The 230,686-nt window shown below is 38.2% G+C and carries 215 protein-coding genes, 1 pseudogene and 4 riboswitches (1 of these 220 cut by a window edge); of the genes and pseudogenes, 154 read left to right on the top strand and 62 right to left on the bottom strand.

Annotated features, from left to right (window positions below):
- The 15 genes from CIL03_RS06785 to CIL03_RS06715 form a co-directional block, all read left to right on the top strand.
- Positions 1–276, top strand: the 3' portion of a protein-coding gene (locus tag CIL03_RS06785) for a type I restriction-modification system subunit M (RefSeq protein ID WP_094884936.1). The gene continues 1,254 nt to the left of window position 1, outside the view; the window shows 276 of its 1,530 coding nt (coding positions 1,255–1,530); its start codon lies beyond the left edge, outside the window; it ends in the stop codon at positions 274–276.
- A gap of 9 nt (positions 277–285) precedes the next feature.
- Entirely contained in the window at positions 286–1,533 is a 1,248-nt protein-coding gene (locus CIL03_RS06780; RefSeq protein WP_165767910.1) for a restriction endonuclease subunit S, read from the top strand.
- A gap of 43 nt (positions 1,534–1,576) precedes the next feature.
- Positions 1,577–4,678 carry a type I restriction endonuclease subunit R gene (locus CIL03_RS06775; RefSeq protein WP_094884930.1) on the top strand — a complete coding sequence of 1,034 codons (3,102 nt, stop codon included), beginning with the start codon at positions 1,577–1,579 and terminating at the stop codon, positions 4,676–4,678.
- Positions 4,679–4,691: 13 nt separating this feature from the next.
- Positions 4,692–5,417 carry a M48 family metallopeptidase gene (locus CIL03_RS06770; protein WP_094884928.1) on the top strand — a complete coding sequence of 242 codons (726 nt, stop codon included), beginning with the start codon at positions 4,692–4,694 and terminating at the stop codon, positions 5,415–5,417.
- A 380-nt stretch (positions 5,418–5,797) separates the two neighbouring features.
- Entirely contained in the window at positions 5,798–6,757 is a 960-nt protein-coding gene (locus CIL03_RS06765; RefSeq protein WP_094884925.1) for a nucleotidyltransferase domain-containing protein, read from the top strand.
- A gap of 10 nt (positions 6,758–6,767) precedes the next feature.
- Positions 6,768–7,382: a Cap15 family cyclic dinucleotide receptor domain-containing protein gene (locus CIL03_RS06760; protein WP_094884923.1), complete on the top strand. Its 615-nt coding sequence runs from the start codon at positions 6,768–6,770 to the stop codon at positions 7,380–7,382.
- A 122-nt stretch (positions 7,383–7,504) separates the two neighbouring features.
- Complete coding sequence (locus CIL03_RS06755) at positions 7,505–7,690, top strand: YgjP-like metallopeptidase domain-containing protein (protein ID WP_108721237.1); 186 nt, start codon at positions 7,505–7,507, stop codon at positions 7,688–7,690.
- A gap of 289 nt (positions 7,691–7,979) precedes the next feature.
- Positions 7,980–9,026: a DUF4062 domain-containing protein gene (locus tag CIL03_RS06750; protein ID WP_094884921.1), complete on the top strand. Its 1,047-nt coding sequence runs from the start codon at positions 7,980–7,982 to the stop codon at positions 9,024–9,026.
- A 258-nt stretch (positions 9,027–9,284) separates the two neighbouring features.
- The gene (locus CIL03_RS06745; protein WP_094884919.1) at positions 9,285–9,842 is read left to right on the top strand and encodes a GNAT family N-acetyltransferase; all 558 of its coding nucleotides are present in this window, start codon (positions 9,285–9,287) and stop codon (positions 9,840–9,842) included.
- A 374-nt stretch (positions 9,843–10,216) separates the two neighbouring features.
- Entirely contained in the window at positions 10,217–11,020 is an 804-nt protein-coding gene (locus CIL03_RS06740; protein ID WP_240508016.1) for a transporter substrate-binding domain-containing protein, read from the top strand.
- 79 nt (positions 11,021–11,099) lie between these two features.
- Complete coding sequence (locus CIL03_RS06735) at positions 11,100–11,756, top strand: amino acid ABC transporter permease (RefSeq protein ID WP_094884917.1); 657 nt, start codon at positions 11,100–11,102, stop codon at positions 11,754–11,756.
- Between the two features lie 2 nt (positions 11,757–11,758).
- A complete protein-coding gene (locus CIL03_RS06730) occupies positions 11,759–12,481 on the top strand; it encodes an amino acid ABC transporter ATP-binding protein (RefSeq protein WP_094885219.1) in 723 nt (240 codons plus the stop codon).
- Between the two features lie 168 nt (positions 12,482–12,649).
- Positions 12,650–13,147, top strand: a complete 498-nt coding sequence (locus CIL03_RS06725) for an LURP-one-related/scramblase family protein (protein ID WP_094884915.1) — start codon at positions 12,650–12,652, stop codon at positions 13,145–13,147.
- A 239-nt stretch (positions 13,148–13,386) separates the two neighbouring features.
- Positions 13,387–14,538 carry an IS200/IS605 family element RNA-guided endonuclease TnpB gene (gene tnpB / locus CIL03_RS06720; protein ID WP_094884913.1) on the top strand — a complete coding sequence of 384 codons (1,152 nt, stop codon included), beginning with the start codon at positions 13,387–13,389 and terminating at the stop codon, positions 14,536–14,538.
- A gap of 248 nt (positions 14,539–14,786) precedes the next feature.
- Positions 14,787–16,292: a malate:quinone oxidoreductase gene (locus tag CIL03_RS06715; RefSeq protein WP_094884911.1), complete on the top strand. Its 1,506-nt coding sequence runs from the start codon at positions 14,787–14,789 to the stop codon at positions 16,290–16,292.
- Positions 16,293–16,441: 149 nt separating this feature from the next.
- Here CIL03_RS06715 and CIL03_RS06710 read toward each other — a convergent pair whose 3' ends face one another.
- Positions 16,442–17,782, bottom strand: coding sequence for an alkaline phosphatase (locus CIL03_RS06710; RefSeq protein WP_094884909.1), 1,341 nt, complete (start codon positions 17,780–17,782; stop codon positions 16,442–16,444).
- A gap of 381 nt (positions 17,783–18,163) precedes the next feature.
- Positions 18,164–19,381 (bottom strand): PLL family lectin, encoded by a 1,218-nt coding sequence (locus CIL03_RS06705; protein WP_094884907.1) that lies wholly within the window; start codon positions 19,379–19,381, stop codon positions 18,164–18,166.
- A 194-nt stretch (positions 19,382–19,575) separates the two neighbouring features.
- Between CIL03_RS06705 and CIL03_RS19795 the strand changes: the two genes are divergently transcribed.
- Both CIL03_RS19795 and CIL03_RS06700 read left to right on the top strand, forming a co-directional pair.
- Entirely contained in the window at positions 19,576–19,734 is a 159-nt protein-coding gene (locus tag CIL03_RS19795; RefSeq protein WP_165767909.1) for a hypothetical protein, read from the top strand.
- A gap of 212 nt (positions 19,735–19,946) precedes the next feature.
- On the top strand, positions 19,947–20,171 hold the full coding sequence (locus tag CIL03_RS06700; protein ID WP_094884905.1) for a hexameric tyrosine-coordinated heme protein: 225 nt from the start codon (positions 19,947–19,949) through the stop codon (positions 20,169–20,171).
- A 102-nt stretch (positions 20,172–20,273) separates the two neighbouring features.
- Here CIL03_RS06700 and CIL03_RS06695 read toward each other — a convergent pair whose 3' ends face one another.
- Entirely contained in the window at positions 20,274–21,158 is an 885-nt protein-coding gene (locus CIL03_RS06695) for a fructose bisphosphate aldolase (RefSeq protein ID WP_094884903.1), read from the bottom strand.
- Positions 21,159–21,329: 171 nt separating this feature from the next.
- Between CIL03_RS06695 and CIL03_RS06690 the strand changes: the two genes are divergently transcribed.
- Positions 21,330–22,010: a DUF3231 family protein gene (locus CIL03_RS06690; protein WP_338061876.1), complete on the top strand. Its 681-nt coding sequence runs from the start codon at positions 21,330–21,332 to the stop codon at positions 22,008–22,010.
- Positions 22,003–22,365 carry a DUF3231 family protein gene (locus CIL03_RS20335; RefSeq protein ID WP_338061878.1) on the top strand — a complete coding sequence of 121 codons (363 nt, stop codon included), beginning with the start codon at positions 22,003–22,005 and terminating at the stop codon, positions 22,363–22,365. Before CIL03_RS06690 ends, CIL03_RS20335 begins: the two co-directional genes overlap by 8 nt.
- A 75-nt stretch (positions 22,366–22,440) precedes the next feature.
- Here CIL03_RS20335 and CIL03_RS19570 read toward each other — a convergent pair whose 3' ends face one another.
- Complete coding sequence (locus CIL03_RS19570) at positions 22,441–22,563, bottom strand: anti-repressor SinI family protein (RefSeq protein ID WP_338061877.1); 123 nt, start codon at positions 22,561–22,563, stop codon at positions 22,441–22,443.
- A 200-nt stretch (positions 22,564–22,763) separates the two neighbouring features.
- Positions 22,764–23,447 carry a response regulator transcription factor gene (locus CIL03_RS06680; protein ID WP_094884898.1) on the bottom strand — a complete coding sequence of 228 codons (684 nt, stop codon included), beginning with the start codon at positions 23,445–23,447 and terminating at the stop codon, positions 22,764–22,766.
- 140 nt (positions 23,448–23,587) lie between these two features.
- Here CIL03_RS06680 and CIL03_RS06675 point away from each other — a divergent pair, with 140 nt between their 5' ends.
- Positions 23,588–25,639, top strand: coding sequence for a sensor histidine kinase (locus CIL03_RS06675; RefSeq protein WP_094884895.1), 2,052 nt, complete (start codon positions 23,588–23,590; stop codon positions 25,637–25,639).
- Between the two features lie 107 nt (positions 25,640–25,746).
- Here CIL03_RS06675 and CIL03_RS06670 read toward each other — a convergent pair whose 3' ends face one another.
- Both CIL03_RS06670 and CIL03_RS06665 read right to left on the bottom strand, forming a co-directional pair.
- Positions 25,747–26,760, bottom strand: coding sequence for an NADP-dependent oxidoreductase (locus tag CIL03_RS06670; protein ID WP_094884892.1), 1,014 nt, complete (start codon positions 26,758–26,760; stop codon positions 25,747–25,749).
- 254 nt (positions 26,761–27,014) lie between these two features.
- Positions 27,015–27,503, bottom strand: a pseudogene (locus CIL03_RS06665) (EAL domain-containing protein); the annotation flags it as partial.
- A 322-nt stretch (positions 27,504–27,825) separates the two neighbouring features.
- Here CIL03_RS06665 and hprK point away from each other — a divergent pair.
- From hprK to CIL03_RS06645, 4 genes are all read left to right on the top strand, one after another.
- Complete coding sequence (hprK, locus tag CIL03_RS06660; RefSeq protein WP_094884886.1) at positions 27,826–28,752, top strand: HPr(Ser) kinase/phosphatase; 927 nt, start codon at positions 27,826–27,828, stop codon at positions 28,750–28,752.
- Between the two features lie 258 nt (positions 28,753–29,010).
- Entirely contained in the window at positions 29,011–29,715 is a 705-nt protein-coding gene (locus tag CIL03_RS06655; protein WP_094884883.1) for an SND2/TMEM208 family protein, read from the top strand.
- 162 nt (positions 29,716–29,877) lie between these two features.
- Positions 29,878–30,924 carry a tellurite resistance/C4-dicarboxylate transporter family protein gene (locus CIL03_RS06650; RefSeq protein WP_240508015.1) on the top strand — a complete coding sequence of 349 codons (1,047 nt, stop codon included), beginning with the start codon at positions 29,878–29,880 and terminating at the stop codon, positions 30,922–30,924.
- A gap of 90 nt (positions 30,925–31,014) precedes the next feature.
- Positions 31,015–31,629: an NUDIX hydrolase gene (locus tag CIL03_RS06645; protein WP_094884880.1), complete on the top strand. Its 615-nt coding sequence runs from the start codon at positions 31,015–31,017 to the stop codon at positions 31,627–31,629.
- A gap of 319 nt (positions 31,630–31,948) precedes the next feature.
- Here the strand turns inward: CIL03_RS06645 and CIL03_RS06640 are convergent, their stop codons facing one another.
- From CIL03_RS06640 to CIL03_RS06620, 5 genes are all read right to left on the bottom strand, one after another.
- Positions 31,949–33,151, bottom strand: a complete 1,203-nt coding sequence (locus tag CIL03_RS06640) for a M20 family metallopeptidase (protein WP_094884877.1) — start codon at positions 33,149–33,151, stop codon at positions 31,949–31,951.
- Between the two features lie 16 nt (positions 33,152–33,167).
- The gene (locus CIL03_RS06635; RefSeq protein WP_094884874.1) at positions 33,168–34,028 is read right to left on the bottom strand and encodes a MetQ/NlpA family ABC transporter substrate-binding protein; all 861 of its coding nucleotides are present in this window, start codon (positions 34,026–34,028) and stop codon (positions 33,168–33,170) included.
- 56 nt (positions 34,029–34,084) lie between these two features.
- Entirely contained in the window at positions 34,085–34,747 is a 663-nt protein-coding gene (locus CIL03_RS06630; RefSeq protein ID WP_094884871.1) for a methionine ABC transporter permease, read from the bottom strand.
- Entirely contained in the window at positions 34,737–35,762 is a 1,026-nt protein-coding gene (locus CIL03_RS06625; RefSeq protein WP_094884868.1) for a methionine ABC transporter ATP-binding protein, read from the bottom strand. Before CIL03_RS06625 ends, CIL03_RS06630 begins: the two co-directional genes overlap by 11 nt.
- Positions 35,763–35,883: 121 nt before the next feature.
- Positions 35,884–35,993: riboswitch (SAM riboswitch) on the bottom strand.
- Positions 35,994–36,428: 435 nt separating this feature from the next.
- Entirely contained in the window at positions 36,429–37,619 is a 1,191-nt protein-coding gene (locus CIL03_RS06620) for a coenzyme F420-0:L-glutamate ligase (RefSeq protein WP_094884865.1), read from the bottom strand.
- 139 nt (positions 37,620–37,758) lie between these two features.
- Here CIL03_RS06620 and CIL03_RS06615 point away from each other — a divergent pair, with 139 nt between their 5' ends.
- Both CIL03_RS06615 and CIL03_RS06610 read left to right on the top strand, forming a co-directional pair.
- Entirely contained in the window at positions 37,759–40,926 is a 3,168-nt protein-coding gene (locus CIL03_RS06615; protein ID WP_094884862.1) for a DEAD/DEAH box helicase, read from the top strand.
- A gap of 351 nt (positions 40,927–41,277) precedes the next feature.
- A complete protein-coding gene (locus tag CIL03_RS06610; RefSeq protein ID WP_094884860.1) occupies positions 41,278–42,444 on the top strand; it encodes a TraB/GumN family protein in 1,167 nt (388 codons plus the stop codon).
- A gap of 175 nt (positions 42,445–42,619) precedes the next feature.
- Here CIL03_RS06610 and CIL03_RS06605 read toward each other — a convergent pair whose 3' ends face one another.
- Positions 42,620–42,886, bottom strand: coding sequence for a hypothetical protein (locus CIL03_RS06605; RefSeq protein WP_094884857.1), 267 nt, complete (start codon positions 42,884–42,886; stop codon positions 42,620–42,622).
- A gap of 152 nt (positions 42,887–43,038) precedes the next feature.
- Between CIL03_RS06605 and CIL03_RS06600 the strand changes: the two genes are divergently transcribed.
- Positions 43,039–44,934, top strand: a complete 1,896-nt coding sequence (locus CIL03_RS06600; RefSeq protein ID WP_094884855.1) for a PrkA family serine protein kinase — start codon at positions 43,039–43,041, stop codon at positions 44,932–44,934.
- A 193-nt stretch (positions 44,935–45,127) separates the two neighbouring features.
- On the top strand, positions 45,128–46,291 hold the full coding sequence (gene yhbH, locus CIL03_RS06595) for a sporulation protein YhbH (protein ID WP_094884853.1): 1,164 nt from the start codon (positions 45,128–45,130) through the stop codon (positions 46,289–46,291).
- A gap of 148 nt (positions 46,292–46,439) precedes the next feature.
- On the opposite strand, the gene ymzB is transcribed toward yhbH, so the two are convergent.
- Both ymzB and CIL03_RS06585 read right to left on the bottom strand, forming a co-directional pair.
- Positions 46,440–46,790 carry a protein YmzB gene (gene ymzB, locus CIL03_RS06590; RefSeq protein WP_094884851.1) on the bottom strand — a complete coding sequence of 117 codons (351 nt, stop codon included), beginning with the start codon at positions 46,788–46,790 and terminating at the stop codon, positions 46,440–46,442.
- 137 nt (positions 46,791–46,927) lie between these two features.
- On the bottom strand, positions 46,928–48,310 hold the full coding sequence (locus CIL03_RS06585; protein WP_094884849.1) for an alanine/glycine:cation symporter family protein: 1,383 nt from the start codon (positions 48,308–48,310) through the stop codon (positions 46,928–46,930).
- Positions 48,311–48,724: 414 nt separating this feature from the next.
- Here CIL03_RS06585 and CIL03_RS06580 point away from each other — a divergent pair, with 414 nt between their 5' ends.
- From CIL03_RS06580 to CIL03_RS06555, 6 genes are all read left to right on the top strand, one after another.
- Positions 48,725–50,134 (top strand): SpoVR family protein, encoded by a 1,410-nt coding sequence (locus CIL03_RS06580; protein WP_094884847.1) that lies wholly within the window; start codon positions 48,725–48,727, stop codon positions 50,132–50,134.
- A 548-nt stretch (positions 50,135–50,682) separates the two neighbouring features.
- Positions 50,683–52,122, top strand: coding sequence for an RNA-guided endonuclease InsQ/TnpB family protein (locus CIL03_RS06575; RefSeq protein ID WP_094884844.1), 1,440 nt, complete (start codon positions 50,683–50,685; stop codon positions 52,120–52,122).
- 252 nt (positions 52,123–52,374) lie between these two features.
- On the top strand, positions 52,375–52,974 hold the full coding sequence (locus tag CIL03_RS06570; protein WP_094884841.1) for a YpjP family protein: 600 nt from the start codon (positions 52,375–52,377) through the stop codon (positions 52,972–52,974).
- Positions 52,975–53,313: 339 nt separating this feature from the next.
- Positions 53,314–53,925, top strand: coding sequence for a TetR/AcrR family transcriptional regulator (locus CIL03_RS06565; protein ID WP_094884839.1), 612 nt, complete (start codon positions 53,314–53,316; stop codon positions 53,923–53,925).
- Between the two features lie 50 nt (positions 53,926–53,975).
- Positions 53,976–54,386, top strand: coding sequence for a transcriptional regulator Spx (gene spx / locus CIL03_RS06560; RefSeq protein WP_094884836.1), 411 nt, complete (start codon positions 53,976–53,978; stop codon positions 54,384–54,386).
- Between the two features lie 36 nt (positions 54,387–54,422).
- The gene (locus CIL03_RS06555; RefSeq protein ID WP_094884834.1) at positions 54,423–54,704 is read left to right on the top strand and encodes a hypothetical protein; all 282 of its coding nucleotides are present in this window, start codon (positions 54,423–54,425) and stop codon (positions 54,702–54,704) included.
- Between the two features lie 162 nt (positions 54,705–54,866).
- Here CIL03_RS06555 and CIL03_RS06550 read toward each other — a convergent pair whose 3' ends face one another.
- A complete protein-coding gene (locus tag CIL03_RS06550; protein ID WP_094884832.1) occupies positions 54,867–55,952 on the bottom strand; it encodes a YkvI family membrane protein in 1,086 nt (361 codons plus the stop codon).
- Positions 55,953–56,252: 300 nt separating this feature from the next.
- On the opposite strand from CIL03_RS06550, the gene CIL03_RS06545 reads away from it, so the two are divergent.
- The 5 genes from CIL03_RS06545 (at position 56,253) to CIL03_RS06525 (ending at position 62,348) form a co-directional block, all read left to right on the top strand.
- The gene (locus CIL03_RS06545; protein WP_094884830.1) at positions 56,253–57,500 is read left to right on the top strand and encodes a PucR family transcriptional regulator; all 1,248 of its coding nucleotides are present in this window, start codon (positions 56,253–56,255) and stop codon (positions 57,498–57,500) included.
- Positions 57,501–57,604: 104 nt separating this feature from the next.
- Positions 57,605–58,735, top strand: coding sequence for an alanine dehydrogenase (ald, locus tag CIL03_RS06540; RefSeq protein WP_094884828.1), 1,131 nt, complete (start codon positions 57,605–57,607; stop codon positions 58,733–58,735).
- A 170-nt stretch (positions 58,736–58,905) separates the two neighbouring features.
- Complete coding sequence (gene alr, locus CIL03_RS06535) at positions 58,906–60,087, top strand: alanine racemase (protein WP_094884826.1); 1,182 nt, start codon at positions 58,906–58,908, stop codon at positions 60,085–60,087.
- Positions 60,088–60,301: 214 nt separating this feature from the next.
- Positions 60,302–61,516 (top strand): hemolysin family protein, encoded by a 1,215-nt coding sequence (locus CIL03_RS06530; protein WP_094884824.1) that lies wholly within the window; start codon positions 60,302–60,304, stop codon positions 61,514–61,516.
- 79 nt (positions 61,517–61,595) lie between these two features.
- Positions 61,596–62,348, top strand: a complete 753-nt coding sequence (locus CIL03_RS06525; RefSeq protein WP_094884822.1) for a hypothetical protein — start codon at positions 61,596–61,598, stop codon at positions 62,346–62,348.
- A gap of 43 nt (positions 62,349–62,391) precedes the next feature.
- Here CIL03_RS06525 and CIL03_RS06520 read toward each other — a convergent pair whose 3' ends face one another.
- Positions 62,392–62,592, bottom strand: a complete 201-nt coding sequence (locus CIL03_RS06520; RefSeq protein WP_094884820.1) for an H-type small acid-soluble spore protein — start codon at positions 62,590–62,592, stop codon at positions 62,392–62,394.
- A 160-nt stretch (positions 62,593–62,752) separates the two neighbouring features.
- Between CIL03_RS06520 and CIL03_RS06515 the strand changes: the two genes are divergently transcribed.
- Positions 62,753–63,082, top strand: coding sequence for an MGMT family protein (locus CIL03_RS06515; RefSeq protein ID WP_094884818.1), 330 nt, complete (start codon positions 62,753–62,755; stop codon positions 63,080–63,082).
- A gap of 89 nt (positions 63,083–63,171) precedes the next feature.
- On the opposite strand, the gene CIL03_RS06510 is transcribed toward CIL03_RS06515, so the two are convergent.
- Positions 63,172–63,816: an SDR family oxidoreductase gene (locus CIL03_RS06510; protein WP_094884816.1), complete on the bottom strand. Its 645-nt coding sequence runs from the start codon at positions 63,814–63,816 to the stop codon at positions 63,172–63,174.
- Positions 63,817–64,004: 188 nt separating this feature from the next.
- Here CIL03_RS06510 and tatA point away from each other — a divergent pair, with 188 nt between their 5' ends.
- Positions 64,005–64,202, top strand: coding sequence for a twin-arginine translocase TatA/TatE family subunit (gene tatA, locus CIL03_RS06505; RefSeq protein ID WP_094884814.1), 198 nt, complete (start codon positions 64,005–64,007; stop codon positions 64,200–64,202).
- Between the two features lie 61 nt (positions 64,203–64,263).
- On the opposite strand, the gene pstB is transcribed toward tatA, so the two are convergent.
- From pstB to CIL03_RS06485, 4 genes are all read right to left on the bottom strand, one after another.
- Entirely contained in the window at positions 64,264–65,067 is an 804-nt protein-coding gene (gene pstB, locus CIL03_RS06500) for a phosphate ABC transporter ATP-binding protein PstB (protein WP_094884812.1), read from the bottom strand.
- Between the two features lie 24 nt (positions 65,068–65,091).
- Positions 65,092–65,976: a phosphate ABC transporter permease PstA gene (pstA, locus tag CIL03_RS06495; protein WP_094884810.1), complete on the bottom strand. Its 885-nt coding sequence runs from the start codon at positions 65,974–65,976 to the stop codon at positions 65,092–65,094.
- A 2-nt stretch (positions 65,977–65,978) separates the two neighbouring features.
- Complete coding sequence (gene pstC / locus CIL03_RS06490) at positions 65,979–66,935, bottom strand: phosphate ABC transporter permease subunit PstC (protein ID WP_094884808.1); 957 nt, start codon at positions 66,933–66,935, stop codon at positions 65,979–65,981.
- 96 nt (positions 66,936–67,031) lie between these two features.
- Positions 67,032–68,027, bottom strand: a complete 996-nt coding sequence (locus CIL03_RS06485) for a PstS family phosphate ABC transporter substrate-binding protein (RefSeq protein WP_094884806.1) — start codon at positions 68,025–68,027, stop codon at positions 67,032–67,034.
- Positions 68,028–68,353: 326 nt separating this feature from the next.
- Positions 68,354–68,506: riboswitch (yybP-ykoY riboswitch) on the top strand.
- A gap of 46 nt (positions 68,507–68,552) precedes the next feature.
- Here CIL03_RS06485 and CIL03_RS06480 point away from each other — a divergent pair.
- The 3 genes from CIL03_RS06480 to CIL03_RS06470 all read left to right on the top strand — a co-directional run bounded on the left by CIL03_RS06480 (position 68,553) and on the right by CIL03_RS06470 (position 73,164).
- Complete coding sequence (locus CIL03_RS06480; protein WP_094884804.1) at positions 68,553–71,198, top strand: cation-translocating P-type ATPase; 2,646 nt, start codon at positions 68,553–68,555, stop codon at positions 71,196–71,198.
- Positions 71,199–71,672: 474 nt separating this feature from the next.
- Positions 71,673–72,158, top strand: coding sequence for a hypothetical protein (locus tag CIL03_RS06475; RefSeq protein ID WP_094884802.1), 486 nt, complete (start codon positions 71,673–71,675; stop codon positions 72,156–72,158).
- Between the two features lie 73 nt (positions 72,159–72,231).
- Entirely contained in the window at positions 72,232–73,164 is a 933-nt protein-coding gene (locus tag CIL03_RS06470; RefSeq protein WP_094884800.1) for a hypothetical protein, read from the top strand.
- A gap of 268 nt (positions 73,165–73,432) precedes the next feature.
- Here CIL03_RS06470 and CIL03_RS06465 read toward each other — a convergent pair whose 3' ends face one another.
- A complete protein-coding gene (locus CIL03_RS06465; RefSeq protein WP_094884798.1) occupies positions 73,433–74,593 on the bottom strand; it encodes an AI-2E family transporter in 1,161 nt (386 codons plus the stop codon).
- A gap of 383 nt (positions 74,594–74,976) precedes the next feature.
- Here CIL03_RS06465 and CIL03_RS06460 point away from each other — a divergent pair, with 383 nt between their 5' ends.
- From CIL03_RS06460 to CIL03_RS06435, 6 genes are all read left to right on the top strand, one after another.
- Positions 74,977–76,236, top strand: a complete 1,260-nt coding sequence (locus CIL03_RS06460) for an argininosuccinate synthase (RefSeq protein WP_094884796.1) — start codon at positions 74,977–74,979, stop codon at positions 76,234–76,236.
- Entirely contained in the window at positions 76,233–77,657 is a 1,425-nt protein-coding gene (gene argH / locus CIL03_RS06455) for an argininosuccinate lyase (RefSeq protein WP_094884794.1), read from the top strand. The genes CIL03_RS06460 and argH overlap by 4 nt, the downstream gene beginning before the upstream one ends.
- An 18-nt stretch (positions 77,658–77,675) precedes the next feature.
- A complete protein-coding gene (gene argF, locus CIL03_RS06450; protein WP_094884792.1) occupies positions 77,676–78,638 on the top strand; it encodes an ornithine carbamoyltransferase in 963 nt (320 codons plus the stop codon).
- 310 nt (positions 78,639–78,948) lie between these two features.
- Positions 78,949–79,818, top strand: coding sequence for a Cof-type HAD-IIB family hydrolase (locus CIL03_RS06445; RefSeq protein ID WP_094884791.1), 870 nt, complete (start codon positions 78,949–78,951; stop codon positions 79,816–79,818).
- 709 nt (positions 79,819–80,527) lie between these two features.
- A complete protein-coding gene (locus CIL03_RS06440) occupies positions 80,528–81,127 on the top strand; it encodes a DeoR family transcriptional regulator (protein WP_206207674.1) in 600 nt (199 codons plus the stop codon).
- Between the two features lie 2 nt (positions 81,128–81,129).
- A complete protein-coding gene (locus tag CIL03_RS06435; protein ID WP_094884789.1) occupies positions 81,130–81,897 on the top strand; it encodes a FixH family protein in 768 nt (255 codons plus the stop codon).
- A gap of 96 nt (positions 81,898–81,993) precedes the next feature.
- On the opposite strand, the gene CIL03_RS06430 is transcribed toward CIL03_RS06435, so the two are convergent.
- The gene (locus CIL03_RS06430) at positions 81,994–82,416 is read right to left on the bottom strand and encodes a DUF1801 domain-containing protein (RefSeq protein WP_094884787.1); all 423 of its coding nucleotides are present in this window, start codon (positions 82,414–82,416) and stop codon (positions 81,994–81,996) included.
- A gap of 400 nt (positions 82,417–82,816) precedes the next feature.
- On the opposite strand from CIL03_RS06430, the gene CIL03_RS06425 reads away from it, so the two are divergent.
- From CIL03_RS06425 to CIL03_RS06415, 4 genes are all read left to right on the top strand, one after another.
- Positions 82,817–84,361: a hypothetical protein gene (locus tag CIL03_RS06425; RefSeq protein WP_240508014.1), complete on the top strand. Its 1,545-nt coding sequence runs from the start codon at positions 82,817–82,819 to the stop codon at positions 84,359–84,361.
- Positions 84,362–84,610: 249 nt separating this feature from the next.
- The gene (locus CIL03_RS19790) at positions 84,611–84,754 is read left to right on the top strand and encodes a helix-turn-helix domain-containing protein (protein ID WP_165767908.1); all 144 of its coding nucleotides are present in this window, start codon (positions 84,611–84,613) and stop codon (positions 84,752–84,754) included.
- A 3-nt stretch (positions 84,755–84,757) separates the two neighbouring features.
- Complete coding sequence (locus CIL03_RS06420; RefSeq protein ID WP_094884783.1) at positions 84,758–85,273, top strand: methylated-DNA--[protein]-cysteine S-methyltransferase; 516 nt, start codon at positions 84,758–84,760, stop codon at positions 85,271–85,273.
- A gap of 14 nt (positions 85,274–85,287) precedes the next feature.
- A complete protein-coding gene (locus tag CIL03_RS06415) occupies positions 85,288–85,929 on the top strand; it encodes an endonuclease III domain-containing protein (protein WP_094884781.1) in 642 nt (213 codons plus the stop codon).
- A 24-nt stretch (positions 85,930–85,953) separates the two neighbouring features.
- Here the strand turns inward: CIL03_RS06415 and CIL03_RS06410 are convergent, their stop codons facing one another.
- Entirely contained in the window at positions 85,954–86,886 is a 933-nt protein-coding gene (locus CIL03_RS06410) for a DNA-3-methyladenine glycosylase family protein (RefSeq protein WP_094884779.1), read from the bottom strand.
- A 477-nt stretch (positions 86,887–87,363) separates the two neighbouring features.
- Between CIL03_RS06410 and guaC the strand changes: the two genes are divergently transcribed.
- On the top strand, positions 87,364–88,347 hold the full coding sequence (guaC, locus tag CIL03_RS06405) for a GMP reductase (protein WP_094884777.1): 984 nt from the start codon (positions 87,364–87,366) through the stop codon (positions 88,345–88,347).
- A 48-nt stretch (positions 88,348–88,395) separates the two neighbouring features.
- Here the strand turns inward: guaC and CIL03_RS06400 are convergent, their stop codons facing one another.
- From CIL03_RS06400 to glcT, 3 genes are all read right to left on the bottom strand, one after another.
- A complete protein-coding gene (locus CIL03_RS06400) occupies positions 88,396–89,370 on the bottom strand; it encodes an NAD(P)H-quinone oxidoreductase (protein WP_094884775.1) in 975 nt (324 codons plus the stop codon).
- A 354-nt stretch (positions 89,371–89,724) separates the two neighbouring features.
- On the bottom strand, positions 89,725–91,779 hold the full coding sequence (ptsG, locus tag CIL03_RS06395) for a glucose-specific PTS transporter subunit IIBC (protein ID WP_094884773.1): 2,055 nt from the start codon (positions 91,777–91,779) through the stop codon (positions 89,725–89,727).
- 185 nt (positions 91,780–91,964) lie between these two features.
- The gene (gene glcT, locus CIL03_RS06390) at positions 91,965–92,807 is read right to left on the bottom strand and encodes a glucose PTS transporter transcription antiterminator GlcT (protein WP_094885216.1); all 843 of its coding nucleotides are present in this window, start codon (positions 92,805–92,807) and stop codon (positions 91,965–91,967) included.
- A 260-nt stretch (positions 92,808–93,067) separates the two neighbouring features.
- Here glcT and CIL03_RS06385 point away from each other — a divergent pair, with 260 nt between their 5' ends.
- Together CIL03_RS06385 and CIL03_RS06380 are read left to right on the top strand one after the other, a co-directional pair.
- Positions 93,068–93,652: an NADPH-dependent FMN reductase gene (locus tag CIL03_RS06385; RefSeq protein WP_094884772.1), complete on the top strand. Its 585-nt coding sequence runs from the start codon at positions 93,068–93,070 to the stop codon at positions 93,650–93,652.
- Between the two features lie 87 nt (positions 93,653–93,739).
- Positions 93,740–94,321: an NADPH-dependent FMN reductase gene (locus CIL03_RS06380; RefSeq protein WP_240508013.1), complete on the top strand. Its 582-nt coding sequence runs from the start codon at positions 93,740–93,742 to the stop codon at positions 94,319–94,321.
- Positions 94,322–94,458: 137 nt separating this feature from the next.
- Here CIL03_RS06380 and CIL03_RS06375 read toward each other — a convergent pair whose 3' ends face one another.
- The 3 genes from CIL03_RS06375 to CIL03_RS06370 all read right to left on the bottom strand — a co-directional run bounded on the left by CIL03_RS06375 (position 94,459) and on the right by CIL03_RS06370 (position 95,627).
- Complete coding sequence (locus CIL03_RS06375) at positions 94,459–94,575, bottom strand: DUF4023 family protein (RefSeq protein ID WP_094884768.1); 117 nt, start codon at positions 94,573–94,575, stop codon at positions 94,459–94,461.
- A 12-nt stretch (positions 94,576–94,587) separates the two neighbouring features.
- Positions 94,588–94,740 (bottom strand): hypothetical protein, encoded by a 153-nt coding sequence (locus tag CIL03_RS19785; RefSeq protein ID WP_165767907.1) that lies wholly within the window; start codon positions 94,738–94,740, stop codon positions 94,588–94,590.
- Positions 94,741–94,865: 125 nt separating this feature from the next.
- Positions 94,866–95,627 (bottom strand): class I SAM-dependent methyltransferase, encoded by a 762-nt coding sequence (locus CIL03_RS06370; RefSeq protein ID WP_240508012.1) that lies wholly within the window; start codon positions 95,625–95,627, stop codon positions 94,866–94,868.
- A gap of 234 nt (positions 95,628–95,861) precedes the next feature.
- Between CIL03_RS06370 and CIL03_RS06365 the strand changes: the two genes are divergently transcribed.
- Complete coding sequence (locus CIL03_RS06365) at positions 95,862–97,568, top strand: transglutaminase domain-containing protein (RefSeq protein ID WP_094884766.1); 1,707 nt, start codon at positions 95,862–95,864, stop codon at positions 97,566–97,568.
- 42 nt (positions 97,569–97,610) lie between these two features.
- Here the strand turns inward: CIL03_RS06365 and CIL03_RS06360 are convergent, their stop codons facing one another.
- Positions 97,611–98,264, bottom strand: a complete 654-nt coding sequence (locus tag CIL03_RS06360; protein WP_094884764.1) for a lysoplasmalogenase — start codon at positions 98,262–98,264, stop codon at positions 97,611–97,613.
- A 180-nt stretch (positions 98,265–98,444) separates the two neighbouring features.
- Here CIL03_RS06360 and CIL03_RS06355 point away from each other — a divergent pair, with 180 nt between their 5' ends.
- From CIL03_RS06355 to CIL03_RS06345, 3 genes are all read left to right on the top strand, one after another.
- Entirely contained in the window at positions 98,445–99,059 is a 615-nt protein-coding gene (locus CIL03_RS06355; protein WP_094884762.1) for a PH domain-containing protein, read from the top strand.
- A gap of 188 nt (positions 99,060–99,247) precedes the next feature.
- Positions 99,248–99,350: riboswitch (SAM riboswitch) on the top strand.
- A gap of 81 nt (positions 99,351–99,431) precedes the next feature.
- Positions 99,432–100,340, top strand: coding sequence for a homoserine O-acetyltransferase MetA (gene metA, locus CIL03_RS06350; RefSeq protein ID WP_094884760.1), 909 nt, complete (start codon positions 99,432–99,434; stop codon positions 100,338–100,340).
- Positions 100,341–100,445: 105 nt separating this feature from the next.
- Positions 100,446–101,015, top strand: coding sequence for a biotin transporter BioY (locus CIL03_RS06345; RefSeq protein ID WP_206207673.1), 570 nt, complete (start codon positions 100,446–100,448; stop codon positions 101,013–101,015).
- A gap of 2 nt (positions 101,016–101,017) precedes the next feature.
- On the opposite strand, the gene CIL03_RS19780 is transcribed toward CIL03_RS06345, so the two are convergent.
- The gene (locus tag CIL03_RS19780) at positions 101,018–101,158 is read right to left on the bottom strand and encodes a hypothetical protein (RefSeq protein WP_165767906.1); all 141 of its coding nucleotides are present in this window, start codon (positions 101,156–101,158) and stop codon (positions 101,018–101,020) included.
- 68 nt (positions 101,159–101,226) lie between these two features.
- Entirely contained in the window at positions 101,227–102,627 is a 1,401-nt protein-coding gene (locus CIL03_RS06340) for a M20/M25/M40 family metallo-hydrolase (protein ID WP_094884758.1), read from the bottom strand.
- A gap of 343 nt (positions 102,628–102,970) precedes the next feature.
- On the opposite strand from CIL03_RS06340, the gene CIL03_RS06335 reads away from it, so the two are divergent.
- Positions 102,971–103,183, top strand: coding sequence for a helix-turn-helix domain-containing protein (locus CIL03_RS06335; RefSeq protein ID WP_094884756.1), 213 nt, complete (start codon positions 102,971–102,973; stop codon positions 103,181–103,183).
- Between the two features lie 378 nt (positions 103,184–103,561).
- Here CIL03_RS06335 and CIL03_RS06330 read toward each other — a convergent pair whose 3' ends face one another.
- Both CIL03_RS06330 and CIL03_RS06325 read right to left on the bottom strand, forming a co-directional pair.
- Complete coding sequence (locus tag CIL03_RS06330) at positions 103,562–103,765, bottom strand: DUF1657 domain-containing protein (protein ID WP_094884754.1); 204 nt, start codon at positions 103,763–103,765, stop codon at positions 103,562–103,564.
- A gap of 185 nt (positions 103,766–103,950) precedes the next feature.
- Entirely contained in the window at positions 103,951–104,679 is a 729-nt protein-coding gene (locus CIL03_RS06325; protein WP_094884752.1) for an SRPBCC domain-containing protein, read from the bottom strand.
- A gap of 76 nt (positions 104,680–104,755) precedes the next feature.
- Between CIL03_RS06325 and CIL03_RS06320 the strand changes: the two genes are divergently transcribed.
- Complete coding sequence (locus CIL03_RS06320; protein WP_094884750.1) at positions 104,756–105,592, top strand: class I SAM-dependent methyltransferase; 837 nt, start codon at positions 104,756–104,758, stop codon at positions 105,590–105,592.
- A gap of 103 nt (positions 105,593–105,695) precedes the next feature.
- Positions 105,696–106,376, top strand: coding sequence for a phosphoribosylaminoimidazolesuccinocarboxamide synthase (locus CIL03_RS06315; RefSeq protein ID WP_094884748.1), 681 nt, complete (start codon positions 105,696–105,698; stop codon positions 106,374–106,376).
- Positions 106,377–106,396: 20 nt separating this feature from the next.
- Here the strand turns inward: CIL03_RS06315 and CIL03_RS06310 are convergent, their stop codons facing one another.
- Positions 106,397–107,875 carry a potassium/proton antiporter gene (locus CIL03_RS06310; RefSeq protein ID WP_165767905.1) on the bottom strand — a complete coding sequence of 493 codons (1,479 nt, stop codon included), beginning with the start codon at positions 107,873–107,875 and terminating at the stop codon, positions 106,397–106,399.
- A gap of 257 nt (positions 107,876–108,132) precedes the next feature.
- Between CIL03_RS06310 and CIL03_RS06305 the strand changes: the two genes are divergently transcribed.
- The 10 genes from CIL03_RS06305 to CIL03_RS06265 all read left to right on the top strand — a co-directional run bounded on the left by CIL03_RS06305 (position 108,133) and on the right by CIL03_RS06265 (position 116,991).
- The gene (locus CIL03_RS06305; protein WP_094884743.1) at positions 108,133–110,064 is read left to right on the top strand and encodes an ATP-dependent DNA helicase; all 1,932 of its coding nucleotides are present in this window, start codon (positions 108,133–108,135) and stop codon (positions 110,062–110,064) included.
- 106 nt (positions 110,065–110,170) lie between these two features.
- Positions 110,171–110,707 (top strand): D-glycero-alpha-D-manno-heptose-1,7-bisphosphate 7-phosphatase, encoded by a 537-nt coding sequence (locus CIL03_RS06300; protein WP_094885213.1) that lies wholly within the window; start codon positions 110,171–110,173, stop codon positions 110,705–110,707.
- 58 nt (positions 110,708–110,765) lie between these two features.
- The gene (locus CIL03_RS19775; protein WP_165767904.1) at positions 110,766–110,915 is read left to right on the top strand and encodes a hypothetical protein; all 150 of its coding nucleotides are present in this window, start codon (positions 110,766–110,768) and stop codon (positions 110,913–110,915) included.
- Between the two features lie 76 nt (positions 110,916–110,991).
- The gene (locus CIL03_RS06295; RefSeq protein WP_240508011.1) at positions 110,992–111,414 is read left to right on the top strand and encodes a GNAT family N-acetyltransferase; all 423 of its coding nucleotides are present in this window, start codon (positions 110,992–110,994) and stop codon (positions 111,412–111,414) included.
- Positions 111,415–111,589: 175 nt separating this feature from the next.
- The gene (locus CIL03_RS06290; RefSeq protein WP_094884740.1) at positions 111,590–111,961 is read left to right on the top strand and encodes a CidA/LrgA family protein; all 372 of its coding nucleotides are present in this window, start codon (positions 111,590–111,592) and stop codon (positions 111,959–111,961) included.
- Positions 111,954–112,643, top strand: coding sequence for an LrgB family protein (locus CIL03_RS06285; RefSeq protein ID WP_094884737.1), 690 nt, complete (start codon positions 111,954–111,956; stop codon positions 112,641–112,643). The genes CIL03_RS06290 and CIL03_RS06285 overlap by 8 nt, the downstream gene beginning before the upstream one ends.
- A gap of 120 nt (positions 112,644–112,763) precedes the next feature.
- Positions 112,764–113,816 (top strand): Delta(5) desaturase DesA, encoded by a 1,053-nt coding sequence (gene desA / locus CIL03_RS06280; RefSeq protein ID WP_094884734.1) that lies wholly within the window; start codon positions 112,764–112,766, stop codon positions 113,814–113,816.
- A gap of 86 nt (positions 113,817–113,902) precedes the next feature.
- Positions 113,903–115,039 (top strand): sensor histidine kinase, encoded by a 1,137-nt coding sequence (locus tag CIL03_RS06275; protein WP_094884731.1) that lies wholly within the window; start codon positions 113,903–113,905, stop codon positions 115,037–115,039.
- On the top strand, positions 115,036–115,635 hold the full coding sequence (locus CIL03_RS06270) for a response regulator transcription factor (RefSeq protein ID WP_094884728.1): 600 nt from the start codon (positions 115,036–115,038) through the stop codon (positions 115,633–115,635). The genes CIL03_RS06275 and CIL03_RS06270 overlap by 4 nt, the downstream gene beginning before the upstream one ends.
- 630 nt (positions 115,636–116,265) lie before the next feature.
- The gene (locus CIL03_RS06265) at positions 116,266–116,991 is read left to right on the top strand and encodes a hypothetical protein (RefSeq protein ID WP_094884726.1); all 726 of its coding nucleotides are present in this window, start codon (positions 116,266–116,268) and stop codon (positions 116,989–116,991) included.
- A 61-nt stretch (positions 116,992–117,052) separates the two neighbouring features.
- On the opposite strand, the gene CIL03_RS06260 is transcribed toward CIL03_RS06265, so the two are convergent.
- Positions 117,053–118,114, bottom strand: a complete 1,062-nt coding sequence (locus CIL03_RS06260; protein ID WP_094884724.1) for an NAD(P)/FAD-dependent oxidoreductase — start codon at positions 118,112–118,114, stop codon at positions 117,053–117,055.
- Positions 118,115–118,285: 171 nt separating this feature from the next.
- Here CIL03_RS06260 and CIL03_RS06255 point away from each other — a divergent pair, with 171 nt between their 5' ends.
- The 5 genes from CIL03_RS06255 to CIL03_RS06235 all read left to right on the top strand — a co-directional run bounded on the left by CIL03_RS06255 (position 118,286) and on the right by CIL03_RS06235 (position 122,685).
- The gene (locus CIL03_RS06255; protein WP_094884722.1) at positions 118,286–118,768 is read left to right on the top strand and encodes a PaaI family thioesterase; all 483 of its coding nucleotides are present in this window, start codon (positions 118,286–118,288) and stop codon (positions 118,766–118,768) included.
- A 307-nt stretch (positions 118,769–119,075) separates the two neighbouring features.
- Complete coding sequence (locus CIL03_RS06250; RefSeq protein ID WP_094884720.1) at positions 119,076–119,720, top strand: LytTR family DNA-binding domain-containing protein; 645 nt, start codon at positions 119,076–119,078, stop codon at positions 119,718–119,720.
- A gap of 129 nt (positions 119,721–119,849) precedes the next feature.
- The gene (locus tag CIL03_RS06245; RefSeq protein ID WP_094884717.1) at positions 119,850–121,364 is read left to right on the top strand and encodes an acetyl-CoA hydrolase/transferase family protein; all 1,515 of its coding nucleotides are present in this window, start codon (positions 119,850–119,852) and stop codon (positions 121,362–121,364) included.
- 190 nt (positions 121,365–121,554) lie between these two features.
- A complete protein-coding gene (locus CIL03_RS06240; protein WP_094884715.1) occupies positions 121,555–121,878 on the top strand; it encodes a hypothetical protein in 324 nt (107 codons plus the stop codon).
- Positions 121,879–121,899: 21 nt separating this feature from the next.
- A complete protein-coding gene (locus CIL03_RS06235; RefSeq protein WP_094884712.1) occupies positions 121,900–122,685 on the top strand; it encodes a carbon-nitrogen family hydrolase in 786 nt (261 codons plus the stop codon).
- 91 nt (positions 122,686–122,776) lie between these two features.
- Here the strand turns inward: CIL03_RS06235 and CIL03_RS06230 are convergent, their stop codons facing one another.
- A complete protein-coding gene (locus CIL03_RS06230) occupies positions 122,777–123,451 on the bottom strand; it encodes an adenine nucleotide alpha hydrolase family protein (RefSeq protein WP_094884709.1) in 675 nt (224 codons plus the stop codon).
- 714 nt (positions 123,452–124,165) lie between these two features.
- Here CIL03_RS06230 and CIL03_RS06225 point away from each other — a divergent pair.
- The 7 genes from CIL03_RS06225 to CIL03_RS06195 are packed head-to-tail and all read left to right on the top strand — an operon-like array spanning position 124,166 to position 129,944.
- Complete coding sequence (locus CIL03_RS06225) at positions 124,166–126,574, top strand: Na+/H+ antiporter subunit A (RefSeq protein WP_094884706.1); 2,409 nt, start codon at positions 124,166–124,168, stop codon at positions 126,572–126,574.
- Positions 126,564–126,986 carry a Na(+)/H(+) antiporter subunit B gene (locus CIL03_RS06220; RefSeq protein WP_094884703.1) on the top strand — a complete coding sequence of 141 codons (423 nt, stop codon included), beginning with the start codon at positions 126,564–126,566 and terminating at the stop codon, positions 126,984–126,986. Before CIL03_RS06225 ends, CIL03_RS06220 begins: the two co-directional genes overlap by 11 nt.
- Before the next feature lie 2 nt (positions 126,987–126,988).
- On the top strand, positions 126,989–127,327 hold the full coding sequence (locus tag CIL03_RS06215; protein ID WP_094884700.1) for a Na(+)/H(+) antiporter subunit C: 339 nt from the start codon (positions 126,989–126,991) through the stop codon (positions 127,325–127,327).
- Entirely contained in the window at positions 127,320–128,798 is a 1,479-nt protein-coding gene (locus CIL03_RS06210) for a Na+/H+ antiporter subunit D (protein ID WP_094884697.1), read from the top strand. Before CIL03_RS06215 ends, CIL03_RS06210 begins: the two co-directional genes overlap by 8 nt.
- A 27-nt stretch (positions 128,799–128,825) precedes the next feature.
- Positions 128,826–129,308, top strand: coding sequence for a Na+/H+ antiporter subunit E (locus tag CIL03_RS06205; protein WP_094884694.1), 483 nt, complete (start codon positions 128,826–128,828; stop codon positions 129,306–129,308).
- Positions 129,308–129,592, top strand: coding sequence for a Na(+)/H(+) antiporter subunit F1 (locus tag CIL03_RS06200; RefSeq protein ID WP_094884691.1), 285 nt, complete (start codon positions 129,308–129,310; stop codon positions 129,590–129,592). Before CIL03_RS06205 ends, CIL03_RS06200 begins: the two co-directional genes overlap by 1 nt.
- Positions 129,570–129,944 (top strand): Na+/H+ antiporter subunit G, encoded by a 375-nt coding sequence (locus tag CIL03_RS06195; protein ID WP_094884688.1) that lies wholly within the window; start codon positions 129,570–129,572, stop codon positions 129,942–129,944. Before CIL03_RS06200 ends, CIL03_RS06195 begins: the two co-directional genes overlap by 23 nt.
- Positions 129,945–130,022: 78 nt before the next feature.
- Here CIL03_RS06195 and htpX read toward each other — a convergent pair whose 3' ends face one another.
- Complete coding sequence (htpX, locus tag CIL03_RS06190) at positions 130,023–130,901, bottom strand: protease HtpX (protein WP_094884685.1); 879 nt, start codon at positions 130,899–130,901, stop codon at positions 130,023–130,025.
- A 141-nt stretch (positions 130,902–131,042) separates the two neighbouring features.
- Between htpX and CIL03_RS06185 the strand changes: the two genes are divergently transcribed.
- Positions 131,043–131,483, top strand: coding sequence for a small multi-drug export protein (locus CIL03_RS06185; protein ID WP_094884682.1), 441 nt, complete (start codon positions 131,043–131,045; stop codon positions 131,481–131,483).
- A 44-nt stretch (positions 131,484–131,527) separates the two neighbouring features.
- Here the strand turns inward: CIL03_RS06185 and CIL03_RS06180 are convergent, their stop codons facing one another.
- Genes CIL03_RS06180 through CIL03_RS06170 form a run of 3 tightly spaced genes read right to left on the bottom strand, consistent with a single transcriptional unit; the run spans position 131,528 to position 133,666 of the window.
- Positions 131,528–132,253 carry a P-II family nitrogen regulator gene (locus CIL03_RS06180; RefSeq protein ID WP_094884679.1) on the bottom strand — a complete coding sequence of 242 codons (726 nt, stop codon included), beginning with the start codon at positions 132,251–132,253 and terminating at the stop codon, positions 131,528–131,530.
- Positions 132,207–132,977, bottom strand: a complete 771-nt coding sequence (locus CIL03_RS06175) for a DUF1538 domain-containing protein (RefSeq protein ID WP_094884676.1) — start codon at positions 132,975–132,977, stop codon at positions 132,207–132,209. The genes CIL03_RS06180 and CIL03_RS06175 overlap by 47 nt, the downstream gene beginning before the upstream one ends.
- The gene (locus CIL03_RS06170; RefSeq protein ID WP_094884673.1) at positions 132,974–133,666 is read right to left on the bottom strand and encodes a DUF1538 domain-containing protein; all 693 of its coding nucleotides are present in this window, start codon (positions 133,664–133,666) and stop codon (positions 132,974–132,976) included. The genes CIL03_RS06175 and CIL03_RS06170 overlap by 4 nt, the downstream gene beginning before the upstream one ends.
- A 376-nt stretch (positions 133,667–134,042) precedes the next feature.
- On the opposite strand from CIL03_RS06170, the gene CIL03_RS06165 reads away from it, so the two are divergent.
- On the top strand, positions 134,043–135,296 hold the full coding sequence (locus CIL03_RS06165) for a CYP152 family fatty-acid peroxygenase CypC (RefSeq protein ID WP_094884670.1): 1,254 nt from the start codon (positions 134,043–134,045) through the stop codon (positions 135,294–135,296).
- A gap of 300 nt (positions 135,297–135,596) precedes the next feature.
- Here CIL03_RS06165 and CIL03_RS06160 read toward each other — a convergent pair whose 3' ends face one another.
- Complete coding sequence (locus tag CIL03_RS06160; protein WP_094884669.1) at positions 135,597–136,616, bottom strand: LLM class flavin-dependent oxidoreductase; 1,020 nt, start codon at positions 136,614–136,616, stop codon at positions 135,597–135,599.
- Positions 136,617–137,000: 384 nt separating this feature from the next.
- Here CIL03_RS06160 and CIL03_RS06155 point away from each other — a divergent pair, with 384 nt between their 5' ends.
- The 44 genes from CIL03_RS06155 (at position 137,001) to CIL03_RS05945 (ending at position 182,397) form a co-directional block, all read left to right on the top strand.
- The gene (locus CIL03_RS06155) at positions 137,001–137,573 is read left to right on the top strand and encodes a hypothetical protein (protein ID WP_094884666.1); all 573 of its coding nucleotides are present in this window, start codon (positions 137,001–137,003) and stop codon (positions 137,571–137,573) included.
- A 180-nt stretch (positions 137,574–137,753) separates the two neighbouring features.
- Positions 137,754–138,491, top strand: coding sequence for a YveK family protein (locus CIL03_RS06150; protein WP_094884663.1), 738 nt, complete (start codon positions 137,754–137,756; stop codon positions 138,489–138,491).
- On the top strand, positions 138,472–139,140 hold the full coding sequence (locus CIL03_RS06145) for a CpsD/CapB family tyrosine-protein kinase (RefSeq protein ID WP_240508010.1): 669 nt from the start codon (positions 138,472–138,474) through the stop codon (positions 139,138–139,140). Before CIL03_RS06150 ends, CIL03_RS06145 begins: the two co-directional genes overlap by 20 nt.
- Before the next feature lie 258 nt (positions 139,141–139,398).
- Positions 139,399–141,228 (top strand): polysaccharide biosynthesis protein, encoded by a 1,830-nt coding sequence (locus CIL03_RS06140; RefSeq protein ID WP_094884657.1) that lies wholly within the window; start codon positions 139,399–139,401, stop codon positions 141,226–141,228.
- A 179-nt stretch (positions 141,229–141,407) separates the two neighbouring features.
- Complete coding sequence (gene galU, locus CIL03_RS06135; protein ID WP_094884652.1) at positions 141,408–142,286, top strand: UTP--glucose-1-phosphate uridylyltransferase GalU; 879 nt, start codon at positions 141,408–141,410, stop codon at positions 142,284–142,286.
- Between the two features lie 23 nt (positions 142,287–142,309).
- Positions 142,310–143,464 (top strand): glycosyltransferase family 4 protein, encoded by a 1,155-nt coding sequence (locus CIL03_RS06130; RefSeq protein WP_094884649.1) that lies wholly within the window; start codon positions 142,310–142,312, stop codon positions 143,462–143,464.
- Positions 143,449–144,597, top strand: a complete 1,149-nt coding sequence (locus CIL03_RS06125) for a glycosyltransferase family 1 protein (RefSeq protein WP_094884647.1) — start codon at positions 143,449–143,451, stop codon at positions 144,595–144,597. The genes CIL03_RS06130 and CIL03_RS06125 overlap by 16 nt, the downstream gene beginning before the upstream one ends.
- A complete protein-coding gene (locus tag CIL03_RS06120; RefSeq protein WP_094884644.1) occupies positions 144,563–145,453 on the top strand; it encodes a glycosyltransferase family 2 protein in 891 nt (296 codons plus the stop codon). The genes CIL03_RS06125 and CIL03_RS06120 overlap by 35 nt, the downstream gene beginning before the upstream one ends.
- A 116-nt stretch (positions 145,454–145,569) precedes the next feature.
- Positions 145,570–146,646: an EpsG family protein gene (locus tag CIL03_RS06115; RefSeq protein WP_094884641.1), complete on the top strand. Its 1,077-nt coding sequence runs from the start codon at positions 145,570–145,572 to the stop codon at positions 146,644–146,646.
- A 26-nt stretch (positions 146,647–146,672) separates the two neighbouring features.
- Positions 146,673–147,749: a UDP-glucose 4-epimerase GalE gene (gene galE, locus CIL03_RS06110; protein ID WP_094884639.1), complete on the top strand. Its 1,077-nt coding sequence runs from the start codon at positions 146,673–146,675 to the stop codon at positions 147,747–147,749.
- Between the two features lie 15 nt (positions 147,750–147,764).
- Positions 147,765–148,364, top strand: coding sequence for a sugar transferase (locus tag CIL03_RS06105; RefSeq protein WP_094884637.1), 600 nt, complete (start codon positions 147,765–147,767; stop codon positions 148,362–148,364).
- 1 nt (position 148,365) lies between these two features.
- On the top strand, positions 148,366–149,004 hold the full coding sequence (locus CIL03_RS06100; protein ID WP_094884635.1) for an acetyltransferase: 639 nt from the start codon (positions 148,366–148,368) through the stop codon (positions 149,002–149,004).
- A 17-nt stretch (positions 149,005–149,021) separates the two neighbouring features.
- Positions 149,022–150,212, top strand: a complete 1,191-nt coding sequence (locus CIL03_RS06095; RefSeq protein WP_094884633.1) for a DegT/DnrJ/EryC1/StrS family aminotransferase — start codon at positions 149,022–149,024, stop codon at positions 150,210–150,212.
- Positions 150,213–150,215: 3 nt separating this feature from the next.
- Positions 150,216–150,554, top strand: coding sequence for a helix-turn-helix domain-containing protein (locus tag CIL03_RS06090; protein WP_094884631.1), 339 nt, complete (start codon positions 150,216–150,218; stop codon positions 150,552–150,554).
- Between the two features lie 20 nt (positions 150,555–150,574).
- Positions 150,575–151,729: a glycosyltransferase family 1 protein gene (locus tag CIL03_RS06085; protein ID WP_094885212.1), complete on the top strand. Its 1,155-nt coding sequence runs from the start codon at positions 150,575–150,577 to the stop codon at positions 151,727–151,729.
- Entirely contained in the window at positions 151,701–152,891 is a 1,191-nt protein-coding gene (locus tag CIL03_RS06080) for a glycosyltransferase (protein ID WP_094884629.1), read from the top strand. The genes CIL03_RS06085 and CIL03_RS06080 overlap by 29 nt, the downstream gene beginning before the upstream one ends.
- Positions 152,892–152,903: 12 nt before the next feature.
- Positions 152,904–153,944 (top strand): glycosyltransferase family 2 protein, encoded by a 1,041-nt coding sequence (locus CIL03_RS06075; protein WP_094884627.1) that lies wholly within the window; start codon positions 152,904–152,906, stop codon positions 153,942–153,944.
- A 15-nt stretch (positions 153,945–153,959) separates the two neighbouring features.
- Positions 153,960–155,135 carry a CDP-glycerol glycerophosphotransferase family protein gene (locus tag CIL03_RS06070; protein WP_094884625.1) on the top strand — a complete coding sequence of 392 codons (1,176 nt, stop codon included), beginning with the start codon at positions 153,960–153,962 and terminating at the stop codon, positions 155,133–155,135.
- On the top strand, positions 155,122–155,538 hold the full coding sequence (locus CIL03_RS06065; protein ID WP_094884622.1) for an FAD synthase family protein: 417 nt from the start codon (positions 155,122–155,124) through the stop codon (positions 155,536–155,538). The genes CIL03_RS06070 and CIL03_RS06065 overlap by 14 nt, the downstream gene beginning before the upstream one ends.
- 11 nt (positions 155,539–155,549) lie before the next feature.
- Complete coding sequence (locus CIL03_RS06060; protein ID WP_094884619.1) at positions 155,550–156,530, top strand: glycosyltransferase family 2 protein; 981 nt, start codon at positions 155,550–155,552, stop codon at positions 156,528–156,530.
- 28 nt (positions 156,531–156,558) lie between these two features.
- Positions 156,559–157,770 (top strand): glycosyltransferase, encoded by a 1,212-nt coding sequence (locus tag CIL03_RS06055; protein ID WP_094884616.1) that lies wholly within the window; start codon positions 156,559–156,561, stop codon positions 157,768–157,770.
- Between the two features lie 28 nt (positions 157,771–157,798).
- On the top strand, positions 157,799–158,965 hold the full coding sequence (locus tag CIL03_RS06050) for a glycosyltransferase (RefSeq protein ID WP_094885211.1): 1,167 nt from the start codon (positions 157,799–157,801) through the stop codon (positions 158,963–158,965).
- Positions 158,966–159,001: 36 nt separating this feature from the next.
- Positions 159,002–160,186, top strand: a complete 1,185-nt coding sequence (locus tag CIL03_RS06045; RefSeq protein ID WP_094884613.1) for a glycosyltransferase — start codon at positions 159,002–159,004, stop codon at positions 160,184–160,186.
- Positions 160,187–160,214: 28 nt separating this feature from the next.
- Positions 160,215–161,990, top strand: coding sequence for an ABC transporter ATP-binding protein (locus tag CIL03_RS06040; protein WP_094884611.1), 1,776 nt, complete (start codon positions 160,215–160,217; stop codon positions 161,988–161,990).
- A 36-nt stretch (positions 161,991–162,026) separates the two neighbouring features.
- A complete protein-coding gene (locus tag CIL03_RS06035) occupies positions 162,027–163,202 on the top strand; it encodes a phosphotransferase (protein ID WP_094884609.1) in 1,176 nt (391 codons plus the stop codon).
- A 53-nt stretch (positions 163,203–163,255) separates the two neighbouring features.
- Positions 163,256–164,422, top strand: coding sequence for an acyltransferase family protein (locus tag CIL03_RS06030; protein ID WP_094884607.1), 1,167 nt, complete (start codon positions 163,256–163,258; stop codon positions 164,420–164,422).
- Between the two features lie 46 nt (positions 164,423–164,468).
- The gene (locus tag CIL03_RS06025) at positions 164,469–165,467 is read left to right on the top strand and encodes a glycosyltransferase family 2 protein (RefSeq protein ID WP_165767903.1); all 999 of its coding nucleotides are present in this window, start codon (positions 164,469–164,471) and stop codon (positions 165,465–165,467) included.
- Positions 165,468–165,540: 73 nt separating this feature from the next.
- A complete protein-coding gene (rfbA, locus tag CIL03_RS06020) occupies positions 165,541–166,446 on the top strand; it encodes a glucose-1-phosphate thymidylyltransferase RfbA (RefSeq protein WP_094884603.1) in 906 nt (301 codons plus the stop codon).
- Between the two features lie 42 nt (positions 166,447–166,488).
- On the top strand, positions 166,489–167,073 hold the full coding sequence (gene rfbC, locus CIL03_RS06015) for a dTDP-4-dehydrorhamnose 3,5-epimerase (RefSeq protein ID WP_094884601.1): 585 nt from the start codon (positions 166,489–166,491) through the stop codon (positions 167,071–167,073).
- Complete coding sequence (gene lhgO / locus CIL03_RS06010; RefSeq protein ID WP_094884599.1) at positions 167,060–168,292, top strand: L-2-hydroxyglutarate oxidase; 1,233 nt, start codon at positions 167,060–167,062, stop codon at positions 168,290–168,292. Before rfbC ends, lhgO begins: the two co-directional genes overlap by 14 nt.
- A gap of 12 nt (positions 168,293–168,304) precedes the next feature.
- Positions 168,305–169,366, top strand: a complete 1,062-nt coding sequence (locus CIL03_RS06005) for an NAD-dependent epimerase/dehydratase family protein (RefSeq protein WP_094884597.1) — start codon at positions 168,305–168,307, stop codon at positions 169,364–169,366.
- A 57-nt stretch (positions 169,367–169,423) separates the two neighbouring features.
- Entirely contained in the window at positions 169,424–170,578 is a 1,155-nt protein-coding gene (locus CIL03_RS06000) for an NAD(P)-dependent oxidoreductase (protein ID WP_094884595.1), read from the top strand.
- A 132-nt stretch (positions 170,579–170,710) separates the two neighbouring features.
- The gene (locus CIL03_RS05995) at positions 170,711–171,412 is read left to right on the top strand and encodes a metallophosphoesterase family protein (protein WP_094884593.1); all 702 of its coding nucleotides are present in this window, start codon (positions 170,711–170,713) and stop codon (positions 171,410–171,412) included.
- A 240-nt stretch (positions 171,413–171,652) separates the two neighbouring features.
- Entirely contained in the window at positions 171,653–173,641 is a 1,989-nt protein-coding gene (locus CIL03_RS05990) for an asparagine synthase-related protein (RefSeq protein WP_094884591.1), read from the top strand.
- Positions 173,595–173,753, top strand: coding sequence for a paeninodin family lasso peptide (locus CIL03_RS19560; protein WP_108721235.1), 159 nt, complete (start codon positions 173,595–173,597; stop codon positions 173,751–173,753). Before CIL03_RS05990 ends, CIL03_RS19560 begins: the two co-directional genes overlap by 47 nt.
- A 265-nt stretch (positions 173,754–174,018) precedes the next feature.
- Positions 174,019–174,975, top strand: coding sequence for an aldolase (locus CIL03_RS05985; RefSeq protein WP_094884589.1), 957 nt, complete (start codon positions 174,019–174,021; stop codon positions 174,973–174,975).
- Positions 174,972–175,262 carry a lasso peptide biosynthesis PqqD family chaperone gene (locus tag CIL03_RS05980; RefSeq protein WP_094884587.1) on the top strand — a complete coding sequence of 97 codons (291 nt, stop codon included), beginning with the start codon at positions 174,972–174,974 and terminating at the stop codon, positions 175,260–175,262. The genes CIL03_RS05985 and CIL03_RS05980 overlap by 4 nt, the downstream gene beginning before the upstream one ends.
- Before the next feature lie 17 nt (positions 175,263–175,279).
- Positions 175,280–175,720: a lasso peptide biosynthesis B2 protein gene (locus CIL03_RS05975; RefSeq protein WP_094884585.1), complete on the top strand. Its 441-nt coding sequence runs from the start codon at positions 175,280–175,282 to the stop codon at positions 175,718–175,720.
- 15 nt (positions 175,721–175,735) lie between these two features.
- A complete protein-coding gene (locus CIL03_RS05970) occupies positions 175,736–176,911 on the top strand; it encodes a nucleotidyltransferase domain-containing protein (protein WP_094884583.1) in 1,176 nt (391 codons plus the stop codon).
- 12 nt (positions 176,912–176,923) lie between these two features.
- Complete coding sequence (locus CIL03_RS05965) at positions 176,924–178,717, top strand: ABC transporter ATP-binding protein (RefSeq protein ID WP_094884581.1); 1,794 nt, start codon at positions 176,924–176,926, stop codon at positions 178,715–178,717.
- Between the two features lie 26 nt (positions 178,718–178,743).
- The gene (locus CIL03_RS05960; protein ID WP_094884579.1) at positions 178,744–179,727 is read left to right on the top strand and encodes a metallophosphoesterase; all 984 of its coding nucleotides are present in this window, start codon (positions 178,744–178,746) and stop codon (positions 179,725–179,727) included.
- 196 nt (positions 179,728–179,923) lie between these two features.
- Positions 179,924–180,991: a dual-specificity RNA methyltransferase RlmN gene (rlmN, locus tag CIL03_RS05955; RefSeq protein WP_094884576.1), complete on the top strand. Its 1,068-nt coding sequence runs from the start codon at positions 179,924–179,926 to the stop codon at positions 180,989–180,991.
- A gap of 115 nt (positions 180,992–181,106) precedes the next feature.
- Entirely contained in the window at positions 181,107–181,640 is a 534-nt protein-coding gene (locus CIL03_RS05950) for an RNA polymerase sigma factor (RefSeq protein ID WP_094884573.1), read from the top strand.
- Positions 181,633–182,397 (top strand): hypothetical protein, encoded by a 765-nt coding sequence (locus CIL03_RS05945; RefSeq protein ID WP_094884571.1) that lies wholly within the window; start codon positions 181,633–181,635, stop codon positions 182,395–182,397. Before CIL03_RS05950 ends, CIL03_RS05945 begins: the two co-directional genes overlap by 8 nt.
- Before the next feature lie 71 nt (positions 182,398–182,468).
- Here CIL03_RS05945 and CIL03_RS05940 read toward each other — a convergent pair whose 3' ends face one another.
- Positions 182,469–183,728 (bottom strand): GGDEF domain-containing protein, encoded by a 1,260-nt coding sequence (locus CIL03_RS05940; protein WP_094884569.1) that lies wholly within the window; start codon positions 183,726–183,728, stop codon positions 182,469–182,471.
- Between the two features lie 327 nt (positions 183,729–184,055).
- On the opposite strand from CIL03_RS05940, the gene CIL03_RS05935 reads away from it, so the two are divergent.
- The 3 genes from CIL03_RS05935 to CIL03_RS05925 all read left to right on the top strand — a co-directional run bounded on the left by CIL03_RS05935 (position 184,056) and on the right by CIL03_RS05925 (position 188,099).
- The gene (locus CIL03_RS05935; RefSeq protein ID WP_094884567.1) at positions 184,056–186,092 is read left to right on the top strand and encodes a catalase; all 2,037 of its coding nucleotides are present in this window, start codon (positions 184,056–184,058) and stop codon (positions 186,090–186,092) included.
- 294 nt (positions 186,093–186,386) lie between these two features.
- Positions 186,387–187,562, top strand: a complete 1,176-nt coding sequence (locus CIL03_RS05930; RefSeq protein ID WP_094884565.1) for a ParM/StbA family protein — start codon at positions 186,387–186,389, stop codon at positions 187,560–187,562.
- 9 nt (positions 187,563–187,571) lie between these two features.
- A complete protein-coding gene (locus CIL03_RS05925; protein WP_094884563.1) occupies positions 187,572–188,099 on the top strand; it encodes a hypothetical protein in 528 nt (175 codons plus the stop codon).
- A gap of 88 nt (positions 188,100–188,187) precedes the next feature.
- Here the strand turns inward: CIL03_RS05925 and fdhD are convergent, their stop codons facing one another.
- Positions 188,188–188,988, bottom strand: coding sequence for a formate dehydrogenase accessory sulfurtransferase FdhD (fdhD, locus tag CIL03_RS05920; protein ID WP_094884561.1), 801 nt, complete (start codon positions 188,986–188,988; stop codon positions 188,188–188,190).
- Between the two features lie 12 nt (positions 188,989–189,000).
- A complete protein-coding gene (locus tag CIL03_RS05915) occupies positions 189,001–191,352 on the bottom strand; it encodes an FdhF/YdeP family oxidoreductase (RefSeq protein WP_094884559.1) in 2,352 nt (783 codons plus the stop codon).
- A 636-nt stretch (positions 191,353–191,988) separates the two neighbouring features.
- Between CIL03_RS05915 and CIL03_RS05910 the strand changes: the two genes are divergently transcribed.
- The 3 genes from CIL03_RS05910 (at position 191,989) to CIL03_RS05900 (ending at position 195,532) form a co-directional block, all read left to right on the top strand.
- Complete coding sequence (locus CIL03_RS05910; RefSeq protein ID WP_094884557.1) at positions 191,989–193,473, top strand: Mur ligase family protein; 1,485 nt, start codon at positions 191,989–191,991, stop codon at positions 193,471–193,473.
- A 133-nt stretch (positions 193,474–193,606) separates the two neighbouring features.
- Positions 193,607–194,821 (top strand): carboxylate--amine ligase, encoded by a 1,215-nt coding sequence (locus tag CIL03_RS05905; RefSeq protein WP_094884555.1) that lies wholly within the window; start codon positions 193,607–193,609, stop codon positions 194,819–194,821.
- 75 nt (positions 194,822–194,896) lie between these two features.
- Complete coding sequence (locus tag CIL03_RS05900) at positions 194,897–195,532, top strand: DUF421 domain-containing protein (RefSeq protein ID WP_094884554.1); 636 nt, start codon at positions 194,897–194,899, stop codon at positions 195,530–195,532.
- Positions 195,533–195,555: 23 nt separating this feature from the next.
- Here CIL03_RS05900 and CIL03_RS05895 read toward each other — a convergent pair whose 3' ends face one another.
- The 3 genes from CIL03_RS05895 to gdhA all read right to left on the bottom strand — a co-directional run bounded on the left by CIL03_RS05895 (position 195,556) and on the right by gdhA (position 198,797).
- Positions 195,556–196,545, bottom strand: coding sequence for a DUF3137 domain-containing protein (locus CIL03_RS05895; protein ID WP_094884553.1), 990 nt, complete (start codon positions 196,543–196,545; stop codon positions 195,556–195,558).
- Positions 196,546–197,133: a LemA family protein gene (locus CIL03_RS05890; RefSeq protein ID WP_094884551.1), complete on the bottom strand. Its 588-nt coding sequence runs from the start codon at positions 197,131–197,133 to the stop codon at positions 196,546–196,548.
- A gap of 272 nt (positions 197,134–197,405) precedes the next feature.
- The gene (gene gdhA, locus CIL03_RS05885) at positions 197,406–198,797 is read right to left on the bottom strand and encodes an NADP-specific glutamate dehydrogenase (protein WP_420855386.1); all 1,392 of its coding nucleotides are present in this window, start codon (positions 198,795–198,797) and stop codon (positions 197,406–197,408) included.
- Positions 198,798–198,974: 177 nt separating this feature from the next.
- Between gdhA and gltC the strand changes: the two genes are divergently transcribed.
- The 4 genes from gltC to CIL03_RS05865 all read left to right on the top strand — a co-directional run bounded on the left by gltC (position 198,975) and on the right by CIL03_RS05865 (position 203,961).
- On the top strand, positions 198,975–199,880 hold the full coding sequence (gene gltC / locus CIL03_RS05880) for a glutamate biosynthesis transcriptional regulator GltC (RefSeq protein ID WP_094884548.1): 906 nt from the start codon (positions 198,975–198,977) through the stop codon (positions 199,878–199,880).
- An 80-nt stretch (positions 199,881–199,960) separates the two neighbouring features.
- Positions 199,961–200,142, top strand: a riboswitch (cobalamin riboswitch).
- Positions 200,143–200,277: 135 nt separating this feature from the next.
- The gene (locus CIL03_RS05875; protein WP_094884546.1) at positions 200,278–202,506 is read left to right on the top strand and encodes a ribonucleoside-diphosphate reductase subunit alpha; all 2,229 of its coding nucleotides are present in this window, start codon (positions 200,278–200,280) and stop codon (positions 202,504–202,506) included.
- A complete protein-coding gene (locus tag CIL03_RS05870; protein WP_165767902.1) occupies positions 202,503–202,937 on the top strand; it encodes a flavodoxin in 435 nt (144 codons plus the stop codon). Before CIL03_RS05875 ends, CIL03_RS05870 begins: the two co-directional genes overlap by 4 nt.
- Positions 202,918–203,961: a ribonucleotide-diphosphate reductase subunit beta gene (locus CIL03_RS05865; RefSeq protein WP_094884544.1), complete on the top strand. Its 1,044-nt coding sequence runs from the start codon at positions 202,918–202,920 to the stop codon at positions 203,959–203,961. Before CIL03_RS05870 ends, CIL03_RS05865 begins: the two co-directional genes overlap by 20 nt.
- Positions 203,962–204,089: 128 nt before the next feature.
- On the opposite strand, the gene CIL03_RS05860 is transcribed toward CIL03_RS05865, so the two are convergent.
- Positions 204,090–205,355, bottom strand: coding sequence for a hypothetical protein (locus tag CIL03_RS05860; RefSeq protein ID WP_094884542.1), 1,266 nt, complete (start codon positions 205,353–205,355; stop codon positions 204,090–204,092).
- Positions 205,356–205,488: 133 nt separating this feature from the next.
- On the opposite strand from CIL03_RS05860, the gene CIL03_RS05855 reads away from it, so the two are divergent.
- Complete coding sequence (locus CIL03_RS05855) at positions 205,489–206,526, top strand: MerR family transcriptional regulator (protein ID WP_094884540.1); 1,038 nt, start codon at positions 205,489–205,491, stop codon at positions 206,524–206,526.
- 36 nt (positions 206,527–206,562) lie between these two features.
- Here the strand turns inward: CIL03_RS05855 and CIL03_RS05850 are convergent, their stop codons facing one another.
- Together CIL03_RS05850 and CIL03_RS05845 are read right to left on the bottom strand one after the other, a co-directional pair.
- A complete protein-coding gene (locus CIL03_RS05850) occupies positions 206,563–207,711 on the bottom strand; it encodes an N-acetylmuramoyl-L-alanine amidase family protein (protein ID WP_094884538.1) in 1,149 nt (382 codons plus the stop codon).
- Positions 207,712–207,915: 204 nt separating this feature from the next.
- Positions 207,916–208,452, bottom strand: coding sequence for a flavodoxin family protein (locus CIL03_RS05845; RefSeq protein ID WP_094884536.1), 537 nt, complete (start codon positions 208,450–208,452; stop codon positions 207,916–207,918).
- 130 nt (positions 208,453–208,582) lie between these two features.
- Here CIL03_RS05845 and CIL03_RS20230 point away from each other — a divergent pair, with 130 nt between their 5' ends.
- Entirely contained in the window at positions 208,583–208,714 is a 132-nt protein-coding gene (locus CIL03_RS20230) for a hypothetical protein (RefSeq protein WP_276282436.1), read from the top strand.
- Between the two features lie 33 nt (positions 208,715–208,747).
- Here CIL03_RS20230 and CIL03_RS05840 read toward each other — a convergent pair whose 3' ends face one another.
- From CIL03_RS05840 to CIL03_RS05820, 5 genes are read right to left on the bottom strand one after another with little or no spacing between them, the layout of a single operon-like run.
- Positions 208,748–209,989: an ABC transporter permease gene (locus tag CIL03_RS05840; protein ID WP_094884534.1), complete on the bottom strand. Its 1,242-nt coding sequence runs from the start codon at positions 209,987–209,989 to the stop codon at positions 208,748–208,750.
- Positions 209,982–210,914 (bottom strand): ABC transporter ATP-binding protein, encoded by a 933-nt coding sequence (locus CIL03_RS05835; protein ID WP_094885208.1) that lies wholly within the window; start codon positions 210,912–210,914, stop codon positions 209,982–209,984. Before CIL03_RS05835 ends, CIL03_RS05840 begins: the two co-directional genes overlap by 8 nt.
- A 6-nt stretch (positions 210,915–210,920) precedes the next feature.
- Positions 210,921–211,784 carry an ATP-binding cassette domain-containing protein gene (locus tag CIL03_RS05830; protein ID WP_094884532.1) on the bottom strand — a complete coding sequence of 288 codons (864 nt, stop codon included), beginning with the start codon at positions 211,782–211,784 and terminating at the stop codon, positions 210,921–210,923.
- Positions 211,785–211,787: 3 nt separating this feature from the next.
- A complete protein-coding gene (locus tag CIL03_RS05825; RefSeq protein ID WP_094884530.1) occupies positions 211,788–212,183 on the bottom strand; it encodes a GntR family transcriptional regulator in 396 nt (131 codons plus the stop codon).
- 22 nt (positions 212,184–212,205) lie between these two features.
- Complete coding sequence (locus CIL03_RS05820; RefSeq protein WP_094884528.1) at positions 212,206–212,934, bottom strand: hypothetical protein; 729 nt, start codon at positions 212,932–212,934, stop codon at positions 212,206–212,208.
- A gap of 318 nt (positions 212,935–213,252) precedes the next feature.
- On the opposite strand from CIL03_RS05820, the gene CIL03_RS05815 reads away from it, so the two are divergent.
- From CIL03_RS05815 to CIL03_RS05800, 4 genes are all read left to right on the top strand, one after another.
- The gene (locus tag CIL03_RS05815; protein ID WP_094884526.1) at positions 213,253–213,768 is read left to right on the top strand and encodes a DoxX family protein; all 516 of its coding nucleotides are present in this window, start codon (positions 213,253–213,255) and stop codon (positions 213,766–213,768) included.
- Positions 213,769–214,379: 611 nt separating this feature from the next.
- Entirely contained in the window at positions 214,380–215,012 is a 633-nt protein-coding gene (locus CIL03_RS05810; protein ID WP_094884524.1) for a superoxide dismutase family protein, read from the top strand.
- An 86-nt stretch (positions 215,013–215,098) separates the two neighbouring features.
- On the top strand, positions 215,099–215,815 hold the full coding sequence (locus CIL03_RS05805) for a sulfite exporter TauE/SafE family protein (RefSeq protein WP_094884522.1): 717 nt from the start codon (positions 215,099–215,101) through the stop codon (positions 215,813–215,815).
- A 69-nt stretch (positions 215,816–215,884) separates the two neighbouring features.
- Positions 215,885–217,072 carry an MFS transporter gene (locus tag CIL03_RS05800; RefSeq protein ID WP_094884520.1) on the top strand — a complete coding sequence of 396 codons (1,188 nt, stop codon included), beginning with the start codon at positions 215,885–215,887 and terminating at the stop codon, positions 217,070–217,072.
- A gap of 207 nt (positions 217,073–217,279) precedes the next feature.
- On the opposite strand, the gene CIL03_RS05795 is transcribed toward CIL03_RS05800, so the two are convergent.
- Both CIL03_RS05795 and CIL03_RS05790 read right to left on the bottom strand, forming a co-directional pair.
- A complete protein-coding gene (locus CIL03_RS05795) occupies positions 217,280–219,136 on the bottom strand; it encodes an ABC transporter permease (protein ID WP_094884518.1) in 1,857 nt (618 codons plus the stop codon).
- A 15-nt stretch (positions 219,137–219,151) separates the two neighbouring features.
- On the bottom strand, positions 219,152–219,904 hold the full coding sequence (locus CIL03_RS05790; RefSeq protein WP_094884516.1) for an ABC transporter ATP-binding protein: 753 nt from the start codon (positions 219,902–219,904) through the stop codon (positions 219,152–219,154).
- 268 nt (positions 219,905–220,172) lie between these two features.
- Between CIL03_RS05790 and CIL03_RS05785 the strand changes: the two genes are divergently transcribed.
- The 3 genes from CIL03_RS05785 to CIL03_RS05780 all read left to right on the top strand — a co-directional run bounded on the left by CIL03_RS05785 (position 220,173) and on the right by CIL03_RS05780 (position 224,043).
- The gene (locus CIL03_RS05785) at positions 220,173–223,343 is read left to right on the top strand and encodes a DEAD/DEAH box helicase (RefSeq protein ID WP_094884514.1); all 3,171 of its coding nucleotides are present in this window, start codon (positions 220,173–220,175) and stop codon (positions 223,341–223,343) included.
- A 116-nt stretch (positions 223,344–223,459) separates the two neighbouring features.
- Positions 223,460–223,609 carry a hypothetical protein gene (locus CIL03_RS19770; protein ID WP_165767901.1) on the top strand — a complete coding sequence of 50 codons (150 nt, stop codon included), beginning with the start codon at positions 223,460–223,462 and terminating at the stop codon, positions 223,607–223,609.
- Positions 223,610–223,680: 71 nt separating this feature from the next.
- A complete protein-coding gene (locus CIL03_RS05780; RefSeq protein WP_094884512.1) occupies positions 223,681–224,043 on the top strand; it encodes a hypothetical protein in 363 nt (120 codons plus the stop codon).
- A gap of 45 nt (positions 224,044–224,088) precedes the next feature.
- On the opposite strand, the gene CIL03_RS05775 is transcribed toward CIL03_RS05780, so the two are convergent.
- Both CIL03_RS05775 and CIL03_RS05770 read right to left on the bottom strand, forming a co-directional pair.
- Positions 224,089–225,381 carry a hypothetical protein gene (locus tag CIL03_RS05775; protein ID WP_094884510.1) on the bottom strand — a complete coding sequence of 431 codons (1,293 nt, stop codon included), beginning with the start codon at positions 225,379–225,381 and terminating at the stop codon, positions 224,089–224,091.
- 26 nt (positions 225,382–225,407) lie between these two features.
- Positions 225,408–226,196 carry a serine hydrolase gene (locus tag CIL03_RS05770; RefSeq protein ID WP_094884508.1) on the bottom strand — a complete coding sequence of 263 codons (789 nt, stop codon included), beginning with the start codon at positions 226,194–226,196 and terminating at the stop codon, positions 225,408–225,410.
- Positions 226,197–226,375: 179 nt separating this feature from the next.
- Between CIL03_RS05770 and CIL03_RS05765 the strand changes: the two genes are divergently transcribed.
- From CIL03_RS05765 to CIL03_RS05755, 3 genes are all read left to right on the top strand, one after another.
- Positions 226,376–227,431 carry an NAD(P)H-dependent flavin oxidoreductase gene (locus CIL03_RS05765; protein WP_094884506.1) on the top strand — a complete coding sequence of 352 codons (1,056 nt, stop codon included), beginning with the start codon at positions 226,376–226,378 and terminating at the stop codon, positions 227,429–227,431.
- Between the two features lie 379 nt (positions 227,432–227,810).
- Complete coding sequence (locus CIL03_RS05760; protein WP_094884504.1) at positions 227,811–229,457, top strand: peptide ABC transporter substrate-binding protein; 1,647 nt, start codon at positions 227,811–227,813, stop codon at positions 229,455–229,457.
- A 424-nt stretch (positions 229,458–229,881) separates the two neighbouring features.
- The coding region (locus tag CIL03_RS05755) for an ABC transporter permease (protein WP_094884502.1) at positions 229,882–230,686 on the top strand (805 nt) is incomplete at its 3' end.

The following is a 230,686-nucleotide window of genomic DNA, read 5'->3' as shown; positions in this document are numbered from 1 at the left end:
GGAAAAAATCAGAACAGGTTGAGAGATAAGGATATTGAAAAGATTGTTGAAACATATGAGAAGTGGGAAACGATTGATAAATACTCTTATGTTGCAACTTTAGATGAAATTAAAGAAAATGACTATAACTTAAATATCCCACGTTATGTTGATACGTTTGAGGAAGAGGAACCGGTTGATATGAATGTAGTAAAAGAAAATATTACAAATATCAAACAAGAGCTACAAGAAGTAGAAGAACAGATGGAAAAGTATATGAAAGAGCTTGGATTGTAGGTGATAAATTTGAAAGCTAAAGTAATCAAAAAGGAATATTATAAGACAGAAGTTGGGGAGATTCCAACTGACTGGAAAGTGAAAAGAATTAGTGAAATTGCTGAAGTAAATGCAAATACAATAAAAAGTAATACCCCCAAAGATTATGAGTTTTTTTATTATGACCTTTCTGCTATAGATAAAGGTAGGGTTTCTCATCCAAATGAGAAAATTAAGTTTAGAGATGCACCATCAAGGGCAAAAAGATTATTTGATAAAAGTAACATATTAATGAGCACCGTTAGGCCCAATTTACAAGGATTTGCATTTATAGATTTTGATACAGAGAATTGTGTTAGTTCTACAGGCTTTGCTGTAATAAAGGGGAAAGACAGATCAGATTCAATGTATCTTTACCAAAATTTATATTCTTACGGAATTACAAATCAAATTAACAGGCTTATAGTAGGATCAAATTACCCTGCAATTAACAGTAACGATGTTAAAAGTCTAAAAATCCCCTATCCACAAAATAAAAGTGAGAGAGAAAAAATTACCACTATCCTTTCAACTTGGGACAAAGCCATTGTGTTAAAAGAAAAACTAATCGAGCAGAAAAAAGAGCAGAAAAAGGGCATAATGCAAAAGTTATTAACTGGTGAATTGAGATTACCCGGGTATAAGGAGAAATGGAACGTAGTTGGATTAGCTAAAATTGCCAAATTAAGTATTGGACTTGTGACAACTATGACTACTAATTATGTTGATCATGGAGTTTCCTTGATTAGAAATTCAGATATTTTACCTAATAAGATAAAAAATTACCTAATTAAGTTAGACAAAGATTTTGCAAATAAACATAAGGGAAGAATGCTGAAAAAAAATGATATTGTTACTGTCCATACAGGAGAAGTTGGGGTTTCGGCAGTAATTGAAGAAGAACTAGACGGGGCATTAGGTTTTGCAACCTTAAATACAAGATTGCATTCCAAAGAGTTCGATCCTTATTTTATATCCTATTACTTTAATAGTCAAAAGTATAAAAACTTTGCTCTAAGAATGTCTACTGGCGATGGGAGAAACAATTTTAATTTAAAAGATTTTAGAAATAGTAAAGTCCCCAAAGTACCTATTAAGGAGCAAAAAGCAATAGTTGAAGTATTATCTTCAATTGACAAAGAAATTCAGTTATTAATGTCACAACTAGATGAATATAAAACACAAAAAAAAGGACTAATGCAATTACTTTTAACAGGGAAAGTTAGAGTAAAGGCATGATGCCATTACTTCTATAACGATTTCTGAAATGGAGGTGTAAAGAATGCCAAGAGTAAAAAGCTATGATGAAAGGTACATTAGCCAAGTTCCAGCAATTGAGGTTTTACAAAGAATAGGTTATCAATATCTTGCACCGGATGAAGCGGAAAGAATTCGAGGAAACTTACACAATGTTTTACTAAGAAATGTTCTTGAAGCAAAATTACGTTCAGTTAATTTATATGAATATAAAGGTCAAACCCATAAATTTAGCGACTCCAATATTCAACAAGCTATTCGGGATTTAGATGAGAATTTGACAAATGGCCTGGTAAAGGCAAATGAAGCAATCTATGAAACACTCTTAAATGGTAGATCCTATACTGAGTTTTTACCTGATGGCTCGAAAAAGTCATTTACGATTCAGTTCATTGATTGGGAGAACTTTGAAAACAATGAATTTCATTTAGTAGAAGAGTTTAGTGTTGAGCGTATGGATGGGCGTGGTACTGTCCGTCCTGATATTGTATTGTTTGTAAATGGCATACCCTTTGTTGTTATAGAGTGCAAAAAAGCATCTATTTCGATGGAACAAGGAATCAGTCAAATGATTCGAAATCAAGGGAAAGATTACGCACCACAGTTGTTTAAATATGTTCAAATTGTAATGTCTACTAACAAAAATGAAACAAAGTATGCAACGTGTAACACACCAAAAAAGTTTTGGTCTGTATGGAAAGAAGAAAAAGAAGACTGGTTGAAAACATGGTTAGATAGGACTGTTGAGGGACGAATCCCAACTTTACAGGATAAGAATATCATTTCTTTGTTTCATCCAGAGCGGTTGTTGGAGTTAACGAAATACTTTACGTTGTTTGATAAAGATGTTAAAAAAGTAGCTCGTTATCAACAATACTTTGCGATAAAAGAAATCATTAAAACAATTGAACAAAGAGATGAGAATGGTAATCGGCAGTCTGGTGTTATTTGGCATACACAAGGTTCTGGTAAGTCTCTTACGATGGTAATGTTAGCAAGATATATCTTATCTGAATTAGTTGAATATAACCCGAAAGTAGCCATTGTTACAGACCGAGTAGAATTGGATAAACAGATTCATAAGACATTTCGTCATTCTAGGTTAAAAGCTAGTAGAGCAACTTCTGGTAGTCATTTAGTCGATTTAATCAATGATAACAATGCGGATATTGTTACCTCTTTGGTTCATAAGTTCGATACAGCATCAAAACATAAAACAGTGGAATCTAAGGACATTTTTGTATTGGTGGATGAATCCCATAGAACTCAGTATGGTGAACTACACATCAAAATGAAAAAGGTATTTCCTAACGCTAGTTATTTAGGATTTACAGGAACGCCTTTAATGAAGAAAGAAAAAAATACAATGATAAAGTTTGGGAAGCTCATTCATACTTATACTATCGCTGATGGTGTGCGAGATAAAACTATAGTTCCATTATTGTATGAAGGGAAAATGGTGGATCAAACAGTTAATCAAAAGGCAATTGATAACAGATTAGAGATGATCACTAGAAATCTTAATGATGACCAGAAACAGGATGTAATGAAAAAATGGAGTCTATTTGAAAGAATTGCATCTTCCAATCAACGCATAAGTATGATTGCTTTTGATATAAATGAACATTTCTTGAAAAACTATAAAACACAAGATAGTTACTTCAAGGCTATGTTAGCAACTAACAGTAAGATTGAAGCAATCCGTTATTTTGAGGCTTTTGAAGAACTTGATGATTTGAATTGTGCTGTTGTTATTTCTCCACCAGATCAACGTGAGGGTCATGAAGCAGTAGATGTAGAATCGAAGGATAAGGTACAACGTTTCTGGAAGCGGATGATGGATCGTTATGGAACACCTGATGAATATGAAGATGCAATCAAAGATGACTTTATAAATGGTGATGAAATAGACTTGTTAATTGTGGTTGACAAGCTGCTTACTGGTTTCGATGCACCTAGAGCAACAGTGCTTTATGTTGATAAACCAATGAAAGAACATACACTTCTTCAGGCAATAGCAAGGGTAAATCGTCTATATGAGGGCAAAGACTATGGCCTTATTATTGATTATAGAGGTCTTTTAGACAAACTTGACCAAGCCATGCAGATGTATTCAGGAGCTGGTTTAGAGAACTTTGATCCAAAAGATTTAGATGGGGCAATCTATGATGTTATCAGTATTATTGGCTCATTAAGACAGTACCATTCTGACCTATTACAAATATTCGCTCCGATAAGGAATAAGCAAGATACGGAAGAATATGAGGTTTGGTTAGAAGATGAGGAACGAAGAGAAGGCTTTTATGATGCTTTAAGCAAATTCGGTAAACATCTAGGAATTGCTTTAGAATCGGAGAAGATATACAATGCTTTGCCACCAGAGGAACTTCAAAAGTATAAGAAGGACTTGAAGTTTTTCCAGGAACTAAGGAAGAGCGTGAAACTAAGGTATTCGGATACTATTGACCATAAAGAATATGAATCAAAAATGCAGAAACTAATGGATAACTATATTTCAGCAGAAGAAGTCATCCGTATCACAAATCCTGTTGATATTTTGAATGAAAAAGCATTTGAGGAAGAATTAGAGCGTTTAGATACCAAACGAGCAAAGGCTGATGCTATTCGTACACGTTTAACAAAAAGTGTCCATGCAAAATGGGATGAAAATCCTGCTTACTATAAAAAGTTTTCTGAACGTATAAAGGAAGCTATTCAAGAATACAAAGAGAAGCGTATTTCTGAAGCAGAGTACCTCAACAAAATGAAGGACATTATGAAGGACTACCGTAATGGAGAATCAAGTGAAAGCTATCCAGAGATTATTAAAGAGAATCGAAATGCCCAAGCCTTCTACGGTGTAACAAAGGATATTATGAGTAGTGAAGTGAAAGAACCAGAGGCAAGTTATGAAGTGCTTGGTGATTTAGCAATTCGAATGGATAATATTATACAAGATTATGCAAAGGTAGATTGGCACGATAATATCGAAATCCATAATCGTATTGTTCAGGAGTTAGATGATTTACTTTATGATTTTTCCACAGAAAAAAATGTGGAACTCGATTTTGACACCATTGATAAGATTATAGAACAGATTAAAACTGTTGCCCTAAGACGTTATTGAGGTTGTGAACAACATGGAAAAACATAGTATACAGCACGGAAACCAAACAATTGAATTTAGCGTTGAAAGAAAAAATGTAAAGAATGTAAACTTGAACATTAAACCAGATATGACTGTAGAAGTTACTGCACATAAACAAGTACCGTTAAGTTTTATTTACGACTTTGTAAAAGAGAAGAGCTCATTTATTTCAAAGCATGTGAAAAAGTTTGAGACAGTGCAACCCTTTAAACAAAGTGAGAGAGAGTATGTTAGCGGGGAGGCTTTCAGGTATTTAGGTAAACAATACCGCCTTCGTGTTCAAGTAGCGGATGAAAAGGAATTAGTTAAGTATTTCCGTGGTTTTATTTATCTTTACGCAAAAGACCCAGATAATTACAAGCGTAAAGCAAAGCTAATGGAAGACTGGTACCGTGAGAAAGCATTTAGAACGTTCCAGAACTCTTTGGATAAACATTATCCTTTATTGAAGAAGTATGGTGTTGAAAGGCCTTCCATTGATTTAAGGACAATGAAGGCACGATGGGGATCAGCATTGCTGGATTCAAATACAATTCTTTTGAACACCGAGCTAATAAAGGCTCCTAGGCACTGTATAGATTATGTTGTTGTACATGAGTTAATTCACTTTAAGTATAATGACCATAGCGAAGGTTTTTACAAGATGTTGTATTCGCTTATGCCGGATTGGGAGAAGAGAAAAGCGATATTGGATGAAGAAGTAGTAAGGGATTTATGATGTGAATTACTCGGGTAGTAAAAAAGATGAATATGAAAAGACAGTTCTTAGAAAAGATAAGAGCTGCTAAAATAAAAGCACTGGTTATTTCCAGTGCTTTTATTTTGCTTTTATAGATAATGTACTTGTAAACACTTCCAATTTGTTATATACTACATTTAACAAATGAGGTAAAGGTGTAATAATGTTTAAGAAATAAAATAGACGAATATATGCAGTTTTTGAATTAAGGTGGTATTTTACTCAAAACGAAAAGATAGTGAAGGAGCTTGAAGTGAACTACCTGTTGATAGGAACAACAGGATGAAACGGCAGAAGGCAGTTCTATACAGCAGAGGACTGCCCTTTCAATTCATTTGAAAAATGGGGAGGCTAAACACATGAAATTTACAGAGGAGAGATTAAAGTTATTTGCAGCACCATTAAGTGAAACGGAAGATCAAAAATGTAAAAATGCCATTGGTATGGTTAGGGACGCATTAAAGGGTATTGGATTTAGTGACGAAGGGAAAAACATTGAAAAAATGTATATGGACACATATTCCTATTCATTAGAAATGAGGAGTACAACAAATAATAGGAAGGTTAAATTATTTGTTAAAGGGTCCTATGCAAATAACACAAACGTTAGAACAGAAAGTGATGTTGATATAGCTGTTGTGTTAGAATCAACATTTAAAGTTAAGTATAGACCCGCAATTAGTGACAGTTCTTATGGATTTTCTAATTCATCAGATAATGTACAAACGTTCAAAGATGAAGTTGAAATTGCTTTAAGGGACAAGTTCGGTAGCGACGTGGAACGCAAAAATAAGTCAATTAAGATTCATGGGAATACCTATCGTGTAGATGCTGATGGTGTTCCATGTATGAGGCATAGAGATTACAGTAATGATTATTCATCAAACCCTGATAATTATTTAGGCGGAATCTCCATACGTTCTGATGATGGAGAAAGAATAGTCAATTACCCGGAACAACACATTAAAAATGGAAGAGAAAAAAACAATCAAACTAAAACCTACTACAAAAAAATGGTAAGGATTATTAAGAAAATGAGATACATTATGCAAGATGAAAATTATGAATCTGTAAATAAAGTAAGTTCTTTTGGTTTAGAATCGCTATTATGGAATTTACCAAATGAGGCATTTACGAAATATACAAGCTATCGATTTGTTTTTGGGGACGTAATGGAATACCTAAAGGAAAATATTGATAAGTTAGCTTCTTACAAAGAAGCAAACGGTATAAAATCACTGTGTAGCTCTTCTGTTGAAATTGAAAACTATAAAAGGTTCATAAATGATTTATATTACTTTTATGAGTATGACATATAGGAGGTAAGCTATGTCAGAGCCAGTTAAAAAGCATCTGAAAGTTGCTATCTATATTGCTATTGCTATATTTGGGATTTGTTCATTTATATCAATGCCAAACTCATTTAGGGATTTTTCGGGGTATACAGGCATATCAGTTTCTATAACAATAGTAATTTCAATATTGTATGAAAAATGGGTTTGGAAACTGAATCCATTCGAGAAAACTCCTAAACTATGTGAGCGGTACAATGGAATTTTAGAGTACAACTATAAAGGAAAAACTGGAAATAAGTCCATAGAAGTGTATGTTAAGCAAAGTCTTTTTGGTTTGAAAATTCAATTGGTATCTGATGAAATAGTAAGTTCAACGATTACAGGTAAGATTGTTGAAGAAAATGGTAATTATGTTTTGTATTATACGTATATCACAAATCCCAAAAGTAAATTCAGTGACAAAAATCCAATTCAATATGGAACTTGTAGGTTCATAATAGATGATCCTAAGAAATTAAATGGTATTTATTGGACAAGCAGGAAAACAAAAGGTGATATTTATCTTGATTTTACCACTGAGAGTGTGAGGAAGAAGAATAAAGAAGTGGTTAGTACTTACTCGCAGAAAGAGACAAAAGAGGTCTTGTGATAAGAATCTAAGCAGGTAAGTATTTTCTTACCTGCTTTACAGTCAAACTATTTTACGTAAAAATTTCAAAACTCGGTGAAAAGGGGTCTGACCCCAGTTCCATTCGATGGGGTTTGGCATTGATGGATTCAAATACTATACTATTGAATACAGAGATGATAAAAGCACCAAAACACTGTATAGAATACGTCATTGTTCATCAATTAATCCATTTGTATAATGAACATAGTGAAAACTTTTATAAGATGTTATATTCTCTAATGCCTGATTGGGAGAAGAGAAAGGCAATTTTGATGAAGAAATTGTAAAGGATTTATGAAATTCCAGTGCTTTTACTTATTTTATAGATAAAGAGCCTGTAATCATTCTTATAATGTTATATATTGTATTTAACGAATTTTGAATGAAGGTTAGTAATGTTTGTGAAAGTAAAACAAAAAATGGCAGTTTTGATTAAAGTTACTGAATAAAGCGTGTAGTGGACTACTTGGTAATAGCATAATAGGATGTGACAGCATAAGGCGGTTCCTATTTTATAGTAAGGAACTGTCTTTCCAATTGCAATTTTCTATGAAATATTTTTTAAGGGGGAAGATTATGAATAAAAAGTTACAAGTTTTTGTTTCTTCAACTTATCAAGATTTACAAGAGGAACGGCAAAAAGCAGTTGAAGGTATCTTGAGAGCGGGTCATATCCCTGCTGGAATGGAATTATTTATCCCAGCTAACAAATCTCAATGGTCTATAATTGAAAAATGGATAGAGGAATCGGACGTACTTATGTTGATTCTTGGTGGTAGATATGGAACTATTGAGCCTGAGAGTGGTAAAAGTTATACCCATTTAGAATATGAATTTGCGTTAGCGAATAATGTTCCTGTGTTTGCGGTAGTATTAAATGATCAATACTTAGCTACTAAAAAGAGCAGCAACATTAACTTAAAAGTAAATGAATACGAAACTGAAAAACCGAATATTGATAAATATCAGGCCTTTAAAGAATTAGTAACTTCAAACTTGGTGAGTTTCGTTCAAGATATTAATCAAATTCCAAATGAAATCACCTTAGCTTTACAAGAATTCATTAAGAATGATGAGTCGGAGTATCATTTTAAAGGTTGGATAAGAGGAGATGAGGCCATCTATGATAAAATGGTTCAAAAGGATGAGAACAACAAATTATTCGAGTTTGACGAAAAACTATTAGCTAAAGTTAATGATACTTTAGAGAATGAACATTTTATTGATACAATTGAGTATATATCCACCTATTGTTCGTATGAACTTGAAAGCACAAAAATGATACATGAATTTATTTACGAGTATTCAAAACCCTCAAATAGGTTTTTTAACAAAGATCTTGATGAGCTATTTAAAAGTTTATTAAGTAAACTAGACAAGTATCTTGGACATTTAGCAACACACTTTTTTCCAAAAAAAAATCGACAATACTTATATCCTGAATTGAATATAGATTTCCAATGGGTTGATGACAAAGGTCGGGAAACTTATGATAGACAATATAGAATGTTATCGGAAATTTCAGGTGAAACGATAGATGAAATTAGGAGCTTTATATTTGATTCAAGAGTTTCTCTATATTCCCCGAAAGAAAATGGTAATGAAAAATCTGAAATAAAGTAAACAAAAATAGGCATTGGACTTTTTCTATTTCAATACCCATTTTTGTCATTTTATAAACCCTTATAATTCAACACTTTGACTCCATTTTCGACCCTGACCACCGATGTCGAACCGTTACGAATGTAATAATAAATAATAAAAACAGCATGGACAGGTAAAATCCAGTGCTGTTTTTTTGCCTCTTAAATCACCACGGTGAACCGTATCATAAGTATAATGAATCTAAAAACATAGCAATACGATAAGGAGATAGTTTTCATGAAGAGAATTCCGCTTAAAATGATCAGAAGAGATTTGGAGAATATTCCTGAATATTCCCTTCCAGCCGGATTTCAAATCAGGACGTTTAGAAAAGGGGACGAATATAATTGGGCTGAAATTGAGACAAATGTAAACGAATTTAAAAATGAAGAAGCTGCATTAGAACGCTTTAATAAAGAATTTGGTCCGTATATAGATGAAATGTCCAAGCGGTGTTTATTCATTGAGAATGAACATGGAAAAGCAATTGCAACAACAACAGCATGGTATGGTGACTTAAATGGTGATGGCGAAATATCGGGGAGAATCCATTGGGTAGGTGTTGTTCCGGAATATCAAGGAAAGAAACTTTCTAAACCATTACTAAGTGCAGCCATGCACATTTTAGCCCGTTATCATTCGAAAGCATATCTTACATCGCAAACGACGAGTTATCAAGCTATTAACATGTATCTAAACTACGGGTTTGAACCTTTTCTCACAGCTCCAAGCTGCAATGAAGCCTGGAGTTTAATGGAAGAAACCCTGGATCGTCAAATTTTTATTGAAAAATAAACCATATGAGGTAATTTTATTTAAAAGACCTTGCTTCTATTTCCTGAATAGAAGCAAGGTCTTTTGCATCTTGGTAACGAAAATGAATTGGTTTATATGCAAGTTTCCTCAACAACCATAATTTCTCATCTTCCTCACTAATGATTCAAATATACTGCAACTTTATAAATACCAATCTTAGAGCATATGACAGTATATTTAACTCTCTATGAGTATTTCTACAATATCCACTAAATTAGTATGATTAATCTAAAAAAACATAAAAATATCATCATAAACCGGCTTCTTTCTAATTTTGAATTGTTTAAATATATCGATATAATGGATAATGTCGTTTTTAAAACAAATACATTCTTTCGGGGGGCTAATTTTTAATGAAACAACAAAAGAAAAACACCTTTGTTAATAAGATTGTAATGATTGCTTTAGCTGGAATCATTGCATTGGCATTAGCAGGATGTGGATCAGAAGAAGTAGATAGTGAATCTTCTGGTGAAACAAAAGAGGAAATTACGGTTGCAGTGGTGCAGGATTATCCGCCATTTGAATATAAAGTAGATGAAGAATTGACTGGTTTCGACGTGGAATTAGTTGAAGCGGTTGCTGAGAAAGCAGACTTGAGTGTTAACTGGAAAATCATGAAATTTGATGGTATTATCCCAGCACTTCAAGCTAATCAAGTGGATGCAGCTGTATCAGCTATTGGAATAAGAGAGGATCGTTTAGAAGTTGTAAACTTCTCAGATCCATATTTTGAATCTGGTTTATCCTTAATCGCATTAAAAGATAGTGAAATTGAAGGGGAAGCAGACCTGGAAGGAAAAACAATTGTTGCAAAACAAGGAACATCCAGTTTAAAACTAGCCAATGAACTTGCTGAAAAATACAATGGTGAGGTCACTAAACTGCAAGATGATGCTACCATGTATATGGAATTAGAAAATGGCAATGCCGATGTTGTCATCAATGATTATCCTAGTGTTGCCTATAAAATCAACCAGGATGGCGAAGATTCCCAACTTCGAATTGTTGGTGATATGTATCCAAGCGAAGACTATGGAATTGCCATTTCTAAAGGCAGTGAAGGATTAGTGGAAAAACTCAATACCGGACTTGGGGAGCTAAAAGATAGCGGTGAGTTTGACGAGATTTACAGCAAATATTTTTCAGAAGAATAATTGACATAAAAATTCTGATCAAATAAAGAGGTGTGGCATAATTTGTCACACCTTTTCTAAAGAAAGAGGGATAACAAGCATGATGGAAACTATAAATATTATTCTTGATGGATTGCCCACTCTATTAAAAGGAATGGGATTGACAATAGAAATAACTGTCATATCGCTTATTCTTGCGATGTTTATCGGACTAATACTCGGTGTATTCAGTATAACGAAGAGTAAAATCTTGCGGATCATTTCAACTGCTTTTGTTGATATCATTCGTGGAACACCGTTACTCGTTCAAATATTATTTATTTATTTCGGTTTGCCAAGTGTAATTGATATTAGCCTAACAGCGTTTTCCGCAGGTGTGATTGCAATTACGGTTAATGCTGCAGCCTATTTAGTAGAAATTTTCCGTGCTGGAATAAACTCTATCGATAAAGGACAAATGGAAGCCGGAAGAACAATCGGTTTTTCTTATGGCCAAACCATGCGTCTAATTATATTACCTCAAGCAATACGTCGCATGATTCCCGCATTTGTCAACCAATTTATTGTAAGTATTAAAGACACTTCACTCCTTTCCGCGATAGGATTAGCTGAGCTTACATTATCTGGCCAATCTATCTATGCAGCAAATTTCCGTGCATTTGAAATATTATTTGCTGTTGGTGTTCTATATTTTATTATTATTTATTCATTGAGCCTATTCTCGCGCTGGCTTGAAAGGAGATTAGATGTAGCATGAAAATGATCGAAGTAAATAATCTAAAGAAATCATTTGGTAAATTAGAGGTTCTTAAAGATATAAATATGGATGTTAATTCACAAGAAGTTGTTTGTGTCATTGGTCCTTCAGGTTCAGGAAAAAGTACACTTTTGCGTTGTATAAATCTACTAGAGGAACCTACTGGTGGAGAAATTTTTATTGAAGGAGATAATCTCACTGCTCCCAATACTAATATTAATGAATTGCGTCAAAAACTGGGAATGGTATTTCAGCAATTTAATCTGTTTCCTCACAAGACGGTAATGGAAAACATTACTATGGGACCCAAACGATTAAAAGGCAAATCACAATCAGAAGTAAAAGAATTAGGAACACAGCTGCTTGATAAAGTTGGCTTAGCAGACAAGGCAGATGTATATCCGGACAAGCTATCCGGCGGGCAAAAACAACGAGTAGCTATGGCTCGTGCTTTAGCCATGGAACCACACATAATGTTGTTTGACGAACCTACCTCAGCACTGGATCCGGAAATGGTCGGAGAAGTGCTTCAGGTCATGAAGGATTTAGCTGAAGAAGGAATGACAATGACAATCGTGACACATGAAATGGGTTTCGCCAAGGAAGTTGCCGATCGTGTTATCTTTATGGATGAAGGGTTTATCGTAGAACAAGGTACACCAGATGAATTATTTAACAATCCACAAAACGAAAGAACTAAAGCATTTTTATCAAAAGTGCTGTAACGGTTAAAATATCCTTGCAAAAAGCTTAGAGAGCCATCTCTAAGCTTTTTTAAATATAGACTTCTGGAATCATCCGTTGGAAGTAAATTTTAGTAGCTTAAAAATTGAGCAAATTTGATACAGCAATAAAATAATTTTCATAATATACTATATCAAAGGGGGCATAGTATGAAACAGCTTTATATTAAGCAGAAAGTATTCAGTTTAAGTGGAAAGTTTACGGTAAAGGACCAGCAGGAGAAGGATGTTTATTACGTGGAGGGCAGTTTTATGAAAGTCCCAAAAACTTTCTCCATTATGAATACAACAAGAGATGAGGTTGCGCTCATCACAAAAAAGGTGTTCAGTTTTTTACCAAAGTTTTTTGTTGAGGTAAATGGTCGGGAAGTGTTAACAATTAAGAAAGAGTTTTCTTTCTTTAAAGCACGCTATACGATTGATGCAGCAGGCATTGAAGTACATGGTAATTGGTGGGATATGAACTTTGAAGTATTACAGCATGGTGAAGTCGCCGGAAAAGTGAGCAAGAAGTGGTTCACTTGGGGCGATAGCTATGAAGTCCAAATAATGAATGAAGAGATGGAAGCCATCATTATTGCACTTGTTGTCGCAATTGATTGTGTGAAGGCTGACCAGGCAGCTGCTTCTTCAGCAGCGTCGACTTAATGCAGGGAAGTATAATATAAAATACTAGAAAAAGCGTAGAGACAATTTATTTTCTCTGTGCTTTTTGATTTTAGGGAACTTCCTTTTTATCGGATTTCCGACAGAAGACTCCCACTTCAAGGAACCTGAAGGGGAGTAGCCCAGTGAGTAAGTGGGAGATGAATGTCGGTTGGCCATAGCCAAACGCTTCTCTTCATGGTATAATGAGAACAAACATTCCTGTGGAGCGAGATGAGGTTATGTTAATAAATAAAGCTTATAAATTTCGCATCTACCCCAATAAGGAACAAGCAACACTTATTAATAAAACAATCGGTTGTTCCCGGTTCGTTTTCAATCACTTTTTAGTAAAATGGAATGAAGCATACAAGGAAACAGGCAAAGGATTAACGTACAGCACGTGCTCCAAGCAATTACCATCATTAAAACAGGAATACAAATGGCTAAAAGAAGTAGATAGTATTGCTGTGCAATCGAGTGTGAAAAATCTTTCCGAATCTTTCATCCGTTTTTTCAAGAAACAAAACAACGCTCCCCGCTTTAAGTCAAAGAGAAATCCTACACAGTCTTACACAACAAAATTTACAAATGGAAATATCGCTATTATAGATAATAAAATCAAACTACCAAAACTAGGATTCGTAAAGTTTTCCAAAAGCCGTGAGGTAGATGGGCGTATAATGAACGCTACCATTAGACGGAACCCGAGTGGTAAATACTTCATCTCAATTCTTGCAGAAACAGAAGTAGAAGCCCTGCCTAAAACAAATCAATCCACCGGTATCGATGTAGGGATAACAGACTTCGCTACCCTTTCAGATGGGACGACTTTTGCAAACCCCAGATTTTTACGTACACTAGAAAATAAGCTAGAAAGAGAGCAGCGCAAACTGTCCAGACGATACGAGCAAGCAAGGAAAGACATGAAACCGCTACACGAAGCAAAGAACTATCAAAAACAACGTGTGAAAGTAGTGCTTATTCATGAAAAGATAAAGAACATAAGAACAGATTACTTGCATAAGGTCAGTACCGAGATTGTCAAAAACCACGACATTATCGGTATCGAAGACTTACAAGTAAATAATCTGCTAAAAAACAAACGATTATCAAAAGCGATTAGCGAAGTGAGTTGGTCAGCATTCCGTACCATGCTAGAATACAAAGCGAAATGGTACGGAAAGAAAGTTCAGCCAGTTGCCAAAAACTTTCCTTCCAGTCAACTTTGTTCGGCTTGTGGCTATAAATATAAAGAAGTAAAGAATCTGGCATTGCGTAGGTGGCAATGTCCAACCTGCCATACACATCATGATCGAGATAGGAATGCAAGTATAAATATTGAAGTCGAAGCAATAAGACTTCTAACTGTCGGTGCGACAGGGATAGCCTAATCAATAATCATCCATTAGGTTGGTGTTCTTAGGAATCTCCCACTTCAAATTTTAGCAGAAATTAAGTGGTGAGTAGTTCAAATAACTATTCTGTGAATATATTCATCTATAATTAATAGTGATATGTTATAATAGGAATAGACTATAATTAATTCAGAAAAGATGTGGGCCTTGCCGCGTCCAGTGACGCTTAAACAGGAGTGCCTGCATCTTTTTAAGCAAATCTTAAGATATAAGGAAGGTTTAATATGAGCAGCTTACCAAGAAAAACAGACGTTATATTAATTGGTGCTGGAGTAATGAGCGCGACGCTGGGGTCACTATTGAAAGAATTAGTACCGGAGTGGGAAATTACAGTGTTTGAGAAACTCTCTAAACCAGGTGAGGAGAGTTCCAATGGGTGGAATAATGCGGGAACAGGGCATTCTGCACTGTGCGAGCTTAACTACACCCCGGAGAAACCAGATGGATCCATTGATACGAACAAAGCCTTAAAAATTAATGAACAGTTTCAGGTTTCCAGGCAGTTTTGGTCTTATCTTGTACAAAACAATCTGATTCAGAATCCACAGGACTTTATCAAACCATTACCACATATGAGTTTAGTGCAAGGGGAACAAAATGTGGAATTTTTGAAAAAACGTTTTGCAGCGCTTTCAAGCAATCCTCTGTTCCAAGGGATGGAAATTTCTGATGAACCGGAAAAACTGAAGGAATGGATTCCGCTTATTATGAAAGAGCGTACATCAAATCAGCCAATTGCGGCAACTAAAATCGATTCTGGAACCGATGTCAATTTCGGTGCGTTAACGCATATGCTGTTTGATCACTTGAAAAATAAAAATGTCGAGATTAATTACAGACACAGTGTTGAGGATATCCAACGTACTGACGATGGCTCGTGGGAAGTGAAAGTGCACGATATCGATGGTGAAAAACTCGAATACCATACTGCAAAATTCGTTTTTATCGGCGGTGGGGGCGGTAGTCTTCCTTTACTGCAAAAAACTGGTATTCCTGAGTCAAAACATGTTGGAGGCTTCCCGGTAAGCGGACTATTTATGGTTTGTGACAATCCGGAAATTGTCGAGCAGCATAATGCTAAAGTATACGGAAAGGCTAAGGTTGGTGCGCCACCGATGTCTGTCCCGCATCTGGATACACGATATATTGATGGCAAAAAAACATTGCTGTTTGGCCCGTTTGCTGGCTTCTCTCCAAAGTTCCTAAAAACCGGTTCCTATTCCGATCTGATCCGTACGGTAAAGCCGAATAATGTTTTGACGATGTTATCGGCAGGTGCGAAAGAGATGAAATTGACTAAATACCTGGTCCAGCAAGTGATGCTGTCGAACGAAAAGCGAATGGAGGATTTGCGTGAATTTATTCCAACCGCCAAGAGTGAGGATTGGGATATTGTCGTAGCAGGCCAGCGTGTTCAGGTAATTAAAGATACAGATGCTGGCGGTAAAGGAACCCTTCAATTTGGTACTGAAGTTGTTACTGCTGGTGATGGCTCGATTGCTGCATTGCTTGGTGCTTCTCCAGGTGCCTCAACTGCGGTTTCCATCATGTTTGATATAATGGCAAGATGTTTCCCGGAACGAATGAAAGAATGGGAACCGAAAATAAAAGAAATGGTTCCTTCTTATGGTGTTTCACTAAGAGATAATCCGGAGCTTGTTGAGGAAATCCGTATTTCAACGGCTCGGGCACTTGGATTGGAAGATGAAAAAGAATTAACAATGGCGTAATATATAGAGGAAGCATAAATTGCCGTTTTGGTTGCTTATGCTTCCTTTTTACTGATAGAGTGAAGCAGTTATAATTAAAATAAGGCTGTTCCAAAAGCAATTACTCTTGGAACAGCCTCTTTCTATATTGTTTAAATTATAGATTTATCCTATTTCAGTTTCATTGCTTCTGCAATCATTTTTGGGAGATCCGTATTGTCATGGAAACCTGCAAACTTATGGGATTGCGGACCATAGACATAAAGCGGGATATCTGCCCCCGTATGATTTGTACTTGTCCAGCCAACAAGCGCACGTTCACTTATTACTGTATTGATAGCAAATGATGCATCGTCAGCTTCTTGAATGGATTGGATCTCCTGTTCTGCTAAACGGAGTCCAGTATGCGCTTCGACAACCTCTGAAATGTTTGAACGATCACCATTTAACTGTGCGGCCATTTGATCTCCTGTTGCTGTAACATTCTTTAATATATTTGCATTCAATTCCATTGAGCCACTTGTACCAGTCGTCATACCACCTGTATCATGGTCACCGGCAACAACAACGAGTGTTTTCCCATCTTCTCTTGCAAATTCAAAGGCCTTCTCTACCGCTTCTTCAAAAGCTGCTGTATCTGACATAGCCCAAGCAGCATCGTTATCATGTCCTGCCCAGTCAATTTGGCTTCCCTCCACTACTAAGAAAAACCCATCTTTGTCTTCTTCCAATACATCAATTGCAGTCTCAGTCATTTCAGAAAGACTTGGTTCTTCTGTATCCTCACGCAGCAGTTCAGGTGCAAGCGCCTCTTCCGCAAATAGGCCAAGCAATCTATCCCCATCTTCAACATCTAAGTCTGAGATATTCATTAATTCATCACGGGTTTCTACAAATTCAAAATCCTGTTCTTTCGCTTGTTCAAGTAAATTAAGTTGATGTTCTCCTTGAGCTTCTGGAAGAAATTTATTTTTTCCGCCACCAAGCATGACATCTACGTCACTTGCTACAAGTTGTCTCGCAATTTCTGTTTCATCATTTCGGTCTTCCACATGTGCAGCAAAAGAGGCGGGAGTAGCATGTGTAATGGTTGATGTTGCTACCAGTCCGGATGATCTTCCATCTTCTTCGGCCGCTTCAAGAATCGTTTTTAATTCATTTCCTTTTGGATCAAGCCCAACAACACCATTATTTGTTTTGCTGCCAGTTGCCATTGCAGTACCGGCAGCTGCAGAATCGGTTATGTCAGAGTTTGCAGAATAGGTTGTGAACATACCTTCTAAATGATCATCCCAAATTGCCTCTTCCCCTTTATACACGCGGTAATTCGCAGCATAATTAGCGCTAAATCCATCGGGAATCATATAAATGACATTTTCTGCTTTCCCATTATTTCCATTCTCTTTTCCTTTACCAGCATAATCCGGCTTGGCAGCATCCGTTGTGCTTAAACTTAACCCAGAAAATACGAGAGCCCCACTTAAAGCAACCACACCTAGTTTTTTAAACATCGAAACGCTCCTCTCAAATTTTTACTGCACTTATAGTTTAATAGATAGATATGGAGATGAAGTTAAACAGCAGTAAATATTTGATAAAGAAACTTCGGGCATTCGTACCATTACTTTTATCATGGAAAATAGTATAAATCCTTGTTACAAATGACAAAAACAGACTATCAGCAGAAAAGGGATTACTCTCCTCGGTTCAACGATAACCTTCAGCATATATGGTTGAAGACAAATAAAGGTTATAGCTGGATTCAGTCAGGAAGAAACTTAAACTATCAATGATTTTATTAGGGAAAAGTATTGAGTTTTTTAGGAAGCAAACAAGGAAGATTAAGCACAAATAACAGGTGATGCAACCCAGTGCATCACCTGTTATTTTAATTACTGTCCCCGCCAAATATGAATCAGGTCCCGATTTTGTCCTCTAGCAAACACATCAGTCCGGTTTGGTCCCCAGGAAACTGCTGCTGGTGCTGAGTTCAAATTGCCGCCGATATTCTCCCAATTGCTCCAGCGCGAGCCATTCCATTCTCTGCGATACAGCCTATTGCCTGTTCCTCTAGCGAAAACCTCCAATCGATTTGGTCTTCTGGAAGATACAGCTGGTGCACTTGTTAATGTTCCGCCAAGACTCTCCCAATTGCTCCAGGAGTTCCCATTCCACCATTTATGAATCAAATCGTTATTTTGCCCTCTGGCAAAGACATCGATCCGGTTGGCATTCCAGGAGACGGATGCTGGTTCTGAGGTTAAATTGCCGCCAAGGTCTTCCCAATCCTCCCAGCGTTGCCCGTTCCATGTTTTCTTATAAAGCCGGTTCCCATTTCCGCGAACAAATACATCAAGCTGGTTATTTCTGCGAGAAGAAACAGCCGGCCCACTTGTCAGCACACCCCCAAGGTTCTCCCAGTCACTCCAGCTGCTTCCATTCCACCATTTATGATAGAGCGAGTTATCTGTGCCCCTGACGAAAACATCAATCCGGTTCGGCCCCCATGAAACCGCAGCAGGAGCGGATGTCAGCTGACCGCCAAGGCTTTCCCAATTGCTCCAACTGTTGCCATTCCACCAGATATGATACAGCGCATTGTCTGTACCGCGGGCAAAGACATCCAGGCGGTTATTCTGCCAGGAGGAAACGGCCGGTGCTGATGTTAACGTCCCACCCAAGCTTTCCCAGCCGGACCAACCTTGGCCGGGTTGTTCAGGCTGCTCGTCTTTCATCATTTCCAATGTAATTTCTATCACCCTGGTTAGCACACGATCCATGATATTTTGCGATACATTCATTTGTGTGAACAGTAAGGAAAACCATGGTACTTGCCGTTGGAACTGCCGGTACACTTGAGCTGCCGATTGATTTGTATTTGCCTGGTTCAGCGTGTAATTGACTACAAATAAAAACACATAATCGATAATCTGTCTGTTCATCCCTGCCTGCTGCAGTTCAGAATATAAATTGCTGTGTTCCGAGCGTATCCGCTGCATGACTGCTTGAGCACTTACCTGCTGGCGAGTGTCTAAGTAAGGATTGCCGTATTGGTACATTGGTATTGGGGCTGGTGCCGGTATTACATAAAAATATGGATATCTATACATGTTGATTCCTCCGCTTTTTGATCAGTGTATGCGGAGGAGAGGAAAGTGGGAATGGTGTGAAAGATGGAAAGGTCGTTATTTATTGTAAAGTATAATTGAGTCAGAGATGAATGATTATTAGTGGTAAAATATAAAGTAAAGAATGGATAAAGGTAAATTAAAAAAATACATCACTTTTTCACTGGAGAGAACGTATGAACAGTACTTCTAAAAAAAACAAGAAACCTATTTTACTATTGATCACTTTATTTATTTTCATTGCTGGTCTGGCTGATATCAAATATAAAGGATTTGTTTTTCGATTGTTACCAGGCTCAGTACAAGCATATTTAGCCGATAAATTTGAACAATAAACCGGCTGAGTCTCTGTTTCCAGGAAGATTTTCGAAAAAAATATACCCTACTAGATATGGAGGAAATAGGACATAAAAATAACGAATGATCAAAATGTTACAATTGTCACATTTTTGACAGATTATTAGGTAAGTTTAGAAAAGTCAATTGCCAACCCAATTACATTGGAGTACTCTAAAGATAGAACTAATAATAGAGGAGGATGATATTCATGAGTGATTGGCTTACTAGTTTACGTACAGAAACTCCGCAAGAGGGATTTGAATTAGCTATTTTATTGGCACGAAAAGGTGTGGGATATACGCAGCCTTCTGCAGAAATAAGAAAGAAATTGCGGCCGGAGTATGAGGAAGATGCAGATAGCCTTACAGCTGCATCACAGGTTATTGCCATCCACTATCAAACAGTGGCGGCGGCTAATAATTATTGGAAATAATAGAATTAAGCATGTTCCAGACAAAGGGCAGGAAACCCTTGAAGTACAAAAAGAGAGCAGTCATCTATGGCTACTCACTTTTTCAGTTTATAGGAATCCAGATTAAACAGAAGCCTCATATATAGATCCAACCGCTTCCGCAAGTGCTGCATCAAATTCCTCATCCGATTGCTTGGCATTTAGATCCTGGCTCAATGCTCTTGAAAAACTGGCAATCAGACCATCATTTAATTTTAGCTTTTCATTTGCCACGTTAGTAGAGTACCCACCGGAAAGTGCCACGACACGAATTACTTTTGGATGATCGATTAGCTCCTTGTACGTATTTGTCACTGTAGGAATTGTTAATTTTAACATCACATCCTCATTTTCACCCAGGTTATTGAGGTGACGTAAAGTTTCTCCTTTTAACAGTTCTTCACATTTTTCTTTTTCTGTACTGTTGATATCAACTTCTGGTTCAATAATTGGAACAAGTCCTGCAGCAATAATCTGCTTGCCGATTTCAAATTGCTGGTCAACAACGGCTTTGATGCCTTCAGGATTGGCTTCCTTAATAACGGAGCGCATTTTTGTGCCAAAAATATGGCGCTCATTCGCACGTTTCAATGTTTCTTCCAGGTCGTTGATTGGTTTCATCAGCTGCACGCCATTGGACTCCTCAGCTAGGCCCTTGTCCACTTTTAGAAAAGGTACAATGCCTTTCTTCTCAGCCAGGTAATCACCTGTGTACATACCCTCAATTTCACGATCCATCGTTTGTTCAAAAAGAATCGCACCCAAAATCTTATCTGAATTAAAAGCAGGTGATGTAATAATTCTTGTCCGCATCTCATGTACTAAATCGAACATTTCGTCCTCGTTGGAATACACATCTTCTGAGATGCCGTATGCAGCCAGTGCTTTTGGTGTACTGCCGCCACTCTGATCAAGTGCCGCGACAAACCCTTTTCCATTTTTGATTTTTTCCAATTGTTTTTGTTGCATCTTATCCACTCCTTTACTTTATTTGAAAGAAATTTCTTTAAGCAACCTTATACGTTCATTGTAGCACTTATGAGATTAGATCACATAATCTCACGTGTTATTAGTCATTTAATGAATAAATTAAATGTTGAAGCTAAAACTATAAGGAAAATTCAAGGAAAGGAATTTTTTATGGAGCCGATTAAACCTGCTAATATAGAAACAAGTAATAATAAATTAACCTCTGCAGAAATGGGTAAGCTTTGGGCAACTTATACTGGGAATACGATGGCTGCGTGTGTTCTTAGTTATTATCTCCAGCATATCGAAGACAAGGATATCAAAAAGGTTTTAGAAAATGCACTGAATCTAAGTAAAACGATTGTTGAGAATATTAAAGAAATATTTATCCAGGATAATTTCCCTGTTCCAATTGGATTTACTGAGGAAGATGTAAACCTCGGTGCTCCAAGGTTATTTTCGGATGAGTTTTATCTTCACTATCTGAAATATACGAGTAAAGCAGGAATGAGTATTTATTCCATTGCAATCCCTATCATGACAAGACTAGATGTAAGAGATTTCTTTATCAATACGCTTCAGTCTACCGTAAAGCTTGTATCGGATGTTAATGAAGTCTTGGATGCAAAAGGATTTTTAGTAAAGCCACCATCCATTCCAACCCCAAAAAAGGTTGATTTTGTTAAACAGCAAAATTATCTAAATGGGTTTTTCGGAAATGTTAGACCTCTCCATGCTCTTGAAGTTGCACACCTTCATGATAATATTGAAAATAATGTAACTAGTAAGGCGTTATTAATTGGATTTAGTCAGGTAGCCAAAACAGAGAAGGTTAAAAAATTTCCTGCTTAGAGGAAAGGAAATTACAAGTAAACATATCCAATCCTGCTCACAGCAGCTGCACAAAGATAATTTGCCATCACCTTTATTACTGGACGACTTGGTAAGCACGTCTACTTTTTCTCCTTTTTCGGATAGATTAATGCTTTGGCATAAAATAGATATGTTTTCAATGAAGATCAGGTCAGACTCAAATGGCATATCACTTAATGGAAGAAGAGATATTGGAGGAATGTATACGAAGTTCCTGATGGATATTGGGCTGTATGTAGAAGATGGTGCGAATATAATGATTGACCAGGGGTGGATGGAACAACCACCAGAAGCGGTTGACCGTGATAACTTGGCAACGGAATCAAAGGATTAGGTGTGGGACGGAGGAACAGGTTTACTGTCCAAGGTGAAAGCTGGTGAGGCAAGGAACCCGTCCCTCTATTCCCAATCACTCTGCTTTTTTAAACTCCTCTTTATTTATTTCTCTCTGTAAAAACTCTCTAATTTCTTCGATAGTTAGCCCTAGGCGTTTTGCCTCTGTGATAAGACTTATCCACTCTTCATCCAGCAAATTGTTAATGTTGCATTCCCCTTTCTTCAAGGCCAACAAAATAAACCGGGCGTCTAGTAAAATACTACTATAGATAACATAACGTAAGAAAGTTAAAATAAGGTTAAAAATTAAAAGAAATTTCCAAAATATCGAAATTATTTTTTATAAAATGAAAAAGATCAGTCATATAATACACTGATCTTTGAAATTTCGTTATTCTATTTGGCTAGCTGAAACTTATAGCCGAACCCTCTGACCGTTATAATATAGCGCGGCTTTTTCGGGTCATCCTCTATTTTTTTCCGTAATGTGCTTAAATGAACATGAACAGTTTTTAAATTTGCCGAGGAATCAAAGCCCCAGATCAGATCAAATAATTGCTCCACACTAAATACCTGGTTGGGCTGTTGAACTAAATGAAAAAGAAGCATTTTCTCTTTTGTGAAAAGATTAATTGGCTCTCCGTTTTTAGAAACTGATTTATCGGAAAAATTGATTGATAGATTACCAGCTATTATAGTATCGGAGTAATTCCTGCTTATTCTTCTTAGATTGGCTTTTATTCTGGCAATAACTTCTGGAGGATCAAAGGGCTTTGTTATGTAGTCATCACAGCCGATTTCGAAGCCTTTCATAATCGTATCCTTTGTTCTTTCGCCAGTAATAATAATCAGGATACCATCGGACAGCTTGCGGTATTCCTTAGCAAAATTAAACCCGCTTTGATCAGGAAGGTTGAGATCAAGCAAAACAATGTCCGGAAGCTCCTTTTCAATGATGTGCAGTCCATCTGCCGCATTTAAGGAATAATGGACAATATAACCCTCTTTTTCAAGGTAGAGACGCAGAATTTCAACGATGGAGAAGTCATCTTCAACGATTAAAATATGAACAGGCCGCATACCTTCATCCCCTTCAAGGTTACAATCTTCCTTTAATGATACCATAAAGTACCTTAAATTTATCAGAATAGGCAAAAAGTAATGGAATAAGTATCAGAATTATGGCAAAATGATAGCAAGAAGGGAAAGGGTCGGAAGTTATGGTGAAGTGGAAACATGTCGTATTCTTAATGCTTTTTTTCATGATGATTGTGACTGTACAGGTAACCACTGTTTATTCAGAGGATGTAATTTCCATTGACAGCGGTACAGCTATAATCCCGGAATTTTCAGAAGACACGATCATTAAACTAAACGGAGAATGGGAATTTTACTGGCATGAGCGCTATGGATCAGTGGACTTTCACGGGGGAAGTGGCATGGTGGAGCCTTACATTGCTGAGGTCCCTGCAGACTGGAGAAGCTACAAAATTTCAGGAGAAGAACTGCCCTCACAAGGTTTTGCGACCTACCGTTTACAAATTTATCTCCCGGAAACGGAGCTTGGAACATACAAGGCAATCTACTTCTCAGGTGCTGCTTCAGCCTATTCGCTGTCGGTAAATGGGGAGAAGAAATTTCAAAACGGGATTGTTGGTGCGAGCAGGGCGGAGGAGGAGCCAGCAAATAAATCAGAGATGATTCCATTTTTAGCTGAGTCCAACCCTGTTGAGTTAATTGTTCAGGTATCCAATTTTAGCCAGCGGCGCGCAGGAATTTCCGAGCCTGTTCTGATTGGAGAACCTGAGGAAATTATTCAATACAGGGAAAAATCAATTATATACCGGTCTGTTATTGTTATAAGTCTGATGATTATAGGCTTGTATCATGTTGTTTTATACCTGTTTCGGAAAAAGGCTTATTCGTTTCTGTATTTTGCGATTGTCTGCATGGTTGTTGCGATTCGTGCAACAATTATTGAAGAAACTCTTGCTGGTTATTTGCTGCCATTCTTAAATTGGGAAGTTGCAACGAGCCTTGAATATTTGGGGGCATCACTTGGTGCATTGTTTATGACCTTATTTACCTACACCCAGTTCCCGCGGGATATGCACCGGGGGATAAGGAATGGAATCAGTCTTGTTTTAGCATGCTATAGCCTGTTTGTCATCCTGACTCCAGCGATGATTTTCACCCAAACCATGATTTTACTTCAAGTATTGGTTGTCGCAGCGGTATTATATACACTCATTATTTATATAAAAGTAGCGCTAAAAAAGCGTGAGGGGTCCTATTTAAATGCAGTAGCAACCTTCATTCTGATTCTATTGGTCATAAATGATGTGCTCTTTTATAATGATTTGATTCGTACAACGGAATTAACCTCTGTCGGGCTGTTCTTCTTCTTATTTACCCAGGCGATTATCCTGTCGAAAAGCTATTCCACCTCCTTTGCCAGGGCAGAGCGATTGTCTGATGATTTAAGAAGGCTTAATGCCTCACTTGAAAAGCAGGTGAAAAATAGAACACTAGAGCTCGAGATGGCGAATGATGAGTTATTTGTTACGAATCAAAAGTTATATGAATCCCAGCAATCCAGAAATAAATGGATTCGCAATATTTCCCATGAGATTGCTGCACCGCTGACAGCAATCCAGTCCTATACAAGGGGCATGGTGGATGGTGTTATTGTGCCCAATCAGAGATATACCCAGCTAATCTATGATCAAAGTAAATATCTTTCCCGCATGCTGCATGATCTTCATGATATCTCGGAAATGGAGAATAACCAGATTAAATTTTCTATGGAAAAGGTAGATTTTCGAAAATTCACACATGCCATTTATGAAAAATACAAGTGGGATCTCCAAAAGCAGGGAATCGAATTTTCCTATAACGATTTGCTCAGCGCAGAAGTGGATGAATTGTTCGTCCGAATCGATCCAATTAGAATAGAGCAGGTAATTGTCAATCTGCTGACAAATGCCCAGCGGTTTGTTGGAGAAGATGGGAAAATTACGCTGGAGACAGTGATGGGAAAAGATGCTGTCATTGTAAAGGTTATTGATAATGGAATAGGGATTAAGGAAGCCCATCAGAAGCAGCTCTTTCAGCGATTTTATAAAAGCAGACAAGGAAAGCTACATAATGGTGCAGGCCTTGGACTGCCTATTGCAAAGGAGATTATTGATTATCATAATGGGGAAATTAGTGTGGAAAGTACACTTGGAGAAGGAAGCTGTTTTTATTTTACCTTGCCAAGTGATAAATAAAAGGCATCCTGAAAAGGTAGTTTTAGGATGCCTTAAACTTTTAAATTTCCTCAGCCCTAAGAGCAATATCAATTAGATCTGTGCTACAGTCACGCTCAAACCCTTATCTATTCCGGGGCAGCAACTTTCACCAACTGTTTTCCTATATTATCTCCTGTAAATAATCCGTTAAAGGCTTTTGGGATCGCATCAAATCCTTTGTGGACCGTTTCTTCATACACCAGATTACCTTCAGAAACACCCTCAGCTAAAACTTTGTATGCTTCTTTATAATGTTTGGCAAAATCACCGACTAAAAAGCCTTGCATTTTCACACGGGATTTTATCAGAAATTGCTGTACACGCGGGCCTATGTCCGCTTCACCTTTTTTAAGGTTATAGGAAGAGATGGCTCCACACACGGGTACTCGGGAGAAAGTGTTTAGCAGTGGCCAGATGGCATCACCAATTTCCCCACCTACATTTTCATAATATACGTCAATGCCATCTGGACAGGCATCCTGCAATTGTACTTTAAGGTTTTCCTTTTTATATTCTACTGTGGCATCAAATCCAAGTCTTTCTGTAATATAAATTGCTTTTTCCTCTGAACCGACAATGCCGACAACACGTGCTCCTGCTTGTTTTGCCAGCTGGCCGGCAATTTGCCCGACTGCCCCGGCAGCAGCTGAGACGACAACGGTTTCCCCTTCTTTTGGTTCGCCAATATGCATCATGCCAAAATAGGCAGTCAGCCCAGGCATACCTAAAACACTGAGAGCGGCACTTGGATTTAATTCATGGGTGTTAACCTTGCTCACACTGTCTGCTTTGGCTGTATTGTATTCCTGGAATGGCAGATTCCCTCGAACAATATCTCCCTTTTGCGGATAATCAGCATTTGACTTTATGACTTGTGCGACAATGCCGCCTTCTAACGGTTCACCGACCTGGAAAGGTTCAACGTAAGACTTCTGATCAGACATTCTTCCCCGCATATATGGATCTACTGAAACATACAGGGTTTTCAGCAACACCTCTCCTTTTTCCGGACTCTTCACTTCTTCTTCGCGGATTTCAAAGGTTTGTTCATCTGGCAAGCCATTTGGACGCTCTTTCAATAAAAGCTGTCGTGATTTCATTTGATATTCCCCTCCTGTTACTAAATCATAGTCTTTTTTCAATGTACCCTTCAAGCTATTTGCGAAAACAGAACCCACTTTGGTAATAAAAAAAGGGCAATTGCTTAATGTTCAGCAGTTACCCATATGCAGCTTATTTACCTTTATAATAATCTGCTGGTTTTGGCCTTCCTAAATGATAGCCCTGTGCGTAAAGGACTCCAATACGTTGGGCTATTTCTACTTCTCCTTCTGTTTCTAGCCCCTCCAGAACACTAGATAGACCTACCCAAAAAAACCTTGATAATCTTACTCATATATTGCTGGTTTTTTTCAGAACTCTTCAGACTGCCGGCAAAAAAGCGATCAAATTTTATGATATCTGGCTCGTATTCAAAAATAGAACGCAAGGTAGCATCCCCTTTTCCAATATTATCAAGCCCGATTAAGTAGCCTTCTTTTTTCAGGATTTCCACACTTTCGCTCAATGACTTAAAATCATGCTTTCTTTCCGCTTCACTGATTTCAAAAACAATTTGACTTGGAGTAAATGTGGCGCCCTCTTTAATTTTCTGGATCCTTGAAATAAATTCGGTATGAATCAATGTAGATGGGAAAACATTTATAAATAATAATGCTTCACCGAAAACCTTATAATCCGTGTGACATGCTTTTTCGATGGAGCTCATATCCAAATCAAATAATGCTTCTGTTCCTTGGCATACTGAAAAAATGTCTCCGGACTTGTAAAATCCTTTGCCTTTAGTAGTACTTCGTAGCCATAGATACTTTTATTGCTTAGATCGATGATAGGCTGATATACGTGGTAGAAATCTTTACTCTATTTATCAATGCGGAATAACAACACAACCATGTAATCCTCCCTAACTTTCGGCATTGTTAACTTTGATCATGTATGAACATACCAACTTTGTATATCGGCTGATTTTGGCAGAGATCAAAACGAAATTAGAATAACTTGTGAAATTATGTCACCTTTTTGTATGCGTAGATAAAATCCGTGAATAATCCTATTTTTAACGTATAATGGACGAAAAGGACTTTTAGAGGATGGGGTTGTACAAAATGAAATTGGTTTCGGTTGAAAAATTAGTACAGGAATTTTCATTGGAAATACTTGCAGCAGAAGATCAGCTGCACCGGCCAATTGCAAAATCGAAAACACATCGTCCAGGGCTTGAGTTCACAGGTTTTTTTGAATATTTCCCCATGGAACGGGTGCAAATACTTGGTCAAAAGGAAATTACATATTTACATCAGCAAAGTGAAGAGGAGCGTCAGAAACGGATTGGCAGTGTGGTAAATTATCATCCACCATGCTTTATTGTTACGTCTGGGCAAAGCGGGTTGACATACTTAAAACGATATTGTTCCAAAGAAGGAATTCCTCTTCTAAGAACAGAGGAAAAAGCAACTGACTTTATTGCAAAGGCAGATGCCTATCTGACAAAATCATTGGCACCAGAAATTGCTCTCCATGGCGTCTGCCTGAATGTATCTGGGATTGGCATTTTGCTGCGCGGGGAATCAGGTGTCGGAAAAAGTGAAACTGCACATACGCTGATTGGGCGGGGCCACCGGCTTGTAGCGGATGATATTGTGGTATTGAAAAAGCTTAGTCACCGGACGATTCTTGGAAGCCATAATGAGAAAAACAAAGAATTTCTGGCTTTGAGAAGTATTGGGCTGTTGAATGTTGTCCGTGTGTACGGAAGAAAGGCTTTCCAGGATGAAACAAGGATTACCCTTGATATCAAACTGACAAAATGGGAGAAGAATTCCCTGAATAACGAATTGGAGCTGGAACAGAAATTCTCAGATTATATGGGGGTAAAGATTCCTTTTATTGAGATTCAGCTCCAGCCGGGGCGTGATGTCGCAGGTCTGATTGAAGCAGCGGCAAACAACTGGTACCTCCATCAGCAGGGCTATAGTGCTGCGGAAGAGTTTATGAGCAGAATTGAATCAGATGAAGAAGACGGGGACAGCTGATCTCGTCTTTTTTATTACTTTTATATAAGTATTTATATCTATGTCTTTAGAATCTGTACTGGTTTTTGTTTAGTGATTATTGACTATTGCAGTTCATGTTAATTTAGTGTTGGATATGTAGTATACCTATTATAGAAAAATGTGGAAATTTAAAATCGGGACAGAAGAACCAGTTAACTGTTGTCTCCCAGAAAAGGAGGTTTTATCAAAAAAGCACATTCTTCTAATACAAGATTACTATTTTATGAGGTGAACGAAATGGAGAAAGATTCTTATAAAGAAAATACTGAGTCAAGCAACAATCAGGGGAATCCTGATACAGTAACAGTTGCGGAATCACAAGCGGATTCTGCAAAAAAAGAAAATAAGATAAATTTTGACTTTGGAAAAAGTGTGAATGAAACGAAAGGTATATTAAAAGATGCTATTTTAAGGCCACATTCAGTGGTGAAGTCAAATCATACGATAAGTATCGAAACAAGTGCAATTATTTTATTGCTGCTTTCATTAATTATTGGTATCTGTGGTTTTCTTTTTTATAAGTTTGGTTTCGACGGTCTGTTGAGCATGTTTAGGGATATTGGAATTATGTTTCTTATTACCAGTACACTTTCCTGGATTCTGACATTCGCGATCGGCTATGCATCTATATACTTTTTTCTTGCCTATTTAGGAAACAGAAAAATGTCTCATCGTGAATTGCTGACCAAATATGTAATAGTAAACATTCCTTTTACATTGGTATTTGCACTTGTCATTTTATTTTTCGGATTTTTACTGGTAGACCTTTTTGTAATTACGTATGTTTTTTCACTTATGCTGTACGGTGTGATTCATATATATCTTTTCCTTGTACATATGGATAAGCCAAAGTTTGATCTATATTGGCTGATGGCAGGCTATTTATTGCTTTTGACAGTGTTGTCCTATCAGTTGACCGGTATTGACTTTGCGTCATTTTAACCTGTTGTAATATTTACGAAAAAATAGGAGAGTTACTGGCTGCCTGTAGGCTGGTAACTCTTTTTTTTATTTATTATATTAAGAGTAAAGAAACATCAACAATAAATTAATGCTATAATGGGAACCATAATTTCCATAATATAGGTAAAGGGGCTGGGCAGTGTGATTGGCTTTATAAAGAAGCAAGCTGAGAATCTTTTTTCAGGGTATTTTGCCATGGTAATGGCTACAGGGGCCCTCTCCATCGGTTCATTTTTGCTTGGACTTGAAGTTATTTCGAAGGTTTTGCTATACATAAATATCATTGCATACCTCACTTTATGGCTGCTTACAATTATCAGGCTGTTTTTTTATTTTCCAAAATTAAGGGAAGATTTAACAAGTCACACGCTTGGACCGGGTTTTTTTACACTTGTTGCCGGCACCAGTGTGTTTGGCAGCCAGCTGATCATCGTTGCAAATAATTACACCCTGGCCTTATATCTATGGATTCTTGCAATCATTTTGTGGGTTATTATCATGTATACCTTTTTCACCGCCGTTACCGTACGAAAAAACAAGCCAGCAATTGCTGAGGGAATTAATGGTGCCTGGCTGATTGCAGCAGTTGGAACACAGTCGGTTTCGATTCTTGGTACATTGCTTACTCCACATGTAGAAGACGGACGGGGAATTATTATGTTTTTCACCCTATGTATGTATTTCCTCGGATGTATGCTCTATTTAAACATCATCACATTGATTTTCTACCGCTTCACCTTTGTCGAATTGAAATTTGATGCACTCACACCTCCATACTGGATCAATATGGGGGCTGTTGCTATTACGACATTGGCGGGGTCAACGCTGATCCTGCATTCCGAATATTGGGGACTGATTGATGAAATTACTCCATTTCTTAAAGGATTTACATTATTTTTCTGGATAACAGGAACATGGTGGATTCCTTTACTATTTATTTTGATGATTTGGCGCCATATTTACAATCACTATCCGTTGACCTATGATGCTCAGTTCTGGGGAATGGTGTTCCCACTTTCAATGTACACAACAAGCACCTTTCAATTATCCAAGGCATTGGAAGTGCCTTTTCTCGAAGTCATCCCGCACGTGATGGTATACGTGGCATTAGCTTCATGGATTGTAGTATTTATTGGGCTTGTCCATCATATATATCTTCATACAGCAAATCACTTGAAGCAGACGTAATTATTTCGCTTCGGTTGTAGGGCAATCATTTATGTCAAAATATTTCGCCTATTGTGCTATAATAGATGACAGACAAGATGAGGTGACTGCATGAACGTTGAAAGTATTAATAGAAAAGTAAAAAATCATTCACCATCAATTCTAGGGCTATCTGATTTTGCAAAATTTGCGGTATTTCTGCCACTGATCCAAAAGGAAGATGGACTCCACATCCTTTTTGAAATACGCTCCCACAGGTTAAGAAGACAGCCTGGAGAGATTTGCTTTCCTGGAGGCAGAATTGATAAAGAAGATAAAACCGATCAAATGGCTGCTATAAGAGAGACACAGGAGGAATTAGGAATCCTTAGAGAGCAAATTTCTGATGTTTCTCCTCTTGATTATTTCGTTTCTCCATTTGGTATGATTATTTACCCCCATGTCGGGTTTATAGAAGATGATCACTTGATTGACCCCAACCCTGATGAGGTTGCGGAAGTTTTTACAGTTCCACTATCCTTTTTCCTGAACACAAAACCACGAATTCATTATGTAAATGCCAGAATCGAACCGGAGGCAGATTTTCCTTTTGAACTGATAGCAGGTGGCGAGGATTATAACTGGCGGACGAATAAAATTGATGAGTATTTTTATATCTATGAGGACAAAGTTATCTGGGGACTGACAGCAAAAATTCTAGCTCATTTTATTGAGATGATTCGGTGATGGGAAAGGTTGATGGTTAAAGAGAGCCTAATATTAGTGCTCTATATGACTAATTCCAGCCCGGAGAAAGCAAGAAGTCCACGTAGAGGTGCTCAATATGACGATCTCCTATAGACAGAATGAGAGAAGGTCACGAAGAGATACTCCATGTACAAACTACCCGCGCTGTGAAAAAGTCCAATAGAACCTGACTCCAAAGTATTAATAATGCTGCCCTTTTTATCGAACTCGCCGGAAGCTGAGAGTATCCTTCCAGAAAGAACAGTCCGGGGCTAATCTGCCCAGGACTGTTTTTCAGGTTCACTAATTGCGATTATAGTTATTGTTCCTTAGCTGCCAATGCCTGTTCATACTCCTTTTTGATCCGGTGCAGGAGCTCAAAGTCTGTCAGTAATTTATAGCCTGTTGCTGCAAGTGCTTTTGCTCCAGTTATAATAGCTTTATCACCAAGCTCTGATTTTGCTGCTTCCCGGAATTCATCGGTGTGTGCGATGAGATCGTCTGGTCCAATTTTAATATGTCCATGGGCGGTTGGTACTTCATAGCTGATATTTCCAGCATCTGTTGACCCTCCGCCTTTTCGTTTCTCAGTGTGAACAACTTCACCAAGGGAATCCAGCTCTGTATGGAGTACATCATCCAATACGGAATTGAGAACGAAATCCTTTACTTCATTTTGAAAACGCTCGATTTTGACTGTTGCTCCAGTTGCTAGTGCAGCGCCTTCTGCGATAGCGCGAACCTTTGCTGAAGTTTCCTCGGTTTTTTTCCAGGATTCTGCACGGATGTAGAAACGTGCTGCAGCGTATTCTGGTATGATGTTTGGTGCATCCCCGCCATGTGTGATAATGCCATGAATCCTGACGTCTGTTGGCAGCTGCTGACGAAGTGCGCTGATTCCATTGAACAGCTGGATTACTGCATCGAGTGCATTAATGCCCTTTTCCGGTGCCCCGGCAGCATGTGCTGGTTTTCCATAAAAATGAAAGTTTAATGGGTCAACTGCGAGAGAATCACCAGTCAGTGACGTTTTTCCTGAAGGATGAAGCATCAGCGCCACATCAACATCTTTTAAATAGCCATGTTTTACGAAACTGCCCTTTGCACTGCCATTTGGGCCACCTTCTTCGGCTGGTGTTCCAAGTACAAGGACACGACCTCCTGTTTCAGGCAATGCTTCTGCTAAAGCTATTCCTGCTGCAACACTGGTTGTGCCAATAATGTTGTGGCCGCAAGCATGGCCAAGTCCAGGAAGAGCATCATATTCGGCGAGATAGGCAATCGTTGGGCCTTCTTTTCCACTGTCCTTTACTGCGTAAAAGGAGGTTTCATGTCCGGCAACTGCCGTTTTTACGTCAAAGCCGGCATTTCTCAATGTTTCTACATGCTTGGCACTTGCAAAAACTTCCTCATTTCCAATTTCTGGATTGGCATGGATTTCCTGGCTTGTTTGAATATATTGCTCCTGGTTTTCCTCAATGGATTTAAACAATAATTCCCTTCGATTTTTTACTGTGCTCATTTAAAATTCCTCCCTTTTATTTTTTTAATGCTTCAAATGCTTTATCCAATTGTTCCTGTGTTAATTTCACAAGGAATGAGCCGCCGTTTGTATCATCCTTAATTGCCTGTTCAATATCTTCCTCCTGGTAAAGCTCAACAATACGCTTGTATGTCTCGTTATCCTTATCTTCGCCGCGTGCTGCAATGATGTTGACATATGGATGTGTTGCTTCCCCCTCTGCATCCTCGATGTAGATTGGATCTTCGCCTGGTGAGAAGCCTGCCTGACCGGCAACACCATTATTAATAACAGAAGCGGTTACGTCAGGTAATACTCTTGGTGTCTGCTGTGCTGTCATTGGAATAATCTCAAGATTCAGTGGGTTTTCCGCAATTTTCGATGGGTCTCCAAACATTCCAAAATCTTCTGCTAATGTAATCAGTTCAGCACTTTCAAGCAGTCTTAGAGAGCGTGCCTGGTTGGATGGATCATCCGGGATTGCAATTTTATCCCCTTCTTTAATTTCAGAAACATCACTGATTTTTTCAGAATACATGCCGATCGGTGCAAGCATTGTTGAGCCAATTGGGACAATGTCTTCACCACTTTCTTTCACGTACTGTCCAAGAAAAGCGATGTGCTGGAATGCATTGATATCAATGTCCCCCTGAGCCAAGGCGTTATTTGGCAATGTATAATCCTGAAATTCGATAAGCTCGATTTCAATGCCTTCCTCAGCAGCCTTTTCTTTCAAAAGTGGCCATTGTACTCCATCTGATCCGTTTACCCCAATTGTAACTTTAACTGTTTCGTCGTCGCTGCTGGCACTTGTACTTCCACAGGCTGCCAGAAGTAAGAGAGCTATTGCTAACGCGAAAATCCATAATTTTTTCATCAAAAATTCCTCCTCGTTTAAGTTGATTAAAATGATCTGTTTACTTTAAAAATTAGTTAACGCCGCATTATTTTTTTTGAGAGTGTATTTCCAATCCATTGTGCAAGCTGTACCATGACAATCAAGATAATAACCGTGACGAGCATGACACTGCCGTCGAATCGCTGATAGCCGTAGGTCATGGCTATGTGTCCGAGGCCCCCGCCGCCAACTGTTCCGGCAACTGCCGAGAAATCTATCAGACTGACAGATACGAAGGTAAGCCCTAAAATCAGCGGCCCTAGTGCTTCTGGAATTAATATTGTGAAAATGATCCTTAGCGGACTGGCTCCCATTGCCTGTGCTGCTTCAATAACTCCAGGATCGATGCTGACAAGATTGTTCTCAACAACCCTGGCTATTGTAAAGCTTGCCACAATGGTCATTGGGAAAATTGCTGCTGCCGTTCCGATGGTTGTGCCGACTACTATTCTGGTTAACTGGGAAATGGCAACAAGGAAAATGATGAAAGGTACCGGCCGTATGATATTAATGATGAAATTCAGGATTTGAAAAATAAGCTTACTTTCCAAAATGTTATTTTCTCTTGTGACGAAAAGCAGCAAGCCCATGGTGATACCAATAATAGAGCCGAAAATTAGTGTAGCAACAACCATTGTCAATGTTTCACCAGTTGCTTCCACAATTCGTGGCCAGAATGTACTCCAATCAACCTTCATGTGAATAAACCTCCTCCAGCTCAACTAATTTATGTAAATCGCTGAGCGTATTCTTAACTGCGTCTGCTTCGCCAATGAAGGAGACAATCAGATTTCCAAACAATCTTTCCTGCAGTTCGCGAACAGCTCCATAAACGATATTGAAGTCAACGTTGTTTTTCTTGGTAACCGTTGATAACACAGGATCATTTGCCACATCACCTTTGAATATCACACGATACAGCTTGCCACCACCACCTGCCCGCCATTCTTCCAAAACCTGATCAGATGGCAGCTCCTGCTGAACGGAACGAATGAATCGTTTCGTGGTTTCATGCTGTGGTTCGGTGAATGTTTCAAATACATTGCCGGACTCAATGACTTCCCCGTTTTCCATTACTGCTACTTTGTCGCAGATGGACTGGATGACATGCATTTCATGGGTGATCAGTAAAATAGTGATCCCTAAATCACGGTTTACCTTTTTCAGTAATCTCAGAATGTCAGCAGTTGTATCAGGATCGAGTGCCGAGGTTGCTTCATCACAGATAAGAATATCTGGAGAGGTGGCAAGTGCCCTGGCGATGCCAACACGCTGCTTCTGCCCGCCGGAGAGTTGATCCGGATAATCCTTTGCCTTTTCTGCCAGGCCAACGAAATTAAGCAGCTCCTGTACACGTTTATTGATTTCCTTTTTTGAGCCACCAGCCAATTTCAATGGATAGGCAACATTGCCGGCGACCGTTCGTGAGTTAAAGAGGTTGAAATTTTGAAAGATCATGCCGATATTTCTGCGCCTTGTCCGTAAATCCTTGGGAGACAGCTTACTGACGTCTATGTCCTGAATCAGCACACTTCCGGCAGTTGGACGTTCCAGCATGTTTACCAGGCGAAGCAATGTACTTTTTCCCGCTCCACTGAAGCCAATGATGCCGAATATATCTCCTTTCTCAACAGATAGGGAAACATCCTTTACTGCTTTTACCTCGCGCTTTCCAAGACGAAAGGTCTTTGATACATTTTTAAATTCAATCATGTGCTGACCTCCTGAAACGTTGTTCAAAACTTGTGTGATATAATTTTTAATAGAACGAAAAAACCCTTCTTTTTCTAATATAGATAAGAAAAAGAAGGGTTCTATGTAAGAAACCATCTCGTTCTCATCTGTCAAATGCTAAAAGCATCTGCTGGAATTGGCACAGTATTCAATAATGAACCTGTTGCCGAGACATCTTTGGGCCAGTCCCTCAGTCTCTCTTGATAAGAATTGATGTGTTGCTATTTATTTGTTTGTTTTAAGAATTAAATATAAGTCTATAGTGGTTTCCAGTGGAAGTCAATGAATTTTTTAAAGTAAAATAATTCTGACTAATGGATGCGCTTTCAAATTAAGGTTACCCGTAAAAAAGCCGGAGCCTGTGTCAGTGACAGGTTCCAGCTTACTTTTTAAGGTTTTGGCATGAGATTTATGAGTTGTATTTCTTTAGTTGAAAGATAATACCCTAAAGTTGAGAGATGACCTTCAAAAGTTGAGAGGGGAAGTAAGATAGTTGAGAGAAATAGAAATTGTACAGGATTATCTCTCGACTTCAACAGAAGTTCTCTCAAGTACAAGCTGTTAACTCTCAACTATTCCGATTTATCTCTCAAGTTCCAGCCCGCCAGCCTGTAAATAGACCACCTAAAATATACAGTCCCTAACCTATTTCGTATAATTATCAAAATACCCCTGAATAAACACAATCGGAGTACCTTTATCGCCGCTTCCGGATGTTAAATCAGAAAGCGAGCCGATGAGATCTGTCAGCTTTCTTGGAGTGGTCCCTTGAGCTTCCATTGCGCCTACAAGGTCTGCCTCTTTATTATCGATATACTTGGAAATCGCCTGCTGCAGTTCTTCTCCTCTTAATTCAGAGAAATTGTTATCTGCAAGGTATTTTAATTTTACTTCATTTGGGGTACCGTCAAGTCCTGGCGTATATGCAGGAGAAACAACTGGATCTGCGAGCTCCCAGATTTTCCCTACAGGATCTTTGAAGGCGCCATCCCCATAAATCATAACTTCTATGTCTTTTCCAGTTTTTTCTTTGAGTTTTTTCTGAATGTTGTCGACCACTGGCTGACATTCCCGTGGGAAAAGCTTAATATTATCTTCTGTTGATTTATTGGAACCAAGCAGACCGTATTGCTCATTATAGCCGCTTCCGTTCACAGACTCTTTTAGAATATCATCAAGGCCATACACTTTTTCTCCGCCATTATTTATTAAAATTCGTTTTGTTCTGAATCGGGAGTGGATATCACAAGTAAGTACACTTTTTGTGTAATCCAAAATGGTTTTCGCATTATTGGAGAAAATAACTTCACACTCAATGCCAAATTCCTCAACTAATGATTTATAGTATTCGATGTAATCAACACCGGTAAATGTATGTTTAATAAATCCAAAATAATCACGGAATTGTTTTTCTGTAAGGACATCTGTCCAGGGGTTTACCCCTTTTTCATCAAGCAGATCAATGTCCACTAAGTGGTTGCCTACCTCGTCTGAAGGATAGCTGAGCATTAAAACAATCTTTTTTGCTCCTTTTGCAATCCCGCGCAGTAAATTAGAAAAGCGATTCCGGCTCAGGATGGGAAACAGTACGCCGATTGTGTCATCCCCAAACTTTGAACGTACATCTTGTGCAATAGCTTCAGTTTTCGCATAGTTACCCTGTGCACGGGCGACTATTGACTCTGTTAATGTCACAATATCTTTGTCATTTATGTCAAAGCCTTCCACTTCAGATGCTTTCAACACGCTATCTACAACTATTTCTTCGATATTATCCCCTTCATTGATGATCGGGCAGCGGAGACCTCTGATAACTGTTCCGACTACTCTTTCCATACAACCGCCTCCTAGAGCTGGTATAATTATATAAGTTGTGTCAACTTGTAATATACAACATTTTAGTGGTATAAGTAAACTAAGAGTATCTTAAAAAATGTTCGGTTTTTCAGAAATTTTTCGAGAAGGAGGCAGTCTTTTGGATATAAATATTAGTAAAAACCTGATAAAAGAACAATGCGGAGCTGTCTCTTATAAAAGCGGAGAGAATTTTTACCGTTCAAATAAAGTTACATTACTAAATCATGACCAGGATTATTGTAAGGCTGTGGTAGCAGGGAAAGAGGAAGACTTCTATGTAACGGTCCAGAAAAGAAGTGAGGGAGGTTTTCGTTCGGAATGCACCTGTCCGAAACTGGCTTCTGTAAAAACAGAATGTCAGCATGTTGCAGCTGTATTGTTGCTGCTTTATGATCTGCAGCAGAAGAAAAATGGGAATCCGTCGCTGACGGATGATGTACTGAGCCTTTTTCAGAATCAGCCAAAGCGATCCACAGAGGAACAGCTTCATTTTGAAGAAAGAAAAGTGCTTCATCCAGCATTTACCTGCAGGCCTGTTATGCTGAGCGATGGCAGTCGTTTGTTGGGAATCGAAATTAATTTTGGACCAATCAAGGTACATGCGATCCGGAAATTTCTTGAGAGGCTGAAGACTGGAGATAAGCACAGGCTCTCTGCTTCCTTTATCTATGATCCGGAGCTTCACTGCTTTTCACGTGATACAAATGCTGTAATTAGGCAGCTGATGCAAATTGTTGATGATGAAAAAAGCTATCTCGCTGAAGAAGTGGAAAACAGGCAATTGCTGCTCATCCCACCATCCTCCTGGGAAAAATTACAGCCCCTGCTTACAGCTGCGCCATTCGTAAAGCTGGAATACGGCGGGAGAACCTATGAAGGGTTGAACTTGTCTGATCAGAAGCTGCCGTTGAAATTTTATTTTTTAAAAAATGATGGGCAAGACTATCAGCTGAAGATTAATGGGCTTTACCAGCTCGTTGTCATGGAGCCTTACAGCATTGTTCTAGCAGACGGTATATTTCATCAACTTTTAGTAGAGGATTGCAAACGGCTTTCCGAATTAAAGCAAATGCTTGAGAAAACTGAGGCGAGTCAGATTCCAATTTCCAAGGATCAGCTGAATCCTTTTTTGGAAAAAACAATAGCTAGCCTGAAAAAATTAGGCGAAGTTAGCATAGAGGAAGAGGTTTCAGGGCAGTTCAGCAAGCCCCCGCTGGCTGCCAAGCTGTACCTGGATCGCCTGAAAAACCGTCTGCTTGCAAGTCTCGAGTTCCACTATGAAAATATCGTTATCAATCCGGCAGACAGCAGGAAGAATCAATCGGCTGACCTGATTTTCCGTGATCTGGAAAAAGAAAAAATTATATTAGATTTGATGGAAGAAAGCTCCTTTACAAAAACAGAAGAGAGTTATTTCCTGCATCATGAGGAGCTGGAATATGAATTTTTGTATCATATTCTGCCAGAGCTGCAAAAGCATGTTAATGTCTATGCCACCACGGCTGTAAGAACAAGGATTGTCAAAAAGAATACGCCTCCAAAGATCAATGTAAAGATTAAAAAGGAGCGAACCAATTGGCTGGAATTCAAATTTTCGATGGATGGTATTCCTGAAAAGGATATACGTGAGTTGCTGCAGGCTGTAGAAGAAAAACGAAAATATTACCGCCTGAGGGATGGCTCATTGCTTTCACTGGAAACAAGGGAGTATCAAGAGATTCAACGATTTCTTAATGCTGTGCCAAAACAGGATGAGGATCTGGAAAAAGGACTGAATTACCCTGTCATCGAGGGTCTCAGGGTTCTTGATTCAATGGATGACCAAAATATTTTCACATTAAAAAAATCCTTCCATCAATTCCTGGAGAAAATTATAAATCCAGATGATAAAGCATTTAAGGTGCCAGAAAGCCTTGAGCCAATCCTTCGCAATTATCAAAAGCATGGGTATATATGGTTGAAAACACTTGCAAGCTATGGTTTTGGCGGAATTTTGGCAGATGATATGGGACTTGGAAAAACCCTGCAAAGTATTACCTATATCCTATCAGAGCTGAAGGCCATACGTAAAAGTAAGCTGCCTGTGCTGATTGTTTGCCCATCATCGCTAATGTATAACTGGCTGAATGAAATTGATACTTTCACACCTGAGCTGCAGGCTTCCATTATCGATGGAAGCAAGGCGAAGCGTCTTGATATACAGAAAAGTGTGCTCGAAAAGGACGTGGTGATTACATCGTATCCACTGCTGAGAAAGGATATCAAATGGTTTGAGAAGCAAAACTTCCATACCGTGTTTTTCGATGAGGCACAGGCCTTTAAAAATCCGATTACCCAAACGGCCAGAGCGGTGAAGCGAATCCAGGCAAGTCACCGTTTTGGACTTACAGGCACTCCTGTAGAGAACTCACTTGAAGAGCTATGGTCGATATTCCATGTTGTTTTTCCGGAACTTTTCCAAGGGTTAAGGGAATATAGTCATCTGACAAAAGCTAAAATTTCCAGGAGAATTCAGCCATTTTTACTTCGCAGATTAAAAGAGGATGTACTTTCAGAGCTTCCTGAAAAAATCGAATCACTCGAATCTGTGCAGCTGCTGCCAGATCAGAAGAAGCTGTATGCTGCTTATTTGGCGAAATTAAAGGTTGACACATTAAAGCATCTGGACAAAGAGACATTCAGGAAAAATCGTATTAAAATACTTGCAGGCCTGACGAGACTAAGGCAGATCTGCTGCCATCCAGCATTGTTTGTTGACGGTTATGAAGGAAGCTCAGCAAAATTTGATCAACTGCTGCGAATACTGGAGGAATCCATGCTTTCCGGCAGAAGAGTTTTGATTTTTTCCCAGTTTACAAAAATGCTTGATATTATTGGCAGAGAGCTTGCGGGTCAAGGGCTGCCGTTTTTCTATCTTGATGGACAAACCCCGGCAGAGGAGCGGGTGGAAATATGCAATCGATTTAACACAGGCGAGCGTGATTTATTTCTGATTTCCCTGAAAGCAGGTGGAACCGGACTCAACTTAACCGGTGCGGATACAGTAATTTTATATGATCTATGGTGGAACCCTGCAGTTGAAGAGCAGGCGGCTGATCGTGCACACCGTATGGGACAAAAGCATGCGGTTCAGGTCATCAAACTCGTTTCCCGTGGGACAATTGAAGAAAAAATGAATGAGCTGCAGGAGAAAAAGAGACATTTGATTGAAGAAATTATTGATCCAGGAGACAAGGGAGCTTCTGTGCTTACGGAGGAAGATATACGGGAATTATTGATGATATAGCTTGAAGGGTTAATTTTTTATATTAGTTGTGCGAAACCTTTTAAAAGTCGCGCGATATCCCAATAAAGTAGAGACAACGCGCGACTTTATGTGGTTGTCGCACGACTTAGACTGTCCTAACTTTTCCAGAAGAAAGGAACTACCTCCGAGCTCAGCAATTTTTTTTCAATGAAGAAGGTAATAAAGGCCAGTGCCTAATATGTAAATCCTTCTTAAAAACGCAGCATGCAGTCGCTTTGCCGTGTCGATGTTTTTATTGTATAAAATTTCTCCAGTTTAACGTATAATTAACGTTAAGACTTTTCGTATCTGTACCAGATATAACAAGATTGTCTGTAAGGAAGGGACTTTATGACGGAAGAAAATATTACGCGAATACATATAGATGATAAAGAATTTATTCTGATTGGAACCGCCCATGTGTCAAAACACAGTGCTGAACAGGTGAAAGATGTTATCGAGGCAGAAAAGCCGGATTCCGTCTGTATCGAATTGGATGAGCAACGATACCAGTCGATTAAAGAAGGCAATAAATGGAAGAATATGGATATTTTTAAGGTTATAAAAGAAAAGAAAGCATCCTTGCTGCTGATGAACCTGGCAATTTCTTCGTTTCAAAAACGGATGGCCGATCAATTTGACATAAAGCCCGGTCAGGAAATGATTCAGGGGATCGAGTCGGCAAATACAATTGATGCAGAACTTGTGCTGGCAGACAGAAATATCCAGACAACCTTTGCCCGGATCTGGGGCAGTATTGGAATTAAAGGGAAAGCTATTCTGCTTATGCAAGTGATTGCCAGTATTTTCAGTAAAGAGAGTATTACAGAAGAAGAACTGGAAAAAATGAAATCACAGGATACAATCAATACCATCCTTAATGAATTTACAGAAACCTTTCCAAAATTAAAGACTCCCTTAATAGATGAGCGGGATCAGTATTTATCACAGAAAATTAAGGATGCCCCGGGGAAGAAGGTGGTTGCTGTTCTTGGTGCTGCCCATGTTCCCGGGATTACGAAGGAAATTAGAAAGAATCATGATCTAGCTAAATTGAACAGACTGCCTAAAAAATCGAAGACACCTAAAATAATTGGCTGGTCAATTCCGATCATCATTCTTGCGCTTATCGCCTATACCTTTTATGCAAATCCAACTGCAGGAATTCAGCAGACAATCAGCTGGGTGATCTGGAATGGATCCTTATCAGCAATTGGAGCTGCAATTGCATTGGGACACCCGCTGACCATACTGACAGCATTTGTTGCTGCACCGATAACGTCATTAAATCCGCTTCTTGCGGCAGGATGGTTTGCAGGCATTGTACAGGCCTATATCAAACGGCCGAATGTAGGTGATTTCGAAAATCTTACCAATGATGTTTTTACATTAAAGGGCTTTTGGAATAATAAAGTAACACGGGTTTTGCTTGTAGTCGTTTTGGCTAATCTGGGAAGCTCACTCGGAACATTTATTGGCGGTGCGGATGTTATTAGACTGTTTATTGAAAATTTATAGGGAAATAATGGGGCCTCTTCTGCTGTGGACTGTGGAAGGGGTTTTCTTATAATTTTCCACTAATCCTGAGAGAAAAATGTTAATAGTTAAGAGAAAATGGTGTAAAGTTGAGAGATATCCGGCTGGTGTTGAGAGGTAATTGAATTTTTCTTTGTTTTCTCTCATAGTAACTGCTTTATTTCTCAACTTCCTCTGAGCTTGATATCTCTCCACAGAAGCCTTTCACATCATGTACCAACATTTTCTGGCCAAAAAAAGAACCGTTTTCCCATTTAGATGGACCACGATTCTTGTGTTTGATTCGATATAATTTCTCTTTCTTCGTTTTTGTCTTACGTGTACGTAAATCAAGCTGTGTAAAAGGACTTCTGCCAACTTCTGGATTCAGCCGGCCTTCGCGTGCTAATTTTTCCCGATGCTTCACTGCTTTAGATTTTGCCATGTGATCATCCTCCTCAATATTATTGGTTCCTATTATACATAATTCATGAAGTTATCGGTAGGTATTAAAAAAATAGAACTGAAACTATCCGGCATGATAAAGCCCATTTCCGCATAACATGTATAAATCGCTACCTTGATGGAGGGAGTATAATGGATATACTAAACAAAGTTAAGAGTTATAGAGAAGAAGAAAGACAGCTGAAGTGGGAAGGTACTTTCTCGGATTATTTGGAAATTGTGAGTCAACGGCCAGAGGTAGCCCAAACTGCACATTCCCGTGTATATAATATGATAAAAAGCTCAGGCTTATCAGAGAAAGACGGACAAAAAATGTATGATTTTTTTGGGGAGGAAATATTTGGGCTGGAAGAGGCGATTGAACGACTTGTTGAGGAATACTTTCACCCTTCCGCGAAACGGCTTGATGTTCGTAAACGTGTTTTATTATTAATGGGACCCGTAAGTGGGGGGAAATCAACGATTGTAACGATGCTGAAACGGGGATTAGAGAAATATTCCCGGACAGAGGAGGGGGCGGTCTATGCGATTAAGGGCTGTCCAATGCATGAAGATCCACTTCATCTGATACCACAGCATTTAAGGGAGGATTTCGCTGAAGAATATGGCATACGGATTGAAGGAAGCTTATCACCACTGAATACGATGCGGCTTGAGAAGGAATATGGTGGGAGAATTGAAGATGTTGAAGTAGAACGGATTCTCTTGTCGGAGGATAAACGTGTCGGAATTGGAACATTTACACCGTCAGATCCAAAATCACAGGATATTGCCGATTTAACGGGAAGCATTGATTTTTCAACGATTGCCGAATTTGGTTCCGAATCAGATCCCCGCGCCTACCGCTTTGATGGTGAATTGAACAAGGCAAACCGCGGAATGATGGAGTTTCAGGAGATGCTGAAATGTGATGAGAAATTCCTCTGGCATCTGCTTTCCCTAACACAAGAAGGGAATTTTAAAGCAGGAAGATTTGCACTCATAAGTGCGGATGAGCTGATCGTAGCGCACACCAATGAAACAGAGTATCGCTCCTTCATTTCCAATAAAAAGAACGAAGCACTCCACTCTAGAATCATCGTTATGCCAATTCCGTATAACCTGAAAGTGAGTCAGGAAGAACGAATCTATCAAAAAATGATTCAGGAAAGTGATATGTCTCATGTTCATATTGCACCTCATGCATTACGAGTTGCAGCTATTTTTTCCATCCTGACGAGAATTAAAGATTCCAAGAAACAGGGTATTGATAATGTGAAGAAAATGCGGCTCTATGACGGGGAAAGTGTAGAAGGCTATAACCAGATAGATGTTGATGAATTGAAGAATGAGTTTTCAGATGAAGGTATGGATGGGATTGACCCAAGATATGTGATTAACCGGATTTCTTCAACGATAATCCGAAAAGAGGTTCCGGCAATTAATGCGCTTGATGTGCTAAGATCCCTGAAGGATGGGCTTGACCAGCATCCATCAATTTCACAGGAAGACAAAGAAAAATATATGAATTATATTGCTGTTGCCAGAAGAGAATATGATGAAATCGCCAAAAAGGAAATTCAGAAAGCATTTGTATATTCCTATGAAGAGTCAGCCAAAACACTCATGGATAATTACTTGGATAATGTGGAGGCATTTTGCAATAAGAATAAGATCCGCGATGTGTTGACAGGTGAAGAGATGAATCCGGATGAAAAGCTGATGCGTTCCATTGAGGAGCAGATTGGCATCTCAGAAAATGCGAAAAAGGCATTCAGGGAAGAAATTCTTATTCGTATTTCTGCCTTTGCTCGAAAAGGCAAGCGATTTGATTATAATTCCCATGAGCGTCTGCGGGAAGCTATTCAAAAGAAACTGTTTGCGGATCTGAAGGATGTCGTGAAAATTACCACCTCCTCCAAAACACCAGATGAGGAGCAGCTCAAGAAGATAAACGAAGTGGTTGCAAGGCTTATCGACGAATATGGCTATAATTCTATTTCTGCAAATGAATTACTGCGGTATGTAGGAAGCTTGCTTAATCGATAGGGAGTGAATATAAAAAAACAAGACTGATCAGTAAGTTAGTCTTGTTTTTTTATACTTAAATGGAAATAACTTGTATGCTGCTGCATAGTATAAATAAAATAACTATTAACAGGTGGCTCTTAAGTGCTGGTATATTCACTCTTTTGAACACCTGTCTCAAAGATTTTCAAAAAATAAATAGGTGGGGATGGAAATGAACGAAAAACAAGAGAAAAGTTTTGTCGTCTCTCAGGAAAACTGGACCCTCCATCGTAAAGGTTATCAAGATCAGCAGCGCCATATGGATAAAGTAAAGGATGCTATTAAGAATAATTTACCTGACTTAATCAGTGAAGAAAATATTATCATGTCAAATGGCCATGATGTTATAAAGATACCAATCCGCTCGTTAGATGAATATAAGATTCGCTACAGCCATGACAAAAGAAAGCATGTGGGGCAGGGGGATGGCGACAGTGAAGTAGGAGATGTGATTGCTCGGGATCCGGGTAAGGGGAAAAAGGGACCTGGAAAAGGAGACCAGGCTGGCGATCAGGCTGGTGAAGACTACTATGAAGCAGATATTTCGATAGCAGAGATTGAGAATGTATTGTTTAAAGAGCTGGAACTGCCGAATCTGCAGGAAAAGGAACAGGCAGAGATCACAATAGAGGATGTAGAATTTAATGATGTACGCAAAAAAGGGCTAATGGGAAATGTTGATAAAAAACGAACCATCCTATCGGCATTAAAAAGAAACGCTACAAAGGGAAAAGCAGAAATAACACCGATTTATAATGACGACCTTCGCTTCAAAACATGGAATGATGTGGTAAAACCGGAATCAAAGGCAGTTGTTCTTGCGATGATGGATACGAGCGGGTCTATGGGGACATTTGAAAAGTATATGGCAAGGAGCTTCTTCTTTTGGATGACAAAATTCTTAAGGACAAAATACGAGACGGTAGAAATTGAATTTATTGCACATCATACGGAAGCAAAAGTAGTTTCTGAGGAGGCCTTTTTTTCCAAAGGGGAAAGCGGCGGAACTCGTTGCTCATCAGCCTACCTGAAGGCGCTTGAGCTAGTAGATGAAAAATTTCACCCGCGCCGCTATAATATTTATCCATTCCATTTTTCAGATGGGGAAAATATTTCCTCGGATAACAAGAAATGCATTCAGCTCGTCAATGACCTCATGGATATTTCCAGCATGTTTGGCTATGGTGAGGTAAATGCATACAGCCGCTATTCCACATTGATGTCTGCCTATAAAACGATTGAAAATCCCAAATTCCGTCATTATATTCTAAAAGAGAAGCAAGATGTCTACCACGCCATGAAAAGCTTCTTCCAGAAGGAAGCTGCAACTGTATAATTTTAATGTCAGGCACTGCCCGGTGGATGCGGAGCAGTGTCTGCTGTATTGTTGTGACCGGGTCTTAGCTGCTGCATTGTCACTGCTTAATTACCGGTTCAATTGTGAACTTCAGCAATTCATCCAACTAAGCAGGCCTCAGCACATTCTACTCCACAAGTTCAATTTTATAAACGGCTCTGTTCGTGCTTATAATGAAGCGATTCCCATCAAATTCATAGAGTGAGGAATCTTCAAGGGGGATTTCATATAAAGCTGATGGAAGTGGCTGGAATTGGCTGGCCACTGTTTGTATTTGTCCATCGCCATTTAAATTTAATGTGTGCATAGCCTCATAACCATCAATGTCCCTAGTGTCTGTGGAATACGAAATCGAGCTCAGCTCGAGTATGGTTTCATCAAGATCGTCCATCTCATACTTTAAAACTTTAACGCTATTCCCGTTCCACTGTTTCAATAAATCATCAAACTGTTCTATAGTTAAAAAATGCTGCTTCAAGGTTATCCCTCCTTCTGCTTAAAGTTTCCTATAATAATGCAATCATACAAAAATTCACTGGGAATTTCTGTATCTTCCACAAGCGTAAATAAAAAGCCTGAATTATTGACACTTCAATAACTCAGGCTTTCATATATCTAATTCAATCTAAACTTGCCGAAATAATCCTCTGTCTCACTTTTAACAACTTTATATAAGAAAAGGAGTCCGATTAAGTTTGGAATCATCATTAATGCATTAGCCATATCGGCAAAAGCCCATACAGTATTTAGACTGGCAACGGTTCCAATGAAAGTTGCGCCTACGTAAATAAATCGGTAAAGACCAATGAATTTAAGGCCAAAAAAATATTCAAAGCATTTGACGCCGTATACATACCAACCTAATATGGTTGAGAATCCAAAGAAGACAACAGACACGGAAACAATATATTCACCGATTGAACCTAAGGATGCACCAAACGCTGAACTTGTTAATGCACCAGCCTCCAGTGATGCATCATGTGTCACACCGGAAAGAAGTCCACCTGTCGTATCCCAAAATCCAGTTACGATTAGGACAAGTCCTGTCATTGTACAAACAATAATCGTTACGATAAACGTACCTGTCATTGCAACAAGTGCCTGTTTTACAGGATGGCTTGTTTTCGCATTGCCAGCGATTAGTGCTACAGTACCAAGACCGGCTTCGTTTGAGAAAATGCCCTTTGATACCCCATTACGAATCGCTTCCGAAACGACAATACCTGAAAATCCACCCACTGCTGAAATCGGGTTAAAAGCATATTCGAAAATTAATGAAAAAGCAGGGATGATGTTGTCATAATTGATTGCAAGAATAACAAGTGAAGCACCTATGTAGAGTATTGCCATTACCGGTACAAAGACTCCAGCTACAGCACTTATCCGCTGCAATCCACCAAAAATAATCAGCGAGGTTAGAATAGCAAGAATAATTCCTGTTACCACTCCACTGATATTAAAACTGTTATCCATTACATCCGCAATCGTGTTGGATTGTACACTATTTCCAATTCCGAGTGCAGCAAATGCTGCGAATGCTGCAAAAGCTACTGCAAGAGGTTTCCACTTTGGACCAATACCTCGTTCAATATAATACATCGGACCGCTGGAATACTCACCATCTGCATTTTTAACTCGATATTTCATGGCGAGTAACGCCTCGGCATATTTCGTTGCCATTCCAAGCAGTCCAACGACCCACATCCAAAAGATGGCACCAGGTCCGCCAAGTGTGACCGCTGTTGCAACACCTGCGATATTACCATTACCAATCATACCAGCAAGTGACGTCATCAGTGCCTTAAAATTACTAACGTCCCCTTCAGCTTCAGGGTCCTCGTCTTTATCCTTGAAAAATGCTAATTTAAACGCGTATAAAAGCTTTTTAAACTGTAAGCCTTTTAAAATAATCGTTAAAAAGAAACCAGTTCCAACTAGTAATATTAACGTGGGTGTACCCCAAAGTAAATCATTGATGTTTTCAAGAATCGCTAACATATAAATTATATCCCCCTAGGTAAATTACAATATGCTAAAACACATTTCTATTAGAATTTCATGGTGCCAGTTAATGTAAACGTAGTCATGAAACGCTTACATTACTTATGGAAATATAGTAAGAAATGCTATAGCACATCTAATAGTATAATACTGGATTATTCATTTGCATAGGACAATTAACGAAACTTTTTAGTTAATTATCGTAAAATTTCTTTTTATAAGAAGTTATAATCTTGTTTTCCCATAAAAAATATAGCACGCCTCCTCCTGCTTAAAGTTTTCGTGAAATGATGTATTCATACAAAGATTTACTGTGAAATATAGAGATTTTTTCCTTTGCTCAAAATATCTTGTTCATCATTTCGTTCCTGTCTCATAAACTATAGAAAGCATATTTTGGAGGGATCCTATTTGACGGAAACAAAAGCACTTACCCGGTCGATTGAGGAAATTACAGAGATTGCTTCCGGATTTGGACTTGACTTTTATCCGATGCGTTATGAGATTTGTCCTGCTGATATTATTTATACATTTGGCGCTTATGGCATGCCGACGAGGTTTACTCATTGGAGCTTTGGAAAACAGTTTCATAAAATGAAGCTGCAGTATGATCTTGGATTGAGCCAGATCTATGAGCTTGTAATTAATTCTAATCCCTGTTACGCATTTCTGCTCGATACGAATAGTCTTATCCAGAACAAGCTGATTATTGCACACGTCCTTGCCCATTGCGATTTTTTCAAAAATAATGTCCGTTTTTCCAATACGAGACGCGATATGGTTGAGAGCATGACCGCAACAGCGGAGCGGATTGCAAGCTATGAAATGGAATACGGCAAAGACGAGGTGGAAAGTTTCCTTGATGCAATACTGGCAATACAGGAGCATATCGACCCATCGATTGTAAGGCCAAAGCTGTCTGCCCAGGATTTAGAAGAAGATGAAGAGGAAGAAAGTCCAAAGATAAAAACACCTTATGATGACCTATGGAGCCTGGATCAGAAAGAGTCTGACAAAAAGCCGAAGAAAAAGCGGAGAAAAAAATTCCCACCGAAGCCTGAGAAGGATATTTTGCTGTTTATTCAGGAGCACAGTCGTGAATTGGAAGATTGGCAGCGTGATATTTTAACAATGATGCGAGAGGAAATGCTTTATTTCTGGCCGCAGCTTGAGACAAAAATCATGAATGAAGGCTGGGCTTCCTATTGGCATCAGCGAATCTTAAGGGAAATGAATTTAACGACAGATGAAACAATTGAATTTGCCAAGTTGAACGCAGGCGTTGTGCAGCCTTCCCGGCAGCAGATTAATCCATACTATCTCGGAATTAAAATTTTTGAGGATATTGAAGAACGCTATAATAACCCGTCAGATGAAATGAAAAAGCGTGGTGTCGAGCCTGGATTAGGCAGAGAGAAGATTTTTGAAGTCAGGGAAATTGAGTCAGATATTTCATTCATAAGAAATTACCTGACAAAGGAACTGGTGCAGCGTGAAGATATGTATTTATTCGAGAAACAGGGTGATTATTACCGGATAACCGATAAGGATTATGAAAATGTCAGAGACCAGCTTGTTTCCATGCGGGTGAATGGCGGATTTCCTTATATTACTGTGGAAAACGGCGATTATCTTCGCAATGGAGAATTATATTTAGTGCATGGCTATGAGGGCACTGAGCTTGACCTGCCATATCTGGAAAACGTACTTCCATATCTCCATCAATTATGGGGAAGAACTGTGCATTTGGAGACATATGTAGAGGATAAGCAGATGGTTTATTCGTTTGATGGGAAGAAAGTGTATCGGAGGTCATTGTAAGCAATTAAGGTTAGTTTACTATTTGCTTTTTACACTGAAAAATATAACTTTTTAAGGAAATCAGTATAAGTGCATAAGGGACACTTCGAGGCTTTAACATCGCAGGAGAAAAGTACTTTTCGTCGATCTAAGGCTTTCGTCATTAAAGCTTGCACTTCAGAGTATAAGGGCTTCTAGGAAAGCAAAATACGCTTTTCAAGAAGCCCTTTAGTTATAAGCCAAGTTTTCTAAAAATAGGCATATAATTTCAAGCTCATTTTTCCGCTTTTAATATTTTTGAACGAACGGGCATAGAAAATGATTTAGACATTAATGTAAATCTATCATATAAGCTAAGAGGACTCCTTCCTCAAAAATTCTATAAAATTTCAGGTGGGAGGAGAATTAGCGGTTTTGCACGTTGACGGTTTAGACGTATAGGGGTTTCCTAATGGACAAGCACAACTAAGACTATTACTAAAACGTTTTCAAATCTTGATATTAATTATGGTCTTCTCCTCCTTTTCATGGTAAAATAGGAACAAATGTTTGGGGGGGTGAATTTTAAAATGACAACGTACAAAACGCTGCAAATTTGGGTGAAAAAAGGACATCGGATGCATGATTACTTCCAAACGATGTGTCAAAGTGCAAAGAACATGCATAATACGACCAATTTTTATATTCGACAAGTTTTTACAGCATTAAAACAAAAAAAGGAACTGCAACCGTATCAAAAAGAAGTACTGGAAACTATCCAAACACATTTGCCCAAAATAAATGATAACCAAATGATAGCGTATCAAAGAAGGATTGAAAAAGAAAAGGTAAAACCAGAACTTCAACAGAAGGAAGTTAAATGCAATTTATTTGGTATGCCATCTACGGAAAACCCCTATGTTAGTTATCACTTTTTAGATGCACTTTTTAAATCGATGGCACAGCATGATTATCGGTCCTTACCAGCCCAATCGAGTCAAGGAATAATGAAAAATGTATTTCAAAATTGGAGATCATTTTATAGCAGTTTACGAGAATATAAATCGAATCCCACAAAATTTAAAGCACGTCCCAAAATACCTGGATACTGTCGTTTAAAAGTAAAAGAAATATCATTTTCGAATCAAGATTGTGTGATAAAAGAAAATAAATTCTTGAAGTTCCCGAAAACAAAAGAAAAATTAAATATCGGCAAATTGGGTTGTACGGAAGGGAAACTTAAACAAATTCGTGTGATTCCAAAATATGGTCATTACGTAGTGGAGTTAATTTTCCAGGTACATTCAGAATCAACAATGAAAGAATCGAAAAATCGCTTTATGTCTGTTGATTTGGGAATTGATAATCTTGCAGCTATTGTCACGAATACTGGCAGAAGACCAGTCTTAGTGAAGGGCAAACATATCAAATCGATTAATCAACAATATAACCAGTTAAAAGCGCGTTACACTGGTATTCTCAGGCAAGGGAAACGTGCAAACGAAATTCCTTTTACATCCAAACGTTTAGAAAAAATAAATAATAAACGATGGAATAAAATCAAAGATTTATTTCATAAAGTAAGTCATCAAATGATAAAGATAGCTTTAGAAGAGGACATTGATACGATCATCATCGGTCGAAATAAAGATTGGAAACAACATGCCAATATGGGAAAAAGGAATAACCAATCTTTTTCAACCATCCCTCATAGCTTGCTCATTAAAATGATAACATACAAAGCACAGGAACATGGCATCCATGTGATGCTGACAGAAGAAGCCTATACTTCTCAAGCAAGCTTTCTCGATCAGGATGAAATACCTGTTTATGATAACAATACAAAAAGAAACTTATTTTCTGGTAAGCGTATCAAACGTGGCCTTTATCGTTCGAAAGATGGTCAAATTATTCATGCGGATGTAAATGGCGCAGCAAATATTATGAGAAAAGTTTTTAAAGATGCGTTCCATCATACTTTTTTCAATATGGAAACCTTGAAAAGACCAATAGTTTTGAAAGTAAAATAAAAGTAATCTCAGAGGCAAAGACCAATGAGATAGCGGGGTTGGGTGTTACTAGCACACCAATGTGTCAACTCCACTGGTGGTTAATCGTCATCTTGAAAGTCGATACCCCAGAAACCCCCACTTCAAATAATGAAATTAAGTGGTGGGAGTATTCATTAAAATTATATCCATTTCATGAAATTTTAAAAATATTATGGACATCTTATTTTATCATGTTAAAATTAATATAAGCAGATAAGAGGAGATTGTCTTATGAAACTTTGGATGAGAAAAATAACTGTTGTATTAGTTACTATTATGACACTGGGCTTGTATGTCCCGCCAATTTCTTTAGATGTTGATGCAGAAGAAAATAAGGATGCATTAGCTTCGAATCCGGACAGCTTTGATGGTGCAACTTTGACCGTCACTGAGACAGCTGAAGTTGAAATTATACCAGATAATGACGAAGATTATTTTATAGAAATCTTGACTGAAAAAGCAAAAGAACAGACGATTACGAAATTAGGACCAAGAATTGCTGAACAGATTGATGATGACTTCCTCGATGATATTTTACATAATATGGAGGATGTTGTTCAATCCGTTTTAGTGGATGCTGGGGAAGATGCTTCAGAGTACATTGGTATTACCGAACATCCATCAAAAGGATTTGGTGAAAAAATCTTTAATATTTATGATTATCGCACACATAAAGATATTGCCAGATTTCATGTCCGTCGTGACAATCGTCCACTAGAAGGATACTGGTTTAATTTCCATTATCATTTAAGCAATGATGGCTTTGAAGAGCATCATGTCATTGGAGAAATTTTCTGGGATAAAAACGTCCCGCCGAAATGGATGTCTTAATAAAAAAACCTCAACAGCCTGATCTGGCAGTTGGGGTTCTTTTTATACATTTTAACCTTTTAAAAAAATAGTGAAACGGCGGAGCAAAAGTTACTACCCTATTCACCCTGCATTATAAAAAAATTACCAACTGGGAATGGAAGTCTTCCTTTGTGGAAATGAATAGTGAAAGGTATAGATGAAACTTTACCGAAAAACGCGATCAAGATTCGAACAGAAATAATTTGGCAAAAACGTGACAAATTGTCATTATTTATTGACAGGTGACACCGTGTCATTTATTATTAAACTGTACAAAGTGACACCATGTCATGTCATCTGAGATTTGGGGGAAGGAAATTGCCGAAACAAACGTTTTACAATCTGCCAGAGGATAAAAGGCAAACACTGCTATATGCAGCAGAAAAGGAATTTTCCAGGGTACCTGTTTATGAGGCCTCCATCTCTAATATCGTTAAATCGGCAGGAATACCAAGGGGCAGCTTTTATCAGTATTTTGAAGATAAAGAAGATGCATATTTATTTCTGTTAAGCCAGCAGGCAAGGACGAGGCAGGGAAACTTTATTACACTCCTGCAAAAATATGATGGAGATCTTTTTGATGCCATCACAGAAATGTATCGTCTGCTTTTAAAAGAATTGCCTGAACAGGAAAATCTGGATTTTCTAAAAAATGCTTTCCTGAATATGACTCACAAAATCGAAAATATATTCAATCGGATTTTCGATGTGAATGAAAACAGAGAGCAACTGAAAGAAATTAGTACATTAATCAATAAACAGTGTTTAAATATTTCGGATGAAAAAGATTTGCATCATGTTATTCAGATCATTACATCAGTAACCTTCCATAATTTAGTGGAAAAGTTCGCAAAGGAAATGTCCTATGAGGAAGCAATGGACAATTTCAATACGGAAATGAATCTGCTAAAAAAGGGACTTTATAAGTGAAGCAGTTGTAGCTAACATTAAAAAATTCCAAGGAAAATGGGGTATGATAAATGACAGTGAGAGTATATGGAGCACCATGTTCATCAACGAGAAAGGCGAAAGAATGGTTAACGAAGCATGGAATAACATATGTGGAAAGGAATATTCTCAGGGAACCGCTGACTGTAAACGAGCTGCGTGCTATCCTGCGTATGACACTGGAAGGAACGGATGAAATCATGTCCACAAGATCAAAAGTCTACAAAGAGCTTGATCTGGATATTGATGCGCTGCCGCTTCAGGAGTTACTGGAGCTGATTCATCAGCATCCTGGACTATTACGCAGTCCGATTATCATGGATGAAAAGAGGATTCAGGTTGGTTATCATGAAGATGATATCCGTCAGTTTCTGCCAAGGAAGACACGCGAGCATCAATGGCTTGAGTGGAGATTGAATTACCTTCGTCTGGCAGAAGGATAATTTTCGCTTGAAAACTAGGCAGCTTGGGGGTTTTGCATGCGACTGATAGCTGAACAGCCGTATATTAAAGTAAAGCGTGAAGTAAGCAGTATTGAGCAAAGGGAAATTGAGCTCAGGCGTACAATTTATCTTTATGATGAAAAAGTTGTAACAGAACATCGTGAATTTCCAATAAAGGATTTGTTGGATATGTCCTATCGATTAATTGGTGGAACAGGAGGCCTGCTTTATCTGCATACAAGTAAAGGGGTTTTCTCTTATACCGTGAAATCATCTCCGGAGCAATTTGTAAAAGCTTATAGAGATTATGTGAAATGAAATCTCATTCAGTGGGGTTTCATTTTTATCATTATAAGTGTGTGTTCAAATAGGTGCCGCGGAATTGATCAGGAGGATAATTTGAAGAAAAAACGCCCGCACACTATCATTAAAGTAATGGGTATGCGGGCGCTGGTTATAAATTTTTTATATTCTTATCCTTCAATTCGCTTCCCTAAATTGTTCCTGTTGTTCTTTTTTTTTAGCTGATGCCATTCTAAATGGTGCAATCAAGAGTGCCACAATCAGGAATGTTCCAAGCCACCCGATGGTTGGGTAAAACCAAGCAACCAGTTCTGTAAAACCGACGAAGCTTAAGCTAAATGCAACTGCAATGGTAACGGTTGTGAATAGCCTTTGTTTCTTTGTACCAACCTCTGTGAAACGTGCGCCGAATGAATAGAACATACTTACAGCGGTATTAAATATCATACCAAACAATACGACGGAATAGATTACTCCGAGTACTGGTGAAATATCATTCACAATTTTCAGCATCGGCATGTCAAAGCTTGCAACGACATCGACATTTGAAAATACTGCCAGGTGACTAAGAACGATCATCACTCCAATTCCAAGTCCGCCAACGAGTCCTCCAAGAGAAGCAATTCTTTCATCCTCTTCTGCGCCACCCATCAGTAGTGACATGGACGCCCCAACAGCTATATTAAATGAAACATAGTTAACTGCGGACATCAGCCAGTGTGAAAGTGCTGAAGGTGACTCCTGAGCAATCGGGTTTAATGCTGAGAAAGAATTATCCATAACCAGGATACTGTAAATGGATACCAGGATAACAGCGAGTATCAGGAATGGTGTGATGCTTCCGATTACGGATACAACACGGTCGACATTCAGCATCATTGTAAGGATAACCAGAATACTCATTAGTACAATTCCAAAAACTGACGGCAATCCGAACTGCTGGCTGAAAATAGAACCGCCTCCAGCAATCATAACAACACCTACACCAAACAAAGTGAAAACGATGATAGCATCTACGATAATTCCGAGGTATTTCCCGCTTACTTTATAGATAGCTTCTTTATGCGAAGTTGCCCGCATCCGGCTTCCAAGTCTTGTTAACATCATGCCAAGATATGCAAATAATGCGGTGGAGACAATTGCTCCGATTGTTCCAATATACCCGAAGCTTGTAAAATACTGCAGGATTTCCTGGCCGGAAGCAAAACCGGCTCCAACAATAATTCCAATGAATGCGCTTCCTATTTTAATTATTCTCTTCATGATGACCTCCATATAGTTTGTCCATTGAAAATAGTCTTTGATAACTATTATTATATTATGTGAAAAAGCGGATTGTTTGGTATGAATGCTAAATGAAAAGACGGTCGCTATTTCATTTATTTTCTGCAAATGGTAATCGCTTTCAACATGTTCTTTAGAAACTATCCAATCAATTTGTAATAAAATTTTATCATATCGAATAAAGAATTACTTTGTCGAAAAACCTCAAATTGATGAATTGTATTTGTTAAAATTCACAAAAACTATGTTAAAATAGCATTAGAATGGAGGAGGCCATGTATGAGCAACCCGTCTAAACACACAGATTTGTTTAAAGATATACTTGATTCTCCAGAGAATTTGGCCGATCGGATTGCGGAAATTTTGGATTGCCCTGTAACAATAGAAGATTCCAAGCATCGGATTATTTCCTATTCCAAACACGAAAAGAATGCAGACAAGGCAAGAATGGCTACGATTATTCAAAGAAAGGTCCCTGAAGAAGTAATAAATAGTTTATGGAAACACGGGATTATGGCACAATTAATTGAAAGTGATAAAGCGGTGCTTGTACCAGCTATTGAAAATGTTGGCCTGGGAAACCGCGTTGCAGTGTCTGTCCGGGAAAGAAATAAAATAATTGGATTTATCTGGGTACAAACGCAGGATAAAATTCTTGATCAGGAAAAGCTGAAACTGCTGGAGGAAGCGGCTGTTCATGTGAAAAGCCAGCTGATCCGCCACCGGGTAAAAAGAAGAAAAGCAGATGTAAACTATAATGAATTTTTCTGGCAGCTGCTGACAGGGCATATTCGGAATGAAGATGAAATTGCCCGGCAGGCTGAATATTTTGGATTGCAGATGGATGGCAGATTGACGATTGCAGTACTTGAGTTTGAAGGAGAAGTATTGGAAAAAGTTGAAAAGCACGCACATTATTTAACAGAAGCTTTGCAGCATGTTCATGTTGTATGTCGTGTATTTGACGAAAATCAGCTTATATTGCTGATTCGTCTAAGAAATAAGAAAGACAGCATGGATAATATCAATCGTTTCATTACCGATTTTGTTCATAAGATAAATGAACGGCTGAACATTGAGGAAGTGAAAGGTTCCTATGGGCTTTTCTGCAGTTCACCTGCATTCATACATGCCAGCTACAATCAGGCATTGAAGGTATTGAAGCTAAAAAGGAAATTTCCTCAAGAACTAAACGCAGTATTCAGCTATCAAGAGCTTGGTATTTATCAGTTTCTCGAAGAGCTTCATACGATCAGGAACGAAGAATACTATCGAAATACTTCCATTGAAAAGTTAAGGGAGTATGACAAAAAAAATAATTCAAATTTACTTGAAACACTTAGAATTTTTCTGGAAAGTGACAGCAATGTACGGGATGCAGCTAATAAAATCCACGTCCATGTTAATACATTAAACTATCGATTAAAGCGAATTACAGAGATTGCAGGAATTGATTTAAAGGATCCGAATCAGAAAATAACGTTATACCTCGATTTGAAAATGGAAGCTTTACAGGATAGTTTGTGATTTTTCACAAACTTCCCTGTTTCTATTTTGTATTCTGCATAATGAAAAGTTGCATTAATAGTTATATACTGGAATTGTAATTGAATTAGTGAGGAGTGTTGAAGATGATTATTGGTATTCCAAAGGAAATAAAAAATAACGAAAATCGTGTTGCTATGACACCAGCTGGCGTTGTCAACTTACTGGGTGCAGGACATAAAGTTATTGTTGAAGCAGATGCTGGTCTTGGCAGCAGTTTTACGAATAATGAATATAAAGAAGCTGGTGCTGAAGTCCTTGAAAGCGCTTCAGAGGTTTGGGGAAAAGCAGAGATGATTATGAAGGTTAAAGAGCCACTTGAATCTGAATATCACTATTTCCGCAAAGGGCTTATTTTATTCACGTATCTTCATTTGGCAAATGAGCCTGAATTGACGAAAGCACTTGTGGAAAACGAAGTAACAGCAATTGCTTATGAAACAATTACTGTGAACAATACATTGCCATTGCTTACTCCAATGAGTGAGGTTGCTGGACGTATGGCATCTCAAATCGGTGCACAATACCTTGAAAAATCAAAAGGCGGCAAGGGTATTCTATTAAGTGGTGTACCAGGAGTCGAGCGCGGGAAAGTTACAGTTATCGGCGGCGGTGTTGTTGGAACAAACGCAGCAAAAATCGCACTGGGACTTGGTGCAGATGTAACAATTATCGACCTGAACCCTGCACGCTTACGTCAGCTTGAGGATATTTTCGGTTCAAGCATTCAGACATTAATGTCCAACCCATTCAATATTGCAGAAGCTGTAAAAGATTCTGACCTTGTTGTTGGCTCGGTATTAATCCCAGGTGCAAGAGCTCCTAAACTTGTATCTGAAGAAATGGTTAAATCCATGCAGCCAGGATCAGTTATAGTTGACGTTGCAATCGACCAGGGTGGTAACTTTGAAACAGTTGACCATGTAACATCACATGATGATCCAATCTATGAAAAACATGGTGTACTTCATTATGCAGTTCCTAATATTCCTGGTGCAGTGCCGCGTACTGCAACAGTGGCATTGACAAACGTAACAATTCCATATGCAACACAAATTGCTTCGAAAGGTTATGTAAAAGCTATTCAGGATAACCCGGCGATTAAATCAGGTGTTAACGTAGTTAATGGTAAAGTTACATTAGAAGCAGTAGCAAAAGATCTAGGATATGAATATGCTTCCGTAGACGAAGCTGTTTCTGAAAAAGCTTTTTCGTAAAATGAAATGAACTTGCAAATACCCTTCAAGCATGGCTGTGGAGGGTATTTTTTGAGCAAATTATTTGGCGGATGGCTGGATGCCCTCGGTTTAAAACGGACACTCCGCTTTGTAACCGGATATTCATCAGTAAAAATTATGATATAATCTTACCCACTGGGGGTGCAATTATGAACTATGGAAGTTACCGCGATACATGGGCTGAGATTTCCATGGATGCGATTCGACATAATATAAAAACATTTAAAGCATATATACAGCCACAAAGTAAACTGATGGCCGTTGTAAAAGCGGACGCTTATGGGCATGGGGCAGTTGAAGTGGCAAATGAAGCAATTGATGCAGGTGCTGATTATTTAGCAGTTGCCTTCCTTGATGAAGCAGTACAGCTGAGGCAGGCTGGAATTAATTTTCCGCTTTTAGTTCTTGGATATACAACTGCGGAGGCTGCTGAGGAAGCAATTAGAAATGATATCACATTAACAGTTTTTACGATTGATGTGGTTGAACATATAGAAAGAGTGGCAGAGAAATTAGGGAAAACTGCCCGGATTCATATAAAAATTGACAGTGGAATGAATCGGATAGGCATTAAAGATAAGACAGAGGCATTGCAGCTGATTCAATCCATTCACTCTCCAAACGTGATTGTGGAAGGGATCTTCACTCACTTTGCTGACGCAGATAATCCAGACCCTGCTTACACGATAGAGCAATTTGAGCATTTTACCAGGCTAACCGATTATCTGGAGCGGCATGATGTTTCCATTCCAATAAAGCATTGCTGCAATAGTGCAGGTACAATCGCTTATCCCGACATGCATCTGGATATGGTCCGGGTAGGAGTCAGTCTTTACGGTTTATACCCGGATGAACATTTGCAATCGAAAATTTCATTAAAACAGGCGATGAGTTTTAGAACAAAACCAGTTATGATTAAAACAGTAGAGGCAGACCAGCCCATCAGCTATGGCTGCACATTTTCTCCTGAAAAGCCTGCAAAAATAGCTACCATTCCAGTTGGTTATGCAGACGGATTTTCAAGGCTTTTATCCAATAAAGGAAATGTGACAGCAAAGGGCAAGAGGGCACCGATTGTCGGCAGAATTTGCATGGACCAGGCAATGATTGATGTAACAGAAATAGAAGAGTTGGATAATAATGATGTGATTACAATCTTTGGAGACCAACAGGATGGTTATATTTCGATGGCTGAAGTAGCTGACCAGATGAACACAATTCACTATGAGACAACATGTTTAATTGGAAAGCGGGTGCCTAGAGTATATGTCCGGGATGGCAAGGTTTTAAAAGAAAGAGGATTAGTTCAGCAAAATATGCAAAGTATATGAGTAGTAAGGTTGTCTTTTAAAGGAAGACAGCCTTTTTCTTTTATTACTTTGATAATTCCTATAAAATAAAAGCAACTAACGATGAATTTGAGCAGGAATCAAAAATATTTCGTGGCTATGACTATGAACAGCCACGCCGCCCTAGCGACTATTGCTTAGTGTCACCCGCAATAAACGGGCGCTTATGCTTTTGAATTTAAGGAGGAACTGTCCAGTGATCATTGCGATCATCTTTTTACTATTTGTTTCATTTTTCTTTTCGGGAAGTGAAACAGCATTAACCGCTGCAAATAAAATGAAGCTGCAAACGAAAGCTAACAACAATGATAAAAAATCAGCAAAGCTATTGGATTTGCTCTCAAAACCTGACGAGTTTATCACGTCCATTCTTATAGGGAATAATATTGCCAATATTGTGCTTCCAACACTTGTAACGATGCTTGCCATCGAATATGGCATTAATGCTGCCATTGCTACTGCAGTATTGACGATTACCATAATTATCTTTTCCGAAGTCATTCCAAAGTCGATTGCGGCTACTTTTCCTGACAAAATTGCATACATTGTTTTTCCTGTGATACGTTCAGTGATGTTCATCTTCAAACCGCTCACATTGCTATTAAATGGAATGACAAGATTTATCATAAGGTTTCTTTCCAAAGGTGAGATACAAGAAGCATCGATATCGAAGGCTGAACTGCGGACAATGGTTGATATTGCCGGAGAGGAAGGAACATTTAAGAAGGATGAATCACATCGGATTAAGGGAATACTTGATTTTCATAACCTGGATGTAAAGGATGTACTGAAAACACCCCGGATTGACATGATTGCTCTTCCGCATACTGCAAGCTTTGAAGAGGTAAGGGATGTTGCAATCCAGAATCCATATACAAGATACCCGATTTTTAATGAGGATATTGACAATATCGTTGGGGTATTCCATTCAAAATATCTTTTGAAATGGTCCATGGATCCTGAAAAATCGCTGAAATCCTTCAGTGATATGGATCCACTCGTGATTTATGAATTTCATTCCATTGAACAGATTTTCCGTAAAATGACACAGGAGAAAAAGCACATGGCAATTGTTCTGGATGAATATGGCGGAACAGAAGGAATTTTGACCCATGAAGACGTAATCGAAGCAATGATCGGCCTGGAAATTGAAGATGAAATGGATATAGACAGGCTTATTGAAAAAAGTACTGAAACTGAAATTATTTGTGATGGGAAAATCCCTCTCCACCGGCTAAACTCACAGTTTAATACGGAAATTCCCGAGGAAGAAGATGTTCTCGCTGGATATATTTTAAAGGAGCTTAATCGGTTTCCTGAAGAAGGAGAGGCCTTTGAGCGAAATAATCTCACCTTTAAAATATTGGAAATAGAAGGAAGAACATTAAAAAAGGTTCAGATTGTCAAATAAATAATTAAAGTCCGCTCATCAACCAAATACCCTTTCCATGCATAGGATAATAAAGTAAAGCTTTGAAGGAGTGTTTCAGATGGGTTTATATATTAACCGTGACAATCATATGGATATTTATAAAAATAACAGAAAGATAGATGAACCAAACCAGGGTTTTTTTATAAGAAATCATGTGGAAGAAATGATTAAGGAACAAAAAAGAATTAATGAATCCTTACATCGCTCCTTTCACAGATTAAAATGGCTGCAGCAGCAGAGTGAATATAAACAATCCGGCCAATGGCAGGAAATTGATGGGAAATTAAAAGAATTGAAAGCAATAAACCAGCAGCATGTAAAGCTTGAAGAGCAGGTCGTAACCCAGTTGAAAAAGCTGGAGAATGAAAACAAAAGAGTACAGCAGCTGCTGGAGGATGGACGATTATCGAAACAGGAATTAAGCGAGAAATTAACTGCGATTGGCCAATCAAATCAGTTAATCGTAACGAAACTGGAAGCCTATGGAGAAGAAAATGAAAAGCTGGCTATAAAAATAAACCAGCAAGGTGAAGTGCAGCAAGAACTATCTGAACAGATTTCCAAACAGGAGGAAAATCAGGAAGAAGTCGTGAGTAAACTGGAGACTCAAGTTGCTTTGACGGAAAAAATTGCACGCCAAATTGATTATTTCCGATCTATTCTTTTTGAGAGAACCAGCTTTCTGGCAGAGAAAATTGAAAATGGCTACCAGCTGACATCAGCCTATATTGCAAAGGTAGTGAATGGTAAGGAGCAAACGATGGAAGGCAATCCAGCAAAAGAAAAGGAAAAACAAAAGAGCAGTAAATAAAATGAAAGGGGCCGTCCCTAGATCAGGCCCCAATCTGTTATATTTACGGATTATTATTTTCCAGCCGTATTTCCTCAAGGCCATTTAGATCGACATCCTGGACATGCTCCATATTATCAAGGGGAAAAACGGTGGCGGTCTCATCTGTACTGTGTACATTTTGAATATAAACTGGAATCCCATGATAATTCACATTTACCATTGGAATGGATTCCATGATTTCCTGTACGCGTTCTCTTTCCATAATTCTCTCCCTTTCCATGGCTCATCATTATTTTGAGTTGCAAAGGTGAAAGGTATTCGAGGGAAAAGTTGTATGTTAAACAAAAGCGGAAGTGTCCGTTTGGTGCGTATAGTTCTGTACGTGCTGCTAATAGAAAATCCTTTTTAAGGGAAGTTATTGCATGAAACCATTTACCAAAAATGTAATCCAAATTATAAAACAAATCCCTGAGGGTAACGTGATGACATATGGTCAAATTGCTAAGGCTGCCGGAAGTCCTCGTGGTGCACGACAGGTGGCCCGTATTCTACACTCAATGAGCCAGAAATATGACCTGCCTTGGCACCGGGTGATTAATGCCAAGGGTCAGATTGCGATTAAGGATGATGAAGGCTTTTTTAGTCAGAAGTTAATGCTTCAGGATGAAGGTGTTGATGTCAGTGAAGCAGGCAAAGTGGACTTAGAAGTATATCTCTATTGGCCGGATCCTTTGTTTGATGAAGAGATTTGATTAATAGTATGAATTAAGCGACATTAACAGGCATGAGCGCGCACTAAAAAAGAACCGTGCATCTGCACACGGCTCTTCTCAATTAGTTACTAAACATTTTTCACTGCATCTTCAATAGGTGTATCACCTGAAATCAAGTCAAATCCTTTATTAAACGTATTTTCTTCATCCAGGGATGCGACAATGATTTTGGCAACATCCACACGCGGAATTGATCCTCTTTCCACCTCTGCAGCCGCATTTACTTTTCCAGTACCTTCTTCATTCAGCAACCCGCCTGGGCGAACGATGGTATAGTTTAAATTACTAGCTTCAAGTGCTTTATCAGCATAGTGTTTTGCTGCATAATAGTGCTTGATTTCGTCTCCCCATTTTTCTCTATTATTGGCGCCTATCGCACTAACGATAACAAATCGCTTTACTCCTGCCTGTTCTGCTGCTTCTACGGATTTAATCGCCCCATCAAGATCGATAACTAAGGTTTTGTCAGGACCGGTACTTCCGCCTGATCCAGCAGTAAAGACAACTGCATCAAATCCTTTTGCAGCTTTGGCAATCTCATCAACACTGTCCTCCAGATTTACAAGTGCAGTGTCGACGCCTTGTTCGTTAAACTTTTTAGCTTGCTCCTTTTTTCTAACCATAGCTGTTACGGTATGCTCTGAACTATTTTTCAGCAGATCGACAACGTGTCTTCCAATTTGTCCATTTGCTCCGATTACTAAGGTTTTCATTTAACATATCTCCTCCACAACTATTTTTTAGCGCTTGTTTAATTATTTCAAACTATTGGATGATTATCAAAAGAACTGTTTTGTACAATGAATCATGCAGTTTAAATTACAATGTATGAACAAATATCCTCATGGGCATATTAAGACAAATTAATAAATTCATCGGTTAAGGTGAAAGGATGTTAAATATGTTATCAAATATCGGTATTCCAGGCTTAATAATAATTTTAGTTATCGCATTAATCGTTTTTGGACCGAAAAAGCTTCCTGAAATAGGCTCTGCTATGGGTCAGACACTGTCAGAATTCAAACGCACAGCAAGCAGTATTATGAGTGATGATGAAACGGATGAAAAAGTAAAAAGTGAAAAATCCACCACAGAATGACAAAAAAACTGGTCTTTGGAGAAGATTCCAAGACCAGCTTTTAAATTTGCAGTAATTAATTTTATCCAAATCGCCCGGAAATATAATCCTCTGTACGATTATCAGATGGATTGGTAAAAATATTATCTGTTTGATCGTATTCAATTACCTCGCCATTCAGGAAGAACGCTGTTTTATCAGAAATACGGGCAGCCTGCTGCATGTTATGCGTAACGATAATAATGGAATATTCCTTTTTCAGCTCCTGAACCAATTCTTCAATTCGCAATGTTGATTTAGGATCAAGTGCGGAAGTAGGCTCATCCATTAAGATGACATCTGGTTCAATCGCCAGACAGCGTGCGATGCATAAGCGCTGCTGCTGTCCGCCTGAAAGCCCATAAGCATTTTCTTTAAGCCGATCTTTTACCTCGTCCCAGATGGAAGCACCACGCAGACTGCGTTCAACAATCTCATCCAATATTTTTTTGCTGCGGATTCCATGAATTTTTGGACCATAGGTTATATTGTCGTAAATAGATTTTGGAAATGGATTTGGTTTCTGGAAAACCATTCCGACTCGGGTCCTTAGGTCCTCTACCTTAAACGATTTATCCAGGATGCTTTTTCCATTATATTCAATTGTTCCAGAAGTACGTACAGATGGAACTAGTTCTACCATACGATTTAATGTTTTTATAAAAGTGGATTTTCCACAGCCTGATGGCCCGATGATTGCAGTTACTTCCTTTTCATATATTGATAAGTTGATGTCTTTTAATGCATGTGTTTGTCCATACCATAAGTTTAAATCCTTTGTATCATAGACAATTTTTTTCTCGTCTGATCCGGCAGGTTCATTATTAGTCATTGTTGAAAGACTCATTATTTTTCACTCCTTAAAAACTTTTTAATACCTCTGTTGAAACTTATTTCGAATAAATATCGCAATCGAGTTCAATATGAATAAAAGTAAAAGCAATACGATAATTGTTGCGGCAGCCAAAAATGCATATTCATCGACTAGTGAGGAGTCGAGAGTCCAATAGTAAATCTGCATCGGAAGTGCCGTAAATGTATCAAATATGCCTTCTGGAAATGGAATTAATAATGCCGGGATTCCTAGAACCGTTAATGGTGCAGTTTCACCAATTGCACGTGACAGGGCTAAAATTGCACCTGTTAATATGCCAGGCAGTGCAGCAGGAAGTATAATGTTTTTTACCGTTTGCCATTTTGTTGCACCCATACCATAAGATGCTTCACTTAAATGGTTAGGAACAGCACGTATAGCCTCTTGTGCAGCGACGATAACGATAGGCAATACAAGCAGCGATAAGGTCAGCCCGCCAGCTAATATAACATTTCCAAAGTCCATGACCCTTACAAAAATAGTTAGACCGAGAAGACCGTATACGATTGATGGAACACCAGCCAGGTTCGAAATATTTGTTGCAATAAAGGACTGGAATTTCCCCTTTTTAGCATATAGTTCCAAATAAATTGCTGTTCCTACACCGATAATTAATGTGACTGGAATTACGATTAGCATCAAATAGGAGGTACCAAGAATAGCTCCCATAATCCCGGCTTTTTCAGGAAAAGTCGATAGTTTTCCAGTAAGGAAATTCCAATCAATCCAAGCAATACCTTGAGTTACAACTCGGAAAATTAAGATTGCCAATACAACGAGGCCAATCAATGTTGCTATCAAAAATGCTTGTTTTAATAAATTATTTTTTAATAAACGGGAATTCATTCTTTTTTGAACTAATTTATGATCAATATACTTCATTATTAATATTCCTCCCTAAACTTACGAGAGATATACTTTGCAAGTAAATTCATGATAAGTGTAAAAACAAATAAAGTCAGAGCAACAGCGTAAAGGCTGTAATATATTGTCGATCCAGCAGGTGCTTCCCCACCGGAGACTTCAACAATGTATGCAGTCATTGTCTGCATAGATTGTGTAATATCGAAAGTAAAGTTCTTGGAGCTTCCACTTGCAATCGTTACAATCATCGTTTCACCAATAGCACGAGAAATTCCAAGAACGAACGAGGAGATAATTCCAGATAATGCAGCTGGAATTACAACCTTGAATGTTGTTTCCAATTTTGTAGACCCTAATGCCAATGCGCCTTCTCGCATGGAATTCGGGACAGACGTCATGGCATCTTCTGATAGTGATGCAATCATTGGGATAATCATAACTCCCATAACAAGACCAGGACTAAGAATATTAGTTGCTTCAACTGCCGGAAAAACAGCTCGAATTACAGGTGTTACAAACGTAAAAGCAAAAAATCCGTATACTATAGTTGGAATACCAGCAAGTATTTCCAATAATGGTTTTAATGTTCTTCTTACTTTATCTGATGCATATTCACTTAAATAAACTGCAGACATAATTCCGATTGGACCTGCCACAAGCATTGCTATTACAGATGAGATAATTGTTCCATTTAAAAGTGGGAGCAGACCGAATTCAGGATTTTGACTCAATGGCTTCAATACTGTTCCTGAAAGGAATTCCCAAATCGGTATTCGCTTAAAAAATTCAAATGCCTCTGATAATAAAGTATAGATGATTCCTACTGTTGTCAGAATAGAAATTGATGCAATAATGAGAAGTAATATTGGAATTATTTTTTCGGTCAGTGCAGAAAAATTCCTCTTACTTTTCTTTTCGGCGATCATTTTTCTGACATTAACAGCGTTCTTTTTCTCGAAATCGCTGTTTGTTGTCATTTCCTTGGGCACCCCTTCCAGCGCTTAAAAGTCACAATGAGATGAGAGCACACAACTCTCATCTCATTATTGTCAAATATTTATTTTAAATCTTGCTTATTTGATTCCTTCAATTTCTTCAAGCTGTGTTTGAGCTTCTTCGTCTGGGATTGGAGCAAATCCAGTTTCGCCAGCGAATGTATTTGCTTCTTCAGCAACAAACTTAGCATAATCCAGTACTTGGGCTTTTTCTTCTGCCATTCCTACGTTAAGGTAAGTGAATACTGGACGAGTGAAGTTAGCATAAGGGCCTTCTTCTCCGATTGTTTCAAGAGATGGAGTTACTGCACCTTCACCAAAGTCAATTCCAACAGCATTTACTTTGTCTTTGTTGCTATCATAATATCCAAAGCCGAAGAATCCAATTGCGTTTTTGTCCTCAGCTACTAGCGTTACAAGTGTTGAATAATCTTGTTGAAGATTAATATCACCAACTAAATCTTGTTCTTCAAGAATGTTTTCATAGAAGAATTCATACGTACCATGGTTTTCGTTCGGTCCATACGTTTGAATTTTTTCTTCTGGCCAATCTGGGTTAATATCTGACCAATTTGTATACTCACCCATGAAGATGCCTTTTACTTGATCTTCAGTCAACTCAGAAGCCCAGTCATTTTCAGGGTGTGTTACAATTGTTAACCCATCTAATGCTACTTTAATTTCCATTATTTCAATTCCAAGTTCTTCTGCTTTCGCTTTTTCTTCATCTTTAATTAATCGGGAAGCATCGTTGAAGTCTGTTCCATCTTCTGCTAAAAATCTTTCGAATCCAGCACTTGTACCAGCACGGCTTACTTCAACAGAAACACCTTCATTGTTCATCATATATTCTTCAGCTAATCTGGACATCAATGGAAAAACTGTTCCTGATCCATCAATTACTACACTGCCTTCAAGTTCAGCTGATTCACTATCACCTTCTGCATTTGCATTTTCAGAAGATGTATCCTCTGAGTTATTATTTTCTTCCTCTGAATCTGATCCTCCGCAGGCTGCAAGTACGAATGCTAGTGCAGCAACTACTAGGAACAGTAGATACTTTTTGAATTTCATTAAAAATTGCCTCCCCATTATGTCTGGTATATTTTTTTGAGAGCTTTTGTCTCTCAATTTCTAGTATAGTAGGGGAATATTAAGCAAGTATGTTTGTAATGTAAATAGTTTGTAAATTTAGGCTGATTTTATGAAATTTGCCGGTAAAAGTTACTATAAATTGTGAACTCAAGTCATTTTTGCTGTGCATTTTGGACTAATCAATCTGAGCTACAGCATTTCTTACCAGCTTCCTTCGACTGCGGCTCAATTTCTGTAAAATGGTTTATGATTTGTTCGAGTACAAACCAGTATGCTAAAATAAGAATATCAACTTAATAACCTTGACAACCGTCAAAGGGGAGTAGCCTTGGAGTTGGTTTAGTGTCGATTCCAAAATAATAGTCGTCATTACATGATTTACGAATCATCGGCTTTATTGGCAAAAAATTGCTTAGCGAGACCTTTGTCCTTAGTGGCAGAAGTCTCGCTTTTTGATTAATTTTTTTCAAAGGTAAATAATAGTAAATAGAAAGGAGTTTTTTCGTGGAGGAATTTTATCGTAATAGTAAAAAAGATGTTTTACAGTCTATTAATTCTTCTGAAGAAGGATTGACAAAAGCTGAAGTAAAAAACCGTCTTGAAAAAGATGGCTACAATGAAATTGAAGATAAAGAAAAGGAACCCACATGGAAGCTTTTTCTGGAAACATTTAAAGATCCAATGGTGGTTGTCCTGCTGGTGGCTGCAGGTGTGCAGTTAATACTTGGAGAAATTGTTGAGTCACTGATTATTTTTCTTGTGCTGATTATTAATTCGATTATCAGTGTGGTACAGACAAAGAAAGCAGAAAGTTCACTTGATGCATTAAGAGATATGTCTGCACCGGAGGCGAAAGTACTCCGTGATGGTGAAAAACAGACTATTCCGGCAAGAGAGCTGGTCCAAGGGGATATCGTTTATCTGGAAGCAGGTGACTATGTTCCTGCGGATGGACGAGTACTTGAAAGTGGCTCTCTTAAAGTAAATGAAGGAATGCTTACTGGGGAATCCGAAGCTGTTGAAAAAGACACAGAATCTATTTCAGAAGAAGCAGCCCTCGGGGACCGTCGCAATATGGTGTACAGCAGTTCACTGATTGTCTATGGACGAGGAACGGTTGCAGTGACTGGAACAGGGGAAAAAACGGAAATCGGAAAAATTGCTGATATGCTGTCAACAGCTGAGGCAAAACAGACCCCATTGCAGCGTAAACTGGAATCGTTCAGCAAAAAATTAGGAATTGGAATCCTTCTGCTATGTATCTTAATTTTTGCTGTACAGGTTGCACGTATCTGGTTTGGTGAGGGGAATGTTGACACAACGACTGCAATTTTAAATGCATTAATGTTTTCCGTAGCGATAGCTGTAGCGGCTATTCCGGAAGCTTTGTCTTCTATTGTTACGATTGTACTTTCTGTTGGTACGAATAAAATGGCCAAACAGCATGCAATTATTCGAAAACTTCCTGCAGTGGAAACGTTAGGATCGACAAGTGTTATCTGTACCGATAAGACAGGGACACTGACACAAAATAAAATGACAGTGACCGACTACTTTATTCCGGGAAATGAAAAAGAAGAGCTTGAAGAAAATCCGGATGACTGGAGTAATGCAGAAGAACTGCTGACCAATATTATGGTGCTTTGTAATGATTCGTATATTAATAATGATGGAAATGAGATTGGTGATCCAACCGAAGTTGCGCTCATTAATTTTTCCAATAAAAATAACAAGGAATATGAAGCGGTCCGAAATCAGTTTGAACGCGAGGCAGAACTGCCATTCGATTCAGATCGTAAATTGATGTCAACAGTCCACACCATTGATAATGAAAGAATGATGCTGACAAAAGGCGGTCCTGATGTAATGTTCGATCGTGCCGGCTACGTTTTAAGGTATGGAAAGGAGGAGCCAATCACGGACGAATTGCGCGGGCTTTTTGAAAAAGCGAATGAGGATTTTTCGAATCAGGCTTTGCGCGTTCTGGCTTATGGCTACAAACAGTTGAAGGAAGAAAAAAAAGACATCACACATGATGATGAGTATGACCTCGTACTCGTTGGGCTGACCGCGATGATTGATCCGCCAAGAGAAGCAGTTTATGGCTCTATCGAAGAATCGAAAAAAGCAGGCATACGCACTGTGATGATAACAGGTGATCATAAAACGACTGCCCAGGCAATTGGCCGCGATATTGGGTTAATGGATGAGAATGATATTGCGCTTACTGGACAGGAACTCGACGCCATGTCAGAAGAGGAGCTTGAAGAGAAACTGGAGCAGATTTCCGTCTATGCACGGGTATCACCGGAAAATAAAATCAGGATTGTTCGTGCATGGCAGAAAAGGGACAGTATTACAGCCATGACTGGTGATGGAGTCAATGATGCTCCTGCACTGAAGCAGGCTGATATCGGAATTGCGATGGGAAGCGGTACCGATGTGGCGAAGGATTCGTCTGCGATGATTTTAACAGATGATAACTTTGTATCCATCGTAAATGCTGTTGGAGTCGGGCGGACTGTATTTGATAATATTAAAAAAGCAATCGGTTATTTGTTTGCAGGGAACCTCGGTGCGATTATTGCAATTCTTTTTGCTGTAATCTTAAACTGGGCTAATCCTTTTACGGCACTGCAGCTATTGTTCATCAACCTTGTCAATGACTCCTTGCCTGCAATTGCACTAGGTATGGAGAAATCAGAACCTGAAGTGATGAAGCGAAAACCGCGTAACATAAATGAGGGAATCTTCTCTGGAGGAACAATGAAGGCAGTTGTCACTCGTGGTGTGTTAATCGGGATTGCTGTTATCATTTCACACTATATTGGCTTGCAGCACTCAGCCGAAATGGGTGTCGCTATGGCATTTACAACATTGATCCTGGCAAGAACATTGCAAACCTTTGCAGCAAGATCCAATACGCAAACAGTATTTGGTGCAGGTTTCTTCAGTAATAAATATGTAATTGGTGCAGTAGCACTCGGTTTTGTTCTCTACGGAATCACTGTAATGCCATTTGCACGTGATGTATTCTCCATTCCAGCATCATTTGGACTAGCTGACTTGGGAGTTGCAACAGGATTGGCTGTTGGAGCAGTTATCTTGATGGAGATTGTTAAGGTGATTATGCATAAGATGGAGAAATAGGTGTTGCATACGCAGCATTCTTAAAATTGAGATATAGATTGACTAGGTAAGTTAATGTTGATTTCAAGGATTTGGAATTTGTAAATTTAATAAAGTATACCTTCACTAGACCACAACAGATTAGATTCTTTTGTGGTTTTTTGGTACTCCACGTTTGGTTATCCAAATCCCTAAGATCACTTTATCCCTTCATAGTATTAGAAATTTATGAAATATAAAAGAGAACAAGATAGATATGATCTGTAAATTAAAACGCTTCTATTGATTGAAGAGGTTTCTTTGAATTTTTCTAAAGGACAATTAATATTTCCTGTATTGGGAAAATTAACAGATAAATCATTAAAAACATGTGTCGAAATACAAAGAAACTTCGGTGATTTTCCCAATACAACATAATATGAAATTGATGTATATTTAAATTAGAGATAGCAACTATGTATTTATTCTATCTATTAAAAGGAAGGGGGGAGAATAATGAGAAAACCCGCAATTTTGTTATTGTCTGTGTTGTTATTCATGAGTATGGCTATAACTGTATCAGCAGAAACAGTATTTGAAGATAAAAATGCAATATATGATTATAGCCGCACTCCGGAAGTATCTACTACATTAGGTAAAGGCAGTGAAGGTAAAAATTCCCTAAATGCTACAAAAACTGCTACATCTAACACAAATGCTAGGGTCTGGGTATCTTCTAAGCCGTATTCCCTATCAACATCCAAATCTACCATAAAAGAAGATTATATTTACACTCGGGCTAGGGTTTTTGATAAGAATGGTAGAACTTTATCGAGTAAAACAGATTCTCAGAAGAAAACCAATATTGTAAGTGCTACTGCTTATCATCCATCCTTATTATGGACAAAAGGTGATTATGGATTGGGAAATCATCAATATAGAACTAGTGGATATAAAGATGTTTATCATCAAACAAAAGACTTTTTTAAATTGGTAGGTTAAGTTTTGTATGTAAGTCGCCAGTAATGTATGCAGTTCATTACTGGCCATTATCAAATAAAGGAGATAATTAAAAATGAAAAAATATATCTTCTATCTGTTAATGATTGGTATTTCCTTGATTATTATTATCTCCTTTTATAGCAATAATGACCAAAATGAAAAATCAAATTCTAATAATACACGTGAAGGTATGGGTTTGAATTCCAATACTATTCAAATTGGTTTATTGGATACCAATGGTAAACTGATAGATAATGGTTCAAAGTTGTTAGAAAAAAAGAATAAACTGGATTATACAATCTCCATTGATAATTTCATTGATAATGAGAGTGAATATAAATTGATAGTTCTTGCTGATTTCCAACAAGTTTCCTTTACGGTTAGTGGTGAAGAATTTATTACCTATGATTTTAATATTGGGGCTAATGAAAGTAAAAATATCGAGACACGTATTGACTATAAAGAACCAATAAATGAAATTGTTTACTTGCTTATAAAAGAACCGAATTTTTTATTTAAACCTGAAGAAATAACACCTGAAGTGATGGAAGCTGCTGGATACTTAGAACAGATACTCACTTTAAGATTTAGTGTAGATAATGGAAGTAAAAATATAGATTTCTCCAATAAGTTTCTGGAAAATAATAGTATACCCATTGTTGAAGCCTATTTAAGTGCGAATAGTAGTGTATTAGACCCAGTATTTGAGAAGAAATCTGGAGAAAAATTAAAACTATCTATCGGAAATGTATTGGACGAAGAGTTAGAGTTAGCTGTTATTCAGTTCGTTAATTGGGACCAGCTAGAATTTGAAAAAGGTAAGGATGTCGAGTATTTAAAAGTTGAACCTGGTAAAGTATACACAAAAGATATTGAATTACCTAAAGTAGAAAAGGAAAAAAATTATCAGGTTATTGCTTTTTATAAACCATACTCAGTATCACCTTCAGACTACAATAGTTTATTTACATTTGGTACATATAGACTCGTCATTAGTCCTAGATAAATATTAATGGTTATTATAATCCCCTAGATACAATCCCCCTGTAAATGGTTCAGTGTTTATTGTAATTGGGGTTATTCATTCTGAAAAAAACTTGTTCCTACTATTCAAACAGCTACATGGCTGATTACGCTGGTATAAGTGTGAAACCGCTGATATGGAGTTCAAATAAAATATAACAGTGCCTTGAGCCCCGATTGTATAGCTTAAAAAAATGAGGGTACGCGAACTATCATAATTCTTGTACCCTTATTAATTTTATTTGTTTTTTTCAGCCAGTCCCATTTTCTTCAATTTCATATTCCCCACCCGGTTTTGCAAAGTAACGATTATAACGTTTTTTAAATAAGTAAAAGAGCTGTTCAACGATTGTACGAAGCACCGCATAGCCTGGTACGCCAAGAATGACACCGAACACACCAAATAGATGACCGGCAGTCAAAAGGACAAAAATAATTGTAACAGGATGAACATGCAAGGATTTTCCGAAGATTTGCGGTGAGATGAATTTTCCTTCTAAAAGTTGAACAATTGTCCACACAATTATCAGTTTAATCACCATAAAAGGTGAGGTGACTATTGCGATAATAAGTGCCGGGGTTATGGCGATGGTTGGTCCAAGATATGGAACAATGCTAGTGACACTTGCAATTGCCGCCAAAATAAGTGCATAGTCCATGCCGATAATTAAGAACCCGATATACATCATAATCCCGATACAAAAGCTAACCATAATTTGTCCTTGAATATATGATTTCAGCTGTAAATCTACCTTGACAAACACCCTTTTTGTTTCAGTTCTCATTTTAGGAGGAAGTATTTTCAGCACTACTTTTGGAAGTTTGTCTCCATCTTTAAGCAGGTAAAAAAGGACAAAGGGAACAGTAATTAGTGAAATAGCAACATTGGCAACAGTTGCAACGATGTTTGTTAAATTATTAATGGTGTCGCTTAGCAACTGTGAAGTGTCACTTACTAAAGAATCAATAAATTCCCCGTTTTTATCTATTAAATCTTCATAATAGGGAGCCAAAAAGGAATCTTTCAGCCAGCCATCCATACCAGTAAGGAACTGCTCTAAATAGTTAGGAAATGTATTAATAAAGCCTTTAGTCTGTTCAATAATAAAAGGAATGATTGACATAATCCCAAACGCAAGGAGCCCAGCTATAAGAATGAATAGCAGTAAAATAGCCCATACCTTCTTAATACCAACTTTGCCCAGTAATTTTACTAAGGGACGCAATAAGTAATAAGCAATTATTGCAAGCAGAACTGGCAGAGCAATGGTACTGATTAGAATAACAACTGGTGTAAAGATAAAAGAAACGCTGTTATACAATAGGATAATCAGCCCTGTTAGAAGTATAACTCCAAGAATATAAAGTGTTTGACGCCCTCCAAGAAAATGAATGATATTTGATTTTTTCATTACTGCCTCCACTCCTATTGTAACAATGATTATTTTTAGCGTTCATATTATGCAGGAAACTTTAAATATACCTGCAATAATAACTCAAATTTCGAACTAGCGTATAGCTTAAACCCTGCTTTTATATTATAACAGGATATTCAATTAACTCTAAAAGGCTGAAGACATAATTTTTGCTAAGACCTGAGGTGTATATAGATGGATAAATACTGGTGGTTCAAAGGCACTTCCAGCCCTTTCATATTTTATACATTTATTCTAAGACGCAATACAGAAAGATTTTATAAATATTTTTCAAAAATAATCAAAAAACACTTGCATTAATATACATTTTAATGCATAATAATTCATTAATAGGAATAAATATAAGGAGAGCGATATATATGGCAAAGGAAAAAATTGTTTTAGCATACTCTGGGGGACTTGATACATCTGTTGCTGTAAAATGGCTGCAGGACAAATATAATTATGATGTCATTGCGGTGGCACTTGATGTAGGGGAAGGCAAGGACCTTGAATTCGTTAAAAATAAAGCACTGGATGTTGGTGCAATAAAATCCTATGTTGTTGATGCCAAAGCACTTTTCGCAGATGAATATGTACTGCCCGCACTGCAATCCAATTTATTATATGAAGGAAAATATCCATTAATTTCAGCATTATCACGTCCTTTAATTGCCAAAATTCTCGTTGATATTGCAGAGGAGGAAGGCGCGGTTGCTGTAGCACATGGCTGTACGGGTAAAGGAAATGACCAGGTGCGCTTCGATGTTGCCTTTACTGCATTAAATCCCGAACTTAAAATTGTTGCACCAGTTCGTGAATGGGCAATGACCAGAGGAGAGGAGATTGAATATGCCAAAGAGCATGGCATCCCGGTGCCAGTTGATGTAGATAATCCATTCAGTATTGACCAGAATTTGTGGGGAAGAAGCAATGAATGTGGCGTACTGGAAGACCCGTGGGCAGAAGCCCCTCCGGAAGCCTATGATTTAACTGCAGATCCAGTAGAAGCACCAGATAAGCCGGAGACGATACAAATCACCTTTGAACAAGGTAAACCAGTCTCATTAGATGGAGAAGCACTTCCATTGGAAGCACTTATTTTAAAATTAAATGATATTGCCGGGAAACATGGAGTCGGACGGATAGATCATGTGGAAAACCGTCTTGTTGGCATTAAGTCACGTGAAATTTATGAAGCACCTGCAGCAATTACTTTAATCGCTGCACATCAGGAGCTGGAGGCTCTGACATTGCCTAGGGAAGTCGCAGAGTTTAAACCGGTAATCGAGCAGAAATTTGCACAAGCCGTTTATTACGGCCTTTGGTATTCTCCATTGACAGACGCACTGAAAGCATTTATTGAAAAGACTCAAGAGAATGTTTCAGGAACCGTTAAGGTAAAATTATACAAAGGGCAAGCAACCGTTGTTGGACGTGAATCTGCACATTCACTTTATGACTTTGATCTAGCTACTTACGATAAAGGTGATGCATTTGATCATGAAGCAGCATTAGGCTTTATCAAGTTATGGGGGCTTCCGACACAGGTTCATGCATCTGTTAATAAAAAGAATCAGAAAGACAATGATTCCATGAAAAAAGCTGCAATTGATGTAAAGGAAGCTGTTAAACAATGAAGCTATGGGGCGGCCGTTTTACAAAACCCACCAATCAGCTGGTGGACGAATATACAGCATCCATCTATTTTGATAAAAAACTAGCAGACTATGATATTCAGGGAAGCCTCGCACATGTGGAAATGCTGAAGACTTGCGGTATCATTCCGGATAATGATGCGAATACTATTACAGAGGGTCTGCAAAAGGTTGCCAAAAAAATTGAAAATGGTGAAGCACAGCTTAGTGAAGAGCATGAAGATATTCATATGAATGTTGAAAAACTGCTGATTGAAGAAATTGGCCCTGTCGGGGGGAAACTGCACACCGGCAGGAGCCGAAATGATCAGGTTGCCCTTGATATGCGCCTTTATTTACGGGATGTATTGATTGAAATCAGCCAGCTGTTGGTGGATGTCCAGGAATCACTGCAAAAACAGGCAACAGAGAATTTGGAGACAGTTTTGCCAGGCTATACGCATTTGCAAAGAGCCCAGCCTGTTCTTTTCGGACACCACATGATGGCATATGTTTTTATGTTCCAGCGTGATTTGGAAAGACTGATGGACAGCTTGAAGCGGGTGAATAAATCCCCCCTTGGAGCAGGTGCGCTAGCTGGCACAACATTTCCAATTGACCGGCAGTTTGTTGCAGATAAGCTGGGCTTTGATGGAATTTGTGAAAACAGCTTGGATGCAGTCAGTGACCGAGACTTTGTTGTCGAGTTTTTATCCAATGCCTCCATGATTTCCATGCACCTCTCACGTTTATGTGAGGAGCTTGTGCAATGGTCCAGCGCCGAATTTAATTTCATCGAATTGGATGATGCATTTTCTACTGGAAGCAGTATGATGCCTCAGAAGAAAAACCCGGATGTAGCCGAGCTTGTAAGAGGGAAAACCGGCCGGGTATATGGTCATTTAGTCGGCATGCTGACAACATTAAAGGGGCTGCCGCTTGCATATAATAAAGATATGCAAGAAGACAAAGAGGGCATGTTTGACACCGCAGATACATTAAAGGGAGCACTTGCTTTATTTGCTCCAATGATTGAAACAATGACCGTGAAAAAAGAAAATATGTATGAAGCCGTAAGCAAGGATTTCTCCAATGCGACGGATTTAGCAGATTATCTAGTTGGTAAAGGGATGCCATTCAGAGAATCCCATGCAGTTGTCGGGCAGGTTGTTTTACACTGTATCCAAAACAATAAATACTTACTGGATTTGAGCCATGAGGAATTTCAGTCGTTTTCAGAATTAATTGAAGGTGACATCTTTGGGGTACTTACACCGGAAGCAGTTGTTAACGCACGTGATGTTGCTGGCGGCACAGCAAAAAACCGGGTGAAAGAGCAACTGGAAATTGCTGAAAAACAGGTTGCAGCTTCAAGTGCTTGGATCGAGAAGCAGAAAAATAACCGGCCAGGTAATGAACAATAATTAATGGAGAGTGGTTACATGGAATTAAAAGCAGATGAAATTAACCCCGAACCCAACCTTTCAGGACGTGACTTTTTAACACTCGCAGACTACAGTGGAGTAGAGTTGCTCTATATATTGGAAACAGCACATGAATTAAAAGAAAAACAGAAATCAGGAATAAGCTATCAGCCGCTAAAAGGCAAAACACTTGGGATGATTTTTGAGAAAGCATCTACAAGAACCCGAGTATCATTTGAAACCGGAATCTATCAGCTTGGCGGAATGGGATTGTTCCTAAGCTCAGACGATATTCAAATGGGAAGAGGAGAACCGATTTCAGATACAGCAAAAGTGTTGTCAGGCTACCTTGATGGGATTATGATCCGGACGTTTTCACAAAAAACAGTGGAAGAGCTTGCTGAAAATGCCAGTATCCCGGTGATTAACGGCTTAACCGATTTGTATCATCCATGTCAGGTATTGGCTGATTTCCAAACGATTCAGGAAGCAAAAGGCAATCTCAAAAATGTGAAGCTTGCCTATATTGGTGATGGGAATAATGTTGCACATTCGTTAATGCTTGGAGCGGCAATCATTGGGATGGATATTAGTATTGCAGCCCCTGTAGAGTATCAGCCTGATTATGCGGTGATTCAACAAGCAAAGGCAATCGCTGCTAAAAATGGAAGCAAGGTGGAAATAACTGAAGACCCAGTCCGGGCAGCGCGAAATGCAGATGCCATTTATACGGATGTTTGGGCAAGTATGGGGCAGGAGCAGGAACAAAAGATACGTGAGCAGCAATTTGCCGATTTTCAGGTAAATAAGAAACTACTTTCTCATGCTGCAAAGGATGCCATCTTTATGCATTGTCTTCCAGCACATCGAGGAGAAGAGGTATCTGCTGAAGTAATAGATGGCAAACAATCCGTTGTTTTTCTGCAGGCAGAAAATAGACTCCACGCACAGAAAGCTTTGATGTTGGCCTTGATGGGATGAGTTTTAGTAAGAGGGAGCTCGCTATTGGCCGTTTGGAAATGAACTTTAAAAAGAGAAGTCACATAGAAGAGCTCTACGTGACGAAAGGGAACAACATATGAAGAAAAAAATCACATATAGAAGCTCTACGCGACGTTTCGCTACAATATTAATGTGCATGTCCAGTAGAACCAAACGTACCGTCAGCATTCCATCGCTGGCGTTCTTTTTCATTTCAATGTTTCCAGTCCAGCTTGACATGCAAGTTTAGAGCAATACCTAGCTAAAGGGTGTATAATGGACTTAGCATAAATAGATTAAGGAGATAAACATGAAGCTTATAGCAACAGACTTAGATGGAACACTTTTAAACGAACAAGGTAAAATTAGCCCGGAAAATGTCCAGGCAATAAAAAAGGCAACAGACCTTGGAATCAAATTTGTGGTTGCAACCGGAAGATCCTATGGTGCAGCAAGCGGACCATTGAAAGACGCAGGTCTAATCAGCCCCATTATCAGCATGAACGGTGCTGTAACGTATGATACAGAGGGAAATGTGTTGAGAGAGGCCCTCCTTGATAAAACAGTTGCCCGGCAGATTCAATTAGCTTGTGAGAAAGAAGAAATATATTTTGAAGTTTTTACAAGCAACGGAATCTATTCAACAAGCCGTGAATATTTTATTGAAGTGATGGTGGATGTATTGCGCACCATTAATCCGGATGCTTCAGAAAAGGATCTGCGGGAAAGTGCCAACATGCGTTTTCAAGAAGAGCCTGTTGAATTCATTTCGGACTATGATCGTTTATTTACCATGGATGATTTAAAAATATATAAAGTTTTAGCCTTTTCTATAAATAAAGAAAAATTGGTGAGAGTCCAAACTGAATTAAAGGATGAGGCAGGAATCACAATCACTTCATCTGGTGACATAAATTTGGAATTTAACAATCCTGATGCCCAGAAAGGAATTGCACTTGAAGAACTTGCAAATGATTTGGGGATTGAAATGAAAGATGTTATGGCACTTGGTGATAATTTTAATGATGTTAGCATGCTGGAAAAAGCAGGCCGTGGTGTCGCTATGGGAAATGCTGCGGACGCGATTAAAGAAGTGTGTTCATACAGTACAGATTCAAATTCAAATCATGGAGTTGCCTTGGCTATCGAAGAAATGTTGAAGGAAATTACAATAGGATAAGGAAGAAAAGCATTAGTTTATAAAAGAATTATTAATAAATAGCCAGAAAAAAGTCGTTTTCCAGATTTATGGGATAACGACTTTTTTTACTGCATAGGAAATTATAAAATTTTTGACCTGTGGATAAATAAACAACCAAATCAGCCACGTCCGGCTCCAGCGCCCAGCGACTAGCGGACTTCCTTCACCTCCGTACGATAAGTCAACATCGGCTCCCTACGGTCACCGTGTTTCCTTTATCTCCTACGGCTCAGTCCAGTCCGTACGTCGCTAAACGGGCGCTTGCGCCTTTGTTCCAATGATAGGGAGGTAAGAGAAGCGGCTATTTTATGATAGAGTCTTATCGCTGTATAATATGTAAGCAGATAGGAAATAGATACAGGCAATACCTGAAAGAAATAAAAACAATGAAAGATTCCTCGTCATCTGTCTCCACAGAAAAACTCCTTTAAGCATGAAATCGCCCTTTATTTAGTCTAAACGAGCCTTTTACATAACTTTCCTAACCATATGTTATATGTGAGAATTTGTTAAATTTAATTAAAACTCCCTGCATAAATTAACATTTTATGAACTTTAATTTGTATAATAATGCTTTCACACAACTTTCACATAAAATCCATTGATTAGTTATTCTGATACTGATACATTTCTGTTAGAAGATGTTCTACTCTGTTAAAATTAATCAATGAAACAAGGGGATGCAAAAATGCTGCCACCTGAACGACAAAATCGCATTAGAGAATTAATTCTAGAAAGGCATTATTTGAAAATATCCGAACTAAGTAAAGAAATTGGTGTTTCTGAGATGACGATTCATCGAGATCTAAAAGCCTTATTAAATGAAGGAATCGTTATAAAGACGTTTGGCGGAGTTATGCTGGCTAACAATAATACTAGTAAAAACGCTGTCTCTGATGAATGTATTATTTGCAGCCGTAAAGTAAACGAACGCCTGACATACCAGCTATTTCTGCCGAATAACATTAGAGAAATTGCCTGCTGTGCGCATTGTGGTCTTCTTCGCACCCGTCAATTAGGAGATAAAGTAGTTCAGGCAATATGTTCGGACTTTCTAAGACATACAACGATAAGTGCAGCTTTAGCCTGGTATGTGATGGACACATCCATTCAATTGGGATGCTGTCACCCACAAGTTCTGACATTCGAATGGAAAGAACATGCCGATAAATTCGTTAAAGGATTCGGCGGTAATGTTTACGGTTTTAATGAAGCAATGGAAGTCATTTTCCACAAGATGAATGGAAACGCGCATTGCTGCAGCAAACATAATAATGGGGGGATATAAAAATGAAAAGCAAAATTTTGTTGTTAATGTTAGTTTTAATAATGGCTGTTTTAGCTGCATGTGGTAATCAAAGCGAAACTGGGGAAGGGCAGGACACAGAAGAAGAACTAAAATTGCTTGAAGTCGATTTTAAGGTCCCTGAGAAGGCAGATGCTGGTGAATCAGTCGAATTGAAGGCAATCGTTACATACGGTGATGAAAAAGTTAAAGATGCAGATGAGGTTAAGTTTGAATATTGGGAAAAAGGAAACGAAGAAGATAGTACAATGATTGAATCCAATAACAATGAAGATGGCACGTACACTGCTGAGGTATCCTTTGATGCGGATGGGGTTTATGAAATGTATGCCCACACTTCAGCCAGGGAATTACACACAATGCCAAAAAAATCAATTACAGTTGGTGAAGGTGCGACTGCTGATCAGGAAAATCAAGATAATCAATCGGAAAATCATGAACATGATGAACATAACGAAGGGTTTGGGATTCATTTTATGGAGCCGGAAGATATCAGGGTGAATCAGGAAACGGACCTTATGGTACACCTGCAATTGGATAATGAGCCACTAGGAAATGCAAATGTTCGTTATGAGATTTTCAATGACGGTTCAGAAAAGCATGATTGGGTTGAAACGGAAGAAACTGAACCAGGCGAATACTCCGGTTCATTTACATTTAGTGAAGAAGGTATATATACAGTAATAACTCATGTTGAAAATGATGAGGGCTTACATGAGCACAAGGAACAAAAAGTTGAAGTAAATCAATAGAGAAGCACCTAAATTTGAATGTTTAGAGGGATTCCTTTTATAGGAACCCCTCTAATTTACTTTAAAGCGAAATGGATTTTATGATTTTATTGAAGGTTATTGCTCTGTGTAAGTTTCTCTCAAAAATTTAATTGACTGGTTGATCAATGCCTTTAACACATCAACATCAATATCCGCTACTTTATTAATATAAACACATGCCTTTCCAGCCGTGTGTTTTCCAAAGTCCTTCAGTAATTCCTCGCGCTTGTCATCTCCTGTGGCAAAATACAAACTGATTTTAGCCTTTCTGGGTGAAAAGCCAACTAAAGCAGCATCACCTTCGTGGCCGGATGCATATTTATAGTGATAGGATCCGAAACCAATAATGCTCGGCCCCCACATCTTTGCGGGATAGCCAGTAGTTTCTGTGAAAATATCCAAGAGCCTGTATGCATCTTCACGTTTTTTAGGGGTCTCCACACTTTCAATAAATTCGATGACACTATTGTCGTTTTCCTTTGTTTTTAGTTCGTACATGGTCAATCTCTCCTTTTTCTAGACAATATATCAATTAATTAAACTATACAATATTGAACTAAAAATAAAAATAGCAAAAAGCCCACCAAATTTTAGTTGATGGACATATTTGAAGGGTAACATCTTTTGATTCTTTTACATAAAGAAGGGATTTTCCAAATGCTGAAAAACTTTCGATATCTTGCTTTTTAACTCGAAATACATTAATCTCCGGCTTTTACGTTGTATAATAAAATTAGGGTGAGGTCAAAGTGACTGCAAAAGTAGAAATTACAGAATTTGGTTCCAGAAAGCCCACTCTTTCAAGGGTGGGATGAACGGATTTTTTCGCGATTGACGAACACGCGTTCCTTGTGCTATAGTGAATTTATACATGTTTCTACGGAAGGAATGGTGTTTCTTGGCGAAAGAAAAAAATCCTACTTTTATCTTAGAACTCAAATTATCTACTGAGTTGTGGCAAACGCATATTCTGAATACTCGTTTTGAAGTAGCTCGAAAACTATATAACATCACTCTATCGTATGCATTGAAGCAACTTCGACGCATGAAAGAATCGAAACAATACCGCCAAAACATCCATGAATACCGAAAATACAAATCCCTTTTCATGAAAGCAAAAACAAAAAAAGAAGAACAACTCTATAAAAAAGAATTAACTGTTAGGAAACAAGCATTAAATACTCTTCGCAAGTCGCATCAATTAACGAAATTTTCACTTCATGGCGTAATTGCAAAACACCAACGTAACTACAACACACATATAGATAGTCATACAGGGCAGAAGATTGCAGATGCCGTTTGTAAATCAATGGAAGAAGCTCTCTTTAAAGGAAATAAAGCTCACTTTAAAAAATATGGGACACTTACTTCGGTTGAAGGAAAAACCAACGCATCAGGTATTCGCTTCAAAAAAGAAGATAATACACTTTATTGGCTTGGACTAAAACTTCCTGTCATTATTCGAGAGAATGACTTGTTTTCCCAAGAATGCATTGCGAATCATCGCATGAAGTATTGTCGCATTGTCAAGAAAGTCATTCGTGGTAAGGATGTGTTTTATATCCAACTGGTGATGGCTGGCATCCCACCTGCTAAACGCATCAATACTACAGGTGAGTTTCGGCACAAAATAACACCGTCTGGCAGAGTGGGTATTGACATTGGCACATCCACGGTTGCTGTTAGTTCGAAAACCGAAGTGTTCTTACAACCACTTGCACCAAAACTTCCGCAGTTTGACCAGGAAAAACGCAGGTTACTACGCAAACTGGATCGCAGTAAACGAAGCATGAATTCACATAATTTTAATGAAGACGGAACCATTAAACTTGGTGTTAAACTTGTTTGGAAACGTAGTAAAAACTATATAAAAACCTTGTATCAGCTGAAAGAGCTCTACCGCAAGCGAAGTGTCTATGTAAAAGAACAACATTCTAAAATTGCTAACCACATTTTAAGATGTGGCGATGAAGTTTATGTTGAGAAGATGTCTTTTAAAGGGTTAGCCAAACGCTCTAAGATGACAAAGCACAACAAGAAAGGAAAACTCCAATCCAAAAAGCGTTTTGGTACAAGCATTGGTTCGTATGCCCCTGCACTATTGATAAGCATTATTAACCAAAAATTAGGATATTTGAATAAAGAAATTTATAAAATTAACACGTACACCTTTAAAGCCAGTCAATACAACCACATCACAGATACTTACCAAAAGAAAAAACTCAGTATGCGCTGGACTGCCATTGCACATCATCGTATTCAGCGAGATTTGTATAGTGCCTTTTTAATCATGAACAGCAACCTTGATTTAAAGAAAACCAATCGAGGATTATGCAAACGAACCTTTGATGGATTTATAAAATTGCACAATAAATATATAGATGGTTTAAAGCTACAAACAGAAGTTTTCCCAAGCAGTATGGGCATTAAAAAAGCAAATTAAGAAGGGATTCCTTTGTAGGTAGAGCTACCTGCCTCCGTAAAAAGTATTCGCTAATACAACATTGGTTGTATGGAATATAAAGTCTCATGGAACAGGAGATAAATCGAAGTGTTGTACACAGACGCTCGCTTCAATGAAAAAGAAAAAACGATAGCCATTTTCTAGGTAGTTATAGCGACCTGTGGAGAGCTTTGAGAGGCTTCTACAAGTACATGAGAACCCCACTCCTTTAGGGGTGGGAGTAGTCAGTTGGTGTATACTGATGTTGCCATCAGTGAGATAGGGAATTTAATTGGAATTCCAAATGCTGCATACTTTGCAACATTGTTTAAGAAGCGTGCCAATCAGACACCAAGGGAATTCCGGAAAAAATTTAATAAGGGGAGGTTTTAAGCAATGAGGTTTAATGAGGAGCAAACAGCTTATTATGGGTACATTAGTCAGGGGGGATGGTCTTTTTATATTGCAGCAACAGATAAAGGATTATGTTTTGTAGGTTCACAAAATGGAGAAATTGATGAAGTGAAATCTTGGTTTGAAAAAAACAGACCAAATACAATGCTCACAGAAAACAGTAATCATGTGGCTGTATATGAAGATCAATTAGTGGAATATATGAATGGTGAACGCAAAGAATTTGATTTGCCGGTAGACATGATCGGAACCGAATTTCAAAATGCAGTTTGGAAGGAATTAAAAAACATCCCGTTTGGTGAAAAAACGACGTATACAGATATTGCTGAGAAGATTGGAAAGCCAAAATCGGTACGGGCAGTGGGATCAGCTATTGGTAAAAATCCGGTAATGATTGTTATCCCATGTCATCGTGTAATCGCAAAAAATGGCAAACTAGCAGGTTTTCGTGGTGGAATTCCAATGAAGAAAAGGTTGCTTGAGCTGGAAAAGAAATAAGTGAGGGAAAACGCATGAAACGGGACTATCAATTAATCTATGAAAAACTGTACAATCATTATGGACCGCAAAGCTGGTGGCCTGCTGAAACCCCTTTTGAAATGATGGTAGGATCCATTCTTGTACAAAATACAAATTGGCGGAATGTCGAAAAAGCATTGTTGAAGCTAAGACCTTATTTGGATCCGGAATCGATTGATTTATTGCCCTTAGAGGAGCTAGCTCAGCTCATTCGTTCAAGCGGTTTTTTCAATATAAAGGCAAAAAGGATAAAAGCTTTTATCAAATGGTTTAAAGAATATAATTTCGATATTGATAGAATTAAAAAGAAGGACAGGCAGGAACTGCGTATCGAACTTTTGAGTATTAATGGCATTGGCAGGGAAACTGCTGATGCCATGCTGCTTTATGCATTTGAAAAACCTGTATTTGTAGTGGATGCCTATGCAAGAAGGATATTCCATCGTATTGGATACGATATGCCCGTGTCTTATGATGGATTTCAAAAACTGGTTGAAAAGGAGCTTCCGTATGATTTGGTTATCCAAAATGAATACCATGCACTTTTAGTCGAACATGCCAAGCAATTTTGCAGGGTAAAGCCTATCTGTAAAGGATGTCCGTTATTAAGTATTTGTGATCAGCAAATCGATTAAAAATTTACCTCGTGACGTCAGAGGCTACTTATTTGAATACGATACCCGCCATAAATAAAACGTAGCATAAGCCTCCCAGTTATTCCATGGTGCAGCTATTTCGAGAATCTCTTTTTTTGTCGGTTTCCGGTCCATTTCCTTCAGTAATTTTATTGCATTTTGGAGGCCGACATCAGCGATTGGAAATGCTGTTGGATAGTGGAGACAGCGCATTAAAACATAATTGGCAGTCCAAGGTCCAATTCCACGAATTGAAGTAAGCTCCCTTTCGATCTTTTTAAAATCATCCAGTTCCAGTAATCTTTCTTTAGAAAGCCTTCCACTGGCCATTAATTGTGCAATTCCTATAATATATTCGCTTTTTCTAACTGTCATTTTAATGCCCGACATGTCCTCAGCGGTGAGTTTTGCTATCTTTTCAAATGAGGGGAAAACCCAATAATCCTTCCCGTTATATTCAACTGCTTCACCGAATTTCTCAACAAACTGCCGCTTCAATGTATATGCAAACCTCAAATTAATTTGCTGACCTAACACACCCCAGCATAGAGCTTCGAATAAGTCAGGCAGGCCAACAATCCGTAAGCCGTAAAAATCCCGAATGAGATGTTTAAGCAATTGATCGTTCCAGGCAATTGTATAAAATGGAACAAGATCAGTGTTAAGGTCAAACCAGTCGCGGATGTAGTTGATGACAGCAGTTCTTGTTTTTATGGAGCTGGGCTGCGTTCCATCTAAAAACCGGATGAACAGATTGCGATTGTCAGGTGCGCTGATTTCTAGAAGCATGCGTTCATCATTAATCGAAATTAAGCGTGTAATTGTCCCGTTATTAATTTCATACATAATTTCATTTTTATTCCTTTGCATGTAATCGAGATTGGGTCTGAAATCGAACTCAGCAGGAACTTCAATGATGATATACTCGTTATCCTCTTTACGTTTGTTTTCTTCCATAAGGAAATCACTCCTAGATTTAAGACTTTTTGGTTTAGCATAAAGCCCTTTCAAAAAATCAATTATCAAAGTAAATAGAGTAACATACAGTAAAATATTCAAGGGATGTATACCTAATAAGCGGCGATTTACTATTCCTGTAAAAGAAAATGCAAAAATGATATTAGGCAAACTAGTGAAAGGATAAATGACCAAATGTTTATTATCCTTTTCATTTAGAAGATTCCTTCTGCTGATATTTATTGTATATTTTAGCATAAACATGCAAAATATATTGTTAAATCAAATGTTTTCAATGAATATTTTAAAAAATCAGTTATGATGATTTGCTTTCCGTATTGTTTGCTGTCCAATCTGTATTGTAAGTAATCTTACACTGTTTACTATTGACTCACAGTAAAAAATCATGTAAATTACATTATAGGCGAACAATTTGATTTGAATAAAATATAATGTTCGGTTTTAGGAGTGTTGATTATGGAGAATGTATTTGATTATGAAGATATTCAATTAGTTCCAGCAAAATGTATTGTAGATAGCCGTTCAGAATGTGATACAACAGTTACTTTGGGTGGACATACATTTAAGCTGCCTGTAGTACCTGCAAATATGCAAACCATTATAGATGAAAAAATAGCTAGTTATCTTGCGGAAAATAATTACTTTTACGTTATGCATCGTTTTGAACCAGAGAAACGTCAGGCCTTTATCAAAGATATGCATGCACGTGGATTAATTGCCTCCATTAGTGTGGGGGTTAAAGAAGACGAATATGACTTCGTTCAACACCTTGCCGAGGAGGACCTGCTTCCGGAATTTATTACAATCGATATTGCTCATGGCCATTCGAATGCTGTAATTAAAATGATTAAGCACATTAAGACAAATTTGCCAAACAGCTTTGTCATTGCAGGTAATGTGGGAACTCCTGAAGCAGTTCGGGAATTGGAACATGCTGGAGCAGATGCTACCAAAGTGGGCATCGGGCCTGGAAAAGTATGTATCACTAAAACTAAAACCGGATTTGGTACAGGTGGCTGGCAATTAGCAGCATTGCGCTGGTGTGCAAAGGCGGCAAGCAAGCCAATTATCGCAGATGGCGGAATCCGTACACATGGTGATATCGCTAAATCGGTTCGCTTTGGTGCGTCTATGGTTATGATCGGATCACTATTTGCCGGGCATGAAGAGTCACCAGGAGAAACCTATGAGAAAGATGGCAAGCTTTATAAGGAATACTTTGGGTCTGCTTCAGAGTTTCAAAAAGGTGAAAAGAAAAATGTGGAAGGCAAGAAAATGTATGTTGAGCACAAAGGAAGCTTAGCAGACACATTGCAGGAAATGGAGCAGGATCTTCAATCATCTATTTCCTATGCCGGTGGAAACAAGCTTGATGCCATCCGCAATGTAGACTATGTTGTTGTTAAAAATTCTATTTTCAATGGAGATAAAGTATATTAATTTTAATAAAATGAGCCTGGGTAAAGTAAATTTACCCAAGCTCATTTTTTATTCGCTTACTTTTAAAATGATCTTTCCGATGTTTTTGTTGTTCTCCATATGTTCATGCGCTTGTTGCACCTGATCGAGAGAAAATACACGATCAATAATTGGTTTTAATTGATCGTTTTTAAAAAGGTCTAAGGCTTTATCTTCAAAATCAGAGGTAAGCTCAGCTTTGTACTGATCACTTCTTGGTGTAAGCAATGTTCCTGTCAGCTGAATGCGCTTTTTCATTAATTGCATTAAATTAATTTTTTCAACTTCTGCTCCACCCAGTAAACCGATCAATACCCAGCGGCCATCAACTTTAATGCTGTTAAGGTTTTTCTCCCAGTAAGATGCACCAATAAAGTCGAGAATCAGATCGGCTCCCTGATCTCCTGCAGCCTTCATGACTTCCTCGTCAAAGCTTTGTTCCTTATAATTAATACATACATCTGCGCCAAGTGAGCGGGCGAAATCAAGCTTCTCTTTGGAGCCTGCTGTCGTAATAACCTTCGCATTTCTGATTTGCTTTGCCAGCTGTATTGCTGCAGTTCCAACACCGCTTCCGCCAGCATGAATCAATACCGTTTCGTTTTCTTTCAATCCTCCAAGCCAGAATAGTGTTTGATACGCAGTCAGAAATACCTCAGGGATCGCAGCAGCTTCTTCAAAAGTAAGCGTTTCGGGAATTACCATTGCCCGATCTGCAGGCATTACAGCATATTCGGCATAAGCGCCACCGTTCACTAGTCCCATCACTCGGGAGCCTGCTTCAAACCCGGCAGCTGACTTTTCCACAATACCGGATACTTCAACACCTAAAACCGGATTATCCAAATATCCGGCTCTTCCTTCGCGATTTAAAATATCCGTTCTATTTATAGCTGCGGCCTTTACTTTAATTAATAATTCACCAGGCTTTGGTTCAGGTAACGGCTGTTCAGCCACTTTTAATTGTTCTGCACCACCTGGCTGTTCCGCTATAATTGCTTTCATATCCAATTCCTCCTTGTCGGTTATATTCGTTATATTAATGATAGCATGATTGGTAGGGTTTTTGCAGAATATGAATTGTACTGACATGTGGAAAGTTGCTTCGATTGGTGATAGATATTTGAGGATAGATTAATGAATGGAATACAAATTAAAACAAATAAAGCATAACGGCAAAGAGACAGACACCTACTTTTACAAGAAACCGCATAACGCACCTCCTTGATTGTAAAGCTATTCTCAATTTAAGACTACTAAATATTTATTAACTGGGTGGTAAGTTTAAGTAAATTTTTAATAAAGATTTTTGAATAAGAAAGATCCCCCAAAGGCACTTAAGCCAATGGGGGATTAATCTTACTTCTCAATCACAACAATATCTTTTTCGCCCTGATCTACTATACCCTGTTTCTTTAACCCAATTTTTTCACCATCTTTTAAATTAGTGAAGACAATTGGTGTAATGATGGATTTAGCATGCTTTCCTATATAATCAAGATCTGCTTTTAGTAAAGGCTGACCTGCTTCTACGTTGTCTCCTTCATTGATAAGTGTTTCAAATCCTTCGCCTTTCAGATTTACCGTATCAAGACCAACATGGATTAGTATTTCCCTGCCGCTTTCGGATTGAATGCCTAGAGCGTGTTTTGTTGGGAATACATTGATGATTTTTCCATTCACTGGTGACGTAATTAATCCATCTTCAGGGATAATCGCAAAACCATCGCCCATCATTCTTTCGGAAAATACCTGATCCGGAACTTCTGTAATCGAAACGATCTCTCCTTTGATTGGGGAGAATATCTGTTCATCCGGGACTTCATTCTGAAGCGCTTCTGGATTCACTTCTTCAATTTGCTGCTGAATTTCTGCTTCTTGGTTTGTTTCAACAACACGAGGTCTCCTGCCGGATATTATGTCCTGCATCTGACCTTTGATTGTTTCTGAACGCGGTCCGAAGATGGCCTGAATATTATTACCAACTTCAAGCACTCCTGCAGCACCAATTTTCTTCAATCCTTCTTTGTCAACATTTTTAACATCGTTAACGGATACACGCAGACGAGTGATACAAGCATCTAAATGAGCAATATTTTCCTGTCCGCCCATCGCCTCTAATACATTATAAGGCAGGTCTCCTGCTTCACCTTTCGATTCTGTTTCTTCATCGTTTATTTCTTCACGTCCTGGCGTCATTAAATTGAACTTTTTAATAAAGAATCTGAAAATGATGTAATAAATTACGGCAAATCCAAGCCCCAGTGGAATGGTTATCCACCAAGGCTCCCTGCCTGGCAGTATTCCGAATAAGAAAAAGTCAATTGCTCCACCTGAAAATGTGTAGCCGACGTTTACACTTAAAAATGTCATTAATACAAAAGACAGTCCATCTAGCACGGCATGAATGAAAAATAGTACTGGTGAGATAAACATAAATAAGAACTCAAGTGGTTCTGTAATCCCGGTCAGGAATGATGTTAATGCAGCAGAACCAAGCAGGCCTGCAACCAGCTTTTTCTTTTCCGGGCGTGCAGTGTGGTACATTGCCAAGGCTGCTGCCGGAAGTCCAAACATCATGATTGGGAATTCCCCGGCCATAAAGTTACCTGCTGTAATTTCAACACCATCTTTTAATTGTGCAAAAAATATTGTCATATCACCACGGACAAGATCGCCCGCAGCTGATGTATACGTACCAAACTCATACCAGAAAGGTGCATGGAAAATATGATGCAGTCCAAATGGTATTAGTAATCGTTTAATAAATCCAAAGAAGAACACGGCTAGATAGGTTCCTTCTTCAATCAGCCAATAGGATGCGCTATTCATTGCTTCCTGCACTGGCGGCCAGACAAATATCAGGATCAGCCCCATTACAAAGGAAGCTGCTGCAGTTACAATTGGAACAAAACGTTTTCCTGCAAAGAATCCAAGAAATGATGGCATTTCAATATCATGAAATCGGTTGTAACAAAACGCTGCAATTAAACCAACAATCAAACCACCAAATACCCCTGTCTGCAATGTTGGAATACCTAATACAGAAGCAAATCCCGGGTCAGACTCAAGTGTTTCAGGTGTAACTCCAACAAATGAGCTCATTACCTGGTTCAACACTAGATAACCTACAATTGCAGCAAGTCCTGCTGCCCCGTCACTGGCTAGTCCAATAGCGACACCAATTGCAAACAGAAGCGCAAGGTTATCAAATATGACTCCGCCAGCATCTTCCATGACGGTTGCGGTCAGCTGAATCCAGTCAGCGCTCAGAAAGGGAAGATACTGAAGCATGGTTTCCTGTTGAGCAGCATTTCCAAGACCTAATAAAAGCCCTGCTGCTGGCAGGAGTGCAACTGGAAGCATTAATGCTTTACCAATTTTTTGTAACGTACCAAAAGCCTTTTTAAACATGTTTAAACCTCCATAATTTTCTTTGAAACTTTTATATAAGCAGCTTTTCTATGTTCTAGCGAAAACAAAAAAGGCATGAGTAAAAATAATAATGAACTCAAGACAGGGATATCTTTCCCTATCTATCATTTTTTCATTATCATTATTTACTCATGCCTGATCGAATCAGTTACACGTTAAAATGATTATTCGTATTTATTAGTCAATCGCTGGAGATGCATCGTCAGATACACAGCTTCAGCATCATACACAGGTTTCTTTAAGGTTTGCTGCATTATTTTAATGAGTTTCCATGAAAGATTATAGCACGTGGGATATTCATTTTTCAACAATGCTGCAATTTTTTCTGGTTCTTCTATTTTTTCTTCGTTGATGACCCTTTCAATCGTATATCGAATATGCCTGACAAGCCGGATATAGTCAATGCTGTTACGGTCGATTGTCAGCCTGAATTGATCTTCAATCATACTGATTAGTTTTGTTACTAATTGAGAGTATTTATTAATATCCGAAACATCCTGATTGGTAATCGCTCCATGTACATGCAATGCAATAAAACCAATTTCCCCTTCAGGAAGATTAATAGCCATAGACTGGTTAATAAAATCTACAACCTCTGCAGCAACTTCATATTCAAAGGGGTAAAGTACTTTGGTTTCCGTCAAAAAAGGATTCCTGATTGCCATCCCTTTCATCAGTCGATTAATTGCAAACAGAATATGATCTGTTAATGCAACATGGACCTGTTCCGTTATAAGCACATTCGACTTTCGGCTAATTATATCCAAAGAATCGATAATTGCATTCAATGTCTTCTCATCTATATTAGGAAGAAGATTTTTATAGTATTCCTGATCTGCTTCATTACGCAAAACAAATAGCTTTTCAACGGAATCTTCTTCAATCAGATCATCTTTCTTTTTGTTAAAGCCAATTCCTTTTCCGATAAGGATAATTTCTTCACCGTGAAAATCACTTGCAATCAACACATTGTTATTTAATGTTTTTTTTACTTTAAACTGAGTCATTGATGCTGCTCCATTTATCATGTATTTTTTCTGCAATAATTTAATTATAAGGGTATGGAAATAGAAATGAAAGCGATTATTTTTGAATGTTGCCATCTAAGGTATGCCTGTGTCGATTACTAAATGTAACTTTATTATGAAAAACAACTAAATTATATTGCATAAACTTTAGAAAGGTGTTACTATAAATACTGGATTCGGAAATAATGAATTAAACATAAATGAATTCAAATCAAATAAAACATCTTGGAGGAATTAGAATGGCAAATTTAAAAGTAGGTATTATTTTAGGAAGTGTGCGTCAAGGACGTAATGCAGAAGCAGTTACTAACTGGATGTATGATTTTGCTGTGAAACGCAATGATGGTGTTGACTATGAAATCGTCGATCTTGCAGATTATCAGCTTCCATTATTAGGTGCACAAGTTCCAGAAGTAATTCAAGCTGAATCTGAAGCTGCAATCAAAGCATGGTCAGAAAAAATGACATCATTCGATGGCTACGTTTTTGTTGCGCCAGAGTATAATCATTCAGTGGGTGGGGCACTTAAAAATGCGCTTGATTACTTGAAACCAGAAGTGGCTAATAAAGCAGCAGGGCTTGTGGGTTATGGCAGCTTAGGCGGTACACGTGCACATGAAAATCTGCGACTTATCTTTGGTGAACTTCAAGTTGCCGATGTACAAACAGCGGTAACATTCTCACTGATGACTGACTTTGAAAATATGAGTGAGTTCAAACCAGCTGATTACCATGCAGCAAATGCAAACACCATGCTTGATCAGGTAAAAGCTTGGAGTGGTGTATTAAAAACAGTAAGAGAAAATAGTTCAGTTACTGCATAAAAAGAATAAAGAAAAAATTAAGAGGTGTCATAAATGGGCTTTTTAGATAAATTATTTGGAAGATCACCCAAAACGGAGGAAGAGAACATGTCAAACTTGAAAATAGGTATTATTTTAGGAAGTGTACGTCAGGGACGTAATGCAGAAGCAGTTACTGATTGGATGTTTGATTTTGCAGTAAAACGCAATGATAATGCAGATTATGAAATTGTCGATCTTGCTGACTATAAACTTCCATTGCTTGGTGAAACTTTACCGGAAGCAGAACAAAAGGAAGCAGAAGCAGCAATCCAAGCATGGTCAGAAAAAATGGCATCATTCGATGGCTATATTTTTGTAGCACCAGAATATAATCATGCAGTGGGTGGAGCACTTAAAAATGCGCTTGACTATTTGAAACCAGAAGTGGCTAATAAAGCAGCGGGCCTTGTAGGTTATGGCAGCTTAGGTGGCGCACGTGCACATGAAAATCTGCGTTTAATCTTTGGTGAGCTTCAGGTTGCAGACGTACAAACAGCAGTAACATTCTCGCTGATGACTGACTTTGTAAACATGAGCGAATTCAAACCTGCTGACTATCATGCAGCAAATGCTAATGGTATGCTTGATCAGGTAATTACTTGGAGTGCGGCATTTAAAGCACTAAGAAAAGAGCCTGTAACTGCATAAAGTATCAAAAATGCCGGGAGACCTAAAAAAAGGTCCCCGGCATTTTCAATAGGTAAAGTAAAAAGAAGGCAGATGTTAATCCCCGATGATAGATAGGCTGCATTAAGTGTCAGCTTTCCTACTGGGCTGGTGGATTGTTAATGTCGTTTATTTGGTAATTTTTTAGAGGGATCATCATGTCCCTGCCGTTTTTTGTTCTGATGATCCTTTTTCTTGGTTTCATTAAATTTCTTTACAAAATCATTTGTGTCCATGGTTACACTCCTTTATTCTTCGCGCTTTCTCTTATTTTTTCTATTGTCCAAATTAAGGAATTCACTTTCTTCGGCAAACTCCACATCTTCCCGCTGTTTGTTGAATTTGTTCCGGTTATTCTGTCTGCCTTTATCTTTATTGCGATTTTTATTCTGCTCGGACATTTCTTATATCCTCCTTTAAAAAGATTCATATGTATTTTGTCCAGAGATGGGTAATTTATGATACAACAAAAAAGCTGCCTATCAGTTAAGGGAAAACCCTAATGAGGCAGCTGTTTTCTGTTGCATTAGTTGTCAGAAATCTCCTTCAATTTCGCAAGATAAGTCATTGCTTCATTTAAAGGCACCTGTTCCTTGTATTGCCATTTATCGTAGTCCATTGCACCACCGGGTTCACAGTGAACTAAATCTAGTCCTGTACCTTTCAGCAATAGTCTCAGGTCAGCGGGTGAATAGCATCTTAAGGACTGGGTGATTTTTGCTTCCTTGTCGTCCTTAATCCACCAGGTATCAATCATCCTGCATGCATCTGCATCAAAATCATATTTTGTATGAATTTTGTTGAATTGTTTCTTCTGTCCTGCCACCTTATGCCAGAACCATGGTGTATAAATATCCATTAATACTGTTCCATTTGGTGCCAGCCAATCATCTATACGCTCTAATAATTTTTGCTGATCAGAATCTGATCCAATTCCAAAGCCATCCCAGTAGCAAATAACATCAAATCGATCCTGCAGCTCAACCTCATAGAAATCACCTTGGATAACCCGCAAATTGCTGCCAATTTTATATTTTTCAGCAAGTTTATTTGTGAGTTCCACAGCAACTGAGGTTAATTCAATCATGGTAACATCATATCCTCTTTTAGCAGCAGTTACCGAAAATTGACCATTTCCGCCACCGAGTTCAAGTATTTTTTTTGGAGGGAAGTCACTGAATGATTCCATTTTGTCTGCCAGCTCTTCCATCAGATCTTCCATATTAAAATTTGTATATTTCATCGACCATTGTAATTGTTTACTGTAAAAGTCATTGAGCCATTCCAAGTAAAAGCACTCCTTAGGATTTAATTTTTTCCAAAGTTATGCTTCTGATTACAGGTTTAGTATACCCACAAAAATCCTCCTTAGTGATGATTACTTACACTTTGATAGTTTATCACTTTCAGATAATTTTGCAATCTCTAATGATAGAGAACAGGGCGTGAAAAATACTTTTTTATTACGTTTGATTTCGTAGTATGATAAGGATAGATAATTGAAAGCGAACGGGGGAATAGAATGAATAAAGTTAACACGTTTATTTCAATATTTTTTATGATAATTTTATTTGGAATTACAGGCTGTTCTAATGAGGAAACTAAGGGGCCACCTGCTGAAGAGAGTAATGAGAAACAGCAGAATGAAGTGGAAGCCGAGGGGCCGCAGGAAATGGAAAAACCGGAAATTCCACTAAGCCCGTATGCCGAGGAAATCGGTTTTTCTTTAACAGCACCAGCCACAGCTGCATTAGAAGCAAATACTACTGTTGAAATTCAAGGAAACGTGGAGCAGACCGAAAAGCTAAATGAAAACCTGATTTGGATTGTGGTAACCCCGGCTGAGCCGATTGAGCGTTTTCCGAAAAAGGAGTTCAATTATTACATACAGCTGGAAGATAGTAAATTCTCCGAGGAAATCGTTTTGCATCAAGGCGAAGGAGATTATCAGGTCAGTATTCGTGTTCCAAGCAATAAATCTGGCGAAACAGAGAAGTATTATGAGGCAGCAGTATTTGATGTTACGAATCAGGATCAGGGAATACAACGTGGTATTGAATATACATCCTATGGAGCGAAGAATAATATCGAACTGGTTAGCCCAAGCCCAGAGGCAGTTTCCGAAAACTCTGAGGCATTTGTGCAGGTTGAGGGGGCTGTGCCTGAAGATTATTCAGGGGATATGGTGCTTGTACAGGTAGAAAAGGGTAATGAAAACAGGCAGATTTTATTTCCGGTAAACGATCTGCAGTTTTCCGGCGAAGTTCCATTATATTTTGGTGAAGGAATCCATGAAATTCGTATCCAAACCTATAATGAAGAAGATGATCTGTATTATGAAGCAGCATCCTTTTATGCAGATAATCAAACAGCTGCTGTATTTGCAGAGATGGAAAAATATAACTCCTATATTGACAGAGGAGTGTCACTTTCTGAGCCAGCCTGGCAAACAGAGTCACTATTTAATCAGCAGGAATATCCGGTAAGCGGGGAAATTGACCCGAATGTTCCTGGAGCTGAAGATATCAACTATATTATCGTTACAGTTAAACATTTGGGTGAGGGTTTAGAAGCAGGCTATCTCATTCCAGTCACAGATTATCAGTTTGAGGGAATTGCATATTTTCGTTTTGGCCCCGGTGATTATGAAGTTATGATAAATGTCCCAGAACAAGAGCAGCATGATCAATCGATGTTTTATTATAAAGGTGTAGCAAAAATAAATCATCAGGTTGAGGGAATAGCAGATAACCGCGATCTCCTGCCGTCACGTGGTATTGAATCTGATCATCCAGTTATTATTGATAAAGCTAAGGAAATAACTGCAGGACTAAAAGGTGATCGTGAAAAAGCGAAGGCGATTTTCGAATTTGTGGCGAAGCATGTGGCTTATGATGTACAGAAAGCCGAGGATGATATTTTCAATATTAGTGACAGTGCTTTGTCCACACTTGAGTCAGGGGTAGGTATTTGTCAGGATTATGCCTTTCTGGCAACAGCATTACTCCGGGCAATTGGCTTGGAATCCCATTATGTGGAAGGGTATGCAGGCGAGCGGCATGCCTGGGTGGAGACAAAGATTGATGATGAGTGGGTGGAAATGGACCCAACCTGGGGAGCAGGGTATGTTCAGAATGGTGAATTTCACTTCCAATATAATGAGGATTATTTTGATCCGGATCCAGCGTTTTTAGCTGAGACACATACAAGAGAAGGAATTTTGTATTAAAAATTGGTTAGGAGATTCTCCTGGCCAATTAATTTAATACAATCACCAAACAATCCTGTTGCTGTCTTTCACAATCGTATCCAGACTATGTGCAATTAGGAACTGCGCACCATAGTAAGTGGTCATAATCAAGACACCAGAATGATTTACCGGAGAGATAAACATATTCCAGGCCAGGATCGAATCGGAAATAACAAACAGTATACTCCCCATGATAGCCCATTTATTTCCTGTCATAATCGCAGACCAGACCATTAGTGATATGACCGTAATATATGCAAGAACAGGAATAATTAACGATTCATTTCCATTTTGATTTAATGCAGCAATTTGTTCTCTTGCCATAAAAAGTCCATAACCTGCAATTGGCAAAATCGTAATTAAGCGAATCCATGAGAAATTCCACCTTGTTAAAAAACCAGCCAAATAAAAGATATGTCCCATTAAAAATGCTGTCAGTCCAATAATAAACCAATGCAGTGTACCGTCTCCAATCATAGAGAAGACCAGTCCAATGAGAATCAGCCGATGTGCAGCGGATTTCTTTCTTGGGAGCTGTCTGGTTGCATAAAAAATTATCATTGCCATGGGAATTAACTTGAATAATAACTTAAATCTCAATGGTTCATCGGGAATGATGAAAATATAAAGTAAGCTCATTGCAAGGATAAGTAATGGTAAGCGGTACATGATCATAGAAAACACTTCCCTTTAAAATTGTCTAGTTAACTAGTAATATTCTGTTTCCAGTGATAGAAAACCTTTTTACAAATGAAAAGAGTGCAATTTTTACACTGTATAAATGTAAAAATGTAATGAAGTATAGTAGACTTTATAACGAAGAATCTAAATTTTAAGCGAAGGGATGATTTACAAATGCTAAAAAAGTTAGCTTCAGATGCACTAGGTTTATCTGATATCGGTAAAATTATCGGACCAGAGGATTATGATAAAACGGATGCAGATGATTATGTAAGACATGAGGATAATGAAAAAATATATTTCCTTATCAAGACAAAAGCGGATGAATATTGCTTCACTAATTTAGCCCTTATCCATGTAGATGGTGAAAATGCTGCTTCATCCAAACGAACATTAAAGCGTTTTTCTTATTCCCAAAATAAAATTTCAAATGTTCTTCTGGAAACTGCTGGTAAGATTGATATGGATATTGAAATCAAATTCACACTGGGCAACCAGGCAATTTCCATTGATGTTCATAAAGACGAGATTGATAGATTAAAAGATTTATACAAGGCGTTGCTTTATATCGCTGAAACAACACATGAAAACAATATTATATTGGATATGGCAGGACAAAGCCTTGATAAAGCTGTTACAGTACTGCAAAATTCAAGGACCAATGATGCCAATCTTTCAGAACAGTATAAAGAGCTGACAGAGTTTGGGTTCTCCTGGCTGAAATCGGTTCGCGATCAGTATCATGAGAAGGATTTTGGGGATGTTTTTGAGAAGTATATAAATAATTGAGATTAAAGAGGTAGTTCAAAAAATCACCAAATGATAAGCGTCGAATCTCTTCGTTGGCTTGCTTCTAATTTGGCAACTTTTTTAAACACAAAATTTAAGGACTGGGTGATCTATATCTCTCAGCCCTTAGATAAAACTTGTCACTTTTACAATTAGGTGAATATCGTATATACTGGAAACTAATTAAATAGCTATTAAGAGTGACCGAGAGAATTGGTTCGATGACGTCACAGCAACCTACACTGTGTAAGGTGCTACAACCAACAAAGCAGCTGCTTTGAATGATAAAAACGGTGAAATTCCTTTTTGCATCAAAGCAAAGGGGAATTTTTTGTTTTCAGGTTGACGAATTTGTCAGGGGGAGATTTGATAATGCCAATAAATATACCAAGGGAATTGCCGGCGGGAGAAATTTTGAAGCAGGAGAAGATTTTTGTGATGGATGAAGACAGAGCAAACACTCAGGATATTCGTCCGCTAAATATATTAATTTTAAATTTAATGCCTGAAAAGGAGAAGACGGAGCTGCAGCTTTTAAGATTGCTCGGAAATACCCCGCTTCAAGTCAATATAACATTCTTAAGAATGGCAACACATCAATCCAGAAATGTAAGTGAATACCACCTGGATAATTTTTATACAACCTTTGAAACGGTTAAGCAGAGCCGATATGATGGTATGATTATTACCGGGGCGCCAATTGAGCATCTGGAGTTTGAGGAAGTTAATTACTGGGGTGAAATGCAGGAAATATTGGAGTGGACCAAGGAAAATGTAACCTCTGTATTACATATCTGCTGGGGAGCCCAGGCAGCACTATATCATCATTATGGAATTGACAAATTTGCCCTGCCTAAGAAGAGCTTTGGTATCTTTAAACACAGCCTTTCTGATCCGAAGGAAGAACTTGTCCGCGGGTTTGATGAGGAATTTCTGGCCCCGCATTCACGGCATACAAATGTGTCTGCAGAGGATATTAAAAAACATCCTGAACTATCTTTGCTGTCGTTATCTGAGGAAGATGCGCCATTTATTATTATGTCAAAGGATAAAAAACATATCATGATTACTGGGCATCTGGAATATGATGCAACAACACTTGCGGATGAATACAATCGGGACATTAAAAAGGGAGCGAAGATTGACATACCAAAAAACTATTTTCCAAATGACGATCCAAATGCACAGCCTCCAAATACATGGCGATCCCATACACATTTGCTGTTTTCCAACTGGCTGAATTATTATGTATATCAGCAGACTCCATTTGTTTGGAAATAAGTGGATTTCTCTAAAAGTGCCCCGATTGTTAACCATTAAAAAATAAAGTTGACAATAAGTCCCTCTTCGATTAAAATTTATTTTAATGAAGGGGGCTGTTTTACGTTGAATCAGCAAAGCAATAAACTTAGAATCATGCTTAAAGTCGCTATATTTGCCGCTATAACTGCAATACTTGCACAAGTAGAAATTCCGCTTCCACTTATCCCAATCAGTGGTCAGACGCTTGCAGTAGGAATTGCGGCAACTATTCTTGGAAGCCGTCAGGGTGCATTGGCAATGGTGCTTTATATGGCAATTGGGGCTGTTGGCCTTCCAGTATTTGCAGGGTTCAGTGGCGGACCACAAGTGCTTGTCGGGCCCTCAGGCGGATATGTTTTCGGATTTATAGCAGCTGCTTATGTTACAGGGCTTATTCTGGAAAAAACAAAATTTACTATTCCGATGGCTGTCATCGCAAATATCATGGGGATGTTTGTAACACTGGCTTTTGGTACTGTTCAGCTAAAACTTGTACTGGATTTGGGATGGAATGCTGCAATAGTTGCTGGAGTTTACCCATTCCTCGTTGTAGGATTCATTAAAGCATTTCTCGCCAGCTGGATTGGTATTGTTGTCAGAAGGCGGCTGGTACAGGCAAAGCTTTTGGGAGATATGCCAAAAGAGGTTGCGTAGGTTTAACCAAAGTACATAAGAAGAACCGTTATGCCTGCTGCTGTAACGGTTCTTTTTTGTAGAAAGGCGAATGGATAGTTGGCTTTCAATTCAGCTTTCAGCGGGTATTTCTCTGCTCCCGTATAATTCCTGAACTCAAACAATAAACAGCCACCCAATTTGACGTGAAAATGCCATCATTGGGTGGGTTAATTTAATAAAAATTTCAGTTTTACTTTATCAGCTGTTCATGGTATTCCGCAGGTGCAGCTTTTATTTTCGTTCCTTTTTTCGGATTGCGATTTTGATTATTAAAGCGTGCCTGGTCATAAATAGCCGTGCCTGCAATCTCCGCTACATCTTGCAGCTTTTCTTTGCTGATTTTATCGATGGTATCTTCTGGTGAGTGATACCAAGGTTCCGTTGGGCTATGAATAAATAAGGCTGCAGGAATTCCCGCTTCTGCAAAGGATACATGATCACTGCTTCCGCCGCGGCCGACAGGAGTTGCTTCCCCATTCAGCCTTTCACTGGAAGCCTGTGCAAGTTCTGTGACGAGATTCTCCTCACCGTCAAGTGTTGCCATCACAAGGTCGCCTGCATCTCGGCTGCCAACCATATCGAGATTGAAATTTGCAATAGTACGTTCAATTTCATCTTCTGATAGGGAATCTACGTAATGATAAGATCCAATTAACCCAAGCTCCTCAGCTCCAAATGTCACAAATCTGATTTCCGTATCTGTTGGCATATTTTTAAGTACGCGTGCTAATTCAAGCGTAACAGAAACACCAGAGGCATCATCATTTGCTCCCGGAGCTCCGGCAACAGAGTCATGATGGGAACCTACAACAATAATTTCATCTGTAGATTTATTTTCATTTGTTGGATATTTCGTTGCAATAACGTTGTGTGATGTATGTTGTCCTGCTTCTGCGCCTTCAATATTCAAATTGAATACTGCGGATGGATTTGACTCAACAAAAGCGGATAGTTCTTCACCTTCTGCTTGTGAAAGGGATACAGCGGGAACATAGTCATCGCTTGCCCCTCCTAGTGTTCCATTTAGGGTTCCCTCGGAATTATTATAAATAATAACCCCTGCTGCACCTTTTCCAGCGGCATTTAGTACCTTTTCTGCAAATGAGATTTCACCACGCTGAATTAGCGCAATCTTTCCTGTTAGTTCCAGTTCACTGACATCTTCTTCTGTACCAAGGCCTGCTTTGATAATTTCACCCGATACATCTCCACTTACTGAATATGTGAAATAGGAGGGATTAAGTTCCCCTGCATAATCCACTGAGCTCAATTCTACCAAGTCGGGGGCTGTATAGCCGATATAGGTAAAAGGCTGAATCTCAGTTTCGTAGCCATATGAATCAAACTCTTCCTGGATGTATTCGACTGCTCTATACTCTTGTTCGGTTCCTGCAACACGGGGCTCTTCTGATAAATGGCCGATATGATTATAAATCTGCTCTGCATCAATCTTCTTAACTATTTTTCTGTCGAAGGGGTCCAGTGTACCTTGTCCGGTTACCACCAATGGCTGTCCAAGAACTCCTGCAGGGCTTACTGCGCTGAGTGTAAGAACAGCAGAAATTGCCAGCAATGAAAATATTCTTTTCATATTATTCCTCCTTATTTGAATTAATAGATAAATTAATTGTATCATAGAGAAATAGTATGGTGAATCCGTCATTGGACATGATGCTTTCTATTGGAAAATGAAACAGAATAATAGTTTTCTAGTCAGGAAGAGAGATAAGTCTGATGATTATAGGTAGTTGGGAACTGGAATAGTTGAGAGAAACAGTGATAGACATAAAGAAAAAGGTATCTTTTTAGCAGTTTTCACATCAAAAACCTGCATAAGCAAAAAGCAACAATTTATTTTAATTATATGATAAGATTAAAATAAGGAAATATTTTGATAATAAAATTTACTTACAACAAGAGATGGAGTGAAATAAATGCATGATATTGGAAGCAGAGTAAAGGAATTGCGTGTGGAAAGAGGCCTTACGGTTGAAGAATTTGCTGAACAAATTGACTTTGTAAAAAGTATTATTTGGAGCTATGAACTCGGAAAGAAAAAGCCGAGTGTGAATCATATAGAAAGAATGGCAGAATTCTTCCATGTATCAGAGGAATATTTATTAGATGGTGATCAGAAGGTTTCATAGAATCAAGAGGCTTTTTGGAGAAGAGGAATGAGTTGTTTAACCTTTTCAAACAATGCTAATTATATATGGATTAGCGATCAAATCAGCAGAGGAAATTCATAATAGAACTTTCCTCTGCTATTTTTATCCTATTCGTTATATTTAACGAACAGGACAGTTTAGTATAAAAAGGTTCTATTAGAGAATGGATGGATGTTTTTTCTTGGTTTTTTAGAAAAGACTACTGCTATAGGTTAATTCTTAATCATTCGAACCGAGTTATTTCAAAACTTTGTTTATAAGTGATTTCCATTGTTGAATATACCAGAAGCCAGATAAATTAACGTTATCTGGCCTCCGGTATTACCAGGAAATTTGCTGTTTTATTGGAAAATGCCACTACTGTTTAAATTGCGGTTCTTCCGATTGGATATATTGTAAACGTGCATTTAGATTATCGACGATTGTTTGTTGCTGTTGCGCCATATTTTGAAACATTTGTTTTGCGTTTTGATCATCTGTGTCTAATGCGAATGTTTTCAGGCTTGCTAATGTACTTTCACAGCCTGCAATTGCTTGCTGCATTTTTGTTCCTACAGTCATTTTACAATCACCTCCCAGTAATTATATTTGCCATTAGGAAATTTTGTATGACAACCTTTATATGGAAGCATCTTTTCTAATTATCTTTTTATCATTATTCTTTTCCAAATGGTTATGCCTTAACAAAAAAACAAAGCCGGCCCGTACATGAATTGTACAGACCGGCTATTTACATGCTGCAAAACTTAATACTCGACAGGGTATTGACTTACTTTGCAATCCAGTGAAATTTGTTCTTTTTTTCGTCTAACAGTTCGTGTAATCGTCAATGTAATGCTTTGCCCGACATCCTTTTTATTAAGGGTTCGTTCCAGTGACTCATACCCTTGTATGGCATCACCGTCAATCGCTGTAATTACATCTTTAGCTTTCACTCCAGCTTCAAGAGCTGGTGACGGATCTGCTACATGAATTACCTTCGTTCCATTCTCGCGTTCAGAGGAGTCAGATGGATTGTTGGTTGTATGAATGATGCCAATCCAGGATTTCCACATCGTTGGGCGGTTATCCTGATTATTTTCATAGACACTTTTTAAATTTTCCAGGAATTGAAAGGTTCCATAGGCCATATTTTCTTTTGCTGCTTCCCCTTCTTCTCCGATGAAAGGTGTTTGATATTCAATGGATATTCGTACCCCATCCTCTTCTTCCTTAAGCGTAGTGATGGTTTTGAAATACCCATCCTCACTTTCCAGTACATATTTTTTATTTTCTTCTATTTCAGTAAAAGTTCCAGATGTTAATGCACCCCAGCCATGATTCATTTCTGCATGTCCACCAACACGAAAGTCAATTTTCGCATCCTTTGTGTACCAGTCGTTTAGGCGCTCAGGCTTGGTTAACGCATCCCAAATATTTTCAATCGATGCATTGACAACAATATCTCGTTTTACAGATTCTCTTATTCCAGTCATATTTTTCTCCCTTTTTCACGTTTTAAATTAAAACTAATGATAAAATCATTTTAACAAATAAGTTTGGAGGAAGCTAATGAAGAAAGAAATAATACAATCAATTGTAGACTGTATGGCCGCTAACAAAGAAATGTCTGATATTCAAAAAATACAAACCAGACATCGGGTGAAACTTGCGGAGTTCTGGAAAATCGGCTCAGGAGATAAGATACTTGAAGTTGGATGTGGTCAAGGAGATACCACAGCTGTGCTGGCATATTTTACAGGTGAAAAAGGATTGGTTCACGGTATGGATATTGGATCACCGACTTATGGAGCTCCGATATCACTGGGGGATTCTGCTGCGCATCTCATGGAATCAGACCTTGGGAAACAAATAAAAATGGAATTTGAGGTTGATATCTTATCTGCGAATATAGATTTCCCCGAGAATTCTTTTGATTGCATTGTGTTGTCTCATTGTTCCTGGTACATGAAATCTGCTGAAGAATTCACCGATGTATTGAAGAAAGCAAGGAAATGGGGGAAGCGGCTTTGTTTTGCAGAATGGGATACAAGAATTCAGGGGGTCGAGCAGTATCCACATTTATTGGCGATTCTTATACAAGCTCAATATGAGTCATTTAAAACAGAAAGTGATTCGAATGTAAGAACCCTTTTCACTGCGAATGATATAAAAGAAATTATAAATAAGGCAGGCTGGAATCTTTTGGAGGAACAAACCGTATACTCTCCGGACCTGCAGGATGGCAAATGGGAAGTAGATCAGACGCTGGAAACTGATATTAGGAGAATTCCTGAATTGCCGGATAAATTGAGGAAACTTGTCCAATCAGAAGTCACAATGCTCCGGGGCTCTATTAAGTCCAGTGAAATTAAGCCTTTAAATGTATTTGCCTTTGTGGCAGAATGAAACTGTAATTAATAAGAAGGTGTTCTTTTAATGTCTTCTTATCTAAAATTAATATGTTAAAATAAAACGTGTGAAAAAAATCTGCCAAGAGAGGAACTCTTCAATGAAACTTTTATACTCAGGAAAAACAAAAGATGTGTATGAACTGGAAGATGGAAACTACTTGCTTAAATTCAAGGATGATGTAACAGGAGAAAATGGAGTGTTTGACCCTGGTGCTAACACGGTCGGACTTACCATTGAGGGTGCAGGAGCAGCTGGCCTGAGGCTGACTAAGTTCTTTTTTGAAAAATTAAAGGAGAAAAATATTCCAACACATTATATGGATGCAAACTTGGAGGAAGCAACAATGACTGTTGTTCCAGCAACCGTATTCGGTGAGGGTCTTGAAGTTATTTGCAGATATCGTGCGGTTGGCAGCTTTTTGAAACGTTATGGAAAATATGTGAAAGAAGGACAGGCTTTAGACGCATTTGTAGAAGTGACACTGAAAGATGATGAACGTCAGGATCCGCCAATTAGTGAAGATGCACTTGATATGGTAGGGATTTTAACAAAAGAGGAATATCATACATTAAAGGAACTTACACAGCAAATAGCACAGGTTGTCAAAGATGAATTGGCAAAGAAAGATGTAGAGCTATATGATATCAAATTAGAATTCGGCAGGGATGCAAATAATAATATTTTACTTATTGACGAAATTTCCGGCGGGAATATGCGGGCATATAAAGATGGAAAATATATTGAGCCACTGGAGCTGGAAAAAATAATTGTATCTTAAAGGAACAATCGCGAACAGGATCATGGACTGTTCGCGATTGTTTTTGAATGTTCTTTTCCAGCTTCTCCAAGCAGTGTATCCTTTGCTGTGCTTCTGCTATTTTTGTCACTTAGCACATATAATGTATCACGATCTTCTATAATTGTATTTCCGCTTGGTGTGATTAAATCCTTATTGCGGGTAATACCAATAATCAGTGTATCCTCAGGCAGCTCAATGTCAGTCAATGAGCTCCCAACCGCAGGTGAACTTTTACTGACTGTCAGGCGCATAATCTCATGGTCTGTACTCCCCAGATTTATTAATTCAATGCTTGGTTCGGTATCCTCTTGTTCTCCTGTCAATCCAAGCTTGGTTGCCAGCCAGGAAAGCGTACTCCCTTGAACAAGAGCCGAAATAATTACTACGAAAAATACCACATTAAAAATAAGACCAGCATTTTCAACTTCTGAAACAATTGGATAGGTTGCTAGAACAATGGGGACAGCTCCTTTTAAACCGGCCCATGAAATAAAAAGTTTTTCCTTCATATTGTATTTCATGAAAATCATACTAATAAATACAGCAACAGGTCTAGCGATAAACATCAAAATCAGGGTCAATAGGATACCCTGCCAGATGATACTAGGCAATTGACTGGGAAAAACGAGCAGTCCGAGCAGTGTAAACATTATAATCTGCATCATCCACGCAAAACCCTCGTTAAACCTCAGGATAGAGAAACGATAGGTCAGATCACTATTTCCTGCAACAATGGCCATCAGGTACACAGCCAGCAGTCCACTTCCACCAAGGTAATCAGTGGCAGCATAAGTGAAAATTGCTGCCCCCACAGCTAAAATTGGATATAAGCTTGAGGTATCAAGCTTTATGTGGTTAATAACCATTACTGTCAGCTTGCCAAGAACCAATCCAAGAACCAGACCAAGTCCCATTTGAAGAAAAAAGCTGCCAACTGCACTCCAAATGGAACTGTCTGGAATTTGTATCATTTCAATTAGCGCGACAGTTAAAAATACAGCCATCGGATCATTTGATCCCGATTCAGCTTCCAATGTAGAAGTCAATCTTCTGCTGAAGTTTTTATTTCCAAGCACAGAAAAAACTGCTGCTGCGTCTGTAGATCCTACAATTGCACCGAGAAGCATTCCTTCCAGCAAAGTAAAATTGAATATATACATAGCCGCGAGACCGGTTATCCCTGCAGTCAGCAGAACGCCAAGCGTTGCCAGAGTTCCTGCAGCTCCGATAATCGGTTTAATATTATTCCATTTGGTTTGTGTTCCACCATCAAACAGGATAATAATCAATGCCATGATCCCAATAAATTGTGTAAGATGAACATCTTCAAAGAAAATAATTTGGTTAAGAAGCATACCTCCAACAAGGAATAAAACCAGAGCTGGCAATCCCAGGCGGGAGGAAAACTTTGTGGCAAGTACACCAGTTATAAGCATAAGTGCAAATACAAATATTAACATTGCAATAGAAACATCCAAACTGAACAATCCTTCCATGATGTGCCTAATCTTATAATAAACAGGATTCAGGAAAAAAATCAAAAACATTGCTGTCTATTTATGGAGGAACTAGTGAGGTATGATAGGTTCGAATGGAAATTTTATAATCCTTATTTATTTATTTTGCCACAACGATAGCTTTTATAAAGGTTAATTATACAATATTCAACGAATGGACAGGGTCCATATCACTACTGTATAATTGCCTTTTGAATTAATTTAAAGAGGAGTTAACTATGCAGAAATCAAATGCACTGCCATTTACGGTAGCAAAAACAGAAAATTTCTTTGACCGTTTAGGGGATTATGTCGGGGATGTATTCTACGATATTTTACCTGATAAAGGATATGAGCTGCGCGATGAGCAGATATATATGGCCTTCCAGCTGGAACAGGCCTTTAAAAATAAACATACGATATTCGCTGAAGCGGGGGTAGGAACGGGAAAGACCTTCGTTTATTTATTATACGCTATCTCCTATGCACGCTACCGCAGAAGACCAGCAATCATAACTTGCGCAGATGAAACATTGATCGAACAGCTTGTAAAAAAAGGCGGAGACATCGAAAAGCTGGAAGAAGCATTAGGGCTAACAATTGATGTCAGACTTGCAAAATCAAGAGAACAGTATGTGTGTATCAAGAAACTGGATCCACTAGCAAATAAAACGGATGATGAAGATATTTTGAAAGTCCATGACCAGATCCCTGATTTCGTTTTTGATACAGGTGCATCAATGCAATCATTTGAACGATATGGTGACCGAAAAGAATATCCATGGGTACCAGATGCCGCGTGGGAAAAGATTGCCTGGGATCCCCTGCAGCAATGCTCTACATGTGAATGGCGGCATCGCAGCGGGCAGACACTAAACAGGGACTATTACCGTCATGCATCTGACATAATTATTTGTTCCCATGATTTTTATATGGAACATGTATGGACAAAAGATTCACGTAAGCGTGAGGAACAGATGCCACTGCTTCCGGAAGCAAGCTGTGTGGTTTTTGATGAAGGTCACTTGCTTGAGTTTGCTGCACAGAAAGGGCTGACATACCGCTATAATTTCGAGGCGCTGACCAAAGTTCTGACAGGTTATATGGGACAGGATGTAAGAGAGGAATCTCTTTATTTAGTGGAGGATATTTTAGCAATTAATGATGAGTGGTTTGATCTGCTCAGGAATAATGCTTCTGCTGTGGAGGGTTCCAATCGCAGGGAAATTAGTCTTTCTAAAGAAATGATCAATATGGGTAAAACCTTAAATAATAAGGTAGAGCAATTGCTGGAACAGCTCGTCTTTGATTCAGACTTATTTACAATTGAAGAATATCATATCAAAATAATCGAGGAATATTTGGAGTTTTTCTCTTATGGTCTATCTATTTTATTAAAAGATGATGAAGGGATTTTCTGGCTTGAGGAAGATGAGAGCACAACTTCATTGGTTATCATGCCGCGTTTAGTGGAAGATGTTTTAAGAAAAGAAGTATTTTCTCAAAATATGCCAATCGTCTTCTCGTCTGCCACATTGTCACAAAATGGAGATTTTTCCTATTTAGCCAGCAGCTTGGGTATTGAGAGCTTTGACTCTTTCTCAGTAGAATCCCCCTTTGATTACGATAAGAAAATGAAGCTGTATGGTCATATGGATACAAATCAACAATCGAAGTGGAAGAAGATTGGTGAACAGTTACTGGGAGCAGGCGGCAATTCATTGGTTCTATTCTCATCAAAGGAAGAGATGGAACAATTCCGTAATTGGACTGTGGGAGCAAACTGGCCATTTTCTGTATTCTATGAAGGTGACAGGGAAATCAGTGAGACGGTCCGGAACTTTCAAACCGAAGAAGCATCTGTATTGTGTGCACATCATTTATGGGAAGGATTGGATGTGCCAGGAGAAGCTTTAAAACAAGTAATCATATCATCACTGCCTTTCCCGCCAAATGACCCTGTTTTCAAGGCAAAAAGAAAGCATGCGAAGCAACCCGATGAAGAAGTTGATGTACCGTACATGCTGCTTCGTCTCAGGCAGGGAATTGGCCGTTTGATCCGGACTAGTGAAGATAATGGTGTGATTCATATTTGGATGACAGAGGAAGAAAGTAAAAAATACAAGCAAGGAATAGAGGAAGTATTGCCTGTAAGGGTAAGTTGGGAATAATAGGGCAAGTAAGGTAACTAGTGTAAATTAGTTACCTTTTTTCTTTTTAACTGGATCAGTCCTATCCTTTTGCCAATAATAAGAGGATAGGACGGTGATTGCTTTCATGAATACTGGAATTTTTTTAGATCGTGATGGCGTAATAAATGAAGTTCTTAGTGACAGGGTGAAGTTTGTGAACGGCCCAGATGATTTATATTTACTGGAAGGTGTTGGTGAAGCAATAAAGCTTTTTAATGATCAGGATTATAAAGTTTTTGTTGTGACAAATCAAGGTGGGGTTGGACTAGGTTTTATGGAAGAAACAGCCTTACAGGAAGTACATATAAAGATGGGAGCGGATTTGGCTGAATTTGGTGCAATTATTGATGACATTGCCTATTGCCCGCACAAGCCAAAAGCAGGATGTGCCTGCAGGAAACCACAGCCGCAAATGATTCTGGAATTAGCCGAAAAGCATGATATCGATATTTCAAAAAGCTATATGATCGGCGACCGGGAACCTGATATTGAAGCAGGGAAGGGTGCTGGCGTGAAGACCATTCTTGTGGGTGATCGAAAGGAAGAACAGGCAGAAGCAGACATGTATTTCCCTGATCTGCTTGCATTCGCAAATTGGCTGGTGGAAACAGCTAATGAATAATTATATATCTAAATTCAAACAATAACCATCAATACAATAATTTGAAAGGGGTCCTGAAATGGTCAATAAAGAGAAGGAATTCAATAATATGTTCAAGGAAAATGAAAATAGCGGAGAACACCGAAATGGGCGAAAAAGCCAGTTTAAAAACAATAATAAAAAGTTCGGTGAAGCTCCCAACGAGTATATCAGCAAAAAAGATGAATGATACAGGTAAGAGGCGATGTGATACTATTAAATCACATCGTTTTTTATTTTAAGGAAATCAGAAGGGAGAGAGGAAAGTGACACAATTTTATACTGCCATTCCAGTTTTGGAAACAGAGCATTACCAGCTAAGGGGGATGACAGTCGGGGATACAAGTGAATTATTTGCCTTTCATAAAAATAAAGAAATTATGAAATACATCACACCAGATCCAGTTAAGACAGAAGCTGAAATGCGTGAAGAAGTACTTGGTCAATTAAAGAGATTTTCTGACCAGAAGGAAATTCCCTGGGTGATTATCAATAAAAGCAATGGCGATCTCATTGGCAGTTTCAGCTTTTATAAATTACATATGTTCCATAAAAAGGCAGATATGGGTGTTGTCCTTTGTGGGGATTATCAAGGGAGAGGCGTGATGACAGAGGTACTTGAAAAGGTCCTTTCTTTCGGCTTTGGTGAGCTTGGCCTGAATAGGATTGTTGGTGATATCTGCTGGTAATCAGGGATCCAGAAAGTTACTGGAAAGGTTTGGGTTTGTAAAAGAAGGCACGCTCAGGCAGACAGACTTTGATGGACAGCAGTACCATGATACAGTAGTCTATTCTTTATTAAAATCAGAGTATAGTGTGGGCAGGTAGCCTTCTATTATCAACAACATTGAGGTGTCAAAGAAATTGCTGAACGTATGTAAAATAATTATTCATATTGCAATCTTATATTGTATTTATTTATTCGGAAATTGGATCCAGACTGCCCTCGGCTTGTTTGTGCCAGGAAGTGTCATCGGCATGGTTATCCTGTTTATTTTGCTTTCAACAAATCTGATAAAGGTATCTTGGGTGGAGAATGGTGCAAGATTTATTGTTGATAATCTTGCGCTGTTTTTCGTACCTGCTACGGTAGGTGTCATGAATTATTTTGATCTTTTCGCTGGGAAAGGTTTTTTACTTGTTGTAATTGTCTTATTCAGTACTTTGCTTGTAATGGCCAGCTCGGGAATCACGAGTCAATGGATTATGCACAGAGAGGAAAGGGAGCATGAATAATTTACTTATTGGATTAATTATAGTTGGTGCTACCTATGTGATTTATTTGGCTGCTAAAAATATCCACAAGAAAGTTGCCATTTCATTTACAGCTCCCGTTATAACATCAACGATTATAATAGTTGCTATTTTACTTAGCTTTGAAATATCTTATGAAACCTACATGATTGGCGGAAAATGGATAAACGAATTGCTGGGTCCTGCGGTGGTAGCATTGGCATATCCACTATACAGGGAACGTGATGTATTAAAAAGACTTACTGTTCCTATTCTTATTGGAACTACTGTTGGTGCTGTCGTAGGGATATCCACAGGGATTCTGCTTGCAAGATTTGCAGGATTTGAGGATCTGCTCATCTACTCACTTACTCCAAAGTCTGTAACGACACCAGTTGCTATGGCAATAGCTGAAACAATCGGAGGGGTAACGTCGTTGGCAGCAGTTTTTGTGATGATTGCAGGCATTGGTGGTGTGCTCTTCAGTTCATTGGTTTATAAGATTTTCAGAATCGATCACAGAATAGGCAGAGGTGTGGGAATAGGCAGTGCATCACATGCCATTGGTACCTCCAAAGCACTGGAAAGCAGCATGGTGGAAGGGTCCATAAGCACAATTGCAATGGTCGTTAGTGCTGTAGTTGTGTCAGTGATTACACCAGGTTTGATTGCTGTTTTAATGTAGCAGGACATGACATTTGTCATACTCATTTGTTGACGTTTATGACTTATAAATAACTTGATTTTTTCCTAAAATAAAAGATAGCGTTCATAAATTAGAGAAAATCTATCGTAGGAGGAAGTCATGAGCAGACAAAAACAAGCCCAATTAAAAAAGAGTGTTGCAGCATTTGCAAATTCAGATATGAAAGCAAGTATCATCCAGTTAATCAATACAATTTTACCGTTCTTTCTGCTTTGGTTTCTGGCATACCAAAGCCTGTCTATTTCGATTTGGCTGAGTCTTGCTTTATCCATTGCAGCAGCAGGATTTGTCGTTCGGATCTTTATTATTTTTCATGACTGTACGCACAGTTCTTTTTTCAAAAATAATAAAGCAAATAAAATTGTTGGAACAATTACTGGGATTATTACTCACTTCGCTTTTGCAAAATGGAAAAGAGATCATGCTATTCACCACGCAACGAGCAGTAATTTAGACAAACGAGGTACTGGTGATGTATGGGTTATGACAGTTGATGAATATGTTGCTGCATCATTTTGGGGAAGATTAGCTTACCGGCTTTACCGTAATCCGATTATTATGTTCGGACTTGGCCCACTCTATCTTTTCCTTATTTCCAATCGTTTTAACCGCAAAGGTGCAAAACGAAAAGAACGGATGAATACGTATTTGATTAACGTTTCACTTGTCGCCATTTATGCATTATTGATATGGGCTGTCGGCTGGCAGGCGTTTCTGATCGTTCAGCTTCCGATTCTATTTGTAGCAGGATCACTTGGTATCTGGTTGTTTTACGTCCAACACCAATTTGAAGATTCCTACTTCGAAAATGAAGAAGAATGGGATTTTGTAAAAGCCGCTGTAGATGGCAGCTCTTATTACAAACTGCCGAAAATAATGCAATGGATGACAGGCAGTATCGGTTTTCATCATGTGCATCACTTAAGCCCGAGGGTGCCAAACTATAATTTGGAAAAAGCACATGAATCTACACCGCCATTGCAAAAAGCAACAACAATTACTTTGGCTTCCAGCTTAAAATCCATTCGTTTTCGTTTGTTTGATGAGGCGAGTAAATCATTTGTAACTTTTAGAGAAGTAAAAGAACTTTTACGAAAAAGGAAAATTAATTTACAGCTTTCTCACGGGAGATCAAGCATTCAGGAAAAATAATGGATAATGGCAAACGCCCCTTTCAGATTGCATGGAAGGGGCGTTTATTTGCTATACTGATATGACAAGAAGAAAGGAGATGCAATATGCAGAATTGGTTTCATATTTTCCCGAAAAATACTGGCTTAAGTTTATATGCCTGGATTATCTTCTGTATTCTTCCTTTCTATTTTATTTTTAGATCCACATCCCCGATGGAAATTATTTTTGGGATTTTGATGATAATTCTATTTTTTACTACCTATCGATTGTCATTTATTAAAAAAGGCTGGACTGTTTATGTATCTGTAGGTATACAAATAGTAATAAGCATTGGAATGACATTATTTTATGGCTATGTCTACTTTTCGCTTTTCTTAGCTTTTTTTATTGGGAATACCCAAAATAAAATTGGATTTATTACATTATATATTATCCACCTTGTTACGACAGTGACAGCAGTAAGCATTGGATTTTTTATCCAAAGTCAGATATTTTTCACACAGTACCCGTTTATTATTCTTAGTGTAATTGGTGTTATTCTTCTGCCTTTTAATATTTATAATCGAAATAAACGGGAAAAACTGGAGCATCAATTGGAGGATGCGCATAAAAAGATTTCACAGCTGATGGTTTTTGAAGAACGTCAGCGAATTGCGCGGGACTTGCATGATACGTTAGGGCAAAAGCTCTCCATGATTGGTTTGAAAAGCGATTTAGCGGGTAAGTTAGTGCATGCAAATCCGGAATCAGCCAAATCAGAAATGAATGATATTAATCAAACGGCTAGAACCGCATTAAAGGAAGTCCGTGAAATGGTTTCAGATATGAAGGGGACACGCCTTAGGGATGAGGTTACGCGTGTCCGGCAAATTTTGAAGGCTGCACAGATGAATTTTCAATTAGAAGGAGATCCTGTGCTTGAGAATACACCTTTATTGATTGAAAATGTACTGAGTATGTGCCTGAAAGAGGCTGTCACTAATGTTGTGAAGCATAGTCAGGCAACAACCTGCCATGTAACAATTATGCAAACACCGAAGGAATGGGTAATAAAGGTAAAGGATAATGGCATAGGAATTACTGATAAAGAAGATGATTTGAAAGAACATGGGCTTCAGGGAATGAGAGAACGATTGGAATTTGTGAATGGTACATTAAAAATTGAGTCATCAAATGGAACAATGCTAACGATTTTGATACCACATGTTATTCAGCAGACTGAACAGGGGGGAATGACGTGATTCGAATTGTGATTGCGGAAGATCAGCGCATGCTGCTTGGTGCTCTTGGTTCTTTACTGGATTTGGAAGAGGATATGGAAGTTGTCGGAAAAGCGACAAATGGTGAAGAAGCTCTTACCTTAGTCAGAAAGCACAAGCCTGATATATGTATTTTTGACATTGAAATGCCCTTAAAAACCGGGCTGGATGCAGCAGAGGAATTGAGAGATGATCCATGTAAAGTGATTGTATTAACAACATTCGCCAGGTCCGGATATTTTGAGCGGGCACGCAAAGCAGAAGTCAGCGGATATTTGCTGAAAGATAGTCCCAGTGAGGATCTTGCAAACTCAATAAGAACGATCATGGATGGCCGACGAATTTATGCTCCGGAACTGGTGGATTTAGCATTTGACAACCAGAATCCATTAACAGAGCGGGAAGGCCAGGTGCTCAAGCTGATCGCTGATGGAAAAACGACAAAGGAAATTGCTAAGCAGCTATATATCACTAATGGAACTGTGCGAAATTATGTCTCAGTAATTTTGGATAAACTTGAAGTAAGCAACCGGATTGAAGCTATTTCGAAGTTTAAGGAAAAGGGCTGGAATAAGTAACAATTTTAAAACGGGGTTAGTTAAGAAGATCTAAAATCAGGTCTTCTTTTTTGATTGTTTTGCTGGGAAAACCCAGGACTGCGCACTGCTCGCCCTATCAAAAAGAATTTGCTACTGACACAAAATCTATAGAATGCGAACTACTTAGCATCTGCTAAAATCGCCGTTCGGGATCGCTGCGGGCGGATGCTTTCCGCGGGCACGGCCTCAGCCTCCTCGAGAAAACCACTCTGCGGGGTCTTCGGACACGTGCTATTCCCGCAGGAGTCACCGCCCTTCGCTCACCCGAACTGGTGAGGTGGTTAGATGCTTTGTATATTATTACTAATGCAATTCGTCAGCAGCAACCGGACCATCAGCGAAGGAAATACGCGGAGACTCCTGTGGGAGCAGAGGCCTAGATGAGACCCCGCAGAGCGACAGCTCGAGGAGGCTCATCAGCCGCCCACGGAAAGCGTAGTGTATTTCCGCAGCGGTCGCCCAACCGCCATGTCAAGTAGTTCACAGTTTACATCAATTGCGTTGTATAAAAGGCATCAATATCTATAAAAAAAGCTCTTTTTCGTCATTAATTTTCTGTTACGGGCAATACTATGAAATGGAAAAATCCAACAACAGGAAGGATGTTGCATGATGAAAAAGAGTTTCATAATAGCATTTGCAATGGTTATATCACTGGGGGTTGCATTGCCGTCATCTCCAGTATCAGCAGATTTCCATGATTATGATGTATGGAAGTCCGAAGAGCAGCATGACAAAATGGGTGAAAGGTTTTACAAAAGCGAGGCATTTCTGAAATTGAAAGCGGAGGAACTTGGAATAGACACAGAAGGGAAAAACGCCAAAACCCTTGCAAAAGAAGTGCATGAGGCTAAAGTAAAACAAGCTGCAGAAGAACTTGGAATAGACATAGAAGGAAAAGATACGAAAGAACTGGCAAAGGAAGTCCACCATCAGAAAGTGATGAAAAAGGCAGCTGAGCTGGGAATAGAGACAGATGGCAAAGAACCTAAAGCTCTCGCTAAAGAAGTACATGAATTACAAGTGAAACAAAAAGCAGAGGAATTGGGAATTTCCACAGAAGGAAAGGATATTAAGAAAATAAAGCGAGAGGTGATGCAGACATATATCACAAATAAAGCAAAAGAGCTGGGAATCGATACAGAAGGAAAAGGGCCAGGTGAGATTGCAAAAGAAATACACGAACAGAAAATTTTTCAATCTGCTGCACAATTAGGCATTGATACAAAAGATAAAGATGCTGAACAGCTTTTTGAGGAAATTATTGCAAACCATGCGGAAGAAGCAAAGGAGCTTAAATTATTTCCGTTTGGAGAAAGAAATAAGTCTCATTAATTTAAAAAAGGCTTTCCTAATTGATTTTAGGAGAGCCTTTTATTAGCATCTGTTTTTTAAATTAATGGCGCTTATTCAACCACAATACTCCCGACTTCGCAAGTCTTGGCAAATAGCCGGTGACTGCCCTTTCCATCATATTGCCAAAACCATCGGATTTACCAAGAGAGCCAAGTGTTCCCTTTAGCTTAAGTTCTTTTGGTTTCTTCGGTTCTTTATCATTTAAAACAGCTAATAGCACCTCAGCAACCTGTTCTCCTTGCTGTCCAGCCAGCTGTGCACTTGGGGAATGTTCAGAAGAAGCACAATCTCCGACGACATAAACATTGGGCTGTGACGGGACCTGGAAAAAATCGTTTACAATAATTTTTTCATGAATATCTTTGTCAAATGGCAGCTCTCTTGCTAAAAAGTTAGGGCGCACACCAGCAGTCCAAATAGTCACATCATTAACAAAACATACGCCATTATTGCATACACCATCTTTTTCAACATACTCCACGCTGGAATTATGCAAAACGTCTACATCATGTTTAATAAACCATTCATGCACATGCTCCTGAATTTTAGAGTCAAATGCTTTTAAAACAGATGCACCCCTATCAAGGATGCGTATGTTAAGGTCCGATCTGCTTTCTCTTATTTCTGAAGCAACTTCAATTCCGCTCAGACCTGCTCCAACGATTGTTACTTTTCCATACGCTTTCAGGTTTCCAACAGAAAGTCCAGTGTGTCTGGCTCTTGAAAAGGTTTGAACACTTTCTGTAAATTCCTCTGCCCCTGGTACACCATGATAATTATCCTCGCAGCCCAGGCCAATCACCAGAAAATCATACGGTACATGCTCGGTTTTCCCTTTTATGATAATTTCCTGACTTTCTGAGTCTATTTTTGTTATTTCGCCATACACGTATTGGACACGTTTATCATCCGGAAAGTTCATGCGCACATCTTTCTCTGCTACAGTTCCGGCAGCTATTGTATAAAATTCCGTTTTTATTGAGTGATACGGATTTCGATCAACAATAGTTATATGTACATCCTCCGGCAGATGATGCTCCAGCAGACCCAGAACAATTTTCAGCCCGCCATAGCCCCCTCCTAATACAACTAATCTTTTCATGATAAAACCCCCATATTATATGATCCATAGAAACGCTTTCTTAACTCTCCCACCTTAAAGAGTACCAAAAAACCGTATCTTTCTCCAGATATCATTTGTTTTTTGTCGAAAAAGATGTAAAACAGCAATTTCCACTATGCTATACTAAAGAGAAAAAGGGAGGAAATGGTTATGTCTGATACGATTGTACATGCCATCCAGGATAAATATGCAGAGGATTATTCCTGGTGCTATGGCTGCGGAAGGCTTAATGAAAATGGACTTCATCTTCGCACAGGGTGGGTTGGTGAGAAAACAGTAACAGTCTATACACCACGTCCAGAGCATACAGCTATACCCGGTTTTGTTTACGGTGGATTAATAGGTTCCATTGTCGACTGTCATGGAACAGGCTCAGCAGCGCTTGCCCTTCATCGAAAAAATGGATATGAGCCTAGCGATGACAAAGAACCACCGCGTTTTGTAACAGCATCTTTGAAGGTAGATTTTATCAAACCTACTCCACATGAAGTCCCACTGAAAGCTGTTGGTACGATAGAGGAAATCCATCCAAAAAAATGGAAAATACATACAGAAGTATTTGCAAACGATGTATGCTGTGCAAAAGGCGAAGTAGTTGCAGCGGTAATGCCAGATACATTCGCACAAAAATAAAAACTAATTAATTGATGGTCTGTTTAGGTTGGGAGATATTGACCTAGAGTTGGGAGACAATCAAGAATAGTTGAGAGGTAACTGGTGAAAGTTGAAACAAAGGGTATGCCAGTGCTAGTTTCTCTCAACTTTTTCCTATTGTTTCTCAACTTTGGATGGTTAACTCTCAACTAAGCAATGCTGTCTCTCAACTGAGCACTTCTTCCAGCCCTGCAGAGAAGGACAATTTAACTTTAACGGCAAAACACAATAATTAATGAGCACTACCTACCATCATATTAGATCCCGCTTTAAAGGAGCTAAGACAATGCAAAAATTAACGAATACATCTCTCCTCGATGTCATAGGCGAGTTGTTTTCCGATGAAATTTCCATTGCTGTTTCAAATACAGAAGAATATATTTATTACCGGCCAAGTAAACGAATTGATTTAAAAATAAGGCCGGGAGACCCCATCAAAGACGGAACCCTGGCCCATAAAGCATTAGTAACGGAACAAAAGGTTTCCGAATTTATCAATCGCAATATATATGGTGTCCCTTATCATGGAATGGCTGTGCCGATTCATTATGATGACAAGCTGGAAGGCAGTCTTTTAGCGATTTATCCTGCACTTACGGAGGGGAAATCAGTAGTAACTGTAAAAGTGAGTGATGGATGGAAACCTGTTCCTTTTGATAAGGTAAAGTACTTAGAGGTAAAAGAACGAAAAACCCATGTCATTGCAGATGGATTTTCAGGGACAAATAAAAATACCTTGCAGGAATTTGAATACACCCTGCCTAGAGAATCTTTTATTCGCTGTCATCGATCTTTTATCGTAAATGTTAATCATATTAAAGAGATCCATCCGGATACACATTCCACCTTTTTGTTGGAGATGGATAATGATGAAAGGGTTCCAGTAAGTCAATCCTATTCCAGTTATTTTCGTAAATTGCTTGGTTTTTAACGGAAATATGCTGCTTTACCCATAAATATTAATGGCCCAGACAATTATTCTCTTTTTACCACCCAAATCTCCTAAGGATGAACCAGATAAGTTAGAATTATTATAAAACTTAGGAAAGAGGGATTGGCTATGGAGAAAGTTTTAGATCGCATCAAATACCTTCCCTTACAGAATCGTGTAGTTTCGGCGCAGGAAGCTGCATCATGGATTCAAGATGGTATGACATTGGGGTTAAGTGGTTTTACTCGTGCGGGTGACGTGAAAGCGGTGCCTACAGCGTTAATTAATCGGGCTGAAAATGGAGAGGAATTTAAAGTTAACGTATTTACGGGGGCTTCATTGGGGTCAGATATTGATAAGATGTTTGCAGAAGCTGGTATTATCAATAAACGTTTACCTTTTCAGGCAGATCCAGCAATGCGGAAGAAAATAAACGCTGGTGAGCATTTATTCGTGGATCATCATTTATCACATACGGCGGAATTACTGCGGGCGAATGTAATTGATACAGTAGATTACGCAATTTTGGAAGCGATTTCTATTACAGAGGATGGAATGATTATCCCGACAACATCAATTGGGAATTCACTGGCATTTGCTGAGAATGCGAAAGGCATTATTATTGAAATCAATACAGCACAGCCTGAACTGCTGGAAGGACTTCATGATTTATACAGCCCTGGCAAACAGGGTGAGCGTTCAGCAATTCCATTGACAAAACCGGATGACCGCATTGGTACGACAGGCATTCCAGTTGATATGGAAAAGGTAAAAGGAATCGTTTTTACGAATCAAGCAGACTCACCTTCCACTATTGTTGCACCAGATGATGAAACCAAAATTATGGCACAGCATCTGCTGGAGTTTTTACGCAAAGAGATTACAGCCGGAAGATTAACAGAAAATCTGGCACCATTGCAATCAGGCATAGGATCAGTGGCCAATGCTGTTCTTCATGGCATGGTAGATTCAGAGTTTAAAGATTTAGAAGTTTATTCAGAGGTATTGCAGGATGCAGTATTTGATTTGATTGATGCAGGTAAAGTAAGCTTTGCTTCCTGCTGCTCGATTACTTTGTCCGAAGAAAAAATGAAGCAGGTATTTGGCAGTTTTGAAAAATACCGCGATAAGCTGATTATGCGTCCACAGGAAATTTCCAACCATCCGGAAATTATCCGCCGCCTCGGATTGATTTCGATTAATACAGCATTGGAGTTTGATATTTACGGCAATGTTAACTCCACACATGTTGCAGGGACGAAAATGATGAATGGGATCGGTGGGTCTGGTGACTTTGCCCGTAATGCCCGTCTGGCAATTTTTGTGACAAAGTCCATCGCAAAAGGTGGAGATATCTCTAGTATCGTTCCATTCGTTTCTCATGTAGACCATACCGAGCATGATGTGGATGTAGTCGTCACAGAGCAGGGGTATGCTGATCTTCGCGGCTTAGCACCGAGAGAACGAGTTCCGATGATCATTGAAAATTGTGCGCATCCAATGTATCGCCCACAATTATGGGAGTATTATCAGGAAGCCCTCGAACGTGGCGGCCAAACACCACATGTATTGGAAAAGGCATTGTCATGGCATACAAACTTTAAGAAGAATGGTACAATGCGCGAACTGGTTGAGCAGAACTAGACTCGCGCAAATAAGAGGATATGCTCTTTGCACAAATGTAGTTGAATTAGGGGTTCATATATGAAAAAGCCGGTTTTTCCTTGGGGGAGGGAAGACCGGCTTTTTGGTTTTGAAATTGGTATTTACTATACTTCAAGCTTAATTACTGATAAATTTAGAATAGAAGATTTAACTTTATAGGAGAGTAGATATGTCCGACAATTTATCACTAATCATCATATTAGGTGCAATACTTTACCTGATAATTAAAAATAAAGATACGCTAAAGAAGCTTACTGTAATCCAAAACATAGGTGTAGCAATTTCCTTTTTGGTAATTATCGGTGCGGGAGCAGCATTTACATTTATGGCGAGTAATTGGCTCGCAGTAAATGTGGAAAATATGATAATAAGAATTTTACTGGCAGTGCCGATTATTATTGTGCTTTTATCTGTTACGCTTGCAGTTTATTTTGCAGCAATTAACAAGATAACAAATGGTGCATTTGCAAAGGGTAGAAAAGAAGAAAAATAGAATCTAAGGGGGAGGAAAACCATGAAACATGCAATTTATCAAATGGATATTGTTGCTGGAAACCCCAAAGCAAACCGATTAAGGGTTGAAGATTGGGTGAAAGAAACTGTCAAAAAAGAACAGCCCGATATCATTGTACTGCCTGAAATGTGGACGACAGCATATACACTTTCAGAGTTGGAGAAATATGCCGATGTGAATGGTGAGCCCACAACTTCCTTTTTAAAAGAGCTGGCGAAAACTTACCAAATAAATATTATCGGCGGTTCTGTGGCTAATAAGCGAGAAGGAAAAATCTATAATACAAGTCTTGTTTTTGACCGTGGTGGAAATCTTGTCTATGGATATGACAAAATGCATCTTGTTCCAATGCTTAATGAGCCGAGCTATTTAACAGGCGGCAGAGAAAAGGTGTGTGTGTTTGAATTAGATGGAATCAAAATGGGATTAATCATTTGCTATGATTTGCGTTTTCCAGAACTGGCTAGAAGTCTTGCACTGCAGGGAGCACAAATATTATACGTGGTTGCTGAATGGCCAACTGCTCGAAAGGAACACTGGAAAGCACTGCAAATTGCCCGTGCGATTGAAAACCAATTCTTTGTAGTTTCCAGTAATCGAATTGGCAGCTATGACGGGGAAGACTTTGCGGGCAAGTCCATGGTGACCGACCCATGGGGGAACTGTTTGCATATGGCAGGTGAAACAGAAGAAGAAACAATCATTGCGTCGCTTTCTTTAGAAATGGTCCCCAAAATAAGAAAAGATGTACCGATCTTTACGAGCAGGGTCCCTGAATTGTATTGAGTGCAGTATGGTGAATATCCTCTAAAATAAAAGAGTACTGCCCAAATACAAAAGACAATTTGGGCAGTACTTTTTATTTTCAACGAAAAGGTTACTTCACGTTCGGCGGTTCCTTCATTTTTCCCGTTACTATATCTTCGGTTATATGAACTTGGCATGTTTTTCCGTCATTATTAACAAATTTGAAGATGCCATTATTAAAATCAGTTCCGATTTCTTTATAGAAAATACCTTCATAAAGGTTGTTCTTTGATCTTGTAAAGCTGATTCGATAGTCCTCTTCGTTCTTTTGCAAAAATGCACGCACCCCTTTTTCATAAGTAGTATCTTCCGTACTTTTAAGTGTGCGGTCAATGGCTACAATATGAATGTCAATGAATGTCATTGCACGGAGAAGAACATTGACGAAGGAGCCCTTGGTTATCTCTTCCCACCTGTTTTGCGGGCTTTGTCCAATAACAATTTGGGTTATGTTATGGTTGTGTGCAACTTCTGCAATTGCTCTGACTGATGATTTTTTCTCATTATCACGAAGGATGAATTCGTCTACATCCAGTTCATCGCATAATTCTTTCCACCGTTCGATATATCCGGACTTTTCTGCATCAAATTCATCAAATGGCAGTGGATCTACAGTTAACACATATAAGGGACAGTCGAGTATGGATGCTAATTTATGGCCGCGTTTTATTAAACGTTCACCGTTAGGGCCATAGTACACACAAACAAGAATACTTTCGTCCATACGTCCTTTTATTTTCTTCATGGCGGTAATCACCTCTTCAATGTTCAATTATATATTAGTTTTTATCTAGGTTTTATCTAGTTATTATCAAAACTTTATAAGTTTAACACAGGCATAGACTACTTACAAGACACTAAATTATTTTATTTGTTTCCAGTTGTCTTTCATACATCATAAGCTAAATAACTTAAATTTGCCACATGTAAAATTGAATGTTTGCATAAAGTCGCGTGATGGCTGGCAAAGGCCGTGCGAAATCACTCTTTTATTGGGAAATTGCACGGCTTTTGCCCGGGTTCGCGCAACTTATAGTCTAAGTCGTGCGATAACATCAAAGCTGCAGACTGATCGAATAATTTTGTTTGAACATACAAAGTGCAGGGAAAAGCTGTATGGTGTATAATTAAATAGTGACAAATTTAGTTCCCAATAATTGTTGATATATCCTGTTTTATTCTGCTTTTTAAAACCACTGAATGGTATAAAGGATTCGTTAAGCATTTCCTCACTTGAAAAGGATTTAATGCCTCAAATTAATTCCCTATGGTATTTTAATTACTGTAAATCATTTTGTTAATCAAAAAGTGCAGATGTGAGGTAAGACAGATAAATTTGATTAATTCATTTTATACGCTATTTCTGCTTTTTTTAATATAAAAAGGGGATTATAAGACATGAAGGCTAACTCTCTAAGGCTAGCCGGGAACTTGAAAGATAAGAAATGGAGGTTTCATTTTGTTCATTGTGAACCTAGCTATCATTATCCCTTTTTTAGCAGCTGTGCTTATTCCATTACTGAATAAGAGATTTTCAGGAATTCATATCGGCTGGTTTGTGCTTCTGGTGCCAGCTGCTTTATTTATTGCTCTTATTCGATATATTCCCTCTATAGCAGATGGGGAGACCTATTCGCATACAATCAATTGGATTCCATCTTATGGCATAAATTTCACCACATATCTTGATGGTCTTAGTATGATATTCGCGCTGCTGATCACGGGTATCGGAAGCCTCGTAATTCTTTACTCTATTTATTATTTATCTCCAAAAGAGTCGCTCAGTCACTTTTATGTTTATTTGCTGTTATTTATGGGTGCAATGCTCGGTGTTGTATTTTCAGATAACCTGATGGTGCTTTATGTATTTTGGGAATTAACAAGTATTTCCTCGTTTCTGCTAATTGCATTTTGGTACCATCGAAAAAGGTCGAGACAGGGAGCACAAAAATCACTGCTTATCACTGTAACTGGCGGATTTTCTATGTTTATTGGCTTTATTTTTCTGTATGTTATGACAGATACATTAAGTATCCGTGAGGTTGTATCAACGATTAGCAGCTATACAGATCATTCGTTGTTTTTACCAGCGATGCTGCTGATTCTTCTTGGTGCATTTACGAAGTCAGCACAATTCCCCTTTCATATTTGGCTGCCAGATGCGATGGAGGCTCCTACACCTGTCAGCGCTTATTTGCATTCGGCAACAATGGTAAAGGCAGGTATTTACTTAGTAGCCCGGTTTACCCCGGTTTTTGGAGGCGATCAAGTCTGGTTCTGGCTGGTAAGCGGGGTAGGACTGTTAACCTTATTTTGGGGATCTTTTAATGCTGTTCGGCAAATAGATCTTAAAGCATTACTTGCCTATTCGACAATTAGTCAGCTTGGTATGATTATGAGTATGTTTGGAATAGGTTCTGCGGCACTTCATTTTGGTTATTCCACAGAATCAGTTGTTTATACACAGGCGACTTTCGCTGCATTATTTCATCTGGTCAATCATTCCACCTTTAAAGGTGCGCTTTTCATGGTTGTTGGAATTGTGGACCATGAAGTTGGCACACGAGATATACGAAGACTTGGCGGATTGATGGCATTAATGCCTGCAACTTTCACAATTGCTCTAATAGGCAGCTTTTCAATGGCTGGACTGCCGCCTTTCAATGGTTTTTTGAGTAAGGAAATGTTTTTCACAGCTGCATTGAATATCAGTCAGCTTGATATCTTTTCATTAAGTACGTGGGGAGTTCTTTTTCCGGTTATTGCATGGACAGGCAGTGTTTTTACATTTGTCTATTGTATGATTATCGTGTTCAAACCTTTTTTGGGGTCCTATCATGAGGAGAAACTAGAACGCCCGCCACATGGGGCGCCAACAGGCATGCTCATTGCCCCTGGGATACTTGCTATGCTTGTTGTTGGGATTTTCTTTTTTCCAAATTTAGTTGGAAACTATTTAATTAGACCAGCTATGTCGAGTGTTTTTCCAGTATTGGCATCAGCAGCAGAGCTCGGACAGCCCATTTCAGCATGGCATGGTTTTATACCAGAATTGTGGATGACTATTGGTGTTGTAGTTGCAGGCGTTTTTCTCTACATTTTCCACCGGTACTGGAAAGTTGTGTACAAACTCTTTCCGGAAAAATGGACGTTCAATGAGTTATATACTTTTTCGCTTACACAGCTGGAAGGTCGTTCGACAACTATTACTAATGGGTATATGACTGGATTTCTTCGGGACTATATGGTATATATTTTTCTTTTCTTTATTGCTGCAGTCGGCGGAATGCTGTTCTTTACGGACGCTTTTTCATTCGATACATCTGGAAATGCCTCAATCAGCAAGTATGAATGGATTATTTCCTTCGTCATGATGGCAGCTGCCATAGCAATTCTTTTTGCAAAATCCAGGTTAACAGCCATCTTGCTGAATGGAGTGCTTGGTTTTTCAATTGCTGCATTTTTTGTGGTATTCCGTGCTCCCGATTTAGCCCTGACACAGCTTGTTGTTGAATCGGTAACGACAGTACTATTCCTAGTATGTTATTATTTCTTGCCGGAGTGGAAAAAGGAAGATGCACCAAGGAAAACAAAGAATAATAATTTAATTATTTCTGTTTCTGTAGGAGCGGTATTTGTTCTTGTTGGACTTGCTGTTCAAAATGGAAAGTTGTTTGAAACCATTTCAGGTTACTTTGAAAATGCATATGAACTTGCCGGCGGAAGAAACATTGTTAATGCGATTTTAGGAGATTTCAGAGCATTTGATACGATGCTTGAAGTTGTTGTACTTCTTATAGCTGGAATTGGTGTTTATACGTTAATTAAGCTCAAGGCCAGGAAGGAGGACGAGACCTTTGAAGATTAATAATGTAATCCTGCAGGCAGTTACGAAAATTGTGGTATTCATTATATTGACACTGGCTGTGTATTTATTTCTGTCGGGTCATAATAATCCAGGAGGCGGATTTATCGGAGGGCTTGTCCTGGCAACAGCCTTTGTCTTACTATTTATTGTTTTTGATATTGAAACAATTCAAAAGGCTCTTCCTTTTGACTTTAAAAAGGTTGCGGCCTTAGGTGCATTCCTAGCTGTGGCAACAGGATTCGGCTCCTTATTATTTGATGCTCCTTTTTTAAGTCAGTCATTCGGCTATTTTGACCTTCCTTTTTTCGGGAAAACAGAACTTGCTACAGTTACTATTTTTGAGGCTGGTGTTGCACTGGCAGTAGTAGGTGTCGTTGTAACAATTATTTTAAGTATTAGTGAGGATGTGTGAGCATGGAAACGTTAATAATCATCCTGTCAGGTGTACTCGTATCTGTTGCTACTTATTTAATCCTTTCTAGAAGTTTGATACGGGTTATATTGGGGACGGCTATTCTTTCCCATGCTGCTCACTTGCTGATTATGACGATGGGCGGATTAAAGGACGGAAGTGTTCCGCTTTTGGGCGAGGAAGCATCATCCTATACAGATGCGCTGCCACAGGCGCTGATTTTAACTTCTATTGTTATTAGTTTTGCGGTTACGGCATTATTTCTTGTGCTGGCTTATCGTACCTATACAGAAGTTGGGACAGATAATCTGCACGCACTGAGAGGTTTTAAGGATGAATAATATTATTGTATTACCAATGGTTATTCCTGTTCTGATAGGAATCATACTTATTTTTCTTGGCCCTTATACCAAGGCACAAAGATGGATCAGTCTTGGTGTAATGGTTGCCAACGCAGGTATAAGCATCTATATTTTAAATCGTATACAGACAGAAGGGATATTGCGGCTTGATTTTGGAGGCTGGACTCCACCATTTGGTATTTTATTTGTAGCCGATTCTTTCTCAATGATTCTGGTGCTTACAACGAGTATTGTGACTTCTGTCTGTTTGATTTATTCGTTTTTTTCGATTGGAAAAGCGCATGAGACAATGTTCTTTTACTCATTTGTTAATTTTTTGGTAGCGGGTGTGAATGGATCTTTTCTAACTGGGGATCTTTTTAACCTTTATGTATGTTTTGAAATTATGCTGTTGGCATCCTATGTGCTTATAGCGCTTGGCGGGAGAAAAGTCCAATTAAAAGAATCGATTAAATATGTAGCAATCAATGTGCTTTCTTCATGGTTCTTTCTTGTCGCAATTGCCTATTTATATGGTACTGTCGGTACATTAAATATGGCACATTTATCAGAGCGTATTGCGGAAGCTGGGCAGACACCGTTGTTAACTGTTATCAGTATTCTGTTTTTAACGGTGTTTGGACTGAAATCAGGTCTGTTGCTCTATTTTTGGCTGCCTGGTTCTTACAGTGCACCGCCAACTGCTGTTGCCGCATTGTTTGGTGCTTTACTGACAAAGGTTGGTATCTACGCAATGTTCCGTGTTTTTACGCTTCTTTTTTATCATGAAACTTCTATTACCCATACGATAATTGGTGTGTTAGCTGGTTTAACACTGATTGGGGGAAGTATCGGAGCACTCGCATATAAAGATATTCGACAGATCGTTTCGTATAATGTGGTCATTGCAGTTGGGTTTATTCTGGTAGGCCTTGCTGTTGCAACACCGGAAGCAATTGAAGGGTCCATCTATTATTTGATGCATGATATGATTGTTAAAGCATTGCTGTTCTTATTGGCAGGGACAATGATTTATTTAACGGGAACTGCAAATATTGACTATATGAGTGGTTTGATCAGGAACTATCCGCTGCTTGGCTGGATGTTTTTCATTGTGATGATGTCACTTGCTGGTATTCCACCACTTAGTGGGTTTATTGGGAAGGTATTAGTAGGACAAGGCGCAGCTGATGCAGGCTCGTATATTTTACTTGCTCTTGCTTTTATATCAAGTATATTCGTATTGTATTCACTATTACGTGTCTTCTTAAGTTGCTTCTGGGGTGAAACGATCATTAGTGTGGAGGATGAGGTTCCTTTAAAAAAGGGAATGCTGGTTCCATGTGTTCTGCTGACCTTAGTAACGATTGGATTAGGATTGGGTGCAGAGTCATTGGCTCCTTACGTAAGTGATGCAGCAAATACATTACTGAATCCTGATGTATATATTGATGCCGTTTTAAATGATTAATGTGAGTGGAAAGAAGAGGTGGATACTATGCCTGCCCAATTTTTAATAAATTTATTTATTGCATTCCTATGGATGCTGTTTAATGATGAAGATGAGCTGAAATTTTCAACATTTTTCGCAGGTTATCTTGTTGGTGCTGTGATTGTATTTCTGATGCACCGCTTTTTTGGCGAACAATTTTATCTAAAGCGATTCTATGCACTCATTAAATTAATCATTATTTTCAATTCTGAGCTATTACAGTCCAGCGTTATTGTTCTGAAGCAGATATTAAGCCCGAAAATAACTTTTAAACCGGGTATTTTTAAATATGAAACACAGCTGAGAGGTGAGTGGGAAGTACCTGCACTTGCATTACTGTTAACGTTAACGCCTGGTTCTGTAGTAATGGAGGTAACACCTGAAGGAAATATGTTCTACATTCACGCGATGGATGTAGAGGAATCGAAAGAAAATTTACTGCGATCACTGGCTAAATTTGAAAAGGCAATCATGGAGGTGACACGATAATGATTGAAATCATGTTGATTACTTCCCTTGCATTATTTGGTGTGGCTATTGCGATTGCTCTATTAAGAATTATTTTTGGTCCAAGTTTACCTGACCGCATTATTGCTCTGGATATGATAGGAGTTAATCTCGTTTCCGGAATTGCTATTATCTCTGTTATTCTTGCAACAAAGGCATTTCTGGAAGTCATACTTATATTAGCGATTCTATCTTTTATCAGTACCATTGCCTTCTCAAAATATATCGAGAGGGGTGTTATCATTGAACGCAAACGAAAGTCTTGAGTTTATTGCCGCATTATTAATACTGGCAGGCAGTGTTTTAAGTGTAATCAGTGCCTTTGGAATCATTCGGTTTCCAGATGTTTATACCCGTTCACATGCAGCGACAAAAAGTTCTACGCTTGCCGTATTAGTGACACTATCAGGAGCTTTTCTGTATTTTTGGGTAACTGAATCCTTTATCAGTGTACGTTTATTACTAGGGATTTTATTTGTGTATATAACTGCCCCAGTTGCTGGCCACCTTATTATTCGGGCTGCTTACCGGTCCAAAGTGAAACTGTCGGAAATAACGGTTGAAGATGAATTAGAGGAAGTTTTGCATAAAGAGGAAAGGGAAGAGCCATCCAAATAGCAAAGAATAAAACTCACCATATGGGTTGAAGGTGAGTTTTACTTTGTCTAGTCGTTACTAAAATGTGCCTAATCAAACCTATACTAAGCGTCTGATCCGTTCATCCAGATCAGGATGTGTTGAGAATATACTGGATTTACGTTTCCCATTTATTTTTAATGTGGAAATTGCTGTTTGATCTTCAGTACGAACTCGATTGGAGTAAGCTTTTAGCATTTCCAAAGCATGCTTCATTTTATCCTTTCCAGCTAAATCTGCCCCGCCGCGATCTGCATGGAATTCACGATGTCTTGAGTATGCAAAGACAACAAGACTGCCTAAAATGGAGAATGCAATCTGGAAAACGATAATCGCAAGAAAATGAACAATTGGTGCGATTTCTTCTTTTACAAATCGGGATGCAATAAAAGCAGCAATACGTGCGAGGAAAACGACAAATGTGTTTACTACCCCTTGCAGCAGTGTCATTGTAACCATATCTCCATTCGCAACATGGGCTACTTCATGGGCAATAACACCTTCTACAGCATCATCATCCATTTCATTCAGCAATCCAGTTGAAACAGCAACTAATGAACGTTTTTTCGTAGGTCCTGTTGCAAAAGCATTGACTTCTGGAGAGTCATAAATTCCAACCTCTGGCATGTGGGCCAGTCCTGCAGCTCTTGAAAGACGGTGTACCTTTTCAACAACTTCTTTTTCGTAGGAAGACATTGCTTGATCAGGATTGATGACACGCACATTCATCATTTTCTTTGCCATCCAGCGAGACATAGCTAAAGAAATGAAAGCTCCTGTAAAACCAATTACAGCACTGACTATTAAAAGTGTGCCAAAAGCGATGGTGCCATCTGAATTAATATAATTCATCCCTCCTGGTATTAGAGAGAAAATTATACTGATTGTTAGTAATACTAAAACATTCGTTAATAAAAAATAAAATATTCGCTTTCCCACACTCTCACCCTCTTTGATATTTTTAATATAATGTGAAAATTTCACATATGAATATTATATAACGTCATCATAATGTTTACAATAGATTGATTTTGGAAATTTAATGTATACTGGATTGCAGAGGAAATTGAGGTGCAAAACATGTTACTTGAGTATGCATTAGTGTTCATTGGTGCTGCCATACCCTGGTTGGAAATTGCTTTAGTAATTCCGGTGGCGATTCTTGGGGGATTATCACCGTTGTGGGTCATATTGCTGGCTTTTATCGGGAATGTAATTACAGTTTTGCCAGTGATTATCGGATTTGAAAAGGTTAAAACCTGGTATCAAAATCGGAAATACAAAAAGGGAAAAACGCATTCAAATAGAACCAAACGAGGCAAAAGGATATGGAATAAATATGGTCTCCCTGGGCTTGCGTTTCTAGGTCCAATCTTAACAGGCACACATGTTGCCGCATTTATTGGTATGACATTGGGTGGAAAAAAACAGTGGGTTATGCTGTGGATGACGGTTAGCATTGGTCTCTGGTCCATTATATTTGGAATGGGTACAGCAATGGGTTTGGATATTTTTATTTGAAAATAAAAGTACCTGCCGCTCAGATCAGCGGCAGGTACCTTATCTTATTTGAATTCATCCTTCATTTTGCGATTCAAAACATGATTGATTCCAATCGTCTCATCAACCTCTACCACGAATGCAATCCCTTTACCAGCTGTTTTTAAATCAGCATCCTCTTCAATTCCCCGTAAAACATCTCTTGTCTTTTCTTTACTGATTAAGGTAAGCACCACTTCTTTTTCCGGTTCGATCAGGATATTAAACAGCTTTGCCTGCTCATGTATTCCAGTTCCGCGGCCACTTAGGATGGTACCGCCCTCTGCTCCTGCATTTCGGGATGCGTCAACGACCTTTTCGGAATCTCCCTTATTAACAATTGTAACAATTAAATCGTACATTACGTTTTCTTCCATTTTGAGATCCACATCCCCTTCACCAGATTCTTCATCCTCATCTTCCAGTCCCATTAAATGTTGAATCCCTGTAACCTTTTTCGTATCTATTACAAATCCAATTCCTTGTCTTGGACGGTTTAAGTTAACAGAGGATATAATGGCATTCATAACTTCGGGATAAATATCATCCGGAACAAGTGTCAAAATGATTTCCCTTTCACGCTCTACAGGGAGTCCAAGAAATCTGCTCTTCTCGTTAAGTCTGATACCTCTTCCGAAAAATGTGGTACCACCACGGGCTCCAGCATTTTTTGAAGCTTGCACAACCTTCTTGGCCTTTTCCTTTTTAACGATCGTGATGATTAACTTCTGCCCCAGCTTTACTTCTGGCATTCTGACCCTTCTCCTTCCTACTGTACAAAATACCGAGTGTCAACACAGATAGTATGGGAGCTAATGCTACTAGCGCAACCATGCCAAACCCATCGAGAAGGGGATCTCGCCCTTCTGTTACGGATGCCATACCTACAAACAAAGCTAACAGGAATGTAGCGGTCATTGGACCTGTTGCCACTCCACCTGAATCAAATGCGATTGATGTAAAGGTTTTCGATGAATATTTTACCATGATTAGAGCAATTATATAACCCGGCAAAATAAAATACCAGATGGAAAATCCATAAACAATACGAACCATGGACAGGGCAATCGATAAACCAACCCCGATCGAGAGAGTATAGAGCAGAATTTTTTGCGGAATGTATCCACCGGAAACCTTTTCTACCTGATGGATTAGAACACTAACTGCAGGTTCGGCATAAACGGCAAAAAATCCGAGTATGAATCCGATTGGTATTAACAGCCACAAGTTTGACATTGTACCAATTTTTTCACCAATTAATTCTCCCACTGGAAGAAACCCAATATGAACGCCCTGAAGAAAAAGAGCAAGTCCCAGAAATGTTAGTATGAAACCTATCGCAATATCCAACAGTTTCCTCATAGGTAACTTTAAGAATATGAGTTGGAAAATTAAAAATAAGACGAACAAAGGGAATAATGCTGTCGCAACTTCAAGCATAATTTCGGTAAAGCCCTCAAAGATGTGTATGTTCATCCGTAGATCACCCCTAACACGAGTACGGACAAAATAGGTCCTATTGAAGCGAGAGCTACAAGTCCAAACCCATCTGAAGATGCAGTTTTTCCACGAATAACTGTAGCCACACCAACACCCAGTGCCATGATAAACGGTACAGTTAACGGTCCGGTTGTTACGCCTCCAGAATCAAAGGATATTGGAACGAATGTAGAAGGGGTAAATGCAGCAAGTAAAAAAATCAGACCATAACCAATAGCTAATATGTAAACAATATTAATATTGAAAACAATACGAACCATGGATATTGCAACGAAAATACCTACTCCAAGTGCAACGGAAAGAATTAATATACTTTTTGGAATGGCTCCACCTGAAACCGTATCAACCTGGGTGGAAAGTACACGGACGTCAGGTTCTGCAATTGTAACAACAAGTCCAAGCAAAAAGCCAAAGAAGATTATTAGTCCTAATTTTTTTGTTTTTGATAATGCTGAGCCGATCATTTCTCCGACAGGCAGTAATCCAATATTTACTCCAAGCAAAAAGAGTATCAACCCAATACCCACCATAATTACCCCAATTAGAAATTGCAGAAATGTTTCTGCAGGAAGATAAATCAATGTGAACTGTAAAATAGTAATAACGATAGTAATAGGCAGTATAGAATATACAACCTCTAAAACGGTTTCTTTTATATTATTCATCTAAAACCACCTTTCATGTATGAATATAGAAATAGGACAGGCAGAAATAAGCTGATGAAACCACGGCTCATTTTCGCATAAAAACAGGGAATAAATAATAAAAATAGTTTAAAAGAATTGAATGAATAAGAATTTTTATTGTGGGGTAAAAAAATGGCGCTTCACTTAATTATAGCATTATATTAGATAATTCGAAAATAATTGGAAATATTTTTTTGTACTTGAAAGGTCTACTGTTTTCTATTTAAGGTGGAAGTTACGCAGAAGTTGCGCATATAATTTCCAGGAGCACAATGAACGCTTAGAATATTGTTTGATACGAGAGGATGTTGGGAAAGCTATCTAAAAATACAACCCCCAAAAAGGAGCTTCAGCCATGACATCACTAATTCCACAAGAAAAAGGGATTGACCATACACTTGCACTGTTATCTGAAGGGTTTCGTTTTATACCGAACCGATTGCGCAATTATGATACAGACATTTTCCAGACAAGATTGCTCGGGCAGAAGGTCATTTGTATCAGCGGAAAAGAAGCAGCTAATGTTTTTTATGATAATGAATTGTTTCAAAGAAAAGATGCTGCTCCAAAGCGGATTCAGAAGACCCTGTTTGGTGAAGGCGGCGTTCAGGGAATGGATGATGCAGCCCATTCACACAGGAAAGAGCTTTTTATGTCTCTGATGACTCCGGAACGACTGCAAGTATTAAATAACCTGACAAATGAACACTGGGAAATTTCACTTGATAAGTGGCAGGAGATGGACCAGATTATACTCTTTCATGAAGCCGAGGAGCTTATGTGCCGAGTAGCCTGCCGCTGGGCAGGTGTGCCCTTGAAGGCGAATGAGCTTAAACAACGGACAGAAGATTTATCAGCAATGATTGATGCTTTTGGAGCTTCCGGGCCAAGGCATTTGCAGGGAAGAACAGCACGAAGAAGATCGGAAGCCTGGATCAAATTTGTCATTACAAAAGTACGAACAGGTAAATGGAGTGCAGATGAAGATACGGCTTTATATAAAATTGCATGGCATGAGGACCCAAACGGAAATTTACTGGATTTAAAAACCGCAGCAGTAGAGCTTTTAAATATATTACGTCCGATTGTTGCGATTGGAAGATACATTACGTTTGGTGCACTGGCGTTGCATGAGCATCCTGAAACCCGTGAGAAACTGCAGTCGGATACAGACAATTACAGCCAAATGTTTGTTCAGGAAGTGCGTCGGTTTTATCCGTTTGGACCGTTTTTAGGTGCGAGGGTACGAAAGGATTTTACATGGAACCAGCATGATTTCCAAAAAGGCACATTGGTTCTGCTTGATATATACGGTGCAAATCATAGTTCTGAGCTATGGGAAAATCCGGAGCAATTTCGCCCTGAGCGTTTCCATGACTGGGAAGGAAGTCCATTTGATTTCATTCCACAGGGTGGCGGAGACTACTTAAAAGGCCATCGCTGCGCCGGGGAATGGATTACAATAGAGGCCATGAAGACAAGCTTGAGTTTTCTCGTGAAGCAGATAGACTATGAGGTCCCTGATCAGGATTTAAGCTATAGTATGGTAAGAATGCCGACAATTCCTAAAAGCAGATTTGTGATACGGAATATTAGGGGAAAGCAGTAGTGAGGATGCTAAATTAAGATGAAGCTGTACCAAAGGAGACAGGTTCAGCTTCATTTTAAATTATGTTTGTAACCCAAAATGGAATAAAATCAGGAAGTTTTGCATAATGTCGTGCAACCCTGGCCTGAAGTCGTGCGATCCCTGTTCAAAGTTGCGCGATAACCCAATAAAGCAGTTTTATTGCACAACTTTTCATGGCGGTTGCACGACTTTAAGCTGGTATCGCGCGACTTAACTGATTGCAAAACGAAACCAGCTAAAAGCTCCACATTTCTACTGCAGATCTTAAAGTCTTCGTTTTTAATCCATCAACTCCGCAATAATTTCATATGACCTCTGTCTTGCTTCCTGGTCATAAATCTGAGCACTGATGATCATTTCATCAGCCTGGGTTTCCTCCTGGAATTTCAGCAGGCCTTCCCTGACCTTCTCCTTACTGCCAATAATAGTCGTGCGGGGATCAAGGGTTTCCTGAAGTGCTTCAATTTCAAATGGTGACCAAAGTGCTTCCAGGTTATCTACGGGTTTCTGAAGCTTCACGGTATGTCCTCTTCGGATATTTAAAAATTGCTGCTGCAATGAGGTAGCTAAATACTCAGCTTGCTCATCTGTATCTGCGGCAACGACATTTACGCCAACCATTGCATAAGGTTTTTCCAAAGCTTCGGAGGCTTTAAAGTTATCCCGGTACAGTTTTAAAGCGGGAACCGTATAAGCAGGTGCAAAATGACTTGCAAAAGAAAAACTCAGGCCTTTTTGTGCTGCAAGGCGTGCACTGAAGTCACTGGATCCCAGCAGCCAAATCGGAATGTTCAGCCCTTGTCCAGGAATCGCCTTCACACGGGAAACAGGCTCATCTGAAAAGTAATCCTGCAGTTCATTTACCTGTTTTGGAAAGTCCTCTACACTCATATTAAGTGTGCGTCTGAGTGCAAAAGCTGTTGCCTGATCACTGCCTGGGGCTCTTCCCAATCCCAAGTCAATACGGCCAGGAAACAGTGATTCCAGTGTCCCAAACTGTTCGGCGATAACGAGTGACGCATGGTTTGGCAGCATAACCCCGCCAGCCCCAATCCGCATATGGTTTGTCTGACTTGCAATATGCCCCATAATGACGGAAGTTGCCGAGCTCGCAATCCCCGGCATATTATGATGTTCAGCCATCCAGTAGCGGTGGAATCCTAATTTTTCCACATGCTGGGCTAATGCAACACTGCTTATGAAAGATTCACTCGGATTGCTGCCCTCATTAACAGGTGCTAAATCCAAAACTGACAGTGGAATATCGTTAAATCTTTTAATTTGATTTGACGTCAACATGTTTCACTCCTTGAAAATTTTAGTCTTATAAAAAATGATATGGCTTTTGTTTAAACTAGTCCAACTTTTAGCTTGGGGATTCAAGGGTATTACTTCAGATATAAATTTCAGAATTTTAAAAATGCACTTGAATAGGAATTCTTAATGGAGTAATATATAAATATGTTCTTAATGAGGAACCTAAAATGATTTAAAAAGAACAATTAATTTGTGACAATCAACATATACTCTTTTGGAGGTGGCAGAGAATATCCTAAAGAACCATGAGATCCTAATGCACCCGGAGAAGAGTTTGACAGCTAATCACAAATATATACCAGCCCAGAGTTATTAATGAGTAAGGGCTGGTATGTATTCCAATTAATGAAAAAGGAGTTGTATCTCATGTACGAAATAGTCCAGACAAAGCGCCAGCAAAAACATTTCGAAACCACATGGGAATATTTCTGCAATAAGTATGGCTGGTATAATGACCCATATGCCGAAAACGGAAACCGATATAACCTGCTTTTACATAAAAAAGGTTTCTGCAAAAGAAAAAAGGTAATTGGAACAATCGAATTTATACCATATGATCCCAAAAATCCACAGAGCACCGTAGAAACAAGATTTCAATTCTCCAAATACGATGAAATAAAATTGCAGCAGAACAGAATCTGGGAAATAGATAAACTCTGTCTTCATAAAGATTATCAGCGAAAGGGATACTTTCATGCTTTTTCACATGTTTTATATGATCACATAACTAAAAATGAGCCTAAATATTATCTTGCGCTAATTGAGAAGAAATTTTTTCGAATGCTAAAAATGATGCTCGGGTCTGTGGTGGAACAAAAAGGAGAAGCTTTGATTGGACCAACTACTGCACTTATTCCAACTGTTTTTAATATAGAAAAAGTAATGGAAGATAAAGAAAGAGTAAATAAATTATTGACAGAATATAAAATTTACTCTTGACATGTTCATTATAAAGAACTAAACTAATAGAAATAGATAAAATGACTAATTAAGCAACTAATTCCTGTACACTATAAAAATAAAATTAATCCTATTTTTTTGCCTCATACGTTCTTTATAAAGAATAAATTAATAAAACTGGAATACAATAGTTAAATCCCAATATAAAAGGTGGTTGCTATGAACAGAGGAAACGGGCAGTACTTTGAGAGAATGCAAGCTAAAGAAATTAATTTAAAAGACATTTTTGATGTAATCAAAAGACGTCTATGGATAATAATCGTCATTACCATAGCAGCAATACTGGGAGCATATTTTTACAGCGATAATATGGATAACACTCCACTATATCAGTCTTCCACTAGAGTTATTGTAGGTTCAGAGGGCGAGTCGATGAGCACACTGATGGTCATGATTAAGGATCCTATTGTTATGGAGCAGGTAATTAAAGAATTAGAATTATCCACTTCAGCTGATGCTCTAGCTAATCAAATTGAAGTCGAGCAACTGGATGAATCACAAATAATTAAAATCTCCGCAACAACAATAGATTCTGAATTAGCTGCAGCAATTGCCAATACAACTGCCAGGGCGTATAAAGCTCAGATTGCAAGCATATTGGATTTTCAGGATGTTCAATTATTATCAGCAGCGATCGAAAATCCATATCCAATTAATGAGAAAAACCAAAACAGACTGCTTTTGATTGCAGCAGCTTTTGGCCTTGCAACTGGAATCGGACTTACCTTCCTATTGGATTCCCTAGATGGAAAGGTCAGAAAAGAACGCGAACTGGAAGAGATATTGGGGGTTCCTGTACTTGGGATGGTTTCAAATATGAATAAGAAAAAACTGGCTGTTAAAAAAAGCAAACGAAAGAAGAAAGTGGAGATAAGAGGTGAAGCTGTTGATATTTAGTAAAAGAGGCCAGGGCTCCAGCCTGAAAAAGCGGCATCTGGTTACATACTCCCATACAGACTCGATAATATCAGACCAATTTAGAACAATACGAACCAATATCACATTTTTGACGGAAGAGAAACATAAAAGAGTATTTCTGATCACTTCTTCTGGCAAGGGTGAGGGAAAATCAACAACGGCTGCAAATTTAGCTGTCTCCATGGCCGGGCAAAAGGAAAAGATACTTTTAATGGATGCAAGCATTAGAGAACCGGCAATTCACAGCATTTTTAAATTCCAAAACGAAATTGGCCTGACAGATGTACTCACATATAAAGTAAAACTAAATGAGGCAATTTGCAAAACAGGTATTGGTAAGCTTGATATTTTACCTAGTGGTTCAAGTTTGCTTAATCCTGCAGAACTCTTAGGCAGTGAAGCAATGAGTGAATTATTAATTGAAGCGGCAAATCTATATGATGTTGTATTAATTGACTCGCCAACGGTATTGCAATCCACTGAAACCCGCGTACTGGCAAATTTATGTGATGGTGTAATATTAGTTGTCAGCCGGGGGAGAACAATGATCGATGACACGATTGAAGCAAGAAAGATACTAGAGCTTTCTCAGGCAAATTTAATGGGAACAATTATGAATGCAAAATAAAACTGCAATTTTTTTTAAATTTAGTGTTCGTTATTAAGAATTTGTTTTGCGGTGATGCCTGCTAGCCGATATCAAAGCAGGCACTCGGTCATGCTGTGGGTTGAAATAAACCTTAGACGCGCCCGTCGTCGAGAGTGTGATGTGAGGATGGGTTAGATGCCCTTATTACATAAAGTGTAACTTCAATCAGTGGGGGAGTTCCTTTATCCCCGCTGATGTACATATGAAATTAAAATTTTACACATAAGGAGGGATTAAATGACATACAAACAAAGGCTGTCCCTGTTTTTCATCGTTGATTCAATGATTGTACTAACCGCTATCTTTGTCAGCAGTTTTCTAGTTGATGCAACCATCTATGTTTTCAATTTACCACTGATCATAACCTCTATTATTATTCTTCTCTGCCATCACATCTTTGCGGTCAAAAATAAACTTTATCGGAAGGCATGGGAGTATGCGAGTGTAAGAGAGCTGTTAATCATTTTTAAGGTTGTTTCATTTTCAATAATTGCAGCGGTAATCTTCCAAAATATTGTTTTACAAGAAACACTTTTCAGACTGCTTGCTGTAACTTGGATGCTTCATATGTTTTTAATAGGTGGTTCACGATTCGCCTGGAGAATGTACCGTGACTTGATCATGAATAAATCAGATAATAAAAATAGAACATTAATTGTCGGTGCTGGCTCAGCAGGAACGATGATTGCAAGGCAATTGCTGAAGAACAATGAGAGTGACTTACTGCCAATCGCCTTTATAGATGATGATGAAAGAAAGCATCAGCTTGATATTTTAGGACTCCCTGTCAAGGGCGGTGTAAGCGATATAGAAAAAACAGTAAATGAACTGAATATCGATAATATTATAATTTCCATTCCCTCCTTAAGTAAAAAGGAACTAAACACGATTTTTAAAGAATGTGCAAAAACAAAAGCGGAAACGAAAATAATGCCATTATTAGAAGATCTGTTGACTGGGAAAATATCAGTTAATCAATTTCGCGATGTGCAGGTAGAGGATCTGCTGGGAAGAGATCCGGTTGATATGGATATCGAAAGCATCTCCGATTATATTAGCGATAAAACGGTGCTGATTACCGGTGCAGGTGGCTCGATAGGATCTGAAATAACACGTCAGATTTCGGAATTTAATCCCAGTAAGCTGATTCTGCTTGGTCATGGTGAAAACAGCATTTATACAATTGAAATGGAATTGAAGGAAAGTTTTGCTGCTAAATCAATTAGGATAATCACAGAAATAGCCGACGTCAAGGATGAAAAGAAAATGATGGAAATAATGTACAGACATAATCCTGATGTTGTTTACCATGCAGCAGCCCATAAGCATGTACCACTGATGGAGCGAAATCCGGAAGAAGCGGTAAAGAACAATATTATTGGAACAAAGAATGTTGCTAAGGCAGCAAGCTGGAATAATGTAAAGACATTTGTCATGGTTTCAACCGATAAAGCTGTTAACCCTACAAGTGTGATGGGGGCTTCGAAACGACTGGCAGAAATGGTTGTTCAGGATATGGATACACAGAGCAAAACAAAATTTGTTGCCGTTCGTTTTGGCAATGTACTTGGAAGTCGTGGCAGTGTTATTCCATTATTTAAAAGGCAAATTGAAAAGGGTGGGCCAGTTACTGTAACCCATCCCGAGATGGTTCGCTATTTTATGACCATCCCGGAAGCTTCAAGACTGGTAATCCAGGCAGGAGCACTGGCAAATGGTGGTGAGATCTTTGTTTTAGATATGGGGGATCCGGTGAAAATTGTGGATCTTGCTAAAAACTTGATCAAACTATCCGGCTATTCCATTGATGAAATTGGCTTGGAATTCACTGGAATTAGACCAGGTGAAAAGTTATTTGAAGAACTGCTAAAGGAAAATGAGGTTCATGAACAACAGGTTTACCCAAAAATATATGTTGGGAAAACCACCTCAAATCTTTATTTGGAGGATATTAACAGAATTATATCCAGCTACGGTAATTTAGAAAGACCAGAACTTAGAGAGGAATTATTAAGCCTGGCTAACCAGGATATGGTAAGCCAGCCAAAATCAGCTATTTCAATATAAGAGGAAGTTCAAAAAGTCACCAAATTATAAGCGGCGAATCTCTTCGTTGGCTTGTTTATCCGCTACTCACGTATCAATTGCATACGTTCCGTTGCTCAAAACTTCGCCGCCTCGACCTTCTTGCTTCTAATTCGGTACCTTTTTGATCACAGACTATAATAAATGAGGAGTGCATAAAAATGAAAGTAAGAAAGGCAATTATCCCTGCAGCCGGGCTGGGAACAAGGTTTTTGCCGGCAACAAAAGCAATGCCGAAAGAAATGCTGCCGATTGTTGATAAGCCAACAATTCAATATATTGTGGAAGAGGCGATCGAGTCAGGAATAGAGGATATTATTATCGTAACAGGCAAAGGGAAAAGGGCGATTGAGGATCATTTTGATAATTCCTTTGAATTAGAGCAGAATCTGATCAATAAAGGCAAATTTGACTTGCTAAGCGAAGTCCAGAAGTCCTCCAAAATGGTGGATATCCACTATATCCGTCAAAAAGAACCCAAAGGACTTGGTCATGCAATCTGGTGTGCACGTAAATTTATTGGGGATGAACCGTTTGCAGTACTGTTGGGAGACGATATTGTAAGAGCTGAAAAACCATGCTTAAAGCAAATGATTGATCAATACAATCGATACAAAGCCTCCATACTTGGGGTGCAAACAGTAAATGAAAAGGATGTTTCCAGGTATGGAATTGTTGATGTAAGTATGGTCGAGAACCATCTGTATAATGTTCATCATTTAGTAGAAAAACCGAAGCAGGCAGAGGCTCCTTCTAATTTAGCAATTTTAGGAAGATATATTTTAAGTCCAAAAGTCTTTGAAATTCTGGGCACACAGAAACCGGGCGCCGGTGATGAAATTCAGCTGACAGATGCGATAGCAGAGCTTAATAAGCATGAAGCGGTCTATGCTTACGAATTTGAAGGAAAACGTTATGATGTTGGGGAAAAAATGGGCTTTATACAAACTACTATTGAACTCGCAATCCAGCGGGAAGATTTGAGGAAGGATTTATTAGATTACCTTTCAACAGTAGTGGAAGCAGAATTGACGAAGTAACGATTTAAAGGGGGTGGGATAATTTGAATAATAAAATATTGTATTGTGCAACAGTAGATTATCATTTTAAGGCGTTTCACCTGCCCTATATGAAGTGGTTTAAGGAACAGGGGTGGATCGTGGATGTTGCCGCAGCAGGAACGATTAATTTGCCTTACACAGATAATAAGTACAATATTCCGATTCAGCGATCTCCCTTTAATCGCTCCAACATTGAGGCCTTTAAACAATTAAAATCAATTATTGAGCAGCAGAACTATTCCATCATCCATTGCCACACTCCACTTGGAGGAGTTATGGCAAGACTTGCAGCAAGAAAGGCAAGAAAGCAAGGAACGAAAGTCATCTATACAGCTCATGGATTTCATTTCTGTAAAGGTGCACCTCCGGCAAGCTGGCTCATTTACTATCCAATTGAAAGGTATCTGTCGCGTCTCACGGATCGTTTAATAACGATTAATCATGAAGACTATCAATTAGCAAGAAAGCACCGGTTTAAAGCAGATCACATCGAGCAGGTTCATGGAGTCGGAGTAGATACGGATCGATTTAAACCTATTGCGGAAACTGAAAAGGCAGAACTGAAAAGGTCATTCGGCTACAAAGCGGATGACTTTTTATTATTTTATGCAGCAGAATTTAATAAAAATAAAAATCAGCAGTTCCTCCTGCAAGCACTGGCCCTTCTAAAAGAAGAGGTTCCAAATGCAAAGCTGCTGCTTGCAGGTGAAGGTGCTTTATTGGAAAACTCCCGGGGACTTGCCGAAAGTCTTGGAGTTAGTCATATGGTTGATTTTCTGGGATTTCGAAAGGATATTCATCAACTATTGCCAGCGTGTGATTTAGCCGTGGCTTCAAGCTTTAGAGAAGGCCTCCCTGTTAATGTTATGGAAGCAATGGCATGCGGCCTTCCTGTTGTGGCAGTTGATAACAGAGGACATCGGGAACTTGTGCAAAATAACAAAAACGGCTGGCTGTTAACCGATTGGAATCCAATGGAGTTTTCCAATAAGATAAAGGTTCTCATTCATTCAGCAGCGATGAGGAAAGAATTTGGAATGAACGGAAGAAGTTTGATCATGAACAGTTACAGTACTGACAAAGTGCTGACTGAAAAAGTAAATATTTATAAACAGTATATGGAAAGAGAGGAGGCGGCGATTTGGGCGGTCCATTAAGAGTATTGCATGTGGTGGTCAATATGAACCGGGGCGGAGCGGAAACACTGATTATGAATTTATATCGAAATATCGACACGGAAAAAGTTCAGTTTGACTTCCTTACCTGTAAGGAAGGAGTTTTTGATGCAGAAATCCTGGCAATGGGCGGGAAGCTGCATCGAATTCCATATGTGACAGATACTGGCCACAAAAGCTATCAGCGCGATCTCAAAGGTTTCTTTACAGCAAACCCGGAATATAAAATCGTTCATTCCCACATGGATAAAATGAGTGGATTGGTCCTTGGTGCTGCTAAGAAAGCGGGTGTACCTGTAAGGATTGCCCATAGTCACAATACCGAAAGTGAAGGCGGAATTTTGACCAAAGTCTATAAATGGTATGCAGGCAATTTAATTAATTTACATGCGACAGATTATTATGCCTGTTCCGAGACTGCAGCCAGATGGTTATTTAAAGGAAAATCGAAAAAGGCGTTTATAATGAAAAACGGAATCGAAACAGATAAGTTTCGATTTTGCCAGAAAGTAAGGGATACGATACGTGATGAATTACAGTTTGATAAAGATACATTAGTCATCGGTCATGTTGGCAGATTTTCTCCACAAAAAAACCATCTGTATCTTATTGATGTATTTGCCAGTATAAATGAAAGAATACCAGATTCTGTACTGCTATTAGCGGGGGACGGCCCATTAAAGAGGAAGCTTAAGAAAAAAGTTGAAGAATTAAAACTGGACTCAAAGGTGATGTTTCTTGGAGTAAGAGAAGATATTAATAAATTGCTTCAAGCTTTTGACGTATTTGCCTTTCCTTCAATCCATGAGGGGCTGCCTGTGACTTTAGTGGAAGCCCAGGGTGCAGGCTTACCGTGTTTTATTTCCAAAGCGATAACGAAGGAAGTTAATATGGGCATTGGACTTGTCAAACATCTGCCAATAAAGGATAAAGCCAGATGGATTGAATCAATTATCGGTCTCAGAAGTAATAATCAATCAAGGATAATCCCTGAGGACACCTTATTGAAACGAGGCTATGATATAAGAAAAACAGCTGAAGTAATACAATCAAATTATTTAAGCTTAGGAGGAATGTCGTATGGTAAAGCTGACGGTGTTCACTCCTACGTATAACCGGGCATATTACCTTCATAAATGCTATGAGAGTCTGAAGCGGCAAACACGCAAAGACTTTATCTGGTTAATTATTGATGATGGATCAACAGATCAGACGGAAAAATTGGTAACTGAATGGACGGACGAAAATATTGTCCAGATAGATTATCACTGGCAGGAGAACCAGGGGATGCATGGTGCACATAACACAGCATATGAGCGAATTGAGACGGAATTAAATATTTGTATTGATTCAGATGATTATATGCCGGATGATGCTGTGGAAAAGATTCTTTCATTTTGGGAAATATACGGAAATGAAAGGGTCAGTGGAATTATTGGCCTTGACTCTGACACCAGCAACAAAATAATCGGTACAGAATTACCAGTTCATTTAAAAACATCAACCTTGTTTGAACTATACAACAAATACGGTGTGGCTGGTGATAAGAAGCTAGTATATCGAACAGAACTGACGAAGAAATATCCATATCCGCTATTTAATAATGAAAAATACGTGGGTTTGGCCTATAAGTATTACATGCTCGACAGGGAGTATGAAATGCTGCTGATGAATGAAGTTTTATGCTGTGTCGAATACCTCCCAGATGGATCCTCATTAAATATGCTGAATCAATACCGGAGAAATCCAAAAGGCTTTACTTTCTATCGGAAAGAACTGATGAAATTGCCATTTGGGAGCAGCTTATTTAAGTTCAGGCAGGCAATCCATTATGTTTCCAGCAGTTTTTTAAGTAAAAATTGGAACCTTTTACAGGAGACACCAAGTAAAATGCTTACGATTCCAGCTTTACCATTGGGTTTTTTATTATATTTATACGTTACATTGAAAACAAGGGAAATTAATGTGTAGATTTTAAACACTGGCAGGAAAGCATTGAAGTTTTCCTATCTTTATAAGTGCAGTCCAGGTAATCGCTAAAATCTTGGTAAAGTCCTGGTTTTCTACTACCTGAAAGGAAATTTCAAATGACGTTACTTTGGATAAATCTTGTTATTGTATTTAGTCTTGCTCTATCTGCCCGTTATTTTGCAAAACCTGCCTTGGCAGCCGGATTACCAGTATCAATAAGGCCGAATAGGTTATTAATCTTTGGGTCTATAACAACACTCGTAATTATATCCGGGCTCAGGTCAAATATTGGAGATACATTTAATTATGTAAATATCTTTGAAGATAATGAATTTACGTGGGAATATGTACTAACTGAAAAGGATATTGGGTTTGGGATATTCCAAATGATTCTAAAGAATTATCTATCACAAGATCCACAAATCCTGATTTTCTCCACGGCTCTGATAACAAATCTGCTAATTATTCTTGTGCTATATAAGTATTCCAGATTGATTGAGCTTAGTACTTATGTGTATATAACAGGTGGTTTATTTTTAGTTTCAATGAATGGTATCAGACAGTTGTTAGCAGCAGCGATTGCGTTTACAGCATTAAAATTTCTAATAGAAGGCAGTTTCTTCAGGTATGCATTAATCATCATTTTTGCATCATTCTTCCACCAAAGCGCACTTATATTATTGCCAATTTACTTTCTAGTACGTTTCAAGGCATGGTCAAAGGCAACGATTGCACTAATCATACTTTCAGTCATCATTGTCATTGGATATGAGCAATTCTCTAATCTATTATTTTCTGCTTTAGAAGATACCCAATACAAAGATTATGATACTTTCAATGAAGGTGGCGCAAACATCATTCGGGTTGCTGTTGGGGCGGCACCACTTTTTATTGCTTATTTGGGGAGAGAGAAGTTAAAAGCAATCTCTCCTGATAGTGATTATATCGTGAATTTGTCCGTACTGGGATTTATCTTTATGGTAATTTCTACGGAACAATGGATATTTGCAAGAATTGCTATCTATTTTCAACTCTATCAATTGATTCTTATTTCCTGGATAGTGAAGCTATTTAGAGAAAAAGATCAGAAGTTTGTCTATTTAGGAATTATCATCTGCTACTTCGCCTATTACTATTACGAAAACGTTATTAGCTTGAACATACAATACCAAAGTGATTTCTTAATATGGTAAAAATATTGTGTAAAGGAGGGAAACGAATGGCTATTCTTGTAACAGGCGGAGCCGGTTATATTGGCAGTCATACCTGTGTGGAGCTCTTAAATGAAGGTTATGACATTATTGTTCTGGATAATTTTTCGAATAGCAGTCCGGAGTCGCTAAAACGAGTATCCGAAATTACTGGAAAAAACTTTAAGACATATCATGCAGACTTACTGGATAAAGAAAAAGTCTCTGCTGTATTTTCGGAAAATAAGATTGATGCCGTGATTCATTTTGCAGGTCTTAAGGCTGTTGGTGAGTCTGTATCCGTACCGCTAAAGTATTATCAAAATAATATAGCAAGTACGATTATCTTATGTGAAGTAATGCAAGGGTTTGGAGTGAAAAACCTTGTATTCAGCTCATCAGCGACCGTGTATGGGAATACAGATCAAGTTCCAATTGATGAAGGAGCATCCTTGAATGCAGTCAATCCTTATGGACGAACAAAGCAAATGATTGAAGAGATACTTCGGGATGTAGCGTTTTCTGATCAGAGCTGGAGTATCGCACTGCTGCGCTATTTTAATCCAATCGGAGCACATCCAAGCGGCCTTATTGGTGAGGACCCAAATGGAAAACCGAACAATTTGATGCCATATATCTCACAGGTGGCAGTTGGAAAAAGAGAACGGCTCACTATATTTGGAAATGACTATTTAACAAAGGACGGAACAGGTGTAAGGGATTATATTCACGTTGTCGATCTTGCTTCAGGTCACTTGAGAGCCCTGGAAAATGTTTTGTCAACCAGAGGAATAGACGCATACAATTTAGGCACAGGTAAAGGTTACAGCGTATTGGATATGGTAGAGGCATTTGAAAAGGCCTCGAAAAAACCCATTCCTTATACGATTGCCAAGCGGCGGCTGGGGGATGCGGATATATGCTATGCCAATCCGCTTAAGGCAAAGAAAAAACTTGGCTGGCAGGCAAAACTGGGAATTGATGTGATGTGTGAGGATATCTGGCGCTGGCAGCGAAATAATCCAAATGGATATGAAAAAACATCCAGAATAATAGCTTTAAACAATCAACCGGTGCATAATGCAGCGGCTTTTTTAATTCCTTAAAGGAGTGATATTTAAATGAAACAAGTCATGGATTTTTTCATTTCTGTCATGTTAATGACGTTATTTTCTCCATTGGTTATTTTTATATCAGTGATTGTAAGGCTGAGGATGGGGTCACCTGTTTTATTTAAACAACAGCGGCCAGGGATTTTTGGCAGGCCATTTTATCTTTATAAATTCCGGACAATGACTAACTTGACAGATAAAAAAGGAAATATGTTATCTGATGAAATTCGCTTAACCCCTTTGGGAGCATTTCTTAGAAAATACAGCATGGATGAATTTCCGCAGCTGATCAATGTTTTAAAAGGGGAAATGAGCCTGGTAGGGCCCAGGCCACTTTTAATGGAGTATTTACCGCTATATAACGAGAAACAGCGTATGCGTCAAAATGTAAAGCCGGGTATTACAGGATGGGCACAGGTAAATGGCAGGAATGCACTTACCTGGGATGAGAAATTTAAATTAGATACATGGTATGTGAATCACCAGAGTATTTCCTTGGATTGCAAAATCCTGTGGATGACGTTTGTTAAGGTCCTGAAAAAAGAAGGAATCAGCCATCAAGGTTCTGTAACGATGGAAAAATTCAACGGCAATCAAGAGGCTCTTTAAGATGAATGTCATTATTCTGGGAGACGGAGGCCATAGTAGGGTCATACAGGAAATGATTTTCTGCTGTGAGGAACATAAAGTTACTGCGATTTTGGATGATAAATATGATCAGCGTTTTCAGGAAAAAGGGATGGTTCATGCACCCATTTCCTATCTGGTAAAACTTTTTCGTTATGATACCAAAGTAGTTGTTGCAATTGGCGGAAATGAAATTAGAAGAAAGATTGTGCAAAGCTTGCGTTTGCTGCCAAAGCACTATTTAACCGTCATTCATCCAACAGCTGTTGTAAGCAAATCTGCAAGGATAGGTAACGGTACCGTAATCATGCCAAATGCTGTTGTCAATGCAAATGCAAACATTGGCATGCATTGCATTATTAATACAGGTGCTGTTGTTGAACATGATAACGTGATTGGTGATTATTCCCATGTTTCTCCAAATGGTACGTTAGCAGGAAATGTAACTGCAGGTGAAGGTGTCCATGTTGGTTCATCTGCAACGGTTATTCCGGGGAAGCATCTTGGCAGCTGGTCGGTAATCGGTGCAGGTTCTACGGTTATTGAGCACATTCCAGCCTATAGCAAGGCTGTAGGCAGCCCAACAAGAATTATTGAAAGGATTCTTATCAAGGAAAAATAGGAAAGGGCGGTGTTACAGTGACAAAACCAAGAATTAATCTTTCTCTGGCGCATTTAACAGGAAAAGAGCAGAAGTATATCAACGAAGCTTTTGAAACAAATTGGGTTGCTCCCGCAGGCCCAAATATAGACGCGTTTGAAAAGGAATTTGCCGAAACGGTTGGGGCAAAGGCTGCCGTTGCTGTTAGTTCCGGAACCGCGGCAATTCATTTGGCTCTTGCACTATTGGATGTATCTAAAGGAGATAAAGTATTTTGTTCAACACTTACATTTGTAGCGAGTGCTAACCCTATTTTATACCAGGGAGCGGATCCGGTGTTTATTGATTCGGAACCGGAATCATGGAATATGTCACCAAATGCACTTAAATGCGCAATGGAGGAAGCGGCACTTGAAGATGATCTGCCAAAAGCGGTTATTGTTGTTAATCTATATGGGCAATGCTCAAAAATGGATGAAATATCAAGTATATGCGATCTGTATGGTGTGCCCATTATTGAGGACGCAGCTGAATCACTGGGTTCGACTTATAAAGGAAAGGCGAGTGGAACATTTGGCGAATTTGGCATTTACTCATTTAATGGCAATAAAATAATCACAACATCTGGCGGCGGAATGCTTGTATCAGATGATAGCGAGGCTATAAACAGGGCACGTTTTTTGGCGAGTCAGGCACGGGATCCTGCTCCCCATTATCAGCATACTGTCGTCGGATATAATTATCGGCTAAGTAACCTGCTTGCAGGTGTAGGCAGGACGCAATTACAAGTGCTTGGGAGTCGTGTGAAGGCAAGAAGGCGTATATTTGAACTCTACTTTCATGCACTCGCAGACCTGCCAGGAGTTCGTTTTATGCAGGAATTAAAAGATACCGAATCAAACCGCTGGCTTACAACATTAAGCATTAATGAAGAAGAGGCTGAAGTCACTGTAAACCAGCTGTTGGAAGCTTTTCAAAAAGAAAATATAGAAGCGCGTCCTGTGTGGAAACCTCTGCATCTGCAGCCGCTTTTTAAAGGAGTCAGTTACTATTCACACAAAGAAAATACACACGTGGCTGAACACTTATTTACAACAGGGATATGCCTGCCATCTGGTTCAGGGTTAACCGGCGAAGAACAGCTGCGTGTTATTAAATGCTTTAGGGATGCGTTTAATAAAACCATCATTAATAGGAGTTATTTTATATTAGGAAAACATGAGGTATAGATAATGATAGGAAATAATATTCAGCAAATAAGAAAAAGAAAAGGACTCACATTGTCGGAATGTGCTGAACGGGCGAATATATCAAAGTCTTATTTAAGCAATATTGAACGAAATTTAAATCAGAACCCATCCATCCAAATCATGGAGAAAATTGCTAACGTGCTGGATGTCGATTTACGCACATTGATTGGTACAACTCCATCGAACCAGCATCTTGATAATGAATGGATGGATTTTATAAAAGAATTAAAAAAATCTGGGGTTGAGAAGGGTCAGCTTAAGGAGTATAAAACAGTGATTGAATTTGCGAGGTGGCAGAAGGAAAAAGATAATTCAAGTTAGTTATGCAAAGGGGAAAAGAAATGGAATGTTCTAAGCCGATAAAGGTACTTCATGTAGTTGGTGCTATGAACAGAGCAGGAACAGAAACAATGCTGATGAATATTTACCGGCATATTGATCGGGAACTAATTCAATTTGACTTTATTTCGTATAGTGAGCAGGAGGCTGACTATGATCAGGAGATTATAAGCCTGGGTGGAAAAGTTATCAGGCTGTCAAAGACTGCATCGGTTAAAGCACTTTATGATGTAATGAAAAAGTATGGCCCATATGAAGTGGTCCATTCGCACACGTTATTTCATTCAGGAATAGCAAATACAGCGGCTTTCCTTGCTGGTGTGAAAATTAGAATAGCACACGCTCATACCACTGCCGATATTGATGACAGTTTGGCAAGGAAAGTATATATAGCTTTCAGCCGCTTTTTAATTCAGAGGTTTTCAACGAAACTTTTGGCATGCAGCAAAGGGGCAGGAAGCTATTTGTTTGGAGCAAGGGGAGTTACCAAGGAAAAATACGCTTATTTTCCAAATGTAATTGATTATAAAAGTTTTTTGACCCTCTCAAAAACGGAGCTGAAGAAATTTAAAGTCGAAGAAGGTCTTGGAAATAGTATTGTGATTGGTCATATCGGGAGGTTTATCAAAGCAAAGAACCATTCCTTTTTAATGGAGATAATGAAACATATGATCAAGAAGGATCCTGCTATTAAACTGCTGCTCGTTGGGGATGGGGATTTAAGAGTACAGATGGAAGAAAAGGCTAAAAAAGAAGGCCTCTATGAAAATATCAGATTTACAGGTATTAAAGAAGATATCGTGTCAGCAATGCATAGCATGAATGTATTTGTATTTCCATCTCATTACGAAGGGCTTGGGCTTGTCTTATTGGAGGCACAGGCAAGCGGTGTTCCCTGTGTTGTATCTGAAGCGATACAGCCTGAAGCTGATCTGAATATTGGTCTGGTTACAAGGCTCTCATTAGTTGATGGTGCGGCAGTTTGGGCAGATAAAATAATGGAATCAGCATCTAAAAGAGAAAGAAACATAAATAAAATCATAGATGGTTTTGAACAGAGCGGGTATTCTTTAAACGATGGAATCACAACATTAATGAATATCTATCAATCGAATACAGGGGGACCATATGAAAGAGATATTAATCGCCTCCTATGACATGGAGGTTGGAGGGGTGGAGAGAAGCCTTATCAGTATGCTTGATAATTTTGATTATAAAAATCACAGCGTTGATTTAATGCTGTATAAGCATGATGGCGACTTTATGAGTCTTCTCTCGGCCAAAACAACTTTATTAAAGGAAATAGCCCAATATACAACTTTTAGAAAGCCAATAAGTGAAATAATTAAGGATAAACAGTATTCCATCGCTCTAACTAGAATTTTATCCAAGATAACTGCTGATCTGAATGGAAAAAGAAAACGAATGGCTGAACCAGGCTATTATCAGTTGCAGCTGATGTGGAAATATGCACTGCCATTTCTGCCGAAAATCGATAAAACTTATGACATGGCGATCAGTTATCTTTGGCCGCATTATTTTGTAGCGGATAAGGTACAGGCAAAGAAAAAGGTTGCCTGGATTCATACCGATTATTCAACTGTGTATACAGATATAAAAGCAGATTTAAAAATGTGGAAGAAATTTGATGCAATTATCGCAGTTTCGGATGCATGCAGGGAGTCATTTTTGAGCAAATACGTGGAACTGGAAAATAAGGTTACCGTTATCGAAAATATAACCGCACCAGACTTTGTGGAGAAATTGGCGGACCAGGAACTGGAAAATCCAATGACTGAAGATTACCGTTTTAAAGTAGTCACTGTCGCAAGGCTTTCACATGCTAAAGGCATTGATCATGCTGTAAAAGCGTTGAAGCTGTTAAAGAAAAGAGGTTATAAAAATATTTCCTGGTATGTGGCCGGGTTTGGCGGTGATGAAGAAATGCTCAGAAGGTTAATTTCTGAAGAAGGCCTGACAAAGGAATTTTTCTTACTTGGAAAACAGACCAATCCTTATCCTTTCATCAAAGAAGCGGATCTTTATGTTCAGCCTTCAAGATATGAAGGTAAAGCTGTAACTGTTGGAGAAGCGCAAATTCTAGGGAAGCCTGTTTTGATTACAAGCTATCCCACTGCCCAGAGTCAGGTGGAAAATGGGTTTGATGGTATGATTTGCGAGCTTTCTGTTCAAGGGATTGCCGATGGAATTGAAAGCCTGTACAAGGATCCTGAATTGCGAAAAGAGCTTGCAGCCAACTGCAAAAATACGGATTACCGAAATCATAAAGAGCTTGAGAAATTATATGAATTGGCCTAGGAGGGACAATATATGTTGCAAGAGGGAAAAGTTAGCGTTGTTGTTCCTATCTACAAAGTGGAGAAGTATATTCATCGATGTATCGATAGTATTGTAAATCAAACCTATGAGAATATCGAAATTATTCTTGTAGATGATGGTTCCCCTGATAACTGTGGGGATATTGCAGACCACTATCAGGAAAAAGATTCCCGGATTAACGTTATCCACAAGGAAAATGGCGGCCTGTCTGATGCCAGAAATCATGGAATGGAGCAGGTAACAGGGGAATATACCATGTTTGTTGACAGTGATGACTGGCTGGAAAGAGACGCGATTGAAGTAATGGTGAATCATAGCTTGAAGTTTAAAGCTGATATCGTCCAGTCAACTTTTTATTATGCCCATCGGGATAAGCTGCTTATTGACAACAGATTTCATGAAAAAGGTGATGCACCCTTAAGATTGGATAATCACTCATTGATGCATGAGCTGGTTAAAAATGACAAAGTTAAGAATTTTGCCTGGGGGAAGCTTTATAAAACAAAATTGATTAAAGATATTCCCTTTAAAAAAGGGGTATTATTTGAAGATGTATTTTGGGCCCATCAGGTGATGCATAAAGTAAAAAACTTTTTACTGCTGCATCATCCGCTATATTACTATTACCATAGAGATGACAGTATTGTTTCGGCATATACTCCGAGGAATCTGGATATAATTGAGGGTTTAAAAGTAAGGCATGTGTTCCTTGAAATGTACTATGAAGAGCTGAAGGATGAGTCCTATAAAGCTATATTGAAGGCCTGCCTGATTCATTATAATTTACTGATTAGAAACAGAAATAAGGATAAATCGGGAATACACAGAAAGGGAATACAATCTTACATACAAACAAATTATGGCATGCTTAAAGCAGCTGTGAAAAATGATAGACAGCTAAGGAAGCAATTATATTTATTTTCTTTACACCCTTATTTTAATATTACCTTCCTCGGTATAAGAAAAGTTCTAAGGTCGATGAAGCTTTTGTCACAGCCACCTGCACTCAAACAGGTGGATTTTACGATATAAAGGAGTTTTTAGAAGATGGCTCACATGAAGAGGTTTGCTGCTTTACTAATCATTTCTATTTGTAACCTCCTGCCGCTTAAGAAGAATAAAATCTTTTTGTTCAGCTATTATGGCAGCAGCTATGGATGCAGTCCAAAATATATTACAGATTACTTATTGAAGGAGTATTCCAAAGGAGAGTTTGATATCGTTTGGGCTTTTAATGATCCGAAATCTGAGGTTTACCCGAATTCTATTCGAAAAGTAAAAACAATGTCTTTAAAATACTTTTATGAGTTATGTACTTCTAAGGTGGTTATCACGAACTATCGGACAACAGATTTATTTGTAAAAAGGAAAAATCAGTATTACATCCAGACCTGGCACAGTTCACTAAGACTAAAACAAATTGAGAAGGATGCGGAAGATGTGCTGCCGGCTGATTATGTGCAAATGGCAAAAAGAGATTCCTTAAAGTGTGATTTATTAGTTTCCGGCTGCAAATACAGCACGGATATTTTCAGGAGATCTTTCTGGTATGATGGAGAGATTTTCGAACACGGCACACCGCGAAATGATCTGCTTTTCAGAAGCGATTGGCAAACGAGGAAGGCTGTTAAGCGGAGGGTCGAAATCCCTGATGAACCGAGGGTCCTGCTATATGCACCAACATTCAGGAAGGATAATGATTTACGTGTTTATGATTTGAACTTTTCACTGCTTTCGGAAGGGCTGAAAAACAGGTTTGGAGGAGATTGGATCATCCTGGTCAAATTACACCCGCATTTAATGAATAAATCAGATCAGTTAATCTATGGCAGCAATGTTATGGATGTTACTGGCTATGACGATATTCAGGAGCTCCTGCTTATTGCAGATGTATTAATTTCAGACTACTCTTCTCTGATGTTTGATTTTTCTATAACGAAGCGTCCATGCTTCCTTTATGTACCTGATATAAAAGAATATACGAACCAGGATCGAAAGCTTTACTTTGATCTGGATGAACTGCCCTTCATTAGTGCGGAAAGCAATGAAATCCTGTTAGATAAAGTGGAGCAATTTGACAATAGAAGCTATCAGGAGAATCTGACTGAATTTTTAACGAGAGTTGGTTCTTATGAAGAAGGGAAAGCAGCAGAACATGTAACAAGAAGGTTGCAGGAGATTTGCTTCGGAAAAAAAAGGAGTGAACTGGATGAAGCAGTATAAAGTAGGCTATACAACTGGGGTTTTCGATTTATTCCATGTCGGCCACTTAAATATTTTAAAAAGGGCAAAAGAACAATGTGAATATCTCATTGTTGGAGTCAGCACAGATGAATTGGTAATGGAATATAAACGGAAAAAGCCAACTATTCCTTATGAAGAACGAAAAGCGATTGTAGAGGGTATCAAGTACGTAGACAAAGCAGTGCCACAACTAAATAGAGAAAAATTTGTTGCATGGGAGCATTTGCTTTTTGACGTCATGTTTGTTGGTGACGATTGGAAAGGAAGTGCTCTTTTTGATGAATTGGAAAGCAAATTTAATCATGTAGGTGTTGATATTGTTTATTTTCCTTATACAAAAGGGGTTTCGTCGACGATTGTGAAACAAAAGGTGAAGCTGTAGGAGGAGTGGGGATGAAACCAGCAATAAGTATTATTGTTCCTGTTTACAACATAGAGCCATATATTCGAAAATGCTTAGACAGTATTCTTGCGCAGACGTTTACGGATTTTGAAGTTATTGTGGTTAATGATGGGTCTACGGACGATAGTGGGCTGATATGCAATAAATACGCTTATAAGGATTTGAGAGTTAAAGTGATCCACAAGGAATACGGTGGTGTCAGCTCAGCTAGAAATGTGGGGATTCGAGCAGCAAGAGGGGAATATATCGGGTTTGTTGATGGAGATGATTATATAGCAGAGCAGATGTATGCAACGCTCCATCAAATGTGCCAAAAAAAGAAGAGTGATATTGCAGTGTGTGTGCTGGGCAGGGAGATTGATGGTGAATTAATTAACCCTGATACTGGAAACACCTATAGAAAAGAATTGGGTAATGAAGAAGCGATGCGCGAGCTTTTTAAAGGAAAATTATATCGCTTCTCACTTTGCAATAAACTATTTAAAAAGAGTTGCTTTGAGGGTATACAATTTCCTGAAGGCCGAATTCATGAGGATTTGTCAACGACATATAGGCTTTTTGCGAATGCTGGAATAATCTCATACTCGAATTTTATAGGATATATATATGTGAAAAGGAGCAATAGTATCTTAACGTCCAGGTTTCATCAAGGTAGGATGGATGCCTTTATTGGCTGGAATGAAATATTGGAATTTATGAATAAACATTATAAACAGGTTTTGGCAGATGTATATGCCTGCTACGGATATTGGTGTGTAGATAATATTTATTATGTATTGAATCAAATAATAGACAGAAAAGACAAGGAATTATATTTAATGAAAATTCAAAATCATGTAAAAATGAATTATAAGGAATTAATGAAAAACAAATTATTATCTTATAAATATAAATCTATAGTTTATATGATTCATTACAATATTCATTTGCTGATATTCTCAAGCCGGATAAAGAGAGTATTCAGCAATTAAAAACTTCAAATGTAAGGGTGCTGAACATATGAAAAAAAGCCTGTTGTTTGTGATTGACTCATTGGACGTTGCAGGGGCAGAAAAAAGCTTGGTGACATTATTAAACCTACTTGATTACACGAAATATGATGTAGACCTGCAATTATTTTCCCATGGAAATATGCTTGAAAGACTTGTTCCGAAAGAAGTAGAAATTTTAAAACCTTTGAACTATACAATCTTTACCAAACTGAATTTAAGATCAGCTCTTATTCATACTATTACCACATCAAATTTTAATATGTTTTCATCCAGGGTCAGGTATTCCTTTAAAATCCGAAAAGAAAAAAGCGGTAATAAACAAAAGGCAAGGATTTATTGGGAAAGTGCATCGAATGTTATTGAAAATAATCCTAAAGAATATGATATTGCAATCAGCTATGCACAGGGAGTTCCTACATTTTATGTTGCAGAAAAAGTAAAGGCCAAAAGAAAAATGGCGTGGGTCAATGTCAGCTATAGATTGGATGATAAAGAGAAGCAGTTTCAAAAATTCTTTTATGATCAATACGATAAAATCATTGCAGTATCCGATTCGGCTAAAGAAGTATTTTTGGAAACTTTCCCCATGTACAAAGATAAACTGAAGATCCAATATGATATCAATAATCCTCAATTTATTTCCAATATGGCTGAGATCGGAAAGGGATATCAGGATAACTTTGACGGAGTAAGAATTTTAACTGTTGGAAGACTGGCACATCAAAAAGGTTATGACGTGGCATTGGAAACCTGTAAACAGCTGAAAAATAGAGGAGTAAATTTTAAATGGTATGTACTCGGCAAGGGCCCTTTAAGAGCTGGAATACTAAAATCGATTAAAGAGCTGGAATTAACAGAGCATTTTATTTTGCTCGGTGTAGAGGCGAATCCCTATCCATTTATTAAAAATGCAGACATCTATGTACAAACTTCAAGGTTTGAGGGATTTGGTATTGCGATTGTGGAAGCTAGAATGCTGAATATTCCAGTAGTGACGACAAGGTTTGATGCTGTATTTAATCAAATGATTCATGAGAAAAACGGGCTTGTTGTTGAGAGAAATGCTAAGGCTGTTTCAGATGGAATCCTAAGGTTGATGAAGGATCGTGATTTAAAAGAAAGAATTATAGATTACTTACACACGGAGAAAAAAGGTAATACAGAGGAAATAGAGTCGTTTTATCAGTTAATCGGAGAGGATGCTCCAGCGGGTGTTTAATGTCACTGACGAAAGTGAGCAGAAAAAAATGAAGAAAAAGATTCTTTTCATGGTAATAAATATGAATGTTGGTGGCACTGAAAAGGCCTTGCTTAATATGACCAATGAACTTCCGAGAGATAGATTTGATATAACTGTGCTAATGCTTGAAAAATATGGTGGGTTTTTGGATTCAATTCCAAATGACATTCAATTGGAATATGTAAAGGGCTATGACCAGATGAAAGTCTTGCTAAATAGACCACCGTTTATAACAGCTTTTGAGAATTTCAAATCAGGCAGACTAATAAAGGCATTTAATATAATCAGCTTACATTTATTATCAAAAATAACGAAGGAAAGAAGTCTGTTCTATAAGTATATTTTAAGAGATACTCCTGAGGTGAATCGTAAATATGATATAGCAATAGCTTATGCTGGTCCAATGGATCTCATAAGCTATTTTATTGCATATAAAGTGGCTGCTGGGAAGAAAGTGCAGTGGATTCATTTTGATGTGTCTGAAATTGGATTTAATCACCGCTTTGCATCAAAAGTATATAAAAAGTTCAACAGAATATTTGTTGTTTCACATGAAGGAAAACAAAAGCTAGTGAACAAGCTGCCCAAATTAATAAATAAAGCTGATGTATTCCCTAATATAATATCAACTGAATTGGTAATAAAACAGGCAGAAATTGGAACGGGGTTTCAGGATCAATTTGGGGGAGTTCGAATACTTACCGTAGGTCGTCTGAGCAAAGAAAAGGGTCAGGATTTAATTATTCCCGTATTAGCAAGACTGAAAGAAAAAGGTTTTAATGTCAGATGGTACTGTATTGGAGAAGGGAATGCAAGGGTTGAATATGAACAGCTTATAAAAAAGTACGGCCTTGAACAAGACTTTATCCTACTGGGAGCGACCCCTAATCCCTATCCTTTTATGAAGCAATGTGATATTTATGTTCAGCCGTCGCGTCATGAAGGATACTGTATTACGCTTGCAGAAGCAAAGTGTTTTACTAAGCCGATAGTCAGTACTGACTTTACTGGGGCAAATGAGCAATTAGCTCATTATAAAACAGGAGTGATTGTAGACTTTGACAAGCAGCAGATGATTTTGGCGATACAGAAAATAGTAAATAATAACCAATTAAACAAAAAACTAAGCAACGAAACAGGCAGGGCTAATACGGAGACTGTGGAGAGTTTATAAACTCTCAGGTTCTGCTGAATAAGTGGGGGAGAAACAATGAAAAAAGTATTGTTTATGCTTAGTAGTATGAATATAGGTGGTGTGGAAAAATCTTTCTTGTCATTAATGACAGCCATGCCAAAGGATAAATATGATGTCACCCTATTATTACTGGAGAAAAAAGGTGGGTTTTTAAAGGATATTCCAGATTGGATTAAGGTGGAGGAATCTGATTGGTTTAAACAGGTGAAGCCAATCATCATGCAGTCCCCTCAAAAAACTATAAGTGGTTATGTTAGTAAAAAGCAGTTTCTTAAAATCCCTTCTTTTATGTATTCCTATTTACTTTCAGAAAAAGTATTAAAAGATAGATACATATATTATAAAAATGTTTTTAAAGCTATTTCTGAATATAAGGATGAATTTGATATTGCAATTTCTTATCAGGGTCCGACTGATATTATCGATTATTATATTGCGAACAGAGTAAATGCAAACAAGAAAATATCCTGGGTTCATTTCGATGTAACTAAACATACGATCAATAAGAAATTATATAAGAAATTATATAAAAAGTTTGATAAAGTCTTTGCAGTTTCTAAATCTGGCAAAGAAAAGCTAATTGAAAAAATACCTAGTATAAAAGACAAAACAGAAGTTTTTATGAATATCATTTCCAAACAATTAATAAATGAAATGGCAGAAAAGGATATCAATCTTGATGAAGATTATAAAGGGAAAAAATTAGTAACAGTTGGCAGGCTTTCCAGGGAAAAAGGTCAGGATATTGCTATAAGGGTTTTAGCCAGATTACGTAAGAATGGATATGAAGTTAGATGGTATTGCATTGGGGAGGGGAAGGAACGAACAGCATATGAACAATTAATCCAAGAATATGGATTAAAGGATGACTTTATTTTAATGGGAGCTACACCGAATCCTTATCCCTTTATCAAAAGGTCAGATATTTATGTTCAAACTTCAAGACATGAAGGGTATTGTTTAACTTTGGCTGAAGCCAGGTGTCTTAATAAACCGATTGTAACTACTGACTTTACAGGGGCAAAGGAACAAGTTATTGATGGATATAATGGGTGGATTGTTAAAGATGAAGAAGAATTATATGAAAAAACTAAAAAATTGCTGGAGAATCGATTACAGAGAGGTGAATTTCAAATGAATTTATCCAAGCTGGAGATTGATACTTCGATAGAAATTAATAAATTATTAAATATAGGCTGAAGTCTTTTTTACGGAAGGATGTGAAAAATTGAAGGATACAATTAAAAAATTACTAATCCTTTTCAATAAAAGGGAAAAGAAAAAGCTATTGATTCTATTCTTCATGATGATTATAGCGGCAATATTCGAAACGATTGGAATAGGATTGATCGTTCCCTTTGTTGGGATCGTAACAAATCCAAATATGATTCAGGAACAAGCAATTTTATCAAATGTATACGAATTATTTAATTTTCAATCAACAACAACGTTCATCATATTCGCTGTGGTGATGTTACTTACAGTATTTGTTTTAAAGAATTTATATTTACTGCTTTTCAACTATGCGCAGTTTAGGGTCATCCTGAATCAACAGGTTAAACTATCGCGAAGTTTGTTTAAAGCATACTTAACGAAACCTTATACTTTTCATCTGCAACGGAATTCTTCGGATTTACTCCGTAATGTAAATGGTGAGGTACCAAAAGTATTTCAAGGTATTATCATGTCAGGGTTTCAGTTATTTACAGAAGTACTCATAATCTTATGTATTATGGCTCTATTATTAGTTACAGCTCCTGTTGCCACATTAACAGCTTCTGTCCTACTTGGTGGGGGTGTTATTTTGTTTTTTGTAATTCTGCGTAAAAAAATCAGTGCATTGGGAAAGGAACAGCAATTAGTTGGTGGAACAATGATTAAATGGGTAAATCAGGGATTAGGTGCAAGTAAAGAAGTTAAAGTTTCAGGAAAAGAGAGATTCTTTATTGATTCATATACTTCTCAAAGCCAAATAAAGGCGAATAATAGCAGGTATATGAAAATGCTGGAGATTGTACCAAGATTGTTTATTGAAACGATGCTGGTATCCATTGTTCTGATTACGATGCTCATTATCGTCTTTCAAGGAACCAGTACAACACAGCTTGTCTCGACGATGGCGCTTTTTGCTATGGCAGCATTTCGATTGATGCCATCTATTACACGAGTTGTTGCCTTGATAACAACTATCCGATATAGCCAGCCAGCTTTAGAAGTTGTTTATGACGATTTATATAGAAATAAAGAAAAGCCATCAAATGCTGTATTTAAAACAGATTCAGAAGTAGTTAATAAAGGTAAAAAGGTGTTTACGGAATCAATTTCGTTAAATGAAGTATCCTTTCGTTACCCAGAGCAGGATAAGTACGCCATAGAAAATATATCTTTGACTATTCCAATTGGCCAATCTGTAGCTTTTGTTGGAGAGTCTGGTGCTGGTAAAACAACATTGGTTGATATTATTTTAGGGCTTTTTCATCCGGATGACGGTCATGTATTGGTAGATGGTAAAGATTTATACCAGCAAAGAGCATTATGGCAACAGAAAATAGGTTATATTCCACAGTCTATATTTTTATCAGATGATACCATTCGTGGTAATGTTGCTTTCGGAATTGATGGTAATCAGATTGATGATAATGAGGTGTGGAGAGCGCTGGAACAGGCGCAACTGAAAGAGTTTATTATGTCACTTCCTGATCAATTGGAAACCACTGTAGGTGAGCGTGGAGTTCGCCTGTCTGGCGGGCAGCGTCAACGAATTGGTATTGCTCGCGCTTTGTATCATAATCCAGAAATATTATTCATGGATGAAGCAACTTCAGCACTGGATAATGAAACGGAAAAGGAGATCATGAAGGCAATAGATGGTCTAAGAGGTGAAAAAACATTGATTATTATTGCGCATAGACTAAGTACTATTGAAAATTGCGATACGGTATTCGAGATAAGTGATGGTCATCTTGTTTCAATTAATAATGAATTGGATCGGTCAGTAATCTAATTACTTGAAAGCTATTGATTTGGAGTTGGATTAGATATGAAAAGCAATAAAAACTATAACTATATTCTTATTGGAAACATGTTTTATATAAATATCGAACAACGTTCTATAGAGCTTTTATTAATATTATATGGAAGGACGAAGCCATTCTCATTCTTTGAGAGAAAAACAGGAATACCGCTGATTAATCGTTTGCCAGGCTTTCTTATTCGTTTATTACGTGTTTTACAATTCACTTATGAATTCCAGAAAGTAAAAAAGGATCCAGAGTTAATTAATTCACTTCCTAAAATTACTACTAAATACTTTGGTCAATGTTTATTGGAATTACGTCAAGGGGAAATTAAAATTTTTAATTTGAAAGAACAGGTGGTAACAACTGAATTTCAATGTCATGTTTCTACATCGGAGATTAGGGATAGGGTAAATGTTATTGAAAAAGTAACAAATTTGGCCCCAAAACTGATCAGTTGGAATACTGAAGAACGATATATAGTAGAGGATTATGTAAATTTCAATAGGCCTTCTTATAATTTTAATAATATTGAGAAGTACTATTTGGAAATTTTTCCTATTCTTGATGACATTAGATCAACAGCTAAACCAAAATTGATTGATTTGCAGTCATATATCCTAAGTAAAATGAATTATGTAGAATCAAAAGTTGAATATATACTAGATAATTACCCGGGCACTATAATTAAAGTGGATAAGATAAAAAACTTTGTTTCATACTTAATGACATCATTAAAAAAACTTGATAACCAAGAAGGGCTGCTTGTTTTCTCACACGGTGATTTATGGGAAGGGAATATATTAATTAAAAATAGTAATTACTATGTAATTGACTGGGATACAATCGATTACCGGAGTTTTTATTTTGATTTTTATTACTCATTGTTTATGCTGGCATCAAAAAATACACATTTTGAGAAAGTGGATAAGAAGGGGATAGACAGGTTAATTCAAAAAATGGAACCAAGTTTTAAATTATTTTACGGGAAACTACAAGCAAGTGATAACTTTAACTATTATTATGATACTGTCGTATCTCTAAAGCAATCGGAAATGTATCGTTATCTATTTTATTTGGAATTAGTTTATCTCAAATTGCAATCAGAAAATGTTAGTGAAGACAAGCAATTGAGTGAGGTTACAACTTGGATTAAGAGATTTGAATTATATGAAGAAAATTTGCTGATTAGTAGGTAATCAGCTTTTTTTAATCTTGTTGATCATTGTAACAAATGAAGGTGGGGTGAAAAATGAATAACCGTATTGAACAATTAGATTCACTTCGTGGGTTAGCAGCACTAGCTGTTGTTTTAAGTCATATACCATATTTTGCATTCTCATTACCTTATATAGTCTACAGAGTTTTAGTATGGTTAGGATTTAATGATGGTCATAGTTCTGTGATGTTATTCTTTTTATTAAGTGGTTTTGTTTTAACTATACCTTTTTTAAAAAGAGATAGAATTTATTACTTTCCTTATGTAACAAAGCGCTTTTTTAGAATTTATGCTCCATATCTTTTTGCAATTATATTTGCAATTATTCTATCACAAACATTTTTGAATAGAGAAGTATCGACAATAGGGGATTGGAATTTGTTATGGAACACTTCAATAAGTGCACAGTTAATTACTGACCACCTTTTATTTTTAGGTAATTATCATACAAATGCATTTAATGGGGTGATCTGGTCCTTAACTCATGAATTAAGAATATCGTTGATTTTTCCATTTATTGTTCTATTAATAAAACGATTTAACTGGAAATTTATAATTTTAATCTGTGTTATATTATCCTGTACCTCTGAGCTAAATACTATTTACAGTTTTCAGGAATCAATTGGATATAATACAGATTACTTTAAAACACTGCAATATACTTCTTTTTTTATGTTTGGATCATTAATTGCCAAACATAAAAAAGATCTAGTTGGATTATACAAAAAAAGACATATTCTATTTAAGTGCACACTGCTTTTTGTTTCGCTGTGCCTATTTAAATTCTCGAGTTTCTGTCTGTACTATTTATATGAAATAACAGGGGTAGAACTATTATCAACACATTTTAATGCGATAGCTGAATACGGAGTAGCAATTGGATGTACTGGAATTGTAATAAGTGCAATTAGTTCTGTAAGATTGGGAAAGATTTTGCTGTTAAAACCATTACTGTTTTTGGGGAAAATATCATATAGTTTATATTTACTCCATTTACCTATCATTTTGAGTTGTATATATTTATTTAAAGAAGTTATCCCATTATGGTCTATTTCAATAATAGCTATATTTTTAAGCTTTTGTATATCAACGATTGCATGGAAATTAATCGAAAAACCATCTCAAAAGGTTGGAAGGAATCTAGCGAAAATGATTGGTAAGAAGAAGTTCGTGTTCTCTCTTAAGAAAAAAGCAGTTTGAACTCATTAAAATGGAATATGATATATATCATTTTTGGAGGTCTGTTATGGCAATAAAAATAAGTATTATTGTTCCTGTATATAATCTTGAATATTTATTACTTAAATGTGTTGATTCCATATTATCCCAAACGTTCACTAATTTTGAACTAATATTGGTTAACGATGGATCTACAGACAATAGTGGGGAAGTATGTGATGAATATGCAAAGCTTGATAGCAGGGTAAAAGTTATTCATAAAGAAAATGGAGGGGTTGCATCATCAAGAAATGCAGGTTTGGATGCTGCAAAAGGAAAATATATAGGATTTGTTGATAATGATGATTATATAAATGAATTTATGTTTGAAACATTATATAACAATATTATCGCTCATTCATCGGATATGGCAGTTTGTGATTTTCAGAAAGTTGATGAGGTTCAGTGTGTTGATACTAAAAATGCAGATTCACATTATAAAATTCAGCACTTTAATACTAAAGAAGCATTAAATCAGTTATACACTCCAAATTATCTAACGTTTGTTTGTCCTTGGAACAAATTGTATAAAAGTGATTTATTTGATGAAATAAGGTATGAGAATAGCATCAATGATGATGAAACTGTTGCTCATAAACTGCTGTATATTAGCAAAAAAGTAACATATATTTATACAACGCTTTATTATTATGTTCAGAGAGAAGAAAGTCAAACAAATTCAACCTTCCATATTAATAGGCTGGATGCGGTATACGCGCTAAAAGCTAGAGAAGTCTTTTTCAGAGAGAAAGGGGAATCAGAGCTGCATCAAAAAGCCCTTAAGCATTATATGGAGAAGTTCTTTTGGTACTATTATTTGGCTAAGTCAAACCTCGAAGACATCGATAGGGAATTAAAGGATCTGAAGCGGACGTTTGATGATAGCTTAATATATCTGTTAAAACATAAAGGAATTGGTTGGAAACAAAAGTTAATGTGTTTGTTATTTCGTATTCATCCAGTGATATTTGAATTTACAAGAGATGCAAATATAAAAAATAGAAAGAATCGACAAACAGGAATATAGAAGAGAAAGGCAGCATCCCATACCAAAAGGGATGTTTTTTTATTGGAAAAAGTACTTTTTGAGGAGGAATAACATGAAAGGAATTATCCTAGCTGGCGGAAGCGGAACGAGACTATACCCATTAACAAGATCCGTATCAAAACAATTACTTCCGATTTATGATAAACCAATGATTTATTATCCCCTATCGGTTTTAATGCTGGCCGGTATCAAGGAAATTTTAATTATATCTACGCAGGAGGATTTGCCACGGTTTGAGCAGTTATTGGGTGATGGTTCAGAATTAGGTATTCATCTATCATATGTGATTCAGGAAAAGCCAAATGGACTGGCGGAGGCTTTTATCATTGGTGAAGATTTTATTGGAGCTGATGATGTTTCCCTCATTTTAGGAGATAACATTTTCTATGGCCATGATTTTATCTCTCATCTTGAGAGAGTGAAACGGCAATTAAATGGAGCAACTGTCTTTGGATACAATGTTGATGATCCACAAAGATTTGGTGTTGTTGAGTTTGATGACAATCATAAGGTTCTGTCCATAGAGGAAAAACCAGAAATACCTAAATCTAATTTTGCTATTACTGGCTTATATTTCTTTGATAATCAGGTCGTTGATATTGCTAAAAACGTAGAGCCATCTGATAGAGGGGAACTGGAAATCACCGATATTCTTAAAGAATACGTTGTAAGAGATCAATTAAACGTTGAATTGTTTGGACGTGGTTTTGCCTGGCTAGATACGGGGACACATGAATCATTGCTTGAGGCATCACAATTTATTGAAATAATGGAAAAGCGAACACTTCTAAAAGTTGCATGTTTAGAAGAAATTTCATATAGCAAAGGATATATATCAGAATCTCAATTATTAAAACTAGCAGAACCATTGAAAAAGAGTGCGTATGGGAAATATTTACTTCGGGTTGTAGAAATGAACAGAAGTAAAGGCCTAGAAACATTACGATTGGTAAATTGACATATTTAGCGGCTTGAAACTTATCAAATGGGAGGAAAGTATATGCAATTAATAGATACAAAGCTTGAAGACGTGAAAATTATAGAGCCAAAAGTTTTTAAGGATCATCGAGGTTTTTTTATGGAAAGCTTTAATCTTCAAAAATTCGAAGAGCTTGGCATGAAGTTCAATTTTATCCAGGATAACCACTCGCTTTCCATTGATAAAAACGTTATTCGCGGACTTCATTACCAGAAAGATCCAAAAGCGCAAACGAAATTAATTCGCGTTATTACCGGTGCAATTTATGATGTAGCCGTCGACATTCGAAAAGGCTCACCGACATTTGGCAGGTGGGTCGGCATAACATTAAGTGCCGAAAACCACCGCATGCTTCTAGTTCCAAAAGGCTTTGCACACGGCTTCTGTACATTAACCAAAAATACACATGTTCAGTATAAAGTGGATGAGTATTACTCAGCAGAGAACGATAAAGGGATACGTTGGAATGATCCTTCACTTTCTATTGACTGGCCGGCATCCAATCCAATTCTATCAGAAAAAGATGCTAACCAACCATACTTAAAAGATGCTGAGATTAATTTCAGGTTTCAGGAAAAAGTGGAGATTGGCCATGAAGTCCTATGATTATCTTATTGTCGGCGGTGGAATAATCGGCCTGTCCATCGCGAGGGAATTAAAAAGTAGATTTCCGGAAACGTCCATTTGTATTATAGAAAAGGAATCTGACGTTGCATATCACTCCAGTGGGCGAAACAGCGGGGTATTACATGCCGGGTTCTATTATACAGCTAATAGTTTGAAGGCAAGATTTACAAGAGAAGGCAATCAGGAAATGACGAAATACTGCATTGATAATGGCTTGAGAATAAATAAGTGCGGCAAGGTTGTTGCAGCAACAAATGAAGAGGAATTTCAGGGCTTAATAGAATTAAAAAGCAGGGCTGAGAAAAATGGGGTTGAACTTGAGTGGGTAGATCAATCTGTAGTAAATATGATTGACACAAACGTAAAGACTTTTAATAAAGCTCTCTATTCCCCAACGACATCATCAGTTGATCCTATTGAAGTATGTCAGACCATTAAAGATGAAGTAATCAAAAAGGGTGTCAAGATTTTATGCAATACCAGGTATAAGGGAAGTTCAAATAATAAAATTCTAACAAATAAAGGTGAATTTGACTGCAGCTATTTCATAAATGCAGCTGGATTATATGCAGATAAAATTGCCAAGGATTTTAAGTTTGGAAAAAAGTATACCATTATCCCTTTTAAAGGAATTTATTTAAAATACGCAAAGAACAAAACAGATGTTACAACGAATATATATCCAGTACCTAATCTGAAAAATCCCTTTTTAGGTGTTCATTTTACAAAGACTGTAGATGAATCTATTAAAATCGGACCAACTGCAATCCCGGCATTTTGGAGGGAGAACTATAAAGGTCTAAAGAATTTCAAGTTAGGCGAGTTTCTAAGCATCTTATATTATGAGGCAAAGCTGTTTGTAACGAATTCATTTAACTTCCGCTCTTTAGCACGAGAAGAAATGAAAAAGTATAAAAAGTCACATTTTATTAACCTTTCTTTAAAGCTGGTGAAGCATGTTGACAAACGGGGATTTGGGAAGTTTATGAAGCCGGGGATACGTGCTCAACTACTGAATAAAGAAACTATGGAGCTTGTACAGGATTTTGTTGTGGAAGGGGACCACCGCTCCTTTCATATCTTAAATGCAGTTTCTCCAGGGTTCACTTGTGCATTCCCATTTTCGAGATATGTGGTGGATGAGATTGCAAAAAGGAAGAGTGAACGATTAAAACTGGTGAAAGATAATATTTCATAAGGGGGAAAAGGAATGAAAAATATATTGGTAACTGGTGCGGGTGGCTATATTGGCTGCATTTTAGTGCCGAAGCTCTTAGCGAAGGGTTACAATGTAAAAGCGGTAGATCGTTTCTTTTTTGGAATGGATAAACTTACGTCCCATCCTAATTTAACGATTATTCATGAAGATTGCCGGAAGTTGAAAGAAGAGCATTTTGTCGATGTAGATGCAGTCATTGATTTGGTAGCTATTTCAAATGATCCAAGTGGAGAGGAATTTAAAAAGATTACGTATGAGGTGAATCATCAATCAAGAGTAAACACAGCAATACTTGCAAAAAAGATGGGAGCAGCGCGTTACATTCTGCCGTCATCTTGCAGTATTTATGGATTCCAGGATAAGGATGCGATTGCTGATGAAAATACTAAGACAAATCCTTTAACAGTATATGCAAAGGCAAATGAACAAGCTGAACTTGGGGTTCTTCCATTAGCTGACGATGATTTTAGCGTTGTGGTAATGAGGCAAGCAACTGTTTATGGTTATTCACCCAGGATGAGATTTGATTTAGCTATAAATGGAATGACCTATGGTGCATGGGAAAATGGTGTAATTCCTTTAATGAGGGATGGAACGCAGTGGAGGCCAATGGTACACGTGGAAGATACAACCGATGTCATGTGCCTGCTGCTGGAAGCTGAAGCCAATATTATTAATGGTGAGATTTTTAATGTTGGTTCCAGTCGAAATAATTATCAGCTGGGCTCACTCGCTGAGGAAATTGCAGCTGCACTGCCGTGTGAAGTGAAAATCGAATGGTATGGGGATCCGGATCATCGTTCCTACCGTGTAGATTTTACGAAGATAGAAAAGATGCTTGGCTGGCAGGCAAAATTTACAGCCGCTGATGGAGCATTGCAGATTTATCAAGCTCTGGAAAATGGAACACTTGAAAAAACGGAACAAACGATAACATTGAATTGGTATAAGAAATTAATTGAATGGCAAACCATCATTAAGCAGGTTGATATGTATGGCGGCATATTGGAAATGAAAAAGAATGTGACTCAAGAAAAGGTCGCATCACTGTAGCTGAAGACTATTTTTTTAGGTAAGTTGTTCTATATCAAGAATGTGGGGGTTGTTATAATGAATAAAATTACAAGAGTTGGTATTGCAGGAACAGGTTTAATTGGCAAAGGGCTGGCATTGGAGATTGAAAAGCAGCGGGAATTAAAGTTATCAAAGGTTTTAACCCGACGCGACATAAGTACAATGAGCGATTATCCATTTCAGGTAGTGCTTACGAATTCGACTGATGATTTCATTGAAAATTGTGATCTGATTGTGGAATGCAGTGGGGATGTTATTTATGGAACTGAAGTAATTGATAAGGTGATCAAAGCTTCTATTCCGGTAATCACAATGAATGCCGAACTGCAGGTAACAACAGGCTCCTATTTCGCCAATAGGGGATTTATTACCGAAGCAGAAGGGGATCAGCCAGGCTGCTTAGCCTCCCTGCATGAGAATGTTGTTGAAATGGGGTTCAAGCCTCTGGTTTATGGGAATATAAAAGGATTTCTTAAGCTGGATCCAAACATAGAGGATATGAAGTACTTTTCCAAGAAAAATGGTGTGCGTCTTGATATGACAACTTCTTTTACAGATGGAACAAAAGTGCAAATAGAACAGGCACTGGTAGCAAACGGCCTTGGAGCAGGAATTGCCGTTGATGGGCTTTTGGCTCCAAGCTCAAACGACTTAAATGAGGCGGGAGAAGTATTAGCGGAAGAGGCAAACAGGTTAGGACACCCAATTTGTGAATTTGTATTGGCGCCAAAAGCTCCTCCGGGCGTGTTTATCACTGCAGAACACGATACCCGGCAGAAGGATGCACTAAGGTATTACAAGATGGGAGAAGGGCCATATTATACAATTCTGCAAAACTATCACCTTTGCCATCTAGAAATCATGAAAACAATTAAAAGGGTTATTAATGGCGGTGGTGTCCTATTGAATAATGGTGAAAATCCTACTGTCAGTGTAGCAGCTATTGCTAAAAGGACATTGAAGCCTGGTGAGAAAATTGAAAAGGGAATCGGCAGCTTTCAGGTAAGAGGGGAAGCGGTAAAAATCGCTGAAAATAATGGGCACGTTCCAATTGGCCTACTTGTAGATGCAGTAATGAAAAGAGAAGTTGCAGAAGGGGAAATAATTACCTTTTATGATGTTGAACTGCCTGAGAGTCTGGCGTTGAGAGCTTGGTATGACACAGTTGGAAAGAAGGCAGTGAATATCTAAATAGATAAAGGAATAAAAATTATGGAGTAGGGTTTTACCTCTGTATGAACAAAAAATTAATGATTATTAATGCTGGTTAGAGGATATCCATTGTATTGAAATATTTTAAGAAGTTAGAAAGAGGTGTTTTAAATGAAATTGGCCTTTATTGCTGATATACACGGCAATGCCACTGCATTGGAAGCAGTATTAGAAGATATTAAACAAAGAGATGTCGATGAAACGTTTTTCCTTGGCGATTTATGCTTTCGGGGACCGGAGCCAAAGCTCACCTTAGATATGGTAAGGTCTTTAAATGCCGATGTAATAAAAGGCAATGCGGATGAGTGGGTGGTTCGGGGAATTCGAGAAGTTGAGGTTCCTGAACAAGCTTTGACTATGGTGCATAAAGAACGTGACTGGACTTATTCAAAATTAAATCAGGAAGATTTAGACTATCTTAAAAATCTCCCCGTAGAACTGAATCTAAACTATGAAAATATAACAATACATGCGTTTCATGCGACACCTGATAGTTTGTTTGAAATGGTGCAGCCATCAGAAAGTGATGAAGTAATTGGTGAAAAATTAATGGTAAAAGACGCGGAAATTTATCTTTATGCACATATCCATAAACCGTATGTAAGGTTTTTAAAAGGGAAATGTGTTGTGAATACGGGAAGTGTTGGATTGCCTTTTGATGGTTCGAATAATGCATCATACTCTTTAGTAGAAATTGATGAAAACAGCTTTACTGCTTCGATCGTTAGGATTGAATATGATGTTGATAAGGTTATAAGACAGATTAGAGATTCTGACTATCCTAATAAAAATATAGTTGATTTCTTGAGGTAGTTTGAGGCAACCGAGTAGTAGTTTTTTTTATTTGAAAAAATTTAAAATAATTAAATTAATTATTGACACTATGGTTAAATGATGGTACTTTAGTAATAGATTATTCTCTATAGAGAACAAAAGCTTTTGTTATTTAATTTATTAAGTACAACATATATTTTTTTGATTGCATTGTTCTTTATAATGAACATAAAATGCACTTGAACTACCATACACTAAAATCATCTCCAGGAGGAAATTATGAGCGCTATTGCTGGTATCGTTTATGCAAATAATGAACCTGTATCAATTGATCAAGGTCTTGAAATGATGAAAGCCTTACAAAAGTATCCTAGTGATGATGTTCAGACATGGCAACAGGAAAATGTCTTTTTAGGATGCCATGCACAATGGATTACACCCGAGTCGATCATGGAACAACTGCCCTATTACGATTATGATAGACAGCTTGTAATTACGGCAGATGCGATGATTGATAATCGGGAAGAATTATTTACTAAATTAGGGGTTAATCATGAAGAAAGAAAGGTCATGTCTGATAGTCAATTGATTCTTCTTTCTTATGCAAAATGGGAAGATGAAGTTGTAAAACATTTGATTGGTGATTTTGCATTTATGATTTGGGATGAGAAAAGTCAAAAGCTATTTGGAGCAAGGGATTTTTCCGGTACAAGGTCACTCTACTTTTACCATAATAATGAGCGGTTTGCCTTCTGTACTGTTATGGAACCACTACTAAGGTTGCCATATATTAAAAAGCAGTTAAATGAAGAGTGGTTGGCTGAGTATTTGGCGATTCCAAACATGATGGATTCAGTGGATGTATCAAAAACGGTCGTTAAGGATATTCAACAAGTTCCGCCCTCACATACGATTACTGTAGTAAATGGAAAGTTTACTCTTTCTAAATATCATGTATTATCATTGGACGAAAAGATTAGATTCCAAAAAGATGAAGAATATATTAAGGCTTTCCGCGATATTTTTCAGGAAGCGGTGGACTCAAGATTACGTACATTTAAATCTGTTGGATCACAATTAAGTGGTGGACTTGATTCAGGATCGGTTGTTAGCTTTGCTGCAAAAACATTACAAAAACAAAATAAAAAGTTACATACATACAGTTCTATTCCTGTTAAAGATTTTAATGATTATACACCAAGGCACTATTTTCCCGACGAACGTACTTTTATTCGTGCAACTGTTGATTATGTAGGAAATATTGAAGATCACTATTTAAGTTTAGATGGTAAAAATTCATACACTGATATCGATGACTGGTTGGAAATTATTGAAAAGCCCTATAAATTCTTCGAGAATTCTTTTTGGATAAAGGGGATTTTTGAACAAGCAAGAAAAGAGGATATCGGGATATTATTAAGTGGTGCTAGAGGAAACTTTACTATATCCTGGGGAGCAGCAATAGATTATTATAGCCATTTGTTAAGGAGTATGAAATGGATTCACCTTTCTCATGAATTAAAGAAATATAGCAGAAACATTGGGGTAAGAAGGAAAAAGCTGCTTCCGTATTTAGGTAAAAAGGTATTTCCTATTTTAAACAATGAAGAAAAATATAAATTTCCGATGTTAATAAATCCCAATTTTGCTAAGAAGATGAACGTCTTTGAAAAGCTTGAAAAATATGGGATTGGGTTAGATGGATTCACTGGACTGACAATTATTAATGAAAGGAAATACCTTATTGGTAATGAGTTTATTTGGGAATCAAACGGAACAACTTTCTCAAAATTATCCTTGCAATATGGTTTGTTACTTCGGGATCCAACAAATGATATCCGTGTGATAAATTATTGCATGTCTATTCCTTTGAATCATTTTATTAATGATGGAATGGATCGGGCTCTCATCCGAAAAGCAACAGAAGGATATTTGCCGGACAAAGTAAGGTTAAATCAAAAACATAAGGGTGTTCAAGGAGCAGATTGGTTTCATCGTATGACACCATATTGGACAGATTTAATTGAAGAGGCAAAACAACTATTAAGGGATAAAGATGTAGCACAATATTTGAATATGGAATCGATTAGAAATGCCCTATCCACAGCAATGGAAGTTCAAAATGGAGATTTTACTCCAAACCCTGAACTTAGAATTCTAATACGTGCTATCATCGTCTATCGATTCCTACATTCATTTGACTTTAAAGGAGGTGAAACATATGAAAAAGGGATGGAAAGAGCCAAAACTAGAATTGTTGGATATTAGAGAGACAATGGCAGGTAAAGATTTCTGGGGCCAAGATCATGCTTGGGATTTCGATTTTCATGGTCCAGAAGATGATAAAGATCCTGGTAATGGTGGCTCAATTGGAAGTTAATCTAGCAAATTAGGAATTGTTAGCTTTTACTTAGTCAACATTGTTCGTTTCCAACGTTATTTGAATATGTTCAAAAAAACATATTGTACCTTTTCAGTTAAATTAAGTTGATTATCATTCATTTGACCCTTATACATAACAGTTTGTATAAGGGTTATTCTTTAATTAAGTAGAAGGTAAATACTAAATGAAAAAATACAAAAGATAACAAGTAATTTCATGTGTTTTTATATTTAAATTACTATAAAAAGTAGGTGAGTAATTCATGTTTGAAACGGCTAAAATTGCACTTTATACTGCATTTGGTTTCAAAGTTTCAAGTGACTTCTTATTACCTGAATTAAACCATATTAGTTATAAAGATTTTGAACCAGATTTGATTATCAAGAAAGAAGATTTATCCAACTTATGGTCGGAGTATGTTGAAATAGACTCGTATTACTATATAAAAGAGAATTTTTGTATGTTTAAAATTCCTGGTGTTGCAATCTATAAGATTGAAGATGGTAGATATATTTCTTTCTCACCAATAGAAGGTTCAAACGAGGATCAAATCCGACTTTATCTGCTTGGAACGTGCATGGGAGTTGCTCTCATGCAAAGGAAAATATTACCCATACACGGAAGCTGCATAGCCATTGATGGGAAAGCCTATGCTGTTGTTGGGGATTCTGGTGCCGGAAAATCAACATTGGCTTCGGCATTTATCAATCGTGGTTTCAAACTGCTTACAGATGATGTCATTGCAGTGACGTTATCTAAGGATAACACTCCATTTGTTGTACCTTCATATCCACAACAAAAATTATGGCAGGAAAGCTTGGACCATTTTGGCATGGAATCTAATCAGTTTAGACCAGTTTATGATAGAGTAACAAAATTTGCTGTTCCTGTTAATAATCATTTTTATGATCAACCGTTACCTTTAGCAGGTATATTCGTATTGAGTAAGGCTGAACAAAATGCTATAGAAATCATGTCCATTCAGGAATTGGAAAGGTTTCCTGTTCTGTACTATAACACCTACCGAAATTTCATGATTAATCGTTTGGGACTGCTGGAATGGCACTTTGAATTTTCAGCCAACATGGTAAATAAACTTGATTTTCACCGAATCATCCGCCCAAGTTCATGTTTCACAGCCAATGAATTAGTGGATAACATTTTAAACGTAATTAATAAAGAAAATAAAATATATCCTAAGGGGGAAAAAGTGATATGAATAAAACAATTTCAATGAATGCCATCGTTAGTCAAATAGAGGGCAATATTGTCAGTGATATGGATGGAGAAAAGGTCATGTTAAGTATCGAAAACGGAAAGTACTACAATCTTGGTGAAACTGGTGGAGAAATTTGGGAGCATATGAAAGAACCTATTTCTATACAAGATCTTATAAATACTCTAGTTACGCAATATGAGGTGGAAGAACGTACTTGTATTGATCAAGTTATACGATTCATAGACGATTTAGTTGATCAAGGTTTAGTAAAGAAAGAGTCTGCTTAAGAAGGAGAAAGAGCGAGATGAGAAAGGTAAAATTACTTTTGTCGTTAAATCCGAAAATGATACTGCTCTTATTTGAAGTATATGTTTACTTAGCCAGGGGACGTGTTCTAAAGGGGAGGCCCTTTTCAAAAATTGCCCCTTCTCTTGGAGATAAAATGAAAGAATCTTCAACAGAGCTAATACCTGAACAAAGAAGAAAACTGTCGGAAATATCCCAAGCAATCCATATTATGAGCAACTATACCTTTTGGGAAAGTGAATGCCTTGTTAAAGCGATTGCGGCAATGAAAATGCTGGAAAAAAGAAACATCGAAAGCACATTATATTTAGGGACTGCAAAAGATGCATCAGGGAAGTTAATTGCACATGCATGGCTGCGGAGCGGTCCATTTTACATTACCGGTGCAGAAGTAAAAGAACAATTTACGGTAGTTAGTAAGTTTGCAAAAATGATGTGAAGATAAGGAGAAGCCATGAATTCATCCCAACTTAACATTTCAAAAGTACCGTCAGAACTGAAATTTATACTAGATTTGCTGAAAGATAACTTCCCAGTTGAAAGTAATCTAGCATTACATAAAGAAATCGATTGGCATACTTTTATTGAATTATCCCTTCATCATCGTCTTTATCCGATGTTGTATTTGAAATTAAAACAGTTAAAAACGGACACTGTACCAGAATTTGTATTGAATTATCTTTCTAATCAGTATAAGAGAAATACATTAAAAATGCTTAGGTTCAGTGCGATGACAGAGCAAGTTAGCAGATTGCTTGCAGACAATCATATCCCGGTCATTTTATTAAAGGGACCTGCCCTTGCGCATCAGATTTATGGAGATATTTCACATAGAACTTCTGGTGACCTGGATTTCCTTGTTCCAATAGATAAACTGGAGGAAACCGAAAAACTGCTTATCGGGCAGGGGTATGTAAAGGATGACTATATAAAAACCGTATTAAATGATTGGAAATGGCGTCATCATCACTTCACTTATATTCACCCACAACAAAATATAAAAGTCGAAATTCATTGGCGGCTGAATCCGGGTCCTGGAAAGGAGCCGAGATTCAATGAACTATGGGAGCGGAAGTCGAGAAGTAAGTTGACTCATTTCCCGGTTTATCTATTGGGGAAAGAAGACTTATTTTTGTTTTTGATTTCACATGGCGCACGTCATGGTTGGTCACGACTACGTTGGCTCGTAGATATTCAGTATCTGATAAAGCAGCAATTGGACTGGAAAAGAGTTAATCTTATCACCAGGATATATCAATATCATCGTTCTGCTGGGCAAGGAATATATCTGGCTAAGTCTCTATTCAACTTGGAATTGGATCCCAAAATGGAGCGGTTAACGAAACCACACTCGGCAAAAAAGTTAGCCCAGCAAGCAGTATTTTATTTAGAAAATAGGGTCAATCTTCATTCAGATCCTGTTCCTGAAGATGTAGCAAACTATCATAAATCCCATTTATTTGCTTTAAGGAGTATGCAGCAAAAGATTCTCTTTCTTATGAGCTTCTTATATCCATATCCTGAGGATAAACAATTATTACCATTACCAAGAGCATTCCATTTCCTTTATTTCCCACTGCGTCCATTCCTTTGGGGATGGAAAAAAGTGAGGAAACATGCATTATCATAGGGGGACATACGGATGAAACCAATTATATATTTTTTGAAACAAATCCATCATTACTCTGGAAAAATTGTTTATATTAATTTATTTGCGATGGCTGGTATAGGATTATTGGATGGCGCGGCGATTCTATTGCTTGTCCCGTTAATCAGTATGAGTGGAATTGTTGATATGGGAATGGAAGGAGTCCCGATTTTAAGTATATTTGAATTTTTTGCGGATATACCACAGTCGATTGGCCTGCCAATAATTTTAACTGTTTTTGTCTTGATTGTCATTGGGCAAAATATTGTAAAACGACAGCTGACTGTGAAGAATACAAAGATACAGCACAGCTTTTTGCGATACATGCGTGTAGAAACTTATAAATCTATCATGTATGCCGATTGGCAGTTTTTCGTTCGAAATAGAAAGTCAGATTTCATAAATATTTTAACGTCTGAAATTGCACGATCAAGTGTTGGTGCATATTCGGTATTACAATTTATATCATCGATTGTATTCACTTTTATTCAAATAGGATTGGCATTTATTATATCACCTACTATCACTACTTTTGTACTTCTATGTGGGTTAGTTCTTATCTTTTTTAATCGTAAATTTTTAAAAAGATCATTAACTTTAGGGAACAGAAATTTTGAATTGGCGAAAGAATATATCAGCGGAATTACCGATCATATGAATGGGATAAAAGATATTAAAAGTAATACACTGGAAAAGTCAAGGTTAGACTGGTATGACCGGGTTACGAAGGGAATGGAAACAGAGCAAGTAGAGTATATGAGGTTAAAATCAACTTCGCAATTATATTATAAAGTAGCATCTGCATTTTTAATCGCTATCTTTATCTATTTTGCAGTAATGATATTTAATGCGCAAGCTGCACAACTCATGTTAATTATTGTAGTTTTCTCAAGGTTATGGCCACGTGTTGCAGGGCTTCAAAGCTCAATGGAACAAATAGCAACAACGATTCCTTCCTTTAAAGCGGTTATTGCAATGCAGGAAGAGTGTAGAAGTTCCCAAGAGTTTGAAGCAAAAACAAATACGAATATTACGCCACTAGTAATTAACCAAAGTATCCAATGTGAACAAGTCTATTTTCGCTATAATCAAACAGCTGGCTACGCCTTGAAGAATATTAATATCACAATCCCAACGAATCAAATGACTGCATTTGTAGGGAGGTCCGGTGCAGGGAAAAGTACATTAATCGATATGTTGATGGGATTGAATAAACCGGAAAACGGACAGATTTTAATCGATGGAGTAGCTTTATCCAGTGATAATTTAGTAGCCTTACGAAGATCAATCAGCTATGTCCCGCAGGAACCATTTCTTTTCAATACATCTATTAGAGATAATCTGTCCATAGTAAAACAAGATGCATCAGAAGAACAAATGTGGGAAGCCCTGGATTTTTCTTCAGCAGCTGAATTTGTAAAGAAACTTCCTGATGGATTAGATACAATTATCGGTGATCGAGGAATCAAGCTATCAGGCGGGGAGCGGCAACGACTTGTTTTAGCTCGTGCTATTTTAAGAAAACCATCGATTCTTGTATTGGATGAAGCAACAAGTTCACTTGATACAGAGAATGAAGCAAACATTCAGCATGCACTGGAAAGATTAAAAGGTAGGATGACGATTATTGTCATTGCTCATCGCTTATCGACGATTCAAAATGCAGATCAGGTTGTAGTACTGGAAGAAGGCGAAATCATTCAGCAGGGTGGATTTACACAGCTTTCCAAGGAAAAGAAAAGTGTGTTCAGTAACTTACTCCATAATCAATTGAAAGCTATTAAGTAAGGAACAGAATTGGAGTGCGGTAAGTTATGAAAAAAGTAGTTGGCAGAATTATATTAGTTATTTTAATCCTGGGTGTTGTCTTGTGTTTTTACACATACTGGGACAACAACCGCATAAGCATAGTAAAACAAGAAATCTCCATTGATGACCTTCCAGAACGATTAGAAGGTTTCCGTATCCTGCAAATTTCCGATTTACATGAAAAACAATTCGGCAAAAACCAAAAAAGATTGATTGACGCCATTAATTCGATTGAATACGATGCGATTGTTTTTACTGGTGACATGCTGGACAGTACCGATAGCACAAACTATCATTCTTTCTATTCCATTCTTGAGGGAATCATTAATAAAGAAAACGCCTGGTATGTACCCGGAAACGCAGACCCTGACAGCTATCAGACTGAACCAGCATTCGGAAAAAGCAAATTTATTAAAGGTATGGAAGAAAGAGGGGTTTCACTATTAGAAGCTATTGATACGGTTGAAGTAAATGGGGCGACTATTCATTTTGCTAATTTAGAACTGGCAATCATAAATAATCCTGAAAGCATCGGTAATATTAATGGCATTGTTTATCCGGCTTACACCTCAGATAAACAGTACCTTACATATCAGAGGCAATTATGGGAAGAAATGAATAACCATGAAGGTTTTATCGAATCCGATGTGGTTATAGCTCTTAACCATTATCCTGTACCAGATGCACGTATAGATTTTATCAAAGAAGACCCCAGCACCGTATGGAGAGAATTCGATTTAATTATGGCAGGGCATTATCATGGAGGGCAAATCCGATTGCCCTTTATCGGTGCACTTTTCATTCCCGACCCCTGGTATGAGCCGAATAGCCTTTTTCCTCCTCAGGACAGGGTGAAAGGGCTGTGGGAATATGAACAGACAAAACAATATGTCAGCACAGGGCTAGGCAGCAGTGACGCAATATCTTTTATGAAATTCCGTCTGTTTAATCCTCCGGAAATCAATTTATTGAGATTGGTGCAAAAATAAAGACCGGCATGCAGATCAAATGGGCTGTGTGCCGGTCTTATTTGCGTGTTTAAATTTTTGCTCCTATTAAAAGGGGGACATATTAATGGGTTTGCTGCATTGCCAAATATACGTTACTATAGTATGATAATTAATTGCAAAGATATATTTCGGGAAATTGCTTATAGGCTGATTTCTCTGGAAATGAGGGTAACAAATGAGTAAAAAATCCATTTATGGACTAACATACGATCAATTAACTGACTGGCTGACAGAACACGGACAGAAGCGCTTTCGTGTTGACCAGGTTTGGAATTGGCTTTATAAAAAACGTATTTCCAAGTTTATGGAAATGAAAAATGTAAACAGCGAAACAATTGAATTGCTTGATGAACATTTTATCCTCGATACGTTAGAAGAGGAAATCAAACAGGAATCCAAAGATGGCACGATTAAATTTTTATTCCGTCTGGACGATGGAAACCTGATTGAGACCGTGCTCATGCGGTTCAATTACGGTTTATCCGTTTGTGTGACAACGCAAGTCGGCTGCAATATCGGCTGTTCTTTCTGTGCCAGTGGCCTCTTACGCAAGAGCCGTGACCTTTCCAGTGGCGAGATTGTTGAGCAAATCATGAATGTGCAAAAGCATTTGGACTCACAAGGGAAAGAGGAGCGCGTCAGCCATATTGTTGTTATGGGAATTGGGGAGCCATTTGATAACTTTACGAATTTAATGGACTTCTTATATGTAGTTAATGATGATAAGGGCCTTAATATTGGTGCTCGACACATTACGGTATCAACAAGCGGCCTTGCTCATAAAATTTATGAATTTGCTGATACAGGCATCCAGGTGAACCTGGCAATATCCATCCATGCACCAAACAATGAGCTTCGTACACAGATAATGAAGATAAATAAGGCATTTCCAATCGAAAAGCTTATGAAGGCTGTCGATTATTACCTTGAGAAGACAAACAGGCGAATCACCTATGAGTACATTATGCTCAGGGATGTAAATGATCATAAGGAAGAAGCACTTCAGCTTGCAAAATTATTAAAAAACCATCGTCATTTGGCATATGTAAATTTAATTCCATACAACTCCGTTGATGAACATAATCAGTATCAGCGAAGTAAGTCTGAAGACATCCAGGCATTTTTTGAAACATTGAAAGGGCAAGGAATTAATTGTGGCGTCCGCTGGGAGAATGGAGCAGATATTGATGCTGCATGCGGCCAGTTGAGAAGTAAGCAAATTAAAAAGAAAAATGCAGTGTAAATAGATAAAGGAGGGCATCTAATTTAAATTAGGTGCCCTTTTTTAAATGGACAAAAACTTTTTAGTGTTTTTGAAGGTATATATAGTAAGAACAATGAAAGGGGGATGGAGGCCGTTGTTTGAACAGGAAGCCAGACTTATTAAGAAAATCAAAAAGGGCAACCAGCGTGCGTTCAAACGGTTATATGAGAACTATGCTGATTATGCACTTCGTACAGCCTATGCAATTACAAGAAATAAAAGCGATGCATCCGACATTGTTCAGGAAACGTTTATAAAAATATTTCGTAATATTGATGCTTATGATACGAGCAAATCCTTTAAACCATGGTTTTATAAAATACTAATAAATGAAAGCAGACGATTTCTGACGAAGAATTCAAAACAGGCAATTAGTATCGAATCAGAGCAAGCATTGGATCACCTGAATCATTCTTCACAGAGAAGGAACAGCTATGATGATTTGGAATTGGCTATGGAACAGCTTGATGAGAATCAGCGGACAATATTGACGTTAAAGTATTTAAATGGGTTTACTGAAATGGAATTAGCAGAAATGATGGATGTAAATGTGAACACAATCAAATCGAGACTTTACAAAGCGAGACACCGGCTGAAAGCAGTGATGGGAGGGATGAAGGATGAATAACCAGGATCTGGATAAGCGTTTAGAGAAAAAATTCAAGGAACATACCAGCCCGGCCCCAAAATTAAAGGATGAGACATGGAATAAAATAAGTAAGGAGCTATTTCCTTCAAAATCCCGGAAAGGCAAGAAATTTAAAAGAGTTACCGCAGGAATTGCTGCAGCAGTAATCGTTGCATTTCTTTTCTTTGATATGACAGAAACCGGTCAGGCGATGATCCAAAGCCTGAAGGATATGTTTGTGGAGGAGAAAGATCAGGAAATTGAAATTGAAGGCCAAAAAGAGGATGCCGAAGTTCATTTAGAAACAAATGATGAACTCAGGTATATCATTTATATTGATGAATCCAGGTATAGAATGAAAAAAGGGGATACAAGTGATCGAATTGTACCGAAAGATGATCTCCCCGAAAATATTCCCGAAGTTTCTATGGAAATTATGAGAAAAGAGGATACAACAATTGAAGAGCAGCTCGCGATGATTAAAGAAGAAATAGAAAGCAATGGTCTAACAGTAAATCGGGAAGAGATTATTGACACACCAATAAATGGTATAGTGGTTAAGGGAATTGGTCCGGAATATACGAATGAACATGGAAAGACTGGGCATCAGTTTGACACACCAATCCACAGATATCATTTGACAGAGGAAGAAGATGGCCAGTTATTTGTAATTAAGCAAAAGTATTTCCTGGGAGCAGCTGAAGGCCATGGTGCGCGTTTCTATTATATGCTGGAAAGCCTTGAAATTGTAAAATAATAAAAACCGTGCTAATTAAAATTTAGCGCGGTTTTTTGAATGAAGCTCCGAAGCATTGCTACAGGTTCGTTTTAACCTTTAAAACGCAGTGATAAAGGCATTTCATTCATTCCATTTTTTACAGACACCCTATTTTTCCCTAGATCCTTTGATGTAAGCAGCAGATGATCTGCGTATACATATGCTTTTTTAATTTCAATACTTTCATTGGTTTTATAATAATAAAGCCCGAAAGATGCAGTGTAGGGAATAGCGATGTTGTCCGATTGATATTCTGCAGTAGCATGCTGACCCTCTACTCCGTCTCTTATTTTTTCTACCAATTCGACACATGTTTGATAATCTTTATTTCTCAGGAATATGGTAAATTCTTCACCACCACTTCGAAATAGATAATCCCCATCGTCCAGATAGCTTTGTAATGTGGCGGCATAATGCTGAATTACACGGTCCCCAACAGCGTGATTATAGGAATCATTTATTCGTTTAAATGCATCAATGTCTGATACGACAATTCCCAGGTTCTCCCCGCTATTGTTTATTTCATTCATTTTTTTATCCATATATGCTCGATTGTAAACCTCTGTTAAAAAGTCGGTATATGCCATCTGTTCAAATTTATCCCGCTCAATTTTATGCTGAATGCTTTGTGATTTTACGAGAAATGAACGGCTGACAAGATAATTTAGAATGAATAGAGCAATCAGCATTTCCCATTGCTGCTGCTGCAGGAAGAGAAATAGAAGCCCATTGGAAACTGCAATTTTCCCCATATCCAGAATGCTTCTGCTTTTGATAAACTCGATCGCTTCTTTGCGGGACTTAATGTCTCCGGTAATTGAGAATACGATAATTAGGTAAGCGTCTGACAACATAGAGACGACGATAATCAGTAGAGCGATTAAAATCCAAAAGCCAAACGGAAGTGATTGGAAAGCTGGATATAATTGAATGAATAAGAAATAAGCAATGGAATGATTTAAGGCAAATGCACCTATGTTATAAAATGTATGTAAAAATTCATCTGGATCGGCAGTATTGGTGTATTTCCTGCTGAAATAAACAGTAAAACGGTAAATCGTTTCAAAAATAAATAATCCTAGTGGTCCGGTGAATAGGCCAAGTGATAATCCATAATAAATTCCATAATCCATCCTTACATTGCCTTTTCTGACAATGATGCTCAAATGAGAATAAAGGAAGGAGAACAGCCAAAATATTAGGATGACTTTCAAATATAAAGAGGTATTAACAAGTATTTGGCCAAAGGATGCCGCGACGATGAGCGAAGCTAAAAAAACTGAACTGATAAAAATTTTTAGTCGAAGCATGCGCATTTATCCTCCTTCCCGGAAATTACTAGGTAAAATTTACTATATAAAATCAATAATACCATAAAATTCAAAAAAATAAGTGCAAAGATATGATTTTATGAATTTATTATTCTTAATTTTAAAGTTTTGTATAAGAATTAACATTATTTCTCAGAAAGTTACCCCATTAACTCGCATGCAGCTGGCAGTAAAATTTCGGCTAATGATGATTCTCTTTTTCTTAAACCTGTGGATTTCATATAATTACCGCTGTTTATTCCTATTCTATCACGGGAAGTAGTTTTAGAGTACATTATCCAAGATCACAAAGGAGGAATAGCAGACATGAGCGATAAGCGTAAAGTTGATGGCAACAGCAAAAATGAACAACTGGAGAAGTTCCGTGTGGATGATCAAGATAAAAAGATGACCACGAATCAGGGGCTGCGGATATCTGAAGATGAATTTTCTTTAAAAGCGGGAGAACGTGGTCCAACTCTAATGGAAGATTTTCATTTTCGTGAGAAGATTACACATTTTGACCATGAGCGGATTCCTGAACGGGTTGTACATGCCCGTGGATATTCTGCACATGGTGAATTTGAGTTATATGAGTCGATGAAGGAATACACACGAGCAAAATTTTTGCAGGAACCTGGGTCTAAAACTCCCGTATTTGTAAGGTTTTCCACCGTAGCAGGGTCAAAAGGGTCAGGGGAACTTGCCCGTGATGTCCGCGGATTTGCTACGAAATTTTATACAGAGGAAGGGAATTATGATTTAGTAGGGAATAATATGCCTGTGTTTTTCATTCAGGATGCTATAAAATTTCCAGATTTAATACATGCGGTGAAGCCGGAGCAGCATAACGAAATTCCGCAAGCTGCTTCCGCACATGATACATTCTGGGATTTTGTTGCAAATAATCAGGAAACAGCACATATGATTATGTGGCATATGTCGGATCGGGCAATACCACGAAGCTTTAGAATGATGGAAGGCTTTGGTGTTCATACATTCCGTTTTGTAAATGAAGAGGGAAAAGGGTACTTCGTTAAGTTTCATTGGAAACCAAAGCTTGGTGTCCATTCTGTAGTATGGGATGAAGCTCAGAAGATTAATGGAAAGAATCCCGATTTTCACCGTGCTGACTTATATGAATCAATTGATAATGGTGATTATCCTGAATTTGAACTTGGTGTACAGATTATTGATGAAACTGATGAGAATATGTTTAATTTTGACATTCTGGACCCTACCAAAATATGGCCGGAAGAGGATGTGCCTGTAAGAATTATAGGTAAAATGACATTGAACAGAAATGTCGATAATGTTTTTGCCGAGAATGAACAGGTTGCGTTTCATCCAGGACACATTGTACCTGGAATTGATTTTACGAATGATCCATTGCTGCAGGGACGTCTATTCTCATATACCGATACGCAATTAATAAGATTAGGAGGTCCGAACTTTCATGAGCTTCCAATAAATCGCTCTGTTTGCCCATTTCATAATAATCAGCGGGGAGGCTATGGAAGACAGACAATCAATAAAGGACAAGTCAGCTATCATAATAATTCTTTGGCAAATAATACCCCATCTGTCTCCAGTGAGGAGGAAGGCGGATACGTACATTACCAGGAAAAAGTGGAGGGAAGGAAAATTCGTGCTAGAAGTGATAGTTTCAAAGATCATTTCTCGCAGGCTGTTCTTTTCTGGAATAGTATGAGTGACGCGGAAAGAGATCATATTATTTCTGCATTCAGCTTTGAACTTGGAATGTGTAAGAGTCAATCTGTACAGCAGCAGGCTGTCAATATGTTTGCCAATGTGAATCTGGAAATGGCTCAGGAAATAGCAGCTAACCTTGGTGTAACATTGCCTGAGAGCGGGGGCTCTAATATTACAAAGTGTTCACCTGCATTAAGCCAGGAGAATACAGTTAATTTACCTGATACCAGAAAGCTGGCTGTATTGATTGATGATGGATTTAGCGATGAAGTTGATAAAACACTAAAAGGGTTGGAGGAAAAAGGAATTCATATAGAGATTGTCAGTAAAAAACTTGGTGATGTTAAAGGAAAGAATCACAGAACGATTAAAGCAAATCAAACATTTGCAACGGGTGATCCTGTGCTCTTCGATGCAGTCTATATAGCAGGAGGGGATAACACAGATAAGGATTTTGATGAAAAGGTTTCGTATTTTGTAAAAGAAGCATATTCGCATTTTAAACCTATTGGAGCTTCGAGTGATGGGAATAGGTATCTGGAAGCTATCAATATAGAAGGTAAAGCAGGAGTTTTGAGTGGTAATATACCAAGCAACTTTGTCGAATCATTCTCAGAAGCAATAGGATTGCATCGTTTTTGGGATAGATAACTTAAAATATAAAACAGATTAGGGGCTGGGAATTCATTTCCTTGCTCCTTTTTTGTGAAGTAAATTTATCTAATTTCAATGTATACTTTTATTGTTTACATGTATACAATAACGAAAACAAAAAGATTTCATAAACGTAAACTTGTTTGCAAATACGTGTACATCTTGATATACCGCGGTGTGCAAAAAGTATACAAGTAAACAAAAAAGAATACTAACAAAGTCTGATTGATAATTTTGGTAAAAACTATTAAACTATTAATAAGTTTTTAAATTGAAGGGAGTTTTTCTAATATGACTAATTCAAGAATTGCTGCAGTAGATGTAGGGAATGATGCATTAAAAGCTAATTTTGGAAGAATAGAAAATGAATTATACATACCAAATGTAATTGCACCGGATATGGAGGATCGCCCGGTTATTGGAATTGAGGAGTTGGACGATAAGGATGTATTGGATAACATCCATATTCGAGTTCATTCACCAGCCCTTGAAGAAAACGGTATAGTCTACCGTGTAGGGAACTTGGCAACGAAAACGAGTAATTCTCAAGAACTTGACCAAGGGAGCAGTAAATCGGAAGAGGATCAGACGTTAATTATGCTATTCGCTTCCCTGGCATTGGATGCCGTAAGCAGTGAAGCTTTCAAAAAATCAAAGGACGATGTTATTGATGCGAGTTATACCCTGGGAACTGGCCTTCCTTTAAGGGAAGTTAAAGAAGGAAAAGATGTTGGCTACAGATCACAGCTGCTTGGTTCCGTTCATCAGGTTGAATTTCTGGTAACACCAAAGCACCAAGGGAAAAAAGTAAATATTAAGTTTGATGAAGTGAAGGTTTATCCAGAGGGCTTTGCTGCATATGTAAACCTTATAATGGACAATGATTTAAAAGTAATCAATAAAGAATTAATCGATAAACAAATTCTAATACAGGATATTGGCGGATTATCTACAGATATCGCGGTTATTCGCAATCGCAATGTAGATGATGACAAGGCACAGGGCTTCAACTTAGGTGTTTCAGAATCATTGGAAGACATTCGTGAGGAAATCCGCTCAAAACATGGCATAGAACTTGATAGTCGACGTGATGTAGTTGATATCATTACAAGGAAAAATAACAGGCACCACATTATGGTTAAAGGAAGCAGAACCAATGTTCATGATATTACAGACCATATTTTACTGGAGCTTGCTAAAAAGGAATATCGTTTCCTCCGTAATGTGTGGGCGAAAAACTCCCAATCTGAAATTTGCTATTTTGTAGGCGGTGGTTCCGCGGTTTTAAAAGATTATATAAAAGCGTTAAACAATAAGCTGGATGGATATAATATAGAATTCTTTGAAGACGAACAGGAAAGTATCTGGATGATGGCTAATGCATATTATAAGCTCATTACTGATTTCCTAAGAAAGTCCACCAAAGATGCTGTCAAGGAAGAAAAATCAACTGCAAAAGCAAAATAGGGTGAGATTATGTCGAAGAAGAGCATAGAAAGGGGCCAATCGATTACATTTCGTGTCCCTTCTGATACACCAGATTACCTGCTAAAAGAATTACAAAGGCTGAAAGAAACAGAGCGCCGTAACTTTTCAAGTCAAATTGCGCAATTTGTTCTGAAGGGTGTTGGCGAGACCTATAAAAAAGAGCGGGAAACCATAACTGTCCCGTTGCCGAAGCATCTTACCAAAGAACAAAAAAGCTGGCTGAAGCATGAACATTCCGAGGCATTAGTCGGAACAATCCTTTATCAATTACTGAGTGACCCAATGCGTGCGACTGCATTGCTTGCATCACTTAACAGCAATTCAAGCAATATTGACGAAGCATTATATCTGCAGGAAGCAGCAGTAACTAAGGACCAGGAAGAGGTATCTGAGCCGAATGATGAAGATTTAAGTGACCTGAACCTTGATGGACTGGATATAGAATTCAATAAAGAAGAAGAGCAGGAAGAAGATGAAGATCCATTAGAAGACTTTTTCTCCAGTATGAATAAGTAAAAAAACCGATCCAAGTTGTGATAAGCTACTTGGATCGGCTTTTTGTTATTTAATAATGAGATATTTATAACTGCTAAAAAACCAACATTTATTTTCTGTTAGCCTCAACAATCCGGCTTGGATGTGTATAAACATTCAATTTATTACCTCTTGCAAAGCCGACAGCAGTTATTTGCAAATCTTCAGCTAATCTAAGAGCAAGATCAGTAGGGGCTGATTTGGAAATTAGTATACCAACACCTATTTTTGATATTTTCAGCAAGACCTCTGAAGAAATACGTCCACTGAACACAATAAGTTTATCCGATAGGGGGATTCTGTCTTCAATAATTCTCCCGTAAAGCTTATCTAATGCATTATGTCTTCCGATATCTGTCCGAAGCATTAAAACCTCATCTGGTGTACACAGGGCGGCATTATGAACCCCTCCTGTCCGCAAAAACTGCTTAGATCGATCCTGCAGCTGCTCCATTAAAGCATAGCATTGGTCCACGGAAATGGAGAGGCGGCTTACAATTGTCTTAGCTGTTTTAACATCACTTTTAAAATAAAACTGTCTGCTTTTACCACAGCATGATCCAATAAATCGCTTCGAATGATCGTATTCAATTGTTTCAAGGGACTTAGGAATCTCAATATATGCAAAACCGCGCTCTTCATCGATCGTTATTCGGTTTATTTCATCATAAAAACGAATAATACCTTCTGAAGCCAGGAAACCGACTAAAAGCTCATGTAAGTTGGAAGGTGAACAGACCATTGTTGCAAACTCTTCACCATTTAAAATAATTGTAAGTGGAAATTCGGTGGCAATTTCTTCGTTTTCTATAGATAGCGAATTACCTTTAAATCGAATAACTTCCCAGTCATTTCGCTTTGCATCATACACCTTAATCACCTTCTAATTAACTTCCATTTCAAGCTCTTCGACACGCTTTTCTACATATTTTGTATCTTTATGTGCATAGTATGTTTCAGCTTTTTCCACAATTACTGCAGTATTATATTCAGGAATTCCAGCATATTTTTCATAAACACCTTTAGGTATTAATGAGTTTCCTTCGGGCCAATGTACTTCTATGTTCCCTTCTTTTAAGGGAACAAACTTAGCCCGGCCATTGAAAGTGCCGTGCTGGTTGAACACAACAATCGCATCACCTTCAGAAATATCATGCTTTTCCCCATCGGCAGGATTCATGAGAACATCATAGCGGTCCGCATCATTAAATGGATCCTTTTCACCGTAAATCATAGAATTAAATTGCTTGCCGCGACGTGTTGTGACATAAAAATGCCCTTCAGGCTTTCTAAGCTCAGGTAATTCAACCGAGATAAGGTTTCCTTTTCCGTCTGGTGTCGGACATAACCCGCCTTCACATAACCAGGCACCGCCCCATTGAAATAAATCTCCTTTGTTTTTAAGATGCTGGATTCCATCATAGTTAGGCGCGGTCTTTGCAATTTCATTGCGTATTTCATATGGGTCTTTAAAATCAATTAGATGTTGTTCCTCTGGTTTTACGCGTTTTGCAAGATCGACATATATCTCCCACTCGGCTCTTGCCTCCTCAATACGAGGTCCTTTAATTTCGGGTGAAAAGTAAACCATTCTCTCTGTAGATGTTGATGTACCTCCGCCAGGCTGTTCATATCTTGTCATTGCCGGCAGTACAATTACTGCATCTCTGGCATCCAAAAAGGTTGAAGTATTAAAGATTATATCCTGGTGAACGCGTATATCAACATTTTCAAGAGCGTCCTTAACAAATTCTGGGTCAGGCATTGTTTCTAAAAAATTGCCTCCAGACATATAATAAAGATTCAGTTTTCGTTCATGGTCCTCGGGGAGTAACGCATTTTCCAGCGAAACCCCGACAATATCACCTTGCCACTCAGGGATGTCAAAACCCCATATTTTTTCTACGCGATATCTATTGGAATCGTCCATTCCACCGCCAGGCAAAACGAATGGATCTGCCCCCATTTCACCAGAACCCTGCACTCCTGAATGGCCGCGAATAGGCATGAGTCCACAATTCTCACGTCCAATAAAACCACGCAATAAAGCAAGGTTGGCAACTTGTGATATATTATCTGTTCCAAACCGATGCTGTGTCAGCCCCATTGACCAAACAAATACAGCTGACTTCGATTTAGCAAGCAGTTCAGCTAATTGGATCATCTGCTCTTTTGAAATACCAGAAGACTTCACAAGCTGTTCCCACTCATAGGACGTGGCCTTTTCTTTTAATTCTTCCAATCCATTCACATGCTCTGCGACAAATTTATGGTCAATTGCAGACCCATGTTCAATCTCTTCCATTTCAAACCAATGTTTCATTATTCCATGCATGAAGGCGATGTCTCCGCCGATATTAACCTGGTATACATCATCTGCTATTTTTGTGCCAAATAATGCAGACTCTGCTATAGAAGGAATCCAATAGTTGTCCATGGCTGGCTCGTGATATGGATTAATGATTATTATTTTTGTGCCTTTGCGTTTAGCTGCATACATATATTTTGTGGAAACTGGCTGGTTATTTGCTGCCACAGATCCCCAGAATACAAGGACGTCCGTGCCAATCCAATCCTTGTAATTACAGCTGGAGGCTCCAATTCCTACAGAGCGGTTTAATGCAGTTTTAGATGGTGAATGGCAAATTCGTGAGGCATTATCAATATTGTTGGTTCCAAGAAAACGGGCTACTTTTCCAACAGTATAGTAGGCTTCATTTGTGATTCCTCGCGATGTGGAATAAAAAGCGTATTGCTTAGGGTCAAGTGATTTGATTTTATCAGCTATTTTATCCAATGCATCATCCCATGAAATACGGCTGAATTTTCTATCGCCAGGCTTTCGAATAATTGGATATGGAATTCTTCCTAATTTCCTTAATTCTGTACTGCTCATCTTGCGTAAATCATCAATGTCAGCGTGCAGCAATTCCTCCTTTATCGCTGGCATTGTATTTAAACGAAGGACATTCAAACGAGTAGTGCATAAATGTGGACCTGTGAGTGTTTGGTCTTTAAGCCCGGACACTCCAAGTGCACAGCCGTCACAGACACCTTGTGTCAGGATGCGGGTTGCATAAGGAAGGTTGTCTTTATTTTCCCATGCAACTTTCATCGTATCACGAATATGATGTGGCTTTATTTTTCCTAATCCAAATGGAACTTTACTGACCCATAAATCTGGATCTGGCTTCTTTGCCAATTTAATTGGACCATCATGTTTTGTATTTCCCACTATTCACCCTCCAGTTTTTCTCTTAATCTTTCTGGTTGCGGTATTATATAATTGTATGTTTATCACGGAATTTATATTATATTCTGATAATTAAATAATACCATGTAATCGCATACAAAACAATTAAATTATATATCAGTTTCATTGAGCAAAATAGTGAGATTGAATTCAAGGAGGGAAAGAATCTGTTCTTTGTAGGGGAAGTATTAAACCATAAATAATTACTCGCTGTCTTTAGAATTTTTCAAGTAGAGTGACTACTATAGAACAGTACATAATTAACAAAAGAAAAACGAAATTTATAGGGTATGATGAAACTAGTTAATATACAAGTGGATTTAATGAGAGCTAACAAGAAATATCGAGTGGAATCTCTTTGAAGGACTGAAGATAGCGGGTGGATACTAGAGTACTGTGGAGCTGTCTTAAGAGTGGATACGGGTTGATGCATACCATAATACAGTTGCCTAGTTTAAGGAAACTAATTATGGTATAATTATTGAGTTTACAATGGTTCAATCGATTTTAAAAATCATGAATAGTAAAAAACCATCTATACTTGTTTTAATCAGCAGAAAAACGAAAATCAACTATTTATATAATTTAGCGGGATAACATAGGGAGGTAATGATATAAATGAAGCTGAGCCAATTATTAACTTCATTGCATATAGAAAACAAAGTAGAATACGAAGATTTGGAAATACAGGGAGTCTCCTATCATTCCCAAAAAGCAGAACCTGGTCATTTATTTGTATGTATTAAAGGGTATAAAACAGATGGGCATAAATATATTAAAGATGCAGTTAATCGTGGAGTATCCGCAGCTGTGGTAGAAGAAATACAAGAAAATATTGATATCCCTCAATTTCAGGTGAAGAACAGCCGTGCGGCGCTTGCACGCCTTGGAAATATCTATTATGACTACCCGTCGAATAAATTAAAAATGACAGGAATAACTGCAACAAATGGAAAAACAACTACCTCCTATATGGCTAATGCTATATTAGAGAAAGCAGGACTAACTACCGGTTTAATAGGAACGGTATCAATTAAGAATGGAAATGAAACAATTCCATCAGAACTTACAACACCTGAATCACTGGATTTGCAATATTTTTTAAATGAAATGGTACATAATGATGTTTCGCACGTGACCATGGAAGTATCTTCATCTGCACTTGAACTGTACCGGGTTGCGGGAGTTAATTATGATATTGTTACATTGAATAATATCAGCAGAGAACATATTGACACCCATGGCTCCTTCGAAAATTACTTCCATTATAAATCGAGTTTAATACGGGATGCTTCTGAGAACAGTTTTGCTATATTAAACCTAGATGATGATTACTCTGCCTCACTTATAAATAAAACAAATGCAAATGTCATAGCCTTTGGTGTTAATTCAGCAGAGGGTTATATTCATTGTAAGAACCTGGATTTGTCTACGGGGAGAGCGAAGTATACATTCGAGATTCTGAAAACAATTCGAGTAAATGATGATTTGGTGTACAAGCCTTTCCAATTTGATGTTGAGCTTGGTGTGCCCGGATTGCACTCGGTGTATAATTCGATGGTTGCCATTATTATTGGATTATTAAATGGTGTTTCTATTTCTGCAATTCAGCAGACGCTAAAGGAATTTAAAGGTGTACCAAGAAGGTTCCAATTTATCCTTGAAAGTGAATTCAAAATTATCGATGACCACTTTGCAAATCCCGGGAATATCGATGTAACAATGGAAACAGTTAATTTTATGGATTATAAGCAACTTCACCTGGTATATGCCATCAGAGGGCAGAGAGGGCCGGTAACGAATAGAGAAAATGCTGAGACTATTGTTAAATGGGCCTCGAAACTGGGACTAAAGGAAATTATTGCAACAAAAAGTGTATCCCATGTTACATCCAAAGATGAAGTATCGGACGAAGAGGTAGTATCATTTCTTGATGTGATGACAAAAGCAGGGATTGAAGTGAAATTGTATGATGAGTTGCCTGATGCAATACAAGACGGACTTGAACAGGCAGAAAAAGGTGACTTGGTTGTACTTGCCGGCTGCCAGGGGATGGATGAAGGTGCCGGTATTGCAGACGAATTATTAACTAATCTGGAATAGGGTTATTGTTGATTCCAGTTAAGAAAAACAGGTTCATTCTGTTTTGTTTGCTGGATGTACTTAGAATTTAAATAATATAAATCGGCACTATTAAAATGCCTCTTATTAACGCAATAAAATTAAGGAGGAAACTATGCAACAGTACGATTTTCTGCCTATCATTATAGGGACGGATATAAATGCCTATAATATGGCTATTTCATTTCATGAAGAATATGGTATAAACCCCATTATTATTGGCAAAGAGGAAATGTCATTTACAAAGCTTAGTTCAATTCCTGGAGCAATTGAAATCAATAATAATTTATGGGATCGTGATAAATTTGTTGAAGTTTTAAAGGAAACTGCATTAAAGTATGAAGCCCCTGAACGAAAAATGCTGCTTATAGGCACGAATGATTTTTATGTCCGATTAATTATAGAGAATATGGACATCTTACAGAAATGGTATGTTTTTAATTATCCAAGTGAAGAACTTTTGAATAAACTTCTTTTAAAAAAGAACTTTTACCAACTTTGCAATGAATATGGGCTTGATACTCCAACTACATATTTTTATAGCTGCAAAGAGAAAGAAAAGTTCGATGAAACGATTAACTTTCCAGTCATTGTAAAACCAAGTAATGGAGTCCAGTATTATAAGAATAAATTTGCTGGTCAGCAAAAGGTGTATAAGGTTAATTCTAATGACGAGCTTCAGAAGATCATTGATCAAATCAATAACAGTGGCTATGAAGACGATTTAATAATTCAAGATTATATTCCGGGCGATGATACCTATATGTGGGATTCTGTGTTTTATTTAAATACAAAAGGAAAAGCACAGCTGGGAACTGTCGCTCAGGTAGTACTCCAGGAGCATACAGTGACTGCTATTGGAAATTATACTGCAGTGATTACGCGCTATAATGAAGAGCTTCTTGAAAAACTGCAGCAATTCCTGGAATCTATTGGTTATCAGGGCTTTGCAAATTTTGATATTAAATATGATGAACGGGATGGAAAGTATAAAGTTTTTGAAGTCAATATCCGCCAAGGCCGTTCCAGCTATTATACAACGGCTTGCGGTCACAATATGGCTGCTTATTTTGTGGATGACATCATTTATGGCAAGCAAAAACAACTCAGCTGGCTAAAAACGGATTACTTGTTCACCGTGGTACCTAAAATTGTATTAAAAAAGTTTGTTAAAGATAAGGGGATAAATCGAGAAGTACGCAGACTTATAAAAGAAAAAAAATGGGGAAATCCATTGTTTTATTCCCAGGACCGCAGCTGGAAAAGAAAAATCTATCTTGCTCTGCGTCAAATTAATTATTACAGAAAATATAAAAATAATATGTGGTAATCAAAAGTCTTTAATAATTTTTCTTATACAGGAAAAACTAAACCCAGCCATTATTAAAAAAGGGGTTAGTTTATCATGGAATTTGATTGGATCTGGAAAGCGGTTGTTATTGTGGTTGGGGGTACATTTTTACTTCGAATTGCTGGCAGAAAATCAATATCACAAATGACACTGGCGCAAACAGTTATTATGGTTGGGATTGGCTCCTTGCTTATCCAGCCGTTAGCTGGTGAGAATATATGGGTGACATTGGGTGTTGGCTCAGTCCTTGTTCTGACACTAATTCTTATGGAATATGGACAGCTAAAGGGTGATTTTATTGAAAACCTGATTACAGGTAAATCAAAAATCATCATTGAAAATGGGGTTATCCAAGAGAGGAATCTGAGAAAGTTACGGTTCACTGTAGACCAACTGGAGATGAAATTAAGACAAAGTAATGTTGCTAAGATAAGTGATATACAATCGGCAACACTCGAACCAAATGGACAGGTCGGCTTTGTATTGAAACCTGAAGCACAGCCGGCGACAAAGAAAGAGTTTCTGGAGCTTTCAGCAAAGCTTGATCAAATGCTGCAGTATTATCAAATGATGGAAAAGGTTGAGTTTAACTCTCCGCCACCATCAAATGATCAGCTTAATCAGGATAACCTGTTTGCAGAGATTAAGGAAAAAAGACATACAAATACCCCGCCAAAACATTTGCAGTAATGACGGGGTTAAAAAACTTCTTTCTAGCTTTTGCTCCAAATTCTGCGGTTCAGTCTGAATTCTTCGATAATATCAAAGTATGTGCGGAAGTCATTGTAAATTTCCTTTAATGTTTCTTCATCATTATTTTCAAACAGCTTTCCTTCAAAATGGTTTTTCCTGGCTTCATGCATGATATACATCTTGGAGTTTTTAAAGGATAGTTCCACTTCATCCTTGGATCTATTGGTAAACTCCATAATTCTCTCCATTAGATTAGAAGAAAGAATATAACGAGCTTCAATATCATCTGTGGTCATCGTCCGGAATTCCTTATTAAATGCTATATCCTCCATCTCAATTTCAAATGCTCCCTTAAATTTAAGCTCGAATCTCTCAGTATCAAAGAACTTCTTATCAATCAGATAGGTTTCCCCTTGGAAATGCTTATGGAAATCGGCAATAAACATAATGCCCTTAAATACGCGCTTTTCTACCTTTTTCCGGTTGCCGTTGCTGTCTTTTTTATACTGAATATCAATTAGCTCAATCTCAGAAAATTCGAAGGTTGTTGCACCAAGCCTTCCGCTAATGTAATCTTCCCCTCTAATTCGATCAAAACGGGGGGCAATACCACTGGTGCTTATTTTGTTAACTCCAATACGTTTATTTGGCATAAACCTTACAGAAGCCTCATATTCGTCTTCATCCTCATCATCGGGGACTTCAACATTCTTAAACATTGTATGAACCAATTTCCGGACTACTCTGCGTGAATAGTCTAAGCGGAATTCTTTAGCTGCTCTTACAGACAGGCCGATAAACACAAAGGTTGCGATAAATGCAACAAATATTAAGGTTCCGCCGATTGAGCCATTTCCGGTTAGGATTCCTGCCCCGATAGCAATTGCCCACAATATCAAGATTATCAATATGTTGCGAAATATTTTCTTCTTTGCCGCAGCGCGTGAATCCTCAGCTTCTTTCAGAACGGGGCCGAGCTCGGGATAAATACTTTCAAATGAAGGAAACATCTACATTCCCCGCAATCTCGCACGAAGATCGACATCCTGTCTTTTTTCCTCCGCAGCTTTAAACATTTCAGCTTTTTTGAAATTCATCATTTTCCCGAAAATATTAGTTGGAAAAGAGTCAAGCATGGTGTTGAATTTATAAACATTTGCATTGTAGCTTCTTCGGCTTGCAGATAGCTTCTCTTCGATATCTGTTGTTGTGCGCATCATATTTATATAGAGCCCGTCAGCTTTCAATTCCGGGTAGTTTTCGACCTGTAAACTGAGACGCTGTTTCAAATCCTCTGCTTCGTTGGATGCTTGGACTTTTTCATCATTTGTCATGTTTTTATAACCAGAACGAATTTCCGCTAGCCTTGTATGCACAGTACGTTCATGCTCATTATGTGAAGCTACTGCATCCGCCAGTTTTGTCAACGCATCAAAACGCTGCTCCAAGTATGTATCAATTGAGCGGAAAGCTTGTTCTGTGCGGTTTCTGAGCGAAATGAAACGATTGTAGATGGTCATAAAAATGATAACAATAACAACAATTGCAATAATAACTAACCCTGTTGGTGATAATAAAAATTCTCCGATTCTAAACACTCCTTTTATAATTGATCACAAAAATGATAAAATATCTGAAGTAATTGTACCAAATTTCACATATCCAAAATACAAAATATTTGAAAAAGATACTTTAGGCCTATTTAAATCTAAGTAAAAAGTGCTTGAAACTGTAAAGGAAATGTTCAATCCAAACTAGGTATGGTATCATGCTTTCAAGGACAAAGGGGGGAGAATGAATTGACTGAGGGTAAAATAATAATTGAGGAAAAAGCATGCAGATCTGATTATCTGCATGCTTGTATTTAAACTTATACAACACCCTGGGCGACCATCGCATCCGCAACCTTTTGAAAACCTGCGATATTTGCTCCGACAACCAGGTTCCCTGGGCGATTAAATTCTTCCGATGCCTGAACACAGTTTTGATAAATGGTTTGCATAATTTCGTGCAGCTTCGCATCTACTTCCTCAAAGCTCCAAGCCATTCTCATGCTGTTTTGTGCCATTTCCAATGAGGAAACAGCGACACCGCCTGCGTTTACTGCTTTTGCAGGGCCGAATAATATATTATTTTTCAGAAAGACTTCAATTGCTTCAGAAGTGGAAGGCATGTTTGCACCTTCAGCAACAGCTTTGACTCCATTTGCAACAAGCAGATTTGCATCACGTTCACTGATTTCATTTTGCGTTGCACAAGGGAGTGCAATGTCACATGGGATTGACCATATTCCCGTGCATTCTTCTACGTACTCAGCTCCGGGATGTGTCTCAATGTATTCACTGATTCTGCCACAATCCACTTCTTTCAGTTGCTTCACTGTATCCAGGTCAATACCATTTTTGTCATAAATGTAGCCGTTTGAATCACTGCAGGCCACAACTTTTGCACCAAGCTTTATTGCTTTTTCCATTGCATAGATAGATACATTTCCAGACCCGGAAACTACTACAGTACTTTTATCAAGGCTCATGCCATGGTCCTTAAGCATCTCCTGTACAAAATAAACCGTGCCATATCCGGTTGCTTCTTTTCTTGCCAGGCTGCCTCCATAGCCTAAACCTTTACCAGTTAAAACCCCTGCTTCAAAACTTCCTCGGATTTTTTTATACTGGCCAAACATGTAGCCGATTTCCTTCGCACCAACACCAATGTCACCAGCAGGAATATCCACATCCGGTCCAATATGTCTGGAAAGCTCTGTCATAAAGCTTTGACAGAAACGCATGATTTCACCGTCAGATTTCCCTTTTGGATCAAAGTCAGCGCCACCTTTTCCGCCGCCAATCGGCTGTCCCGTTAATGAGTTTTTAAAAATTTGCTGCAGCCCGAGAAATTTAACAATGCTTAAATTAACGGAGGGATGAAACCTGAGGCCACCCTTGTATGGGCCAAGAGCACTGTTGAATTGTACGCGAAACCCCCGGTTGACCTGCACTTTGCCTTCGTCATCTACCCACGGTACCCGAAAGGTGATAACACGTTCCGGTTCCAGCAATTGCTCCAATATGCCTTTATCCATATATGTTTGGTCTTTTACGTAGATAGGAATGAGAGAGTTTAGGATGACTTTGACAGCCTGGTGGAATTCTTCCTCATTGGGGTTTCGATCGATTACCATTTGATAAATCTTTTTCATATATTCCTGAACTTTTTGTTCCTGTAATACTTGTTCACTTGTACCTTCATGTACCATTTTCATAATTGTTCCGGAAAACCTCCTTAGATAAGTATATAAATTACTTATTGTATAATTTTTTGCAATTCACTGCATTTTTATAATATGATATTTATTTTACTAGGATTAATCAATCTAAACAATATAAAAAATAGATTTTACTGATGCCGATATGAGATAATAACGAAAGAGGTGGTTATTTTGGAGCTCAGACAGATCAAATATTTTATTGAAGTTGCACGGCGCGAACATATGACAGAAGCGGCCCTCGAGCTGCATGTAGCCCAATCTGCAATCAGCAGGCAAATTTTTAATCTAGAAGCGGAATTAGGTGTGAATTTGTTCATTCGCGAGGGACGCAATGTACGATTGACTCCAATCGGAAGGATATTTCTAGAACATATGGAACAGGCAATCCATGTGATTGATGATGCAAAACAGATTATCGATGAATATACGGATCCAGAAAAGGGAACGATCCATATCGGTTTTCCGAGCAGTTTAGCTACATATATCCTGCCAACTGCGGTATCCGCATTTCGGGAACAATACCCAGACGTAAAGTTTCACCTGAATCAGGGTTCCTATTATGAATTAAAGGAAGCTGTTATTAAAGGTGAAATAAATATGGCGTTATTGGGACCTGTTCCAATGAATGAGAAAAAGCTGAAAGGGTCAATTCTATTTACAGAAAATATTGTTGCACTGCTGCCGGCCAGCCATTCCCTGGCAGATACCAGCTATTTAAAGCTGAATCAGCTTCGGGAGGATTCCTTTGTGCTTTTTCCTGAGGATTATGTGCTTCGGGATCTGATTACCACTGCATGCAGGCAAATCGGCTTTGATCCAGCTGTTTCCTTTGAAGGTCAGGATATTGATGCAATCAAAGGACTTGTTTCTGCAGGACTGGGGGTTTCTCTTATACCGGAAGTGACACTTGTTGATAATATCCCCCGCGGAACAGTAAAAATCTCCAAGGTCGAACCGAATATTACCAGAACAGTAGGAGTAGTCATACCAAAGGATAGAAAATTACTCCCGACGGAAAAACTATTTTATGAGTTTTTACGAGAATTCTTCATACGGCTGGAAAAATTCCAGAATTAATTATCTGTTGCATTATTAAATTGTCTGTGCTAGGCTTTAAATACAATATATTGTAATGCTTTTTGAAGTTTAATACTATATATAGTTTCATGAACGATGGTGACATGTATTTGTCTAAAAAGGGAATCCAGTGCGAAGCTGGAACTGCCCCCGCAACTGTAAGTGTGGACGAAAGGGAAAGCCACTGTATCTTGACGATATGGGAAGGCCCCAATTAGGTAAAAGCACGAGTCAGGAGACCTGCCAGAGTTTAAAGTTTCATTTCTCCGGGGTGAGAGAAGGTGAGGCGATAGGAATCTTGATGCAATATTTCTGTCGTTTTTTAACCGTTCATCCTTGGGGGTGGGCGGTTTTTTAGTTTTCAAAATTACATATAAGATTTTATAGGAGGATTTTCATGATTACAAAAACCATCTCAACAAATATAATTCAACTCGTTGACAATGCATCAGAAGGTTTATCCATTGATACAAAAGCTTACAAAGAAAAGGCAATAAGGACAATTCCACGGGAAGCATCTGAAGCGAAAACAGCAGATATGATGATTAAAAACGCACTTGAAAATATTGATGAGGCCAATCCGGAGTGGACTTATTTAGCGAGCAGAATTTATCTGCAGGAGCTTTACAGGAAAGCAGGAAAGAACCGCAGCTTCGATCCTGCCATCCGTTACGGGAGTTTTTATAATTTAGTACAAACATTAACAGATCAGGGCATTTATGCTGCTGATATTCTCAGTAAATATACAAAAGAGGAAATTGATTTTCTTGCACAGCAGCTCGATCCAAAAAAAGACTTATTGTTCAACTATTTAGGGCTGCATACCCTAGCGACAAGATATCTGGCAACAGATCATAATAAAAATGTATTTGAGCTGCCGCAAGAGCGCTGGATGGTCATTTCCATGCACCTGATGCAGGATGAGAGCCAGGAGAGTCGTTTGGAGCTAGTAACAGAGTCCTACTGGGCATTAAGCAACCTGTATATGACTGTAGCTACACCTACCTTGACCAATGCCGGGAAATCCCATGGACAATTATCCAGCTGTTTTATCGATACTGTGGATGATAGTCTGCAATCCATTTATGACAGCAATACCGATATTGCGAAGCTTTCCAAGAATGGTGGCGGTATCGGCGTCTATATGGGAAAAATCCGCAGCCGTGGGAGTTCGATAAAAGGATATAAAGGGATGTCGAGCGGCGTGGTGCCATGGATTAAACAGCTGAATAATACCGCAGTAAATGTGGACCAGCTGGGAACCAGAAAAGGCGCCATCGCGATTTATTTGGATATTTGGCATAAGGATATTGAGTCATTTCTGGATTTGAAGCTGAATAATGGTGATGAGCGGATGCGTGCCCATGATATTTTTACGGGAGTTTGTCTGCCCGACTACTTTATGGAACGGGTGGAAAACAGGGGAGACTGGTATTTATTTGATCCGCATGAAGTGAGACAGGTAATGGGCTATTCACTGGAAGATTTTTATGATGAAGAAAAAGGGTCAGGTCAGTGGCGTGAGAAATATGAGGAATGTGTGCAATCCGAATTTCTGACCAAAAAACAGGTGCCGGCAATTAATATTATGAAGCGGATCATGAAATCGCAGCTTGAGTCAGGCACACCATTTATGTTTTACCGTGATGAAGTGAACCGGCAGAACAGCAATAAACATAATGGCATGATCTATTGCTCGAATCTTTGTACAGAAATCACACAAAATCAATCACCAACGCAATTTATTGAAGAGTATATAGAAAATGAAAATACAATTGTACAGAAATATAAGTCAGGTGATTATGTTGTCTGTAATTTGAGTTCGATTAATCTGGGAAAAGCAGTGCCTGATAATGTACTGGAACGTCTTATAAAAATTCAAGTCCGCATGCTGGATAATGTGATAGATATTAACACATTGCCAATTAAGCAAACTCAGTTAACCAATCAGAAGTATCGTGCGATTGGCCTTGGAACATTTGGCTGGCATCATTTACTGGCTATCAAAAATACAGAGTGGGAAACAGATAAGTCAGTAGCATATGCGGATAAGCTTTACGAAAGAATTGCCTACTTAACAATAAAAAATAGTATGGAGCTAAGCAGAGAAAAAGGAAGCTATCCAGCTTTTGAAGGAAGTAGCTGGAGTACGGGAAATTATTTCGACAGAAAAGGTTACACATGCGAAAAATGGACAGACCTTAAAAAGCAGGTTGAGGAGAATGGGATGAGAAATGGCTATCTAATGGCGGTTGCACCAAACTCCACAACATCGATGATTGCCGGCTCAACAGCCAGCATCGATCCGGTTTTTAAGCCGTTTTACAATGAGGAGAAAAAGGACTTTAAAATACCAACGACTGCTCCAGACTTGAATCACGAGACCTATAATATATACCGGAGATCAGCCTACATTCTTGATCAGCGCTGGTCTGTTAGACAGAATGCAGCAAGACAAAAGCATATTGACCAGAGCATTTCTTTTAATTTTTACGTCCCTAATACAATAAGGGCATCAGTATTATTGGATCTTCATCTCCAGGCTTGGAAGGAAGGGTTGAAGACAACCTATTATGTACGTTCAACCTCCAATGATGTCGAAGAATGTGAGTGGTGTGAAAGTTGAAGATATTAATCGCTTATTTATCATACAGTGGAAATACAGAAGAGGTCGCTGGAATGATTTTGGAGCATTTAGATAGTGATTATATAAAGAAGGATATTCATCGTATTGGACTAGATCCACCTGTGGATGCCTCGATTTATGACTATCTGTTCATTGGCACCTTTACTTGGGATAAGGGCAGCACCCCAGAAGAAGTAAAAGATTTTGTGCTGGAAATTGGATATAAGCCAGAAAATGTTGCTGTATTTGGAACAGGAGATACTCAGTTTGGCGGGGACGACCTGTTTTGCAGAGCTGTTGATAAGCTTGTGAAATTTTATAATAGCAAATGGGATGGATTGAAAATTGAACAATCACCAAGGGGCAGTCAGGAGCAAAAAATAGAAGATTGGCTGGAAGGAGTGCTTTCGGATGTCAGAAGTTTTGCTTGAGAAAGCGAAAACATTGGAACCGCGCAACCCAAATAAGTCAACGGCACTTTTTGGGGGGAAGTCGAGCGGGATTTTAAATTGGAATGATATTGCTTATCCACATTGGTATAAAATGTACAAGCGGCTTGTGGGTAACTACTGGCAGGCAGATGAAGTTAATATGTCCGGGGATGTAAGGCAATTTCCTGCATTAACCGAATCAGAGCGTGAGGCATATTTAAAAATAATTGGATTGTTATCCACACTCGATGCACCGCAGACAAGAACAGCGCTTTTATTATCGTTATACGCGACTGATCCATCCGTTCAGTCGATTATGGCGGTGATTGCGCAGCAGGAAGCAGTCCATAACGAAAGCTATTCTTACGTGCTTTCTTCTGTAGTATCGCTGGAGGAGCAGAATGAATCCTTCCAGCTGGGCAGAAAGGACCCGGTTCTGCTGAGAAGAAATGAAAGCTTAGAAAAACAGTATAATAAATTTGTGGAAGAGCCGACAATTGAAAATATCCTGAGAACTCTTGTTTATACCTCCTTACTTGAAGGAATGTTCTTTTATTCAGGATTTGCCTTTTTCTATAATCTGGCAAGAAATAATAAAATGATCGGCACATCCACCATGATCAGCTATATTAACCGGGATGAGCTGGAGCATGGGCGGTTTATCGCAGAACTGTTTCGTGCAACGCTCGCAGAAAATCCCGAATATAATACAGAGGAAATTTGCAGTTGGGTATATGACCAATTTAAAGAATCCGTAGAGCTCGAGATGGAGTGGTCACATTATGTACTTGCGGATATCGAAGGAATAGATCTTGATGAAATGAATGGATATATCAAATACCGGGCAAATAAAATGCTGCGGATGATGGGGTTAAGCGAGATTTATCCAGAATCTGTGAATAACCCGATGAAATGGATTCGTGCCTATGTGGATAATTTTGATGGCACCAAAACTGACTTCTTTGAACAGAAGTCACGTCAATATTCGAAAATCAGTGATTTGAATGGGTTTGATGAATTGTAGCTGCAATAATAGGGGGAGCTGTCATATTCGAAAGACAGCTCCCTTATTCTTTTTCGGTTGAAATTGACCTGCTGGCAGGGAAATTGTGAACTTTGGCATTAAATTTTTGAATTTCAGTATTTCAGCTTTTACAATTCATCCAGCGATATTACGTCACCGGTTACTGCATCCACACCATATTCACAATCTATTTTTCCGCATAGCTTATATTTTCCCTGGTCCCTGTTATATACATAAACAGGTGTAACTTCAATATGTCTGCGAAGCTTTTCGAAAGCATCATCCTGGGAGAGTGCTGGGCTTTCAGCTTTCTCAAAATCACTGAACATATCAAGCAGCATGCTGTTGTCAATAAAGTTCAAGGCTTTACCCGTTTCTTTATCAAGAATGAGCGTGATTTTTCGATCAATAATACGGTTATCCTGATGAACTGGCTTCAATGCAGCAAAAGTGTAATTATTTTCAGGACGGATTTCCCGTAATTCCCACTTTCCACTTTCTTCCGGAAATTCCCGTCTAAGAAAGTTTATTATTTCCAGTTCTAATTCCTTCAGCTCAACATCAGTTGGCGGAGTTAATTCTGTGCCTGGTTTATTGCTTAAGGCTTGTTCTTCCGAAACCTCAATAGACATATCTATTTCTACTGGTGAAAACGGCTTGTCAATAGGCTCATTCCATTCCATTACTTTATTCAACCGTACTGTTGAGGGATGACTCTCTACGGTTTCAAATGGAATCGTTCGTTTCCCGTCATTGGAAACAAACACAGTAGTGGCACCATATACAGAAAGCCACTTTTTTTGATCCTCTGCTGGAATTTCAAGCAGTTTGCATTGTTCCTTTGCTATCGAATCTGTTGTCTCAGGAAGTAATGAAAATGGCTCCCAGCTGATTTGATCCTCGTCGGGAAAATACCCATCGATAGAGAATAATGTAAATTGATTTTCTTCATTAAATTGCACCTGGATCATACCTGAAGGGTAAACGGGGATATTATCAACCGCTGCCTGGAAACCTAACTTTTTGCCTTCATCATGAACAAGTCTGAACTGCCGGCCGAATTCCAGTCCCGTCAATTCCTCGATCCACTCAATGGAATTTTCCTTCTCTGCACCTGGATATACTGCCTGATCTGCATAGGTTGTGTCCTGTACAAATATAATTCGTTTCACATATCCGGTATGAATATCTGCATCGATACTCGCAACTCCAGGCGGATTATAGTCTTCATCTGCCTGTGACAAATCGTTCGGATACCATTCCATGTTTAATATATATGATGTTTTCCCTATCCCATTAGTTTCAAGAAAAATATGATGCTGTTTCAAGAAATAATTTCCTAATCCAAATTTTTCCTGTATATTATCCATAATTTCCTGCAGTTTTTGATTCACTGTAAAACCTCGCCTTTACTTATTTTCCTTTAGTATATCATCCATGGAAACTTATTTAAAAAAATCCTTTACCTTTCCCTTAGAGTAACCTTTATAGTATAAGAAAGGAGGGATTCTCATTTATATAAAAAAAGTGGCAAAAATATTGAACACAACGCCAAAAGCAATTCGTTTTTATGAAAATAAGGAACTGATTTTTCCAGAAAAAGATGAAGCAAATGGGTATCGGATTTTTACCGAAAATGATCTTCTCAGACTTAGCACTATTTTATCGTTAAGAGAAGTTGGGTTTCAGGTGAAGGATATTAAAGAACTGCTTGAAGATCCAGACATGAGCATAACACAGTACCTGAATGTGCAGCGCTTAGCTTTATTCGAAAAGTGGATCGAAATGAAAGATATGCTAAATACGCTAGATCATATGATTAAGCATACAGAAAATGGCAATGATGCTGATCCAATGATAGATATCCATAGAATGGCAAAGCATTTGAAAAATCTGAAGGAAATTCGAAAAAACTGGAGGGACAAATGGGACTTTGACAGCTGGGCAGATGACTTTGATCAAAATATAAAAAAAGAAGGGCATACCTTCAATGTACATCAGGATTATGATGAAGCTTTGGCGAAGGTCGCAGCTACTATTCAATTAAAAGAAGGGGATACTTGCCTGGATATCGGAATTGGAACAGGTAATCTCGGTTCTAGATTCTTAGCAAAAGGCATTAGCATAATCGGTGTAGATCAATCTGAAAAAATGCTGGAAGCGTGTAAGAGAAAACATCCGGCGATTGATACAAGGAAAGGTCACTTTCTGGCTCTGCCATTGCTGGATAATCAGACTGATGGGATTGTTTCAAGCTATGCACTGCATCATCTGCCTGACTCGGAGAAACTTCTGGCTTTGGAGGAAATGACGCGTGTATTGAAACCTGGTGGGGAAATTTGTATTGCCGATTTAATGTTTATCAACGAAGACCACCGTAAATCAGTCATGGATGGATATCGAACTGCCAATAATACTGAAGCTGTTTTTGCGATAGAGGATGAGTATTATGCGGACCGGTCCGTCTTGGCCGAATGGCTGTCAACTAATGGTTACCAGGTTCAAACCTTCCAAATTAATGATATTTTGAGTGTGATTTATGCTAAAAGGTGCGAAACTGATTAAAATAGCTGTCCAATCTTGGACAGCTATTTTAAATCTTTAATTATGAAAGTAATTCTTCAGACCATTTGTGACTGCCTGAGCTACTTTATTTTGGTAATCTGCTGTTTGAATTATGGATAGATCATTTGGATTTGTGATAAATCCAAGCTCGAGTAAAATCGATGGTGCATGGCTGTTACGCAGTACACGATAATGTCCTTGCATGATACCTCTGTTATGCAGACTGACTGTCGAAGCAAGATAAGACTGAACTTCTCGGGCAAGCTGCTTGTCTGAAGTACTGGAATAATAAGTGCTTACACCGTTTACTGAAATAATCGGGAAAGCATTATAATGCAGACTGACAAAAGCATGTGTGTTATAAGCATTGCTGATGCGTGCTCGTTCATTAAGTGAGACGAAGTAATCGCCGGCTCTTGTCAGTATTACATTTGCACCAGCATTTCTAAGTTGTTGCGCTACTTTGCTTGCGGTTGAAGAAATAAAGTCTTTTTCATAGACTCCACCTAATCCGATCGCACCTGGGTCCTTGCCACCATGTCCGGGATCAAGAACAATATTATATCCAGTCAGAGATTGATTGGATGCTTGTTTAACAGGTTTTGCTGATACAGAAACAGTATTTGAGCTTTCCTCAGCAGTTGAATCAGATTCAGCTGCTGTTGCATTGTTTGTTAACCAGCCGGCAATCCATCCTGTTGATCCATTCCCTAAATTAATCTGATTCCATTTATCTGATGTTTTCACAATGTTGTATGTATCTCCAGCTTGAGTTCCGCCAATAATGGCATAGTTTGTACCAGGACCGGATCGGATATTAACACTTCTTGCAGTGACAGTGATTTCCCCGGTAGCTGCCTGAACAGATGTATCGCTTGTATTTGTACTGTTGTTTACCTCTGAACTGCTGCTTGTCCTGATGAGATGATGCTTAGCAATCCATGCTGCTTCACCACCGTAGTACGTCTGTATCCAGCCATATTTTTCCTGGAAAGCCACGACCTTGTCTCCATTGCTTAACAATCCGATAATCTTTGCATTGCTCGCAGGTGCTTCTCTTACATTAAGAATAGTCGTTCCAACTTCATAAGTGTCTCCACTTTCTGCATAACTATTAGCAGGAATAAATAAAAATAGAAATAGCAGGAATCCAATAAAAATAGAAAAATGCCTAAAAACTGCCATATGAACCTCCTTTGAATTCATTAAATTTTTGACTATTAAATTAATAATAGTATTTATTTGTATCCGAAACAAGATGAATTGAAACAAATTTTGACAAAAATCGTTCTGATGAACTAGAGGGGTAGTATTTGTTCCTAGTTATAAAACAAAAAAAGACCTCTAATAAAATAGAAGTCTTCCTCTAACAAACTAAGGACGATGATTCTAGTATTCTTTGATTAGTGACGAAGCAGCTTGCAATGCTTTTTGATCATTTCGGATATCTTCGGGTTTGCTGGCCTTTCCAATCACATACCCTTCAAAGGACATTCCGTAAAAATCACAAATATACTTAAATTGCTGTATGAGCGGGAGTCCTTTAATATGTGGATTGTCACCACCAACAGCAACCAGATAGGCTTTCTTCTTTCCGAGTTCTTCCCTGAAATGAGTGTAGTCCGGATCTCTCATAATTTGTGACCAGCGATCAATGAAAATTTTCATTGCACCTGACATGCTGTACCAGTATATTGGTGTGGAAAAAACAAGTACATCATGTTCCAGCATCAGATCAATTACTTTCGTATGATCATCATATACATCCTGAAAACCATTTTTCTCATGCCGCTCATCAATTATTGGCTGAATTTGATAATCCCTCAAGTAAATATGGGTTGCTTTTTCCTTTGGAACTGCCCTGTAAGTCAAGTATTCCGTATTTCCATTTGCTCTTGTCGATCCATGGATAACCGCTAATTTCATGAGTAACCTCCCGATTTATAATGTTAATTCTATATTACATTTAATGAAACTTTTTTGCAGTTAATTAGTAAATATTAGTAGAAGGTATTAAAAGAAAGAGCTAATTATGATTATAAATTGGAGTGAGCAGATGGAAAAAAAGGAAAGGAAGGATAAGGATCACTGGTTTCTCGATATACTACTGTCTATCCCTGAGCTTATTTATTATGTGTTACGAGCCATTGTCAAAGGAATAATTGGTTTAATCCGATTTTGGAATTAATAAAGTGGAGCATTAAATGCTCCACTTAAAAGTCTATGCTCGAATCCACTTCCAGATTTCGCCTGGTGTTGCATTTTTCCCATACATTAAAATACCGACTTTAAATATCTTTCCTGCCAGTTTCATAAAGATCCAGACACTAACCGCCAATATAGCGAGTGAGATTGCTATTTCCACCCATGGCCATTCCTCCAGTATGGAAAGACGCATGATTAGTACTCCAGGAGATGTAAATGGGATGTATGTTCCAATTTGAGCCATTAGACCTTCCGGATCGGCAAATACCGGTCCAATAAAGATAAATGGCAAAAATGGCAGCATCATAACCATACCCTGGAAATTCCCGGCAGTTGAAATATCAGCCATAGTTGCCCCTACACCTACAAAAACGGATGCAAACAGAAGATAACCAAGGATTGCAATTCCGATTAAAAGCGCAAGTTCAGGTACCAGCAGATATTCCATTACCGGTATATCTATTCTCCACACTAAAAACGGCAGCAGGATAATAACAGAAACGAGTGACTGAATCAGGCCAAGCACAAAGTAACCAATGATTTTCCCCTGCATTAATTCAGCTGGTGTAAGGGATGATAGAATGATTTCGGCAATTTTGTCCTTCTTTTCCTGTGAAGCACTTTGGAAAATTGCCATACCAGTAAATACAATGGAAAGCATGATGAATCCGGCAAAGGCTCCTGGTACAATCTGCTCCATTGAATCTGCCCCTGAGGTTGTTTCAGTCTCACCTTCTGTTGGAGAAGAAGCGTCCTGCTGATTTGCCTCTTCAAAGAATACACCTTGTGAGACTGCAGCCAATTCTTCATCAGATAATCCAAGTTTCTGCATTGTTAGCGCTTGAAGCGGTGTTTCCAGTACCTGTACCTGGTTCATAAAAAATGAACTGATCTCATCACTTGTGTGCACTGGAACAACCCCATCTTCAAGTGCGCGATTATCTACAAATACATAAGCTGTATTTTCGCTTTTTTCCAGTTCTTCATCTATTTGAGATTCTTCAAGATCTGTTTGCAGCAATTCCCAATTAAAGCCTGCTTGATCAACAGTTTCCTGCAGTGCAGGGAAAATATCCAGCTGATCATTTACAAAAACCCTTGTCAGTTCTTCTTTTGCATCATCAGAACCGCCAAAGAGATCGCCCAGCATCATAAATCCGACAATAAGCAACGGTGTTAAAAATAAACCAATAATAAATGTCTTGTTTTTCATGTTTCGTTTAATTTCCCATTTGGCAACCTTCATGGTATTACGCATGCATTTCACCAGCTTCCTGTAATAAATTCTTGTCTGTGGCAATATCGATAAAAATTTCATGAAGTGATACCCTGTCAATGGAAAGTTCCTGGATCAGCAAATGTTCTGGAAGGCTTTTCAGCCAAGGGGCTGGTTCCACATCCTTTGATAAATAAAGTACGGATGTATCGTCAACCTGTTCCACTCGCTGTACATCGGCAATGCTTTCTAACGTCTGCCGTTCATTTTTCCCGTGAATGGTACATTTGAAATTCGCATATTGTGTTTTCACATCATCCATTGAACCATAAATTACTTTTTGCCCGCGGTGTATCATAAACAATCTGTCTGCCATTTCCTCAACCAGATTCATCTGATGGGAGGATAATAGAATTGCGGTACCATTTTCAGCAAGGTTTCGAATTTCCTTTTTAAATAATTCCTGACTGACAGGATCCAGTCCGGAAAATGGTTCATCCAATATAAGCAGCTCCGGTTCATGAATGATGGAGGCAATAAATTGCACTTTTTGCCCCATACCTTTGGAAAGCTCTTCCACTGAAACTTTTTCCTTGCCTTCCAGGTCAAACTTTTTCAAATAAGAAAGCGCACGCTCTTTGGCCTTATCCAGTGGATAATCTTTAAGCTCAGCCAGATAAAGCAGAATATCCATTACCTTTACGTTTTTATACAAGCCCCTTTCCTCAGGCAAGTAGCCTATCTTATGCCTGGGGATTTCATTGTTGTTTGTACTTTTAAATGTAATTGTACCTTCATCCGGATACATGATTCCCATAATATTCCGGATGGTCGTTGATTTTCCAGCACCGTTTGGGCCTAAAATAGCCATAATTTCCCCTTTCCGGACTTCAAAGGAGATGTTTGAAATTACTTGTATGTCTTTAAAGGATTTACCGAGGTTTTCAACCTTTATCATCGTTTCCATAGGCAATTATCTTTCCTTTCTTTCTGTTAATAATAATGAAATGATTTCTTCTAAATCCAAAGGCACTGCACTGGTGAAAGTTAAATCATTTTCTTGGAAAAATGCTTCAGCAGCTTCGGGGCTGCATGTAATAAGCCTTTGATGTTCACGTGATAACTCCCCGGGAATGGGCAATGCTGGCATTTCGCCCTTCATCCAATATTGCAGATAACTTCCAATAAGCTCATCCTTTTCATAGGTTCCAATCATTTTCCCACCTTGTAATACGTATAAGTAGTCTGCGAGTTTCATAATATCTGCAGATTGATGGCTGGTCATAACAATTGCCCGATTTCCGTCATCCATCCAATCAGCCAATAAATCAATGAAGTGTTTTTTAGACGGAATATCCATAAAGGACGTTGGTTCATCCAGCAGCACTAATGGTGTATTTCTAGGGACAGTTAAGGCAAGATTCAGCTTTTGCTGTACTCCTTGTGATAACTTTCCAAAGCGCTTGTTTAACGGAATATCGAAAAGTTTCGCCATTTTTGTAAATAGAGAATCATCCCAGTCTGGATATAAGGGGGAAATAAACTCCTTTAGAGTATTTCCTGTAAAAGCATTCCATCCAATTACTGTTTGCGGCTGGTAGGACACTTGAGTTTTCCAGCTTTCATCCGGACCAAAGACGAGCTTTTCTGATATCCGGATATTCCCTTTGTCGGGTTTTGCCAGGTTCATCAGCAGTTTTAATAATGTACTTTTTCCTGAACCGTTATTTCCAACTAATGCGGTAATTGTTCCAGGCTTAATTTCTATATTAATCGGGCCAAGATGGAAATCATCAATCGTCTTTTCTGCCTGTGAGATCTCTGCGATTCTATTCATTATTTATTCTCCTTTCTTTTTGTATTCCATTAATACTTCCTGAAAAATTTCTTCAATTTGCTCCAGCGTGTAATCATAGCTGAACGCCGTTTCTACAGCATGCTCAATTGTTTGATAAACTGCAGATACTTTAACTTCCTGCTTTAGAGATTCCTCGATTTCCGCAACAAATGTGCCTTTTCCTTGAGATGTGCGAATAAAGCCCTGATATTCCAGGTTTTGATATGCACGTCTAATGGTAATTACACTAGTTTCCAGATCCTTGGAAAGGACGCGAATCGAAGGCAGAGGGGCGTCAGCAGGAAGATGCCCCCCGGCAATTAATGCTTTTAATTGATTTTCAATTTGATGATAGATCGGTTCACGCGATTCTTTTGAAAGTTTTATAGGCAACTCCATGGCACGCACTCCTTTCCTTAAATTACAGGTAATCGAATCTGTTCATTCTTTTTCCCATATAATATTGCCAGTGTTTAAAACCAGCGAAGGCTAATAAGATAGAAACGACAGTTGATAGTATCGGCCATTTTTGAACCAGAATAATGGACCAGTAGACAATCCCGTTTCCAAATAAAATATGAATGAAAGAGAAGACGAAGAATATGCCGATTATTAACACAAAAGCAAATATGACTGCTGCAGTTGTTTCAGTAAATGGACCTTTATCCCCGGCATCTGCAGTTGGAAACATGTAACCGGCATAGATGCCAAATGAAAGCCACATGATTGAAAAGGCGATAAAAGAACTGATTGAAAGTATTCCCTGCAAAGGTGAATATAGATAAAACGCAAAAAGTGTTAAGACCTGGAATGGGAAAGAATAGAAAAAGTGAACGATAAATCTGCTTTTAATAATAATTTCCTGCTTAATTGGGAGCTGTTTTTGCATAACCAATAAAGGAGAAGCAGATAGGTTCCCGCTAATTTTCTTAATCTGAAAGTCTTTTGGTTTAGTCCAAATAGCACCAATTGAGAATATAAGAATAAAGAAAAAGTCAAACCCTGCATATCCATTACCCAAATAAGAATCGAGTGAAGTGACAATGGAAAGAATAACAATCATCATAAATATTATTGCAAATAAAAATCCAAACACTGACGCTTTTAATTCAAGCTTTGCCAATGAATAAGCTTGTTTCCACTCTTGCATATCAATTTTCCTCCTTTTAACTGTTATACTGTGTATGTTTATATATACAGTATATGTTATATTTTTGGGATGTCAATAGATTATTTGAATGCAATTTCTTAGTAAGGTCTAAACATTGCAGCATCAGGCTTTATGCACATTAGAATTTTCCTGTTCAAATTTTTGCCATAACTTTGTTACCAAATTGTGAAATGATTCACAAGTGTATTTTTATAATTACAATCCATGCTATTATATAAATGTACCAAGGAAATACATTTACAATATATTGTGAAATAGTGAACAAAAGATAATGAATTATAAAAGGAGATGGAAAGCATGATGAATTTTATCCGCAATAATAAAGCAGCAGCAGGGATTTTAACTTTTCTTAGGATCTATATTGGATATCAGTGGTTAACCGGAGGATTTGGTAAAATCACCAGTGGAGGATTTGATGCAAGTGGATTCATCCAGGGTGCAATTGCAGGAGCGGGTGGAGACCATCCGGCAGTTCAAGGCTGGTGGGCAGCGTTTCTGGAAGCTGTTGCATTGCCGAACGCAGAATTGTTCAGCTTTATGGTAATGTGGGGAGAGTTTTTAGTAGGTATCGCACTTATTCTAGGTATTTTCACAAACTTTGCTGCACTGATGGGAATCACCATGAACTTTGCATTTCTTTTCAGTGGAACAGTAAGCACAAACGCACAGATGGTTTTAATCACTGTATTCCTACTCGTTGCTGGCTATAATGCTGGAAGAATCGGATTGGACAGATGGGTTATACCATTCTTGAAAGATCATACTCCAATTCTGAAAAATAAAAAACAGCAAAAAGAAGTTGCAGTTGCATAGAATATAGAGAAAAGGCTGATTCTGCCGAACGGTGGGATCAGCCTTTTCTATACCTTACCAGACAAACGCCCTTCGACTTGGGAATCATGAAAAGTCCAGTAGAGCGTCTCTATGTGCCCATTTGTCTTGGAAGGCATCATGAAAAGTCCAGTAGCGCGTCTCTATGTGCCCATTTGTCTTGGAAGGCATCATGAAAAGTCCAGTAGGGTGTCTCTATGTGCCCATTTGTCTTGGAAGGCATCATGAAAAGTCCAGTAGGGCGTCTCTATGTGCCCATTTGTCTTGGAAAGCGTCACGAAAAGTCCAGTAGCGCGTCCCTATGTGCCCATTTGTCTTGAAAGGCGTCACGAAAAGTCCAGTAGGGCATTTCTATGTGCCCGTTTGTCTTGGAAGGAGTCATAAAAAGTCCAGTAGAGAGTCCCTACAGGATAATCGTCCCCAATTTCAATAAATAAAAGTCAAATGGAAGCCTTCCACAATCTATTTTTCTTAAGAAAAAAATCTAATTTACTATTGATAGGAATAAGGAACGAGATTACAGTAAATACGTTTAAATCATCACGCATTTGTGAAAGATACTTGTAACTATCTTCGAAGGGAGCTAACATAAAATGAAGCGTTGGATTTTATTTCTCTTCATTGCAGTAATTGCTGCTGTGCTATCGGCTTGTGGTGGAAATGAAGAGGAACAGCAGGATGAGACAAGCCAGGATAATCAGAGCCAGGAGGAACAGGATAATGGTGGCAACTCCGGGGATTCAGATGAAGAACAAACGGATAATGCAACAGAAGAGGAAGAGGTATTGGTTTCCTTAAATGATGCGGACGGACAAGTAGTTGCAACTGCAACCCTGGTAAAAGGAAAAGCAGGTGTAGATATTACGCTTGAAGGAACTGATCTTCCGGCAGGTACACATGGCTTTCACATTCACGAAACCGGTACATGTGAACCCCCTGATTTTAAATCAGCAGGCGGCCATTTTAATCCAACTGATGCCAATCATGGCTTTGATGACCCGGAAGGACCGCATGCAGGGGACCTTCCAAATATTGAGGTAGCCGAAGATGGAACTGTAAACGAAGAAGTAACTGCGGAAATGGTTTCATTGGAAAAAGATCAGGATAATTCATTATATAAGGAAGGTGGAACAGCACTGATGATTCACTCTAAGGCAGATGATAATAAGTCACAGCCTTCTGGTGATGCTGGTGACAGGATTGCATGTGGAGTAATTGGTGAATAGGGAAAAATTGACCTGGGATTCATTTCCCAGGTTTTCTTCGTTATGGTACTATTAAATCTATTACTTAGATATTGTGGGTGGACTTTTTGGACTCATTTATTTTATTCAGCTGTATTATTTTGATTGCTTCCATACTGCAAACAAGTACAGGTTTTGGATTTTCGATTATGGCCACGCCATTTTTATTATTGATGTTCGGACCTAGAGAGGCGATACAAATTAACTTGATCCTGTCGCTGGTTATTTCCTGTGCTTTGATTATGAAAATCAGGCATGACATCGATACCGGGATTATGAAAAAGTTTATAATTGGCAGTCTTGTCGGGCTGCCCGCAGGGATCACCATATTTTCTATGATTGATATGACATTACTTAAACTTGGGGTCAGTATCCTGATTTTAGTGCTGACTACTCTGCTAATACTTAATTTCCGCATTTCCCGGACAGATAACCGGGATTTTGCTGTTGGTGGATTATCGGGTGTATTTACAACGAGTATCGGCATGCCCGGTCCGCCAATTTTATTGTATTTTTCCGGAACTGATACAACAAAGGAAAAGTTACGTGCTACAACCTTAGCATTCTATCTGTTTATTTATTTTGTAAGCTTGATTATTCAGGTTATATTCGCAGGAACTTCGGGAGAGATTTGGATTTCTGGTTTAATGGGGCTGCCGCTTGTTATTATTGGATTGATCGCAGGACAGTTACTATTTAGAAGGATAAACCAGAAATTATTTCGCCTTCTGACATATGTGCTCTTGTTTTTCACAGGGGCATATTTACTGATCCAGCAATTATGATAAAGTCATTCCAATTGATGCAGCACTCCTGTATAATATGTTTCGAGTACCGAAGAAAGGAAGACGTTAATGGTTTCACAATCAAATACGCAGACTTTATCTAAACCAGACAAAATATGGACACGCGATTTCGTGCTTGTATGTCTGGCTAATTTTTTTATATTCCTTGGATTTCAAATGACGTTGCCGACACTTCCTTTATTCGTAAAGGAGCTCGGTGGAAGTGATCAGATTGTCGGAATTATTGTGGGGATATTTACTTTTTCAGCTTTAATCATGCGCCCATATGCTGGACATTCTCTGGAATCAAAGGGCAGACGCTTTGTTTATATGTTTGGGCTGGGGGTTTTTGTCCTGTCAGTTGGAGCATTTTCGGTGGTGACAGGTATCGCGCTGCTATTAATGATTCGAGTTGTGCAAGGGGTAGGCTGGGGATTTTCCACGACTGCGACAGGGACGATTGCCACAGACTTAATTCCTCCAAAGCGCCGTGGCGAAGGAATGGGTTATTTTGGCTTATCAGGTAATATTGCCTTGGCATTTGGACCTTCGCTTGGGTTGACATTAGTTGGTGTTATTTCGTTTTCCCAGTTGTTTTTAATCTGTGCAACGTGCGGACTGGTGGCTTTCCTTTTATCAACTAAAATACGCTACAAAAAAGTGGAAGAAGCTGCCCACAATACAGCTACCATAAAATTTGACATTTTTGAAAAAACTGCAATTCAGCCATCGCTGCTCTTATTTTTTATTACATTTACTTTCGGGGGAATTGCAACATTTCTGCCACTGCATGCTGCAAACCAAAATGTTGATGGAATTGAGCTGTATTTTCTTGTTTATGCTATTTTTTTAATGATATCACGGACATTTGCCGGGAAAATTTATGATAAAAAAGGTCATTTATATGTATTTTTACCAGGAACGCTATTTATTTTTATTGCGATGATTTTACTCTCCTGGCTGCCTGACATGACAACAATGTTAATTGCGGCTGGAATATATGGACTGGGATTTGGCTCCGTCCAGCCAGCACTGCAGGCATGGGCGGTTGATAAAGCTCCGGGAAATCGAAAAGGGATGGCAAATGCTACTTTTTTCTCGTTTTTTGATTTGGGAATAGGGATTGGGGCAATAGTATTCGGACAAATTGCGTTTCTGTTTGGATATGGATTGATTTACGCAACATCTGCGGTTTCAGTAATGCTATCTATGATTCTATATATTTATCTTTACGTAAGGGCGGAAAAAGCAGTATAAGAGGATGTTCAAAAAGTCACCACAACACACGCGGAGACCGATCCTTGGAAAAGAAAGGCACTTTTTCCTGCCTGCGATACCTATTCGGTGATGCTTTGTCCAGTCCTCAAACCTTCGCCGCCTCGATCTTCAAGACCCAATTCGGCACCTTTTTGAACACACATTATAAAAATAATGGACCGTCTCCAAGGACAGCCCATTTTACTTCTAAAATTCTTTCGGCAGGACAATTCGCTTATACATTTGAACGGTAATCCAGTAATAAATTCCGTAGATTAACAGGAATATGCTTATCGGAATCCAAATTTTCGCATATGGTTCGATAATAATAAATGAAAACATCTGCATCCCTACAATTACATGAACCAGACCAACCAGTGCTGGGAAGAGGAAAAGCAGAAACAATTCCCTGTAAATCGATTTAACAAGTAAGGATTTCCGAACGCCAATTTTGCGAAGCATACTGTATCTGATGACATCTGCGCCTGCGCTTGACAGCAATTTAAACATTAATACACTCGCCATCATCATAAGGAAGGCGATTCCTAAAAATAACCCCATGAAGATTGTTCCACTTGCTATTGCCTGAAAAGCAATATAGTTACTGTATTTGGTTCCGACAACTTCCACGTTCTCTCCACGATAGGCTTCAGCAAGCTCAAGTTGATGGTCATTGATTTTTTCCAGATGCGGGAGATAATCTGTGAAATCTTCTACCTTGCCTAAAATAACTTGAAGTTCTTCTGAAGGTATACTTTCATATTCAGCAGCAGAATAAACAAAAATATCCATACCGCCAAACATTTGATAACTGGCATTTAATTCGGTAGACAGTGCTGACCACCAGTCATCGGGAAGCTCACTCGTATTCTCGTTTTCATATAAGGAATATTTTTCATCAGGCAATGTTTCATTTACCCGAATTGTCTTCGGCAGCTCGAAGTCCTCCGTATAACTTTTTATTTCAGGCGGGTTATCAAGCAGATCCTCCTTTAAAAAGTAGACCGCTTCATTGTCCACTTTGTAATGATAGGAGTTTTTCTCAGTAAAATCGATTGCCTCGATTACCTTTTTATCCTCATTCCCAGGCTGGTGTACAACAACATCGTTAGCAAAAAACATGGATGATTGGATTTCAATATTATGGTAAAAAGAAATACCTGCTGTCATGGCACCAAGGCCAAGGGCAATAAGCATTGCAACAGTTCCAAGCACTTTTGTTAAATGCTGCATACGAAAACGCAGCTGGCCAAGTGTGAATGAGTTAATTCCTTTTTCATTTAATGTCCGGGACTGTTTTAGTTTTTTTATAAAATAAGGGAGCAGCGAGATAAAGATTAAATAGGTCCCAGGAATAATCGTAACCGTTGCAATAATTATCCCGAATTCAGCTAATTTTGCCATATGCATCATTGCATAGTATCCAATCCCGATTAAAATAATGGCAAAAAACACGCCGATAAATGTTTTGAATCCATTCGTTTTAATCTGGTCAAGTTTCTGATCAGCATGAAGCAGATTTAATACACTCTTTCTTCCTATTTGCCACGCATTAACAATGGAGGTGAGGAAAAATAATGCGACATAAAAAATAACGGTGGTAATAAGTGAAGAAATATAAAATGCTTCGAATCCATCTCCGCTAAAATTCAATTGCCACATGAAAATTTCCGCAATACCCGCAGCCAGCCCAATTCCAATTAAGATCCCAGTAACAAGTGAGATAATCCCAATGAAAAAGGTTTCAAAAAACATAAGCTGGGTAATTTTTCGTTTCTTTGCACCAAGGGTCATATACATACCCATTTCTTTTTGCCGCAATGTCAGCATAAATGAAGTGGCGTAAAAAATATAAAAGATGGTTATCGCACCTAATATAAATGATCCTACATGAAAAATAAATACAATCTGACTGATCATCGCATTGGATTCAATAAATGCTTTGTTTTGTGCCAATGTCTGGAACATATAAAAGATTGCAATCGAAATTGTAAGACCGAATAATAGGACTAAATAATCCTTGAGCTTTTTTTGCATACTGGAAAATGATAGTTTTAATAACATGAAAAAGCCTCCTTCCTACTCGGCAAATTCCGCAAGAACATCAAGGATTTCCTGATGAAATGCAGTTCTTGAATTTTTTCGGTGAATTTCCTTGTACAGTTCTCCGTCCTGGATAAATAAAATTCGCTGACAGTAGCTTGCACTAAGCGGATCATGTGTCACAAGCATAATGGATGTATCGTGATTTTCATTTAAATGAACCAGTGCCTCCATCAGACTTTTGGCATTTTTCGAGTCAAGTGCGCCAGTAGGTTCATCGGCTAAAATCATTGCCGGTTCATGTACTAATGCACGGGCTGCCGCGGCGCGCTGCTTCTGCCCGCCTGAGATTGTAACAGGGTATTTTTCCAGGATTGCTTCAATGCCAAGCTTCTTTGCTACATTATGGACAGAGGGTTTTATTTTCCGTGAAGCCACACCCTGTAAGGAGAGGGGGAGTGCAATATTTTCATAGACCGTTAAATTCTCCAGCAGATTAAAGTCTTGAAAAATAAAGCCGAGCTGCTCAGAGCGAAAATCAGCCAATTGTTTTTGTTTCATTTTGGTAATGCTTGTTCCGGCAATTTCTATCGTTCCATTTGTTGCATTGTCCAATGTTGAGATAACATGGAGAAGAGTTGTCTTTCCAGCACCGGATGGCCCCATGATCCCGACAAACTCTCCTTGATTTATGTCAAATGACACATCCATTAAAGCATGGAACTGATTTTCATTTTTTTTGCCATAAATTTTATTTAAATTTTTAACATGTAATACAGATTGATTCATTATGTTACCTCCATATTTTTTAATCTGTACTTAGTGTAAAAAGTTTTTGAGTATAGTGGTATGCAATTACCTTTCAGGAGGCTTACAGTTTTGTAAGGTAAGGAGATAATAAGATGGCTGCCTTGGAGGCAGCCGATTATTATCCGTCCTATGAGTATATTATTGCGACTGTTTTCCCACCCTTGTAAAAAGCTTCTATGGTTTAAAACTTATTCTTTCTCGTTTACAATAGGTGTAATGAGATTTTAGAAGGTAGGTTGCTAGTGTTTTGAAAAGTATCAGTGATATTAATATCCAAAAACTGTTTCCATCTGTGATTTACAGGCGAGGAATGCAATATTATAAACAAGATAGAGTAAGTGATCTGCTATATGATATAAATTACCAGGTCTGGACCGCAACGGTTCATGGCACGGAGGATTATTTTGTTGAAATTAATATGAAGGATTTTTCTAAGGGTTCCATTGATACCTATTGTGACTGCCCTGCTTTTGATACATTTGGTTCGTGCAAGCATGTTGCTGCAACGCTTATCAGTATTGCGCATAAAGATTCGGGCAGGCCACAAGCTTTAGCAGCATACGATTATCAGGTGACGAATCGCTTTATCAATGCGCTAACTTCCATCCAGCAGCATGATAATGCGAATGAGATCCTTCCTGATAAGGCTCCAATGCATGTAGAGTATTACTGCAAATGGACGTATGATAAAAATATTGTCATTGAATTAAAAACTGGTATCAAAAGATGCTTTGTAGTGAAAAATGCATTTGAATTTCTGGAAAATGTTTTCCAGGGAAATGAACATTATTTCACAAAAACATTTACCTACAATCCGGAAATTCATTATTTCCTGCAGCAGGATCTGGCTATTTTCGAAATACTGTATTCCATCTTGAAAAATGAACAGATCTATAATGGCTATATGTACTATCACTATCAGGGGAACGCTAATGATAAGCGTTCGATTGTCATACCGCCACTTGTTGTGGAAGAACTATTTGAAAAAATAACCGAACGGGATTTCACAGTGGAAACCCGTGATAAAAGCTACACCTATGTAAAGGTGGAGAAGAATACCCTTCCATTTACCTTTTCATTATCGAAAAATGAACGAAATGATTTACTGCTTAAAATGGAAGAGAAATTAAATGTAACCTATTTCAAGCCATATGAAATGTTGTTTTACGAGGGAATCTTCTACTTTCCTGCGAAAGATCAAATTCCGATAATTGAGGAAATAAGTAAATTCAGCATGAGTGATCTGCAGCTTCCAATCACCAAAAACCAGGCAGACACCTTCTTATCGGAAGTGCTGCCATCGTTAAAAAAAGTCGGAGATGTGAAGATATCCGAAAAGGTCACTGCAGAAATCATCCAAGTCCCACTGAAGGCGAAGATGTATTTGGAAGTAAAGGCGGACTGGATTGTCGGCAGGCTGGAGTATCATTATGGAGATCAGCGAATCGATCCGTTTGCCGGACGGGAAGAAAATGATGTTATTATCATTCGTGATGTCGAAAAAGAACAGCAGATTATGCGTTTAATTGAACATGCCAATTTTCATTACAACGGGAAAGAACTCTATATTGATGCAGATGAAGAGGGGATGTATGAATTTCTTTATAGTGTCCTGCCACTGCTTGATAATCATGTGGAGTTATTTCTGACTTCAGATATTCGAGGAATGATTGTAGAAAATGAACCTTCCCCACGTACAAGTGTCAGGCTGGAATCATCCTCCAACCTATTAGAAATTGGATTTGATATTGATGGCGTAGATGATTCGGAGATTAATCAGATAATTAATGCTGTAATTGAAAAGAAGCGCTACTATCGACTGCAGAACGGGGCATTGCTTTCATTGGAAGGAGAGGAATTCTCCTCAATGAAGCAGTTCTTCGATGATTTTGGTATAAAACAGGATGACGTGCAGGATGGCAATGTTCATATGCCTGTTTATCGCGGGACTCAAGTAGATGAGCTGATAGAAACAAATAAAAGCTATGATCCATCGTTTCGAAAATTATTGCATCAGCTGAAATCACCCGAAGATCAAGTTTATGAGCTGCCAGAAAACCTGCAAACTACATTACGGAATTATCAGCATACCGGTTTTCAATGGTTTAAATCATTAAGCAACTATTATCTTGGTGGTATTTTGGCAGATGATATGGGGCTTGGGAAAACGCTGCAGAGTATAGCTTATATTGCTTCAGAGCCGAGCGGTAATCCACATTTAATTGTTGCACCATCTTCAGTAGTATACAACTGGAAAAATGAATTTGAGAAGTTTGCTCCAGATCTAAGTGTCGCAATTCTAACAGGAACTCCGCTTGAACGTCAGCAAAAAATAGCTGAATTGCAGGGAGTGGATGTCTGGATTACATCGTATTCAACGATACGGCAGGATATCGAGCTTTACCGTGAGTTAACGTTCCAGACACTTATTCTGGATGAAGCACAGTATATTAAAAATTATGCTACAAAGACATCCAAGGCTATACGTGAGGTCAAAGCAAGCCGCCGTTTTGCATTAAGCGGAACTCCTATTGAGAATTCGATTGATGAGCTCTGGGCAATCTTTCAGGTAATACTGCCGGGACTCATGCCCAAACACCGTGAATTCAAGCAGTTGTCCAATGAAAAAATTGCAATGATGACGCGTCCGTTTATTCTGAGACGCTTGAAAAAGGATGTATTAAAAGAACTTCCGGAAAAAATTGAATCTGTCAGTGTTTCAGAGCTCACAAAGGAACAAAAGGATTTATATATAGGCTATCATCGCCAACTGCAGGTGGAAGCGGCACAGTCGATGAAGGAAAGTGGATTTCAGCAAAACCGGATGAAAATATTGGCAGGGTTGACGAGACTCCGGCAGATATGCTGCCATCCAGCTTTATTTATCGAAAATTACGAGGGTGCTTCAGGGAAGCTGGAGCAATTGATGGATACTGTAAGAAATGCGATGGAAAATGGCAAGCGGATGCTTATCTTTTCCCAGTTTACAAGTATGCATGAAATTATTATTGAAAAGTTGAAAGAAGAAGGTATTGATTATTTTTATCTGAATGGTCAGACCCCGTCTCGCGAACGTGTAGAAATGAGCGATCGCTTTAATAACGGGGAAAGGGATGTCTTTTTAATATCATTGAAGGCTGGGGGAACCGGACTGAACCTAACAGGTGCTGATACCGTTATTCTTTATGATCTATGGTGGAATCCTGCTGTAGAAGATCAGGCAACGGGAAGGGCCCACCGTTTTGGACAAAAAAATGTCGTCCAGGTGATCCGGCTCATTACAGAGGGCACAATTGAAGAAAAAATATTTGATCTGCAGCAGAAAAAACGTGAACTGATTGATCAGGTTATTCAGCCAGGTGAAACCATGCTTTCTTCCTTAAGTGAAGAAGATGTAAGGGAACTGCTCAGCTTATAGAAAGAGGCACTTATGTGTCTCTTTCTTTAATTGGATTCATAAAAATATATATGTTTACATTATTTAATATTAGGGAAAATAATTAAAAATTAACCCATTTTTTGGGAGGAGATTCGATGAGAACTATTCTAAGGGGTTTCACAAAATTTATTGTTGCGAACGTTATGGTAGTTTTCGCTATCATGCTTTTGCCTGTATTCATATTTACTGACGATGTAGCAATTTTTAACGAAATTTTAAATTATTTATTCGGCAATAAAGGTTAATTTAAGCTGAGCATGTTATTCCGCAGTGAAAAAGGGAATAATGATAAAAAGTACAAGGAAGGATGTTTTCAATGACAAAAAACATTCGAGCATATTTTAAAACAGAAAATGATGCAGAATCGGCACGAGCAAACCTGCAAAAGTTACGAGTGTCAAATGTTTTTATAGACGAATTTCCTGAGGAAGAACGTGAAAGTGAATTTGTACCGATACTTCCACTTGGAACAGCAGGTACGGGAACTGGAGTAACAGGAGCAGGAATTGCCAGTGGAGTTGCTGATGAAGTTTCTATGAGTTCGGATTCATTTCTTGAAGACGATCGCAATGACAATCATGTAACTCATTTGCTTGAAGGACAGGTTGAGGATGAAGATTATAAAGAAGCACTGCAGATTTTAGCAGATAATAACGGATATGACAGTAATTCATATTAAACAGCCGGGCGATTAAATCGTCCGGCTGTTCAATGGGAAACTATCCTACTGATTTAATGTAAAAAGCTTGCGTGGGCGGCCCTTGACATAAGGTTTTTCTTCCCCGACAACTTTAATTACTTCTCCTGATAAAAGTTTATTAATGGTCCGCTCGGCACTGCGCTTAGTTACTCTGTAGTATAATGCAATGTCGTTTGAAGAAAATGGTTCATTGTTACGGATGGTGATAAAGTCAATAAAATTATAGGAAAGTTCATTATTAAGCCTTGCTTTATGAATAAGGGACTGATATAGACGGGACGAGTCAAATTGTTTTTTTATCCCAAGCGGTCCGATTGTTTCTTGTCTGTCATTAACAATAAAGCAGCTGCTATGCTCTGAATTGCTGCATGCTTCCAATGCAAGCCTTGCATGATCTTCAGCCTGTCTTGCTGTTAAGCCAAGGCCGAAGCCGATTTCAACTGGGGTATGCACAGTTCTTTCCATTTCCCGAAGCAGTGGGAAATCCCGGTAGTGATTCGTAATATGGTCGAGAACTTTTTTTGTGCCAAATAAAAAAAACTCGTTATTGTTGCCGGCCAGTACAGATGCATCTGTTTCCTGGCTGAAGTTTAATAAAATATTATAAAGATTTACTAAAAGCTTCTGTGCTGCAAGCTCGCCTTTTTCCAATTTGATATCAATTAAGTTTTTGATCCGGATGCTGCCTACTATTATCAAAGCACTTGAGTTCTGGTTTACCCTGGCCATTAATTCTGCTTTTTCTACAGCAGAATGGACGTTTTTCATAGGGATCGCCATTTTGCTTACCGGAATACCGTATTCCTGGAGCCGATATTCAATTTCTTCGGCAGATGTAAGAACATAATCAATTTTTCCTTCATCCCATAAATGCTGGTGAAAGGAAACAATTTCTTCAGGATCAATGGATTCCTCTTCACAATAACTGTATGTATATATTTCTTGTTCCTTTTTATCCAATTCCCTCAGAACTTCCTCCACATGAATGCGATTATAAACATCTATCGACAGGCGATTTAATTGCTGTTTATGATTATATATGAGTCTGTAAAAAGATGTAAGAACCATATATTCATCGAAAGGGACTTGGACGGCAGGAAGCTTTTTCTTTTTTATTTTTTCCTGAGCATAAAAAAAAGAAAGGGGTTCTGCAAATAAATAAAGGTCGCACATGATGGCCTTTTCGATTAATTCATTAACTTCTTCTGCCTTTTTATACAGAAAGGGAACTATTTCAATTTTATTATCCTGACTGGAATTTTTTATAAAACATTTCATTACGGATTCGCTGGCAAATACTGCTATTTTTACTTTCATCATATATCCCCCCTTTAAAAAACCATCTATTTACTAAAGTAGTTAATCAGAAGTTTGCCAATTTCAGCTATATACTCCTGACCTATGCCATTTCTTGTCCATCCTTCTGATAAAATTGCGACTTCCATTTTCTTATTCTTGTAGTTATAAATGGCTGCTTCGTGTTCAACACCATGTAACTCTCCGGATTTATGATAAATCTTGATTTGATCTTTATCCTTTAAATTTTTGGCTAGTTTATTTTTAAATTGCTGATTCAATAGGATTCTCAGCATTTGCTTGCGGCTTTCACCTGATAAAAAATCATTATTTTCAGAAATTAATTTCAGGAAAGTAATCATATCCTGGGCGCTCGTGTAATTTTCATGACCTTCTTGTTGTGCCTGCTGGTCCATAAATTTACGTTCCATGTTCGTTTCCCTGCAGTTTAAAATTTGAGCAAGTTTGTTTATATTATCCATTCCAACTGTATCGAGCAATAGGTTGGACGCAGTATTATCAGAAACAATGATCATTAATTCCAACAGATTTTGATAGCTGTGTATATTGGAATCTGTTAGGTAGTTTATCACTCCTGAGCCACCCACCATCGCTGCCTTTTCGATGAAGATCAGTTTTTCAAGAGACAGTTTATTTTCTTCTGCTAGTCGAATGGCCTCAATTAAAATGGGGATCTTGGCAAGACTAGCTGCTTTTCTCTTTTTTGCAGCATCGATGCGGATATGTCCATCTGGTGTATCGATAGCAATGGAAAAGTTTTGCCTCACATCACTGACCAGCAGCTGGATAGCTTTATCTAATTGAGTGAAGTTCATCAATTGACCACCTTTGGTTTTCTGGTTTGACTAGCTGAAAGCTATTTAAATTATTTAATTGTAACTATAGTAGTGAATTTTCCCAATATTGTCAAGATGGGTCACGTATATCAAAATTCAGAAAAGCAGCTGCATATGGTATGCTCAACATAGATACGAAACATAGCGGAGGGTTGCTTATGAAAACATTTTTGGAAATGGTACAGGCAGATGTTCCAATTATTCAGGCAGGTATGGCAGGAGGGATAACTACCCCAGAATTGGTGGCTGCTGTCGCAAATAATGGGGCTTTAGGAACAATAGGCGCAGGTTATATGAGTGCCGCAGCATTAAAAGAAGAGATACAGCAGGTGAAGGCACTAACAGACAAACCCTTTGCGGTAAATTTATTTGCATTGAACTTGGAGACGTTTTCTACGGATATTGGTGAAATGCAACATTTTTTAGATAAATACAGAGAGGAACTCGAATTAGAGCCTGGCAGTGATCAGGTTAAAATCAATGATTATTTGCAGGAGAAAATTTACGTTATTCTGCACGAAAACGTACAAATCGTAAGCACAGCTTTTGGAGTGTTATCCTCTGCTTTAATCGAACGTTTAAAAAATAATAATGTCACCTTGATTGGGATGGCCACTAACCTAAATGAGGCTAAACAGCTTGTGGAAGCGGGATATGATATCATCGTAGCACAAGGAATTGAAGCGGGCGGGCACCGTGGAACATTTGATGAAGCAAAATACCCAAAAGGATCAGATATTGGTTTATTGGTTCTATTGCAAAGTTTCCTCGAACATCTTTCGGTACCGGTCATTGCAGCAGGAGGCATCTATAAAAAAGAACAAATTAGTGCATTATTACATATGGGGGCTGCAGGAGTTCAGCTTGGAACTAAATTTTTAATTGCAAAAGAAGCGGGTACCAATGAAGCTTACAGGAGATCATTAATAAAAGCTGACGCGGAGGATACAGTCATTACCAAGGTGTTTTCTGGAAGGCCTGCGAGGGCAATTAATAACCGATTTATCAAAGAGACAGAAACAAGCAGGATTAATCTGCTGCCATTTCCGATTCTAAATGAAATCACAAAAGATATTCGTGCAGCAGGCAAGGAGTATTCGAAGGCAGAATTTCAATCACTGTGGGCGGGACAGGGAGTTGGCGCAATTCAAAAAGAAGAAAAAGTTAAAGAGATAATAGATTCCTTGTTTGATAAAGAAATAACTGAGGCATGATATAGAGATTAATACCCGGAAATCATTGCAGATTGGATTGTCGGGTATTTTTTAGTGGGATTATCCCAAAATTAAAACTAGTGTGTCGTTAATTAAAGAGAAAAATTTTAAAAGTTTTTCTAGAAATAAATGTAAATTTTTCCTTGATTATTTAATGGTTATAGCATCTGGTTAAACCTTGGTAACATTGACTATTTTCAATAAATTACATAAATGTATCATATAAAATATTTTGTAAGCTAATAGACATATTTATCACTTTTTTGAAAAAATTAATGAAATAAATTTAATTTAGTAGTATAATACTCGCTACAGATAAATTTATTAACGCTAAATTGTCTGAATAATATAATCATTTTACATCAGGAGGTTCAAGCAAATGAATTTAAAGAAATGGTCACTGTTTCTGGCATTGGCACTTGCGATGACAATAGTTCTTGCAGCCTGTGGCGGAGATGACAGTAAATCAAACAGCAGTTCCTCAGAGGGTTCAAGTGGTAACGGGAATGCTGCTGATCAAACGTTTGATATTAATATTAAAACCGAACCACCTTCATTGCACCCTGGAAAGGCAACTGATACTACTTCAGCTGCAGTTCTATACCAAACTTTCGAAGGTCTAATGAGAATTAATCCAGAAGGTGAACCTGAAGAGGCGATGGCGGAGTCCTATGAAGTCTCTGATGATCAATTAACTTACACCTTCCACATTCGTGAAGATGCTACATGGTCAAATGGTGACCCTGTAACAGCACAGGATTTCGAATATGCATGGAAATGGGTTCTGGATCCAAATAGTGCTGATGCTGATTATGCATATCAGTTATATGTAATTAAAGGTGCACAGGCTGCCAAAGAAGAAGGCGGTTCTATGGATGATGTTGGAATTACAGTAAAAGATGATAAAACATTAGTTGTTGAGCTTGCACAGCCAACACCATATTTTCTTGATTTAACAGCATTCTATACTTATTATCCAGTAAACCATAATGTGGTTGACGGCGTGGATGACTGGGCGCTTGATGCCTCAGAAAACTACGTTACAAATGGACCATTCTTAATGGAATCATGGGAACATAAAAATCAAATCGTACTTAAGAAAAACCCTGACTACTGGGATGCAGATACAGTTAACTTTGAAACAGTAAACATGTACATGATTGATGATGAAAATACATCATTGGAAATGTACAACAGTGGTGAACTGGATTGGGCAGGGTCTCCAACAGATTCACTGCCGCTTGCAGCAATTCAATCATTGAAGAGTGATGGGTCACTGAATATCTCTCCAATGGCTGGAATTTACTATTATTCATTTAATACAGGGCAAACACCGTTTGATAATGCAAATATCCGCAAAGCCTTCGCTTTATCCATTAACCGTGAAGGTATTGTGAAAAGTATTACACAACGGGAAGAGCAGCCAGCTATGGCACTTGTTCCGCCATCCATTTGGGAAGAAAACAGTGAAGGTTACTTTAAAGACAACGATGTCGAACAAGCAAAAGAATATTTAGATAAAGGATTAGAGGAATTAGGTTTAGATGAACTTCCTCCAGTAAAGCTTTCCTATAACACGAGTGAAGCACATGCATCTATTGCACAAGCTGTACAGGATATGTGGAGAGAAAATCTTGGTGTGGAAGTAGAGCTTAATAATGAAGAGTGGAATGTTTATCTTGATTCTCTAAGCCAAGGAAACTATCAAATTGGACGTATGGGCTGGGTTGCTGACTTTAATGATGCCATCAACTTCCTTGAAATCTTCCAAACAGCAGGTGGAAACAACTATACAAACTGGGAAAATGAAGAGTATGCAGCTTTGATCGAACAGTCAAGAACTGAAACTGATCCGGAAAAACGCAAGGAGATTCTTCGTCAGGCAGAACAAATCTTTATGGATGAAATGCCACTTGCGCCGATTTATTTCAATACAAATGTTTGGTTGAATAAAGACAATGTGAAAGATATTGATGTATCTCCACTTGGTGGAATTCAACTTAAATGGGGCTATATTTCCGAATAATATTATTGGTAAATTGAAATTTGTAAAGCAAATGAGGCTGTCCCAAACCAATGACCTGACTCCTTCACGATTACTCCAGCATTTTCTCTAAGAAAGATACGGAATGCAGCAACAGCTAGGAATCAGGTCACGGGGATAGCTTCATTTTAATCTCTGAAAAATATGAGAGTTTTAGTTTGTAAGAAAATAAACAATTATAATTCCTGTCAAAAATAGAAAAATGGTATTAATACCCGGACCCCTTAAGTAAAACTTCAGATAGTGAATCATTATTTCTTATAGGTTCATTTGTTCTTCCAATCAAAACAAGTTTGGAAGAATGAGTGAATCGTTATAAGAATAATAGAATTCATCCTGTTTTTTGGCTGGAAAATTAAGATAATACAAATTTTTTACAGTCTATAGAAATGGAGGTGCAAGGCTCGTGGCTAAATATTTGTTAAAACGGCTTGGCTATATTATTGTTTCCCTGTTTTTCATCATTACAATCACATTTTTCCTGATGCAGGCAGCACCAGGTGGACCGTTTGCTTCTGAGCGTGCTTTGACGCCGGCTTTGGAGGAACAGATGAATGAAGCGTATGGATTGAATGAGCCGATCCATATTCAATATTTTAATTATCTTGTAAACGCATTTCAATTTGATTTTGGGCCTTCCTTCAAATACGTCGGACAGGATGTTACTGAGATTATTGCGAGAAGCTTTCCATACTCGCTGGTATTGGGAGCTGAAGCGATCCTGATTGCACTTTCAATTGGTGTATTATTGGGCGTTATCGCTGCGGTAAAACATAATAAATTTGGTGATTACACCGCAATGGTCATTGCGGTACTTGGGATATCGGTCCCAAGCTTTATCATGGCGACTATTCTGCAATATGTGTTTGCGATCCAAATGGATGCCCTGCCTGTCGCACGGTTCGAATCGTTTGCCCATACGATCCTGCCGGCCGTGGCACTTGCCACGACACCGCTTGCGTTTATCGCACGACTGATGCGGTCAAGCATGCTGGATGTTCTAAACTCCGATTATATCAAAACCGCAAAATCCAAAGGACTCAGTGAACGAGTGGTTACCTATAAACACGCGTTGCGAAATGCAATCCTGCCGGTTGTTTCCTATTTGGGACCATTGGTGGTTTCCATTCTGACGGGAAGCTTTATCATTGAAAAAATCTTCGGGATACCAGGACTGGGCAGTGAGTTTGTGGTCAGTGTAACCAACCGGG

It is taken from the genome of Virgibacillus indicus (assembly GCF_002266285.1).
GTDB lineage: Bacteria > Bacillota > Bacilli > Bacillales > Amphibacillaceae > Virgibacillus_K > Virgibacillus_K indicus.
This window is presented reverse-complemented; position numbering and strand designations above follow the sequence as displayed.

Bases quoted from the DNA above. Each gene is read 5' to 3' on its own strand.
- CIL03_RS06775 (WP_094884930.1), top strand. From the start codon at position 1,577: ATGCCAAGAGTAAAAAGCTATGATGAAAGGTACATTAGCCAAGTTCCA.
- CIL03_RS06770 (WP_094884928.1), top strand. From the start codon at position 4,692: ATGGAAAAACATAGTATACAGCACGGAAACCAAACAATTGAATTTAGC.
- CIL03_RS06765 (WP_094884925.1), top strand. From the start codon at position 5,798: ATGAAATTTACAGAGGAGAGATTAAAGTTATTTGCAGCACCATTAAGT.
- CIL03_RS06760 (WP_094884923.1), top strand. From the start codon at position 6,768: ATGTCAGAGCCAGTTAAAAAGCATCTGAAAGTTGCTATCTATATTGCT.
- CIL03_RS06755 (WP_108721237.1), top strand. From the start codon at position 7,505: ATGGATTCAAATACTATACTATTGAATACAGAGATGATAAAAGCACCA.
- CIL03_RS06750 (WP_094884921.1), top strand. From the start codon at position 7,980: ATGAATAAAAAGTTACAAGTTTTTGTTTCTTCAACTTATCAAGATTTA.
- CIL03_RS06745 (WP_094884919.1), top strand. From the start codon at position 9,285: ATGAAGAGAATTCCGCTTAAAATGATCAGAAGAGATTTGGAGAATATT.
- CIL03_RS06740 (WP_240508016.1), top strand. From the start codon at position 10,217: ATGAAACAACAAAAGAAAAACACCTTTGTTAATAAGATTGTAATGATT.
- CIL03_RS06735 (WP_094884917.1), top strand. From the start codon at position 11,100: ATGATGGAAACTATAAATATTATTCTTGATGGATTGCCCACTCTATTA.
- CIL03_RS06730 (WP_094885219.1), top strand. From the start codon at position 11,759: ATGATCGAAGTAAATAATCTAAAGAAATCATTTGGTAAATTAGAGGTT.
- CIL03_RS06725 (WP_094884915.1), top strand. From the start codon at position 12,650: ATGAAACAGCTTTATATTAAGCAGAAAGTATTCAGTTTAAGTGGAAAG.
- tnpB (WP_094884913.1), top strand. From the start codon at position 13,387: ATGTTAATAAATAAAGCTTATAAATTTCGCATCTACCCCAATAAGGAA.
- CIL03_RS06715 (WP_094884911.1), top strand. From the start codon at position 14,787: ATGAGCAGCTTACCAAGAAAAACAGACGTTATATTAATTGGTGCTGGA.
- CIL03_RS06710 (WP_094884909.1), bottom strand. From the start codon at position 17,782: ATGTTTAAAAAACTAGGTGTGGTTGCTTTAAGTGGGGCTCTCGTATTT.
- CIL03_RS06705 (WP_094884907.1), bottom strand. From the start codon at position 19,381: ATGTATAGATATCCATATTTTTATGTAATACCGGCACCAGCCCCAATA.
- CIL03_RS19795 (WP_165767909.1), top strand. From the start codon at position 19,576: ATGAACAGTACTTCTAAAAAAAACAAGAAACCTATTTTACTATTGATC.
- CIL03_RS06700 (WP_094884905.1), top strand. From the start codon at position 19,947: ATGAGTGATTGGCTTACTAGTTTACGTACAGAAACTCCGCAAGAGGGA.
- CIL03_RS06695 (WP_094884903.1), bottom strand. From the start codon at position 21,158: ATGCAACAAAAACAATTGGAAAAAATCAAAAATGGAAAAGGGTTTGTC.
- CIL03_RS06690 (WP_338061876.1), top strand. From the start codon at position 21,330: ATGGAGCCGATTAAACCTGCTAATATAGAAACAAGTAATAATAAATTA.
- CIL03_RS06680 (WP_094884898.1), bottom strand. From the start codon at position 23,447: ATGCGGCCTGTTCATATTTTAATCGTTGAAGATGACTTCTCCATCGTT.
- CIL03_RS06675 (WP_094884895.1), top strand. From the start codon at position 23,588: ATGGTGAAGTGGAAACATGTCGTATTCTTAATGCTTTTTTTCATGATG.
- CIL03_RS06670 (WP_094884892.1), bottom strand. From the start codon at position 26,760: ATGAAATCACGACAGCTTTTATTGAAAGAGCGTCCAAATGGCTTGCCA.
- hprK (WP_094884886.1), top strand. From the start codon at position 27,826: ATGAAATTGGTTTCGGTTGAAAAATTAGTACAGGAATTTTCATTGGAA.
- CIL03_RS06655 (WP_094884883.1), top strand. From the start codon at position 29,011: ATGGAGAAAGATTCTTATAAAGAAAATACTGAGTCAAGCAACAATCAG.
- CIL03_RS06645 (WP_094884880.1), top strand. From the start codon at position 31,015: ATGAACGTTGAAAGTATTAATAGAAAAGTAAAAAATCATTCACCATCA.
- CIL03_RS06640 (WP_094884877.1), bottom strand. From the start codon at position 33,151: ATGAGCACAGTAAAAAATCGAAGGGAATTATTGTTTAAATCCATTGAG.
- CIL03_RS06635 (WP_094884874.1), bottom strand. From the start codon at position 34,028: ATGAAAAAATTATGGATTTTCGCGTTAGCAATAGCTCTCTTACTTCTG.
- CIL03_RS06630 (WP_094884871.1), bottom strand. From the start codon at position 34,747: ATGAAGGTTGATTGGAGTACATTCTGGCCACGAATTGTGGAAGCAACT.
- CIL03_RS06625 (WP_094884868.1), bottom strand. From the start codon at position 35,762: ATGATTGAATTTAAAAATGTATCAAAGACCTTTCGTCTTGGAAAGCGC.
- CIL03_RS06620 (WP_094884865.1), bottom strand. From the start codon at position 37,619: ATGGAAAGAGTAGTCGGAACAGTTATCAGAGGTCTCCGCTGCCCGATC.
- CIL03_RS06610 (WP_094884860.1), top strand. From the start codon at position 41,278: ATGACGGAAGAAAATATTACGCGAATACATATAGATGATAAAGAATTT.
- CIL03_RS06605 (WP_094884857.1), bottom strand. From the start codon at position 42,886: ATGGCAAAATCTAAAGCAGTGAAGCATCGGGAAAAATTAGCACGCGAA.
- CIL03_RS06600 (WP_094884855.1), top strand. From the start codon at position 43,039: ATGGATATACTAAACAAAGTTAAGAGTTATAGAGAAGAAGAAAGACAG.
- yhbH (WP_094884853.1), top strand. From the start codon at position 45,128: ATGAACGAAAAACAAGAGAAAAGTTTTGTCGTCTCTCAGGAAAACTGG.
- CIL03_RS06585 (WP_094884849.1), bottom strand. From the start codon at position 48,310: ATGTTAGCGATTCTTGAAAACATCAATGATTTACTTTGGGGTACACCC.
- CIL03_RS06575 (WP_094884844.1), top strand. From the start codon at position 50,683: ATGACAACGTACAAAACGCTGCAAATTTGGGTGAAAAAAGGACATCGG.
- CIL03_RS06570 (WP_094884841.1), top strand. From the start codon at position 52,375: ATGAAACTTTGGATGAGAAAAATAACTGTTGTATTAGTTACTATTATG.
- spx (WP_094884836.1), top strand. From the start codon at position 53,976: ATGACAGTGAGAGTATATGGAGCACCATGTTCATCAACGAGAAAGGCG.
- CIL03_RS06555 (WP_094884834.1), top strand. From the start codon at position 54,423: ATGCGACTGATAGCTGAACAGCCGTATATTAAAGTAAAGCGTGAAGTA.
- CIL03_RS06550 (WP_094884832.1), bottom strand. From the start codon at position 55,952: ATGAAGAGAATAATTAAAATAGGAAGCGCATTCATTGGAATTATTGTT.
- CIL03_RS06545 (WP_094884830.1), top strand. From the start codon at position 56,253: ATGAGCAACCCGTCTAAACACACAGATTTGTTTAAAGATATACTTGAT.
- ald (WP_094884828.1), top strand. From the start codon at position 57,605: ATGATTATTGGTATTCCAAAGGAAATAAAAAATAACGAAAATCGTGTT.
- alr (WP_094884826.1), top strand. From the start codon at position 58,906: ATGAACTATGGAAGTTACCGCGATACATGGGCTGAGATTTCCATGGAT.
- CIL03_RS06525 (WP_094884822.1), top strand. From the start codon at position 61,596: ATGGGTTTATATATTAACCGTGACAATCATATGGATATTTATAAAAAT.
- CIL03_RS06520 (WP_094884820.1), bottom strand. From the start codon at position 62,592: ATGGAAAGAGAACGCGTACAGGAAATCATGGAATCCATTCCAATGGTA.
- CIL03_RS06515 (WP_094884818.1), top strand. From the start codon at position 62,753: ATGAAACCATTTACCAAAAATGTAATCCAAATTATAAAACAAATCCCT.
- CIL03_RS06510 (WP_094884816.1), bottom strand. From the start codon at position 63,816: ATGAAAACCTTAGTAATCGGAGCAAATGGACAAATTGGAAGACACGTT.
- tatA (WP_094884814.1), top strand. From the start codon at position 64,005: ATGTTATCAAATATCGGTATTCCAGGCTTAATAATAATTTTAGTTATC.
- pstB (WP_094884812.1), bottom strand. From the start codon at position 65,067: ATGAGTCTTTCAACAATGACTAATAATGAACCTGCCGGATCAGACGAG.
- pstA (WP_094884810.1), bottom strand. From the start codon at position 65,976: ATGAAGTATATTGATCATAAATTAGTTCAAAAAAGAATGAATTCCCGT.
- pstC (WP_094884808.1), bottom strand. From the start codon at position 66,935: ATGACAACAAACAGCGATTTCGAGAAAAAGAACGCTGTTAATGTCAGA.
- CIL03_RS06485 (WP_094884806.1), bottom strand. From the start codon at position 68,027: ATGAAATTCAAAAAGTATCTACTGTTCCTAGTAGTTGCTGCACTAGCA.
- CIL03_RS06475 (WP_094884802.1), top strand. From the start codon at position 71,673: ATGAGAAAACCCGCAATTTTGTTATTGTCTGTGTTGTTATTCATGAGT.
- CIL03_RS06470 (WP_094884800.1), top strand. From the start codon at position 72,232: ATGAAAAAATATATCTTCTATCTGTTAATGATTGGTATTTCCTTGATT.
- CIL03_RS06465 (WP_094884798.1), bottom strand. From the start codon at position 74,593: ATGAAAAAATCAAATATCATTCATTTTCTTGGAGGGCGTCAAACACTT.
- CIL03_RS06460 (WP_094884796.1), top strand. From the start codon at position 74,977: ATGGCAAAGGAAAAAATTGTTTTAGCATACTCTGGGGGACTTGATACA.
- argH (WP_094884794.1), top strand. From the start codon at position 76,233: ATGAAGCTATGGGGCGGCCGTTTTACAAAACCCACCAATCAGCTGGTG.
- argF (WP_094884792.1), top strand. From the start codon at position 77,676: ATGGAATTAAAAGCAGATGAAATTAACCCCGAACCCAACCTTTCAGGA.
- CIL03_RS06445 (WP_094884791.1), top strand. From the start codon at position 78,949: ATGAAGCTTATAGCAACAGACTTAGATGGAACACTTTTAAACGAACAA.
- CIL03_RS06440 (WP_206207674.1), top strand. From the start codon at position 80,528: ATGCTGCCACCTGAACGACAAAATCGCATTAGAGAATTAATTCTAGAA.
- CIL03_RS06435 (WP_094884789.1), top strand. From the start codon at position 81,130: ATGAAAAGCAAAATTTTGTTGTTAATGTTAGTTTTAATAATGGCTGTT.
- CIL03_RS06430 (WP_094884787.1), bottom strand. From the start codon at position 82,416: ATGTACGAACTAAAAACAAAGGAAAACGACAATAGTGTCATCGAATTT.
- CIL03_RS06420 (WP_094884783.1), top strand. From the start codon at position 84,758: ATGAGGTTTAATGAGGAGCAAACAGCTTATTATGGGTACATTAGTCAG.
- CIL03_RS06415 (WP_094884781.1), top strand. From the start codon at position 85,288: ATGAAACGGGACTATCAATTAATCTATGAAAAACTGTACAATCATTAT.
- CIL03_RS06410 (WP_094884779.1), bottom strand. From the start codon at position 86,886: ATGGAAGAAAACAAACGTAAAGAGGATAACGAGTATATCATCATTGAA.
- guaC (WP_094884777.1), top strand. From the start codon at position 87,364: ATGGAGAATGTATTTGATTATGAAGATATTCAATTAGTTCCAGCAAAA.
- CIL03_RS06400 (WP_094884775.1), bottom strand. From the start codon at position 89,370: ATGAAAGCAATTATAGCGGAACAGCCAGGTGGTGCAGAACAATTAAAA.
- ptsG (WP_094884773.1), bottom strand. From the start codon at position 91,779: ATGTTTAAAAAGGCTTTTGGTACGTTACAAAAAATTGGTAAAGCATTA.
- glcT (WP_094885216.1), bottom strand. From the start codon at position 92,807: ATGACTCAGTTTAAAGTAAAAAAAACATTAAATAACAATGTGTTGATT.
- CIL03_RS06385 (WP_094884772.1), top strand. From the start codon at position 93,068: ATGGCAAATTTAAAAGTAGGTATTATTTTAGGAAGTGTGCGTCAAGGA.
- CIL03_RS06380 (WP_240508013.1), top strand. From the start codon at position 93,740: ATGTCAAACTTGAAAATAGGTATTATTTTAGGAAGTGTACGTCAGGGA.
- CIL03_RS06375 (WP_094884768.1), bottom strand. From the start codon at position 94,575: ATGGACACAAATGATTTTGTAAAGAAATTTAATGAAACCAAGAAAAAG.
- CIL03_RS19785 (WP_165767907.1), bottom strand. From the start codon at position 94,740: ATGTCCGAGCAGAATAAAAATCGCAATAAAGATAAAGGCAGACAGAAT.
- CIL03_RS06365 (WP_094884766.1), top strand. From the start codon at position 95,862: ATGAATAAAGTTAACACGTTTATTTCAATATTTTTTATGATAATTTTA.
- CIL03_RS06360 (WP_094884764.1), bottom strand. From the start codon at position 98,264: ATGATCATGTACCGCTTACCATTACTTATCCTTGCAATGAGCTTACTT.
- CIL03_RS06355 (WP_094884762.1), top strand. From the start codon at position 98,445: ATGCTAAAAAAGTTAGCTTCAGATGCACTAGGTTTATCTGATATCGGT.
- metA (WP_094884760.1), top strand. From the start codon at position 99,432: ATGCCAATAAATATACCAAGGGAATTGCCGGCGGGAGAAATTTTGAAG.
- CIL03_RS06340 (WP_094884758.1), bottom strand. From the start codon at position 102,627: ATGAAAAGAATATTTTCATTGCTGGCAATTTCTGCTGTTCTTACACTC.
- CIL03_RS06335 (WP_094884756.1), top strand. From the start codon at position 102,971: ATGCATGATATTGGAAGCAGAGTAAAGGAATTGCGTGTGGAAAGAGGC.
- CIL03_RS06330 (WP_094884754.1), bottom strand. From the start codon at position 103,765: ATGACTGTAGGAACAAAAATGCAGCAAGCAATTGCAGGCTGTGAAAGT.
- CIL03_RS06325 (WP_094884752.1), bottom strand. From the start codon at position 104,679: ATGACTGGAATAAGAGAATCTGTAAAACGAGATATTGTTGTCAATGCA.
- CIL03_RS06320 (WP_094884750.1), top strand. From the start codon at position 104,756: ATGAAGAAAGAAATAATACAATCAATTGTAGACTGTATGGCCGCTAAC.
- CIL03_RS06315 (WP_094884748.1), top strand. From the start codon at position 105,696: ATGAAACTTTTATACTCAGGAAAAACAAAAGATGTGTATGAACTGGAA.
- CIL03_RS06305 (WP_094884743.1), top strand. From the start codon at position 108,133: ATGCAGAAATCAAATGCACTGCCATTTACGGTAGCAAAAACAGAAAAT.
- CIL03_RS06300 (WP_094885213.1), top strand. From the start codon at position 110,171: ATGAATACTGGAATTTTTTTAGATCGTGATGGCGTAATAAATGAAGTT.
- CIL03_RS19775 (WP_165767904.1), top strand. From the start codon at position 110,766: ATGGTCAATAAAGAGAAGGAATTCAATAATATGTTCAAGGAAAATGAA.
- CIL03_RS06285 (WP_094884737.1), top strand. From the start codon at position 111,954: ATGAATAATTTACTTATTGGATTAATTATAGTTGGTGCTACCTATGTG.
- desA (WP_094884734.1), top strand. From the start codon at position 112,764: ATGAGCAGACAAAAACAAGCCCAATTAAAAAAGAGTGTTGCAGCATTT.
- CIL03_RS06275 (WP_094884731.1), top strand. From the start codon at position 113,903: ATGCAGAATTGGTTTCATATTTTCCCGAAAAATACTGGCTTAAGTTTA.
- CIL03_RS06265 (WP_094884726.1), top strand. From the start codon at position 116,266: ATGATGAAAAAGAGTTTCATAATAGCATTTGCAATGGTTATATCACTG.
- CIL03_RS06260 (WP_094884724.1), bottom strand. From the start codon at position 118,114: ATGAAAAGATTAGTTGTATTAGGAGGGGGCTATGGCGGGCTGAAAATT.
- CIL03_RS06255 (WP_094884722.1), top strand. From the start codon at position 118,286: ATGTCTGATACGATTGTACATGCCATCCAGGATAAATATGCAGAGGAT.
- CIL03_RS06250 (WP_094884720.1), top strand. From the start codon at position 119,076: ATGCAAAAATTAACGAATACATCTCTCCTCGATGTCATAGGCGAGTTG.
- CIL03_RS06245 (WP_094884717.1), top strand. From the start codon at position 119,850: ATGGAGAAAGTTTTAGATCGCATCAAATACCTTCCCTTACAGAATCGT.
- CIL03_RS06240 (WP_094884715.1), top strand. From the start codon at position 121,555: ATGTCCGACAATTTATCACTAATCATCATATTAGGTGCAATACTTTAC.
- CIL03_RS06235 (WP_094884712.1), top strand. From the start codon at position 121,900: ATGAAACATGCAATTTATCAAATGGATATTGTTGCTGGAAACCCCAAA.
- CIL03_RS06230 (WP_094884709.1), bottom strand. From the start codon at position 123,451: ATGAAGAAAATAAAAGGACGTATGGACGAAAGTATTCTTGTTTGTGTG.
- CIL03_RS06215 (WP_094884700.1), top strand. From the start codon at position 126,989: ATGGAAACGTTAATAATCATCCTGTCAGGTGTACTCGTATCTGTTGCT.
- CIL03_RS06210 (WP_094884697.1), top strand. From the start codon at position 127,320: ATGAATAATATTATTGTATTACCAATGGTTATTCCTGTTCTGATAGGA.
- CIL03_RS06205 (WP_094884694.1), top strand. From the start codon at position 128,826: ATGCCTGCCCAATTTTTAATAAATTTATTTATTGCATTCCTATGGATG.
- CIL03_RS06200 (WP_094884691.1), top strand. From the start codon at position 129,308: ATGATTGAAATCATGTTGATTACTTCCCTTGCATTATTTGGTGTGGCT.
- CIL03_RS06185 (WP_094884682.1), top strand. From the start codon at position 131,043: ATGTTACTTGAGTATGCATTAGTGTTCATTGGTGCTGCCATACCCTGG.
- CIL03_RS06180 (WP_094884679.1), bottom strand. From the start codon at position 132,253: ATGCCAGAAGTAAAGCTGGGGCAGAAGTTAATCATCACGATCGTTAAA.
- CIL03_RS06175 (WP_094884676.1), bottom strand. From the start codon at position 132,977: ATGAACATACACATCTTTGAGGGCTTTACCGAAATTATGCTTGAAGTT.
- CIL03_RS06170 (WP_094884673.1), bottom strand. From the start codon at position 133,666: ATGAATAATATAAAAGAAACCGTTTTAGAGGTTGTATATTCTATACTG.
- CIL03_RS06165 (WP_094884670.1), top strand. From the start codon at position 134,043: ATGACATCACTAATTCCACAAGAAAAAGGGATTGACCATACACTTGCA.
- CIL03_RS06160 (WP_094884669.1), bottom strand. From the start codon at position 136,616: ATGTTGACGTCAAATCAAATTAAAAGATTTAACGATATTCCACTGTCA.
- CIL03_RS06155 (WP_094884666.1), top strand. From the start codon at position 137,001: ATGTACGAAATAGTCCAGACAAAGCGCCAGCAAAAACATTTCGAAACC.
- CIL03_RS06150 (WP_094884663.1), top strand. From the start codon at position 137,754: ATGAACAGAGGAAACGGGCAGTACTTTGAGAGAATGCAAGCTAAAGAA.
- CIL03_RS06140 (WP_094884657.1), top strand. From the start codon at position 139,399: ATGACATACAAACAAAGGCTGTCCCTGTTTTTCATCGTTGATTCAATG.
- galU (WP_094884652.1), top strand. From the start codon at position 141,408: ATGAAAGTAAGAAAGGCAATTATCCCTGCAGCCGGGCTGGGAACAAGG.
- CIL03_RS06120 (WP_094884644.1), top strand. From the start codon at position 144,563: ATGGTAAAGCTGACGGTGTTCACTCCTACGTATAACCGGGCATATTAC.
- CIL03_RS06115 (WP_094884641.1), top strand. From the start codon at position 145,570: ATGACGTTACTTTGGATAAATCTTGTTATTGTATTTAGTCTTGCTCTA.
- galE (WP_094884639.1), top strand. From the start codon at position 146,673: ATGGCTATTCTTGTAACAGGCGGAGCCGGTTATATTGGCAGTCATACC.
- CIL03_RS06105 (WP_094884637.1), top strand. From the start codon at position 147,765: ATGAAACAAGTCATGGATTTTTTCATTTCTGTCATGTTAATGACGTTA.
- CIL03_RS06100 (WP_094884635.1), top strand. From the start codon at position 148,366: ATGAATGTCATTATTCTGGGAGACGGAGGCCATAGTAGGGTCATACAG.
- CIL03_RS06090 (WP_094884631.1), top strand. From the start codon at position 150,216: ATGATAGGAAATAATATTCAGCAAATAAGAAAAAGAAAAGGACTCACA.
- CIL03_RS06085 (WP_094885212.1), top strand. From the start codon at position 150,575: ATGGAATGTTCTAAGCCGATAAAGGTACTTCATGTAGTTGGTGCTATG.
- CIL03_RS06080 (WP_094884629.1), top strand. From the start codon at position 151,701: ATGAAAGAGATATTAATCGCCTCCTATGACATGGAGGTTGGAGGGGTG.
- CIL03_RS06075 (WP_094884627.1), top strand. From the start codon at position 152,904: ATGTTGCAAGAGGGAAAAGTTAGCGTTGTTGTTCCTATCTACAAAGTG.
- CIL03_RS06070 (WP_094884625.1), top strand. From the start codon at position 153,960: ATGGCTCACATGAAGAGGTTTGCTGCTTTACTAATCATTTCTATTTGT.
- CIL03_RS06065 (WP_094884622.1), top strand. From the start codon at position 155,122: ATGAAGCAGTATAAAGTAGGCTATACAACTGGGGTTTTCGATTTATTC.
- CIL03_RS06060 (WP_094884619.1), top strand. From the start codon at position 155,550: ATGAAACCAGCAATAAGTATTATTGTTCCTGTTTACAACATAGAGCCA.
- CIL03_RS06055 (WP_094884616.1), top strand. From the start codon at position 156,559: ATGAAAAAAAGCCTGTTGTTTGTGATTGACTCATTGGACGTTGCAGGG.
- CIL03_RS06050 (WP_094885211.1), top strand. From the start codon at position 157,799: ATGAAGAAAAAGATTCTTTTCATGGTAATAAATATGAATGTTGGTGGC.
- CIL03_RS06045 (WP_094884613.1), top strand. From the start codon at position 159,002: ATGAAAAAAGTATTGTTTATGCTTAGTAGTATGAATATAGGTGGTGTG.
- CIL03_RS06035 (WP_094884609.1), top strand. From the start codon at position 162,027: ATGAAAAGCAATAAAAACTATAACTATATTCTTATTGGAAACATGTTT.
- CIL03_RS06030 (WP_094884607.1), top strand. From the start codon at position 163,256: ATGAATAACCGTATTGAACAATTAGATTCACTTCGTGGGTTAGCAGCA.
- CIL03_RS06025 (WP_165767903.1), top strand. From the start codon at position 164,469: ATGGCAATAAAAATAAGTATTATTGTTCCTGTATATAATCTTGAATAT.
- rfbA (WP_094884603.1), top strand. From the start codon at position 165,541: ATGAAAGGAATTATCCTAGCTGGCGGAAGCGGAACGAGACTATACCCA.
- rfbC (WP_094884601.1), top strand. From the start codon at position 166,489: ATGCAATTAATAGATACAAAGCTTGAAGACGTGAAAATTATAGAGCCA.
- lhgO (WP_094884599.1), top strand. From the start codon at position 167,060: ATGAAGTCCTATGATTATCTTATTGTCGGCGGTGGAATAATCGGCCTG.
- CIL03_RS06005 (WP_094884597.1), top strand. From the start codon at position 168,305: ATGAAAAATATATTGGTAACTGGTGCGGGTGGCTATATTGGCTGCATT.
- CIL03_RS06000 (WP_094884595.1), top strand. From the start codon at position 169,424: ATGAATAAAATTACAAGAGTTGGTATTGCAGGAACAGGTTTAATTGGC.
- CIL03_RS05995 (WP_094884593.1), top strand. From the start codon at position 170,711: ATGAAATTGGCCTTTATTGCTGATATACACGGCAATGCCACTGCATTG.
- CIL03_RS05990 (WP_094884591.1), top strand. From the start codon at position 171,653: ATGAGCGCTATTGCTGGTATCGTTTATGCAAATAATGAACCTGTATCA.
- CIL03_RS19560 (WP_108721235.1), top strand. From the start codon at position 173,595: ATGAAAAAGGGATGGAAAGAGCCAAAACTAGAATTGTTGGATATTAGA.
- CIL03_RS05985 (WP_094884589.1), top strand. From the start codon at position 174,019: ATGTTTGAAACGGCTAAAATTGCACTTTATACTGCATTTGGTTTCAAA.
- CIL03_RS05980 (WP_094884587.1), top strand. From the start codon at position 174,972: ATGAATAAAACAATTTCAATGAATGCCATCGTTAGTCAAATAGAGGGC.
- CIL03_RS05975 (WP_094884585.1), top strand. From the start codon at position 175,280: ATGAGAAAGGTAAAATTACTTTTGTCGTTAAATCCGAAAATGATACTG.
- CIL03_RS05970 (WP_094884583.1), top strand. From the start codon at position 175,736: ATGAATTCATCCCAACTTAACATTTCAAAAGTACCGTCAGAACTGAAA.
- CIL03_RS05965 (WP_094884581.1), top strand. From the start codon at position 176,924: ATGAAACCAATTATATATTTTTTGAAACAAATCCATCATTACTCTGGA.
- CIL03_RS05960 (WP_094884579.1), top strand. From the start codon at position 178,744: ATGAAAAAAGTAGTTGGCAGAATTATATTAGTTATTTTAATCCTGGGT.
- rlmN (WP_094884576.1), top strand. From the start codon at position 179,924: ATGAGTAAAAAATCCATTTATGGACTAACATACGATCAATTAACTGAC.
- CIL03_RS05945 (WP_094884571.1), top strand. From the start codon at position 181,633: ATGAATAACCAGGATCTGGATAAGCGTTTAGAGAAAAAATTCAAGGAA.
- CIL03_RS05940 (WP_094884569.1), bottom strand. From the start codon at position 183,728: ATGCTTCGACTAAAAATTTTTATCAGTTCAGTTTTTTTAGCTTCGCTC.
- CIL03_RS05935 (WP_094884567.1), top strand. From the start codon at position 184,056: ATGAGCGATAAGCGTAAAGTTGATGGCAACAGCAAAAATGAACAACTG.
- CIL03_RS05930 (WP_094884565.1), top strand. From the start codon at position 186,387: ATGACTAATTCAAGAATTGCTGCAGTAGATGTAGGGAATGATGCATTA.
- CIL03_RS05925 (WP_094884563.1), top strand. From the start codon at position 187,572: ATGTCGAAGAAGAGCATAGAAAGGGGCCAATCGATTACATTTCGTGTC.
- CIL03_RS05910 (WP_094884557.1), top strand. From the start codon at position 191,989: ATGAAGCTGAGCCAATTATTAACTTCATTGCATATAGAAAACAAAGTA.
- CIL03_RS05905 (WP_094884555.1), top strand. From the start codon at position 193,607: ATGCAACAGTACGATTTTCTGCCTATCATTATAGGGACGGATATAAAT.
- CIL03_RS05900 (WP_094884554.1), top strand. From the start codon at position 194,897: ATGGAATTTGATTGGATCTGGAAAGCGGTTGTTATTGTGGTTGGGGGT.
- CIL03_RS05895 (WP_094884553.1), bottom strand. From the start codon at position 196,545: ATGTTTCCTTCATTTGAAAGTATTTATCCCGAGCTCGGCCCCGTTCTG.
- gdhA (WP_420855386.1), bottom strand. From the start codon at position 198,797: ATGAAAATGGTACATGAAGGTACAAGTGAACAAGTATTACAGGAACAA.
- CIL03_RS05875 (WP_094884546.1), top strand. From the start codon at position 200,278: ATGATTACAAAAACCATCTCAACAAATATAATTCAACTCGTTGACAAT.
- CIL03_RS05865 (WP_094884544.1), top strand. From the start codon at position 202,918: ATGTCAGAAGTTTTGCTTGAGAAAGCGAAAACATTGGAACCGCGCAAC.
- CIL03_RS05850 (WP_094884538.1), bottom strand. From the start codon at position 207,711: ATGGCAGTTTTTAGGCATTTTTCTATTTTTATTGGATTCCTGCTATTT.
- CIL03_RS05845 (WP_094884536.1), bottom strand. From the start codon at position 208,452: ATGAAATTAGCGGTTATCCATGGATCGACAAGAGCAAATGGAAATACG.
- CIL03_RS20230 (WP_276282436.1), top strand. From the start codon at position 208,583: ATGGAAAAAAAGGAAAGGAAGGATAAGGATCACTGGTTTCTCGATATA.
- CIL03_RS05840 (WP_094884534.1), bottom strand. From the start codon at position 209,989: ATGCGTAATACCATGAAGGTTGCCAAATGGGAAATTAAACGAAACATG.
- CIL03_RS05835 (WP_094885208.1), bottom strand. From the start codon at position 210,914: ATGGAAACGATGATAAAGGTTGAAAACCTCGGTAAATCCTTTAAAGAC.
- CIL03_RS05830 (WP_094884532.1), bottom strand. From the start codon at position 211,784: ATGAATAGAATCGCAGAGATCTCACAGGCAGAAAAGACGATTGATGAT.
- CIL03_RS05825 (WP_094884530.1), bottom strand. From the start codon at position 212,183: ATGGAGTTGCCTATAAAACTTTCAAAAGAATCGCGTGAACCGATCTAT.
- CIL03_RS05820 (WP_094884528.1), bottom strand. From the start codon at position 212,934: ATGCAAGAGTGGAAACAAGCTTATTCATTGGCAAAGCTTGAATTAAAA.
- CIL03_RS05815 (WP_094884526.1), top strand. From the start codon at position 213,253: ATGATGAATTTTATCCGCAATAATAAAGCAGCAGCAGGGATTTTAACT.
- CIL03_RS05810 (WP_094884524.1), top strand. From the start codon at position 214,380: ATGAAGCGTTGGATTTTATTTCTCTTCATTGCAGTAATTGCTGCTGTG.
- CIL03_RS05800 (WP_094884520.1), top strand. From the start codon at position 215,885: ATGGTTTCACAATCAAATACGCAGACTTTATCTAAACCAGACAAAATA.
- CIL03_RS05795 (WP_094884518.1), bottom strand. From the start codon at position 219,136: ATGTTATTAAAACTATCATTTTCCAGTATGCAAAAAAAGCTCAAGGAT.
- CIL03_RS05790 (WP_094884516.1), bottom strand. From the start codon at position 219,904: ATGAATCAATCTGTATTACATGTTAAAAATTTAAATAAAATTTATGGC.
- CIL03_RS19770 (WP_165767901.1), top strand. From the start codon at position 223,460: ATGAGAACTATTCTAAGGGGTTTCACAAAATTTATTGTTGCGAACGTT.
- CIL03_RS05780 (WP_094884512.1), top strand. From the start codon at position 223,681: ATGACAAAAAACATTCGAGCATATTTTAAAACAGAAAATGATGCAGAA.
- CIL03_RS05775 (WP_094884510.1), bottom strand. From the start codon at position 225,381: ATGAAAGTAAAAATAGCAGTATTTGCCAGCGAATCCGTAATGAAATGT.
- CIL03_RS05770 (WP_094884508.1), bottom strand. From the start codon at position 226,196: ATGAACTTCACTCAATTAGATAAAGCTATCCAGCTGCTGGTCAGTGAT.
- CIL03_RS05765 (WP_094884506.1), top strand. From the start codon at position 226,376: ATGAAAACATTTTTGGAAATGGTACAGGCAGATGTTCCAATTATTCAG.
- CIL03_RS05760 (WP_094884504.1), top strand. From the start codon at position 227,811: ATGAATTTAAAGAAATGGTCACTGTTTCTGGCATTGGCACTTGCGATG.